At 43.1% G+C, this 226,539-nt stretch carries 266 protein-coding genes, 1 other RNA gene, 1 pseudogene and 3 riboswitches (2 of these 271 cut by a window edge); of the genes and pseudogenes, 47 read left to right on the top strand and 221 right to left on the bottom strand.

Annotated features, from left to right (window positions below; translation table 11 throughout):
• A protein-coding gene (locus tag LJF29_RS04685) for a sodium-dependent transporter (protein ID WP_229147233.1) crosses the window boundary here: on the bottom strand, positions 1-938 show its 5' portion. It extends 400 nt beyond the left edge of the window; the window shows 938 of its 1,338 coding nt (coding positions 1-938); the start codon lies at positions 936-938; its stop codon lies beyond the left edge, outside the window.
• A 240-nt stretch (positions 939-1,178) separates the two neighbouring features.
• Here LJF29_RS04685 and LJF29_RS04680 point away from each other — a divergent pair, with 240 nt between their 5' ends.
• Positions 1,179-2,144, top strand: a complete 966-nt coding sequence (locus LJF29_RS04680; RefSeq protein WP_229147232.1) for a bile acid:sodium symporter family transporter — start codon at positions 1,179-1,181, stop codon at positions 2,142-2,144.
• A gap of 57 nt (positions 2,145-2,201) precedes the next feature.
• On the opposite strand, the gene odhB is transcribed toward LJF29_RS04680, so the two are convergent.
• The 8 genes from odhB to cdaS form a co-directional block, all read right to left on the bottom strand.
• Positions 2,202-3,458 carry a 2-oxoglutarate dehydrogenase complex dihydrolipoyllysine-residue succinyltransferase gene (gene odhB, locus LJF29_RS04675; RefSeq protein ID WP_010334582.1) on the bottom strand — a complete coding sequence of 419 codons (1,257 nt, stop codon included), beginning with the start codon at positions 3,456-3,458 and terminating at the stop codon, positions 2,202-2,204.
• A gap of 15 nt (positions 3,459-3,473) precedes the next feature.
• The gene (sucA, locus tag LJF29_RS04670) at positions 3,474-6,308 is read right to left on the bottom strand and encodes a 2-oxoglutarate dehydrogenase E1 component (RefSeq protein ID WP_229147230.1); all 2,835 of its coding nucleotides are present in this window, start codon (positions 6,306-6,308) and stop codon (positions 3,474-3,476) included.
• Positions 6,309-6,536: 228 nt separating this feature from the next.
• Positions 6,537-8,453, bottom strand: a complete 1,917-nt coding sequence (locus LJF29_RS04665; RefSeq protein ID WP_229147228.1) for a vWA domain-containing protein — start codon at positions 8,451-8,453, stop codon at positions 6,537-6,539.
• A gap of 10 nt (positions 8,454-8,463) precedes the next feature.
• Positions 8,464-9,354 (bottom strand): AAA family ATPase, encoded by an 891-nt coding sequence (locus LJF29_RS04660; protein ID WP_168748052.1) that lies wholly within the window; start codon positions 9,352-9,354, stop codon positions 8,464-8,466.
• A gap of 86 nt (positions 9,355-9,440) precedes the next feature.
• On the bottom strand, positions 9,441-10,031 hold the full coding sequence (locus tag LJF29_RS04655; RefSeq protein ID WP_229147226.1) for a superoxide dismutase family protein: 591 nt from the start codon (positions 10,029-10,031) through the stop codon (positions 9,441-9,443).
• Positions 10,032-10,174: 143 nt separating this feature from the next.
• Positions 10,175-11,410, bottom strand: coding sequence for a LysM peptidoglycan-binding domain-containing protein (locus tag LJF29_RS04650; protein ID WP_229147225.1), 1,236 nt, complete (start codon positions 11,408-11,410; stop codon positions 10,175-10,177).
• A 397-nt stretch (positions 11,411-11,807) separates the two neighbouring features.
• Entirely contained in the window at positions 11,808-13,025 is a 1,218-nt protein-coding gene (locus tag LJF29_RS04645) for a macrolide family glycosyltransferase (RefSeq protein ID WP_229147224.1), read from the bottom strand.
• A 244-nt stretch (positions 13,026-13,269) separates the two neighbouring features.
• Complete coding sequence (cdaS, locus tag LJF29_RS04640; protein ID WP_229147223.1) at positions 13,270-13,884, bottom strand: sporulation-specific diadenylate cyclase CdaS; 615 nt, start codon at positions 13,882-13,884, stop codon at positions 13,270-13,272.
• Positions 13,885-14,159: 275 nt separating this feature from the next.
• Here cdaS and LJF29_RS04635 point away from each other — a divergent pair, with 275 nt between their 5' ends.
• Positions 14,160-15,518 (top strand): MATE family efflux transporter, encoded by a 1,359-nt coding sequence (locus LJF29_RS04635; RefSeq protein ID WP_168748056.1) that lies wholly within the window; start codon positions 14,160-14,162, stop codon positions 15,516-15,518.
• A 14-nt stretch (positions 15,519-15,532) separates the two neighbouring features.
• Positions 15,533-16,381 carry an STAS domain-containing protein gene (locus LJF29_RS04630; protein WP_168748057.1) on the top strand — a complete coding sequence of 283 codons (849 nt, stop codon included), beginning with the start codon at positions 15,533-15,535 and terminating at the stop codon, positions 16,379-16,381.
• A gap of 27 nt (positions 16,382-16,408) precedes the next feature.
• On the opposite strand, the gene bshB2 is transcribed toward LJF29_RS04630, so the two are convergent.
• The 4 genes from bshB2 to rarD all read right to left on the bottom strand — a co-directional run bounded on the left by bshB2 (position 16,409) and on the right by rarD (position 18,690).
• The gene (gene bshB2, locus LJF29_RS04625) at positions 16,409-17,074 is read right to left on the bottom strand and encodes a bacillithiol biosynthesis deacetylase BshB2 (RefSeq protein ID WP_010334592.1); all 666 of its coding nucleotides are present in this window, start codon (positions 17,072-17,074) and stop codon (positions 16,409-16,411) included.
• Positions 17,075-17,093: 19 nt separating this feature from the next.
• The gene (locus LJF29_RS04620; RefSeq protein ID WP_010334594.1) at positions 17,094-17,444 is read right to left on the bottom strand and encodes a YojF family protein; all 351 of its coding nucleotides are present in this window, start codon (positions 17,442-17,444) and stop codon (positions 17,094-17,096) included.
• Entirely contained in the window at positions 17,441-17,719 is a 279-nt protein-coding gene (locus tag LJF29_RS04615) for a hypothetical protein (protein ID WP_229147222.1), read from the bottom strand. The genes LJF29_RS04620 and LJF29_RS04615 overlap by 4 nt, the downstream gene beginning before the upstream one ends.
• Positions 17,720-17,793: 74 nt before the next feature.
• Entirely contained in the window at positions 17,794-18,690 is an 897-nt protein-coding gene (gene rarD / locus LJF29_RS04610; RefSeq protein ID WP_229147221.1) for an EamA family transporter RarD, read from the bottom strand.
• Between the two features lie 99 nt (positions 18,691-18,789).
• On the opposite strand from rarD, the gene LJF29_RS04605 reads away from it, so the two are divergent.
• On the top strand, positions 18,790-19,245 hold the full coding sequence (locus tag LJF29_RS04605) for an Hsp20/alpha crystallin family protein (RefSeq protein WP_010334596.1): 456 nt from the start codon (positions 18,790-18,792) through the stop codon (positions 19,243-19,245).
• Between the two features lie 32 nt (positions 19,246-19,277).
• Here LJF29_RS04605 and LJF29_RS04600 read toward each other — a convergent pair whose 3' ends face one another.
• Together LJF29_RS04600 and LJF29_RS04595 are read right to left on the bottom strand one after the other, a co-directional pair.
• Positions 19,278-19,508, bottom strand: a complete 231-nt coding sequence (locus tag LJF29_RS04600; RefSeq protein ID WP_010334597.1) for a hypothetical protein — start codon at positions 19,506-19,508, stop codon at positions 19,278-19,280.
• A gap of 132 nt (positions 19,509-19,640) precedes the next feature.
• Positions 19,641-20,267, bottom strand: a complete 627-nt coding sequence (locus LJF29_RS04595; RefSeq protein WP_229147220.1) for an SLC13 family permease — start codon at positions 20,265-20,267, stop codon at positions 19,641-19,643.
• Positions 20,268-20,599: 332 nt separating this feature from the next.
• Between LJF29_RS04595 and LJF29_RS04590 the strand changes: the two genes are divergently transcribed.
• Positions 20,600-20,989: a tautomerase family protein gene (locus LJF29_RS04590; protein ID WP_229147219.1), complete on the top strand. Its 390-nt coding sequence runs from the start codon at positions 20,600-20,602 to the stop codon at positions 20,987-20,989.
• 498 nt (positions 20,990-21,487) lie between these two features.
• On the opposite strand, the gene yodB is transcribed toward LJF29_RS04590, so the two are convergent.
• Positions 21,488-21,826 (bottom strand): transcriptional regulator YodB, encoded by a 339-nt coding sequence (yodB, locus tag LJF29_RS04585; RefSeq protein WP_168748062.1) that lies wholly within the window; start codon positions 21,824-21,826, stop codon positions 21,488-21,490.
• A 129-nt stretch (positions 21,827-21,955) separates the two neighbouring features.
• On the opposite strand from yodB, the gene LJF29_RS04580 reads away from it, so the two are divergent.
• Positions 21,956-22,564: a nitroreductase family protein gene (locus LJF29_RS04580; protein WP_010334602.1), complete on the top strand. Its 609-nt coding sequence runs from the start codon at positions 21,956-21,958 to the stop codon at positions 22,562-22,564.
• Between the two features lie 45 nt (positions 22,565-22,609).
• Here LJF29_RS04580 and LJF29_RS04575 read toward each other — a convergent pair whose 3' ends face one another.
• On the bottom strand, positions 22,610-23,212 hold the full coding sequence (locus tag LJF29_RS04575) for an alpha/beta hydrolase (protein ID WP_229147218.1): 603 nt from the start codon (positions 23,210-23,212) through the stop codon (positions 22,610-22,612).
• Positions 23,213-23,223: 11 nt separating this feature from the next.
• Positions 23,224-24,135: a ring-cleaving dioxygenase gene (locus tag LJF29_RS04570; protein ID WP_229147217.1), complete on the bottom strand. Its 912-nt coding sequence runs from the start codon at positions 24,133-24,135 to the stop codon at positions 23,224-23,226.
• 184 nt (positions 24,136-24,319) lie between these two features.
• Here LJF29_RS04570 and LJF29_RS04565 point away from each other — a divergent pair, with 184 nt between their 5' ends.
• Complete coding sequence (locus LJF29_RS04565) at positions 24,320-24,520, top strand: DUF3311 domain-containing protein (protein WP_010334605.1); 201 nt, start codon at positions 24,320-24,322, stop codon at positions 24,518-24,520.
• Entirely contained in the window at positions 24,520-26,010 is a 1,491-nt protein-coding gene (locus LJF29_RS04560; RefSeq protein WP_229147579.1) for a sodium:solute symporter family protein, read from the top strand. The genes LJF29_RS04565 and LJF29_RS04560 overlap by 1 nt, the downstream gene beginning before the upstream one ends.
• Before the next feature lie 33 nt (positions 26,011-26,043).
• On the opposite strand, the gene LJF29_RS04555 is transcribed toward LJF29_RS04560, so the two are convergent.
• On the bottom strand, positions 26,044-27,444 hold the full coding sequence (locus tag LJF29_RS04555) for a S41 family peptidase (RefSeq protein ID WP_229147212.1): 1,401 nt from the start codon (positions 27,442-27,444) through the stop codon (positions 26,044-26,046).
• 153 nt (positions 27,445-27,597) lie between these two features.
• Here LJF29_RS04555 and LJF29_RS04550 point away from each other — a divergent pair, with 153 nt between their 5' ends.
• Positions 27,598-28,299, top strand: a complete 702-nt coding sequence (locus LJF29_RS04550) for a class I SAM-dependent methyltransferase (RefSeq protein WP_229147211.1) — start codon at positions 27,598-27,600, stop codon at positions 28,297-28,299.
• Positions 28,300-28,385: 86 nt separating this feature from the next.
• A complete protein-coding gene (locus LJF29_RS04545) occupies positions 28,386-28,646 on the top strand; it encodes a hypothetical protein (protein WP_229147209.1) in 261 nt (86 codons plus the stop codon).
• A 41-nt stretch (positions 28,647-28,687) separates the two neighbouring features.
• Here LJF29_RS04545 and LJF29_RS04540 read toward each other — a convergent pair whose 3' ends face one another.
• Together LJF29_RS04540 and deoD are read right to left on the bottom strand one after the other, a co-directional pair.
• The gene (locus LJF29_RS04540) at positions 28,688-29,509 is read right to left on the bottom strand and encodes a M15 family metallopeptidase (RefSeq protein ID WP_229147578.1); all 822 of its coding nucleotides are present in this window, start codon (positions 29,507-29,509) and stop codon (positions 28,688-28,690) included.
• Between the two features lie 83 nt (positions 29,510-29,592).
• On the bottom strand, positions 29,593-30,294 hold the full coding sequence (deoD, locus tag LJF29_RS04535; protein WP_010334610.1) for a purine-nucleoside phosphorylase: 702 nt from the start codon (positions 30,292-30,294) through the stop codon (positions 29,593-29,595).
• Positions 30,295-30,496: 202 nt separating this feature from the next.
• Here deoD and LJF29_RS04530 point away from each other — a divergent pair, with 202 nt between their 5' ends.
• Positions 30,497-30,622 carry a hypothetical protein gene (locus tag LJF29_RS04530; RefSeq protein ID WP_003241588.1) on the top strand — a complete coding sequence of 42 codons (126 nt, stop codon included), beginning with the start codon at positions 30,497-30,499 and terminating at the stop codon, positions 30,620-30,622.
• A gap of 37 nt (positions 30,623-30,659) precedes the next feature.
• On the opposite strand, the gene yodL is transcribed toward LJF29_RS04530, so the two are convergent.
• The 3 genes from yodL to LJF29_RS04515 form a co-directional block, all read right to left on the bottom strand.
• Complete coding sequence (gene yodL / locus LJF29_RS04525; RefSeq protein ID WP_229147208.1) at positions 30,660-30,974, bottom strand: shape determination protein YodL; 315 nt, start codon at positions 30,972-30,974, stop codon at positions 30,660-30,662.
• A gap of 59 nt (positions 30,975-31,033) precedes the next feature.
• Entirely contained in the window at positions 31,034-31,645 is a 612-nt protein-coding gene (locus LJF29_RS04520) for a phosphatase PAP2 family protein (RefSeq protein ID WP_229147206.1), read from the bottom strand.
• A 76-nt stretch (positions 31,646-31,721) separates the two neighbouring features.
• Positions 31,722-31,898: a YozD family protein gene (locus LJF29_RS04515; RefSeq protein ID WP_010334612.1), complete on the bottom strand. Its 177-nt coding sequence runs from the start codon at positions 31,896-31,898 to the stop codon at positions 31,722-31,724.
• A 120-nt stretch (positions 31,899-32,018) separates the two neighbouring features.
• On the opposite strand from LJF29_RS04515, the gene LJF29_RS04510 reads away from it, so the two are divergent.
• Positions 32,019-32,162, top strand: a complete 144-nt coding sequence (locus tag LJF29_RS04510) for a hypothetical protein (protein WP_168748068.1) — start codon at positions 32,019-32,021, stop codon at positions 32,160-32,162.
• Here the strand turns inward: LJF29_RS04510 and LJF29_RS04505 are convergent.
• The 13 genes from LJF29_RS04505 to cgeC form a co-directional block, all read right to left on the bottom strand.
• Positions 32,159-32,839 (bottom strand): hypothetical protein, encoded by a 681-nt coding sequence (locus tag LJF29_RS04505; RefSeq protein ID WP_010334614.1) that lies wholly within the window; start codon positions 32,837-32,839, stop codon positions 32,159-32,161. The two genes, LJF29_RS04510 and LJF29_RS04505, sit on opposite strands and share 4 nt — an antisense overlap.
• 153 nt (positions 32,840-32,992) lie before the next feature.
• Positions 32,993-33,217: a YozE family protein gene (locus LJF29_RS04500; protein ID WP_229147204.1), complete on the bottom strand. Its 225-nt coding sequence runs from the start codon at positions 33,215-33,217 to the stop codon at positions 32,993-32,995.
• An 86-nt stretch (positions 33,218-33,303) separates the two neighbouring features.
• Positions 33,304-33,582 carry a YokU family protein gene (locus LJF29_RS04495; protein WP_229147203.1) on the bottom strand — a complete coding sequence of 93 codons (279 nt, stop codon included), beginning with the start codon at positions 33,580-33,582 and terminating at the stop codon, positions 33,304-33,306.
• Positions 33,579-34,994, bottom strand: coding sequence for a lysine 2,3-aminomutase (gene ablA / locus LJF29_RS04490; RefSeq protein ID WP_229147201.1), 1,416 nt, complete (start codon positions 34,992-34,994; stop codon positions 33,579-33,581). Before ablA ends, LJF29_RS04495 begins: the two co-directional genes overlap by 4 nt.
• Positions 34,995-35,026: 32 nt before the next feature.
• The gene (ablB, locus tag LJF29_RS04485; RefSeq protein WP_229147199.1) at positions 35,027-35,854 is read right to left on the bottom strand and encodes a putative beta-lysine N-acetyltransferase; all 828 of its coding nucleotides are present in this window, start codon (positions 35,852-35,854) and stop codon (positions 35,027-35,029) included.
• A complete protein-coding gene (locus LJF29_RS04480; RefSeq protein ID WP_229147198.1) occupies positions 35,832-37,142 on the bottom strand; it encodes a peptidase in 1,311 nt (436 codons plus the stop codon). Before LJF29_RS04480 ends, ablB begins: the two co-directional genes overlap by 23 nt.
• A 9-nt stretch (positions 37,143-37,151) precedes the next feature.
• Positions 37,152-37,805, bottom strand: coding sequence for a 3-oxoacid CoA-transferase subunit B (locus tag LJF29_RS04475; protein ID WP_229147191.1), 654 nt, complete (start codon positions 37,803-37,805; stop codon positions 37,152-37,154).
• Positions 37,790-38,479, bottom strand: a complete 690-nt coding sequence (locus tag LJF29_RS04470; RefSeq protein WP_168748075.1) for a CoA transferase subunit A — start codon at positions 38,477-38,479, stop codon at positions 37,790-37,792. Before LJF29_RS04470 ends, LJF29_RS04475 begins: the two co-directional genes overlap by 16 nt.
• An 18-nt stretch (positions 38,480-38,497) precedes the next feature.
• Positions 38,498-39,820: an aspartate aminotransferase family protein gene (locus LJF29_RS04465; RefSeq protein ID WP_229147186.1), complete on the bottom strand. Its 1,323-nt coding sequence runs from the start codon at positions 39,818-39,820 to the stop codon at positions 38,498-38,500.
• Positions 39,821-39,953: 133 nt separating this feature from the next.
• Positions 39,954-40,070 carry a YjcZ family sporulation protein gene (locus LJF29_RS04460; RefSeq protein WP_010334627.1) on the bottom strand — a complete coding sequence of 39 codons (117 nt, stop codon included), beginning with the start codon at positions 40,068-40,070 and terminating at the stop codon, positions 39,954-39,956.
• Between the two features lie 79 nt (positions 40,071-40,149).
• Complete coding sequence (locus LJF29_RS04455) at positions 40,150-40,929, bottom strand: GNAT family N-acetyltransferase (protein WP_229147184.1); 780 nt, start codon at positions 40,927-40,929, stop codon at positions 40,150-40,152.
• A 28-nt stretch (positions 40,930-40,957) separates the two neighbouring features.
• Positions 40,958-42,238, bottom strand: coding sequence for a glycosyltransferase family 2 protein (locus tag LJF29_RS04450; protein ID WP_229147182.1), 1,281 nt, complete (start codon positions 42,236-42,238; stop codon positions 40,958-40,960).
• 65 nt (positions 42,239-42,303) lie between these two features.
• Complete coding sequence (cgeC, locus tag LJF29_RS04445) at positions 42,304-42,609, bottom strand: spore maturation protein CgeC (protein WP_229147180.1); 306 nt, start codon at positions 42,607-42,609, stop codon at positions 42,304-42,306.
• A 208-nt stretch (positions 42,610-42,817) separates the two neighbouring features.
• On the opposite strand from cgeC, the gene cgeA reads away from it, so the two are divergent.
• Both cgeA and LJF29_RS04435 read left to right on the top strand, forming a co-directional pair.
• Entirely contained in the window at positions 42,818-43,219 is a 402-nt protein-coding gene (gene cgeA / locus LJF29_RS04440; RefSeq protein WP_229147179.1) for a spore crust protein CgeA, read from the top strand.
• A gap of 6 nt (positions 43,220-43,225) precedes the next feature.
• Positions 43,226-44,179, top strand: a complete 954-nt coding sequence (locus LJF29_RS04435) for a CgeB family protein (protein WP_229147174.1) — start codon at positions 43,226-43,228, stop codon at positions 44,177-44,179.
• A gap of 67 nt (positions 44,180-44,246) precedes the next feature.
• Here LJF29_RS04435 and LJF29_RS04430 read toward each other — a convergent pair whose 3' ends face one another.
• The 3 genes from LJF29_RS04430 to msrA all read right to left on the bottom strand — a co-directional run bounded on the left by LJF29_RS04430 (position 44,247) and on the right by msrA (position 46,953).
• Complete coding sequence (locus tag LJF29_RS04430) at positions 44,247-45,395, bottom strand: phytase (RefSeq protein ID WP_229147173.1); 1,149 nt, start codon at positions 45,393-45,395, stop codon at positions 44,247-44,249.
• Between the two features lie 589 nt (positions 45,396-45,984).
• On the bottom strand, positions 45,985-46,419 hold the full coding sequence (gene msrB, locus LJF29_RS04425) for a peptide-methionine (R)-S-oxide reductase MsrB (protein ID WP_229147171.1): 435 nt from the start codon (positions 46,417-46,419) through the stop codon (positions 45,985-45,987).
• Positions 46,420-46,953 carry a peptide-methionine (S)-S-oxide reductase MsrA gene (msrA, locus tag LJF29_RS04420; protein ID WP_010334636.1) on the bottom strand — a complete coding sequence of 178 codons (534 nt, stop codon included), beginning with the start codon at positions 46,951-46,953 and terminating at the stop codon, positions 46,420-46,422.
• Positions 46,954-47,086: 133 nt separating this feature from the next.
• On the opposite strand from msrA, the gene LJF29_RS04415 reads away from it, so the two are divergent.
• Positions 47,087-47,512 (top strand): MarR family transcriptional regulator, encoded by a 426-nt coding sequence (locus LJF29_RS04415; RefSeq protein ID WP_024121778.1) that lies wholly within the window; start codon positions 47,087-47,089, stop codon positions 47,510-47,512.
• Positions 47,513-47,561: 49 nt separating this feature from the next.
• Here LJF29_RS04415 and LJF29_RS04410 read toward each other — a convergent pair whose 3' ends face one another.
• The 7 genes from LJF29_RS04410 to ilvA form a co-directional block, all read right to left on the bottom strand.
• Entirely contained in the window at positions 47,562-48,899 is a 1,338-nt protein-coding gene (locus tag LJF29_RS04410; protein WP_229147169.1) for an MATE family efflux transporter, read from the bottom strand.
• Between the two features lie 72 nt (positions 48,900-48,971).
• Positions 48,972-49,166 (bottom strand): protein YpmT, encoded by a 195-nt coding sequence (ypmT, locus tag LJF29_RS04405; protein ID WP_010334639.1) that lies wholly within the window; start codon positions 49,164-49,166, stop codon positions 48,972-48,974.
• A gap of 11 nt (positions 49,167-49,177) precedes the next feature.
• A complete protein-coding gene (locus LJF29_RS04400; protein ID WP_010334640.1) occupies positions 49,178-49,741 on the bottom strand; it encodes a YpmS family protein in 564 nt (187 codons plus the stop codon).
• A gap of 9 nt (positions 49,742-49,750) precedes the next feature.
• Entirely contained in the window at positions 49,751-50,518 is a 768-nt protein-coding gene (locus LJF29_RS04395) for an SGNH/GDSL hydrolase family protein (RefSeq protein WP_010334641.1), read from the bottom strand.
• A 77-nt stretch (positions 50,519-50,595) separates the two neighbouring features.
• Positions 50,596-51,177 carry an SCO family protein gene (locus tag LJF29_RS04390; RefSeq protein WP_229147167.1) on the bottom strand — a complete coding sequence of 194 codons (582 nt, stop codon included), beginning with the start codon at positions 51,175-51,177 and terminating at the stop codon, positions 50,596-50,598.
• A 153-nt stretch (positions 51,178-51,330) separates the two neighbouring features.
• Positions 51,331-51,582 carry a DUF2535 family protein gene (locus LJF29_RS04385; protein ID WP_010334643.1) on the bottom strand — a complete coding sequence of 84 codons (252 nt, stop codon included), beginning with the start codon at positions 51,580-51,582 and terminating at the stop codon, positions 51,331-51,333.
• Positions 51,583-51,672: 90 nt separating this feature from the next.
• A complete protein-coding gene (gene ilvA, locus LJF29_RS04380) occupies positions 51,673-52,941 on the bottom strand; it encodes a threonine ammonia-lyase IlvA (protein ID WP_010334644.1) in 1,269 nt (422 codons plus the stop codon).
• A gap of 224 nt (positions 52,942-53,165) precedes the next feature.
• Between ilvA and LJF29_RS04375 the strand changes: the two genes are divergently transcribed.
• Together LJF29_RS04375 and trhA are read left to right on the top strand one after the other, a co-directional pair.
• Positions 53,166-54,170 (top strand): sigma 54-interacting transcriptional regulator, encoded by a 1,005-nt coding sequence (locus tag LJF29_RS04375; RefSeq protein ID WP_229147166.1) that lies wholly within the window; start codon positions 53,166-53,168, stop codon positions 54,168-54,170.
• A gap of 23 nt (positions 54,171-54,193) precedes the next feature.
• Entirely contained in the window at positions 54,194-54,835 is a 642-nt protein-coding gene (gene trhA / locus LJF29_RS04370) for a PAQR family membrane homeostasis protein TrhA (protein WP_229147164.1), read from the top strand.
• Between the two features lie 32 nt (positions 54,836-54,867).
• Here trhA and LJF29_RS04365 read toward each other — a convergent pair whose 3' ends face one another.
• From LJF29_RS04365 to LJF29_RS04315, 11 genes are all read right to left on the bottom strand, one after another.
• On the bottom strand, positions 54,868-55,488 hold the full coding sequence (locus LJF29_RS04365) for a 1-acyl-sn-glycerol-3-phosphate acyltransferase (RefSeq protein ID WP_229147162.1): 621 nt from the start codon (positions 55,486-55,488) through the stop codon (positions 54,868-54,870).
• Positions 55,489-55,998: a dihydrofolate reductase DfrA gene (gene dfrA / locus LJF29_RS04360; protein ID WP_229147160.1), complete on the bottom strand. Its 510-nt coding sequence runs from the start codon at positions 55,996-55,998 to the stop codon at positions 55,489-55,491.
• The gene (locus LJF29_RS04355) at positions 55,995-56,789 is read right to left on the bottom strand and encodes a thymidylate synthase (protein ID WP_010334650.1); all 795 of its coding nucleotides are present in this window, start codon (positions 56,787-56,789) and stop codon (positions 55,995-55,997) included. The genes dfrA and LJF29_RS04355 overlap by 4 nt, the downstream gene beginning before the upstream one ends.
• A gap of 85 nt (positions 56,790-56,874) precedes the next feature.
• A complete protein-coding gene (locus tag LJF29_RS04350; RefSeq protein ID WP_003230797.1) occupies positions 56,875-57,408 on the bottom strand; it encodes a phosphatidylglycerophosphatase A in 534 nt (177 codons plus the stop codon).
• A gap of 17 nt (positions 57,409-57,425) precedes the next feature.
• Positions 57,426-58,040, bottom strand: a complete 615-nt coding sequence (locus LJF29_RS04345) for a YpjP family protein (RefSeq protein ID WP_229147158.1) — start codon at positions 58,038-58,040, stop codon at positions 57,426-57,428.
• Positions 58,041-58,299: 259 nt separating this feature from the next.
• On the bottom strand, positions 58,300-59,085 hold the full coding sequence (locus tag LJF29_RS04340) for a class I SAM-dependent methyltransferase (protein ID WP_229147156.1): 786 nt from the start codon (positions 59,083-59,085) through the stop codon (positions 58,300-58,302).
• A gap of 39 nt (positions 59,086-59,124) precedes the next feature.
• The gene (gene brxA, locus LJF29_RS04335) at positions 59,125-59,559 is read right to left on the bottom strand and encodes a bacilliredoxin BrxA (protein ID WP_229147154.1); all 435 of its coding nucleotides are present in this window, start codon (positions 59,557-59,559) and stop codon (positions 59,125-59,127) included.
• 105 nt (positions 59,560-59,664) lie between these two features.
• Entirely contained in the window at positions 59,665-61,341 is a 1,677-nt protein-coding gene (ilvD, locus tag LJF29_RS04330) for a dihydroxy-acid dehydratase (RefSeq protein WP_010334656.1), read from the bottom strand.
• A gap of 291 nt (positions 61,342-61,632) precedes the next feature.
• Positions 61,633-62,763, bottom strand: coding sequence for a conserved virulence factor C family protein (locus tag LJF29_RS04325; protein WP_229147144.1), 1,131 nt, complete (start codon positions 62,761-62,763; stop codon positions 61,633-61,635).
• Positions 62,764-62,822: 59 nt separating this feature from the next.
• Positions 62,823-63,428, bottom strand: coding sequence for an HD domain-containing protein (locus tag LJF29_RS04320; protein ID WP_229147577.1), 606 nt, complete (start codon positions 63,426-63,428; stop codon positions 62,823-62,825).
• Between the two features lie 31 nt (positions 63,429-63,459).
• On the bottom strand, positions 63,460-63,942 hold the full coding sequence (locus LJF29_RS04315) for a glutathione peroxidase (protein ID WP_010334659.1): 483 nt from the start codon (positions 63,940-63,942) through the stop codon (positions 63,460-63,462).
• 382 nt (positions 63,943-64,324) lie between these two features.
• Here LJF29_RS04315 and metA point away from each other — a divergent pair, with 382 nt between their 5' ends.
• From metA to cspD, 4 genes are all read left to right on the top strand, one after another.
• Complete coding sequence (gene metA / locus LJF29_RS04310; protein WP_010334661.1) at positions 64,325-65,230, top strand: homoserine O-acetyltransferase MetA; 906 nt, start codon at positions 64,325-64,327, stop codon at positions 65,228-65,230.
• Between the two features lie 230 nt (positions 65,231-65,460).
• Entirely contained in the window at positions 65,461-66,609 is a 1,149-nt protein-coding gene (locus tag LJF29_RS04305) for a diglucosyl diacylglycerol synthase (protein ID WP_101864408.1), read from the top strand.
• A 102-nt stretch (positions 66,610-66,711) separates the two neighbouring features.
• On the top strand, positions 66,712-66,840 hold the full coding sequence (locus tag LJF29_RS04300; RefSeq protein WP_128568482.1) for a hypothetical protein: 129 nt from the start codon (positions 66,712-66,714) through the stop codon (positions 66,838-66,840).
• A 15-nt stretch (positions 66,841-66,855) separates the two neighbouring features.
• Positions 66,856-67,056 (top strand): cold-shock protein CspD, encoded by a 201-nt coding sequence (cspD, locus tag LJF29_RS04295; RefSeq protein ID WP_003153604.1) that lies wholly within the window; start codon positions 66,856-66,858, stop codon positions 67,054-67,056.
• A gap of 43 nt (positions 67,057-67,099) precedes the next feature.
• Here the strand turns inward: cspD and degR are convergent, their stop codons facing one another.
• Complete coding sequence (gene degR / locus LJF29_RS04290) at positions 67,100-67,282, bottom strand: transcriptional regulator DegR (RefSeq protein WP_010334663.1); 183 nt, start codon at positions 67,280-67,282, stop codon at positions 67,100-67,102.
• Between the two features lie 157 nt (positions 67,283-67,439).
• Here degR and LJF29_RS04285 point away from each other — a divergent pair, with 157 nt between their 5' ends.
• Complete coding sequence (locus tag LJF29_RS04285; RefSeq protein WP_010334664.1) at positions 67,440-67,709, top strand: DUF2564 family protein; 270 nt, start codon at positions 67,440-67,442, stop codon at positions 67,707-67,709.
• Positions 67,710-67,735: 26 nt separating this feature from the next.
• Here the strand turns inward: LJF29_RS04285 and LJF29_RS04280 are convergent, their stop codons facing one another.
• Both LJF29_RS04280 and LJF29_RS04275 read right to left on the bottom strand, forming a co-directional pair.
• A complete protein-coding gene (locus LJF29_RS04280) occupies positions 67,736-67,918 on the bottom strand; it encodes a zinc-finger domain-containing protein (protein ID WP_010334665.1) in 183 nt (60 codons plus the stop codon).
• Positions 67,911-68,591 (bottom strand): ribonuclease H family protein, encoded by a 681-nt coding sequence (locus LJF29_RS04275; RefSeq protein WP_229147143.1) that lies wholly within the window; start codon positions 68,589-68,591, stop codon positions 67,911-67,913. The genes LJF29_RS04280 and LJF29_RS04275 overlap by 8 nt, the downstream gene beginning before the upstream one ends.
• 82 nt (positions 68,592-68,673) lie before the next feature.
• Here LJF29_RS04275 and LJF29_RS04270 point away from each other — a divergent pair, with 82 nt between their 5' ends.
• From LJF29_RS04270 to sspL, 3 genes are read left to right on the top strand one after another with little or no spacing between them, the layout of a single operon-like run.
• A complete protein-coding gene (locus LJF29_RS04270; RefSeq protein ID WP_024121804.1) occupies positions 68,674-69,363 on the top strand; it encodes a queuosine precursor transporter in 690 nt (229 codons plus the stop codon).
• On the top strand, positions 69,363-69,761 hold the full coding sequence (locus LJF29_RS04265; RefSeq protein WP_229147142.1) for a reverse transcriptase-like protein: 399 nt from the start codon (positions 69,363-69,365) through the stop codon (positions 69,759-69,761). Before LJF29_RS04270 ends, LJF29_RS04265 begins: the two co-directional genes overlap by 1 nt.
• A 41-nt stretch (positions 69,762-69,802) precedes the next feature.
• Positions 69,803-69,931 (top strand): small, acid-soluble spore protein L, encoded by a 129-nt coding sequence (gene sspL / locus LJF29_RS04260; RefSeq protein ID WP_010334670.1) that lies wholly within the window; start codon positions 69,803-69,805, stop codon positions 69,929-69,931.
• Positions 69,932-69,939: 8 nt separating this feature from the next.
• On the opposite strand, the gene LJF29_RS04255 is transcribed toward sspL, so the two are convergent.
• From LJF29_RS04255 to LJF29_RS04190, 14 genes are all read right to left on the bottom strand, one after another.
• Complete coding sequence (locus LJF29_RS04255; protein ID WP_229147141.1) at positions 69,940-70,827, bottom strand: 5'-3' exonuclease; 888 nt, start codon at positions 70,825-70,827, stop codon at positions 69,940-69,942.
• Between the two features lie 102 nt (positions 70,828-70,929).
• Positions 70,930-71,076 carry a hypothetical protein gene (locus tag LJF29_RS04250; protein WP_003230761.1) on the bottom strand — a complete coding sequence of 49 codons (147 nt, stop codon included), beginning with the start codon at positions 71,074-71,076 and terminating at the stop codon, positions 70,930-70,932.
• Between the two features lie 74 nt (positions 71,077-71,150).
• Positions 71,151-71,408 carry a YpbS family protein gene (locus LJF29_RS04245; RefSeq protein WP_229147140.1) on the bottom strand — a complete coding sequence of 86 codons (258 nt, stop codon included), beginning with the start codon at positions 71,406-71,408 and terminating at the stop codon, positions 71,151-71,153.
• 64 nt (positions 71,409-71,472) lie between these two features.
• Positions 71,473-75,054: a dynamin family protein gene (locus LJF29_RS04240; protein ID WP_229147139.1), complete on the bottom strand. Its 3,582-nt coding sequence runs from the start codon at positions 75,052-75,054 to the stop codon at positions 71,473-71,475.
• Between the two features lie 177 nt (positions 75,055-75,231).
• On the bottom strand, positions 75,232-75,321 hold the full coding sequence (gene fbpC / locus LJF29_RS04235) for a Fur-regulated basic protein FbpC (protein WP_100069434.1): 90 nt from the start codon (positions 75,319-75,321) through the stop codon (positions 75,232-75,234).
• 70 nt (positions 75,322-75,391) lie between these two features.
• The gene (locus LJF29_RS04230; protein ID WP_229147138.1) at positions 75,392-75,898 is read right to left on the bottom strand and encodes an isoprenylcysteine carboxyl methyltransferase family protein; all 507 of its coding nucleotides are present in this window, start codon (positions 75,896-75,898) and stop codon (positions 75,392-75,394) included.
• 3 nt (positions 75,899-75,901) lie between these two features.
• The gene (locus tag LJF29_RS04225) at positions 75,902-76,999 is read right to left on the bottom strand and encodes a type III polyketide synthase (RefSeq protein WP_229147137.1); all 1,098 of its coding nucleotides are present in this window, start codon (positions 76,997-76,999) and stop codon (positions 75,902-75,904) included.
• A 72-nt stretch (positions 77,000-77,071) separates the two neighbouring features.
• Positions 77,072-78,388, bottom strand: a complete 1,317-nt coding sequence (gene pbuX, locus LJF29_RS04220) for a xanthine permease PbuX (RefSeq protein WP_229147136.1) — start codon at positions 78,386-78,388, stop codon at positions 77,072-77,074.
• A complete protein-coding gene (gene xpt / locus LJF29_RS04215) occupies positions 78,385-78,969 on the bottom strand; it encodes a xanthine phosphoribosyltransferase (protein WP_229147135.1) in 585 nt (194 codons plus the stop codon). Before xpt ends, pbuX begins: the two co-directional genes overlap by 4 nt.
• A 92-nt stretch (positions 78,970-79,061) precedes the next feature.
• A riboswitch (purine riboswitch) is annotated at positions 79,062-79,161 on the bottom strand.
• Between the two features lie 144 nt (positions 79,162-79,305).
• Positions 79,306-80,811: a carboxypeptidase M32 gene (gene ypwA / locus LJF29_RS04210; RefSeq protein WP_229147134.1), complete on the bottom strand. Its 1,506-nt coding sequence runs from the start codon at positions 80,809-80,811 to the stop codon at positions 79,306-79,308.
• A 112-nt stretch (positions 80,812-80,923) separates the two neighbouring features.
• Positions 80,924-81,916: a 2-keto-3-deoxygluconate transporter gene (kdgT, locus tag LJF29_RS04205; RefSeq protein WP_229147133.1), complete on the bottom strand. Its 993-nt coding sequence runs from the start codon at positions 81,914-81,916 to the stop codon at positions 80,924-80,926.
• Positions 81,917-81,965: 49 nt separating this feature from the next.
• Entirely contained in the window at positions 81,966-82,556 is a 591-nt protein-coding gene (gene eda, locus LJF29_RS04200) for a bifunctional 4-hydroxy-2-oxoglutarate aldolase/2-dehydro-3-deoxy-phosphogluconate aldolase (RefSeq protein WP_010334681.1), read from the bottom strand.
• 2 nt (positions 82,557-82,558) lie between these two features.
• Positions 82,559-83,533, bottom strand: a complete 975-nt coding sequence (kdgK, locus tag LJF29_RS04195) for a 2-dehydro-3-deoxygluconokinase (protein ID WP_010334682.1) — start codon at positions 83,531-83,533, stop codon at positions 82,559-82,561.
• A gap of 34 nt (positions 83,534-83,567) precedes the next feature.
• Positions 83,568-84,587: a LacI family DNA-binding transcriptional regulator gene (locus LJF29_RS04190; RefSeq protein ID WP_168748097.1), complete on the bottom strand. Its 1,020-nt coding sequence runs from the start codon at positions 84,585-84,587 to the stop codon at positions 83,568-83,570.
• 224 nt (positions 84,588-84,811) lie between these two features.
• Between LJF29_RS04190 and kduI the strand changes: the two genes are divergently transcribed.
• Both kduI and kduD read left to right on the top strand, forming a co-directional pair.
• Positions 84,812-85,639 (top strand): 5-dehydro-4-deoxy-D-glucuronate isomerase, encoded by an 828-nt coding sequence (gene kduI / locus LJF29_RS04185; protein WP_010334684.1) that lies wholly within the window; start codon positions 84,812-84,814, stop codon positions 85,637-85,639.
• Between the two features lies 1 nt (position 85,640).
• Positions 85,641-86,405 (top strand): 2-dehydro-3-deoxy-D-gluconate 5-dehydrogenase KduD, encoded by a 765-nt coding sequence (kduD, locus tag LJF29_RS04180; protein WP_229147132.1) that lies wholly within the window; start codon positions 85,641-85,643, stop codon positions 86,403-86,405.
• A gap of 45 nt (positions 86,406-86,450) precedes the next feature.
• Here kduD and LJF29_RS04175 read toward each other — a convergent pair whose 3' ends face one another.
• Together LJF29_RS04175 and LJF29_RS04170 are read right to left on the bottom strand one after the other, a co-directional pair.
• On the bottom strand, positions 86,451-88,376 hold the full coding sequence (locus tag LJF29_RS04175; RefSeq protein WP_229147131.1) for an ATP-dependent DNA helicase: 1,926 nt from the start codon (positions 88,374-88,376) through the stop codon (positions 86,451-86,453).
• A 102-nt stretch (positions 88,377-88,478) separates the two neighbouring features.
• On the bottom strand, positions 88,479-88,676 hold the full coding sequence (locus LJF29_RS04170; protein WP_026014731.1) for a hypothetical protein: 198 nt from the start codon (positions 88,674-88,676) through the stop codon (positions 88,479-88,481).
• Between the two features lie 161 nt (positions 88,677-88,837).
• Between LJF29_RS04170 and LJF29_RS04165 the strand changes: the two genes are divergently transcribed.
• Entirely contained in the window at positions 88,838-88,990 is a 153-nt protein-coding gene (locus LJF29_RS04165) for a YpzG family protein (protein ID WP_003153548.1), read from the top strand.
• Positions 88,991-89,042: 52 nt separating this feature from the next.
• Here LJF29_RS04165 and LJF29_RS04160 read toward each other — a convergent pair whose 3' ends face one another.
• The 9 genes from LJF29_RS04160 to LJF29_RS04120 form a co-directional block, all read right to left on the bottom strand.
• On the bottom strand, positions 89,043-90,200 hold the full coding sequence (locus LJF29_RS04160) for a THUMP domain-containing class I SAM-dependent RNA methyltransferase (RefSeq protein ID WP_229147129.1): 1,158 nt from the start codon (positions 90,198-90,200) through the stop codon (positions 89,043-89,045).
• Between the two features lie 96 nt (positions 90,201-90,296).
• Positions 90,297-90,678: RNase P RNA component class B (rnpB, locus tag LJF29_RS04155), an RNA gene on the bottom strand.
• Between the two features lie 66 nt (positions 90,679-90,744).
• A complete protein-coding gene (gpsB, locus tag LJF29_RS04150) occupies positions 90,745-91,041 on the bottom strand; it encodes a cell division regulator GpsB (RefSeq protein ID WP_010334692.1) in 297 nt (98 codons plus the stop codon).
• Between the two features lie 78 nt (positions 91,042-91,119).
• Entirely contained in the window at positions 91,120-91,665 is a 546-nt protein-coding gene (locus LJF29_RS04145; RefSeq protein ID WP_229147124.1) for a DUF1273 domain-containing protein, read from the bottom strand.
• Between the two features lie 87 nt (positions 91,666-91,752).
• Positions 91,753-91,980: a spore coat protein CotD gene (cotD, locus tag LJF29_RS04140; protein WP_010334694.1), complete on the bottom strand. Its 228-nt coding sequence runs from the start codon at positions 91,978-91,980 to the stop codon at positions 91,753-91,755.
• A gap of 84 nt (positions 91,981-92,064) precedes the next feature.
• Positions 92,065-92,193 carry a hypothetical protein gene (locus LJF29_RS04135; RefSeq protein ID WP_003230707.1) on the bottom strand — a complete coding sequence of 43 codons (129 nt, stop codon included), beginning with the start codon at positions 92,191-92,193 and terminating at the stop codon, positions 92,065-92,067.
• A 100-nt stretch (positions 92,194-92,293) separates the two neighbouring features.
• On the bottom strand, positions 92,294-93,535 hold the full coding sequence (locus LJF29_RS04130; RefSeq protein WP_229147122.1) for a ribonuclease H-like domain-containing protein: 1,242 nt from the start codon (positions 93,533-93,535) through the stop codon (positions 92,294-92,296).
• Positions 93,536-93,551: 16 nt separating this feature from the next.
• The gene (mrfA, locus tag LJF29_RS04125; protein ID WP_229147120.1) at positions 93,552-95,801 is read right to left on the bottom strand and encodes an ATP-dependent helicase MrfA; all 2,250 of its coding nucleotides are present in this window, start codon (positions 95,799-95,801) and stop codon (positions 93,552-93,554) included.
• A gap of 104 nt (positions 95,802-95,905) precedes the next feature.
• Positions 95,906-96,412, bottom strand: coding sequence for a PTS sugar transporter subunit IIA (locus LJF29_RS04120; RefSeq protein WP_229147119.1), 507 nt, complete (start codon positions 96,410-96,412; stop codon positions 95,906-95,908).
• 136 nt (positions 96,413-96,548) lie between these two features.
• Between LJF29_RS04120 and LJF29_RS04115 the strand changes: the two genes are divergently transcribed.
• Positions 96,549-96,968, top strand: a complete 420-nt coding sequence (locus LJF29_RS04115; protein WP_229147117.1) for an Hsp20/alpha crystallin family protein — start codon at positions 96,549-96,551, stop codon at positions 96,966-96,968.
• 21 nt (positions 96,969-96,989) lie between these two features.
• Here the strand turns inward: LJF29_RS04115 and LJF29_RS04110 are convergent, their stop codons facing one another.
• Positions 96,990-97,364, bottom strand: a complete 375-nt coding sequence (locus LJF29_RS04110; protein WP_229147115.1) for a YppG family protein — start codon at positions 97,362-97,364, stop codon at positions 96,990-96,992.
• 187 nt (positions 97,365-97,551) lie between these two features.
• Here LJF29_RS04110 and LJF29_RS04105 point away from each other — a divergent pair, with 187 nt between their 5' ends.
• A complete protein-coding gene (locus LJF29_RS04105) occupies positions 97,552-97,740 on the top strand; it encodes a YppF family protein (RefSeq protein WP_101864425.1) in 189 nt (62 codons plus the stop codon).
• Positions 97,741-97,775: 35 nt separating this feature from the next.
• On the opposite strand, the gene LJF29_RS04100 is transcribed toward LJF29_RS04105, so the two are convergent.
• Together LJF29_RS04100 and LJF29_RS04095 are read right to left on the bottom strand one after the other, a co-directional pair.
• Positions 97,776-98,147 carry a YppE family protein gene (locus LJF29_RS04100; RefSeq protein ID WP_229147113.1) on the bottom strand — a complete coding sequence of 124 codons (372 nt, stop codon included), beginning with the start codon at positions 98,145-98,147 and terminating at the stop codon, positions 97,776-97,778.
• Between the two features lie 45 nt (positions 98,148-98,192).
• Positions 98,193-98,438 (bottom strand): DUF5446 family protein, encoded by a 246-nt coding sequence (locus LJF29_RS04095; protein ID WP_229147111.1) that lies wholly within the window; start codon positions 98,436-98,438, stop codon positions 98,193-98,195.
• A 197-nt stretch (positions 98,439-98,635) separates the two neighbouring features.
• On the opposite strand from LJF29_RS04095, the gene sspM reads away from it, so the two are divergent.
• Positions 98,636-98,740 (top strand): acid-soluble spore protein SspM, encoded by a 105-nt coding sequence (gene sspM, locus LJF29_RS04090; protein WP_010334703.1) that lies wholly within the window; start codon positions 98,636-98,638, stop codon positions 98,738-98,740.
• A gap of 25 nt (positions 98,741-98,765) precedes the next feature.
• Here the strand turns inward: sspM and LJF29_RS04085 are convergent, their stop codons facing one another.
• Complete coding sequence (locus LJF29_RS04085; RefSeq protein WP_229147110.1) at positions 98,766-99,728, bottom strand: DUF2515 domain-containing protein; 963 nt, start codon at positions 99,726-99,728, stop codon at positions 98,766-98,768.
• A gap of 40 nt (positions 99,729-99,768) precedes the next feature.
• Between LJF29_RS04085 and recU the strand changes: the two genes are divergently transcribed.
• Both recU and LJF29_RS04075 read left to right on the top strand, forming a co-directional pair.
• Positions 99,769-100,389 carry a Holliday junction resolvase RecU gene (recU, locus tag LJF29_RS04080; RefSeq protein WP_010334705.1) on the top strand — a complete coding sequence of 207 codons (621 nt, stop codon included), beginning with the start codon at positions 99,769-99,771 and terminating at the stop codon, positions 100,387-100,389.
• A 21-nt stretch (positions 100,390-100,410) separates the two neighbouring features.
• Entirely contained in the window at positions 100,411-103,158 is a 2,748-nt protein-coding gene (locus LJF29_RS04075; protein ID WP_229147108.1) for a PBP1A family penicillin-binding protein, read from the top strand.
• Positions 103,159-103,231: 73 nt separating this feature from the next.
• Here LJF29_RS04075 and LJF29_RS04070 read toward each other — a convergent pair whose 3' ends face one another.
• The 18 genes from LJF29_RS04070 to LJF29_RS03985 form a co-directional block, all read right to left on the bottom strand.
• Positions 103,232-103,726 carry a YpoC family protein gene (locus LJF29_RS04070; protein WP_229147106.1) on the bottom strand — a complete coding sequence of 165 codons (495 nt, stop codon included), beginning with the start codon at positions 103,724-103,726 and terminating at the stop codon, positions 103,232-103,234.
• Entirely contained in the window at positions 103,723-104,382 is a 660-nt protein-coding gene (gene nth / locus LJF29_RS04065) for an endonuclease III (RefSeq protein WP_229147103.1), read from the bottom strand. Before nth ends, LJF29_RS04070 begins: the two co-directional genes overlap by 4 nt.
• A gap of 18 nt (positions 104,383-104,400) precedes the next feature.
• Complete coding sequence (gene dnaD / locus LJF29_RS04060; RefSeq protein WP_168748110.1) at positions 104,401-105,099, bottom strand: DNA replication protein DnaD; 699 nt, start codon at positions 105,097-105,099, stop codon at positions 104,401-104,403.
• A gap of 96 nt (positions 105,100-105,195) precedes the next feature.
• Positions 105,196-106,488: an asparagine--tRNA ligase gene (gene asnS / locus LJF29_RS04055; protein ID WP_229147101.1), complete on the bottom strand. Its 1,293-nt coding sequence runs from the start codon at positions 106,486-106,488 to the stop codon at positions 105,196-105,198.
• A 140-nt stretch (positions 106,489-106,628) separates the two neighbouring features.
• Positions 106,629-107,810 carry an aspartate transaminase AspB gene (aspB, locus tag LJF29_RS04050; protein ID WP_010334711.1) on the bottom strand — a complete coding sequence of 394 codons (1,182 nt, stop codon included), beginning with the start codon at positions 107,808-107,810 and terminating at the stop codon, positions 106,629-106,631.
• A gap of 22 nt (positions 107,811-107,832) precedes the next feature.
• Complete coding sequence (gene tseB / locus LJF29_RS04045) at positions 107,833-108,318, bottom strand: cell wall elongation/penicillin-binding protein regulator TseB (RefSeq protein WP_010334712.1); 486 nt, start codon at positions 108,316-108,318, stop codon at positions 107,833-107,835.
• Positions 108,319-108,326: 8 nt separating this feature from the next.
• Entirely contained in the window at positions 108,327-108,497 is a 171-nt protein-coding gene (locus tag LJF29_RS04040) for a YpmA family protein (protein ID WP_003225588.1), read from the bottom strand.
• Positions 108,498-108,638: 141 nt separating this feature from the next.
• Positions 108,639-111,434, bottom strand: a complete 2,796-nt coding sequence (gene dinG, locus LJF29_RS04035) for an ATP-dependent DNA helicase DinG (protein WP_229147099.1) — start codon at positions 111,432-111,434, stop codon at positions 108,639-108,641.
• Between the two features lie 125 nt (positions 111,435-111,559).
• A complete protein-coding gene (gene panD / locus LJF29_RS04030; protein WP_168749453.1) occupies positions 111,560-111,943 on the bottom strand; it encodes an aspartate 1-decarboxylase in 384 nt (127 codons plus the stop codon).
• 2 nt (positions 111,944-111,945) lie between these two features.
• Positions 111,946-112,806: a pantoate--beta-alanine ligase gene (gene panC / locus LJF29_RS04025; RefSeq protein WP_229147097.1), complete on the bottom strand. Its 861-nt coding sequence runs from the start codon at positions 112,804-112,806 to the stop codon at positions 111,946-111,948.
• A gap of 1 nt (position 112,807) precedes the next feature.
• The gene (gene panB / locus LJF29_RS04020; protein ID WP_229147095.1) at positions 112,808-113,641 is read right to left on the bottom strand and encodes a 3-methyl-2-oxobutanoate hydroxymethyltransferase; all 834 of its coding nucleotides are present in this window, start codon (positions 113,639-113,641) and stop codon (positions 112,808-112,810) included.
• A 240-nt stretch (positions 113,642-113,881) separates the two neighbouring features.
• Complete coding sequence (locus tag LJF29_RS04015) at positions 113,882-114,865, bottom strand: biotin--[acetyl-CoA-carboxylase] ligase (protein ID WP_168748113.1); 984 nt, start codon at positions 114,863-114,865, stop codon at positions 113,882-113,884.
• Positions 114,850-116,043 carry a CCA tRNA nucleotidyltransferase gene (locus tag LJF29_RS04010; RefSeq protein ID WP_229147093.1) on the bottom strand — a complete coding sequence of 398 codons (1,194 nt, stop codon included), beginning with the start codon at positions 116,041-116,043 and terminating at the stop codon, positions 114,850-114,852. The genes LJF29_RS04015 and LJF29_RS04010 overlap by 16 nt, the downstream gene beginning before the upstream one ends.
• A 4-nt stretch (positions 116,044-116,047) precedes the next feature.
• On the bottom strand, positions 116,048-117,181 hold the full coding sequence (bshA, locus tag LJF29_RS04005; protein WP_229147092.1) for an N-acetyl-alpha-D-glucosaminyl L-malate synthase BshA: 1,134 nt from the start codon (positions 117,179-117,181) through the stop codon (positions 116,048-116,050).
• A complete protein-coding gene (gene bshB1 / locus LJF29_RS04000) occupies positions 117,178-117,888 on the bottom strand; it encodes a bacillithiol biosynthesis deacetylase BshB1 (protein WP_229147090.1) in 711 nt (236 codons plus the stop codon). Before bshB1 ends, bshA begins: the two co-directional genes overlap by 4 nt.
• Positions 117,881-118,294 (bottom strand): methylglyoxal synthase, encoded by a 414-nt coding sequence (mgsA, locus tag LJF29_RS03995; protein WP_010334719.1) that lies wholly within the window; start codon positions 118,292-118,294, stop codon positions 117,881-117,883. The genes bshB1 and mgsA overlap by 8 nt, the downstream gene beginning before the upstream one ends.
• A gap of 15 nt (positions 118,295-118,309) precedes the next feature.
• Positions 118,310-119,113: a 4-hydroxy-tetrahydrodipicolinate reductase gene (gene dapB / locus LJF29_RS03990; protein ID WP_229147085.1), complete on the bottom strand. Its 804-nt coding sequence runs from the start codon at positions 119,111-119,113 to the stop codon at positions 118,310-118,312.
• Positions 119,114-119,124: 11 nt separating this feature from the next.
• On the bottom strand, positions 119,125-119,460 hold the full coding sequence (locus LJF29_RS03985; RefSeq protein WP_004398044.1) for a nucleotide pyrophosphohydrolase: 336 nt from the start codon (positions 119,458-119,460) through the stop codon (positions 119,125-119,127).
• Between the two features lie 139 nt (positions 119,461-119,599).
• Here LJF29_RS03985 and LJF29_RS03980 point away from each other — a divergent pair, with 139 nt between their 5' ends.
• Positions 119,600-120,472: a YitT family protein gene (locus LJF29_RS03980; RefSeq protein ID WP_010334721.1), complete on the top strand. Its 873-nt coding sequence runs from the start codon at positions 119,600-119,602 to the stop codon at positions 120,470-120,472.
• A gap of 43 nt (positions 120,473-120,515) precedes the next feature.
• Here LJF29_RS03980 and ypjB read toward each other — a convergent pair whose 3' ends face one another.
• The 36 genes from ypjB to LJF29_RS03800 all read right to left on the bottom strand — a co-directional run bounded on the left by ypjB (position 120,516) and on the right by LJF29_RS03800 (position 152,324).
• A complete protein-coding gene (gene ypjB / locus LJF29_RS03975) occupies positions 120,516-121,310 on the bottom strand; it encodes a sporulation protein YpjB (protein ID WP_168748118.1) in 795 nt (264 codons plus the stop codon).
• Positions 121,311-121,378: 68 nt separating this feature from the next.
• A complete protein-coding gene (locus LJF29_RS03970; protein WP_010334723.1) occupies positions 121,379-121,972 on the bottom strand; it encodes a DUF1405 domain-containing protein in 594 nt (197 codons plus the stop codon).
• Positions 121,973-122,082: 110 nt separating this feature from the next.
• Positions 122,083-122,850 (bottom strand): menaquinol-cytochrome c reductase cytochrome b/c subunit, encoded by a 768-nt coding sequence (locus tag LJF29_RS03965; RefSeq protein ID WP_010334724.1) that lies wholly within the window; start codon positions 122,848-122,850, stop codon positions 122,083-122,085.
• 32 nt (positions 122,851-122,882) lie between these two features.
• Positions 122,883-123,557: a menaquinol-cytochrome c reductase cytochrome b subunit gene (gene qcrB / locus LJF29_RS03960; protein ID WP_003225560.1), complete on the bottom strand. Its 675-nt coding sequence runs from the start codon at positions 123,555-123,557 to the stop codon at positions 122,883-122,885.
• Position 123,558: 1 nt separating this feature from the next.
• The gene (locus tag LJF29_RS03955; protein WP_010334725.1) at positions 123,559-124,062 is read right to left on the bottom strand and encodes a ubiquinol-cytochrome c reductase iron-sulfur subunit; all 504 of its coding nucleotides are present in this window, start codon (positions 124,060-124,062) and stop codon (positions 123,559-123,561) included.
• Between the two features lie 141 nt (positions 124,063-124,203).
• Positions 124,204-124,650: a YpiF family protein gene (locus LJF29_RS03950; RefSeq protein ID WP_229147084.1), complete on the bottom strand. Its 447-nt coding sequence runs from the start codon at positions 124,648-124,650 to the stop codon at positions 124,204-124,206.
• Positions 124,651-124,708: 58 nt separating this feature from the next.
• Positions 124,709-125,248 (bottom strand): ReoY family proteolytic degradation factor, encoded by a 540-nt coding sequence (locus tag LJF29_RS03945; protein WP_229147080.1) that lies wholly within the window; start codon positions 125,246-125,248, stop codon positions 124,709-124,711.
• Between the two features lie 69 nt (positions 125,249-125,317).
• A complete protein-coding gene (locus LJF29_RS03940) occupies positions 125,318-126,589 on the bottom strand; it encodes a tetratricopeptide repeat protein (RefSeq protein ID WP_229147078.1) in 1,272 nt (423 codons plus the stop codon).
• A gap of 352 nt (positions 126,590-126,941) precedes the next feature.
• Positions 126,942-128,228 (bottom strand): 3-phosphoshikimate 1-carboxyvinyltransferase, encoded by a 1,287-nt coding sequence (aroA, locus tag LJF29_RS03935; protein WP_229147074.1) that lies wholly within the window; start codon positions 128,226-128,228, stop codon positions 126,942-126,944.
• A gap of 11 nt (positions 128,229-128,239) precedes the next feature.
• Positions 128,240-129,355 (bottom strand): prephenate dehydrogenase, encoded by a 1,116-nt coding sequence (locus tag LJF29_RS03930; protein ID WP_029441341.1) that lies wholly within the window; start codon positions 129,353-129,355, stop codon positions 128,240-128,242.
• Between the two features lie 47 nt (positions 129,356-129,402).
• Entirely contained in the window at positions 129,403-130,485 is a 1,083-nt protein-coding gene (gene hisC / locus LJF29_RS03925) for a histidinol-phosphate transaminase (RefSeq protein WP_229147073.1), read from the bottom strand.
• A gap of 11 nt (positions 130,486-130,496) precedes the next feature.
• Complete coding sequence (trpA, locus tag LJF29_RS03920) at positions 130,497-131,300, bottom strand: tryptophan synthase subunit alpha (RefSeq protein ID WP_010334730.1); 804 nt, start codon at positions 131,298-131,300, stop codon at positions 130,497-130,499.
• The gene (gene trpB / locus LJF29_RS03915) at positions 131,293-132,495 is read right to left on the bottom strand and encodes a tryptophan synthase subunit beta (RefSeq protein ID WP_229147071.1); all 1,203 of its coding nucleotides are present in this window, start codon (positions 132,493-132,495) and stop codon (positions 131,293-131,295) included. Before trpB ends, trpA begins: the two co-directional genes overlap by 8 nt.
• A complete protein-coding gene (locus LJF29_RS03910; RefSeq protein ID WP_229147069.1) occupies positions 132,476-133,129 on the bottom strand; it encodes a phosphoribosylanthranilate isomerase in 654 nt (217 codons plus the stop codon). Before LJF29_RS03910 ends, trpB begins: the two co-directional genes overlap by 20 nt.
• Before the next feature lie 4 nt (positions 133,130-133,133).
• Positions 133,134-133,886: an indole-3-glycerol phosphate synthase TrpC gene (trpC, locus tag LJF29_RS03905; RefSeq protein ID WP_229147068.1), complete on the bottom strand. Its 753-nt coding sequence runs from the start codon at positions 133,884-133,886 to the stop codon at positions 133,134-133,136.
• Complete coding sequence (trpD, locus tag LJF29_RS03900) at positions 133,879-134,895, bottom strand: anthranilate phosphoribosyltransferase (RefSeq protein ID WP_229147064.1); 1,017 nt, start codon at positions 134,893-134,895, stop codon at positions 133,879-133,881. Before trpD ends, trpC begins: the two co-directional genes overlap by 8 nt.
• Complete coding sequence (trpE, locus tag LJF29_RS03895) at positions 134,867-136,414, bottom strand: anthranilate synthase component I (RefSeq protein WP_229147063.1); 1,548 nt, start codon at positions 136,412-136,414, stop codon at positions 134,867-134,869. Before trpE ends, trpD begins: the two co-directional genes overlap by 29 nt.
• Before the next feature lie 216 nt (positions 136,415-136,630).
• Positions 136,631-137,014 carry a chorismate mutase gene (gene aroH, locus LJF29_RS03890; protein WP_029441343.1) on the bottom strand — a complete coding sequence of 128 codons (384 nt, stop codon included), beginning with the start codon at positions 137,012-137,014 and terminating at the stop codon, positions 136,631-136,633.
• Positions 137,011-138,099, bottom strand: a complete 1,089-nt coding sequence (gene aroB / locus LJF29_RS03885; RefSeq protein WP_229147061.1) for a 3-dehydroquinate synthase — start codon at positions 138,097-138,099, stop codon at positions 137,011-137,013. The genes aroH and aroB overlap by 4 nt, the downstream gene beginning before the upstream one ends.
• Positions 138,099-139,271: a chorismate synthase gene (gene aroC, locus LJF29_RS03880; protein ID WP_229147060.1), complete on the bottom strand. Its 1,173-nt coding sequence runs from the start codon at positions 139,269-139,271 to the stop codon at positions 138,099-138,101. The genes aroB and aroC overlap by 1 nt, the downstream gene beginning before the upstream one ends.
• 74 nt (positions 139,272-139,345) lie before the next feature.
• On the bottom strand, positions 139,346-140,116 hold the full coding sequence (gene cheR / locus LJF29_RS03875) for a protein-glutamate O-methyltransferase CheR (RefSeq protein ID WP_168749454.1): 771 nt from the start codon (positions 140,114-140,116) through the stop codon (positions 139,346-139,348).
• A 226-nt stretch (positions 140,117-140,342) separates the two neighbouring features.
• Positions 140,343-140,792, bottom strand: a complete 450-nt coding sequence (gene ndk / locus LJF29_RS03870) for a nucleoside-diphosphate kinase (RefSeq protein WP_081720834.1) — start codon at positions 140,790-140,792, stop codon at positions 140,343-140,345.
• Between the two features lie 111 nt (positions 140,793-140,903).
• On the bottom strand, positions 140,904-141,866 hold the full coding sequence (gene hepT / locus LJF29_RS03865) for a heptaprenyl diphosphate synthase component II (protein ID WP_229147059.1): 963 nt from the start codon (positions 141,864-141,866) through the stop codon (positions 140,904-140,906).
• A 24-nt stretch (positions 141,867-141,890) separates the two neighbouring features.
• Complete coding sequence (menG, locus tag LJF29_RS03860; RefSeq protein ID WP_029441346.1) at positions 141,891-142,592, bottom strand: demethylmenaquinone methyltransferase; 702 nt, start codon at positions 142,590-142,592, stop codon at positions 141,891-141,893.
• Between the two features lie 5 nt (positions 142,593-142,597).
• The gene (gene hepS, locus LJF29_RS03855; RefSeq protein WP_010334743.1) at positions 142,598-143,353 is read right to left on the bottom strand and encodes a heptaprenyl diphosphate synthase component 1; all 756 of its coding nucleotides are present in this window, start codon (positions 143,351-143,353) and stop codon (positions 142,598-142,600) included.
• A gap of 166 nt (positions 143,354-143,519) precedes the next feature.
• Positions 143,520-143,747 carry a trp RNA-binding attenuation protein MtrB gene (gene mtrB / locus LJF29_RS03850; RefSeq protein ID WP_024121871.1) on the bottom strand — a complete coding sequence of 76 codons (228 nt, stop codon included), beginning with the start codon at positions 143,745-143,747 and terminating at the stop codon, positions 143,520-143,522.
• A gap of 21 nt (positions 143,748-143,768) precedes the next feature.
• On the bottom strand, positions 143,769-144,341 hold the full coding sequence (folE, locus tag LJF29_RS03845; protein WP_010334745.1) for a GTP cyclohydrolase I FolE: 573 nt from the start codon (positions 144,339-144,341) through the stop codon (positions 143,769-143,771).
• Positions 144,342-144,515: 174 nt separating this feature from the next.
• Positions 144,516-144,794, bottom strand: a complete 279-nt coding sequence (gene hbs / locus LJF29_RS03840; protein WP_003153447.1) for a non-specific DNA-binding protein Hbs — start codon at positions 144,792-144,794, stop codon at positions 144,516-144,518.
• 370 nt (positions 144,795-145,164) lie between these two features.
• Positions 145,165-146,643: a stage IV sporulation protein A gene (spoIVA, locus tag LJF29_RS03835; RefSeq protein WP_010334746.1), complete on the bottom strand. Its 1,479-nt coding sequence runs from the start codon at positions 146,641-146,643 to the stop codon at positions 145,165-145,167.
• A 182-nt stretch (positions 146,644-146,825) separates the two neighbouring features.
• Positions 146,826-147,560: a hypothetical protein gene (locus LJF29_RS03830; protein WP_229147057.1), complete on the bottom strand. Its 735-nt coding sequence runs from the start codon at positions 147,558-147,560 to the stop codon at positions 146,826-146,828.
• 21 nt (positions 147,561-147,581) lie between these two features.
• The gene (locus tag LJF29_RS03825) at positions 147,582-147,785 is read right to left on the bottom strand and encodes a DUF2768 domain-containing protein (protein ID WP_229147056.1); all 204 of its coding nucleotides are present in this window, start codon (positions 147,783-147,785) and stop codon (positions 147,582-147,584) included.
• Positions 147,786-148,121: 336 nt separating this feature from the next.
• A complete protein-coding gene (locus tag LJF29_RS03820) occupies positions 148,122-149,159 on the bottom strand; it encodes an NAD(P)H-dependent glycerol-3-phosphate dehydrogenase (protein WP_229147054.1) in 1,038 nt (345 codons plus the stop codon).
• Positions 149,160-149,176: 17 nt separating this feature from the next.
• Complete coding sequence (der, locus tag LJF29_RS03815; protein ID WP_010334750.1) at positions 149,177-150,487, bottom strand: ribosome biogenesis GTPase Der; 1,311 nt, start codon at positions 150,485-150,487, stop codon at positions 149,177-149,179.
• 153 nt (positions 150,488-150,640) lie between these two features.
• On the bottom strand, positions 150,641-150,835 hold the full coding sequence (locus tag LJF29_RS03810; protein WP_010334751.1) for a capping complex subunit for YIEGIA: 195 nt from the start codon (positions 150,833-150,835) through the stop codon (positions 150,641-150,643).
• Positions 150,832-151,725, bottom strand: coding sequence for a YIEGIA family protein (locus tag LJF29_RS03805; RefSeq protein WP_229147052.1), 894 nt, complete (start codon positions 151,723-151,725; stop codon positions 150,832-150,834). Before LJF29_RS03805 ends, LJF29_RS03810 begins: the two co-directional genes overlap by 4 nt.
• On the bottom strand, positions 151,722-152,324 hold the full coding sequence (locus LJF29_RS03800; RefSeq protein WP_229147050.1) for a hypothetical protein: 603 nt from the start codon (positions 152,322-152,324) through the stop codon (positions 151,722-151,724). Before LJF29_RS03800 ends, LJF29_RS03805 begins: the two co-directional genes overlap by 4 nt.
• Before the next feature lie 77 nt (positions 152,325-152,401).
• Between LJF29_RS03800 and LJF29_RS03795 the strand changes: the two genes are divergently transcribed.
• Entirely contained in the window at positions 152,402-152,533 is a 132-nt protein-coding gene (locus tag LJF29_RS03795) for a YpzI family protein (protein ID WP_010334754.1), read from the top strand.
• A gap of 49 nt (positions 152,534-152,582) precedes the next feature.
• On the opposite strand, the gene fni is transcribed toward LJF29_RS03795, so the two are convergent.
• The 17 genes from fni to LJF29_RS03710 all read right to left on the bottom strand — a co-directional run bounded on the left by fni (position 152,583) and on the right by LJF29_RS03710 (position 168,463).
• Positions 152,583-153,632, bottom strand: coding sequence for a type 2 isopentenyl-diphosphate Delta-isomerase (gene fni, locus LJF29_RS03790; protein WP_229147049.1), 1,050 nt, complete (start codon positions 153,630-153,632; stop codon positions 152,583-152,585).
• Between the two features lie 12 nt (positions 153,633-153,644).
• On the bottom strand, positions 153,645-154,793 hold the full coding sequence (gene rpsA, locus LJF29_RS03785; protein WP_010334756.1) for a 30S ribosomal protein S1: 1,149 nt from the start codon (positions 154,791-154,793) through the stop codon (positions 153,645-153,647).
• Positions 154,794-155,029: 236 nt separating this feature from the next.
• Positions 155,030-155,704, bottom strand: coding sequence for a (d)CMP kinase (gene cmk, locus LJF29_RS03780; RefSeq protein ID WP_229147047.1), 675 nt, complete (start codon positions 155,702-155,704; stop codon positions 155,030-155,032).
• 78 nt (positions 155,705-155,782) lie between these two features.
• Entirely contained in the window at positions 155,783-155,959 is a 177-nt protein-coding gene (locus LJF29_RS03775; RefSeq protein WP_010334758.1) for a YpfB family protein, read from the bottom strand.
• A gap of 46 nt (positions 155,960-156,005) precedes the next feature.
• Positions 156,006-156,662 carry a flagellar brake protein gene (locus LJF29_RS03770; RefSeq protein WP_229147046.1) on the bottom strand — a complete coding sequence of 219 codons (657 nt, stop codon included), beginning with the start codon at positions 156,660-156,662 and terminating at the stop codon, positions 156,006-156,008.
• A 93-nt stretch (positions 156,663-156,755) separates the two neighbouring features.
• Entirely contained in the window at positions 156,756-158,108 is a 1,353-nt protein-coding gene (gene ypeB, locus LJF29_RS03765) for a germination protein YpeB (RefSeq protein ID WP_029441349.1), read from the bottom strand.
• A 36-nt stretch (positions 158,109-158,144) separates the two neighbouring features.
• Positions 158,145-159,056 (bottom strand): spore cortex-lytic enzyme, encoded by a 912-nt coding sequence (sleB, locus tag LJF29_RS03760; protein WP_010334761.1) that lies wholly within the window; start codon positions 159,054-159,056, stop codon positions 158,145-158,147.
• A 143-nt stretch (positions 159,057-159,199) separates the two neighbouring features.
• Positions 159,200-159,856, bottom strand: a complete 657-nt coding sequence (gene prsW, locus LJF29_RS03755) for a glutamic-type intramembrane protease PrsW (protein ID WP_229147044.1) — start codon at positions 159,854-159,856, stop codon at positions 159,200-159,202.
• 119 nt (positions 159,857-159,975) lie between these two features.
• Positions 159,976-160,950 carry a YpdA family putative bacillithiol disulfide reductase gene (locus tag LJF29_RS03750; protein WP_229147043.1) on the bottom strand — a complete coding sequence of 325 codons (975 nt, stop codon included), beginning with the start codon at positions 160,948-160,950 and terminating at the stop codon, positions 159,976-159,978.
• A gap of 111 nt (positions 160,951-161,061) precedes the next feature.
• Positions 161,062-162,336 (bottom strand): NAD-specific glutamate dehydrogenase, encoded by a 1,275-nt coding sequence (gene gudB, locus LJF29_RS03745; protein ID WP_010334764.1) that lies wholly within the window; start codon positions 162,334-162,336, stop codon positions 161,062-161,064.
• Between the two features lie 156 nt (positions 162,337-162,492).
• Positions 162,493-163,077 carry a genetic competence negative regulator gene (locus LJF29_RS03740; protein ID WP_010334765.1) on the bottom strand — a complete coding sequence of 195 codons (585 nt, stop codon included), beginning with the start codon at positions 163,075-163,077 and terminating at the stop codon, positions 162,493-162,495.
• A 151-nt stretch (positions 163,078-163,228) separates the two neighbouring features.
• Positions 163,229-164,008, bottom strand: a complete 780-nt coding sequence (locus LJF29_RS03735) for a metallophosphoesterase (protein ID WP_229147041.1) — start codon at positions 164,006-164,008, stop codon at positions 163,229-163,231.
• A gap of 85 nt (positions 164,009-164,093) precedes the next feature.
• Positions 164,094-164,537, bottom strand: a complete 444-nt coding sequence (locus LJF29_RS03730; protein WP_010334767.1) for a YpbF family protein — start codon at positions 164,535-164,537, stop codon at positions 164,094-164,096.
• Positions 164,538-164,601: 64 nt separating this feature from the next.
• Positions 164,602-165,342, bottom strand: coding sequence for a LysM peptidoglycan-binding domain-containing protein (locus tag LJF29_RS03725; protein ID WP_229147040.1), 741 nt, complete (start codon positions 165,340-165,342; stop codon positions 164,602-164,604).
• A complete protein-coding gene (locus LJF29_RS03720; RefSeq protein WP_010334768.1) occupies positions 165,326-165,907 on the bottom strand; it encodes a CPBP family intramembrane glutamic endopeptidase in 582 nt (193 codons plus the stop codon). The genes LJF29_RS03725 and LJF29_RS03720 overlap by 17 nt, the downstream gene beginning before the upstream one ends.
• Positions 165,908-165,921: 14 nt before the next feature.
• Positions 165,922-167,412, bottom strand: coding sequence for a RecQ family ATP-dependent DNA helicase (locus LJF29_RS03715; protein ID WP_229147037.1), 1,491 nt, complete (start codon positions 167,410-167,412; stop codon positions 165,922-165,924).
• Positions 167,405-168,463: a helix-turn-helix domain-containing protein gene (locus LJF29_RS03710; protein WP_229147576.1), complete on the bottom strand. Its 1,059-nt coding sequence runs from the start codon at positions 168,461-168,463 to the stop codon at positions 167,405-167,407. The genes LJF29_RS03715 and LJF29_RS03710 overlap by 8 nt, the downstream gene beginning before the upstream one ends.
• Before the next feature lie 266 nt (positions 168,464-168,729).
• On the opposite strand from LJF29_RS03710, the gene LJF29_RS03705 reads away from it, so the two are divergent.
• Positions 168,730-168,978: a ferredoxin gene (locus tag LJF29_RS03705; protein ID WP_003225461.1), complete on the top strand. Its 249-nt coding sequence runs from the start codon at positions 168,730-168,732 to the stop codon at positions 168,976-168,978.
• 39 nt (positions 168,979-169,017) lie between these two features.
• Here the strand turns inward: LJF29_RS03705 and fmnP are convergent, their stop codons facing one another.
• On the bottom strand, positions 169,018-169,590 hold the full coding sequence (gene fmnP, locus LJF29_RS03700; RefSeq protein ID WP_229147036.1) for a riboflavin transporter FmnP: 573 nt from the start codon (positions 169,588-169,590) through the stop codon (positions 169,018-169,020).
• Positions 169,591-169,745: 155 nt separating this feature from the next.
• Positions 169,746-169,880: riboswitch (FMN riboswitch) on the bottom strand.
• A gap of 206 nt (positions 169,881-170,086) precedes the next feature.
• On the opposite strand from fmnP, the gene serA reads away from it, so the two are divergent.
• Positions 170,087-171,664, top strand: a complete 1,578-nt coding sequence (serA, locus tag LJF29_RS03695) for a phosphoglycerate dehydrogenase (protein WP_229147031.1) — start codon at positions 170,087-170,089, stop codon at positions 171,662-171,664.
• Positions 171,665-171,717: 53 nt separating this feature from the next.
• On the opposite strand, the gene aroD is transcribed toward serA, so the two are convergent.
• From aroD to scpA, 15 genes are all read right to left on the bottom strand, one after another.
• Positions 171,718-172,479 carry a type I 3-dehydroquinate dehydratase gene (gene aroD, locus LJF29_RS03690; RefSeq protein WP_229147029.1) on the bottom strand — a complete coding sequence of 254 codons (762 nt, stop codon included), beginning with the start codon at positions 172,477-172,479 and terminating at the stop codon, positions 171,718-171,720.
• A 102-nt stretch (positions 172,480-172,581) separates the two neighbouring features.
• Positions 172,582-173,679: a sigma-X negative effector gene (locus tag LJF29_RS03685; RefSeq protein WP_229147027.1), complete on the bottom strand. Its 1,098-nt coding sequence runs from the start codon at positions 173,677-173,679 to the stop codon at positions 172,582-172,584.
• Positions 173,615-174,199: an RNA polymerase sigma factor SigX gene (sigX, locus tag LJF29_RS03680; protein WP_010334775.1), complete on the bottom strand. Its 585-nt coding sequence runs from the start codon at positions 174,197-174,199 to the stop codon at positions 173,615-173,617. Before sigX ends, LJF29_RS03685 begins: the two co-directional genes overlap by 65 nt.
• Before the next feature lie 190 nt (positions 174,200-174,389).
• Entirely contained in the window at positions 174,390-176,156 is a 1,767-nt protein-coding gene (resE, locus tag LJF29_RS03675; RefSeq protein WP_229147025.1) for a sensor histidine kinase ResE, read from the bottom strand.
• Positions 176,153-176,875 (bottom strand): DNA-binding response regulator ResD, encoded by a 723-nt coding sequence (resD, locus tag LJF29_RS03670; RefSeq protein ID WP_229147024.1) that lies wholly within the window; start codon positions 176,873-176,875, stop codon positions 176,153-176,155. The genes resE and resD overlap by 4 nt, the downstream gene beginning before the upstream one ends.
• Positions 176,876-176,957: 82 nt before the next feature.
• Positions 176,958-178,133 (bottom strand): c-type cytochrome biogenesis protein CcsB, encoded by a 1,176-nt coding sequence (gene ccsB, locus LJF29_RS03665; protein ID WP_229147022.1) that lies wholly within the window; start codon positions 178,131-178,133, stop codon positions 176,958-176,960.
• A gap of 19 nt (positions 178,134-178,152) precedes the next feature.
• Complete coding sequence (gene resB / locus LJF29_RS03660; RefSeq protein ID WP_168748148.1) at positions 178,153-179,781, bottom strand: cytochrome c biogenesis protein ResB; 1,629 nt, start codon at positions 179,779-179,781, stop codon at positions 178,153-178,155.
• A complete protein-coding gene (gene resA / locus LJF29_RS03655) occupies positions 179,778-180,317 on the bottom strand; it encodes a thiol-disulfide oxidoreductase ResA (protein WP_229147020.1) in 540 nt (179 codons plus the stop codon). Before resA ends, resB begins: the two co-directional genes overlap by 4 nt.
• A 93-nt stretch (positions 180,318-180,410) precedes the next feature.
• Positions 180,411-181,145, bottom strand: a complete 735-nt coding sequence (gene rluB, locus LJF29_RS03650) for a 23S rRNA pseudouridine(2605) synthase RluB (protein ID WP_010334781.1) — start codon at positions 181,143-181,145, stop codon at positions 180,411-180,413.
• Between the two features lie 91 nt (positions 181,146-181,236).
• Positions 181,237-181,773 (bottom strand): spore maturation protein SpmB, encoded by a 537-nt coding sequence (gene spmB, locus LJF29_RS03645; protein WP_010334782.1) that lies wholly within the window; start codon positions 181,771-181,773, stop codon positions 181,237-181,239.
• Positions 181,774-181,777: 4 nt separating this feature from the next.
• Positions 181,778-182,368 (bottom strand): nucleoside recognition domain-containing protein, encoded by a 591-nt coding sequence (spmA, locus tag LJF29_RS03640; RefSeq protein ID WP_229147015.1) that lies wholly within the window; start codon positions 182,366-182,368, stop codon positions 181,778-181,780.
• Positions 182,356-183,504, bottom strand: a complete 1,149-nt coding sequence (locus LJF29_RS03635; RefSeq protein ID WP_229147014.1) for a D-alanyl-D-alanine carboxypeptidase family protein — start codon at positions 183,502-183,504, stop codon at positions 182,356-182,358. Before LJF29_RS03635 ends, spmA begins: the two co-directional genes overlap by 13 nt.
• Before the next feature lie 120 nt (positions 183,505-183,624).
• On the bottom strand, positions 183,625-184,164 hold the full coding sequence (locus LJF29_RS03630; protein ID WP_229147012.1) for a YpuI family protein: 540 nt from the start codon (positions 184,162-184,164) through the stop codon (positions 183,625-183,627).
• Between the two features lie 57 nt (positions 184,165-184,221).
• Positions 184,222-184,815, bottom strand: coding sequence for an SMC-Scp complex subunit ScpB (gene scpB / locus LJF29_RS03625; RefSeq protein ID WP_010334785.1), 594 nt, complete (start codon positions 184,813-184,815; stop codon positions 184,222-184,224).
• Positions 184,805-185,560, bottom strand: coding sequence for a segregation/condensation protein A (gene scpA / locus LJF29_RS03620; protein WP_010334786.1), 756 nt, complete (start codon positions 185,558-185,560; stop codon positions 184,805-184,807). Before scpA ends, scpB begins: the two co-directional genes overlap by 11 nt.
• A 215-nt stretch (positions 185,561-185,775) precedes the next feature.
• Here scpA and LJF29_RS03615 point away from each other — a divergent pair, with 215 nt between their 5' ends.
• Positions 185,776-185,865, top strand: a complete 90-nt coding sequence (locus LJF29_RS03615; RefSeq protein ID WP_024121909.1) for a YjcZ family sporulation protein — start codon at positions 185,776-185,778, stop codon at positions 185,863-185,865.
• Positions 185,866-185,952: 87 nt separating this feature from the next.
• Positions 185,953-186,477: a DUF309 domain-containing protein gene (locus tag LJF29_RS03610; protein WP_229147010.1), complete on the top strand. Its 525-nt coding sequence runs from the start codon at positions 185,953-185,955 to the stop codon at positions 186,475-186,477.
• Between the two features lie 13 nt (positions 186,478-186,490).
• Here LJF29_RS03610 and ribT read toward each other — a convergent pair whose 3' ends face one another.
• The 9 genes from ribT to LJF29_RS03565 form a co-directional block, all read right to left on the bottom strand.
• A complete protein-coding gene (gene ribT / locus LJF29_RS03605) occupies positions 186,491-186,865 on the bottom strand; it encodes a GNAT family N-acetyltransferase RibT (RefSeq protein WP_003223910.1) in 375 nt (124 codons plus the stop codon).
• Between the two features lie 110 nt (positions 186,866-186,975).
• Entirely contained in the window at positions 186,976-187,440 is a 465-nt protein-coding gene (gene ribH / locus LJF29_RS03600) for a 6,7-dimethyl-8-ribityllumazine synthase (protein ID WP_003223915.1), read from the bottom strand.
• A gap of 32 nt (positions 187,441-187,472) precedes the next feature.
• A complete protein-coding gene (locus tag LJF29_RS03595; RefSeq protein WP_168748151.1) occupies positions 187,473-188,669 on the bottom strand; it encodes a bifunctional 3,4-dihydroxy-2-butanone-4-phosphate synthase/GTP cyclohydrolase II in 1,197 nt (398 codons plus the stop codon).
• A 14-nt stretch (positions 188,670-188,683) separates the two neighbouring features.
• Positions 188,684-189,331, bottom strand: a complete 648-nt coding sequence (ribE, locus tag LJF29_RS03590; protein WP_229147008.1) for a riboflavin synthase subunit alpha — start codon at positions 189,329-189,331, stop codon at positions 188,684-188,686.
• Between the two features lie 10 nt (positions 189,332-189,341).
• A complete protein-coding gene (gene ribD / locus LJF29_RS03585) occupies positions 189,342-190,427 on the bottom strand; it encodes a bifunctional diaminohydroxyphosphoribosylaminopyrimidine deaminase/5-amino-6-(5-phosphoribosylamino)uracil reductase RibD (protein ID WP_229147006.1) in 1,086 nt (361 codons plus the stop codon).
• 129 nt (positions 190,428-190,556) lie between these two features.
• A riboswitch (FMN riboswitch) is annotated at positions 190,557-190,702 on the bottom strand.
• Positions 190,703-190,821: 119 nt separating this feature from the next.
• Entirely contained in the window at positions 190,822-191,166 is a 345-nt protein-coding gene (locus LJF29_RS03580) for a hypothetical protein (protein WP_168748154.1), read from the bottom strand.
• A gap of 237 nt (positions 191,167-191,403) precedes the next feature.
• The gene (gene sipS, locus LJF29_RS03575; protein ID WP_168748155.1) at positions 191,404-191,958 is read right to left on the bottom strand and encodes a signal peptidase I sipS; all 555 of its coding nucleotides are present in this window, start codon (positions 191,956-191,958) and stop codon (positions 191,404-191,406) included.
• Between the two features lie 155 nt (positions 191,959-192,113).
• Positions 192,114-192,320, bottom strand: a complete 207-nt coding sequence (locus tag LJF29_RS03570) for a zinc ribbon domain-containing protein (RefSeq protein ID WP_010334793.1) — start codon at positions 192,318-192,320, stop codon at positions 192,114-192,116.
• 365 nt (positions 192,321-192,685) lie between these two features.
• Positions 192,686-193,117: a peptidylprolyl isomerase gene (locus LJF29_RS03565; protein ID WP_003223931.1), complete on the bottom strand. Its 432-nt coding sequence runs from the start codon at positions 193,115-193,117 to the stop codon at positions 192,686-192,688.
• A gap of 259 nt (positions 193,118-193,376) precedes the next feature.
• Between LJF29_RS03565 and LJF29_RS03560 the strand changes: the two genes are divergently transcribed.
• Complete coding sequence (locus LJF29_RS03560) at positions 193,377-194,249, top strand: DUF1002 domain-containing protein (protein ID WP_059336647.1); 873 nt, start codon at positions 193,377-193,379, stop codon at positions 194,247-194,249.
• Between the two features lie 31 nt (positions 194,250-194,280).
• Here LJF29_RS03560 and lysA read toward each other — a convergent pair whose 3' ends face one another.
• The 23 genes from lysA to ansA form a co-directional block, all read right to left on the bottom strand.
• Positions 194,281-195,600, bottom strand: a complete 1,320-nt coding sequence (gene lysA / locus LJF29_RS03555; protein WP_229147575.1) for a diaminopimelate decarboxylase — start codon at positions 195,598-195,600, stop codon at positions 194,281-194,283.
• A gap of 106 nt (positions 195,601-195,706) precedes the next feature.
• Positions 195,707-197,194 (bottom strand): spore germination protein SpoVAF, encoded by a 1,488-nt coding sequence (gene spoVAF, locus LJF29_RS03550; RefSeq protein ID WP_010334796.1) that lies wholly within the window; start codon positions 197,192-197,194, stop codon positions 195,707-195,709.
• Positions 197,139-197,756, bottom strand: coding sequence for a stage V sporulation protein SpoVABEA (gene spoVAEA, locus LJF29_RS03545; protein ID WP_010334797.1), 618 nt, complete (start codon positions 197,754-197,756; stop codon positions 197,139-197,141). The genes spoVAF and spoVAEA overlap by 56 nt, the downstream gene beginning before the upstream one ends.
• A 7-nt stretch (positions 197,757-197,763) precedes the next feature.
• Positions 197,764-198,114: a stage V sporulation protein AE gene (spoVAE, locus tag LJF29_RS03540; RefSeq protein WP_003230467.1), complete on the bottom strand. Its 351-nt coding sequence runs from the start codon at positions 198,112-198,114 to the stop codon at positions 197,764-197,766.
• The gene (gene spoVAD / locus LJF29_RS03535) at positions 198,115-199,131 is read right to left on the bottom strand and encodes a stage V sporulation protein AD (protein WP_229147005.1); all 1,017 of its coding nucleotides are present in this window, start codon (positions 199,129-199,131) and stop codon (positions 198,115-198,117) included.
• A gap of 12 nt (positions 199,132-199,143) precedes the next feature.
• The gene (gene spoVAC / locus LJF29_RS03530; protein WP_010334799.1) at positions 199,144-199,596 is read right to left on the bottom strand and encodes a stage V sporulation protein AC; all 453 of its coding nucleotides are present in this window, start codon (positions 199,594-199,596) and stop codon (positions 199,144-199,146) included.
• Between the two features lie 12 nt (positions 199,597-199,608).
• Positions 199,609-200,034: a stage V sporulation protein SpoVAB gene (gene spoVAB / locus LJF29_RS03525; protein WP_229147003.1), complete on the bottom strand. Its 426-nt coding sequence runs from the start codon at positions 200,032-200,034 to the stop codon at positions 199,609-199,611.
• Entirely contained in the window at positions 200,024-200,644 is a 621-nt protein-coding gene (gene spoVAA, locus LJF29_RS03520) for a stage V sporulation protein SpoVAA (RefSeq protein WP_229147001.1), read from the bottom strand. Before spoVAA ends, spoVAB begins: the two co-directional genes overlap by 11 nt.
• Before the next feature lie 127 nt (positions 200,645-200,771).
• A complete protein-coding gene (sigF, locus tag LJF29_RS03515) occupies positions 200,772-201,539 on the bottom strand; it encodes an RNA polymerase sporulation sigma factor SigF (protein ID WP_010334802.1) in 768 nt (255 codons plus the stop codon).
• 11 nt (positions 201,540-201,550) lie between these two features.
• The gene (spoIIAB, locus tag LJF29_RS03510; RefSeq protein WP_010334803.1) at positions 201,551-201,991 is read right to left on the bottom strand and encodes an anti-sigma F factor; all 441 of its coding nucleotides are present in this window, start codon (positions 201,989-201,991) and stop codon (positions 201,551-201,553) included.
• A complete protein-coding gene (gene spoIIAA, locus LJF29_RS03505; protein WP_010334804.1) occupies positions 201,988-202,341 on the bottom strand; it encodes an anti-sigma F factor antagonist in 354 nt (117 codons plus the stop codon). Before spoIIAA ends, spoIIAB begins: the two co-directional genes overlap by 4 nt.
• A 95-nt stretch (positions 202,342-202,436) precedes the next feature.
• The gene (locus LJF29_RS03500; protein WP_010334805.1) at positions 202,437-203,606 is read right to left on the bottom strand and encodes a D-alanyl-D-alanine carboxypeptidase family protein; all 1,170 of its coding nucleotides are present in this window, start codon (positions 203,604-203,606) and stop codon (positions 202,437-202,439) included.
• Between the two features lie 156 nt (positions 203,607-203,762).
• Positions 203,763-204,578 (bottom strand): purine nucleoside phosphorylase I, inosine and guanosine-specific, encoded by an 816-nt coding sequence (locus tag LJF29_RS03495; RefSeq protein WP_229146999.1) that lies wholly within the window; start codon positions 204,576-204,578, stop codon positions 203,763-203,765.
• Between the two features lie 12 nt (positions 204,579-204,590).
• Positions 204,591-205,775, bottom strand: coding sequence for a phosphopentomutase (deoB, locus tag LJF29_RS03490; RefSeq protein WP_229146994.1), 1,185 nt, complete (start codon positions 205,773-205,775; stop codon positions 204,591-204,593).
• 160 nt (positions 205,776-205,935) lie between these two features.
• On the bottom strand, positions 205,936-206,826 hold the full coding sequence (gene xerD, locus LJF29_RS03485; protein WP_229146993.1) for a site-specific tyrosine recombinase XerD: 891 nt from the start codon (positions 206,824-206,826) through the stop codon (positions 205,936-205,938).
• A 7-nt stretch (positions 206,827-206,833) separates the two neighbouring features.
• Positions 206,834-207,061 carry a YqzK family protein gene (locus LJF29_RS03480; protein ID WP_010334808.1) on the bottom strand — a complete coding sequence of 76 codons (228 nt, stop codon included), beginning with the start codon at positions 207,059-207,061 and terminating at the stop codon, positions 206,834-206,836.
• Between the two features lie 124 nt (positions 207,062-207,185).
• Positions 207,186-207,635, bottom strand: a complete 450-nt coding sequence (gene fur / locus LJF29_RS03475) for a ferric iron uptake transcriptional regulator (protein WP_010334809.1) — start codon at positions 207,633-207,635, stop codon at positions 207,186-207,188.
• A gap of 112 nt (positions 207,636-207,747) precedes the next feature.
• A complete protein-coding gene (spoIIM, locus tag LJF29_RS03470; RefSeq protein WP_010334810.1) occupies positions 207,748-208,392 on the bottom strand; it encodes a stage II sporulation protein M in 645 nt (214 codons plus the stop codon).
• Positions 208,393-208,489: 97 nt separating this feature from the next.
• Complete coding sequence (locus tag LJF29_RS03465) at positions 208,490-208,711, bottom strand: hypothetical protein (RefSeq protein ID WP_229146991.1); 222 nt, start codon at positions 208,709-208,711, stop codon at positions 208,490-208,492.
• Between the two features lie 112 nt (positions 208,712-208,823).
• The gene (locus tag LJF29_RS03460; protein ID WP_229146989.1) at positions 208,824-210,146 is read right to left on the bottom strand and encodes an NAD-dependent malic enzyme; all 1,323 of its coding nucleotides are present in this window, start codon (positions 210,144-210,146) and stop codon (positions 208,824-208,826) included.
• A 15-nt stretch (positions 210,147-210,161) separates the two neighbouring features.
• Positions 210,162-211,568 (bottom strand): malate-H+/Na+-lactate antiporter MleN, encoded by a 1,407-nt coding sequence (gene mleN / locus LJF29_RS03455; protein WP_010334813.1) that lies wholly within the window; start codon positions 211,566-211,568, stop codon positions 210,162-210,164.
• 141 nt (positions 211,569-211,709) lie between these two features.
• Entirely contained in the window at positions 211,710-213,137 is a 1,428-nt protein-coding gene (gene aspA, locus LJF29_RS03450; protein WP_229146988.1) for an aspartate ammonia-lyase, read from the bottom strand.
• 46 nt (positions 213,138-213,183) lie between these two features.
• The gene (gene ansA, locus LJF29_RS03445; RefSeq protein ID WP_229146986.1) at positions 213,184-214,173 is read right to left on the bottom strand and encodes an asparaginase; all 990 of its coding nucleotides are present in this window, start codon (positions 214,171-214,173) and stop codon (positions 213,184-213,186) included.
• 182 nt (positions 214,174-214,355) lie between these two features.
• Between ansA and LJF29_RS03440 the strand changes: the two genes are divergently transcribed.
• Positions 214,356-214,700 carry a helix-turn-helix domain-containing protein gene (locus LJF29_RS03440; protein ID WP_229146985.1) on the top strand — a complete coding sequence of 115 codons (345 nt, stop codon included), beginning with the start codon at positions 214,356-214,358 and terminating at the stop codon, positions 214,698-214,700.
• Positions 214,701-214,707: 7 nt separating this feature from the next.
• Here LJF29_RS03440 and LJF29_RS03435 read toward each other — a convergent pair whose 3' ends face one another.
• Complete coding sequence (locus LJF29_RS03435; RefSeq protein ID WP_229146983.1) at positions 214,708-215,871, bottom strand: TIGR00375 family protein; 1,164 nt, start codon at positions 215,869-215,871, stop codon at positions 214,708-214,710.
• 2 nt (positions 215,872-215,873) lie between these two features.
• Complete coding sequence (gene nudF, locus LJF29_RS03430) at positions 215,874-216,425, bottom strand: ADP-ribose pyrophosphatase (RefSeq protein ID WP_168748166.1); 552 nt, start codon at positions 216,423-216,425, stop codon at positions 215,874-215,876.
• 73 nt (positions 216,426-216,498) lie between these two features.
• Here nudF and mciZ point away from each other — a divergent pair, with 73 nt between their 5' ends.
• Both mciZ and LJF29_RS03420 read left to right on the top strand, forming a co-directional pair.
• The gene (gene mciZ, locus LJF29_RS03425) at positions 216,499-216,621 is read left to right on the top strand and encodes a Z-ring formation inhibitor MciZ (RefSeq protein WP_010334819.1); all 123 of its coding nucleotides are present in this window, start codon (positions 216,499-216,501) and stop codon (positions 216,619-216,621) included.
• Positions 216,622-216,683: 62 nt separating this feature from the next.
• Positions 216,684-217,604, top strand: a complete 921-nt coding sequence (locus LJF29_RS03420; protein ID WP_010334820.1) for an aldo/keto reductase — start codon at positions 216,684-216,686, stop codon at positions 217,602-217,604.
• Between the two features lie 29 nt (positions 217,605-217,633).
• Here the strand turns inward: LJF29_RS03420 and LJF29_RS03415 are convergent, their stop codons facing one another.
• On the bottom strand, positions 217,634-217,858 hold the full coding sequence (locus LJF29_RS03415) for a YqkE family protein (protein ID WP_010334821.1): 225 nt from the start codon (positions 217,856-217,858) through the stop codon (positions 217,634-217,636).
• 171 nt (positions 217,859-218,029) lie between these two features.
• On the opposite strand from LJF29_RS03415, the gene LJF29_RS03410 reads away from it, so the two are divergent.
• Positions 218,030-218,935 carry an alpha/beta hydrolase gene (locus LJF29_RS03410; RefSeq protein ID WP_229146982.1) on the top strand — a complete coding sequence of 302 codons (906 nt, stop codon included), beginning with the start codon at positions 218,030-218,032 and terminating at the stop codon, positions 218,933-218,935.
• 33 nt (positions 218,936-218,968) lie between these two features.
• Here the strand turns inward: LJF29_RS03410 and LJF29_RS03405 are convergent, their stop codons facing one another.
• From LJF29_RS03405 to LJF29_RS03375, 7 genes and pseudogenes are all read right to left on the bottom strand, one after another.
• Positions 218,969-219,208 (bottom strand): YqkC family protein, encoded by a 240-nt coding sequence (locus LJF29_RS03405; protein ID WP_010334822.1) that lies wholly within the window; start codon positions 219,206-219,208, stop codon positions 218,969-218,971.
• Positions 219,209-219,221: 13 nt separating this feature from the next.
• Entirely contained in the window at positions 219,222-219,545 is a 324-nt protein-coding gene (locus LJF29_RS03400; protein ID WP_229146980.1) for an iron-sulfur cluster biosynthesis family protein, read from the bottom strand.
• Positions 219,542-220,573, bottom strand: coding sequence for a bifunctional GNAT family N-acetyltransferase/GrpB family protein (locus LJF29_RS03395; RefSeq protein WP_229146978.1), 1,032 nt, complete (start codon positions 220,571-220,573; stop codon positions 219,542-219,544). The genes LJF29_RS03400 and LJF29_RS03395 overlap by 4 nt, the downstream gene beginning before the upstream one ends.
• Positions 220,551-220,908: pseudogene (locus tag LJF29_RS03390) on the bottom strand (antibiotic biosynthesis monooxygenase family protein). The gene LJF29_RS03395 and the pseudogene LJF29_RS03390 overlap by 23 nt, the downstream one beginning before the upstream one ends.
• Positions 220,909-220,920: 12 nt before the next feature.
• On the bottom strand, positions 220,921-221,391 hold the full coding sequence (locus LJF29_RS03385) for a GNAT family N-acetyltransferase (protein ID WP_010334826.1): 471 nt from the start codon (positions 221,389-221,391) through the stop codon (positions 220,921-220,923).
• A 187-nt stretch (positions 221,392-221,578) separates the two neighbouring features.
• A complete protein-coding gene (locus LJF29_RS03380; protein ID WP_229146974.1) occupies positions 221,579-221,917 on the bottom strand; it encodes a YolD-like family protein in 339 nt (112 codons plus the stop codon).
• A complete protein-coding gene (locus LJF29_RS03375) occupies positions 221,914-223,152 on the bottom strand; it encodes a DNA polymerase IV (protein ID WP_229146973.1) in 1,239 nt (412 codons plus the stop codon). Before LJF29_RS03375 ends, LJF29_RS03380 begins: the two co-directional genes overlap by 4 nt.
• A gap of 167 nt (positions 223,153-223,319) precedes the next feature.
• On the opposite strand from LJF29_RS03375, the gene LJF29_RS03370 reads away from it, so the two are divergent.
• From LJF29_RS03370 to LJF29_RS03360, 3 genes are all read left to right on the top strand, one after another.
• Positions 223,320-223,526, top strand: a complete 207-nt coding sequence (locus tag LJF29_RS03370) for a YqzH family protein (protein ID WP_010334838.1) — start codon at positions 223,320-223,322, stop codon at positions 223,524-223,526.
• Positions 223,527-224,031: 505 nt separating this feature from the next.
• The gene (locus tag LJF29_RS03365; protein WP_229146972.1) at positions 224,032-225,261 is read left to right on the top strand and encodes an MDR family MFS transporter; all 1,230 of its coding nucleotides are present in this window, start codon (positions 224,032-224,034) and stop codon (positions 225,259-225,261) included.
• A gap of 53 nt (positions 225,262-225,314) precedes the next feature.
• Positions 225,315-225,476 (top strand): hypothetical protein, encoded by a 162-nt coding sequence (locus tag LJF29_RS03360; RefSeq protein WP_010334834.1) that lies wholly within the window; start codon positions 225,315-225,317, stop codon positions 225,474-225,476.
• On the opposite strand, the gene LJF29_RS03355 is transcribed toward LJF29_RS03360, so the two are convergent.
• Both LJF29_RS03355 and coaA read right to left on the bottom strand, forming a co-directional pair.
• Entirely contained in the window at positions 225,473-225,859 is a 387-nt protein-coding gene (locus LJF29_RS03355; protein WP_026014737.1) for a VOC family protein, read from the bottom strand. The genes LJF29_RS03360 and LJF29_RS03355 overlap by 4 nt on opposite strands.
• 5 nt (positions 225,860-225,864) lie before the next feature.
• On the bottom strand, positions 225,865-226,539 hold the 3' portion of the coding sequence (gene coaA, locus LJF29_RS03350) for a type I pantothenate kinase (RefSeq protein WP_024121956.1). It continues 285 nt past the right edge of the window; the window shows 675 of its 960 coding nt (coding positions 286-960); the start codon falls outside the window, past its right edge; the stop codon is at positions 225,865-225,867.

Raw genomic sequence — 226,539 nt, 5'->3', positions numbered from 1 at the left:
GCCGCAAATAAAAATAGAATTAAAAATGCTAATAAAAAGACAATTCCAAACGGCATTTGATTAAATACAGTCGGCAGCACATTAAATAACAGGACAGGTCCTTGATCCGGTTTGAGGCCGAATGAAAAAACAGCTGGAAAGATTGCGATTCCCGCCATAATGGCGACAAGAACATTCAAAACCGTGACAGATACAGCAGACTGCACCAGATTTTCTTGTTTTTCTAGATAAGCACTATACGTTACCATTACAGATACACCGACACTTAATAAGAAGAAGGACTGGCCCATCGCATATAATATTGTATTGGCGTCAATAGCGGAGATATCAGGTGTCAGGAAAAACGTAAGGCCTTCCATCGCTCCATGAAGTGTAACTGAACGCACCATTAAAATAATAAATAATATAAATAGCGCCGGCATTAAAATTTGGCTTGCTTTTTCAATTCCGCTGCTTACACCCTTTGCGACAACCAAAATTGTGACCAGCATAAACAGCAGCTGGCCTCCTACAGCCAAATATGGATTTGAAATGGTATTCGCAAACAGCGTATCAAACCCTGATGTATGCGATAAACCGCCGGTAAAGCCTTTAAAAATGTAATTTAAAATCCATCCGCCGACAACGCTGTAGAATGATAACAGAATAAAGCACGTCGCCATGCCCAAATAGCCTATCCAATGCCATTTAGACCCAGGAGCAAGAGATTTATAGGATTGGACGGCATCTTGCTGTGTTTTTCTGCCTATGATGAATTCACCGAGCAATAATGGCAGTCCGATTAATATTGTAAATAAAATGAAAATAAATAAAAACGCGCCTCCTCCGCTGGTGCCTGCGACATATGGGAATTTCCATATCGCACCGAGACCGATAGCCGATCCAGCCGCTGCTAAAATAAAGCCCAGCTTCGAAGACCATTGATTAGCTTCCTTCACCCTATCACTCCTATTTTTCAAAACAGTTTAAAGGTTCATTGTAAGAATATCTACCTATATAGTCAAGAATATTTTGATTAGTTTACATAATATATTTATCATCTATCTACATAGATATATCAGAATACAGTCAATCTATTAATATTGAATTATTCAGAAAATTAATTATAATAGGGGAATACCAAAAAATCTGTTAGGATTTCTGCTGAAGTTCTTGATCAGTGTATGAGGAGTGTTTTTATGGAAAACATCAGAAAGATTAGTCATTTCGCGGGACAAACCTTCGGCATCTGGGTTATTGTTTTTGCCGTACTCGGATTTTCGTTCCCGTTATTATTTTCTTGGATCAGTTCTTATATTACGATTTTTCTTGGCATTATCATGTTTGGAATGGGGCTAACACTGCAAACCGATGATTTTAAAGAGCTGATCAGAAAACCTTTGTACGTCATTATCGGAGTGATTGCCCAATATACAATTATGCCGCTTGTTGCTTTCGGATTAGCCTATGGCTTGCATCTCCCCTCGGAGATCGCGGTAGGCGTTATTCTCGTTGGCTGCTGCCCGGGTGGAACTGCCTCTAATGTCATGACATTTTTAGCAAAAGGCAATACGGCCCTCTCTGTTGCTGTCACTACAATTTCCACCTTGTTGGCACCTGTTTTGACGCCGGTATTGATTATGCTGTTTGCCAAGGAATGGCTGCCTGTCTCGCCTGGCTCATTATTTATTTCAATTTTGCAGGCTGTATTGTTTCCAATCATTGCAGGCCTAATCGTCAAAATGTTTTTCAAAAAACAGGTCGCAAAAGCCGTTCATGTCCTGCCGCTTGTTTCAGTCATCGGTATTGTTGCGATTGTGTCAGCTGTTGTAAGCGGCAATCGGGAAAACCTGCTTCAATCAGGATGGCTTATTTTTTCAGTAGTTATCCTGCATAATGGCATTGGATATTTACTGGGGTTTCTTTGTGCAAAGCTGTTAAAAATGGATTATGCATCTCAAAAAGCGGTTGCAATTGAAGTCGGCATGCAAAACTCAGGGCTTGGCGCAGCACTTGCTACGGCACATTTTTCACCGCTATCCGCTGTTCCTAGCGCGATTTTCAGTGTATGGCACAACCTTTCAGGCTCTTTGCTCGCTACATATTGGTCTAAAAAAGGTAAGAATCAAAAAGAAGATTCAAACAGCACAGAACTGACTCTTTAACAATCTATTCTATATAAAAAGGTACATCACGTTTAGCCGTGATGTACCTTTTTTGTTTTATCCCTCTAACAAAAGCTGTTCAGGATCTTCTAGTAAGTTCTTAATAGTGACAAGGAATCCAACTGCTTCTTTACCATCTACGATCCGATGATCATAAGATAAAGCAATATACATCATTGGACGGTTTTCAAAACGTTCTTCATCAATTGCGACAGGGCGCAGCTGAATCTTATGCATACCCAGAATACCAACTTGAGGGCTGTTTAAAATCGGTGTCGACATGAGTGAACCGAAAGTCCCTCCGTTTGTAATTGTAAATGAGCCTCCTTGCAGCTCACCAAGGGTTAATTTATTGTTTCTCGCTTTTTTCGCAAGCTCGCCGATTTCTTTTTCAATGCCTGCAAATGTCAGACGGTCTGCATCCCTTACAACTGGAACAACAAGTCCTTCTTCAGCTGCAACAGCGATTCCGATATCATAGAATTTTTTAACAATCAGCTCATCGCCTTGAATTTCTGCATTCAAGAGCGGATATTTTTTCAATGCCGCTACAACAGCTTTAGTAAAGAAAGACATAAAGCCCAGCTTCACTTCATTTTGCTCAAAGAATTGGTCTTTGCGACGTTTTCTGAGATTCATAACAGCCGTCATGTCAACTTCATTAAATGTAGTCAGCATCGCAGATGTTTGCTGAACTTCGACTAGACGTTTAGCAATCGTCTGTCTGCGGCGTGACATTTTTTGCACTTCAACAGGTTTGTCAAAGCTTTGCTGTGTTTTTTGAGCCTGCGGCTGTTGTTTTTGCTGCTGAGGAGCTGGTTTCGCCGCTGGTTTTTCATACGCCTCAACATCCTGTTTGCGCACTCTTCCAAGCGGGTCGCCAGTTGGAACCTGAGACAGGTCAATCCCTTTCTCTCTCGCCAGCTTACGGGCAGAAGGAGATGCAATTGTTCTTGATTTTGCTTCCGTTTGCGCTTCCTGGCTCACTTCTTGCGCCGCTGGTTCAGCTTGCTTTTCTTCTTTTTCACTTTCTTTGCTTTCAGCCTTCTCTGAAGGAGCAGGGGCAGAACTTTCACCCGCGCCTTCTGTAATGGTACCGATAATTTCTCCAACTTGGACGGTATCACCCGAATCTTTCAATACCTCTTGAAGAACACCCGATTCTTCTGCTGTCAATTCAACATTTACTTTATCCGTTTCAAGTTCAAGCAGATATTCACCCTGTTCTACATAATCACCGGGCTGCTTTAACCATTGGGCTATTGTTCCTTCTGAGATTGATTCTGCTAATTCAGGTACCTTAATTTCCGCCATTTTTTCATTTCCCCCTTAGTTTTTGCGAGTCAAGCTATCAGATACAATACGTTCCTGTTCTTTTTTATGAACTGTCGGATCTCCCTCTGCAGGACTGGATCGTCTTCTTCGTCCAATATATTGAACGCTTACTCCTTCTGGTGCAAGTTCTGTCAAATAAGGGCTGATATAGCTCCATGCCCCCATGTTCTGCGGCTCTTCCTGAACCCAAACGATTTCTTTAAGGTTCGGAAGCTTTGCAAATAATTCTTTGACTCCTTTTGCAGGGAATGGATACAGCTGTTCAATTCTCGCAATGTGAAGCCACTCTTTCCCGTCTTCTAACTTGTTGAAATGATCGCTGATGTCTATAGATACTTTACCGCTGGATAATACGAGCCGCGTCACTTTTTCATATTCATGAGAAAGTCCTGACTGTTCGTAAACAGGCTGGAAGCGGCTTTCGCTGAGCTCCTGCACTTCAGAAACGGTATTCGGATTGCGCAGAAGGCTCTTCGGCGTCATGATAACGAGCGGTCGAATTTCCTCACGCAGCAGCATTTTAGCCTGTCTTCTTAATATATGGAAATATTGAGCGGCGCTTGTCAGGTTGGCAACCGTCCAGTTGTTCTCAGCAGCTAGTTGCAGGAACCGCTCGATTCTACCGCTTGAATGCTCAGGGCCCTGTCCCTCGTAACCGTGCGGGAGCAGCATCACTAATCCGGATTTTTGGCCCCATTTTGCGCGTCCGGCAGAAATAAATTGGTCAAAGTACACTTGAGCAGCATTGGCGAAATCTCCATACTGCGCTTCCCACAGGACAAGTGTTTCCGGTGAATGCACGTTATAACCGTATTCAAAGCCGAGAACCGATCCTTCAGACAGCGGGCTGTTATGAACGGCAAATGATGTGTCACAATCTGACAAATGGTGCAACGGCACAAATTCTTTGCCTGTCTCACTGTCGTGAAGTACAAGGTTTCTTTGGGCAAACGTTCCGCGCTCAGAATCCTGTCCTGTTAATCGAATCGGTGTTCCGTCTTTCAGAATGGAAGCAAACGCGAGAGATTCAGCCAATGACCATTCCACTTTTCTGTCATCATCAAACGCCTTGGCCCGTCTTTCTAAAATGCGTTTTAGCTTACCGAATACATTAAACGACTCCGGCCAATTGACCAATTCGCCATTCAGCTTGCGGAGCACATCAAAATCAATAGATGTGTCTACATCCGGAAAGCCGTTTGAAACAGGTTCCGGAAGTTCTATTTCACAAGCGATAGGTTCCTTTTTAGCCGGCACTTTTTGATAAGCGTCTTCTATGCGTTTCGTTACCGACTTTTCAATGTTTTGAACAACTTCCTCGGTTAGCACCCCATCTTTAATGAGCTTTTCCGCGAAAATATGTTTGACAGTCGGATGCTTTCTTACAGCGTCATACAGCATCGGCTGAGTAGTTGACGGCTCATCCATTTCGTTGTGTCCGTAACGTCTGTACCCGATTAAGTCAATTAGAAAGTCTTTGTTGAATGTTTTTCGGTATTCTACCGCAAACTTAACAGCTGAAAGACAGGCTTCAGGATCGTCCGCATTTACGTGAACAATCGGTATTTCATAGCCCTTCGCCAGGTCACTGGCATAGTTTGTTGATCTTGATTCAGCGCTTTCTGTTGTGAATCCGATCATGTTATTGGCGATAATATGAATCGCACCGCCTACTTGATACCCTTTTAAAGAGCTTAAATTCAATGTTTCAGCGACAATTCCTTCCCCAGGGAATGCAGCGTCTCCATGAATTAAAATCGCAAGTGATTTTGTTTCATCCTGAACCGGGTATCCGCTTTGTGTTCTTGTTTCCTGCGCCGCTCTTGTGCTGCCTTCAACGATCGGGTTGATAAATTCCAAGTGGCTCGGGTTATTCGCCAGCGTAATACGCGCCGACTTCGTTTCAGCGTCTTGAAGCTCGCGGTTCGCTCCCAAGTGATACTTGACATCCCCCGTCCATCCGTAGCTGATGCCGATTGATCCTTCAGACGGGACTAAATCTTTGTTCGGCGCGTGCTGGAACTCTGAGAATATGATTTCATACGGTTTGCCCAGCACATGTGCCAGCACATTCAGGCGGCCCCTGTGCGCCATACCGATGTTAACGCTCGTTGTACCTGATTTGACAGATTGTGCGATAATGTCATCAAGCACTGGAACAAGAGCGTCCAGACCCTCAATTGAAAAACGCTTCTGCCCGACGAAGGTCCGGTGTAAAAATTGCTCGAATCCCTCTACTTCCGTCAGTCTCTCCAGCACAGCTGACAGCTTTTCGGCTGAGTTCTTTTGGAACAATTCACCGGATTCAATCTTTTGAGTCAGCCACTCGCGCTCTTTAAAGTCGTGTACATGATCAAATTCAAATGAGATGGTTCTTTTATACGTATTTCGTAAATACTGAATGGCTTCTAAACCGTCCGTAATGTTTTTAGGAGCGTCTTTACAAATGACCGACGCAGGTATTTCTTTTATTTCCTCTTCTGTTAGCCCGTAATCGGATAGTGGAAAGAGCTCGCTCTTTTTCCCATCCTTTCTGAGCGGATTGACGGAAGCGTTCAAATGGCCATAGGTTCGTATATCTTCTGCAAGTCTGATTGCTGATGCGATCTTTTGTATCAGATCGGCTGTAACACGTCCCTTTTCTTTTGTTCCCGATGCCTCTTTTATATCGCTTGGAGGAGCTCCTAGTTCGTCGAACATGTCCTTCAGATCCGGATCAATGCTGTTCGGATCCTGGGTGTACTGATCGTAAAGCTCCAGCGCATAGCCGAGGTTCGGACCGTAAAAATCTTCCCAATTCATTCGTTGTTTCATATTATTTTGAAACATTTGAATATTACCCCCAACCTAGATAATCAAGTGATTCATTCACTATCTTAAAATAACTTTCGAACGCTGTGTCCAAAATTATGTAATAAAAACGCTTCCAACGATATTTTACCACTGTTTGCAATTTGATTCTACCTTGATTGTTCACAAAATAGTAAAAAACCTTTATAAAAAACAAAAAATTTAATCATTTACAAAAAGAAACGCCAAAAAGCATAGGATAAAGGGTTATCCTATGCTTTTATGGAGCAGTTTTTTAAGAAGCGGATACAGAACATCCGGAAGCTGATCGACATCCGGGACAAATATACTGAACTTCCCGTACATATCCTGTATCGTTTTCATTTGTGATTCTTCAATTTCTGAGTTGGAGAGAAAAACATTTATGACTTCTATTCCCCTTTTTCGAGCTTCTATAACCGCTTCACTTGTATCGACAATCCCATTTTGCTCATAACCAAATGCGGCCGGCTCTCCGTCAGAGAACACAATTAAGAATTTTTGCGCCTCGCTCCGCTGCAGCATTTTTTTCGTCATTTGCCTGATCGCATAGCCGTCACGGTTGTCTTCCTCAGGTTCAAGCTGCATAATCGCCGGTCCCGCTGCCTGTCTTAAGGACGACTGAAATGGAATTACCGTATTAAAATAGTTCGGCTGACTCGTTTCGGTCGCATCGTTTGTATCCTCCCAGAAGCCGACAATTTGATGCGGAACTGCTACTGATTTCAAGGCTTCATGAAACAATACGATACCCCGCTTCGTTTCATCCATTTTGTCGAACATACTGGCTGAACAGTCGACCAGTAATGTAAAAACAGCGTCAATTTCTGAAGAAGGCTCTTGTTTTTTGTAAAAAAGACGCGGATTCCGCTCCGTAAAATAACGGAGAAGCTTGTTGTTCAGACGGCCCGCGTGGAGGTCAGTCCTTGGCAGCGTTTTTTTGTGTTCAAGCGTTTTTTGAATCATTTGTTTTAAACGCTTCTGATACGATTCGATCGATTTTGCCTGCTGTTTATAAGAAAGCTCTTCATCTTTTGTTGCAGGCTCCGGTTCTTTATAAATCGCAAACGCGAATTTATTTTCCTTTCCGTCGGCAAGACCCGCGCCGTTCGGCTGGTCTTTTTTGGACTCTAGCGCTTCCAGTTTGGAATAGTCTTTTCGTTTTGTCTGTCTAGCTGAACCTTGAACAGAGCCGAGAGCTTGGTCTCCATCGTCCCCTTCACGAGAAGCATCTTTTCCTAAATCGGATTTTGCGCCGTGTTCAATATCAAATTGAAGGAAGCTTTTAGACGGCGCTTCTGTTTCACGGTGCCAAGTCGGCATTTCTTCATCGTGAATATCTTCATCGCCGTCTGATTTTTTCGGAAGCGTTACGTCATCACTCAGCTTCGGCGCTTTTTTCTCTTCTTCAAATAACGGCTGCTCTGCGGCTTTAGCGTAATCTAACTCAGGCAAAAAGAAGTAGGTATTCAGCATGTCTTTATCAAGTACCTCTTCAAGTCCGTCCATGATGTCTTCGACAATTTTCAGAACGTGGCGTGTAGAGTCAGCTTCATACACACGCAAGAGCTGCTGTTCAATAAACGGTCGCATCAGATCAATATCATCACGCATAGACGGGATGGTTTCCAGAGGCGATTCCGCCGTCAGCTTGGTATACATGGCGCAACAGAGCGCATCCGTAAAAATGCTTCGTTCTAAATTTAAAGTGAGCTGTGTGGAGAAATGTTTTCTGTACATGTCTTTTCGTTTTGCAAATACATGTTTTGTGCCGGGACGCCCGTGTTTGATACATTCTTCAATTCTGATGTCCTCAAGCAGCATAAACAGCTGTTTGGCAAAGCTTTTGAATGTAAGATGCCGATGGATATCATCCAAAAAGTTCGTAAACTCTTGCAGCGAGCTGTATTTAGTTCCGACCGATCGAAGGTAGACATCGCTTTTGAGACCTGCTTCCATATCTTCAGCTGATCTGTCCTTCCAAAAGTGGCTCATGTAGATTTTTTTTTCAAATGGGTTGTAGTAGGACTGAACGCCATACTCCACTTCCACTGCCTCACTTTTGGTGAGCGTTTTGGCCAAATCGGTCAGCATCATAAATAAAAACGAGTCAATTGTGCTGTCATTAAATTTGATAAATTTCATCGCACATCCCTCATTCAAACAGAGTTTCTGCGATATTTCGGACTGCCGCCTTTTCACGGTCATCGTCAAGCTTTTCTACAATTCCCCGTTCGATGGCCCGTAGCGGCGGAATATAAGCGGCTAAATCACATGTATCAATTAAAGCTCTGATAGATGCCGCTTCTTCAGACACCTGCCCGTTATTGGCCTGAACGATCAGATCAGAAGACAGCGTGATAAACCGGTCAATCAATTTCTCATCATGAAGAGCAGACTGAGACATGAGTACTTGTTTCAGCAGCTCGCCTTTAATATATGGCACATCAATAATGACAAAACGGTTTTTAAGCGCTTCATTCAGCGGTACGGTTCCAACGTAGCCTTCATTGATGGCAGCAATGACTCCAAAGCCTTCTTTTGCCCGAACGACTTCTCCTGTAAACGGATTTGTCATCATTTTTCTATAGTCCAATACACCGTTTAAGATGGGCAGGGTTTCCGGCTTTGCCATATTGATTTCGTCTATATAAAGAAAGTGGCCTTCATTCATGGCTGTTGTCACAGGCCCCGAGACAAACTCGATCGTTGCCTGGCCAGATTGATTTTCAATGGTTTTATAGCCAACCAGTGCTTCAGCATCCAAATCAACTGAGCAGTTGACACTGTGCATTGGTTTATGAAAATAACTGGACAATGTTTCCGCCAGCTTAGTTTTACCTGAGCCTGTAGGTCCTTTTAACAGGATATTTTTTCCCATCGCCAATGCGATAATGGCATCGAATAAAATGGCTTCATCCTCCGCCTCATAGCCTGATGCCCCGATAAGTGATTGAAATTCTGGAGAAATTGGCTGGCTTTTATATGATAAAAGCTTATTTTGTATATCTTCCGGCAATGTTAAGTGCTGCAATTGAGATGTCATAGACAGGTTTCCTTTCCTATTCGTATTCCATTAACGAGTATACTAAAAAAGCCCCTGTATGCTCAATACAAAGGGCTCCCGCTATATTACTGTTTCTCGTTATTGCCAGAAAGCGCTCCGCACACAATTCGCGCTCCTGAATTTCCGCTCGGATTCGTCAGATAGTCGTCAGCCTGTTCGTGAATAACAAACGCGCTGCCATCCTGGTCGAGAATATTCAATTTGCTTCCTTTTTGTAAAGAGGTTTCAGGCGCATTCATAATAACATCTACTTTCCCGTCTGCGCCGACTTCAAGATTCGGAAGATCTCCGGCATGATGTCCCATCGGATTATTGAAGCCGTGTTCTTTGTTCAGCGGATTAAAGGGTCCGCCCGCAGATTCAAAATCCGGCCTGACACATGATCCTTTTTCATAAATATGAAAACCGAGTGAAGCCCCGGGTGTCAGGCTGTATGCTGAGATGTGAAAATCGAGCCCTTCGTCTTCTGATTCTTTTATTTCAATATACCCGACTTTTTTGCCTTCTCTATTGACCAGCTGGATCTGATGACTAAACGCTGACGTTTCTATCACCTTTTTATCCGGTACCCGCCGCGGATGGTCAGGAGGTGTTTCCTGACTGCATCCCGCAAGACCCAGTGCCGCCACCACGATAAGGAGCAAGAAACGATTCATGCTGTCTCCCCCTTGTTTTTTCTAACAGTGTGGTCAATCATATTCCGATATAAACTAAAAAAAGCCTTTTAAAAGGCTTTTACATTAGGGCAGCAGGACGTCCTGCCCAAACGCCCCGTCTGTCTAATGTCCATGCTCAAAGTTTAAAAATAGCTTCGTGCTCCCAAGTAGCGCTGTTTCCAATACGAATTGCTGAGATTGGAAATGCCCACACCGTCGGAGCTTGCATGAATAAAATTGCCGCCGCCCAAGTAAATCCCCATGTGAGACGGTCCGGATTTATACGTAGTAAAGAAAACAAAGTCACCGACTGACGGCTGGCTGACTTTTTGCATCACATTCCAGTACCCTGCCGTGCTCAGCCTTGAAATAGATGATACTTTATTAATGAGGTAATAAATATAGCCGCTGCAATCGAAACCGGAAGGCGTATTTCCTCCCCAGCGATACGGAACACCGACATATTTTTTTGCCTCCGTTATCATTCTGTCAATCTTTGTTCCTATTTGAACGTTTGATCCTGATTTGTCTTTCGGGATATTCTTATTGGAATTATTTGATTTAGTCGTTCCTGAAATTGTGAGAATCTGTCCGATTCGCAGAACATCGCTAGACAAATTGTTTCTATCACGAATACTTTGCACAGTGACGCCCAGCTGATTCGCAATCTTCCATAACGAATCACCTGATTTCACTTTGTATGTAGTTGTTTTTGAAGAATTTGAGTTTGACGGCTTTTTTGAACCGCTGCTACCGCTATTGGATGAGCTGCCTTTTTTTATTTTTAATACTTGCTTAGGATAAAGTGTATCTGATGTTAAGCCATTTAAGGTTTTCAATTCGGCAACCGTCATATTTAAACTGTTTGCGATTTTCCACAGAGAATCACCAAGCTTTACAGTATATGTACTTTTTGATGGACCTGTAGAATTTGAACCGTTGCTTTTTTTTGGTCCACTCGAACTGTTTGAACTGCTTGTCCCTTTAATTCTCAGTTTTTGGCCGGGACGAATCAAATCACTGTTCAGGCTGTTTAAGCTTTTAAGCTCTGAAACACTCATTTTATGATTTTTGGCAATCATCCATAAAGAATCACCATATGCCACGGTGTATGTTGACGTTTTGTTTGAGTTTGATGAGGGTGTTTTGCTTTTTTTGCTGCTTTCTGGAACTTTAAGACTTTGTCCGACATAAAGCATTGACGATTTCAATTTGTTTTCGGATTTCAATGCAGAAATACTCGTATGATACTGGCGCGAAAGTTTCCAAAGAGAGTCACCGCTTTTCACCTTTATCGTTTTTGCATCCGCGGGTGCTGCTGCCATCGATGACCCAACAACTGCGGAAACAGCCAAACTGGCTACGATCTTCTTTTTCATTCATGCAACCTCCTAAACTTTTTATGACACAAACAGAAAGAATTAGTATTCCGTTTCCAAAAATGGCACACATACGTTATATCGTCACTTTTTTAGCGTTATAAACAAATTTTTATAGATCCGGCAGCAAATGTAGCTTCGTTCGACCTTAAACCTCTAGATAAACACCTAGTATTTTACATAATTTGGATAGGTTTATCGAAAGTCTAAGGAACTATTTAAGCGGGGGTAAAATGATTGGTTTATGTTGATGAAAGAAGCAGATTTTCCTCCTTTTCTGTCTGTTTTTCTTTCAATTCTCTATCAAAGTGTCAAATCCCTTCTTCTGATTGCAACACTGCCCAGCTTTTCTAAACAGTTAAAAGCCTGTCCATTTCAAATGAACAGGCTGAATCCATTATGCATTAGCTGATTGAGTATTGTGTTTAACATATTCAAGAATGCTGACGGCAGCTTTTTCAGCACCGCCTGCCGCTTTCAGTGACTGGCCAATTGCTTTTGCTTTCTTGGCATAGATAGGATTGCTGATCACTTCTTGAATGGTTTCTTTCAGAAGGCTTTCAGACAACTGTTCTTTTTTCAGCACTTTCCCAGCACCTACTTGCTCCACCTGTTTTCCGACAGCGAATTGATCGGCTCCCATTGGAATGACAATGAGCGGTGTTTCAAAATACAAGCCTTCGCTTGTGCTGTTCATTCCGCCGTGGGTGACAAACAAACTGGCTCTTTTCAGGATTTCAAGCTGAGGCACATACGGGCGCACAATAAAATTATGCGGAATATCGTTTAACTCACTTTGTTTAACATGCTTCCCAATGGACAGCACAACTTTTCCGTCAAAGTCTTTGCATACCTCAAGACATTGATTGAAAAACTCTTTTTGATTATTAAAAATAGTTCCCATAGAAATAAACAGCACGTTTTCATTGTTCATTTGATCGAATGGAAAGTCATTGCTTTTGGCTCTTTTTGCAATTGAAGGACCAACAAAAACATAGTTTTCTCCGAATTGCTCTGCCATTGGCTGAAATTCTCTTGACGTAAAGACGATCGTCAAATCTCCATCGGACGAAAAAACGTCAAACGGCTTGGTAATTTCCGCTTGAAACTCGGAATTTAAGGTTTCTGCGAGCTGCTGATAGGATTCGAAATAAGGTGAGTCTTCAAATGGGCTGCTATTGAATGTATCCATCATTTCCTTTAAAAAATCCTCATTCATCGCAAAAGTCGTACATAATGAAAATCTCGGCAGCTTCAGCAGATTGGCAATGATTTTACCAGCCAAGAAGTGGTGATCATATATGACATAATCATATGATTCGTTTTTGACTTCTTTATAAATATGGGTGGCGATGTCCTTACACGCTTTTAAAAAGGCACATATCATTTCGGCAAAATCTCTTTCCTCATTACCAGTTGCGTTTTTTCCGAAATAATCTTCTCTAAAATCGTTATATTCACGAAATTCAATATCAAGCGCGGTGATTTTTTCTTCGTATTCCTTTACTGCATAGTAAGTAATGTTTTCTCCTCTTGATTTCAGTTCCTTCATTACACCGATAGACGGATTAATATGGCCCTCTCCCGGAAAACCGATCATTAATACATTAGCCATGCGGCCACGCCCTTTCATTAAAATTTATGTAATATTTTATACAGTACTATAAATACAAAATCAGGTAAAGTATTTAACTTAATTAATATTAATCTTATATAACTTTTATACCAGGTTACATTTCCCGACTTTCTATTTTCAAGAAAAAAAGCATTCAGTATGGCATGAATGCTTTTGAAAAAGGGTTCTATTTCAGTCTTTTTGTCTCATGAGACAAAAGCAGTTCGGGTCCTTTTGTTTATTTTTATGTTCTCGGTGAGATGAGCGGGTATAACACACCATCCTTCGCAAACGACATCTTGCCTGTTTCCTCAGAAACAACCAGTACAAGCGCATCTGTATATCCAGACATCCCCAAAGCTGCCCGGTGTCTGGTTCCCAGCTGAGTATCCACTTCTTGGGTCGTCAGCGGGAGAACGTTTCCTGCTGAGACGAGTGTATTTTCCCTCACTAATAAAGCGCCGTCATGAAGAGGATTTCCCGGAAAAAAGATGCTTTCAATTAATGAAGCACTGATTTCTGCATGAAGCGATGTTCCTTTTTGAATAAACTTGTCAACCGAGTCTGTCCTTTCAATGACAATTAACGCGCCATGCTTATTTTCCGATAAATTTTTAATCGCCTTGGCCAGTTCCACAAATGAAGGTGTAAATTGTTCAATGTATGATTGCAAATAAAAGGATGAGGCGATGCCATGCATATTCTGAAAAATACGTCCCAAGTCATCCAATTCACAAAGGAGGCATTGATCTTTTTCATGAAGCGTTTTCAAAATAAGAGAAGCATCCCCCAATATCTGTTCTAAATGCGATTGTATCTTTGCCGTGAATACACTTTCTGTCATCTGTTCGTAATGCATGGGCCTTCATCTCCTTTTCATATTTTCAACTTTGCACGCATGCTTATCTTATTGATGCACATTCTATTGGTAAAGGAGGTATGTAAAGAATGGAAATGGAAAGAATCATTCAGTATATCTGCACCTTTTTAGGCGTTATTTCGCTTTCTTTTATTTATGCCCAAATGTTTAGAAAAACGAAACCGACAAAAAAAGAATAGGCCAGGCGTTCATTGCTTTTTATACATAAAATGTTATAATTTCTCTCGTTATGATAAAGAAACGGGGATCAATGTATGAAAGAAACAAAAAACGCCGGACAAAAGGTAAAACAGCTTTTGCACATTTTAATTCCGATTTTAATCACTCAGGCGGGCCTTTCTCTCATAACCTTTTTAGATACGGTGATGTCAGGGAAAGTCAGCGCCGCCGATTTAGCCGGTGTGGCCATTGGATCAAGTCTTTGGACGCCTGTCTATACTGGACTGGCGGGGATATTAATGGCAGTCACTCCAATCGTCGCGCAGCTATTAGGCGCTGAGAATACCAAACAAATTCCCTTTACTGTCTTACAGGCAGTATATGTGGCCGCACTTCTAAGCATCGCCGTTTTAGCGGCTGGATATGGAATAGTTGACCCTGTTCTATCCCGATTGAACCTTGAGGCTCACGTACATGACATTGCGAAGCACTTTTTAGGTTTTTTATCTTTGGGGATTTTTCCTTTATTTGTTTACACCGTTTTGAGATCGTTCATTGATTCATTAGGAAAAACACGAGTCACCATGATGATTACACTATGTTCACTGCCGATAAATTTTGTGTTAAACTACGTATTTATTTTCGGGAAATTCGGCATGCCTGCCCTTGGCGGAGTCGGCGCCGGGCTTGCATCAGCGCTTACGTATTGGTGCATCTGTATCATCAGTTTTATCATCATTCGTAAAGCAGCGCCGTTTTCTGGATATGGCATTTTCCTTACCATGTATAAGTTCTCTTGGGAAGCATGCAAAAATATGCTGAAAATCGGATTGCCTATCGGGTTTGCCGTGTTTTTTGAAACGAGCATCTTCGCGGCTGTCACTTTGCTGATGAGCCATTTTAATACAGTGACCATCGCGTCCCATCAGGCCGCCATGAACTTTGCGTCACTTTTATATATGCTGCCGCTCAGCGTGTCCATGGCTTTAACGATAGTTGTCGGGTTTGAGGCCGGAGCAGCTCGTTTTAAAGACGCTCGCTCTTACAGCTTTATCGGGATCATGATGGCGGTAGGCTTTTCTTTGTTAACAGCTGCCTGTATCCTTTTATTCAGAGAGCAAATCGCAGGCATGTACACTTCTGATCCGGATGTCCTCCGGCTCACGCAGCACTTTTTAATTTACGCGCTGTTTTTTCAGCTTTCCGACGCAGTGGCAGCACCTATTCAGGGCGCCCTCAGAGGATATAAAGATGTCAATTATACACTTGCAGCGGCTTTTATTTCTTATTGGGTTATCGGTCTTCCTGTCGGATATGCGGTCGGCACGTTTACAGGACTTGGCGCGTACGGTTATTGGATCGGGTTAATTGCAGGGCTCGCGGCAGGAGCAGTCGGTCTGTTTTTCAGGCTGGTTAAACTGCAAAAACGTTATTTATTGAAACAGGAATTTTAAAAGAGGTGATATGCATGGCACAAAATCAGAAATTATATGAGTATCTGTCTCAGCATGCGGAAGAAATAAGTTCAGCATGGTATGAAACAATCGAGGAAACTGACCCAAATTCAATCTATGCATCAACAGACCCGGCCGTCATTAGAAATTTAAAGAGCCAGAACCTTGCTTTCAATTATAAGATCAGCCGTATCTTTATAGATGAAGAAGAGGTATACTTGCCCATTCTAAAAGCCTGGGCTTTTGAAGTCACTCAGGATCAAGAGCATTTAAAAACGCCTATCCACTATATTATTCGTGAGTTTGTCAGAGTAAGAGACTTGTTTGTTTCCTATGTGAAGGAATTTGTTCATATCAATCAGGATACCGTGAAAAGCGAAGAAGCCGAGGATTTATATCACACTCTTATTAAGGCGTTTGATCTTGTAATTCATATTTTTATAGAAGAAATGTACAAAAACACAAGCCTTCAGCTTCAGGCCCAAAAGGATATGATCACTGAATTGAGCGCACCGGTGATCGTGCTGTTCCACAGTGTGGGACTGCTTCCGTTAATCGGAGATATTGATACCGTCCGTGCTAAATTGATCATGGAAAATACCTTGAATCAATGTGCGAAAAAAAAGGTGACGCAGCTTTACATTGACTTGTCCGGGGTAGCGGTCATTGATACCATGGTTGCCCACCAGCTTTTCAGTCTGATTGAGGCGTTGCGTTTGATTGGCGTTTCATCCACATTGTCGGGGATCCGACCGGAAATTGCGCAAACAGCGGTTCAGCTCGGTTTGTCTTTTGAGGACATCTCACTGAGATCTACCCTTGCGTCAGCGATTGCATCCGACTTGAAATTAAAAAAGGTATAAGGTCCCTATAGACCTTATACCTTTTTTTTAATCATTCCATTGATATGTCCAATACACTTCTTCTTCAAACCACGTTGCCATAACAGGTTCATTGTTTTTCAGTTTTTCCTCAAGCTCTCGGAGCATACCTTCCGTCTGGGTGCGATGAGCTCTTAACGCGTTCATTTTAATATCTGCTACTTCTTTGATATCAAGTACGACGTCTGCTTCGCCAAGCACCTCTTCTCTATTGCGTGTAATAGCCATGCATAGTGTACGCGGACGGTCTTCTTTCTTTTTGCGGTACAATGCCCGGATGACCGCTTCCCCGCATGCATCATGATCTGGATGCACGCCATGTCCCGGATAAAATGTGACAATTAAGCTTGGTTTCACATCATCTATGATTTCTTCCATGATATCAGCTAAATATTCATCATCTTCAAACTCAAGCGTTTTGTCTCGAAGCCCAAGCATCCGCAGGTCATTGATATCCATTGCTTTGCAGGCGTTGATAAGCTCTTGTTTTCTTAATAATGGCAAGGTTTCCCGGTTAGCAAAAAATGGATCTCCCATATTTCTGCCCATTTCGCCTAACGTAGCGCAAGCATATGTAACGGGCACCTCTTTTTTTCTGTTTAAAGCAATCAGACCCGCCACACCGTATGATTCGTCATCAGGGTGAGGCAGGATTACAAGCACGTGTTCTTTCATCATTTTTTCACCCTTTTCTTTAAACTGTGAACGGTTTTTCACTGATTTGCAGTGAAATAGCCAGTTTCCCGCCCGGCAAGTGTCCTGCCATTAATAAGCGGTTTTCTTCATCAACTGTGTACTCAGTCAGGCCTTCAGCATAAATCCAGCCTTCTTCTGTTTTTAAGCCGACCCGGTAAGGCCCGCTCCCTTTGATTTTAGCTTGATGATAGGTTACTTTTGCATTGCGTATATAAGCAACAACCGTCATGTTTTTTTCATTTAAATGTGCCGAGTAAGAACCGGTTGTGGTTTCTAAATGGATATATACAGGGCGGTCCGCATATCGTTCTAAAGATGCTTGCACATCTTCTTTTATGATTGCTTTCATAATTGCTCCCCTCTTTCTTCTTTTAAATACTGTACGCGTTCTGTATGTAATTTGACCAGTTGATATTTGACAGCCGGTTCCAGCTGTGAATTCACAATGCGCTGTATAGCGGCATAATATTTTTCCAGCATAGATTTACGGAGTCTCGGATGTGTTCTCTTATCCAAAAGCTCAAGATCAATTGCCTCTAAAATCGCTTCTTCATCTTCATTTGAGAAAGAGCGGCTGTTCCATAGCGAGGCGTATGCTTTTCCTATTTCTATATCATTGTCCATCGTCCTGCTCCTTTATGTCTTACATACATGAAATGATTATACATAATATATAGTCAAACTGAAAAGCTAAAGGCTCAATGGCTTTTTGATGCCCGTTTCCATTTTACTTGTGAAAACGTAAACAAGACTAATGCAGCCCATATACAGGCAAAAGTAAATGCCTTCGAGCTTGAAAATGGCTCATGATAAACGAACAGCCCGATCAGCAAGGTGATGGTCGGTGCAATATATTGTAATATACCGACTTGATACAGCGGCAGCCGCTTCGCCCCTTCAGCAAACAATAAAAGCGGCAGCGCGGTAAACACACCGGCAAAAAAGAGAAGCACCCATGCCCCGCCGCTTTCTGCACCCGCAGGCTGAATATGGCCGCTAAACAGCAAATACCCCAATGCAATCGGCATAATCATGAATGTCTCCAGCGTTAAACCGATAGCGCTTGAAAGGCTTGTTCTTTTTTTGGTAAACCCGTATAAGCCGAAGCTGAATGCAAGCAGCAGCGCGATATACGGAATGGATCCGTATTGAAACGCAGAAATAATTACACCGGCTGCCGCAATCGAAACAGCAACCAATTGAAGGCGATTCAGCTTTTCCTTTAAAAACAAAATGCCGAGAAGAACTGACACAAGCGGATTTATGTAGTAGCCAAGGCTTGCTTCGAGCAGAAATCCATGATTGACAGCCCATATGTATACAAACCAGTTAATCGAAATGAGAATTGAAGCGAGAAATAAGGATAGTATGCCTCCGTTCTTTTTTAAAGACCGCAGCTCATGCCACCCCGTTTTCCATTGACGAAAGAAAAATAGCACGATACACATAAAAACAAAAGACCAAATGATACGGTGAGCTAAAATATCAAGTGCAGGCAGCTGTTCAAGAAGCTTCCAATAGAGCGGAAACAGCCCCCACATGGTAAAGGAAACGGCTGTGTAAAGAACGCCTTTTTTTGTTTCTGAATGATGCATATTTTGTCCCTGCCTTTCTTTAGAGCATCTTATATTATATCACGTGAAAGATCGAGCAGGCATATACTATTTTGTCCGTGAAGAAAGGGTGTGACGAAGATGTTTGAGTGGAACAAATACTTTCCTTTCCACAATCAATTTTCCAAGGAAGCATTAAAAAAGGCTGATCCAAAAGAGGTTGAGCATTATGTAAACAGTGTAATGGAAAGTGTGTTCGGAAGTGATTCCGCGGCTCAATTTCCATTTCGCGATCCCCTCCCGACTAAAGAAAAAACACAGCGCACCGAACCTGATATAGATATATTCGAAACAGCAGACCATGTGTTTGTAAAGGTTGCAGTAACCGAAAGCCAGCTGGAACAGCTCAAAATTAAACATACATCTCATAGATTACTGATTGAACATTTCCCAGGTTCGACCCATCCTAAAAAAGTAAATCTTCCCTGCCTTGTCAAGCGGAAAGGGACGAAAGCCGTTTATAAAGACGGCCAGTTGGAAGTCATGTTTTATAAACAGCAGGACTACAATATGTCCGAGGTAGAAATAATGCGATAAAAAACGGCCTGCTTCTGCGCAGGCCGTTTTTTCTAATAGAAACCGGGATAACCTCCGCCATACGGCACTGGACCGTACGGTGCACCTCCGTAACCGTAGGGAACAGGCGGATACGCATAGGGACGCGGATAATTAAAAAGAGCACTCCCAAGAAAACCGCCTAATAAACCGCCGACTAAAGGAGCGCCAAACAAAAAAGGGTTTCGTTCCGGGTATCCGGCCGGACCTGGGTTCCCGCGAAGATACGAGTGTTGAGGGTACATGACTTTTTCCTCCTTTATGTCTGCCTATATGTAAGGTATTCATCCAGGAAGAAAACGATTGGGCTAGAGGCTATTGTTACATTAATTTTTATTGATAAAGCATTGTTACAAAAATAATCCAGCCAATAAAACTCAGCCCCGCCCTGTTACCGAGAGGACCGTTGTGAGCAGTGTCCATGTTTGAAACGTTTCCTTCGTGCTCAAGCCGAAAAATTCCTTTATCATCCAAAACCCTGCGTCATTTACGTGACATGCGATCACGCTTCCCGCACCGGTCGCAAGCACCATCAATCCCGGATTTACACTGCTGTCCGCCATAAGCGGAGCAGCCATCGGGATTCCCAAATAGAGAAAAGGCACCTTTAATTCTTTCCCTATGGCATAAACAATAGGAATCAATAGAACAAGGCCGACTTCAAAAAACAGAGCAATGCCAACAATAAATGAAGCAATAACCACAGCTGTCTGTATTCTGTTCCTTCCGAATTTGTCAATCAGTGTAATGGCTATCCGATAACCGCCTCCCGCGTCTGAGACAAGTCTCCCAAGCATTGCACCAAACCCAAATACTAAAGCTAAATGTCCCAACTGACCGCCGATTCCCGCTTTTAAAGAAGGTACTATTTTGCTTAGATTCATTCCCAGGCCGATCACCACTAGAAATGAAACGACAATAAGAGATACAAACGTATGTAATTTCATTTTAATGATCAGAAATAACAAAATAAGAACCCCGGTTGCAACGATAAAAACCGGCATGACTAACCTCCATTGCATTTTTGTTTTCTGATATAGCACAGGATGCTTATCAGAAAGCGTTTTCACTTTTTGCCGAAATAAAATCCTTGGCGATATGATTGTCATCTTTTGATCAACTAGTATTTTCACACTAATCTTCTAATCAACTATTGTCAATAATATTTATGATTTTATAGGCTGACAGATAATATAATGGTTATATATTGATCAATTATTGGTTATATGTTATGTTTTTTATCAAGCCAGCAAATTTTCAGCTATCAATTGGCTCCGATAACAAAACAATGTGTTAACAGGCTGATAAAATCTGTGTCTCAAAAGGAGGTATTCAAATGCCATTATTACGTTTCGATCTAATAGAAGGCCGTGATCAAAAAGCATTACAAGCACTATTAGACACTGCTCATCAAGCAATGGTAGAAGCATTTGGCGTGCCGGAGAGTGACCGATATCAAATTGTCCACCAGCATCCCGAGAATGAGCTCGTGATTCACGATACCGGACTAGGGTTTCATAGGAGCAAGGATTTGATCGTCATCAGCATTACAAGTAAAACAAGAACAAAGAGCCAAAAAGAAAAATTATATGCCTTGCTGGCTGAAAAACTAGAAGCAGAATGCGGTATTTTCCCGGAAGACCTAATGGTTTCCATTACAGAAAACGGTGATGCTGATTGGAGTTTCGGGCTCGGTGAAGCACAGTTTTTGAATGGCAAGTTATAAAATGGTGAAATGTATTCATCTGCTTTACACTTAGAAAATGGCCAGTCATTGAAATAAAAAAGAGAGATCCTTATTCAAGACCTCTCTTTTATTATTTCTTTTTCAAAAAAGCTGAAATAACCAGAATGAAAACAGCCAGCAAAACAAAATATAACGGAGTGATCCAGATTTGGTGGATAGAATTAGGGTCTCCCTTTTTATATCCAGTTTCAATGCCTATGTAATTCCAATGAAAGCTGACAGGGTTTTGATCGTAAATGTAAAATTCAGGCAGATAGAGTTCCGGTTTGCTGATTTAACAACAGGATAGCTGTTAGTAACTTTTTCACGGAAGGACCCCTTCCTATTTATGTATGTTGAATTCCTCCTAACATCTCTTTTTATCCATGTAAAATAAAAGCTGATACACATCATGGCCTAAAATAAAAAGTCATGTAAACGGTATGACCCACTTACATGACTTTCTCACTGAAACAAACCCTTTTCTGTTCCCTTCCATTATTTCTCTTCTTCGCATACTGTGACACCAGGCTCACAAAATTGATCGGCCCACGCTTGCATTTCTTGAAATACAGCTTCCAGCGCTGTTCCTTTTTCAGTCAGCGTGTAGATCACTTTTACCGGTGTCTCGGGAAGAACCCGGCGTTCTACAATTTCGTTTTGCTCTAGCTCTTTAAGGCGCTCTGCCAGCATTTTTTGGCTGATCATCGGTATGGTTTCCGTTATCTCTTTAAATCGTTTCGGCCCATCCATTAGTACATGGATGATCAGACCGTTCCATCGTTTTCCCAGCAATGAGAAAGCTGACTCCATTTTAGGGCACATTGTATTTCCCACTAGTCTTCATCCCTTCATCTATTGTTTGACAAGTATTCACTGATCCATTAAAATGATCTTTCAAGTTACATTTAGTAAGCTTCTAACTTTTCTATTATCATACCACGTTTACCCGAAGGAGGAAACATTATGACTGATACTCTGGACATTTTGCAAGCACGGGCATCTGTTAAGGAATATGATACGAATGCCCCGATCTCTAAAGAGGAACTGACTGAACTTTTGGAGCTCGCGACTAAAGCGCCTTCTGCATGGAACCTGCAGCACTGGCATTTTACAGTATTCCACAGCGATGAATCAAAAGCGGCTCTTCTGCCTGTAGCATATAACCAAAAGCAAATTGTTGAATCATCTGCTGTTGTTGCCATTTTAGGCGATTTAAAAGCGAATGAAAACGGTGAAGACGTTTACGCTGAATTGGCAAACCAAGGTTTCATCACGGATGAAATCAAACAAACGCTGCTGGGCCAAATTAACGGTGCTTACCAAAGTGAACAGTTCGCACGCGATTCTGCTTTCTTAAATGCTTCATTGGCTGCTATGCAGCTTATGATTGCCGCAAAAGCGAAAGGCTATGACACCTGCGCAATCGGAGGATTTAATAAGGAGCAGTTCCAAAAGGAATTTGATATCAGCGAGCGCTATGTTCCGGTTATGCTTATTTCTATCGGTAAAGCAGTGAAACCTGCACATCAAAGCAACCGCTTGCCTCTAACAAAAGTGTCAACTTGGCTGTAAATCTAAGAAAAACCTTAGTCCGGATATACACGGACTAAGGTTTTTTTATTGAAACGTATCTTTGTACCATTGGCGAGCCTGTTCAGCTTCATACTGTGTGAGCTGATGGCCCCCATCCTGCCAAAAAACTGAAGCAGATGCCCCGCTGTCAAGCAAACAGCGATGGAGCTCTTCCGATTCTTCCTTTGTGCAGAGCGGATCATATTTCCCGGCCCCAATGAAAACAGGAAGCCCTGTCATATCGGGAAGCTTGAGCCCCCGTATCGGCACCATAGGATGATGCAGAATAGCCCCCTTTAAAACATTCGCATAATGAAAAAGCAGGCTTGCCGCGATATTTGCGCCGTTTGAGTAGCCGACTGCAATCACTCGGCTCCGGTCAAATTGATGCGTTTGTGCCGCCTCGTCGATAAAATCTTTCAATTCTTTTGTCCGCTCAACGAGATCCTTTTCATCAAATACACCTTCGCTGAGGCGTTTGAAAAAGCGCGGCATTCCATTTTCGAGCACTGATCCCCTGACACCGAGCAAATGAGCATCCGGATCTATAAAACGTCCCAATGAAAGGAGATCATGCTCATTTCCTCCGGTTCCATGTAACAGCAGTAAGACGTTGTCAGATGTTCCTTTTTCAAAAATATGCTTCATCATGTCCCCTCCTACAATTCAGGCAAAATATCTGTAATTTGTTTGCGGTGTTGCTCCAGCCATTCGGGCAGCTTTAATGATGTGCCCAGCTCATCAAACGTTTCATCTGTCATAAAGCCTGGTTCATCTGTGGCAATCTCAAATAAGATGCCGCCTTTTTCCCTGAAATAAATTGATGTGAAATACTCCCTGTCAAGAATTTCTGATGAAGGGAGATGTTTTTCAGCAATCACCGGCTGCCAATTGGCCTGCTCCTCACTCGTTGTCCGAAACGCTATATGATGAACTGTTCCATAACCGCCGACGCCTCTTTTTTCCGGCTGCAAATGAACGTCGATCACGTTTCCGACAGCCGCTGCGGATTTCAGTCTAACGATCTGATCTTCTTCCGCCACTTTGCTGTATCCGAAGCTTTCCACTAACAATTGAATCGTCGCCTGCGGATCATAGGAGTACAGCAGCACGCCTTTCATCCCGGTGATGGCTTCATGTTCTGAAATGCCGTCAGGTGTCCACTCGCTTTTTTCGCTATCGCCGTCTTCCATGATCGCTAACGGAAGGTCTTCCGTATCATCAAAGATAAGCGCCTGTTCCCCGCATAGCATTTTCTCCTCTGCATTCAACCCATTATTTTGAAGGCGTTCCTTCCAGAAAGCCAGAGAGCCTTTAGGAACTGAAAAGTAAATCCGGCCGGCTTGGCCTTTCCCCACCGTCCCCTGCCCGCTTCCTTGAAACGGGAAAAAGGTAATAATGGTCCCTGGATCTCCATTTTGATTCCCAAAGTAAAAATGATATGTTCCCGGGTCATCGAAATTCACTGTTTTTTTGACAAGCCGAAGCCCGAGCACTTCAGTATAAAATCGCAAATTTTCTTGCGGATCTCTGGCAAATGCTGTGACATGGTGCAATCCTTCTGTTATCATCTCTTCACTCCTCAATTATCTTGATTTCGAGATATTTATTATTTTAAACCTATATTGTGCAGGATGCAAACCATGTGATTTAATTAAATAATTGAAAAAATCATTTTTTTCTAATAATTATCTTGTGATCTTATCTTACAACTGCTATTATAGTGAGCATTATCATGTTTCAGGAGGAAAGTAAATGGTTAAAAAAGCACTTATTGTTATACTCATCATTTTACCATTCGTTCAGCTTGCGCTTTTGCCGCTTGTGAATCGAATTGAACCGATTATTTTCGGCCTTCCTTTTTTCCACTTTTGGCTGCTGCTGTGGATTATTATTACGCCGGTATGTTCATTTGGCATTTACCTGGTGCAAAGAAAAGATGGAGGAATTGAATGATGCAAGGAAATCTCACTGCACTTATGATTACGGCTATTATCGTATTAACTGTTGTCTGTATCGGATTTCTCGCCGGGAGAGACAAATCATCGCGAACCTCGGTGGAAGAATGGTCTGTCGGCGGCAGACGTTTTGGCGGCCTTCTCGTTTGGTTTTTAGTAGGCGCTGACCTTTACACGGCATATACTTTCTTAGGCCTGACCAGTACGGCTTACACAGGCGGAAGTGTTGCGTTTTTTGCCATTCCTTACTCCGTATTGGCTTATTTTATCGCCTATTTCTTCCTGCCGAAGCTTTGGAATGTTGCGAAAATTCACAAATTAACAACTCTCGCAGATTATGCGCGGGAACGTTTTGACAGTAAGCTGTTGGCAAGTCTCGTAGCAATTGTCGGGGTCCTGATGCTTATCCCGTATATCTGTCTTCAGCTTAGCGGAATTCAAGATACGCTTCAGGTTGCAGGCACCGGCTATATCAACGTAAAGTTCGTTGTCATTATCTCATTCATCCTTGTTGCTCTTTACACGTTTTTCAGCGGGATTAAAGGGCCAACTTATACAGCCATTATTAAAGATATATTAGTATGGGTGATTATGCTGTTTATGGTCGTTTCACTCCCGCTTATTCATTTCAACGGCTGGACGCCGATGATTGATACATTGGTGAAGGAAGCGCCGCAAATGCTGACGATACCGACAGAAGGCCCAAAAGGCATCCCTTGGTTTATTACAGCATCTATTGTATCCGCCTTGGCACTTTTTATGTGGGCGCATGCCGCTACAGGTGTATTTACGGCGAAAAGTGCCGATGCAGTTAGAAAAAACAGCATGTTTTTGCCGCTTTATAACATCGTTTTAATCTTAGTTATTTTCCTTGGTTTTATCGCTTTTCTTGTGCTGCCGGAAGATACAAATCCAAGACTGGCGCTGCTGCATCTGATTCAGACGTCTTACGGCGGCGTGGCACAAGGTTTTGCCTATGCCACTATCGCCCTTGCCTCATTGATCCCTTGTTCGATCATGGCTATCGGAGCGTCGAATTTATTTGCCAATAACTTATACCGTGACTTGATCCATCCAAATGTGTCACAAAGCAAACTGACCCTTATTACACGTTCCATGGTGTTTGTCGTGATCGGTCTTGCTCTTCTATTTGGAATGCTGTTCCCAACTGCCTTAGTGACACTTCAGCTTTTAGGCGTTTCCGGCATGGTGCAGATCTTCCCGGCGATTGCCGTCAGCTTATTCTGGAAGAACCAAACGAGAGAGGCGACAGTGATCGGATTATTAGCCGGCCTTGCGGTTACGTTTATTGTGTATATCACGCAATCCGCACACGGCATTTATGAAGGTTTCTGGGGATTGTCCGCCAATATCATCGCTGTAGTCATTCTCAATCCGCTGTTTGTAAAAAGAGCAGGTTCAAATCCAGTCAAAGAAGGTTTATTTGGTAAAAAAACTGAACCGAATTCGAACCAGAAGGGTGCTTAAAAAAAGCCATACGCGGTAGCCGCGTATGGCTTTTTACATTTCTTTTTTCAGCGTTTCAATTGCTTTTTTCATTTGCGTATCATTATTTGACAGCTTTTGTTGAAGTTCTGTCATTAGTTTTGTTGTAGTATTGCCAGTCAGCACGCCTGTTTCTTTCAGGTTCTCTTTTTTCTGGAACTGTTTGATGACTGATACAAAATCTTGATCATACGCACTGTTTACCTTTACCTGATAGCCAAGTGCTTTCAGCATTTGCTGAGCGACTTTGACTTCAGTACCTGTATTGCCCGATTTGTACGTTTTATCAGCGTCCAAATATGGAAGCTTCGCATAATCAGGAAGCTCTGCTTTCACTTGCGGTTTGATGCCTTTTTTATGGATCCATTCACCGTCAGCAGTCAGCCATTTGGCCATTGTCAGTTTGACTGTTGAACCATCCTCATACTCTTTTGCGGTTTGCACTGTGCCTTTTCCGAATGTGGTTTCTCCAATTAACGGAATGCCTGATGATTCATGAAGGGCAGCGGCCATGATTTCTGCAGCGCTCGCTGTTCCGTCATTTACTAAAACGACAGTCGGCTTGGTGACTTTTCGTTCTTTTTCTGCTTTCATGACTTCTTTTGAGCCGTTTTTGTACTCAACCTGCATAATATTTTTCCCTTTATCAATAAACAGATTGCTCATTGTAATCGCCTGGTCCATTAATCCGCCCGGGTTGCCCCTCAAGTCTAAAATATAGCCTTTGGCACCTTTTTTCTCTAAACTGTCAATCGCATTTGTCAGCTCTTTAGCAGTTGTTTCTGAGAAAGAAGTGATTTGGATCTCACCGATGCTGTTGTCTTTCATCTCAGAATAGACAGTCTCAACAGGAATCGTATCGCGCTGAATGGAAAGATCAATTTCTCCCACTCCCGCTCTGTTCAGGTCAAGTTTCACTTTTGTTCCCTTTTTGCCGCGGATTAAAGCGACAGCTTCATTTACATTCATGCCTTTTACGCTTTTACCGTTTACCTTCAGGATTTGATCCTTCGGTTTGACGCCGGCTTTTTCAGCAGGTGATCCTTTGATTGGCGCAACAATAAGGATTTCACCGTCTTTTTCCTCTACTTGCGCTCCTATTCCTTCAAAGGATGCAGAAATGCTTTCTTCGAATGATTTTCCTTCCTCTTGATCCATATATGTAGAGTAAGGATCGTCCAGAGACTCAATCATTCCTTTAATTGCTCCATCTACTAATTTGTCATCATTTGTTTCCTTGTAATAATCACTTTTGATTTGCTCATACGCTTTATTTAATTTATCGAACTTACTGTCTCCTGTGCTTGTTGATTTCTGGCCCAGAATGCTTGAATTGCCCGTAATAAATAAAGTCAGCGCCGAAGCGACAACCGCAGTGATCAGCACAACAAAAAACAGTTTCAATTGCCGTTTCAATTAAACACCACCTTTTTCTTCTTACATTATTATCATGGACGATTTCCTATTCGTCAACTCGGAGCAGAAAATATAGAGATAGTGCCCTTCTTTAGCGTTTCATAAACCTATACCTTTTCACGACATATAATAACGAAAAAGGAGGATACCATTTTGAGCCGATATTTAGAAATGCTGTCCTTATTCGGTGTCTCTGGTGCACATCCAGGCGGGCTTGCTTTTTCAAAAGCCGTATTGCAAAAAGCCGCGCCTCCGCCTGACCAGCCGATTCTTGATGCCGGATGCGGAACGGGGCAAACTGCGGCTTATTTAGGACATTTGCTTTATCCTGTCACAGTCATTGATAAAGACCCTGTCATGCTTGAGAAGGCCAAAAAAAGATTTGCAAATGAAGGGCTGGCAATCCCTGCATATCTTGGAGAGCTGGAACGTCTCCCGTTTTCTTCAGCGGTCTTTTCCTGCGTCCTGTCCGAATCCGTCCTCAGTTTTTCCCATGTGACATCCTCCCTTCAAGAAATTAATAGAGTATTGAAGCCGGGCGGAATGCTGATCGGTATTGAAGCGGCGCTCAAAAAACCGATGCCTCCGCGCGAAAAGAAGCAAATGATGGACTTTTACGGTTTTACAAAGCTTTATGACGAATTGGAGTGGATGGAATCGATTCGTTCCCATGGATTTCAGAAAACAGAAACGATCACCCTTTTGCCGGAAGATATGGAATTTGAACCGACTACAGAAATGGATGTATCGCATGCAATTGATCCTATCTACTACGATACGCTTCAGTCCCACTATGACCTCATGCAGGCATACAGCGAGTATATGGGTCATTGTATCTTTATCGCATACAAGTAAAACGGCGCATCCCCCCCTCTTTTCGTCCAACCTTTTTTATCTATCTTTCATAAGCTGATAGAAAGACGGATTAGGAGGGAATTGTATTGGAAAAATACTATCATCTTTGCCGCCAGCACCAAGGAAAAGTTGCTAGAATTACAGAAAGAAACGGCAGAGTCCACGTGGGCAGAATTACACGGGTCACCAACAGTAAAGTTTTTATTGCTCCAGTTACTTCAGGTGGCCCCAGAGGCGGATTTGGCTATGGATATTGGGGCGGCTACGGATATGGATATGGAGCCGCGTACGGTATTGGCCTTGGGCTGATTGCAGGTGTGGCGCTCGCCGGTTTATTCTTTTTTTAATGGAAAAACCCGCTTATCCAATGATAAGCGGGTTTTTTATTTTATATCTTCTTCACTTTTTCAAAGTATTCTTCTAATGTTAAGTCATGATCATGGATGACCTTTGCAGCCTTTTTGCCTACATAACGCAAGTGCCATGGTTCGTATTCGTACTTTGTGATGTTTTCTTTGTTTTTAGGGTAGCGAATGATAAAACCGTATTTATATGCATTGTTCTGCACCCATTTTCCGTCTTCGGTGCTGCCGAACGCTTCATTTAGCTCAAAACCATTGCTTCGGCTGGAAATATCCATTGCAAGCCCTGTTTGATGCTCGCTTTCACCAGGATATGCGACTGCTTCTCTTGCTTTCTTTTCCCCTTTTAGGCTAACTTCATTTTTAAAGATAGCCTGCTGTCTGTCATACGAGCGGTATCCTGACACGGCTGCCAGCTCATAGCCATCCTTTTTCGCGGCGTCAAACATCGTTTTTAATGCGTCTGCTGCTTCTTTTCTGATGTATCGCTTTTGAATTTTTTCTTCAAAAGAAAACTCGACATCAGGGATAACTAGATCGCTAGGTTCATAGTCTCCTGGCAGTGCGTATTGCTTATTGACAAGGGCGAGGATATTTTTTGGATTTTGAATGGTTTCCAAACCGTCCACTTTTTTAATGTTATTGAAAAACTTGCTTTCCAATAAGAACTCACTGTCCTGCGTATTTGTTTTTTTGCTGTCAGCTGTTTTTTCTTCTGTCTGTTTTGATTCTGCGGTGGTTTTCGTATCCTTTTGAGCATCTCCGTTTGACATGCTGCAGCCGGCTCCTACAATTGCCGTCACACTCAAAGCGGCAGCCAGTGAAAACCATTTACCGGGCTTTTTCATCATCACATTACCTTCCTTTTATCAATCGTTTCCGTATCCATAAAGAAGAGGCTGCCGGCACCCAGCACGCCTCTTGGTTTATTTTATTGTGATACAGAATGTAAAGCTACTTCTATCATATCATGAAAAGTGGTTTGACGCTCTTCCGCCGTTGTTTCTTCTCCTGTTAATACGTGATCGCTCACCGTCAGGATCGACAGCGCTTTTCTTCCATGCTTCGCTGCCAATGTATACAAAGCGGTTGTTTCCATCTCTACGCCGAGCACACCGTAGTTGGCAAGCTTTTCAATTTGAGAATCGTCATTGTAGAACTGGTCAGCAGTAAATACACTGCCTACCGTCACCGGTACGCCTTTATCCTTAGCGGCGTCATAGGCATTTTTCAAAAGCTCGAAATCTGCGTTAGGCGCGAAATCGATACTTCCAAAAGCGACTCTGTTCATTTGTGAATCAGTGGAAGAAGTCATAGCCAAAATGACGTCGCGCACTTTGACATCTTTACGGATGGCGCCGCAAGAGCCTACTCTTATTAAATTTTGCACATCATAGCTTTGGATTAATTCATTGACGTAAATTGAAATGGACGGAACACCCATGCCCGTGCCCTGCACAGAGATTTTTTTGCCTTTATATGTACCTGTAAATCCATACATGCCTCTGACTTCATTATAGCATTCCACATTTTCAAGATACGTTTCAGCGATAAATTTTGCTCTGAGAGGGTCTCCCGGCAAAAGCACCGTATCTGCAATTTGTCCTTTTTCCGCACCGATATGTACACTCATCTCATATCCTCCTATAAACCAAAATTAACAAGCAGTCCGTTCATTTTACAACGGATGTCATGATGAGACAAACTTCAGCATTGATTATAAAGGAATGTTCCGAAAAAAGAAAATGATCCGGGGTATTTTTAGGCGCCTTAGAGAAAATCGGGATAATTGCGCCGCTGATATGAGAACCTAACGGCAAAAGGAGGGATGAAACATGGGTAAAAAACAGCGCAACCGAATTACCGGACAAAAAAAGAACAACCACATACCTGCTAAAGACGTTATCGCGGCTGAAGAGGCGCACGAAAAAGAGTATTCCGCGGCCAAACGAAAACCTTAAAAAACAGAAAACTGCGGATGTCCGCAGTTTTCTTTCGTTATGTTGTTTGCACAATCAGACGATTGATTTTCCTCCATCCGGCGGGAAGCAGTTTATAATATGTTTTCCCTTTTCTGCCTTCATCAATCAAAATCACATCCCCTGTGGCCATAAATCTCGCATCATAATCACTTGGAACCGTATCGAATACATTAAACAGAGAGAATACTCTTTTTAGCACGTCTTGATGATTGCTCCCGTTCAGTTCAGTTCGATAGACGGCTCTGTAGCCTTTTTTTTCACCAAACCGGGGTGTTTGAAATATTGTCACATCGTAAGAACAAGACTTCTTTTTAAACACGGATAACATCATCAAGATCCCTCCCTTTTATTTCTATAACATATTGGCGTTTCGCCCTCTTTTTCCTCTCTCTACTTTTGTCGAAACGAATGAAACTTTTCGTCAAAACCTTTCATGAGGAAAAACAGCAGCAGGCCGAGACTGAAGCCTCCTAAAACGTCAGTTAAAAAATGCACGCCAAGGTAGACTCTGCTGGCACCAACCAAAATAACCACAGTACCGGCGATTATGTATACCGCTTTTTTATGCTTTGACAAAAACGGGAGGTGTTTCACTAAAAAGTAGGCGATTACAGGATAAACACAAGCAGCGTTCATGGAGTGGCCGCTCGGAAAGCTGAAGGACGACTCATGAACGAGCGGTTCAAAGTCGGGCCTTGCCCGTTCGATCCACTCTTTTAATATTTTGTTTAATAGACGATCAGCACCGAATATGAAAAGCATTAAAAGACCGGCCCAGGTTCTTTTGTAAAAAAACAGCCCTGCCCCAATGACTACGATAAGAGGCAGTAAAAAGGAAGTAGCCCCAAGATGAGTCATCCAAATCATCACATCATTCAGCCAAGGCTGACGGATAGCTGCGGCTGCCTTACTGATCATTTCATCTGCTGATTGAACAGCATTTGTATGAATAACCGCGGCTAAAAAAAGAAAGAGAAGAAACAGACTGACTGGCTTGTACAAGATTTTCCCTCCTTTAGTTCTTAACATTCCTATCAGCCGAATAAAAAACCGGAGCTGGCCGCTCCGGTTTCAAGCCTTAACAATCTTCATCCAGCTCTTCATCTATCATACATTTTTCTATCAGATAATCAAAGGTAATATCGGCGATTTCAAACAGCTCATCTTCACTCGGTATGTAGCCCCGTCTTGCAAGCTCTCTGTAAAAAAATTCAGCGATTTCTTCCGTGTCAATCACAAGATCTATTTCTTTCATAACCGTACCGCCTCCTTTTTTATGTTTTATGAAAAAACGGGATGAATTATACCCGGTGTTCTAAACAATTCTTTTATTCATATACATTGAATAAAAAAACAAGCCATAGGAGGCTGACTTATGATCGCTAAAATGATGGAAGCACTGGACGGAGAAAGATTCGATAAGGTGATGGAAAAAACGCTCAGAGGTATGACGCATGTCATGATGTGGGGCTGTCTGCCTTATTTTTTATATGTCATCATCCGCTTGTTCACAAACTAACTGAAATGTTCTTTTAAGCTTTCCAGCACAAACATCATCATATCTTTATATTCTTCATCTTTAAACATTTCGTACAGAATTTTGTAGTCGTTGTAAATATCCAAAAGCTCATCAACAATTGATACAGCCAGGATGCGCAGGGTATCTTGATCTTCATCTTCGCCTTCAAACTGAAGAAGAGCAGACGGTACAATATCTTCACCGATCTCATGGGCAGTTTCTCCGACATAGTGGACAAACAAAAGCTGATGCACAAACTGGTCCATTTCATACTTTCTGAGAACCAGCGTGAGATCCTCTTCCTCCGTTTCAAGCCACTCTCCATCCTTTAAACGAGTTAGCTCATAAATAATATCTTCCCAGCCATCTTCCAAATACCTCCAAATTTCGGTTCTGTGGCCGATAATGCGAAAGAGTTCTTTTCCATAATCTTTTACATAAACGACATCTCCAATGAGGAATTCATATTCAATATCAAGTTTTTCCATATCGACAATGACGCCTTCATAATCTTTATATAATTGAATGGATGATTCAAAATATAAGACTTCATTGTGGTTTACTTCATAAAGATAGTGCTTATCGATTTGGTGTACTTTTGTGATTGTGCCGACTGTCCCATACATAATGACGACTACGATATCCCCTACTTGGAATTTCGGTTTATTTTGCTTCATGGTGTCTCCCCCTCGCCGCAACATTTCTGATACGCTATCGTATGCTGGGTTTCACCAATTCGCATGGGCATGAAAACCATAGGAAATATCCAATTATGGTATATGTATGTGCAGAAAAAAATCCGCAGTGGCTCTGCGGATTCAAACATGCGGTTATTTGCCGTGCACCTCGGCCTCGTATTTTTCCCAAGCTTCATCAAACGTCGCCATCGTGTCCAGATAATCAACATTCAGCTCCAAATAGGAGCTGATTTCGTGATAATCGGTTGATGTTTTTGGGAAGCCGTGATCCTCATACGCCTGATTGGCAAACTCGCTGATGCTGTCCTGCGGCTTAGGATGTCTGTATTTCAATAAATAGTGATAAAAGGATTTCATGGGTTTCCCCTCCTGGTGTCTGTCTTTTGTTGTTCTATTATACAGTGCAAGTGTAAAATTACAACAAAAGAATAACGAAACATCATTCAGGAGAAATCAAAATAGTTGCGTTTTAATATCCTTTCTGTTTCCATGAGCTGTTGATACGTCAGACTCTCAGGGAGTTTTTTTGTGTTGATTAAAAACAGCTGATCCTCAATATCCTTTATCGTCGAATCCTCTTGGTAGGCCATTCCGCAGGAAGAACAAATTATCGCGGGGGTGTTTGTCAGCTCTATGGCTCTTGTACCGTCAGGAAGCTCCCAATAAACTGTATTCGTACCAGGCAGCGCCTCAGGCTCGCCGCACCATTCGCATGACTTCATGAAGAATCTCCTCCGCTTTCTACCTCTTTTTCTTTTTTCTGCTGGGCTAAAAATTTCTTTTTCTTTAACTGGTCTCTTTTCTCCCGCCGGTCCTTTAATGTTTCATGCCCCGGATTCGCTGTATATGCTTCTCTCCTTTTGATTCTGACCACGTTATCCGGTGTAAAAGAAATCTCTTTGTCAGCAAAAATGGCACTCAGTCCAATTGGTTCTTTTTTGTCAGCGGTTTCAGGAAAAACAGACTCAAAATAGGCGTCAGCCTGGTTAGGGATATAATTTTCGGGTTCCGGATAAGAGGTAATGACTCCTTCAAAATTTCTCAAGATGATTTTGTCAGGGCTTTGCGACAACACGTAGTTTGGCTGCAGGGCGATTTTCCCCCCGCCGCCTGGTGCGTCAACGACAAAGGTAGGAACCGCGTAACCTGAAGTATGACCTCGCAGCCCTTCAATAATCTCCAGCCCTTTTGAAACTGGAGCTCTGAAATGTCCGATGCCTTCTGACAGATCACATTGATATATATAATAGGGACGGACTCTGATTTTCACCAAGTCATGCATAAGCTTTTTCATAATGGTTACCGAATCATTAATGCCTGCTAACACGACGGCCTGATTTCCGACCGGTACCCCTGCGTTCACCAGCTTTTCGCAAGCCTCAACGGATTCCTCCGTCATTTCGATGCTTGTGTTGAAATGGGTGTTCAGCCAGACCGGATGATATTTCTTTAAGATATCGCACAGTTGATCGGTGATTCGCTGAGGAAAAACGACAGGCGCTCTTGTACCGATTCTGATAATTTCCAGATGCGGAATACTGCGCAGCTCTTTTAAAATGTATTCTAAAATTTGATCATTGATCAGCAACCCGTCCCCGCCTGAAATCAGGCAGTCCCGGATCTCGGGTGTCTCCCGAATGTAGGCGATCGCGGCATCAAGCTGCTTTTTAGGGACACCCATTCCGATTTGACCGGAAAAACGCCTCCTTGTGCAGTAGCGGCAATACATGGAGCATTGGTTCGTGACAAGGAACAGGACTCGGTCGGGATAACGGTGTGTCAGGCCGGGTACCGGAGAGTCTTCATCCTCATGAAGCGGGTCTTCCTGGTCGTATTTTGTTTTGTGCATCTCTTCAGAGAGCGGCACAGACTGCATTCGTATCGGGCATCTCGGGTTGTCGGGATCCATTAAGGAAGCATAGTAGGGTGTGATATTCAAGGGGATCGTTTTGGTAGAAATTCTGACGCCTTCTTCTTCTTCTTCGGTCAGGTTAATCACTTTTTTCAAGTCATCTAAGGTTCTTACAGTATGGGTCAGCTGCCACAGCCAATCATTCCATTTTTCTTCCGGAACATCCTTCCATAGCTCTATCTCCTTCCAATGCCGTTTCGGTTTATACCATTTGTTTGTCAAATGAAATTCCTCCTCGTACATTTCTTTTTGACTTACAGGCGTTTGCACCAGATATTCATATTTTCGAGCCCTTCTCCTATATAACAATTATTGATCAGCCTTCCGCTATACTGATACCCGGAATGATACAGGACAGCATTCATTCCGAAAGACGCAGCGCGGGCGAGTGAAAATACTTGAAAGATATCTTGCTTTATCATTTCTTTTTCTAATACATCTATTAAAATACTAGTCAGCGAACGGCCCCGATAATCCGGAAGCACGGCGCAGTCTGTCATTTCGGCATGACCCAGCTCAGGATTGATATCTGCGCTTGCCGCGCCGATCAGACGGTCATCTTCAAGCATGACATAATAAAGCGTATGCTCATTCATTGTCTTTTCAATATAGGCAGGATCAAACACAGGAGCCGGATACGTGCGGAATACTTTTTTATACAGCATAGATAACTGATACATATCGTTTGTTTCTGCTTTTCTCATTGTAAAAGGAGACTTGATTTCGATTTGTGGCTGAGGCTTTGTTTTATATAATAGCTCTATCATTTCCTGTTCGGCTAAATAGGTATCTGTTTGTCTTCGTTTTTCTGTGAGATAACGGACCATGACGGAAGCGCGATGGCCGAGATAGTAGCCTTCGAGAAAGCCCTCTGGCGTAAACAATTGTTTAGCCAGCTCCGCCTCGTCATGCTGCTTGGTGTACACAATAATTTTTTCGGCACCCTCCTCTTCGGCCGCTGTCATAATATCAGTCAAGGCTTCTTGAATAGCGCCTTCATAACGAATGACTCTAATTCGTTTATTAAAACGGTCATTGTCTATGACAGCCGTGACACCGCTATTCTTTACCGTTTTGATCATCAGCATCCTCCCCGTCTGTATGAAGCCCGCACCAATCCATCACAAAAAGAGCTATAATTTTAGCTGATTCTAACATGGCTTCAACCTCGATATACTCGTTTGCCTGATGTGCCGTTTTCGTCTCTCCCGGTCCAAAAACGATAACAGGAGTATCTCCCGCATGATACAAAAGGCCGCCGTCTGTTCCCCAAGGCGACGCTTCGATGATCGGCTCTGTTTGTTTCATTTTTTGATAGGCTGATTGCAAGACTGATAGTAAAGGATGGTCATCAGGCAAATCATTCGGCAGCCATTGAGCCCCGAACCATTCCACTTGAATTGGATGACGTTTAAACCATTCATCATGGTATTGTAAATCTTTCAGCCAGTTTTCCAATTCAATTTTTACGGCTTCAGGCTTTTCATGAGGAGCAATTCCGCATCTTCCTTCTATGACGACGCGGTCTGCTACCGAGGACGGCCATGTTCCGCCTGAGATGGTGCCAATATTGATTGGAACCGGGATTGGAATATGATCATACAGCGGGTCAGAGATTCTTGCGTTGCGGACTTTTTCAAGCTCTTGAATGGCTGTAATGACATGCATGCTTTTTTCAATGGCGCTGACACCATCATAACGTGTGCCTCCGTGTGCCGCTAATCCTTTAACCGTGATCCGAAACCACATCGAGCCCTGCTGTTTAATGAAAAGCTTCATATTGGTCGGTTCCGGAATTAACGCCCCATCCGCACGATAGCCTCTCATAATGGCAGAAAGTGTTCCGGCGCCGCCGCACTCTTCATCTATAACACTCTGAAACAATACATCGCCTTTCAGTTTGACATCGCAGGCGTGCAGAGCTTCTAATGCAAATAGAAGGGCTGTATTGCCTCCCTTCATATCAGTGGAGCCGCGGCCGTAAATTTTACCATTTACTTCAGCAGCTTGAAACGGTTCATACTTCCACTCCTTCAAATTTCCTTCTGGCACAACATCGATATGCCCGTTTAATATCAGAGATCGTCCCCCGCCCTCTCCCGCTTTTTTAGCAACAATGTTCGGGCTCTCATGAAAGTCCGTCCTGTCTGATATAAAATAGGGATGCTGTTTTAATTGCTTTAGGCTCGGCTCCCACACATCAATGTCCATATGAAATTGCCGGAGCTTTTCAAGGACTACTGCCTGCGCGTTAAATTCCTTGCCGAGTGTGCTTTTTTCTCCAACCAGCCTTTTCAAAAGACGAATGGCTTTGGCTGAATTCTGATCTAGCCATTCAATTACTTTTCTTTCAATGTCCTGCATCATCACTCCCCCTTATTAAGAAAAAGGCATATCCACTATTATTTCAGCGTCGGTCAACCCGATCACCTCGTCAATTGTTGAGCCATTCATCAGTTCTTTTAAATTAAAATGATTCTGGCCAACTGTAAGAACTGCTTTTTCAGTAATGATCATATCTACACAGCCTGCTGCTGTTAACGGAAGGGTGCAGGCTTCTGTTAATTTGGGCCTCCCTTTTTGATCAGTGTGGCTCATGACGACAACCACTTTTTTCGCTTTTTGGGCGAGCTCCATCGCACCGCCCATGCCTGGCACCTTTTTACCGGGTACAAGCCAATTCGCAAGGTCTCCCGACTGGCTTACCTGCAGGGCGCCTAAAATCGTAATGTCAATCATGCCTCTTCTGATCATGGCAAAGGACATTGTTGTATCAAAGTAAGATGCTCCCTTTACAGCACGGACAGGGAATCCCGCAGCGTTGCATAAATTTTCATCCTCATTCCCTTTTTCGGGACTTTCGCCAATTCCGAGTACACCGTTTTCCGCCTGCAGCATAACCTGCATATCAGTCGGCAAAAAGTTCGGCACCAAGGAAGGGATGCCGATACCAAGATTCACGATCATGCCTGGCTTGATTTCAGAAGCAGCCCGTCTGGCGATCTGCTCTCTTTCTGTTACTCCCAAGCCCATTTCCACCTCACCCCTTCACTTCTCACAACCCCCTCAACAAAAACCCCGGGCGTTACAATCATTTCTTCTGCCATATTTCCCATCGGCACAATCGTCTCAGCCTCGGCAAAGGTTCTTTTGGCGGCCATTGCCATAAGCGGATTCATGTTGCGCGCTGTTTTGTCATACGTTAAGTTGCCGAATTCATCTGCAATGCAGGCATTGATGAAGGCAAAATCAGCCGTCAGCGCTTCTTCAACCAAGTATTGCTTCCCCGCTACAGACACAATCTCTTTTTTCTCACAAACCATTTGATTATCAATGCCGATATCGGTCAAAATGCCGCCAAGACCGGATCCACCGGCGCGAATCCGTTCTGCGAGCGTGCCCTGAGGCGAAAATCGAACCTCTAATGTGCCGTCTGTCATCTGTTTTCCGGCTACAGGATTTGAACCGATATGCGATGCAATCAGCGTCTTGACTCTCTTATTGACAATAAGCGGTCCAATCCCAATTCCCGGGAATCCGGCATCATTGCAAATGACAGTTAATTCTTTTACACCGCTGTCCAATATCGCTTCAATCAAAGAAGGCGGAGAGCCGACTCCACCGAAGCCGCCAAACATAAGGACCGACCCATCACACACGTCTGCAATTGCCGATTCAATGCTGATTGTTTTTTGAAATGGTGACATATTGATTTCAATCCCTTTTCAGTTTTTTTCAACTTCTGCAACTGTTTCCGAAAAAGTTGATATAAGCTCTTCCATCTCTTCGTCTGATATTGTGAATGGAGGAGCGATGATTACGGCATCTCCTTCCCCGCTGTCGATTCCAGCCTTGGCAGGATAGACAATGAGCCCGAGTTTTTTTGCTTCGCTGATGATACGCTGGGTCATCGACCGATCTTGCGGAAACACTCGCTTTGTCTTTTTATCAGCCACAAATTCAACGCCTAAAAGCAGTCCTTTGCCGCGGACATCCCCAATGATGCCGCTCCGATGCATCATCTCTTCCAGTTTCTTTTTCAGCTTGAAGCCCTTTTCTTCAGACTGCTTGATCAAGCCGTGTCTGATAACATAACGCAAAACCTCAAGAGCGGCTTTGGCTGAATAGGGATGAGCACTGTAGGTGTGACCGCTCATAATAACACCCGATCCTTGTTTGATCGTTCGGAGGATTGTATCAGATATAACTGCAGCTGCAATAGGCGCGTACCCGGCACCGAGTCCCTTTCCAAGCACAGCGATATCAGGAACGGTATGCCAATGCTCTGTCGCAAGCATCCTTCCAGTTCTCCCGAGCCCTGTCATCACTTCATCCGCAATAAACAGCACACCGTGTGAGCGGCACACCTCTTTCAATCTCTCATAATATCCAGAAGGAGGAGTAATCGCTGCTCCCGCGGCTCCAATAATAGGTTCTGCCACAAAACCCGCAATAAACTGACTTCCGATTCTTTTTATTGCGGTTTCCAGCTCCTCCGCGGCCGTTTGAACAAAATCTTTTTTTGCCTCTTGATTCAGCCGATATATATGCGGGGCTGAGAGAGCGGGATAACGCTCAAGCAAATGTGTGAACCGGTACCTTCGTTCATAAAATCCCGATAATGAAAGCGCTCCCAAAGTTATTCCGTGGTAACTGCTCCATCTTGAGAGAAAGATGGATTTCTGTGTCTGCTTTTTTTCCTGCCAATATTGAATGGCGATTTTCATTGCCGTTTCGATGGCTTCTGATCCGCTATTGACAAAAAAAGACCAATTCAAGTCTCCCGGCAGCTGCTCGGACAGTAAAGCAGCTAATTGCTCAGCCGGCTCACTCGTAAACTGCGAGCGGTAAGCAAAAGACACCTTATCAAGCTGTTCTTTCAGCTGCTCAGTTACTTCATCTACCCCGTGGCCGATATTGCATGTCACCGCACCAGATGAGCCGTCAAGATATTTTTTTCCGTTCTGATCATACACATATGTGCCCTTTGCATGACTGACAATCGGATATTCCGCACTAAGCTCTGGCTTAATTAAATAACTGCTCATGCTTCCACCTCAAAAACACCTTTTCTATATTGTATGAGTGTTTAAATAGCGGCATGACGTTCCCTATAAAACTTTTTCGCACAAAAAAAAGAGCCCTTCCGAATTCCGAAAGGCCCTTATGATATGTCATCATCTAGCAAATAAAAGCGGCTCCGACTATAATTAATAAAATGAACAAGACAACAATCAATACAAATGTATTTGTCCCGCAGCCAAATCCTCCGTAACCGTACCCCTGATATCCATGCATATTGTTTTTCATCCTTTCTTATCACGATATACGGCATTGTATGCGGGCCAAGTCCCAAACGGTCTGTGCAAATGCCCATCTATGTAAGGAAATAATGAAAAACAGTGTGCACCCGCTCATATTTTTGAAACTTGAGCTTTTCATAAAAATGAGTGACGCCGTCAGAATTTGAGGCCACTAAATAAGCATCGTCCATTCCTAAAGATTTGGCAATGGACAGCATCTCACCCACAAGAATACTGCCGTAGCCCCTTCTTTGAAACTGATCCAAAATCGCCACCTCTTCAATTTTAGCCGTTTTCTCTTGCGAATCAATAAAAAGTTCCCCGCAGCCAATCGGAATGTTCTGTGATGAATCGCTGTAACAAACGACAAGCAATATCGTACCCTCTTTGTAAAAAGGATATTTTCTCTCTAATTTTTGTTCTGCAATTGCCTCTCCTATATAAAGCGAGTCATAAATTTTCATGATAGAAGAACCGTCACTAAGACTCTTTGCCGTCCCCCATGCCGTGAAAGGATGTCCCGTCTGTCCCTTCCAGTCTCCAAGCTTCATGCTGTATAACAGCTCATCTTCAACCACAAAACCGCTTTTCACAAGCGACTGCTTCAAAACGAGCGGAAAAACATGCTGAGGAGACGCTTTTAAATGGATATAATTCGCATCAAGCAGCTTCGGTATGAACGGCAAAAAGTCCGGTATACGCTCCAATGGAAACGTATCATGAAGCTGTACAAAATTATGAGAAAAAATTTGCGGCAGATTGGGATCTTTATATACACTGTAATGATCAAACAACTTCGATTCAGACGTTAACGATAGATATTGATGCTCCGTTTTTGAAAAATATCCTGTCATGAATATCTCCTTTTTATGACCTATACATTTACTCGATTGCAATATTTAAATTCTTTATAATCTCATCGTACACCGGATAAAACGGCTTTCCAATTGGAAATTGTTGAATATTCCGGAAAGAAGCGGGTATTGGTTTCTGCTGTAAAAAGAATTTCCTCACCACTTGCTCGCTGATTGGATGAAAAACACCATGTAGAAATAGAAACCGCTCTCGTTCTATAAAATACAGCCTTCGTCCAGGCGGATTGGCGATTACCCCAGATCTCTCCCGCGTGATAGGCGGTCCTTCCGGCAGGCCCTCGAGCACTTCTTTTTCAATCGTCAAAATATCTTTTCTTTTAAATTGATAAAATTGAAAAGCATGCTGACTTTCTATCCGTCTTTTTTTTCCGGCGTCAATGTAAAATACTGCAGGCCGGTCAGCTTCTTTTACCAAAACATAATTCGGAATGTTTAAACATTTTCCCATATGATATTGAAATAAATACGGATCGGGGATAATAACAGTCCGATCTAGATACACTGAACTCCATCTCTCTCCCACAGGATGCCGTACACCTTGATCTAGAAAATACACATGTTGATCAGATCCTTTTACAAACGTGCCGTCAATCAAATCGGCGGGCAGAAACTGATAAGCGTTTTGAAAGGAATTCGGGGTCTTATACGTTGTATCTAATACTTCATTTATCGGCAGGAACGGGGCAAATGTGTTTACTCTTAGCCAAAAAATTGAGTCGCCGTGATTCCAATGCTTCATATCATCGTCCCAATAGCTTCCATATTTATTTTTGATTCGATCAAGCAGCAATCGGCGATGCATAACGGAGCAATGGTCGACTTGAAAAGCGGCCTGATCAAGCACCGTATTGGCATTTCTGTGAAAATAGGACATTTCCTCTCCTCTTTCGTTTACATGAACAACTTTTTGTTTGGAATAGACTGCCTGTGCTTCAGGATGACACAAAAATGTCTGCACCATACGGCTCAGCCGATTTGGATGATAAACGGTATCATCGGTGAGATAAGAAATATAGTCGCCGGTTGCATGCGGTAGTGCGTCATTAATTAGTGTGGCATAACGGGTTGTTTTTAATCGATTTTGAGGATGGACGAAGCTGTTTTTATAGTGAATGCGGTGGTCATAAAGGTACTTGTAAATCACCGCAGTCGTTTCCTCATTTGAATGGTCATCCATGACAAAAAGCTCCCAATTGCTATGAGTTTGATTGATGACACTCTCAATCGCCATTTGCAGATAATCAGGTTTGTTATAACTCGTTAAAATAATGGAAACTTTGTCCCCCATCTCTCCAAGCCTCCTATTGTCACACATGAAAACGGCTCCGCAGCAAGCAGAGCCTCTGTCATCATTTAAAAAGAACCCCAGCTTACAATACTTGAGAGGGCAACATTTGATCTCGTTTGATTTAACGGGTTCTGAAAAATAACCAAATCACTCAGGACTTCTTTAACGATAACATTTTGAAGCGTATCTCCATTGATCAGATTAACTGTTGAAACTGGCACACCAAGCTCTTTAGCAAATACAAGCTGGCGTCTGAGATCAGATGGATTTCCGTCTGAAGCTGTTTGACGTATAAGCAGAATCAGTAAAAGCAGAATCAAATGCAAATCGTCTTCATTTTCTTCTCGGTTCACTTTGTTTTCTAACTCCAAACAATCCCTCTCCTTTATCCTTATGCTCTGTTTCACAATATGAACATGCTGTCAATTGCGGTATAGGCATTGTCCATCCATAGAAAAAAATCAGCATTTTGCTTAAATATATGAAAAATAGATCCGGTACGGCATTCGACTCATACCAATTGCCAATCAAAAGAATATGATTAAACGTGAGTTCAATAATTTATAGGAGGTGTGTGTGTTGAGCAGTGAAAATGCGCAGTTAAAAAAGGATATTATTAAAAGCCTTTTAAGCCCTTTATTTACAAATGCAACAGAAGGAGGAGAAAACATGGATAATAACCTTAAAGAATTACTTGAAGCCGCTATTGATAATAAAGTGGACGAAAGCGAAACGGTTACTGCCGAATCTGTTTTAGATCCTTCCCTGCCTGCAAGATGGATTTTTGCAAGAATTACACCTGGCACTACCATCAGCATTGTGACAGATTCCGGTGACATGATCGGACCGGTTGTCTTTGTTGCTTTTGATCAAGTTCACGGCATCGTATTTGTCACACAGGAAAGCTCTGTAACTCCGCCAGGTCAAGCGACAACATTGATTGATGTAGATAAAGTAGAAAGCGTTACATTCTTCTCATAGCCTCTGATGAACGTTTTATATATCCAGTCGGGATATGGAGGAATATACAGTTATTTTGACCGCTGGGCTGAAGATTGCTTTCGGCGCGCTCAGACAGAATTCATGTCTGCAGATACACCAGACACAGAAGCGCTGTCAAGCATTGAAACGTTTCAGCCGGACTTCGCACTCATGATGGTTGGAGATCACGTTCCTCACGACTGGCTGACCTGGTTAAAGGGTAAGGGTATCCCCGTATATGTTTGGCTGACAGAAGACCCATTTTATATTGATATCAGTCTTCAGGTGATAAAGTACGCTGACGCGGTTTTAACAATTGATCAAAATGCTGCTCTCTGCTATCAGGAGCTTGGTTATCAGCATATCTACTATGTTCCGATTCCTGTTAATCATCGGCTGTTTAAAAAAATGGACACCGAACATTCCTTTCATTCGCAATTGCTTATCATCGGCTATCCTTACCCTAATCGGGTTCAGCTTGTGAAAGAAGCGGCATATCTCCCGTACACCGTTCGGGTCATCGGAAAGGAATGGAGAAAATACCTGCCTAAAAAGGTACTCAAACAGCCGCATATAGATGTAGTCAGCACATGGGTTCCGCCTGAACAGGCGGTTCATTATTATAACGGGGCAGACATCGTGATCAATCCACATCGGCCGTATCATTTTACGTTCAACAAAAATAAAAGCCGCATTAAAAATGCAAGCTTTAATAACCGCACCTTTGATATCGCTGCATGCGAAGCATTTCAACTAGTGGATCTCCCCGCGGCACATCCTTTTTCATCCTTTATTTCTTATCACAGCATCACCGACTTTAAGGAAAAAGCCGCTTTCTATATCAATCATCCTGAGGAACGAGACAAAGCTGCGGCGTTAAATTATAAAGAGACGGTTCCTGCTCATACATTTGATGAGCTTCCCGAAAAACTGAAAGCCATTCATCTGGCGCTTTCTTGAAAAATCGTTCATTTCATATGAACGATTTTTTCGTGAACATAAAAAAGCAGCATAATAGGCTGCTTCTTTAATCATCAGATCTGTCCTTCAGCTGTCTTGGATTCACCTGTTTATTCAGGTCAGGTTTTCCGCCAAGATGCTGAGAAATCTGTTCCCATGATACAATTTTGAAATTTTGATTGACAGCTTGTCCATTTTCTATATTTTCTCCGTCCTGCGCTACAAAAAGGCCATACGGATAATTTGGCCCCAGCCCGAAACCAAGAACATCAATACCGTCAGTATCACTCGTCCCGTCTATTTTCTCGCCATCCTTAATTTCAAAGTTGGCAATATACCGATTGCCTCCCTGCCTTTCATACATCGCATAGCTGTTATTGCCTTGACTTGAGGCGATGAGATAACCTTTTCCGTCCGGCGCATAATAGATGGTCAGTCCCTCAATATCAGCTGTTAAATGCTTTCCATCAGCACGATCAATGACTTTGCCCTGCGATCCCCCAGATGGTTCAGCGTTAAATTTCCAAATTGCTGTGTCTTCCTCCGCTATATAGAGATTTCCGTACTCATCATCTGCGACGAGACCTTCAGTTTGAGAATTTAATTTGAATTGCCGCACTTTTTTCCCTGTTACATATCCCTTTCCATTGTCGGCCATTTCATATTGCTCGAACTCTCCTTGTTTTCCCGACACCAACGCATAAAATGCCCCTGTTTTTTGGCTGTGATACAGGCTGAAACCGTAAACCTCAGACATATCAGTGGAAATGGGATGTTTCGGATCTGTGATGCTTTTCAATTCACCTTTTTCCCCATCAATGGCGTAAACTTCAATCGAATTTTTTCCTTCTGTCCGGTTTGAAGCAGCGACAATGTCAATCTGTTTGCCGTTGAGGGGAAAATCATAGCGGAGATCGACATTATTCAGCTTGCCAAACTCGTAAGAATTGATCTGTTTGCCATCCAAATCATACACGACTAACCCGGACTTCTTGTTTGTCGTTATCAATTTGCTTTTTTCCGGATGCTTTGCATCAACCCAAATGGACGGATCATCTGCAGCGTCATCTCCGGAAGCAACCGGCTCAGTCTCTCCCTTTGCCGTCACTTTGAAATGATTCACTTCATCAGCATGAAGAGCCGATACCGAATTTGCAGATAGGCTAAGCAATAAACATGCAGCAGCACTAAACAGAATGGTTTTTGGATACTTCATTTTTCATCCCCCTTATTTAAACCTTCTTTCTTATTGTAAAATATATGAAGTTGGTGAATAGTGAGACAATTGAACCTTTTTTATGTAGTGTTTCTGACTCAAAAGAACGCTTTTTTATATCGGCGTGAGAAGATGAAATGGGACCTGTTTATAAGGCGCGAAAATAGAGAATAAGAATATTTAGTACACTGTTTATTTAGTTTAGATTAAGCCCATCTCTTCATTTTTCTTAAAAATTCCCTGCATTTTGTCTTATTGGTTGCTTTCGATTAAAAAGTTGAACCTATGATGCAGGTAGAGATAAGAAAGTATGAGGAAAAACCAGAACTTTTAGTCACTGGCGGAGCGGGATCAATCGGAAGTCAAATTGTCAAACATCTTTTACTGCTCATACCTTGTATTCAGCAAAGACGACTGTAAACAGTATGGTAAGGAGTCAAAAGTATGCGGAGGATCGGCGGCTTTCAATTGTACTTGGAGATGTTATTACAAAAGACAGAGCTGCCCAAATTATTAAAGATCTGCATATAGAAGAAAAGCATAAAACAAGCCTGTCTATCGATTAGACAGGCTTGTTTTTGCTTGCATTTTATTTGTCAAATAGGTGCTGATAGTTTTCATATCCCTCTTCTTTGAGCTTATCCTTAGGAATAAACCGCAGCGCCGCAGAATTGATGCAGTAACGAAGTCCGCTTGGCCCAGGTCCGTCATTAAATACATGTCCCAGATGGGAATCGGCTGTTCGGCTTCTGACTTCTGTTCGAATCATTCCGTGGCTCGAATCCTGTTTTTCTTCCACTTCTTCTTCCTCAATCGGCTTTGTAAAGCTTGGCCAGCCGCAATGGGAATCAAATTTATCCTTGGAAGTAAACAAAGGCTTTCCTGACACAATGTCAACATAAAGCCCTTCTTCCTTATGATCCCAATACTCATTTTGAAACGGCGGCTCCGTTCCATTATTTTGTGTGACCTCGTATTGCATACGGTTTAATGATTTTATTCTTTCTTCTTTATTTAGCGTCATTTATTTCGCCCCCCAATGCTCACTGATAAATCCAGCTCTTCCGGAGCCTGTCCGGTAACGCTGATAATGCCCTGGATTCTTTTTATAAAAATGCTGATGGTAATCTTCCGCTTCATAGAATGGTTCAGCCTTTAAAATGTCTGTCACGATAGGATCTTTAAAAATGCCGCTTTCCGACAGCCGCTGTTTTGATGCTTCAGCAAGCTCCTTTTGTTTTTCAGTATGATAAAAAATCGCTGCACGGTAAGAGCTGCCGCGATCAGCGAACTGGCCGCCTGCATCTGTCGGATCAATTTGCTGCCAGAACAGCTCTAATAGCTTTTCATAAGGGAATACATCAGGCTCAAACGTGATTTGTACGGCTTCACGATGCCCTGTTGTTTCGCTGCATACTTCTTCATAGGTAGGGTTTTCAGTATGGCCGCCTGTATACCCGGACACCACTTTTTCGATTCCCGGCTGTTCGTCAAAAGGTTTGACCATACACCAAAAACAGCCGCCTGCAAATGTGGCGAGTTCTTTTTTTTCAGACATACTGGTGCCTCCTTTGTTAATACGTGGTATTATTATATTATAGCATGTAAAAATAGAATGAAAATGATTCTGCTTTTCAATAAAATTCTATAGGTTTTGAGTATTAGCAATTATGTAATGGGGGTTCACAAATTTGAAAGTAAGAACACAAATGATGTATGATATGGAAACTTTACTCCGTAAAGTTTTTAAACAAATACGCAATGAAATCAATGACATTCTAGATAAAGAGCTGTCGCGGAATGAATTTACCATTTTGCGCATTTTAAGTGAACAGGGACCTAAGAAAGTGACTGAATTTGCGCCCATTTTGGAAGTATCAGCAAGCCACATTACAGCAGTGACTGACGCGCTGGTAGAAAAGGAATGGATCACGAGAATCAGATCGAAGGAAGATCGGCGGATCATCCGCATCCACATCACTGAAGCAGGTGAAAAAATCGTTCAGCATTTCAATGAGAAAAAAACTGAATATTTCTTTAAACGCTTTGATTGTTATACTGATACTGAACTTGCCACATTAATCGAGCTTTTCAGCAAACTTGATAAAAAACGGTAAAAAAAGCACATACCCTCTATCAGGGTATGTGCTTTTCGAAGCGCCTTTCTTATCTATCAGTAAACAATTTCATCGTTTTCCAGCGGCCGTATCTGTAGTACAAAAACGCCACACAGCTGCTGAATAAGAAACTCATACCGATTCCGAGACCGATCCCTTTCTGTCCAAGCCAAGCTGAAAACAGAGCCGTGAAAGGATATCTCAAAACCCAGAAAGAAATTAAATTTAAAATCAAGACCTGCAACATGGCCCCAGCGGCTCTGACAATTCCGTTCAGCACAAAATTAATACCGATAAAGGGATAGAAAAACGCAATCCACCGCAAATATTGTTCACCAAACGCTACCGCGTCAGGCTCACTAATAAATAACCTCATTAAACATTTTCCAAATATCCAAATGATAATAGCAATGACAAGCATGCAAGAAAAGACAGCTATCACACCAAGCTTCGCAATCGATTCCACTCTTTTATAGTTTCCGAGTCCGATATTCTGCCCAGCCATGCTGTTGACCGCAGTACCGGCCGCCATAGCCGGAAGTGTGATGATGCTGTCCAGCCGCTGCACCGCGCCAAATCCAGAGACCACATGTTCTCCATATGAGTTGACGACACTCATGATCGCCATCATTCCGCCTGTAATTACCATCATCTGCAGACCGGCGGGAATACCGAGTTTCAGAATCAATGCAGTCTCTTCCCACTTAGGAGCTCTTGGCATAGAAAACGGAACTAGCTGATGTTTGATGACATAAAACAAACCATATAGAAACGCAATCCCCTGTGACAAAACAGTTGAATAAGCTGCTCCCGCAATCCCCATGCGGAAAACAGAAATAAAGAGCGGTGCCAGCACAGCATTCAGCACAACGGCAAAAGCGATGAACCTTAGCGGTGTTTTGCTGTCACCAAGCGCCCGAAGAACCGTACTGATAAAGTTATAACCAAACAAAAACAGTATGCCGATAAATTGAATCTGCAAATAGATCTCGGCAAGCGGAATCATGGATTCCGGCGTTTGCAGAAGACGCAGCAATGGTTCCGACAAGAAAAAACCGGCTGCGCCGAACCCGATGCTTAAGCCTGTCAATAAAACGACAAAGGCATTGATGTACGACGCCATTCCTTTCTCATCATCTTTTCCTTTTTGCTGAGACAAAATGGTTAAGGTCGCATTATTAAGTCCCAAAATAAAAGACAGCACGGTTAATACAATCGTGCTTGATACCGCGGCCGCGCCAAGCGCTTTTGCCCCCAGCAAATTGCCGACCCATAAACTGTCTATGAATTGAAAAGAAACCTGCAGAGCATTTCCCAGCATAATAGGCACCGAAAATAGGATGAGCTGCCTCAGTACGTTTCCCTTCGTAAAATCGTATGCTTTCATTTCTTCTCCTTGTTCTCTTATATTTTCGTCCAGCCGCATGAAAAAAGAGACGATGCAGCATGTCTCTTTTTTTCACGATTTATCGGCTTTTTTTCGGTCTTTCATGCCAAATGTAAAAACCATCACACTCAGAAACAATGCGCAGTACGAAATGTTCAAGTACATTTGATCCATATCTTCAGCGGCCAGATGATGATAAGCAAGCCAGCCGAAGTAAAGGGAAAACGTAAATGATAACAAACTGAAATACTGGTAAATCCGCTTCATTTCAGTCACCTCTATTGTTTAGGATGGTAATAGGAAAACTCAATTTCATCTTGTTCTAAATTAATTTTATTTGCTTTAACATACATCCCGTTCGTTAATGGCATTTCAGACAGACGGACCTCAATGCTTTTATCGCCGGGATGAACATGCACAAAGGATGGAAGTTCATAGAAGCTGTCCATATAATTTAACACAAAGCTAATAGGAATACTCAATTTCCCTAAGGAAAATTTCGTTACATTCAGCTCGACATCGCCATTCTTTTTCACGGTCGGCTCAAATGCGATAAACGCGTCAATTGACGTGGAAAATGCTTTGATTTTCCCCGCTACATGGACATCGTCACCAATATCCACTTTGTAATCAAGCTTGTTTGACGCTTTCTCGTTTAAATATGAGTTGACAAAAGCAGCTAAAGATTCTTTTGTGCTGGTCACTTGAAATCCGTACTCGCTTTTAGAGGTATCCTCTACCTGAGCTTGCTTGCCCGGCAGCATGAGCAGCGTCACAAACCCTACTGCTAATACAATATTGATTGCAAGCAATATAAAAAACAGTCGTTTCCAGTTATTCATGATTTCACCCTACTCTTTCGGTAATCCTTCTTTTTCAATTGCTTGATAGACCCGTTTTGCTATTAAGGAATAACCCGTTCCATTAGGATGAAAATCATCTTCCTCAGAAATTCGTTTACTGTCACTTTTTTGATTGAACAAGTCTTCTATATTAATGATTTTTGCATGTTTATCTTTTTTCAGCTCTTTTTTAGCAATGTTGTTCCAATCTGTGACTACCCCGTTAATTTCCTGTAATTCAGATAGAGTAAACGTAAACGGATTATACATGCTGACATAAATCAGTTCTGCGTGATTATTCAGCGCCCGGATCTCTGAAATGATTTTTTTAAAACGCTTTTCGTACGGCTTTTCCTCTTCCTGGAACGGTTCGACGGTTAATTGCAGGAAGTTTTGGCGAAGGACCTTCATCAGATCATTACCGCCAATTGTTAAAAAGACATAATCTGCATCTTTTATGCCTTTTTGAACGTTTTTATCTTTTAGTTTCTCTAACAAATCTTCTGTACGATTCCCTTTGACGGCATAATTTTTGACGTCTACCTTTTTGACTTGCTCATTTGACCGGATAGAATCCGCCACCTTGCCAACATATCCCTTGCCCTCGGGATCTCCGACACCTTCTGTAAGCGAATCTCCGACAGCGGCAATGACAATGTGCTCTTTCGTTTTCAGTTCATGGGCTTTTTGTTTTCCCTCAGATGCTGTACGTAAGCTAGTACACGCAGTAAGAAGCAAAATCAAACTGGCCATGAGTGCAAAAATGCGCAGTTTCAATCTTGTTGCTCCTCCCCATTCTACTAGTGGAAAGTGTATCATGTTTTAGGAGATTTGAAAATGCCTTGTCTTCGAGATTACTTGAGTTTGCTGGCTGTTTTCACATCAGCGATGATGTCATCGTATGGTGTATTTTCTACTCCATTGTAATCTTTCAGCACTTTACCGTCAGGGCCTACTAAATAAAAAGAAGATTGATGAATGACCTGATCCTGGCCTTCAGGTTTCTTCACGATCGCTTTAAAGCTCTCAAACGCAAACGTCTCGATGTCACTTTGACTGTATCCCGTTAGAAAATCCCAGTTATCAAAAGATAAAGGATAATTTGCCGCAAATTTTTTCAGCTGCTCCGGGTTATCATTCTCAGGATCAACACTGAAGGATACAATGCGCACATCTATATTCTCAGCCTTTAATTTCTTTTGAAGATCTGTCATATGAGCTGTCATCGGGGGACATACGGTCTCACAATTGGTAAAAATAAAGTCTGCGAGCCAAACCTCTCCTTTTAAACTGTCTAAAGAAACATTTTTGCCATCTTGGTTTTTAAAAGTAAAAGGCTCCACCTGGTAATTAAGCGGATCCTTAATCTGATGTCCTCCGCAGGCACACAAAAGCAAAAAAATCAGTCCTGCCGCAAACCCTTTGATCATCTTCATGCCGTTCACCCTTTCCAGTTTAAAGCGCTTACTAAATGGCGTGCTCACCTTCCTACCCTTGTTTCATTCTATACCCGCAAAAAAATTCCTGCATGCCCCTTCGTACGCCTGCGCGCGGCATAGCAAAGGGGACACACAGGAATAAACGGCGTATCACGCGTTGTGTTTTAACACCTCTTGATGAAAAACAGCCTGATAATCAGTCCATTTCATCCGGCGCTTCATATATTGTCGGAAAGAATATACTTTTGCCCTGCTATTTGATGAAAACACCTCTTTTAAGTAAATCTGCAAATGCTGATTCAACATAAAAAAATAATGTTCATCTTCCTTTAACACAGGTATTTCTGTCACTTTCACCTGAATCCCGTCGCTTCGTTTGAACTCTAGGCTTTTGAGTAACAAGCTATCAATCCTCATTTTTTGATTGTTTTCTTCTATTATATACAATGCCGGCCGGGCTGTCTGTCATTTTGCGCGGTTGTGCCGAAAAAATCAAATCAGCAGATGGAATAAATCTTGATCCTTATTTACCTCTAAATAATGAAACGCTTTTTTATTCATCCGTTCAATCAGCGGTCCATAGTCAGCTTTGTTTTGAAGCTCAATGCCGACAAGAGCCGGTCCGTTGCTCTTATTGTTTTTCTTCGTATACTCAAATCGTGTAATGTCATCATTCGGCCCAAGAACTTCGTCAAGAAATTCACGGAGTGCACCAGCTCTTTGCGGAAAATTGACGATAAAATAATGCTGAAGTCCTTCAAAAATCATAGACCGCTCCTTCATTTCCTGCATTCTTCCAATATCGTTATTGCCGCCGCTGACAACACATACTACGTTTTTCCCTTTAATTTCTTCCTTATATAAATCCAGTGCCGCAACAGAAAGAGCACCCGCCGGTTCAGCGACAATCGCACATTGATTATATAATTCAAGAATGGCTGTGCATACCTTCCCTTCAGGCACGAGAAGGATGTCATCAACTACGGTTTCTAGCGCTTGAAAGGTTTCATCGCCGATTTTTTTTACTGCCGCTCCGTCCACAAATTTATCAATTTTATCTAACGTGACGACATGTCCAGCTTTGTTAGATTCAAAATAAGACGCAGCGCCCGCCGGTTCAACCGCGATCACTTTTGTCTCAGGAGACACGTTTTTCATATACGTGCCGACCCCTGCAAGAAGCCCGCCTCCCCCGACACTTGCAAATAGAAAATGCGGTTCTGTATCAATGTCATTTAAAATTTCGACTGCCAGAGTTCCCTGGCCGGCCATTACATCCGGATCATCAAACGGATGAATAAAGGTTCGGTGTTCCTGCTCACAGCATTCAACTGCATTTTTATACGCATCATCAAAAGTATCACCTGTCAAAATAATATCGATAAATCCTTTTCCGAACAGTTCCACTTGTGACACTTTTTGTCTTGGTGTTGTGGAAGGCATGAAAATTTTCCCATGAATGCCCAGGTGTTTACACGAAAACGCTACACCTTGTGCGTGGTTTCCGGCACTTGCGCACACGACCCCGTTTTTAGTCTGCTCGTCAGAGAGCTGCTTCATTTTGTTATAAGCCCCTCTGAGTTTAAAAGATCTGACTACCTGCAAGTCTTCTCGCTTCAAATAAATATTGCATTCGTATCTCTCAGAAAGTCTGTCATTCCTTTGCAGCGGTGTGTGAGTCACAACGTCCTTCACGTTTTGATGAGCCTTTAAAATGTCTTTCACTTGGATGAGAGAGTTTTCTTTAAGCAACGGTTTCATGTACAGATTCCTTTCTTGTTTTAAATCCCTATTTAATATGCCATTATAACACGAATATTCAAATAATAAGACAATTATTTTTATTTAGTAAATAAAAAAATCAATCTCATTCTAAATTCGCCGCATCCAGCAGGCATAAGAACAAAGTTCTAAAGGATAAAAGATGTTTTTAGCTGAAAGGCATGTTATAATAGGAACCAATTAGAACCAAAAGGAGCCAATAAATGATTACCGCACCTCAACCTTGCACTTTTCATAATCTAATTGGAGAGCATCAACTCTTTCTCGAAACAAAACGAGTCGCCATGCAGTTTGCCTTATCAGAGCTTCCTGTCCTGATCACAGGAAAAGTCGGAACAGGCAAGGATCATTTTGCACAAGCCATCCACCAAGGCTCTTCAAGAAATGGCGAACCATTGATCAGTATCAATTGCAGCACCCATTCAGAAGAAAGCCTTGCATACGAGCTTTTTGGCTCTGACGGAATCTCCGGTGCGTTTCAAAAAGCCGCCCGAGGCACACTTCTTCTTAATGACATATGGAATATGCCGGTTTCTGTACAAGCTAAGCTTCTAGAAGCACTTGACTCTGATGGGGAAAAACCGAGAATCATCTGTGCTTCTGTCATCCCGATAACAGAGGTTGCCGAAAATACATTCAGGCAAGACTTATTTTACAGGCTGAATATTTTAACGCTCACATTGCCGGTGCTGACCGAGCGAAAAAGCGATATCCCCCTTTTGACCCAATATTTCCTTTCAGAATCCGGGCAGCCTTTATTAATTGAGCCTTCAGTCTTTCCGCTGCTTAAACAGCATCCATTTGAAGGGAATGTAAGAGAATTAAAAAACACAACAGATTATATGGCGGCAGTATCCAGCGGAGGAATCATTCATCCGTATGACGTTCCGCCCTATATACGGGACGGACTAAATGAAAAAACGACGAAGAAAAAAGCGAAGCTTCTGACTTTAATGGAAAAAGCAGAATTTCTGTTTATTTTGGAAACCATAAAAGTGTTAAATGAAAAAGGCGAACCGGCAAGCAGACGGATCATTTCTGAACGCAGCAAAAACAGCCAAACCTCACTAACGCCGCAGCAGGTCAGAAGCCGTCTGGATTATTTGGAGAAAAAAGAGTATGTGACAAAAAGCCGCGGACGTGCGGGCACAAAAATTACGTTAGAAGGGCTGAATTTTTTAGAAACGCTGCAAAAACAAATGATGTAGCAGCGAAAGCGAGGAGAATGTACGTGTATACAATAAAAGAAGAGATTGCCAACGCCATCACCCACGGCATCGGTGTGTTCTTATCCATACCAGCATTAGTGTTCCTGATCATATTTGCGGCTAATTACGGATCCACATGGGATATCGTCAGCTTTACCATATTTGGTGTATCCATGCTGCTGCTTTATTTGAGCTCCACCCTGCTTCACAGCATTCAGCACAAAAAGACGAAAGATATTTTGGAGATTATTGACCATAGCGCTATTTACGTGTTGATTGCCGGAACCTACACCCCTTTTCTGCTTGGACCGTTAAAGGGCACACTCGGCTTCACCCTGCTGATCATCGTTTGGTCGCTTGCCCTTTGCGGAATCGTGTTTAAAATTTTCTTTGTAAAACGGTTTATCATTTTATCTACCTTGATGTATTTATTAATGGGATGGCTGATGATCATCGCGGTTAAACCTTTATATGCCTCACTGACAGGAGCTGGATTCAGCCTTCTTTTACTTGGCGGTCTGCTGTATTCTGCCGGGACGATCTTTTATATTTGGAGAAAGATTCCCTTCCATCACGCCATTTGGCACAGCTTTGTTTTAGGCGGAAGCGCAGCGATGTTTTTCTGCGTGCTGTTCTATTGTGTGAAAGTGCCGTTTTTATCCTAATGAAAAAGCGCAGTCTCAGTGACTGCGCTTTTTTAGGCCCGTAATTGCTTCTCACTTGCCGGAATATAAGCTTTAGAAAATGACAATTCTATATCTGCTGGTTTTAAGCGTTTAAAAAGCGACCCCTTCAGCACTTCATCTGTTCCTGTCGTTTCCACTATTACAACCGGAAGGCTGCAGCGGGCGGCAAGTTCCAATGGATCGATGCACCCATCTAAAGAAAGAATCATGCTTTGGCCTTTTTCTAATTGGGTCAAAGTATCTTCATATACCTTTTCTGAACTGCTCTCTTGTATGACATTCATCCGTTCAAGCCATTGTCCGATAATCGGTAAGCGAAACACTTTGGGGTTTGCGATAAAACCGGCAGGCTTCTCAATATACCCAGCAATTAAAGCAAGTTCAGCTAATCGCAAACGAGAATGCACATACAAAACAGGACCGCTCGGTATCGGCTCTGGCTGATGGATGGTGATGACAGATCCTGAAATACCGATACAGCCTTCCAAAAACGCCTTTGGCTGCTCGTAAACGAGTGTCATCTGTTTTTTGTATGACAGACGCGGATCCAGCATTCTTTGATTAAACAATTGTTTTATATTTTTTAACAGCATATACACAATGTAAATCACTAGGCAGCTGTAGCGAATCAATTAAAATCCTCCCGCTTCAGATGATGCATTCATTTTTTCATACACTAAAAATTCATAGTCATACGGATTTTTTTCGTCCTTCGTCCCTTGCTCAGAAGAAACAAGCTTCCATTTGCTCTCATCAAATTCAGGAAAGTAGCGGTCTCCATCAAACTGGTGATGAATTTTTGTCATATACAGCCTGTCCGCATAAGGAAACAGCGCCGTATAAAGCTGTGCGCCTCCGATCACGAAGCATTCCTCAGTATCTGAAGCAATCTGAAGTACGTCCTCTATTGAACTGACAATGGTACACCCTGGAAATTCTGCATCGTGTGCAGATGTCACAACAATATTTTTCCGATTTGGAAGCGGTCGTCCAATTGATTCATATGTTTTTCGCCCCATGATGATTGAATGTCCTGAGGTTACTTTTTTAAAGTATGCAAGGTCATTCGGCAAATGCCACGGCAAATCATTGTCCTTCCCGATAAGCCGATTGGCATCCATCGCGAAGATGAATGAAATCATACGCTGACCGCTCCTTTAATATGCGGATGCGGATTGTAATCTTCAATGATAAAGTCATCAAACGTAAAGCCGAAAATCGAATCAACCTCTCTGGCAAAACGAAGCTTCGGCAGCGGGCGGACATCTCTGGTCAGCTGCAAGTTAACCTGTTCAATGTGATTTTGATAAATATGAACATCTCCGAATGTATGAATAAATTCGCCCGGCTCAAGCCCTGTTACATGAGCGATCATCATTGTAAGCAGCGCATAAGAAGCTATATTAAACGGCACACCGAGGAAAACATCGGCTGAGCGCTGATAAAGCTGGCAGGACAGCTTGCCGTCAGACACATAAAATTGGAACAGGCAGTGGCACGGAGGCAAGGCCATTTTATCGATTTCACCAACATTCCAGGCACTGACGATTAAACGTCTGGAGTTCGGATTTGTTTTAATATCTTCAACAAGACGTGAAATTTGATCAATGGTTTCTCCGTCAGCTCCCCGCCATGAGCGCCATTGTGAACCATATACAGGTCCGAGTTCGCCGTTTTCATCGGCCCACTCATTCCAAATACGCACTCCGTTTTCCTGCAGATAGCGTACATTGGTATCCCCCTTTAAAAACCAAAGCAGCTCATGCGCAATTGATTTAAAGTGAAGTTTTTTTGTGGTCAGCATCGGGAAGCCTTCCTGCAAATTAAATCTCATTTGATAGCCGAAGGTGCTGATTGTTCCGGTTCCTGTACGGTCTCCCTTTTTTTCACCATGATCTAAAACATGCCGGCATAATTCTTTATACTGTTTCATTTAATTCATCCTTTAAAAGTAGTCTTATAGTAGTGTAACACAATAAAAAATCATTTCTGAACCCAGAAATGATTTTTTTTATAGATTAGCTGACAACAGGCTTTTCGTCCTGTTCTTTTTCTTCATCTTGCAGATCCTGATGTGTATGGGCAATTCTGCTCGCTGCTGCAGCTGCAAGTGCTGCGACAATATCATCCAAAAACGTATGGATGCCGTCAGGGCTTTCATCGAGCTCCTTAATAATTCCGATCTTCTCTTTATCCAAATAACCAAAGTTGGTCAAGCCGATCGAGCCGTACACATTAACGATTGAAAGAGGGATAATTTCATCTATGCCGTAGAGCGGTTCATCTGTTTCAACAAGATGCTGCAGCGGTTCAGGAAGAAGTTTCTGCTCTGCAAGCTGATCAAGCGCCAGCCCTGTTAATACAGCATGGATAATTTCACGCTTGTTCAGTACTTTTTCTACATTCTCCATACACACACTAAGCGGGAGATTTGGATTGTATTTTTCCTGAAGTTTTTGAACGATACGCGCAATATCTTCTATCATAACGCCCCGTTTGTTCAGCATATCCTTTGTTATATCGACCATTTCATTCATTGTGTACTTTTTCATATCTAATGGCATCTCCTTTAGGCACTCATCCAGTTGGGAGGTGTGTTGCGGTCCCAATAAATGCTCCCAAGCTCATGGTGTGATTGAAATCCATCTTCTGTTGTATGATAATGAAAATTAAACCAGTAGCCGTCATGTGGGGGGTGGTCTCTGCGCACATGGAACCTGAGGAGGTCTTCTCCGGTTGTCCGATTGTAAACGTGAAAGATTTTCTCCGTTTTCCCCGCTGAAGGCTTGCTTGAAATCACAACATCTTGATACGCTTCATCATCTTGCAATGTCGCTAAGACATCACATATGACATTTTCGATTTTCGGCAGAATCTCTTTGCGATAGTCATCTTCAATGACCGGAGCAATTTTGCTGCCAAATTTCAAAAAAGACTGATTTTCAGCGCTGTCAAGGAGCTGTTCCTTGTACGATTGAAAAAGTAATTCGGGGTCTCCCCTGTCTTCCGATTCATAATCATCGTACAAATCATGCTCATCATAAAAAGCGGTGTAATCATTCTGCTCAAGACTGCTCGGCTGTCCTGAAGGCTTGTCTGCCATGAGAGCAGCCGGAGGAGATACGAGCCCAAACGTTACGATGGTAAATAAAACCACAAGGGTCTTTCTCATCCACAAGTTCATGACTGCTTATTCCTCTCTATTTTATTGTCATGTTTCTCTTATTTTATCATAGGTCGAACATCCAAGTCATGCACTATATGAAGCTCTAACACAATTTAGGAGATTTGTTGCTTTGCTGCATGTGTAAAAACGCTTACAATATAATGTGAAAGGAGGCCTTCCGCATGATTGACGCTTTGTTTGCAACGGTTTCACTTTTAACATTATTATATTTTGTCGTCATGGAAGTCACCGATTAGAAACAAGCCCGTGAGGTTCTTCACGGGCTTGTTTCTCTCTCGATTTGAATAACACCGTAGTGAAAAAGCGCTGTTTTTCTTTTCAACACGTTAAAACCAAATTGTTCAAAGCGCGGGCTTTTCCAATGGTCTTTGAGTACGACGCTTTTTCTGGCTGCCCGCACCGCTTCTTTGATACAGCCATCCGCCAATGCAGAATCCTCAGCCAGCTCTCGTAATGGCGCGATGCCATCAGATGACTTTACAGGCTCATGAAACATCGGATCAAAATAAATGACATCTACTGATTTGTCAGGCAGCTGCTTTAGATAGTCAAAGCAATCCGCATGATTCACTTGTATTCTTCTCATGGCAGATTGAAGCTGTTCTATACCGGTTTCCCACGAATTGAGCCCCGCATTCACCAGAACGGACACAAGCTTGTTTTTTTCCAGCCCGATCACCGAACCGGTTTCGCCAACCGCCATACTTGCGATAATGGCATCGGAAGCCAACCCGAGCGTGCAATCCAAAAAAGAATCTCCGGCCGTTAAGCCAGCTGCCCGAAGCATTGGCTCTTGCTCGCCGCGAATCAACCGTTTAGCTCTGAACATCGCTGTATTCGGATGGAAAAAGAATTTACCGCCTTGTTTTGTATAAAGTTCGAACCGCTCTTTTCCAATTACGAGCAAATCACGCTCAGCTGCCTTCAGCATATTTTCAACCGTTTGTTTATTTCGGCTGCAATATTGTATATCCAGCTCTTCCGAAAGCATTTTTGCGATCTTTATCGTGTGGTCTGACGGTCTATAGCTTGTTGTAATCATGATCTATACTCCAAAAGAAAATGCCCGGTAAACGGGCATTTAGCAGTGTGCATCAAAGGCATCAGTTAAGTTTTTCATGATTTCTTCCATTTCGTGCCCTTCAATCTCATGGCGCGGAATAAAATGCACGACTTTTTTGCCTTTCAAAAGAGCCATTGACGGTGAAGAAGGCTCCTGGCCTGTTAAATACTCACGCATTTTTGCAGTGGCTTCTTTATCCTGGCCCGCAAATACTGTCACCGTATTGTCAGGTGTTTTGTCGTTCTGCAGGACTGCCTGAGTTGCAGCAGGACGCGCAAGACCTGCCGCACAGCCGCAAACAGAGTTAACGACTACGAGAGTTGTGCCCTCTGCTTTCCCCATGAAATTTTCTACTTCTTCTGCTGTTGTTAATTCTTCAAAACCGGCCCCAGTCAGCTCGCGGCGCATCGGAACGACAAGCTGGCGCATATATTCTTCATAAGCCATTGACATAAAAAAGCCCCCTCTAAATATCCTTCATCTGAAGTAAAGGATACTATAGAGAGAGCCGGATTTCAAATGTTCACATCTTAAAACAAGAGAATGTGATCCCGATGTCTAGATTTTCATGATACCGCCCGTATTGGCACTTGTCACAAGTTTAGAATAACGGGCCAAATAGCCGGTTTTCACTTTTGGCTCAAAGCCTTTCCAATTCGCTTTCCGTTTTTCCCATTCTTCTTCCGGTACTTGAACGTCCAGAATGCGTTTTTCGATATCAACGATGATATGATCGCCGTTCTCAACAAAGGCAAGCGGTCCGCCTTCTGCTGCCTCTGGTGATACGTGTCCGATTGAAAGGCCTCGGGATGCCCCGGAAAAACGTCCGTCTGTAATCAACGCTACTTTCGGACCAAGCCCCATTCCGACAATCTGTGATGTAGGTGCAAGCATTTCAGGCATACCCGGCCCGCCCTTTGGCCCTTCGTAACGAATGATGACGACATCGCCTTCTTTTACTTTCCGGTTGATAATGCCGTCTAGCGCCTCATCCTGAGAGTCGAATACGACAGCTGGCCCTTCATGTCTCGTAATACCGTTCTGTACGCCGCCAGTTTTGATGATAGCGCCGTCCGGAGCCAGATTTCCGAATAATACAGCAAGGCCTCCCTTTTCAGTGAATGGCTGATCTAATGGATGAATGACGTTATAATCCTTCACTTCATGACCGGCAACGGTTTCTCCGAGTGTTTGACCTGTAACTGTCAGCGCGTCTAAATGAAGTGCTCCTTCTTTTTTGGAAAGCTCATTCAATGCTGCAGACACACCGCCCGCTTCATGAAGATCTTCAATAAATACATCAGATGCAGGTGCCAGCTTGGACAAATGCGGCACGCGCTCTGCAACTTCATTGATGCGTTCCAAAGAGTATTCAACGCCAGCTTCATTTGCCAGGGCAAGCGTATGAAGTACAGTATTTGTTGAACCGCCGAGCGCCATGTCAAGCGCAAACGCATTGTCAATCGCTTTTACTGTGACGATATCTCTCGGTTTGATGTCTTTGCGAATGGTTTCCATTAATTGCTTAGCTGATTTTCTGACAAACTCTTTTCGTTCCGGCGATGTCGCGAGAATGGTTCCATTACCAGGCAAAGCCAATCCAAGTGCTTCTGACAGACAGTTCATTGAGTTTGCTGTAAACATTCCGGAGCAAGATCCGCATGTCGGGCAGCCGAACTGTTCTAATTCCTGAAGTTCGCTTTCCCCGATTTTTCCGGCTTGATAAGCACCGACTCCCTCAAATACTGAAGATAGAGAAATTTTGCGCCCGTCGCTTGTTCTTCCTGCAGCCATTGGTCCCCCGCTGACAAAAATGGTCGGAATGTTGATGCGCACAGCCGCCATAAGCATTCCCGGCGTGATTTTATCACAGTTCGGAATACAGACCATTCCGTCAAACCAGTGCGCTGATACGACAGTTTCCACTGAGTCAGCGATGATCTCGCGGCTTGGGAGCGAATATCGCATTCCGATATGCCCCATCGCAATTCCGTCATCTACACCAATTGTATTAAATTCAAACGGTACGCCTCCGGCTTCTCTGATTGCTTCTTTTACGATTTTCCCAAACTCCTGCAAGTGAACATGACCGGGAACGATATCAATATATGAGTTACAAACCGCAATAAACGGTTTGCCAAAATCCTCTTCTTTTACACCTGCTGCGCGAAGCAAACTGCGGTGCGGTGCTCTATCGATTCCTTGTGTGATCATGTTACTGCGTAATTCTGCCATGGTGATCCTCCTAAATAGTCTCAATTGTTAGATTGAATATTATTTTAACAATTTTCAGTTTATTTGTGGGCTGTTTTTGCTAAATTGCATGATGTCAGGCCGCCCTATCCTCGGTTGTTGATTCATGTTTTTATATTTATATAGCTTTCTGTCGATGTGAACCCTCCAACTATTTAATATTGTTACTTACTATATATAGTTTTCGACTATTTTTCAACAATATTCGAAATAATTTTTATAAAAAGTGAATTCAAACTAAAAAGGTGCATGATCTGCACCTTTCCTTCTTTTTTATTCGCCTTTTCTTCTGCTTTCTGTCATTTGCTTCCAGACTGACCCTTTTGCCTCTTCACCGTGTTCAATTCGTTCCAGCGCCATTTTCACTTGAAGGCTCACTTCAAATTCTGGATCATCTTCAGCAGTCCGCAAAGCTTCAATTGCGCTTTCATCACCGACTTCGTAAAGGAACATAGCGGCGCGCCACCGGACTAGCTTGCTTGAGTCGCTTAACGATTTTATCATCGCAGGGATGGCTTGAGGGTCGCCGATATCAGACAGGCAGTCTCCAGCCGTCCTTCTCACCGATACAGACTTATCCTCAAGCGCCTTATACAATAGAGGAAGAACATCAGGTGATTCAATCATTCCTAAATACACAACAGCCTGCCTTCTAATGGATACCTTTGGATCATCCAATGCTTTTTGCAAAACGGGGATGTCCTCTTCTTTTGGATCCATCTGCTCCAAGTGTGCGTAACGCTGTTTCCAATCCTCATCATCCAGCATGTCGAGCGTGACTTTATAGGCTTTGCGCTGTACCGTTTGTTTCGTTTCGCCTTTCCCTTGAGCCGCTGCATCCGTCAGCCGTTTCAGCCTTTCATCACTGTAAGCGGCCTGAAGCTCTTCTGTCACGTCATGGCCGATTTCAGTAAAATCGCCGAATCTGACGCCTTGTTCTTTCCAGGCTCGTTCAAATACAACATTTGACGCTTCCGCTCTGAGTTTTAAGATCGCCTGCTGAAAACGGTCAGGAAGCCCGAAGCGTTCTTCACGCTCGCCATCTGTCAATTTGACTTGCATAGGAATTCCGCTGAACATCTGTACAAAAACTTTCACTTCTCCAAATGACTCTTGTTCCGATCGGTTTTCTGCACTCTCAGCGCTTTCCATTCCAAATGCCGTCCGGACTTGCGGTAAAATGTCTTTCCAGTCATATCTGGCGTTCCGTTCAACCGCAAGAAAGTCGGCAACATGATATACCCCTTTAACTCCTTCAATATTTAGGATTTCCACGACAACAGGCGGGGCGCCTTCTGCCTGATCCGGTTTATAATTATTGCTTTTGCCCGCCGGAAGCTCTTCCGTTAAGATGACCTTCATTGTGTTCGGGCTTGGCGTCGGTTCAATTGATTTTATCTTCATGATTGTCCTCCTATAGCCTATCTGTGACTTATTCTAACATAGTCGCCCCGCGCCTTCTATTACGATGTTTCAATATCAATTCCGGGAATTTCTTTTTCTAATTGACTGACGAAATGAAGCATAAATTTATGCCTCTCGTCAGCGATTACTCTTGCGGTATCTGTATTCATCATATCTTTGAGGAGCAGCAGCTTACCGAAAAAGTGGGCATAGGCACTCTTATCATTTCCATAAAGGCGATGTCCCTTTGCGCCAGCAAACATAAACGCTCTTGCTATTCCTACTGCCCCGATCGCATCCAGCCTGTCAGCATCCTGTACAATTTTCCCCTCAAGTGAAAGCGGTTCTTTTCCGAACTTTTCCCTGTCCCGAAAGGACATTCTTGTAATAATGTGAATAATTCTTTCAGCCTCTTCTTTTCCGGCTCCTAAAGAAACAAGCCGTTCATACACCTCGCTGACTGAAAGCCTGGCTGCGTCAGGCAGCTTCACATCTATCAAATCATGAACCAAGGCTGCCGCTTCAACGATGAACAAATCCGCATTTTCCTTTTTCCCAATATATAAAGCAAGCTGTGCAACTCTTGATACATGAAGCCAGTCATGACCCGAGCTTTCCCCGTTCAGAACAGATTTGACCCATGTCCTGATTTGCTCTGTCTGCATCCGTTTTCGATCCTGCACCAAAACACCCTCTTTAATGTCCTAATAACTTCGCAATAACGTCTTCCAGCTCTTTCGGATTTGTGTTTGGCGAATAGCGGCCGGCTATTTCTCCGTTTCTGTCCACTACAAATTTAGTGAAATTCCATTTGATTGCCTTTGTTCCGAGCATGCCTTTCGCATGTTCTGTCAAATACACAAAAAGCGGGTGGGCGTTTTTTCCGTTCACCTCCACTTTTGAAAACATGGGAAACGTAACACCGTAATTTGTTTTGCAAAATTCCTGTATGCCTTCCTCATCGTCAGGCTCCTGATTCATAAATTGATTGCAGGGGAACCCTAAAATCTCCAGGCCCTCCGGCTGGTATGTATCATACAGCTCCTGAAGCTGCTTAAATTGAGGAGTAAAGCCGCATTTACTGGCTGTATTTACAATGATCAACACCTTTCCGGCAAATGGCTGAAGTGTCATGTCTTTACCTGTAATGGTCCGTACCCTCATATTATATATAGACATTGAAATTCCCTCCTACTTAACCTGAGTGCTGTGATTATTTTACCTTTTTTCCTGTTTCAAAACAAAACGGAAGCTTATATACATATAGTTTTATGAATTGGCCAGCTGTTCATTTGTATAGACATCGTGCTCAACGGATGTCCTTCCCTCTTAGGATCATTTGTTTATGAATAGAAACATCTCTTAATAAGAGGGAGCTATTATTGTATGGATCACATGACACCTGAAAAAACTCATTACAGTGAAACCAAAAGTCATATGTTTGCGTTTATTATATAGTGTTTTCTGCTGTTCCCCTCCAAACCCTTTTAGATAGATTGAAAATTGGCGAGAAAATTCCTATAATGAAGAAAATTAACGGGGAAATGATGGAGGTGGCACGTTGCCTATTAATATACCTACACACCTGCCGGCAAAACAGGTGCTTGAGAGTGAACATATCTTTGTAATGGATGAAAGCAGAGCATTCCATCAGGATATCCGGCCGCAGAAAATCATTATTTTAAATTTAATGCCGAAAAAAATTCAAACGGAAACTCAGCTGCTCAGACTGCTTGGGAATTCGCCTTTACAGGTCCATTTTACATTTTTAATTCCAAGCACACATACACCGAAAAATACAGCAAGGGAACACCTTGATGAGTTTTACACGACATTCTCCAATATCCGTCATAAGAAATTTGACGGCATGATCATCACCGGTGCGCCGATTGAGCATTTGGCGTTTGAAGATGTTTCTTATTGGGAAGAGCTCAAGGAGATTATGGAATGGAGCAAAACGAATGTCACGTCAACCTTGCATATTTGCTGGGGTGCTCAGGCAGGTTTGTACTATCATTACGGCGTGGAAAAAATTGAAATGCCGAAAAAAATCTTTGGTGTGTTTGAACATACTGTTCTTTCCAAGCACGAAAGATTGGTAAGAGGTTTTGACGAGCTATACTACGTGCCGCATTCCCGGCATACAGATATAAATATGGAACAACTGCAAGCAGTGCCCGAGTTAAACATTCTTACTGCATCAAAGGAAGCAGGGGTTTGCTTAATTGTGTCAAAAGACGAAAAACAAGTCTTTTTAACAGGACACCCTGAATATGATACAAATACGCTTCTTCAAGAGTATGAAAGAGATCTGGAACGAAACCTTTCGACTGTCGAGGCGCCGAAACATTATTTCGCAGAAGACAGCAAAGAGCCTGTCAATCGCTGGAAAGCACATGCGACATTATTGTTTATGAACTGGCTTAATTATTATGTTTACCAAGAAACTCCTTATGAATGGGACTAATTTTTCTTTTTTAAGTGATACGCTGAGCAAAAAATATGATAAAATACATCTGATTCAGTATGCGTATAACAAAAATTTAAAATACTGGAATCCGAATCTTTTAAAATTAGCTTAATTTTTTCACTGCATTAATAATTCAATTATGTATTTGTGTTATGTTTATGTATAGACAATAACTCCTTACGATGCATGAAGCTTGCTTGTTGTTGATTACATTGAGGTGAATTTACTTGAATACCAATAAAAGAGTATTAATTTTGACTGCAAATTACGGAAATGGACATGTACAGGTAGCCAAAACGCTTTATGAACAATGTGTACGTCTCGGCTTTCAGCATGTAACAGTTTCTAATTTGTACCAAGAGTCAAATCCGATTGTTTCAGAGGTAACTCAGTACCTTTATTTAAAAAGCTTCTCAATCGGAAAACAGTTTTATCGTTTGTTTTATTACGGAGTTGACAAAATCTATAATAAACGCAAATTCAATATTTACTTCAAAATGGGAAATAAACGATTGGGCGAACTTGTGGAAGAACATCAGCCCGATATCATTATTAATACATTTCCGATGATCGTCGTACCCGAATACAGACGGAGAACTGGAAGGGTTATACCTACCTTCAACGTCATGACTGATTTTTGCCTTCATAAAATTTGGGTTCACGAAAATGTGGATAAATATTATGTAGCGACAGATTATGTGAAGGAAAAATTGATTGAGATCGGCACACATCCCAGCAACGTAAAGATTACGGGTATCCCGATCAGGCCTCAATTTGAAGAATCTCTGCCGGTTGAGCCGATTTATAAAAAATACGATCTTTCGCCTGACAAAAAAGTGCTGCTCATCATGGCTGGCGCACACGGTGTATTAAAGAACGTAAAAGAGCTATGCGAAAACCTTGTCATGGATGATCAGGTGCAAGTGGTTGTCGTATGCGGAAAAAATACGGATTTAAAAGAATCCCTGAGCGTACTTGAAGCAGAAAACGGCGATAAATTAAAGGTTCTCGGCTATGTTGAGCGAATTGACGAGCTCTTTCGGGTCACAGATTGCATGATTACAAAACCAGGCGGCATTACGTTGACAGAAGCAACTGCTATCGGCGTGCCTGTTATTCTGTACAAACCAGTACCTGGACAAGAAAAAGAAAATGCAATTTTCTTTGAGGACCGCGGGGCTGCCATTGTCGTGAACCGACATGAAGAAATTCTCGAGGCTGTCACCTCCCTTCTTTCAGATGAGGATACCTTACAGCGAATGAAGAAGAACATTAAGAGTCTTCATTTGGCACACTCCTCTGAAGTGATTTTGGAGGATATTTTGAAGGAATCAGAAATGATGACGACCAAACAAAAAGCCAAGGCGCTTTCTTAACTGATGTTCTTTCAGGAGCACACGAAAAATCGTGTGCTCTTTTTATTCACATCCACATTTTCGTAAAAGCGGTTACATTTTTTTGAGAAATGTGCCCTTTTTTTGAAAAATAAGCAGTTTCGCAACTTGACGCGTGCTGCCAGATGGTGTATAGTTGAACCATCATTTAACAACGCAACGAAGTTAAATGATGACAAAATTTTTTTTAGCACATGGGTGCTACAGTACTAGGAGGAATTAAGCAATATGCAAAACGGTAAAGTAAAATGGTTCAACAACGAAAAAGGATTCGGCTTCATTGAAGTAGAAGGCGGAGACGATGTATTTGTTCACTTCACAGCAATCGAAGGAGAAGGATACAAATCATTAGAAGAAGGACAAGAAGTTTCATTTGAAATTGTCGAAGGTAATCGTGGACCTCAAGCTTCTAATGTTGTAAAACTCTAAACTCAATACAAGTTGACAAATAGAGGAGAGGCAAATGCCTCTCCTATTTGATTTTCATTTGAATTTCGATCGCTAAAATATTTTGTTTGCACCTCTGCTCAATCTCTTCAATATGCTTTTCCATTGATGGCTTTCCTTTTTTCGCAATATCCGCAAGTTCTTCTAAATCATTGTATATTTCTATAAATGTTTTGTGAAGGATTGATTTTAAGTCTTTATCATCCATAGCTGTGTTCCCCTTCTCTACCAAGATACCTCAAATAGTAAAACAGACCTACTCATTCAGGTTCAATAGTTATATCGGCTTATTTTTTATTTTATTTTCTATTTTGGCACATAAATTATAAAAAAACTCTGCAAAATAGTTGCGGAGGTGTTTTTTTGTGAACTCAGAATTTCATGATGAGGATCAGACTGGATTTACCGATAAACGGCAGCTGGAGCTAGCGGTGGAAACAGCGCAGAAAACGACCGGCGCCGCTACAAGAGGCCGAAGCTCCACAGTACTCAATTCCGCATACCAAGCCATCGAGGACGCCAGAGAGCTTTCACTGTCTCAAGAACTGGCAGCTCTTGATGATCCTGAATTTGTACAGCAGCAACAGCAGCTGTTAGATGCCTGTCAGCATCAGCTGGATGAATTCCAAAAATAAAACCGCAGCTTCTGCGGTTTTATTTTTTAGTGCTTAGTTAAGACATCTCCATATGACTTAAGCTTTTCACCCACTGTACATTTATTGATACAAAATGAATGTGCATATGTTTTGCCAAATTCCTTGCGAAACTGCTTCTTAATAAAACAGTCCTTGCAATATTCATCATGCAGTTCTGTCAGTTCCTTATATATTGCTTTCTTATCCAATATTGTCATCTCCGTTACAGTCTAATTTCATGTGGCTTTCTACGAATTGATGAGATAGGATTTTTTTTGCGAGGCCGTCAGCTTCCTGATTTTCTTTGCGCTGTATCGTTTCGTATGTCGGACTCATCTTTAGTGACTCTAGAAGCGCTTCAATTTTATCAAGCCATTCATTATGGGAGGGATCATAGCAAGGCCAGCTGCCGTCAAGCTGATTCAGCACAACAAGAGAGTCCCCTCTGATCGTGATTGAATTTCTGCTAGCTCCGAGCTCTCTTACTTCTCTTATTGCTTCATAAAGAGCGGCATATTCAGCTTCGTTATTGGTTTTCAGACGGAAGCTTTTATTTTTTCTTAAACGGTGGCGCGTCCCTCCCAATGTATAATAAATGACGATTCCGAGCCCGGCCAGCTGGCTTTCCTTATCGAAACTGCCGTCAAAATAAACGGTAATGTCATCGGGTTCATGCGCAAGCTCCTCAGTCAGCTTTTCTAATTCCTTCAGCGTCCAGATGCCGCCCTTCTCATCTTCGAATTCAAGTTCCTTCATATAAGGAAAACGGCCGAGTTCCCTCGCAAGCATACGCGCTTCCTGAACAGTCAGCCAGTTTTCGCCCAAAAACGAGACAGGCCCTGTCCCTTTTGCTTCTATTTTCATGTGCGGTCTGAGATTCAATATAATCACCTTACCATTCATTAGTTGCCGGGCTTGTGCTATAATCAAACCATTATTAACCCGGAAAGGAAGCTTCTTCATTTTGTTTAATAACTCTTTTTGGATCTTTTTTGCGATCATTCATTTTATCATTGTTCTTTTATTTTATAAAGGATTTGGCAAAATGGGTTTATTTGTGTGGATCGGCTTTGCAACAGTCTGTGCCAACCTTCAAGTCGTCAAAACGGTTGAACTGTTTGGCTTAACAGCAACGCTCGGGAATGTGATGTACGGCACAATCTTTTTTGCTACAGATGTGCTGAATGAAAAATACGGGCCAGCTGAAGCGAGAAAAGCTGTATGGCTCGGGTTTTCGACTCTCCTGACACTGACATTTGTTATGCAGGGCGTTTTGCTTTTCGAACCCGCTTCGAGCGATATTTCACAAACAGCGCTGGAAACGATTTTCGGTTTTCTCCCGAGAGTTGCTTTGGGAAGTCTGCTTGCCTTTATCTTCAGCCAAACACTGGATGTTTATGTATATTCGGCAATTAGAAGGATATTTCCTTCCGATCGGCTTCTATGGCTGAGAAACGGCGGCAGTACAGCAGTCAGCCAGCTGTTTGATACATTCATTTTTACCGGAGTCGCTTTTTTTGGCACATATCCGGCGGATGTTTGGCTTCATATTTTTATTTCTACATATTTGATTAAGTTTGCGGTTTCTCTGATTTCGCTGCCATATGCTTATGCGGCGAAAAAAATGATTCCGAGTGACGAAAGGAGTACATGATGCCTACAGAAATATATGTTGACGGAGCGAGCGCCGGTAATCCAGGGCCTTCCGGCATCGGCATTTTTATCAAACATGAAGGAAAAGCAGAATCTTTCTCGATTCCAATCGGAATGCATACCAATCAGGAAGCAGAATTTCTGGCGTTAATTGAAGGCATGAAACTGTGTGCAACGCGCGGGTATCAATCGGTCTCCTTTCGAACTGATTCAGATATCGTGGAACGCGCAGCCGATCTAGAAATCGTGAAAAACAAAGCGTTTCAGCCGTTTTTGGAAGAAATCATCCGATTAAAACCAGCCTTCCCTCTTTTTTTCATCAAATGGATTCCGGGAAAGCAAAACCAAAAAGCCGATCAGCTGGCAAAAGAAGCGATTCGGATGAATGACAGGAATTAAATTAAGCAGTATGGTTCATCCTATTGATGAGGTGAACAAATATGAAAAAGAAAGATAAGGGCCGGCTGACCGGCGGTGTTTCCCCGCAAGGCGATTTAGAAGGAAATACACATAATGACCCCAAAACAGAGCTTGAGGAAAGAGCTAAAAAAAGCAATACAAAACGCTAGAGGTGATCTTACACGATCTCTCTAGCGTTCAGTTTTTCAAGCATACGCTCAATTCCTTTGATTTGATGGCGGCGAAGCATGACAGCCGCCTGCTCCATTTGCAATGTAAAAACAGCTTCTGTCAGCGTACAGACTAACGGAACCGAGCAGTTAATTTCAGCAAGCTTTCTCGATATTTCCAGGTCGCTTATACCTTGCTGAATTTTCCCCTGCTGTCCCTTTGGAAGAAGCGACAGATTCTCCAGCAAGCGGTCAATTGTTTCGTATTCACGAATCAGTTTATACGCAGTTTTTTCTCCAATGCCTTTTACTCCGGGATAATTATCACTGGAATCGCCCATCAGCCCTTTGATGTCAATTAAAGCCTTGGGAAGGACACCTGTTTCTTCGTAAAATACATCTTTTGTATACACTTTATAATTGCCGATTCCTTTTTGAAGCAGCGCAACGCTTACTTTGTCCGTTAACAGCTGAAGTAAATCCCTGTCGCCTGTTACGATCGTAATATCGGCTTCTTCAGAAAACATAGCTGCAAGTGTTCCAATGCAATCATCCGCTTCGTATCCGGCAAGGCCAATATTCATGATGCCAAGTTCAGCGGCCGCTTCCTTTGCCAGATCAAATTGAGGGATCAGTTCAACCGGCGGCTGGCTTCGGTTTGCCTTATAATTCTGGAACAGATCATTCCGGTACGTTTTGCTGCCCATATCCCAGCAGCATACAACATGTGTAGGCTGAAATGTTTCCACGGCTGTGATTAAATGCTTCAAAAATCCGTTGACGCCGTTTGTCGGAACCCCGCTGTCATTTATCATAAAGTTGCGATGAACGGCTGTGGCGAAAAATGCCCTGAATAAAAGAGCCATGCCGTCAACAAGCAATAATTTATTTTTCATATGATAACTCCTTTTTCTATCAGTCGATCTATTTTACCATAAGTGACGCGAAAATAAAAAAACAGCATCTCTTGTATAGAGATACTGTTTTGGATGGTTCAATCAATCGTTGTGTCTTTTATTGCTGGCAATCAGCTTTTCAGCTTCACGTCCTGCGTAAGAGTCGAAATGGGTTTGAAACCCGTTTTTCTTTTTGGCATTGTTATTGGCCTGTGCATTTCTGTTACCCAGCTTTGTTCTGCCCAACATAAATCCCCCCTTACGTCGGATACATATAGTATGCGCGTAACGGAGGAGCTGCACTCGAGGCAGGATCATCCAGCTTATGTGCGGCTGACGTATTCTTTGACCATTTCTTTTGATACCAGACGTCTAGTCGGTACGATGCCTTTCTTGGCCAGCTGATTCATCTTTTCTGTCACTTCATTAATGGCATCTGTTGAAAATGGCTCATCGTTTTTGCATTTCTCAACAGCTTCTTCAATCGCCATTTCACGAAGGTGTTCAAGCTGCATAAATGTTTTAATATGCTCGTGCTGTTTTGCAGAATGTGCAGAAATTGCTTTATGTACCTCAGACATCAATCGTTCATCTCGCTTTTTCTATTTAGTCTATCATGACTTGAAATGCAAGCCAACTGAATTTTTACATTTTGATTGTATCACCTGATCTCTGCCAAGTTATACATGCTTGATATGCTTCTTCTATCTCTTTCATACGTTCCCCTTCTGCGTATCCTTCTACATACGTATCTCTTTGGCCCTCTATTTGTGCCAATGCTTTTTCCGCCATTCCATACTGCAGGCGTCTGACATATTCAGCATAATGAGATATAAGGCTTTCTTCTTCATTTTTGATCCAGAGCTCCGTTATTTTCATAAGCTTCGTCCGCACCGCTTCAATGAAGCCTGCTTTTCCTTTCTGTTCAAAAAACTGCTTCGGAGATTTGATTTGTTTTTGTTCCTGTTCAAATGCACGTTCATCAATTTTAGGTTCAACTTCTTTCAGCTGTATGCTGTTAGAAAGCTGATCATCCGCATAAATGGAGAAATAACCGTCTTCCTTCAATGTGTTTTGACAGCTTTCCAGCCACTCTTCAGTGATATGCCGTTCGATGAAACCGCTCATTCGAATATCGAGCGTTTTGATCTCCTGAATATACTCAAATTGATATTCATGTAATACGGTTTTCATCGTCGCACCGATATTCTTTTTCCAGTCTCCATTTTGAAGACCTGGATGAAATGATGATTTTAACAAATCATTCGCAAAAAAGGACAAACGCTGTGTAATGTGATATAGCTGCTCCCTTGTATCCTTTTTTACTTTCTCAATAATGGTTTCTGAATTGCGGCGTTCCTTGATAGCAGCAGCTGCCCGCTCAAACGATAATAGAAGACGCTTTTTTTGCGCTTCCTTTTCTTCTTTGGACTGATGCTGAGATTGATGAAGCTGTACGACCGTTTCACATAGTTTGTCTGCTTCTGAGCTAAGCTGTGCCGCAGCTGCTTTCTTTACATCGACCTCAATAAACTGGTCTAACTGTTCTCTTACTTTTGAGAACTGATTATGATTCGTTTTCGATTTTCCTAAGAGCTCTTCTTTACTTGACACATAAAAGAGCTGCGGATCATGAATTCCTTCTTTTAAAAGCTCTGATCTGACATAATCCGTGACTGTTTCGAGTTCTGCTTTATCTTTCGCTAGATCAGCGGCATTAATGACAAAAAACATTTTATCCATGCTGAGCGATTCTTTCACGAGTCCCAGCTTACGTAAAAATGAGCGGTCTCCTTTCGAGAACGAATGCTGGTAATAGGTCATGTAAAAAAACGCATCGGCATCCTTGATATATTGAAATGCAAGTTCTGTATGCCGTTTATTCAGACTGCTAGCCCCAGGTGTATCAACGATCGTAATTCCTTTTTCAGTCAGCGGGCATTTAAAATAAACGGTCACTTCCTTAACAGCACAAGCCGTTGTCTCCTCGGCTACATACGGTTTTAACTCGGAGAGCGGAATCGTTAATATCTTTTGGGCTTGAATGTATTGCTGATATTTTTCATAGGCAAGCAGGAAATGACTAATCATATTGATTTGTTCTTCTTGCAGACGCTCTTTTTTGATTGCCTTTTTCCATTTTTCCGCAAATGACCGTCCTTGTGGTTCCTCTTGCATTCCTGTGAGCTGCATGATTTCAGCCGTAATGTCATCCTCCGTCTTAAAAATGACATCCGCTGTTTTGTGGGATTTGCCGTTTACCGGTTTCGTTATTTTGTTAATCGTTGCTGTTGTCGGTGTCGGTGATGACGGCAGCACCCTTTCACCAACCAGCGCATTGGCAAATGAGGATTTTCCCGAACTGAATCCTCCAAATAGAGCAAGTGTGAATTTTCGGCCTTCCAGCCTTTTAATCCTTTCACGAAAAGCTGAGATTTGTTTTGACAGCATACGATATTCGCCCAATAGATCCGACAGTGTGTAGAAGCGTTTTATCTGATCTTGAAGCGGGAGCTCTTTCCCGCTTTTTATTTCTATTTTTTGGGTCAGCTGCTGCATATACTGTGCTTGGCTTTGTTTCTGTTCTGGAGCTTTAACCTTTTTTTTCTTCTTTCTAAACCAGTCCGGATCTATGTTTATTGGGCTTGCAGACGCCTCTTCCCAGATCGCCCACATGCGGCCGGCTTTCTCACGGGCATATTGTTCGTGACTGGCCTGTTTTTGAAGACAAGCCAGCTTTTCCGATTCCTGTGTGAGACGGCTATTGATCGTTTCCTGTTCTATGGATGCGCTCTGTTTTACCGTATCGGTAAGTGTCTTGATGATGTCTGATGCTTCAACTTTCGCCTCTTTACGGATCAGCTCTGCCAAATCTTTTGTATATTGCAAGACATATTCAGAAGAATAGGCTGCGCCTTGTTTGACTGCGCGTTCAATGATATCAACATGAAGCGGCGTGCGATAAGCCTGGATCAGCTTTTCACTTTCAGCTGATTGAATACCAAATCCCTTGGCGAGCTTATGTAAGATATCTATGATATGCCAATCCGCTTCCGCTTCCGTTCTTTTTTTTATATCAGAGAAAAACTCATTTCTCCTTTTTTCTCTTTCCTGTGCAGTCTTTGCTTTTGAAAAGAAAAACCCAGTCTTAAAAGAGGGTTCACGTGATTCTAAGTAAGCTGCTGCCAATTCACGCATTTCAAAAGGCGTCAAATTAGCGTTTTTTAAAATTCGATTGACTTCCTTCTGCATCTTGCTTTCTGCCTCAATCGGTTTATTTGCTGCTTCGGCTGATTGAAACTGCAGGGAATCGACCAGTCGTGCTTGCTTTTCAAGCTGTTCTCCAGAACTTGGATTTTCCGTATCCTCTTTCGTGAGCATCTCTGTGTGCTCTCTCAATAAATTCTGTACTTTTTGTTCGGTAATGGAATGCAAATTTCTTTTTGACTGCTGTTCGATTCTTTTTAACTTTTTTCGCAGGATATCGATTTGATTAAATGGGTGATTCGGTTCCGTCACCGACGTGAAAAAGAGTGCATCCTCTGGAATTCCTTCTTGACAAAGCATCGCCTCCACTTGCGCCTTGTAATCTTCAAAGCGTGTCTCGGTCTCATCATGTCTGTCAATTTGATTAACGATAAAATATATATTCGGAATGCTGTCTTTGATTGACCTCAGAAACAGTACATTTTCCTCTGAATGGACATGGTTATAGTGAACCACGTAGAACAGCGCATCTGCTTGGTGAAGAATAGATGCCGCCGATAAAAAATGAGCCTCATCTGTTGAGTCAATCCCGGGGGTATCAATATATGCAACTCCTGGTTCGACTTCATTATACCGGTCAAAAATTTCTACAGTTTCAATCTGCTCCCCATCCTTGCAATATTGCTGCACCTTGTCTTTATGATAGGCACCCTCCAGCTCCGCACACGCTCCGTCTGTTGTATGAAGACGAACACGCTTTTCTCCATTTCTGATCACAACAAGATTAGCGCTGGTCGGAATAGGACTTGTCGGCAGAATATTTTCCATTAAAAGGAAATTTAACAGTGATGATTTCCCTGCTGAATAATGCCCTGTAAACGCGATATAAATTTCATCATCTGCGGCCTTCTCAACAACTGAAGCCAGTTTTGCCGCCCTTTTTTCATCCTGGTTCTCAACCATTTGTTCATAAAGTACCCCAGTTTTGTACAAAAGTTCTTGTCTGCTGCGTTCTGTCATAAGTCTGAACCCCTTTGTGCCGTTTCAATTATGAATCTTTTTTGAAAGATCTGAATACATCTCACTTCCATTTTACACAAGAATGACCCAAATTTCTTTAAGAGAACAGAAAAAAGCTGCCGAAGACGGCAGCTTCTATAAAAGAAAATCTGCAACTTTTTACAAGTTCCAGATTGTTCAAACAGATTTATTAGAGATTCCTTTCAATACAAAACCAATTAATACACTATATGTACAAACCGCCCCAAGCAAAAACAGCATTGTCATTTGCTTCACCATCCTGATTGAGAATCTTTTTCATCTTCATTCTAACATGGATGAGAATGATATTCAATCTCTATTTTGCTGTATATTCGCGTAATGCTTGCTCCTCTGCACGTATTCTGACAGACAGCATAACGGCATTTAAAAGTGAAAACAGACACATGGTAAAGTACGCTTGATACAAGAGCGGAATCAGGATGATTTCTAATACGACAACCGTATAGTTTGGGTGCTTCAGCCATTTGTAAGGCCCTTTTTTGACAAGTTCAGCACCCGGAATAACAAGAATTTTTGTATTCCAGGATGCTCCCAATGAACAAAGCGCCCAATATCGAATCGCTTGTACTGCCAATATAGCCGCTGCTATGCCTGACCACCAGCTTGAAGGCTGTTTGTGCAGCAGCAATACTTCCGTAATTAAAGACAGAAAAAAAAGAATGTGCATGGTGATGATATACGGATAATGCCTCTCTCCGCATTCTATCGCTCCTTGTTTTTTCACCTTTTGTTCGTTTCGTCTCGCCACAGCCATTTCCGCTGCCCTTTGAGCAGTGAGCACAGTAATCAACATCCAAAACATGAGTTATGCCCCCTTTTCCCAGCTGAACAGCAGCAATTCTGACGAAAATCCCGGCCCCAATGCACCGATCAGCCCCCGTTCTAGTTCGTTTTTACTTCCGTTCTGCAGATGGTGGTCTATCACATACAGAATGGTGGCCGATGACATATTTCCGTGTTTTTTCAAGATGGTTTGCGAAGACGCAAGCTGCTCAGGTGACAGTTCAAGACAGTTAATGTATGCATCAATGACTTTTTTTCCGCCAGGATGAGCCAGAAAGACCGTAATATCGCTGAATGAAAGCTGATGTCCATTCAAAAAATCCTGAACATTTGTTTTCAGCCATTTTTCAACCAAAGTCGGAATATCTCTTGAAAAAATGACTTTGAAACCATGGTCGGTAAAGTCCCAGCCCATAACATCTTCAGATTGTTTCATCAATACAGATTGCGAATCCGATATATTCGGCAAAAGCTGCAGGTTTGTCAGCCGGCGGTCTGCCTTCTCCCCGCATAATAATGCCGCTGCAATTCCGTCGCTAAAAAGTGATGTGCCGATCAAATTGCTTTTCGTTTTATCTTCTGGCTGAAATGTCAGACTGCACAGCTCAGCGGCAATGACAAGAACAAAAGCCTCCGGATATGCTTTACAGTACTCAGCAGCGCGCGCAAGTCCGCTCGCCCCTCCTGCACAGCCGAGTCCCCAAAGCGGAATTCGCTTCGTACAAGGAGAAAACGGGAGTTCATTCATCAGCCGCGCCTCGATGCTTGGTGTGGAGAGGCCCGTGCTGGAGACGAAAAAAACAGCATCCACTTTTTCATAAGGAATGGGTTCTTGAAGATAGGCTGCATTTGCGAGACACGTTTGAACAGCCCTGACGCTATGCTTGAGTGTTTCCTCTATATAAATTTGATTTTTTTCTTCGAAGCTGTGCCCTTCTTTATACCATTCAATCGGTCTCACAAATTGTCTCAATTCAATTTGCCCGTTTTTAAAGGAGGTTAACAGACGTTCTATATCTTTAAAGGAATGCTGAAACATATATCTGGCAAACTCCGCCGCCTTTTCTTGATCCACATCATTCTCAGGAAGACTTGTTCCGATCGACAAAACAAATGCCATATGATCACCTCTTAGCATACATTGTGCCGCAACTTTCTTTTTTATATGCAAAAAACTCCGCCGTAGCGGAGTTTACACTGCTGTTTTTTGTTTATTGACATCAGCTTTCTGTTCTGTTTTTTCAGCTTTCGAAAACTTATTATATATCATATTCAAGACAACAGCTGTAAAGCTGCCGGCAACAATGCCATTTGTTGTAAGAAGCGTTAAGGCACTTGGAAGCTGTTTAAAAATGTCCGGCACAACTGTCACACCGAGACCTAGCCCAACTGAGCAGGCAACGATCAGCAGGTTTTCCTGCTTTGCAAAATCAATTCGGCTGAGCATTTTGATGCCATAAGCAATGACCATTCCAAACATGGCCACCATCGCTCCGCCTAACACGGCAGATGGAATGATTGTCGTAAAAGCAGCGATTTTGGGAAACAGGCCAAAAGCCATTAGAAGCACGCCTGTCACCACAATCACTGCATTTTTCTTGATTCCTGTCAGCTGGACAAGTCCGACATTTTGAGAAAATGCAGTGTAAGGAAATGCGTTAAATATACCGCCCAGCAAAACAGCCAGTCCTTCTGCACGATATCCTCTGGATAAGTCCTTTTCTGACAGACGGCGGTTGGTCAGATCGCCTAAAGCAAAGTAAACGCCCGTTGACTCTACAAGGCTGACGATGGCGACGATGGACATTGTAATGATAGGGGCCGCATGAAAAGACGGTGCGCCGAAATAAAACGGCTGAATCATTTGAACAAAGGCTGCGTCTGAGACATTATCAAATTGAACTTTCCCCATAAAATACGCGATAAATGTCCCAATCAAAATACCGATCAAAATGGAGATGGACTTAATAAATCCTGTTGTAAAACGGTATAGAAGCACGATGATGCTTAAAACGATCAAAGCGAGAGCAAGATTAGAAAGATCACCGAAGTCCGGACTGCCTTCCCCGCCGGCTATATTATTCATGGCCACCGGCATAAGTGTAATACCAATGATGGTAACGACAGAACCTGTAACAACAGGCGGGAAAAACGAGACGAGCTTTCCAAAGAAAAACGAAATGAGAATCACAAGAATACCTGAGGCGATAATACTTCCATAAACAGCGGAAACCCCGTATTCGGAGCCTATCGCAATCATTGGTGACACAGCGGTAAATGTGCAGCCAAGCACAACTGGAAGCCCGATGCCGAAAAACCGATTGCTCCAAACTTGAAGAAGTGTAGCCACACCGCACATAAAAATATCAATCGACACCAAGTAGGTCAACTGCTCCGCCGTCAGCCCCATCGCCTTCCCCACAATCAGGGGAACGACAATGGCGCCTGCGTACATGGCGAGCACATGCTGGATCCCTAGTGACAGCGTTTTGCCGAATCCGTTTTTCATGAACGAACCTCCTGTACAAAAGACACTTTTCCTTCTGCTAAAGATTCAATTCTCGCCAAAGATTCCACCCGATAGCCAAGCTTCACAAGCTCTTCTCTTCCCGGCTGAAAAGATTTTTCAATGACAATGCCAAGTCCCGCGACAGAAGCTCCAGCTTGCTTTACGATCGATGCCAGTCCAAGTGCTGCTTGTCCATTTGCCAAAAAGTCATCGATAATCAAAACGTGATCCTGATCTGACAGATGATTTCCTGATACTGCGATATGGCTTTCTGTTTGCTTCGTAAAGGAATATACAGACGATGTCAGCAAATTGTCAGTGAGCGTTAAAGACTTATGTTTTCTCGCGAATACGACTGGCACACCCATTTGTAAACCAGCCATTACGGCCGGAGCAATTCCGGATGATTCAATTGTAACAATTTTTGTTACTTCGTCTTTCTCAAATCTGGCGGCAAACTCGTCACCGATTTTCTTCATGAGCAGCGGATCAATTTGATGATTTAAAAAAGCATCCACTTTCAATACCTGATCTGATAAAACGACGCCCTCTTTTTCTATTTTTCGTTTCAGTGCTTCCATCCTGTCATACCTCCGTTCAGATAATAAAAAAAAGCATTACCCGCTCAAAACAAAGAGCAAGCAATGCTGAAATAACAAAAAACCGTATACGTCCGGTCTCATTGCTCACTCATAGTCGGACATTTACGGTGCCCGGTAGAAACTTGCGTGCCATATCCACGCGATTATATGAGTGTTCCTATCATATTGTTACAAATTATATCAAGATTCCAACCTCTTGCATAGATGAAAAATAAAAATTCCCGAACTTTAATTCTTTTTTCGAAAAGATCATTCGTTTTTCATGAATATTTCGATAATAAATTAGCCTGACGTTTGAGACGCCAGGCTTTTTCATTAAGATAAATACAGATTTGAGTATTTATTTTGCAAATAATCAATCAGGTAACATACATTCAGCTCTTCACCTGTCGCTTCTTTAATAATGTCTAATGGCTTTTTCCGTTTTCCGTGAATGTGCACTTTTTCCGTCAGCCATTGTTTAATCGGATGAAACTCCCCTCTTTCCAAGAGAGTATCAAATTCAGGCAGATCATCGAGCATTTTATGTTTCAGCTGCGCTGCATACATATAACCAAGTGCATACGATGGGAAGTAGCCAAAATCTCCACCCGCCCAGTGAACATCCTGCAGGATTCCCTCTGCATCCTCAGAAGGAGTAATACCTAAATAATCCTGATATTTTTGATTCCAAAGGGTAGGCAGTTCTTCCACAGATACTTCATTGCTGAAAATCGCTTTTTCTATTTCATAACGAATAATAATATGCAAAGGATACGTCAATTCATCCGCTTCAACTCTGATAAATGAAGGTTTTGATTCGTTGACAGCCCTAACAAAATCATCAAGCGATATGTTGCGGAACTGTTCAGGAGACGCTTCTTGTATTTTCTGATAGTATGGTGTCCAGAAATGCTTGTTGCGTCCAATAAAATTCTCGTAAAATAGTGATTGAGATTCATGGATTCCCATTGAAGCACCATCTGATAAATTCGTCCCGCTCAGCGCTTCGTCAATATTTTGCTCGTAGATCGCGTGACCGCATTCATGAATTGTTCCAAAAATAGCCGTCCGGAAATCTTTTTCATCGTATCTCGTCGTCACCCGAACATCCCCGCGGTTCATTGTCGTCGCAAATGGATGAACGGTTTCATCGAGCCTTCCGCCGTCAAAATCGTAGCCGAGCTCTTGCAGGAAATAAAGACTGAGTTCTTTTTGTTTTTCCTTAGGGAACACTTCATTGATAAAGCTTGTATCAGGCTTATTCCCTGAGGCTGACACTTGTTTAATAAGAGGAATAATTGCTTCTTTCAGTTCAGAAAACAGCTGATCAAGCACCTTGACCGTCACACCCGGTTCAAACAAATCAAGCAGTGCATTATAAGGATGCTCTTCATAACCCCAATATTCAATAAATCGTTTATTGTATTCGATCAGTTCCTCCAAATAAGGGGCAAACAAGCTGAAATCAGATTTTTCTTTCGCTTCCTCCCACGCCGTCTCAGCCTTAGAACAAAGAATAACATATTCCCTATATTCTGCTTCAGGAATTTTTTTGTTTTCTTCATACTCTTTTTTCGCCAGCTCTACAGCCTTTTTCGTATCTTCAGACAAATCATCAAACCGTTCATAAAGCACATCAATAAGCTCCTTCATCCGATCTGATGTCTGAATATTGAATATATCTGTTGAAAGCTGACCGATGCTTTCAGCACGGTCCTCTGAGCCATTTTTCGGGGCGCCTGTTCTGGAGTCCCAATGCATTAAGGCAACCGCTTCACTATAATGTGAGATTCTCTTTAAAAGATCAAAAAATTCCTTTTCGTATGTATGTATCTCCATATCCATTCCCTCCCTATTCTAGCCGTTCCATTACAGGCTACTGGAAGGGTGTTTGAAAGTCAAATTGTTTGTATAAAAGGCTGCCGGTCTAGTTGACGGCAGCCTTCATCACTCAATTTATTGTCATTTGATTTTTGGGCGGCGGTGTTTTTCGTTTTTTCGCATTGATTTTTTTATCCACCCAAACTGTAGCCAGAGGTGTTAACAAAGAGGTGACAATGACGCTTGTCGCAATGATTGCAGTTGCAGATTCAGCTACAGGGGCAAACGCAGAATTCGCTTCCGCTAATGCGTATGGCACAGCGACGGCCGCTCCCGCTGTTGATGAAGCCGCCACTCCCGCGACACCGTCTCCCCGGGCAATGAAACGATCAAGCAAAAACAAGGAACCGCTGGATAAGATGACAACAGATACACCGATCAAAATGCCTAATAGCCCTGACTGAATCAGCATTCCAAAATTTAAAGTGTTGCCAAGTGAAAATGCAAAAAACGGAATGATTGCCGGCACAACCTTGCTGAATAAATCTCTGAGATCATGATCAAGATTTCCAAGAATGCAGCCGAGCAAAAACGGAATGACTGTTGCTGCCAGCGTTTCCCAAGGAAAAGCAGCCAGTCCGGTGACACCGAACGTAACCATGGTCATAAAAGGCCCAGATTCTGTACTGATAAACGCGAATGCGCCGGCATCTTCTTTTCTGCCCATATGATTCATGAGCGCCAAATAGAGGCCGCCGTTGGTTTCATTCATCACTGCAACAATGGCTAGAACAGAAAGACCTGCAAAAAACCCGGATTGTATGCCTTCATCGGGTATAAATTGAGCCGCAATCACACCAAGCAGTGCCGCAAACCCAATCTTTCCCAATAATAAGGTAATCCCTTTTCTTGCAATATAGCCTGAGGAACGGAAATCAATCGTCGCTCCAACGCAAAAGATAAAAACGCCTAGTATAGGAAGGGTTCCTGTAATAAGCGCGCCGGTAAACCCTCCAAAGAACTCTGCTGTTCCAGGCGCAAACGTATTGAGCGCTGCTCCCAGAAACAGCGGAATAATCATCATTCCGCCAGGTACCCGTTCAATTGTCGCTTTGATTTTCATATATATTCTCCCATCCTCCGGTTATGGAAAAACAATACCCCTTATGTGGCTACACTTGGAAAACAGCCTGTAAATCCTCTTTTGAACAGCTTTCCAGCTGGCTTCCGACTCCGACGGCACCAGCTCCTGCCTTGAGCCATTCCGGAACCTCAGACGGATGGATTCCGCCAGTCGGTATAAAAGTAACCTGAGGAAAAGGGCCCGCTAAATTTTTCATAAAAGGGATGCCGAATACACCGCTTGGAAACAGCTTTAATGTAGTAAATCCGCATGTCAGCGCTTCCATAATTTCGCTCGGTGTCAATACGCCAGGGATATAATGCGTCTTCACAAACGATAGGTGTTCAGCAAGATCTGTTGAAAAACCCGGACTGACAATAAATTGTGCTCCTGCTTCCGCAGCTTCTCCCGCCTGCTGCGCAGTGATGACCGTGCCCGCTCCGATTAAGACATCCTCCCGATTTCTGTAGGACTCAATAATAGCAGAAGCTCCAGGTGTCGTATAAGTGACTTCAATTGCTCGAATCCCTTTATTTATTAAACTCTCAATCTGCTGACAGGCCTGCTGTTTATCTTTTGAACGAATGACTGCAATCAGCCTGGCTTCTTTCAGACGGTTTTCTACTCCATTGGACTCCATATTTAACAATCCCCTTTCTTATGGTGAACCGTTCTTTGAGCAGATAAAAATGCGGCTAGTTTTTCCCTTGTCGGCAAACCGTCCATGTCCCCCGGTGCCTGAACTTGCAATGCGCCGATCGCATTCCCCCTTTGTACTGCATCCTTGTACGGCAAGCCATCAAGAATCCCACTGATGACGCCGACAGCAAATCCGTCTCCGGCACCGACTGTGTCAACGACCTGATCAACCCGGCAGCCCTCTGTATATCCTTCACTTTCCTTTGATCTAAAGTAAGCGCCTTCTTTTCCAAGTTTAACAGCGACAAAGCTTACACCTTTTTCAAGATAAAAATCCGCAATGCCTTCAGGCGTTTTTTCGCCAGTCAATAGCTCTCCCTCTGCGATTCCAGGGAGGAACCAATCCGAAAGCCCCGCCAAATCATTAATCGTATGTGCCATTGTTGCTTGATCAGGCCAAAGAGCGGGTCTTAGGTTAGGATCTAATGAGATGGTTTTTCCAGCCTGTTTCATGTCTTTCATTACATAATAGGTGAAGTCTTTCATATCGGCAGACAAAGCCGGGGGTATACCCGTAACATGCAGATGGCCAGCGCTTTGAAAATAGTCTCTTGGGTATTCACCAGCTGTTAAAGTGCTTGCAGCTGAGTTTTTCCTGTAATACGTTACCTCAGGATCGCCTTCTTTCACTTTGGACTTCAGCAGCAGCCCCGTTGGATTTCCATCCTGAGACCGGATCACGCGAGACACATCCACTCCCTCTTTTTTCAGCTCCTGAAGAATAAATGTTCCGAGCTGATCATTGCCGACTTTGCTCATCCAGCCCATTTGGAAGCCAAGTCTGGCCAGACCGCAAGCCACATTGCTTTCTGCCCCGGCCAGCCCTTTTGAGAATGTGGAAGCTTCATGAAGGCCTCCATACTCATTTGCATAAAACATGGCCATCGACTCGCCGAAAGTAACTGCATCAAGCTTCATTTCCCAACCTCCCCTTCGTTGAGGGCACCTTGGATTAAAGTGACTTTCTCATGATGACTTTTGCCTCTAATTCGATGGTTTGAGGCGCTCCCTCGTCACCTTCAATCCTTTTTAATACGCGTTCCATCGCCGTCTTGCCCATATCATGTGACGGCTGGGCGATCGTTGTAATGCCCGGGCCGATGAGTTTATACCATTCCGTATCATCGAATCCGGCAATCCCTGTATCTTGGGGAATGCGCAGCCCTATTTCTTCCATACAGCTGATAATCTTTAGCATAATCAAGCCATTTAAAGCAAGAATCGCTTTTCTTTGCTCAGGCATCTCGTTGATAAAAGAGCGTAGCGCCTTCTCAAGCTGCTTCTTGTCTTTGACATCAATTTCATACATTCGCTTGATTCCATCCACATTTCGCACCGCGGCAATCTCCTGATAAACAGCTGCTCTCTCCGCCCGGGGGCTGATGGATGCAATCGGTTCGGTAAACAGCGCGACATCTGTGTACCCTTTGCTGTAAATCTGCTGGAGGATCTCTTCCGTTATCCTTCTGTTGTCAGTCGTTACGGTATCCAATTTTAGATCCGGCAATTTGCGGTCAATTAATACTGTCGGAACCTGATGTTCGGCAAAGGAATATAAAATATCCTTGTTTTCCCCCGTTGCATTTAAAATCAGCCCTTCTACAGAATGCGCTTCGAGCTTTAGCAGCATTTCCCGTTCTTTTTCAGGACTGTTATCAGTGTTGCACACCATGATGCTGTAGCCATATTGATCACAAACCTCTTCAACTCCCCTAAATGCTGCGACTGAAAAGGGATTTGTAATGTCGGCTACAACAAATCCGATTAATTTGCTTTTTTTTATTTTCAAACCTTGTGCCATCTTACTCGGCCGATAATTCAATTCAGCGATTGCTTTTTTTATGTTTTTTACCTTTTCAGGAGAAATCGCGTCGATTTTCCCGTTGATATAACGAGAAACGGTTGATTTTGATACTCCTGCAAATTCAGCTACGTCTTTGATGGTGATATGGCCTGTTGTTTTCTTTTTCATTCAAGTGCTCCTGTATCGTCTTATAATTTGAAACCGATTTCAAAACCGTTACAACACAAGAATACCATATTTTAAAAAATTGAAAAGTATTTTTTTAATAATGTGCTTATTCACAAAATTTACGTTGACTCTTTTCTCTATTTATCCTAAAATTTTCTTTGAAACCGTTACCAAAAAATTTTTCATTCAAGTGATGCTGAAATCCTAACCAAGGGGGAAATCCAATGGAAAATCGTTATTCTGTACACCCTGAACAAGTAAAACGCTTTACAACCGAGGAGCTTCGCAGTCATTTTTTAATGGACACGTTATTTACGGAAAATAAGCTGACCATGTATTACTCCCATGAAGACCGCGTTGTGATTGGCGGTGCAGCACCCGGACAGAGCGAACTGAAGCTTGATGCCGGAGACTTTCTTAAAACTGACTTTTTTCTGGAACGGCGAGAAATCGGTATTATTAACGTCGGCCAGCCTGGTGCGGTGAAAGTCGGCGATGATGAATATGTGCTTCAAACAAAGGATTTTCTATATATCGGGATGGGCAATCGGGATGTATCATTTAAAAGCCTGAACGGAGAAACAGCAAAGTTTTACTTCGTCTCCTCGGGCGCGCATCAAAGCTATCCGACGCAAAAAGCCGCTCTTTCTGAACTGAAACCGGACCGGCTCGGCGACGCAGCAGCATCAAATGTAAGAAGCCTGTACAAAGTCATTCATCAAGATGGCATTCAAAGCTGTCAGCTGATGATGGGAATCACAATGCTAGACGAAAACAATAACTGGAACACCATGCCGGCACACGTTCATGATCGCCGGATGGAGGCTTATCTCTATCTTGATCTTGAGAAGGATTCAAAGGTTTTTCACTTCATGGGTCAGCCGGATGAAACACGCCACCTTGTTGTCGGAAATGAACAGGCTGTCCTTTCTCCTGCCTGGTCCATTCATTCTGGCGCAGGAACATCTAACTACAGTTTTGTGTGGGCAATGGCCGGTGAAAACTACACATTTACGGACATGGATCTTGTGCCGATGGATGGGCTGAAATAAGATGAGTTATCTGCAAGAGGCATTTTCATTAGAAGGAAAAACGGCACTGGTAACAGGACCGGGTACGGGAATCGGCCAAGGAATCGCCAAAGCGCTGGCAGGCGCCGGTGCTGATATTATCGGCACATCACATAAAAGCAGCCTCTCAGAAACACAGCAGCTTGTAGAACAAGAAGGCCGCACATTCACTTCCTTTACATTGGATATGAGCAAGCCTGATGCAATAAAGGATACAGCGGCTGACCTGTTTGAAACACAGCAAATCGACATCCTTGTCAATAACGCCGGCATTATTCACCGGGAAAAAGCGGACACTTTCGCTGAAGAGAATTGGCATAACGTGCTGAATGTGAACCTAAACAGCTTGTTTATCCTGACACAGCTTGCCGGTAAACACATGCTGAAAAGAGGCCATGGGAAGGTTATCAATATTGCCTCTCTCCTCTCTTTTCAAGGCGGTATTCTTGTTCCGGCCTATACAGCAAGCAAGCATGCCGTTGCTGGTTTAACAAAATCGTTTGCAAATGAATGGGCCGCATCCGGCGTACAAGTTAACGCGATAGCGCCTGGCTATATATCCACTGCCAATACACAGCCTATCCGGGATGATGAAAAGCGAAATGAAGACATTTTAAAAAGGATTCCAGCCGGCCGCTGGGGCAAAGCTGATGATATCGGCGGGACGGCTGTTTTTCTGGCGTCTCGCGCATCTGATTATATCAATGGACATATTTTAGCAGTAGACGGCGGCTGGCTTGCCCGCTGACCAAAAGAAAAAGCTGATGATCATAGATCATCAGCTTTTTCGCGATTACATCGTAAGCGGTTCAACAGGTAAAACCTTTTTCACCTCATCAATGATGCGTTCATTTTCTCCGCCCGCATAAATATGAATCGAGCCGTTATCTTGATTTGAGCGAATCAGGCGGCCAATCCCCTGTCGCACGCGCAACAGCATATACGGAAGGTCAACCTCTTCAAATGGGTCTTTTCTCGCGCTATTGCGTTTTGCCGTAAATACAGGGTCATGAGGCGGAAACGGCAATGACCAGATCGTGACATTCTTCAGTGCGTCACCAGGAATATCAAGCCCTTCCCATAGGTGAACTGAACATAAAACCGTTTCCTCTTCTCCTTGGAATTTTTCTACTAAGCTGCTGATTTCCTCGTCGCCTTCAAAGTAAATCGGATACGGCAATTCCCAAGCAGCTGCGAGCTCTTTAAACTCGTTTAATTCCTCAAAAGACGGGAAGAGCACCAGTGTTCTGCCTTTATAGTGCTTAATTGTCTCTATTGTTTGAGCTGTTTTTTGTTCAGCGCTCATTTCTGTTTTCCCATAAAGGGTAACAGTCATTTGTTCGTCATAGTCATAAGGAGAATCAACCGTTAACGATAAGTAATCGTGAATTCCCAGACTGTCCGCAATGTAGTCAAACGAACCGCCTTCTGATAGCGTTGCAGAAGAAAAGATATACGGAATTTTCTTTGAAAACACTTTCTCGCCAAGCACTTCTGCTACTGTTCTCGGCATCACGACAAAAGTGGATTCCGCTTCCTTTTGCTCCAGCCAGCTGATCGCATCCTTTTGATATAAAGATAGTGAATACGCCATTTGCTCAACATATTCCTCAACGACTGACAGCTCGTATTGATCAATGGTGTACATTTCTGACTCAAATACAAGCGCTTCACCAATTTTATCAAGCAAACGGCACAGCTCGTCCGCCGCCTTTTTGACACGCTGATCATTCTTTATTTCCAAACGGTGCGACCCGGCAACTTCTCTTGATTCTTCAGAAAGAACATAGAAAAACTCGTCGTTTGCAGCAAGTGCATCTTCTATCAATTCAGCAAATTCTTCTCTAATATCATTTTGTAGCAAACGTTCTAAAAATAATTCGAGAGTTGATTGCTTGACTCTGTAGGTTAACGCTTTTTGCGCGGCAAACTCTAACAGATGCCCTTCATCAAATACAACCGCACTATGATCAGGCAGCAGCGGCAGCTGTCCCTCCCGCTTGCGCGATTCTTCCGTCCATACGTGTTCCATATAGAAATCATGTGAACAAATGATCAAGTCTGTTGATTTGCGATAATAATCTCTTGATAGCGTCAAGCCGCATCTATGTCTCATATCACATGTCAGGCAATCTTGAAACGAGTCGTAGCTTACTTGCGACCATTCTTCATTTGAAAGGTTCGCGTATTGCTTTCGGTCGCCATACGGGTAGAACCGCTGCATGGCCTGTGACTCATGGACAAATGACGGTAAAGCTTCATAAAGATCAAGCCACTTTTCATCATCAGATCGCTGCATTGTTTTTTCTAGCTTTTTCAAGCATAGATACTGCTCATGTGATTTCGATAGCCTTGTGTCAATCTTAAGATCCAAATGTTCAGCCAGTTTCGAAATGTCTCCCTCTTTTTTCACGAGCTGTTCGATTAACGTTTCATCAGCACAAGCAATAATGGCCGGTTTTCCGACATATCTTGCATAGCTGATCGCAAAAAGAAGGTAAACAAGTGTTTTCCCCGTTCCAACTCCGGCTTCGGCAAACATGACTTTTTTCTCTTTAAACGCCCGTTCCAGCTGAAAAGCCATGAACACCTGCTCATCTCGAAGATCAAACCCTTTTTCGGGAAGAATATCGTAAAACACGTCACCAATCCAATTGTTCAATTCTTCATAAAAATTCTTTGTTTTCGTTAAAGAAAAAGGCAAACGTGATGTTGTCACCCAGTTCCAACCCCCAACTATTCGGCATTCAGACCATCAATATTATCATTTCCCGCTGCTGAATACAATAAAAAAACTTGGCAGTGCCAAGCTTTTTGTGAATTACTTTCGGTTGATCACATGCGAGGATAAAAAAGGATGGTCTGTTGAATGAATATGTTCTACCGCTTTTTCTAAATTATTTTGCGCATGTGAAATCACAGACGGAGACGCATCATCAGCTCTGCTGAGCTCCTTCAGCTCGTTTGCGGTTGCGTCAAGCGCCCTTTGAATGAGATTAAAATGTTCGCTGTTCAGCATGAGATCACCTCTAATTGAAATAATCATCATTGTATGCGAACTTTTCGTTTTATATACATGCTTTCCGCATGTTATCACTGAAATGTGCACAAACTACAACTGATACTCCGTCATGGACTATCCGTCTTATCAACAATATTCTATCAGGGAGTGATGTTGACATGAGTTATAAAGACCGATTAGATCAGCATTCTGAACTGTTTCATCACAATTGGACGCGGCCTAAACGTTCTAAGTCTCAAGTAAACGGTCACACCGAAATGTCCCAAACCAACATTATATTAAGAAGTAACGCGAAAGCGCACCGTTGGTAACGATAGAATATGGCTGAAAGATGAAAGAAGACGCATTCAGAGCGTCTTCTTTTTATGCGTGTTCCGTTTTTTTACGCTGAGGTCTCACTTTAGACCAATACTGATAGTAATCCGTTTTAATAAATCCATTAAAGAGCTTTCGTTTCTTCGTTGCTTTTCTTCCATATGCTTCCTCAAAATTTTCATTTGAAGTCAGCATATACACAGACCACGTATCAAGCGGTTCGAACGCCTGTCCCATTTCTTTGTACATCTGCTCAACGGCTTTTTTCTCGCCGAGACGCTCTCCGTAAGGCGGATTGCCGACAATTACGCCAAACTCCAGACTTGTCGTGAAGTCTTTGACCTGCATCTGCTTAAATTCAATTAAATCTCCCAAACCCGCTTCCTCTGCATTTTCTTTTGCGATTTGCACCATGCGGTGATCTACGTCACTGGCGAAAATCGTAAGCGGCTGATCATAGTTTGCCTTTTCTTCGACTTCAAGCCGTGCTTTGTCCCACAGATCTTTACCGATCCACTCCCAATCCTCTGAGACAAAATCGCGGTTAAATCCTGGGGCAATATTTTGGCCGATTAATGCCGCTTCAATCGCGATCGTTCCGGAACCGCAAAAAGGATCGACAAATGGACGGTCCGGAGTCCAATTTGTTAATTGCACCAAAGCGGCAGCAAGCGTTTCTTTAATGGGCGCGCCTCCCTGATCCACGCGGTATCCTCGTTTGTGGAGGCCTGTCCCTGACGTATCAAGTGTAATAACCGCCTGATCTTTCAATAAAGAAATTTCCACCTTATATTCGGCGCCTGTTTCTTCGATCCAGTCATTGGCTTTGCCGGACTGCAGCTTGAGCTTTTCAACAATCGCTTTTTTGACGATCCGCTGACAGTCGGGAACGCTTGCAAGTGTTGATTTAACGGATTTACCGATGACAGGGAATTTCCCGTTCTCCGGTATAAATGAGCGCCAATTAACCGCTTTCGTTTTTTCAAACAGCTCATCAAATGTTTTCGCTTTAAATGTAGCAACTTGAACCTTTACGCGGTCCGCCGTTCTCAGCCAAAGATTCGCACGGCAAATCGCAAGCGCATCACCTTCAAAGATAATTTTTCCGTTATCAACCTTGCATTCATATCCTAAGTCACGAACTTCTTTTGCAACTACAGCTTCAATTCCCATCGGTGCTGTTGCAATTAGTGTATACTTCTTCATCGTATCACCCTGTCTTTTAAAACTTTTCTCATCAAGATAAAAGCTCTCCTTAGACGGGAGAGCTTGATTTCATCATTTAATTTAAGTGATCTAACGTTCTGTAAGCCATGTTTTGTTCCGTCGTACTGCAATCGGCTCATCACCTCGTACTCAGGCGGCAATCATCTATCTACAGAAAGCATTCTGTCCTTCTCTCCGTTGAATTCCGTCAAGAAGGTTCCCCTACCAAAATTTGGGTTTCTCGCTCGAGGGGTTTACCGCGTTCCACTCTCACCATTTCTAGTGAGACTTCGTCACTGTGGCACTTTCAAGGATACTCAGCCATATCCAAAGGACGTAGGCTTTTTTCCTGCCGTCAGCCTATCAAGGCTGCCCTAGCTTATGACTTCGCTAGGCACGAACACTACGGGCATCTCAGCACCGTGCGAGCATGGACTTTCCTCTACAGATTCAAGATCTGCAGCGATTACCCGAACGTTAAGAACATGAATTATTATATAACAACTGATTGGAATTTACAAGCGCCATTTATTACTAGCGCAGATCAATCATAAAGCTTGCTGCCAAAAACATGCTTTTCTAAGTTAGACAGCCGTTTTAAGATATCAAAGTTCGTTGTGTTTGATTGCACTGGCTGTTTTTTGCTGGCTTCTTCAAGCTGTTTTTTCAGCTGCAGATTTTCCTGTTGCAGTTCTTCAATTTCTTGATGGAAGGTTTCATAATCCTTAATGATCATATCTAAAAATTTGTCAACGTCTTCTTGTTTGTAACCTCTAACGCCTGTTTTAAATTCTTTTTCTAAAATGTCTTTCGCAGAAAGCTTTACTTTATCAGCAAGCATCTTTTTCACCTCGTATCGTGAATCATCATCTTATATTTTTTCAGAAATCTGTACGATTGTCAAATTTCTCTTTCTTTGTTATGAATAGCTGTCTTCCTCTACTGTCACTCTAAGATCATCCATGGTGATAAAGTAGATCGGATAGCCATCCTGTTCGTGTCTTTTTTCAGCTGTCTCAAGCATATACTTTGGGGAACCATCCATTTCCGGGTCATATAAAAGCATAAGCGCGTCAGACTTATCAATGAAGAACTGATTTTTTTGTTTAAATTGCAGCGGGCTTTCATAAGGACGGTGAGTCAGGCTTGCCTCGTAGTCCGCCTGAGCCAGAACAGCTTCATACAGTTCCTTATTCGGCTCTTTCCAGTTCTTTTCCTGCTCGTAAAATGGTGTGATAACAGCCACCTTTAAGTCAGGGTATTCTTCCTGCAAATCATATGCAGCTTCGGCCGACCAGAGTTCCGCTCCGAGCTGCCCTGAAATTAAAATCCATTCTAATCCTTCATCCAAAAAAGCAATCAGCCGGTTCTTAATGGCTTTTTTTATGTAATACAGCGCCTTGTCATCCTGTTTAAATATCCCCAGTTCAAACGGTTTATATCCTGTTATTGCTAATACCTTCATCATTTCACCTGCTTTAAAAAATGGGGCTCCCATTGGGCCCCATTTGATGTGCTGCGTTGTTACACCATCAAGCTGCACGTTTTCATACTAGTAGTCGCAGCAAGGTTTTCCTGCTTGAAAATGCTGATGCGTAGCCGGATCAACATTTGAGAAAGTGTGTGGAAAGTAGTGAACGTGCTGGAAATGCTGGTGATTTACGTTTGTTGTGTGCTGTGGGTGAATGTGCGGCACGATTGTATTTGAAAACGTATGGTGTTCACAGCAATGAGTAGGATGGACAATCGGCGCCATCATGTGCGGTCTGCAGTGATGCATAATTTTAATCCCCTTTCCATAAACTTTATTACAATACTAAGCTATGAAAAATAGGGGGTACATGTTCTGATGCAAAGACCTATTTTAAAAGTGTGCGATTAAGCTGTCTTTAAAGTTTGAAAATACGAAAGCAATCAAAAAAACAACGACGAAGAACAAATAAAAAACTCCCTTATACATACCAACTCTCCCTTTAAAAATAACTAACGTCATTTTACAGGATTCGCCGGTATTCTACAACAAAATCGTTGTGAATCCAGCAAAAAAATTTCATGGCGAAAGAAGTCGTCTTATGCGCTTTCCCGGGGAATATTTAAGAGGAATATTTCCTCTTCAGACGGGCAATTCTCACACGCAGATTTTCCGTTTCTTTTTCTGATAAGAACGCCTCATCGGCAAGTAATTGTTCAGCTGTATGTAAAGCTTTCCCGAATTCCTTTTTCTTATGCTCAAAATATTTCGCAAGCTCTATCGCTGAAGTGTACCTGCATTTTTGGTGCTGAGAATGGGATAGTTTCTCCCAAAGCAGGACTGCGTCTTCTAGGCGGTTTTGTTTTTTGTACAGCAATGATAAATCCAAAAGGGCTCTGTCTTTATTTTCAAATGACTTTTCTTTAAGTCTTTCAAGCTGATTGATTGCTTGGTCTGTTTCCTTATGGGCCATAAACCATTTGGCCATTGCGTAAGCTTCACCATGCTCTTTTGGCGCATCAGAAGCGGAAAGAATTTTCTTTGACATATGAATGTACAGTGAAATTAACGACAGCACATCCATTTCATTATGGTGCAGCACACCCTTTAAAAGATCCGGTTCCTGTGCCTTAATAAAATGAAAGTACAACATCGGCGCCAAATAGCCCGGGGTGTCTTCTTTTCTGCGTACACCGAGTTCTTCTTTTTCAACTGAGCCAAGCGACACGCGTTCCATTTTGTGCTTCCACAAACGCCTTGCCCCATGCAAGAGGTCAAAATGCCCGAATTCCGGAAGCTTCGGGAGCCTGTCACGAATCAACGTATGCCTTGTTTTTACCTGCGGCCAATCAAAAGCTTTTCCGTTGTAGGTTACAAGTGACGTAATATCAACCTCGCTTAAAAAGCTCTGATACAAGGCGACTTCATTCCCCGGTTTCGGCAGAAGATGCTGTTTGACCGCCACTCGATCTTTATATACCCTTGCATGGCCGAGCAAAAAAATCGTATTGCCGGCTCCCCCGCCAAGACCTGTTGTTTCTGTATCAAAGAAAAAGAGGCTATTGTTTTCATATCCTTTTGCAGATAATGTATGCGAGAGGCTGCTTTTGTTCCATAGCGCGATGACTTCATCCAGCTCGGAAAAACAGTAATGTCCGTGCCGATGGGAGAGCGGATATTCCACTTCCCTGATTAGACAGTATTCATCCTCAAAGAAGAAAGGCTTCACACCATAAGCCTCCCACTCTTTAAGAAACGGTATATCAGAGCGAATGTCTGAAGTCCCATTCTCTTCTATCTTGTGTTCTGCTTCCTCCAGCACCATATGCTTTTTCATACGCTGGAGTTTTCCTTTTAACGACATGCCTAACCTCCTTTCCTTATGACATTTGATCCAACAGCTGCAAAATTCGTTCCTTGGCTTTTATTCCTTCTATTTCAGTACCTATACAAGACGGACAGCCATCATGACAAGGACATTGTTTTACCAGCCGCTTAGCCGCTTCATTAATGTCAGCAAACCGTTTAAAGACTTCCTCTGCCAAGCCGATTCCGCCCGGATAATGGTCATACAAAAATACCGTTGGCAAACCGGTATGGGCAGCTTTGATTTGCGAAACGACATGGACATCATTTCGGTCACACATAATATACACAGGGACAATATGCTGCAAAACATTTGATATGCCGAGAAGCAGCTGTTCGAGTGTCTTTTCTCCAATGTCTTCATCAATGGTTTTGATTTCAAGCCAAGCCGCACTCGTGTGCAGTTCTTCTTCCGGTAAATGAATAGGGCCTGAACCGATATTTTCAAAAGTAGTCATCTTAATCTTTTTAAAAATAGTCGGCAAAGCATTTACCGTAACATCGCCGTAATGTAAAGATGTACGGCCCCTCTCTTTTGTTTTGTCAATTTCCAGCACCTTCAGCTGGACTGCCAGATTGGCATCTGTGTAATACTCCACGTCAACTCTTCTGACATAAGCTTTTTTATGATCCCAATCAAGCTTTTCCACTTGGAATTGCACGCCTTCATGCAAATAGATCGCTTCATCATGAAGAAGTGTCATCGCACTAAACCGATCCATTTCACCGATGATTCTCACATTCGCAATATCCGTCTGATCGACAATGACCACATTTTCTTGTGAAGCCGAACGCAGACTGATATTTGAAGCAGGAAACGATTCGTTTGCCCAGTGATAGCGTTCCCCATTGCGGTGCAGAACACCTTCTTCCTGAAGGTACTCGAGAATATCACTGACGTCCAGCGGCCCGAACTCTTCATCAGCTTTGAAAGGAAGCTCATAAGAAGCGCATTTTAAGTGATCAACTAAAATAATTAGATTCTCCGGGTTGATTCTTGCCGATTCCGGCGAACGGTCAAAAAAGTATTCAGGATGGCGCACAATATACTGGTCAAGCGGCGTTGAATTAGCCACCATGAGAATCAAGGACTCACCGTGTCTTCTGCCGGCTCTCCCCGCCTGCTGCCACGCACTTGCCACACTTCCGGGATATCCGGTCATGATACAGACCTGCAGCTGACCGATATCAACCCCGAGCTCCAGCGCATTTGTGCTGACAACCCCAAGAATTTCGCCTTCTCGCAGCCCTCTTTCGATTTCTCTTCGTTCTTTTGGAAGATATCCTCCCCGATAGCCTCTGATAGACTTTGCCCCAATCTTTTTTTTCACCAGTTCCTGAATATGGCTTAAAATAATTTCCACCCGCACTCTGCTTCTGGCAAATACAATGGTCTGCACTTTGTTCTTCAGGAACTCTTTCGCCAGCTCGTTTACTTCTACAGTTGCGCTTTTTCTGATGTTAAGCGGCTGATTAACAATTGGCGGATTATAAAATACAAAGTGCTTCCGTCCGCTTGGCGCTCCGTTGTCATCGACCAGCCTCATTGAGTGTCCGGTCAGCTGCTCTCCCAATTCCTTCGGATTCGCGATCGTCGCCGAGGTACAAATAAAGATCGGATCACTACCATAAAACCGGCAGATCCGTTTCAGCCGGCGGATTACATTTGCGACATGGCTTCCGAATACACCGCGATACGTGTGCAGCTCGTCTATCACAATATATTTAAGGTTTTCAAACAAACTCACCCATTTTGTATGATGCGGAAGAATGGCCGAGTGGAGCATATCAGGGTTTGTAATCACAATGTGCCCTGCTTTTCTGACCTTTTGTCTGATCGCTGGAGATGTGTCTCCGTCATATGTAAAACTTTTAATATCAATGCCCATCTCATCAATGATTTCATTGAGCTCACTTTTTTGATCCTGGGCCAGCGCTTTAGTAGGAAATAAATATAACGCCCGGTTTGTATCGTCTTCGGCGATAGATTGCAGGACAGGCAGGTTGTAGCATAATGTTTTTCCGGATGCCGTAGGCGTTACAGTTACAATACTTTCACCTTTTTGCACATATTGAAAAGCGGAATATTGGTGGGTATATAGGGCATCAATTCCCCTTTTAGAAAGGGCTGTCTTGATTCTCTCATCTATACGTTCAGGCATCGGTCTTGTCCTTGCTTCACGAGGCTCAATTTCATGCCAGTTCACAACGTTTTCATTTCCTTTTAATTCAGAAATGAGTTCAGTCAGTGATTTCTTTTTCATTCTTTACACCTCTTTGTCAAGTACAGTTTACCGAATATTTGTTTGCATGGCTAGGTGCAAATTTTATACAATCGGACAACAAAAAAGCAAGGCATCCGCCCTGCTTATTTCGCTTTTATTGTGAGCAGCTTTGTTTCGCCTTTATGTGCAGCCTTTTCACCTGCAGGCTCTATTGTTTCCACAGCTTCCCCATTCATAATAACGATAGGGATGACTGCGCTGCTCGCTTTCTCTTTTATTAACTCCAAATCACACGTGATGAGCGGGTCGCCGACCTTTACTTTGTCACCTTCTTTAATATGAGCGGTAAATCCTTCTCCGTTCATATTTACGGTTTCTAAACCGACGTGAATTAACAGCTCGATTCCCGAACGTGCCCGGATGCCCACAGCGTGTTTTGTATGAAACAGCTGAATCACTTCACCTTCAACAGGTGAAACAATTTCACCATTAGAGGGTTCAACTGCAATTCCTTCGCCCATCATTTTTTGTGAAAAAACAGGGTCCGGCACATCTGTGAGATCCATTACCGTCCCGTCTGCCGGAGAATAGATGACCTCTTCCGTACTTTTGTCCTCTGATTTTCCCATTCCGAATAATTTTTTCAGCAATGTGTTATCTCCCTTCCAATTCATCAACCGTTATCCCTTCATTCACCACCTATTTAACCACACTTTCAATTTCGCTTCAATTTATAACAACATCTGGCACAAACGCATAGTCTGATTAAAAAAGGCGGTGGCTTATTTGGATTTTAAAGATGACGAAAAGAATGAATTGTCTAAGAAAGAAGAGATCATCAATCAAGCAATGGACCATCTGTTTCAATCTTCTGCATTAGGAAATCTTTTACATGGTTTTCAAAACCTGATCGACTCTAGTTTCAAAGATGTACAGACAACGATAGACGTCAGAGAAAGTGATGAGGGTCTGTATGTCGATATCACAATTCCAGCAACGTTTCGAGACGGCGAGATTCTCATCGACATTAAGTCCCGGTACCTCCATGTAACGCTTCAGGAAAAACAGAAGGAGCAAAACGCCTCCACATTAACAAGCATGACAAGGACCGTACAGCTGCCTTATGAAGTGCATCAGGAAGAAATGGAAACGTCATGGAGTGAGCAGACAATGACGCTTTTCTTCCCAAAAAATAAGCATGAATGATTTGATTCATTCATGCTTCTCTTATTTAAAAAAGCTGGTAAACCCCTTTATTAATGAGCCAACTTGATTCATGGCACTCATAACTTGGCCTGTTGTATCCATCATTTTATTAAAGTCAAACTGCCCGTTCGCTTTTTTGAATTGTGACATAATACTTTGAACCTGTGAAGGCTGCTGCTGATTCGGTCTTGCGATAGGATAAGGATTAGGAAATACAGGCGGCTGCATAGGCATAGACTGAGGCGGAATATACGGCTGATAAAACTCCTGTTGTCCGTAATGCTGCGGAACGTATGGTTCAGAATGAACAGGCGCATTCTGGTGATAATATACCTGCATTTGCTGAGGATAATAATAACCCAATTGCCGAGGATTGTTTTGAGGTCTTCTTTCCATTGCGAATTCCCCCTAGACTCAACATATTTCTCTCCTCTATATGTATGAATCATTTCTATTGTTTGTGTCTGATGCCATTAAGCGTGTTTGTCAAATTGTGTCGAAAGTTTAAATTTTTTAAAAACAGAAAAAAGTCGAATCATTATGATACCATATTTTCCATACAGATGAGAGGGGATGCACCATAATGAACGTATCATACTTAAGCAAACGTTTTGCAGAAATGAAGAAATATGAAACAGACTGTGTGAATAAACTGATGGACTTTGCCAAGTTCCTCTATATTCAAGGACACCTCAATGCAACTGAATTTCGTAACAGTATGAAGGTTCTGGAAGCAAATGGAGCAGAAAGCCCGGCATATGAGCTGAATTAACGTCCGGCCCCCTATAATAAAAATGAAGACAGCCTTTATTGGCTGTCTTCACTTGCAATTTCATCCCTCACTGTCTGCAATGTGTAAACGACTGATTCAGTGATGTCTTTGAATCGCTTTTTATGAATATGATGAACATATGACTGAAGAATCAATTCCAGGAAATTATCCTTTGCAGTCTCTATTTGCTCAGCATGCACGTATTTCGGGCGGCGTGCTTTTATAAATTCAAGCGCCCCTTCCGCCCAGTGAGCTGCCAGAGAATCATTTTCCTCGACAGCAGGCTTAATCGTTTCATAAAAATCGTACGAATGGTTATTTTCTTTCCCTTCCTGATAACGTGCAGCACCTTTCTCAGCGGCTTCAATCATCTGTTCGGTAAGTTTCAGCAGTGTTTGTGGTTGCAACATCCTTCACCTCAAAGCTTATCGTACCAAATTTTTCTCATAAATTCAGCCGATGCGATATACCTTGTCCACAGCATACCTCTCTTGAGGAGATCGGTACAGCTCGTTTATGCATATATGAAGATCCATGATTTCTTCTTCCAGAACACTCAAACGTTCGTGCTCTGTTTCATGCATTTCAGCCTCGAATACATCTATAGAACGGCTAAGGCTCTGTTCAGCACAGTTTAATTCAGTTTCTATATCAGAAAGCATTCGGAGAATATCTGTCTTGCTTACGTAACCGGACATTTGTGTTCCTCCCTTTACTCTTCTCTCCCGGTTAAATTCTTTGCTCGTACGGCGCAATCCTTCCGCATGACAAAACTAGAAGCAAATCGCCAAACAAACAGGTATTCCACGAAAAGCTGAAGTTTTCGACAAAAAGACACGCAAAAATTGTATGATCCTCATGCTTAATGCACACGATACTTGTGAGGAGGTGCCGTATGAAATCCAGACCGAAAAAAGCCGGCCAGCAAAAAAAGACTGAATCAAAAGCAGTTGATTCTTTAGATAAAAAACTAGGCGGCCCGAACCGTCCTTCTACGTAAGAAGCAAGGAAATTCCTTGCTTCTTTTATTTCTTCAGCCAATGCTCCACTGCAAAAAGCGCATGCAGCTGACGTTTTTTGTTTACATACCAGTCAGTCAATTCTATCTGCTGCGGTAATGCCTCACGCGCAAAGAAGCCTTTCTTTATCTTTCCATGAAACCAATCTGTTTTCTTTCCGTCTAATGAGTGAGTTAATTCAGGGTAGCATGTCCTTAGCATAGGAGATGTTCTTTTTGTGATTCCGATCATTTTTTCCATATCAAAACGGGAGCCCGTATGCGGCACTGTGTGCAAAAAGTCATAAAAAGAAGAAAACAGTTCCGGGCTGAACAGCAATTGTGACAGCTGTTTACCGAGCTTAATCCTCTCTTCGGTTTTAGAAAAACGCTTGGCCGAAACACCGTAAAGAATGCCGTCTGAAGATGGAAAAATAACGGTGTTAAAATGAAACCAGTCACTTAAATAAAAAGGAATCGTGCCAAAAACGTTCTTTTTGAACGAAGGATTTTGTATAATAGGTGTTTGGATAGTGTTTTGTTCATTTATAATGAGAGCATACATGAGCCGCTCCGTGTTTCGTTCATGCCAAAAACGGGTCCACTCTTCTGTCATAAATTGTGATACGCCAAACAATTGCAGATAGCTGAACAGGGGCTTCCCGATTTTTACAGACCAGTGGTACAAAAGAAGCTGCGGATAGGCATCTGAAAAGATGAGCCAATTCGCTCTCTCATAGGCCAAAAAGAACCACCTTTGCTGTGACTCACGCAGACCAAGCTGAAACAGACTGCCCTTTAAATCAGTCATTGACCAGCCGGCATTGCGTGAAACGAAGGAAGCTAGGAGCGACCATTTAATTTCCGGATGACGGTCATAGAATGCTTTATAAGCATTCGTTCTTGAAATATTATCGGCGTTTTTGACTGCCGTCTGCCGCTCAATCCGGCGAAGAAGTTTTCTGATGGCCTGTTGTTCTTGCACGTTCATTCACTTCCGTCACTAATAGTTTAATAAGGAGGATGAGAAAGTGATTCGGTATCCTAACGGAAAAACGTTTCAGCCGAAACATCCGGTTTCATCCCAAAGCAGTCATAAAAGAGCGCCATCTTACAGTAATCGCGGAATGACCCTCGAAGATGACTTAAACGAAACGAATAAGTATTATCTGACAAACCAAATTGCCGTGATACACAAAAAGCCGACACCTGTTCAAATTGTAAATGTCCATTATCCAAAAAGAAGCGCTGCAGTCATAAAAGAAGCCTATTTTAAGCAATCATCGACAACAGATTATAACGGAATTTATAAAGGGCGGTACATTGACTTTGAGGCGAAAGAGACAAAAAACACAACCTCTTTCCCCCTGCAGAATTTTCATGACCATCAAATTGAGCATATGAAGCAGGTAACGGCTCAAGACGGTATTTGTTTTGTTATTATATCCGCTTTCGGTCAGGTTTATTTTTTAGAAGCTGATAGGCTGTTTTATTTCTGGGAAAGAAAAGAAAAAAATGGCAGAAAATCCATTCGAAAAGATGAGTTAGAGGAAGCAGCTTATCCGATTTCTCTTGGATACGCGCCAAGAATTGATTATATTAGTATTATTGAGCAGCTTTATTTTTCGCCATCATCAAGTGCGAAAGGTTGATTAACGAAAGGTTGAGATGTTATGTCAGATCAATTTACGAGCCGTGAAGCTCGGCGTAAAGCGAACAGCAAGTCGAGCCCTTCACCGAAAAAAGGCAAGAAACGAAAAAAAGGCGGATTATTTAAAAAGACGCTATTCACTTTACTCATTCTGTTTGTTTTAGGCGTAGTCGGCGGTGCTGTAACATTTGCCGTCATGGTTTCTGATGCGCCATCACTGGACGAAAACAAATTGAAGACGCCTTATTCATCGACAATTTATGATAAAAACGGAAAAGAAGTCGCAGAAGTCGGTGCCGAAAAGCGTACCTACGTCTCGATAGATGAAATACCTGATGTCGTAAAAGAAGCCTTTATCGCGACAGAGGACGCACGTTTTTACGAACACCACGGGATTGACCCTGTCCGTATCGGAGGCGCCTTAGTCGCCAACTTTAAAGACGGCTTCGGAGCTGAAGGCGGAAGTACCATCACCCAGCAGGTCGTCAAGAACTCCCTTCTGTCACATCAGAAAACGCTAAAACGGAAGGTGCAGGAAGTCTGGCTTTCTATACAGCTGGAACGTAATTATTCTAAAGATGAAATTTTAGAAATGTATTTAAACCGAATTTATTTTTCTCCTAGAGCCTACGGAATCGGAAAAGCGGCGGAAGAATTTTTCGGCGTCACTGATTTAAGCAAATTGACAGTGGAACAGGCTGCGACACTTGCGGGTATGCCGCAGAGTCCGACAGCTTACAATCCGGTTAAAAACCCTGATAAAGCGGAAAAAAGACGGAACATTGTACTCAGCCTGATGAAAAAGCAAGGATTTATTTCTGATTCTGAATATACTAAAGCCAAAAAAGTGGCGATGAAAGACGAAGGCGTTGTTTCACAGAAGGAATATGAAAAAACAAATTCAAACAAATACAGTGCGTTTGTCGATGAAGTCATGAAAGAAATAGATGAAAAATCTGATGTCGATCCATCTGCTGACGGATTAAAGATCTATACAACACTAGATACAAAAGCACAAGACACTTTAGATGAATTAATGGATGGGGACACTGTCGGATTTACTGAAGGCATGCAAGGCGGCGTGTCGCTTCTTGACACAAAAACCGGTGAAGTCCGGGCAATCGGTTCCGGAAGAAATTCAACGGTTGGGGGCTTCAACTATGCCACACAAGGAAAAACTCAGCCTGGTTCTACGATAAAACCAATTCTCGACTACGGACCAGTTATTGAAAATAAAAAATGGTCAACTTACGAGCAAATTGATGACTCAGCTTACACGTATTCAGATGGAACACCTATCCGTGACTTTGACCGACGATATAAAGGGCCTATGTCCATGCGGGAAGCACTGGCACAATCCCGTAATATCCCAGCTTTAAAAGCATTCCAAGCAGTCGGAAAAGACACTGCAGTGGATTTTGCTAACGGATTGGGACTCGGTTTAAATAAGGAAAAAGTGTATGAATCCTATTCTATTGGAGGATTCGGAGATGACAACCCGGGTGTCTCTTCACTGACGATGGCAGGAGCATACAGCGCATTTGGAAATAACGGAACATATAATGAACCGCATTTTGTGAAGTCTATTGAATTTAACGATGGAACAAAGCTTGACTTAACACCGAAATCAAAGTCAGCAATGAGCGATTATACAGCCTTTATGATTACAGATATGCTGAAAACAGCTGTTAAGACAGGTACTGGACAGCTTGCACAAGTACCTGGAGTCGAGGTAGCCGGTAAAACTGGAACAACAAACTTTGATGAAGATACTATACAAAAGTACAATATCGCCTCTGGCGGTGTGCCTGATTCCTGGTTTGTCGGGTATACACCTCAGTACACTGCTGCTGTATGGACAGGTGTAGATTCAAAAAACAAGTTAGGGAAAAAATCTTTAAATCATACAGAACAACAAGTTGCAAAACGTCTATTTGCACAGCTCATCGCCCAAGTCGATGACGGAAGCGGATCATTTGAGAAGCCTGACAGCGTAGTGGAAGCCACTGTAGAAAAAGGCTCTAACCCGGCAAAACTGGCAGGGCCGAATACGCCAAGCGCTAAAAAGCTCACAGAGTATTTTGTAAAAGGTACGACTCCTACTACTGTTTCTAAAACATATGAGAAAGAAGAAAAAGAAGAAACAGCAAAACTGTCTGGTTTAAGTGTGAAATATGATAAAGACAATCAATCATTGACATTAAGCTGGAATTACGACGGAGATGCGACCTTTGCTGTTAAGCAATCTGTTGATGGCGGCAGCTACTCTGAAATTCAAAACAGCTCTGCAAAAGAGGCAGTCATTTCGGGCGTGCAGCCAGGCTCTGTATACAAATTCGAAGTGACAGCCGTCAGTGATGATGGCAAAAGTTCAGCGTCGACATCCTATGAAGTGCCAAAAGCCGAAGAGGATGAAGATAAAAAAGACCAGCAGCAAACGGATGATGAAAATCAAGATGATGAGAAGACTCAGGATGACACACAAACTGATGATTCTCAAACAGATGACAGTCAGAAAGATCAAGATCAGATAGATGATTCAACAAACGATCAAGACAAAAAACAAGACAACACGAACACCAACCCGTCTGACAACAGCAACCAAGACCCATCTAAAGATAACAGCAGCAATAACAATGGCCGCAAAGAAGAAGATGCGTCAGATGGTGACTCAACAGACGATTCAACAGGAACGGATACAGATAAAAACAAAACGAATACATCTGGCAATACACAAACGAATTCATCATCAACTGAAAAAACGAATTAAAGACAAAGCCATCACCCTTTTAAAGGTGATGGCTTTTTTCTGCACAATAAAACCTCCCTTTTTAGGGGAGGCTTTATCGTTTCATCGCGTGATGCTTATAAAAATGCTTTTTCATTTCTGTAAAAAGTTCATCTAGCTGGATAAAGCAATGATATTGGGTCGGCTTCAGCAGAATAAACTCCACTCGTTCAGCCCAATTAATCGGCTTAGCCGGAAATGATTTTTTTGTCAGTTCTGACCAATTCAGCGACATCACCCGCTCACCCGCTGTCCAGTGAAATGAAACAAGTAAACATACAATCCCTTTAAGCATGTCGTTTTGGTCGCATCTGGACTTTCTTGTTTGAAATACAGGGAGAAGTGATTCTTTTGTTTCTTCCCACACTTGAAATAGATACGGAACGTACTTGGCGCTGTTTTCCCACGGCAATATGTCTTGCGTGGTCTCAGAGAAGTCAAAATACAAAGGATTGACCCTTAATGCTTCCTTGATATCGGTGAAGTCAATGTGGCCTAGACTGCGCAAATATTGCTCATAAGAAGCTAACAATTCATTCGCTGCCGTCATCGTTTCACCAGCCCTTTTTTATCTCTCTTCTGCCCTTCTCTGCACAGAGAAATCAATGGACATTCCGCACAGCGCGGCGATTGTGCCTTACAATGATATCTACCGAAGAATATGAGGCGATGATGAGTAACGGACCAATCTTCTTTAGGAACCTTGCGCATCAGCGTCTTTTCGACTTCCAGCACAGAATCCTTCCATCGGCAGATGCCCAGACGCTTGCTGACCCTCTCGACGTGTGTATCCACTGCAATGGCTGGTACGCCAAAGGCAACAGATACGACAACATTGGCAGTCTTCCGGCCAACTCCTGGGAGTTTCACTAGCTCATCACGGTCCTTCGGTACTTCTCCGCCATAATCTTCAATAATCATTTTGCTCAGCTTTTGAATATTTTTTGCTTTATTACGGTACAAACCGATTGATTTGATATCCTGCTGGAGCTCTTCCAGAGAAACAGATAAATAGTCTTCCGGCCGTTTATATTTTTGAAATAATGTTTTGGTCACCCTGTTTACAAGTGCGTCTGTACATTGCGCAGATAATGCGACTGCCACCACTAATTCAAAAGGATTGGAATGAACAAGTTCACACTCCGCGTGGGGAAACATGTCGCCTATCTTCTCTAAACAGAATTCAATTTGTTTTAGATTTAACACGATTGTCACCTTTTCACTTTATTGTTCAAGCCAATTGTAAAAAGGAACCTGCCTCTTATACTCTTTTTGCGGCTCATTCTGTTTTGTTTGAACACGCCGGAATTTTTGGCTGTGGATTTTGGCCTGCTCCACTGTTTTCAGCCCGTTTTTCTTCCATTCAAATAAAATCCGGTCAATGTAGCGAAAGCTGAGTTTTCCTGATAATACAGCCTCTTTTAAAGCGTGCTTAATCAGCTGTGCATCATGCTGATCCTGATCCTGCCAAATGGCCAGTGTTTCACACTCTAAAGGAGATAATGGTCTAGCAAACTCTTCTTCAAAAATCGTATAAAGGCTTTTTTGTTCCCCTTCTGCTCTTCTTTCTTGTGTTTGATTCTGGGCAAGCTCTATATACTCATAGAGCTTGCCCCATAAAGGCTGGAGTGAATATTTCTCAAACTTGATTCCGTTTTGGTCTTCGCCTTCCTCAATAAACAGAAATCCCTTTTGAATAAACATACGCAATCTGTTTGTGCATTCTTCAACAGAAATCGTCATGCCTTCCTGCAGTTCATGCGGTGTAGGAAAATAAGATCCCTTTTCTAAATGCATTTTGATTTTCAACAGCAGAATCAGTTCTGTTTCATTAAGTCCAAGCTGTTTATAATGGGTCAGCAGAAGATTGGGGATCGTCGACATCCCCATCTCCTGCATATCAATAAATTGCTGTTTTTTCATCGTTACACCTCTTACTGTAAAGGTTAGTGTTTTTCCCCTTTACTGTAAAAAGTCTCCCTTGCAGGAGACTCTTTTTTCTTGTTTCATTTACATGTATTACGGATACAGACGGTTCAACAGTCTTGGGAACGGAATTGTTTCACGCACGTGAGGCGCTCCGCTGATCCAAGCGACTGTCCGCTCTAATCCAAGGCCGAATCCGGAATGTGGAACTGATCCATATTTTCTAAGTTCAGCATACCATTTATATGCGTCAGAATCCAGTCCATGTTCTTTAAGACGCGCTTCCAAAAGTTCCATATCGTGAATCCGTTCAGAACCGCCGATGATTTCTCCGTAGCCTTCAGGCGCGATCAGATCTGCGCAAAGCACTACATCTTCACGGTCAGACGCCGGCTGCATATAGAACGGTTTTAAGGACGTCGGATAGCGAGTAATGAAAACAGGCTTGTCATAGTGCTCTGCAATCGCTGTTTCATGAGGCGCTCCAAAATCGTCTCCCCACTCGATATCGTCAAAGCCTTTTTCTTTCAGAAAGTCAATCGCTTCGTCATACGTGATTCTTGGGAACGGCGCTTTGATTTGCTCAAGTTTTGACGTGTCTCTTCCTAGCGTGTTTAATTCAATTTTGCAATTCTTAAGAACTGATTGCACGATGAATGACACGTAATTTTCCTGTACTTGAAGGTTTTCTTCAAATTCTACAAACGCCATTTCCGGTTCGATCATCCAGAATTCGATTAAGTGACGTTTTGTTTTCGATTTTTCTGCTCTGAACGTCGGTCCGAAGGAGAATACTTTTCCTAATGCCATCGCCGCAGCTTCCATGTACAGCTGTCCGCTTTGAGACAGGTAAGCATCTTCATCGAAGTATTTTGTCGCAAAGAGCTCAGTTGTTCCTTCAGGCGCGCTTCCAGTCAAAATCGGCGGATCTACTTTTACGAAGCCTTCGTTATTAAAGAATTCGTAAGTCGCACGAATGATTTCATTGCGGATTTTCATGATCGCATGCTGGCGCTTTGAACGAAGCCATAAATGTCTGTGATCCATCAAAAATTCCGTACCGTGTTCCTTAGGCGTAATTGGATAATCAGTCGCTTCGTGAATGACTTCAATATCTGTCACAGCTAATTCATACCCAAGCGGAGAACGCTCGTCCTCTTTGACAATTCCTTTTATATAGAGTGACGTTTCCTGCGTCACAGATTTAGCCGTTTGGAAAATGCTTTCTTCAACCTCCGCTTTTACAACGACACCTTGAATAAAACCAGTACCGTCTCTCAGCTGTAAAAACGCGATTTTCCCGCTTGAACGCTTATTAGCGACCCAAGCTCCGATCGTTACTTCCTCACCTACGTGCTTGTACACTTGGTTGATTGTTGTTTTCAAAATATTTCCCTCCAAAACAAGAAGACATTCGGAAGCTTTTGCCCCGCGAACTCTTTTATCATCACTTTATTATACCCGGTCTTAACTGACCGGGTCAATGCAGATAAAAAGCGGCTTTTTGTCAGCCGCTTTCTGATCTGTTAGCTATGTTTTTCTACAAAACGTTTGATTCGTTCCACCGCTTTTTCAAGAAGGTCTAAGGATGTTGCGTAGGACAACCGGACATTATCAGGAGAGCCGAATCCGGAGCCTGGAACAATCGCGACTTTTTCTTCTTCAAGAAGCGCTTTGACAAATTCATCTACATCTTTGAAACCGCATGTTTGAGCTGCTTTTTTTGCATTCGGAAATAAGTAAAAAGCACCTTCCGGCTTCACGCAGCTGAAGCCCGGGATTTCAACGAGCTGATCATAAATCGTGTTTAATCTATGCTCAAATGCTTTTCTCATCTCTTCCATTGGCTCAGAAGGTCCGTTGTATGCGGCAATCGCTCCGTATTGTGCGACAGATGTCGGATTTGACGTGCTGTGGCTTGCAAGGTTTGTCATCGCTTTGATGATCTCTTCTGCTCCAGCCGCATAACCGATTCTCCAGCCTGTCATGCTGTGTGATTTTGATACGCCGTTGATGACGATCGTTTGCTCTTTCAATCTGTCAGACAGCTGGGCGATGGAAACGTGTTTCTTGCCGCCGTATGTAAGTTTTTCATAAATTTCGTCAGATACGATCAGGATGTCATGATCAAGGCACACTTCGCCAAGCGCAGCCAGCTCTTCTTCCGTATACATAACGCCAGTCGGATTGCTTGGTGAATTAATAACGATTGCTTTTGTTTTTTCTGTGATCGCTTTTTTCAGCTGCTCAGGAGAAATCTTAAAGTGATTTTCCTCAAGTCCTTCTACATAAACAGGCTGACCGCCAGCAAGTTTCACCTGTTCCGGATAGCTTACCCAGTACGGCGTTGGAATAATCACTTCGTCTCCTTCATCCAAAATCACTTGGAAAAGGGTATACAGTGCATGTTTGGCACCAGTACAGACAATCAGTTCAGACGGTTTGTATTCAATATTCTGGTCACGTTTAAATTTCTCTGCAATGCTGTTCTTTAATTCAGCCAAGCCGCCTGAAGGCGTATATTTCGTATGTCCTTCGTTCATTGAGCGTACAGCTGCATCAATAATGTGCTGCGGTGTATTGAAGTCGGGTTCACCCGCTCCGAGGCCGATGACATCATGGCCTGCCGCTTTCAATTCTTTCGCTTTCGCTGTAATTGCCAGTGTTGTAGACGGTGTTAATGCGGATACTCTTTTTGCCAGTTTCAACTTGAACTCCCCCTAATTCGTCTTAAGGCGTGATATTTTTGAGAATCTTTCCAGTTGTAAAGTCCACATAACTTAAACTGTATTGTCCTTCTTTGTCTAAGTACGTTACTTCCCAAAGCAGGACGTTCCCTTCTCTTGCCAGGTGAACCTCTTTTTGCTTTGAAACCAGGCCTTCATCTTGTATGATTTTCGCCGCTTTGTCCTCGGTGATCCCCTCTTTTGCTTCTTTTGAGAGAATTTTTGCTTTTTTATCAGCAGGAACCCACACATATAATTTGATGCCTTTTTTGTCGGTTCCCTTTACGATATAATATTTTTCTTTTCCGACAAATGTTTCGACTTGATCAACGCTGGTGAGGTCGGTTTCTTTTTTCGCTTCAGCAGCTGCTGCTTCATGCCCCTTTTCCTTTTGTGCCATGGCTGATTTATAAATGCTTGCCGAGACAAGAAGTACTGCTAAAAAAATAATACCAAATATGGCGGTAAATATTAATGCTTTTTTTCTCATCTTCTCACCTACGTACGATAAATGGTAAAAACGGCTTGGTTTTTGTTTTCTTCATCAAGTGCAAGACCGAACATCAGATTATCTCTTTTCAGTGTCCGATTCAGCGTGTCTACAATTTTATAAAGGTCATCCGAATGCTCTACATTAATTGTTGAAAGAATTTCGATTTTGCTTTCCATTTTTTCATCCTCCAAATTGAACAAATATTGTTAGTCATACTCCTTTTCAGGACGCGCCATACTAGTACCACAGAGCGGAAAACCGCTTTAACAAATAAAACACGTCCTACTCCCACACCGGAAAGCCGCTTTATGCGGCTTTTATTCACTTTTCCCGGCAACATAAGCTTCAATCTCACTGTCAGTCACTTCAGATATTGCGGATGTCGGCAGTGCATCAAGAAACAGGCGCCCGTAACCAGCGGTTTTGACCCGTCTGTCTAATATGACAATCGTTCCTTTGTCTCCAGCTGTCCGGAGCAAGCGTCCAATTCCTTGTCTGAACGTCAGCACCGCTTCCGGCAGTGAGACCGTTTGAAACGGATTGCGCCCTTTTTTTCTCGCCAGCTCACATTTTGCAGCGTGCAGCGGATGATCCGGCGCCCGGAAAGGAAGTCTTACAATGATCACTGTCGTCAGCTCATCGCCAGGGAAATCAACGCCTTCCCAAAAATGATTCGTACCAAGCAAGATGGCCTGATTGGCTGTTTTGAACGTTTTCATCAGTTTTCCCGGACTGCCGCCTGTTAAGCCCTGAGCCAGAAGCTGAATGCCGGAAACACTCATGGCGGGCTTTAGTTCCTGATGCACTTTTTTCAGCATGTCATGAGACGTAAACAGCACAAGGATTTTCGGCTGTTGTTCTTTTGCCATCAGTTCGATATAGCGTGCGGTATCCTGTATAAATTCTGTCTGGCCCGTATCTTGGATCGATTTTATTTCTTTTGGAATCATTACCTGCATCCGCTCATCGTAAGAAAAAGGAGACGCGATCCTCATTGTGCGGGGGAAAAAGTCGCTTAACCCCAAACGCTCAATGATAAATTGGAACGAATTTTCTATCGTTAGAGTTGCAGATGTAAGAACAACACTGTTTTTCCGCGCAAAAAACTGATCAGCAAGAAGCTCGCCCGGTTCCAGCGGCTGTGCATATATAGCTACGGCATTTTTCGCACCTTTAGCATCTATTTCAATCCAAACCGCTTCATGGTCATCTGAGCCAAAGAACAGCTGATTGAGAGTCTGTGCGTACTCCCCCAAGTCATTCATGCTTCTATTATATTCATCGGCCAAGAAAGCATTTTTGCTTTTCATGGCCGTCAGATGTTCTTCCATCAGAGCCGTTTGGGCCTCAAAAATCTGCTGCAAATGCGCCAGCATAGAGCAGAGCCTTTCCGCTCCGTCTGTTAATACGGGCCATCCTTTATCGTGAGTTTTTTTGTTCACGTTAAAGACAAGACGGTTTAAGTCTTCTTTAGGTTTTCTTCGTTTGACAAAAGAATGCACAGAGCTGAAGAAAGCATCACTTTCCGCCTGAATATGCTGGAGCCACTCCTCCATTTCAAAAAATGAATCCACCGGCAGGCTGTGGCGCTGAAAAAGCTGTCTCATTTTTTTCAGCAGTCCCTGCTCTTTCAGCGTTCCGATTCTGCTCAATTTTGTATGCAGTTCTATGTAAGTTGCTCTTTTTCCTAAATGTTCGCTTGCGGCACGTTCAAAATGGTGTGCTTCATCAATAACAAAAGTCCCGCTATCCGGGAGTCTTTTTTTTCTGCTTGCCTCATCGGTAAGCAGAAGAGAATGATTCGTAATCACCAGATCAGACCGCATGGCACTTTGTTTGGCCCGTTCATAAAAACCGATCACTTGATCCCTCTGATTTCGTTTATAAGATTGATCATCATATGCCAATCTGTCCCACAATAGCTTTCCGCCTGACGGCAAATTCAGTTCTGCTACATCTCCCGTGTTTGTCTCTGTCAGCCAAACAAGAAGCTGGGCTTTTGTCAAAACGGCATCATAGTTATCGTCTTCTTCATGAAGCACCTGCTCAAACTTATAAAGGCACAAATAATGCGATTGCCCTTTTAAAATAGCCGCAGTCACCGAAAAAGGGAACATATCTTTGATGATCGGCAAATCCTTCGTCAAAATCTGCTGCTGAAGAAGAGTTGAATACGTGCTGATGACGACTGGCTTTTTTGACTTCTTAGCAAAAAGTGCAGCCGGAATCAGGTAGCCGATTGTTTTTCCGATGCCCGGAGCAGCTTCAATCAACGCATGTTCACGATTGGCAAAGGCCTCAGCCACTTCTTTCATCATCAGCATCTGGCCTTCCCTTTTTTCGTAATGGGGCATGAACTCAGAGAGCGCTTTTTCATTTCCCGCTGTCCAATTTTCAATCTCAAATAGAAATGCTTCATCTTCCTTGAGACGTTCAATCTCTGGTTCAGGTTCTCTGACAGAAAAAGAGGAAAAACGCGTATAGCCTGGCATATCTGTATGTCTGTTTTCATAAATGAACATATCTAACAAATGCGTCAGATCACTGATAAAATGCTGTGACAGCCTTCTTAACTGCTTTAATGTCGGATAAGGAAGCCGCCTAAGCTTTTCAAGAATTTCCAAAAAAATAAGTCCTGTGACTTCAGCGTCGCTGTCAGCTCGATGCGGCTGATCATGCCGCAGCTGAAGCTCTTCGCTTAATTCAGTCAGCTTATATCCCTCAAATCCCGGAAATGCGATACGGGAGAGCTCGACAGTATCCAGCACTTCACAATCTGGAAGCTGGAAACCCGCTTTATGCAACTCATGCTTCACAAACCCGAGGTCAAAATGGATATTGTGTGCGACAAAGTAAGCGCCGTCAAGCAAATGAAACACTTCTTCAGCCACTGCTTCAAACGGCGGCTGATCCTCTACCATTTGATTTGTGATTCCCGTAAGCTGTTCAATAAAAACCGGAATGGATTTATTTGGATTAATATATTTTGAAAACCGCTCAGTAATTTGTCCATTTTCAATTACAACCGCTGCAATTTGAATGATTTTATCGCCCTTTTTTGGCGAATTCCCTGTTGTTTCTACATCTATAACAACGAACCGTTGCTTTTTCATTAAAATGGACACCTCAATTCTTGCATACGACAAAAGTGTAACACGTTTTGTACGGAAATGGAGCGGCAAAACCGTTTTACGCTGAAAATCTTAAAAGAAAACCCCCGGTAAAGGGGGCGGTATATCTACAAAATGGTGCTGGCAGGTTCTTGTCCAAGCATTTGTTCAATTTTGTTTTGGTCATTCAAAACGGCAACTTTCGGCTGATGTTTTGCCGCTTCTTGATCAGACATCATTTTGTAGGAAATAATAATCACCTTATCGCCTTTCTGTACAAGGCGTGCAGCAGCTCCGTTTAAACAGATGACTCCGCTCCCGCGCTGACCGGGAATAATGTACGTTTCCAGGCGTGCTCCATTGTTATTATTCACAATTTGCACTTTTTCATTAGGAAGCATTCCTACCGCATCAATCAGATCTTCATCAATTGTAATGCTGCCTACATAGTTAAGATTTGCTTCGGTAACCGTTGCCCTATGAAGCTTTCCGCTCATCATCGTGCGATACATCATTATATTCTCTCCATTTCTCGAATATCAATAATGATATTGTCTATTAAACGCGCTTTTGAAAATGCAACTGCTACAGCCAGAATAATCTTTCCTTCCACCTTGTTCACAGGCTCAAGCTCCGGATAGGAATAAAGCTCAACATAATCAATGTTGCCGCTTGTCGTTTCAATGATGTCTTTTGCAGCTTTGATGACCGCTTCAGGATTTCTCTCACCTGCTCTGATCAGCTCGGCACTCGTCTGAAGGGCTTGGTAAAGCTTAGGTGCTTCTCTTCTTTCCTCAGCCGTTAAATACACATTCCGGGAGCTTTTAGCTAACCCGTCTTTCTCTCTGACCGTATCTACAGCAACCAGTTCAATATCCATGAAGAAATCACTGATTAAACCATCAACAACTGCCACCTGCTGTGCATCCTTTAAACCAAAATAAGCGCGTGTCGGTTTAACAAGGTTGAACAGCTTCGTCAGCACGATGGCAACTCCGTCAAAATGTCCTTCTCTTGAACGCCCGCATAAAACATCTGTACGTCTCTCAACATGTATCGTTACATTTTTTTCACCGGGATACATGTCACGGGCATCAGGAGTGAAAAGAATATCAACGCCGATGTTTTCCGCATGAGCGGCATCACGTTCCAGATCGCGCGGATACGCTTCAAAATCCTCACCGGGACCGAATTGCGTCGGATTTACAAAAATACTCATGACGACGGCGTCATTTTCTTGTCTGGCTTTGTCTGCCAAGGTTAAATGCCCTTCATGAAGAAATCCCATCGTCGGAACAAATCCGATTGTTTTGCCTTCTGAATGATATTGTGTAATGATTTCTTTCAGCTGTGAGATATCTGTAATCTGCTTCATCTTATTTTCCTCCGTACAAGCCTTCCAAGACTGACTGATTCATCTGGAAGGAATGCTTTTGTTCAGGGAAGGCACGACGTCTTACATCATGGACATATCCACTGATTGCTGTTTCTATTGTGCCGTCAATTTGCGTATATTGTTTCACAAATTTAGGTGTTCTAACAACACCATGACCGATAATATCATGATAAACAAGAACCTGTCCGTTCGCTTTTACACCAGCTCCAATTCCAATGACAGGGATGGTTAATGTCTCTGCGATTTTTGCCGTGAGTTCTGCAGGCACACATTCAAGCACAAGCATCATGGCTCCCGCTTCCTCACATTTTATACTGTCTTCTATTAATTTCTTTGCGCTTTGTTCATCTTTGCCCTGGACTTTATATCCGCCTAATACACCGACTGATTGCGGTGTCAGCCCTAAATGACTCACAACAGGAATGCCACCGAGCGTCAAGGCGCGGATGGATTCAAACACCCCTTCACCGCCCTCCAGCTTCAGCGCGTCAGCTCCGCTTTCCTGAACGATAGCTGTGGCATTTTTCAGCGTATCCTCTTTAGACAAGTGGTAGGACATAAAAGGCATGTCGGTTACGATAAATGTATTTGGCGCACCTCTTTTGACCGCTTTCGTATGATGGATCATATCCGCAACTGTCACGCCGACAGTTGAATCAAGGCCTAGCACGACCATTCCTAATGAATCGCCGACTAAAATCATATCCACTCCCGCTTGTTCAGCAAGCTTGGCTGCCGGATAATCGTAAGCCGTCAGCATGACAATCGGTTCTTCATTCTCTTTCATTTTTAAGAAATCAAGTTTTGTTTTCACTTTTTCTCCTCCTCATTTTTAGAGGAGATGAGCTGCCGTTTCTTATCCAAGCCAAAAAACCTTCCGCTACACGAGAAGGATTCTTCACTTTCTAAAGTTCGGCGAGTTTCATCCCTCTGTCCCAGTCCTTTTTGGATCAAGGCAGACTGCTGCAATGTCTATCTATTTTTTATGAATAGGTGCAGTTCGCAGGCGATACTGCCCAATGGAAGTATATCAAAATCAACAGGGTTGTACCAACTACAATGAACTCATTTCGATATCTGCCGAATAGATTTTTTTTATGCCTTCCTTCGTTTCTAAAAGAAGAACACCCTCTTCGTCTATTCCTAAGGCTTTCCCATAAAATGTTCCGTTTAGCGTTCTTGCTCTTAATTCACTGCCGATTCCAAGCGCATAGCTTTCCCACAGAAGCTTAATTGGCGTGAAACCATGCGTCAAATAGTCGCGGTACCGTTTTTCAAAAGAAAGCAAAATATGCTGCATAACGCTCGCCCGATCTATTTTTTCCCCGGCTGCCAAGCTAAGGCTCGTCGCGATTTCCTTAAGCTCCTCGGGAAAATCGTCGGCCTCTTGATTAACGTTTATGCCTGTACCGATAATGACTGAACGGACACGGTCTTCTTCCGCCTGCATTTCAGTTAAAATGCCAACTGCTTTTTTTCCGTGAATTAATATATCATTAGGCCATTTAATATCCGTTTGAAGGCCTGTTGCCTCCTCTATTCCTTGCACAACAGCTACCGCAGCAAGAAGCGTAAGCTGCGGTGTTTTTTGAAGCGGAATGTCTGGACGCAAAATCAGACTCATCCAGATGCCTGTTCCTTCTTGAGAATGCCACACCCTTGACATCCTCCCTCTGCCGGCTGTTTGTTTATCCGCGACAACGAGAGTGCCCTCCGGCGCGTTATCATTAGCAAGCTCATGAGCCTTTTTTTGAGTGGATGAAAGGACGTCATGATAAAAAAGATGCTGCCCCATCACTTCTGTTTTTAGCCCAAACCGAATTTCACTTTCACTGAGTTTTCCAGGCTTTTTGATGAGTCGATACCCTTTTCTTCTGACAGCTTCCACTTCATAGCCTTCTTTGCGAAGCTCCTCAATATGCTTCCATACAGCTGTTCTCGAACATCCGAGAGCATCACTGATTTTTTGGCCGGAAATAAACTCGCTTCCGGCCTGAGAAAATAATTCTATAAGATCGTTTCTTAAGGTTGATCGCATGTCTTCAGCCACTCCTCTATGTGTTTCTTCTGATTGGAGAGCTTTCCCGTTACAACAGCCTGCTCTATCCGCTGTAATTCTTCAGACACCCATTTTCCAGCGGGCTGGTTTCGCAGTGCAAGTAAATCCCGCCCTGTGATGGCAAGATCCTTCAAGCTTTTGATGGGCAGGCTTTGATAAGCTTCTCGGACTTCCTTCAGTCTCTCACCGTTCAGCTGCTTGGTTTGCCGGAGCATTGATATTTTGACCGCGGATAAAAGCGCTTTTTCACCAGCCTTGTACATAGACATAGCGTCAAGGCTCTGGCCAAACGTGTCGGCAATGTGAGCGGCTTCCTTCATCACTTTTCCAGGGAGCTTCCAGGCTTTCAGGAAAAGCATCGCATCTTTCAATTCTATCTGAAGATCAATCAAAAGCGCTGCCCAAAGTTCCTCACGAGAAGTGAGAAAAGAAAACGGAAACTCGCTCGCCGTAAGCAGGTTCTCTCGTTTGTGATAAAAACCGGGCAGTTCTTTATAAAGCCCCGTATGTACAAGCATTTGAATGGCCTCTCGGGACGCTTTTCCCAGTAAAAGCTTCTCGAACTCTATTGTTTTTCGTTCGACTGATACATGTGACAGAAGTGTTTTCTCTTTTATGATCGCTTCTTCTGTTTCTTTCGAAAGCGTAAATCCGAGCTGGCTCATAAATCGCACCGCTCTCAGCATGCGAAGCGCATCCTCCTGAAACCGGTCCTCCGGTTTTCCAACCGTTCGAATCAGCTGCTGATCAATGTCTTTCTTTCCGCCAAAATAATCAAGAACTTGGCCGTCAGCTGTCATAGCCATCGCATTAATCGTTAAATCCCTGCGTTTTAAATCCTCTTCTAACGATGTAATAAAGTGTACTTCTGACGGCCTTCTGTAATCTTCATAATCTGATTCAGTCCGGAATGTAGTGACTTCATAGGTATCATCTTCCCAGAGCACGATAATTGTCCCATGCTCTTTGCCGACATCAACCGTCCGCTTAAAAAGCTGTTCTACTTGGTCCGGTGCCGCATCTGTCGCAATATCGACATCTCCAATTGTTCGTTTCATATAGCTGTCACGAACTGCGCCTCCGACAAAGTAAGCTTGGTGGCCTGCTTCAATTAATGTGCGGAGCACGGGAAGTGCTTTGATAAAATCTTGTTCCATGTCATCACTCCGGTTCTGCTAAATCGGCATATATCTGTTCATACTGGCTGACAATCTTTTGTGACGAAAATTCATTATTGAGCATTTCCATGGCCGCTTCGGTAAACTGCTTGCTCAGCTGTTCGTCTTCTAAAATGCGAACCGCTTTGGCTGAAGCGGCTTCGACATCGCCGACATCCACCAAAAACCCGCTCACATTGTTTTTTATCACTTCAGGGATACCGCCAATATTCGTTCCGATGCAAGGTACTCCGCATGCCATCGCTTCAAGCAGGACAAGGCCGAAACTCTCTTTTTCAGACAGCAGCAGTTTCAAATCACTGATTGAATAAAGCTCCTCTACACGGTCTTGATTCCCAAGCATCAGCACTTGTTTTTCCAGCCCGTATTTTCTGACAAGCTCACAGGCGACTGATTTTTCAGGGCCGTCTCCGACTAAGAGCAGTTTTGCTTTTGTTTTGCCGGCTATATTGCGAAACACATGGATGACATCCTGCACACGTTTGACCTTTCTGAAGTTGGACACATGGATCACGACTTTTTCATTCGGCAGTATGCCATGTTTCTCTTTAATGGCCGCTGTGTTTTTCTTAAGATAGACACGTTCATCTATGAAATTATAAATCGTTTCTATTTTTTTCTCCGGCTTAATTAAATCGTACGTTTCAGCAGCAAGGGCTGATGAGACTGCTGTCACCCTGTCTGAAGCCTCTATCGCAAAACGGATAAGATCTTTTAAAGAGGGGTCGTAGCCTAATACTGTAATATCCGTTCCATGCAAAGTTGTCACGATGCCGATACTCCGTTTCAGCATCTGCTTTGCGAGATAAGCGCAAACCGCATGCGGCAGAGCGTAGTGCGCGTGGATGATGTCTAAATTCTCCCGTTCTGCAACCTCAGCGATCTTGCTTGCCAATGTTAAATCATACGGCGGATATTTAAAAACGGCATATTGGTTTACTTCAACTTCATGAAAGTGAATATTAGGATGGTATGTATTTAATCTGAACGGGATGCTTGATGTTATAAAATGGATTTCATGTCCCTTTTCAGCAAGCTGTTTCCCGAGTTCTGTCGCAATGATACCTGAGCCGCCGACGCTCGGATAGCATGTAATGCCTATTTTTAGTTTTTTCATTGTTCGCCCCCAAGCACATCATGATCCAGCATCAGCATTCGATTGGAAAAGAAGCCCTCGGCGTACCCTACACCCGCTTCTTTGCCGTACAGCTTTTCTCTTGCTTCAACGATCTCGATATAACCATTCGTCAATGGTGTTGAAACAGAATTATGTGACGGTACAAACTGGCTTTTGTAGGCATTGAGGCTTTTCTTTTTATCCTCAATTGTATCCGAGATATCAATAACAAAATCAGGCTGATGAAAACCATTTATCATATAATAGTAGACCTTACTTACTTTATGCGCAGGCAGGCTGTTTTCATCCTTATATTTATGAATTCCTGCTGAAAAGATCGCTTCTTCAACCAGTGCGGCAGCATTGCCGTGATCCGGATGACGATCCTTTTTATATGGCATAAACACCGCTTTCGGCCGGCAGGTTCTAATGATTGTGACAATCGCCCGAATCGCATCATCACTCTTCATCAGCCCGCGGTCAGGGAGCGTCAGCTGAATTCTTTTGTCCACACCTAGTATACGGGCTGCTTCGGCCGCTTCTTCTTTTCGCAAACTGACTGTTCCGTTCGAAGATAACTCCGCTTCAGTCAAATCGCATATTACAGCTTTTTTTCCCTGTTTGACAAACTTTGCTATTGTACCGCCCATACCGATCTCGACATCATCACTATGAGCGCCAAAAGCAAGAACGTCAGCATTATACATGAGGTTCTTCTCCCCGAAGAAGATTGCGGAATTCAAAAACGCCTTCATTTAGTGTGCGAACAAGAATTTCTGCAGTTCCCATATTGGTGGCAAGCGGAATCGAATAAACATCACATAAACGGATTAATGCCGAGACATCCGGTTCATGCGGCTGTGCGGTCAGCGGGTCGCGCAAAAAGATAACCAGGTCAAGTGCGTTAGCGGCAATTAACGCGCCGATTTGCTGGTCTCCACCTAAAGGGCCGGATTGAAAACGCTGAATTTTAAGGCCGGTCGCCTCTTGAATTTTCAATCCCGTTGTTCCCGTTGCATATAGATCATGATGACTCAAAATCTCTTGATAAGCGGTTGTAAATTGGATCATATCCTGTTTTTTCTTGTCATGCGCGATCAAAGCAATTTTCATCATTTATCCCCCTGTCTAATCAATGATATTTTCCAATCCGTACACAAGCTGATCAATCTTCATGACTTGTTCTACAGACAGTTTTACACCGGACATGAAGGAAGCGCGGTTATAAGAGTCGTGGCGAATCTGCAGCGTTTGGCCGTCCATGCCGAACATCACTTCCTGATGGGCAATCAACCCTGGTAGACGAACACTGTGCAGACGGATTCCGTTTAGCTCCGCACCTCTTGCTCCTGGGAGGATTTCTTTTTCATCTGGATGCCCTTGCTGTTTTTCTTTTCGAACTTCAGAAATCATTTCCGCTGTTTTGAGAGCCGTTCCGCTTGGCGCGTCAAGCTTCTGATCATGGTGCAGCTCAATAATCTCAACATCATCGAAGTAGTTGGCAGCCATTTTTGAGAATTTCATCATGAGTACCGCACCCAATGCAAAGTTTGGAGCGATGATAGCCCCGATCCCTTTTTCTTCTGTCAGAGTTGTAAGTTCTTTCAAATCAGCTTCAGAGAAACCGGTAGTACCCACTACAGGACGGACACCGTGTTCTAATGCAACTTTTGTATGTACTTTGCCGATTTCGGGTGTTGTTAAATCAATTAATACATCTGGTGTTGTTTCTGTAAAGCAGGCATGGATATCTGTGTAAATAAGAGCATCAGACTCCACAGCCATCACATCAGATAATTTGTGCTGATCGTATGTATGGTCTACTGCTCCGACCAAGTCAAAATGAGGTGTTTTTTCAGCCAATTTAACAGCTTCTTGCCCCATTCTTCCCCGCGGTCCTGCAATGACTACTTTAATTGTTTCGTTTGACATCTTGATCTCCTCTACTTTCCTTCTTCTTTTCTTGTCCAGCGGTCTTTATCTCTAGTATTAAATTTATGCATGACTCGGTCGTGGGCTTCCTCCAATGAAATATCAAGAGAGTTCGCTAAACAAACCAATACAAACAGCACATCGCCCATTTCCTCTTCCATGCTTTTATCATCTTCAGTCGCTTTTTTTGGTTTTTCTCCATAACGATGATTGACTTCTCTTGCAAGCTCGCCCAGTTCTTCGGTTAATCTTGCCATCATGGCAAGCGGGCTGAAATATCCTTCTTTAAATTGGCCGATATAGCGGTCCACCTCAGCCTGTATATCTTTCATTGTTTTATCACTCACTGCACGAAACCTCCTATCATCCTCTTACATGTTAGCTAATTCGGATACGTTTGACAAATGTTTAAGCACGTTTGCTGTTTTCTTTTGCATCCACTATAATATAAACGCTATCTAATGGAAGGAAAAGGGGTTTTGTGTGATGCTTGGAGAAATTAGATTAAAAAACATAATTTTTATTTTAATCGGTGCAGCAATTTTTTCATTTGGCCTGGTTCATTTTAATATGCAAAACAATCTGGCAGAGGGTGGATTCACGGGAATTACACTATTGCTTTATGCCCTTTTCCATATTAGTCCTTCTATTTCAAACCTGGTTTTGAATATCCCGATCTTTTTTATCGGCTGGCGTTTGCTGGGCAGGACGATGTTTGTATACACACTAGTCGGTACTGTAGCACTGTCTTTATTCCTCAGCATTTTTCAGCGATATGAAATACATATGCCCCTTCAGCATGATCTTGCGCTTGCCGCTTTATTTGCCGGCGTATTCATTGGAGCCGGCTTAGGCATTATTTTTAAGTACGGCGGGACGACGGGCGGGGTTGATATCATTGCCCGTTTGATCAATAAGTATTTTGGGATACCAATGGGCAGAACGATGTTTGCTTTTGATGCTTGCGTGATCATTTTATCATTGCTTACCTATCTCTCTTACAAAGAAGCCATGTACACATTGGTTGCCGTATTTGTGGCGGCAAGACTAATTGATTTTACTCAGGAAGGCGGGTATGCAGCTAAAGGTGCAACAATCATCTCTGCGAAAAACGATCAGATTCAGAAGAAGATTCTTGAGGAAATGGAACGGGGCGTTACCATTTTGAAAGGACAGGGATCCTACACGAAAGAGGATCTAGACGTACTGTATTGTGTAGTGCCGAAAAACGAATTGGTCATGCTTAAAAGTGTGATTAACTCCATTGATCCTCATGCCTTTGTCGCGGTCAGCGATGTACACGATGTGCTTGGAGAAGGATTTACACTTGATGAAAATAAAAATCCGCTCCCGCGCTAATGTTTTTTGGATGACAAAAGGCGGCTGCCGCCGCCCCTCTTACTCATTTTGGGTAATCCCGTTTTTTCAGTTTCTTTTTTTCCGCTCTGTATTTTCTGTAACCGACATAAGTAAGTGCAGTAATGATGATACCTCCTGTAGTGATCATCACCCATAACAAAGACGGATCTGCATCATCCTCTTCCACCCTGTCAAATACACTCTTCAGGTCGTTCTGGAGTAGGGATAGCCGTTCAAGCTTCGTACTCTCGGTCATTTGCTGAAATCCCTCTTGCTCGATCACTGCAATATGTTTTCCGACTGTATCAAGCTGATCTTCTGATATATCAATTGTAAGACTTGGATAAATCAAATCATACAAGCTGATAAATTCATTCCACTTTTCATGAAAGCTCGTACTTTCATTTTTTTGGACATCCTGCTTAAGTGCGGCAAAGACCTCCATAATCGGCTTCTCCAGTGACCCCCATAGGGGATCAGACTGATTGTCAACAGCATCCATCAGCATTCTGAACTGCGCGGCTGCTCTGAGCTTTTGTGTGTCTGATGCCTCAGCCTGTTTTAAACTCCGTACCATATCGTTATAGCCCAAAGTAATTTGGCGAATTTGGGCTCCGGTTAACATGCTGTCTTGTTTCTGCTTTTCAGCGGATTTTAATGTTTTTTCAAAATACGATAGGACTTGTAGCGCCTCTTCATATTTCGATTGGCGGGTCATTTGAAAAACCGTATCGGATAAATCATTCAATTCCTTGAGGCTTCCCCGCTCTTCAGCCTTGGCATTCCCATTATAAAAAATAAGAGCAATCAACAAACAGATCGTCAGCTTTCGTTTCATGCAGGTCCCTCCCACTCTCTCTCCTTACAGAATATGAAGGAAAGGACAAGGATAGACCAAGATTGTCTTTACGTCAGTTGAAGCTTTGTTTGCTTTTTCGATATGACAAGATAGAAGGCAAGCCCGATTGAAAAGATGCTCAGCCAAAACGTTCCGTACCCGATGTCAGTCATATATTCAGAAAGCATGGAGTATTGAGGCATCATCCCAAACAGGTAATCAATGACATCATTATGAAGCGTCCAGACCGCAGCAATAACAAGATGCCATAATGAAAACCGAAAATACGGGCTGTACAGCACTCCTTGGACAGCCATTGCAAAATGCGAGGCAATCAGCATATAGCCTTCCCATGGCAAATCCCCCGTTACAGCCAGCACGAGAATATTCATGACGACCGCCCACAAGCCATATTTCACGAGCGTGACTAACGCAAGCGCTTCAAAAAGCGGAGCATTCCGCTTCATGAGAAAGGCCAGCAGCACAAACAAGAAGAAAAACGTTGCTGTCGGACTGTCCGGAACAAAGACGAGGAAACGGGCCGGCGTCTCCAGAAGCTGAGGCAAGTACCAATAGTAGCCGTAAACCGTCCCCAGAAAATTGATGGCTAAGACAAGAATAAGCATCGTTCGCTGTCCTAATACATATTGAAACCATTTCACATCAAATCAACTCTCAGTCTGTAAAAATAATATGTCCATATAAAAAAGCTGACGCCTGGTCAGCTTTTGATAATAAAAGTATATCCTTCCATTTCGCAATTCACAATACGTTATTTTGCGGTTGTTTCGGAAATGAATTTCGCAAGTTCTTCAAGCTGCTTATCATTTCCTTTGAACACACCTGCCGGCATTTGGCCTTTTCCTTCAACGGCGATCTTTTTGATTTCTTCCGGCTTCAGTCCGGTGTCTACCAATGAAGGCCCAGCCGCTCCGCCTTGAAGATTATCCCCGTGACATGAAATACAGCCCTGCTCCTGAAAAATTTTATATCCCTCGGCACTGGTATCGATATCCGCTTCTTTTGTGATTTTCCCCTGCTCCTCCGCCTTTGCCCAATCGTGAGTGGCTACAGACTGCCAGGTCAAAAATACAGCCGCGGAAATAGCTAAGAGCATCATCCCCACAGCCACAGGACGCTTCCAAGGCCTTCTTTCCGTTCCCCTGTCGAGAAATGGCGCCAAAAGCAGAGCACCAAAGGCGATCCCCGGCATAATCATAGCGCCGACCACCGTAAAGCTACCTGCGGCGTATTCATATTTCAAAAGCTGATATAAGAAAAGAAAATACCAGTCCGGCAGCGGAATATAACCTGTATCAGTCGGGTCCGCCATCCGCTCCAAAGGCGGCTGGTGTACAATCGTCAAAACAAGAAAACCGATCAGAAAGACAGCTCCGACCATCCATTCCTTTAATAAGAAATTTGGCCAGAAGGCTTCTGTTTTACCGGGATACTCTGAGTAATCCTTCGGTATATTCGGCTTTTTCTCAGCCGGTATCCTTGAGTCTCCTACAAATTTCATCCCTTTGCCCCGGTGCATGTCATCCCCTCCCTTTTATTCGCAGATCAAGTTTAAAGCGGTCCTGAAATTCCCTGCTTGCGGATCATAATAAAGTGTGCGGCCATCAATCCAAACAATGCGGCAGGAAGAAAGAATACATGGATCGCAAAAAACCTAGTCAGCGTTTGGGCGCCTACAATATCCGGATGCCCTGCCAGGAGTGTTTTGACTTGCGTCCCGATTAAAGGAGTGGCTTCAGCGATCTGCAGTCCAACTTTTGTGGCAAACAGAGCCTTCATATCCCAAGGAAGCAAGTAGCCTGTAAACCCAAGCCCGAGCATAACAAAAAAGATTAACACACCGACTATCCAGTTCAGTTCCCGCGGCTTTTTATACGCCCCTTGGAAAAAGACCCTTAGCGTATGTAAAAACATCATCACAATGACCAAGCTGGCGCCCCAATGGTGCATCCCCCTGACAATCTGGCCGAATGCGACTTCATTTTGCAAATAATATACCGATTCCCAAGCATTTTTAATATCAGGCACATAATACATCGTTAAAAACATCCCGGACAACACTTGGATAACGGTTACAAAAAACGTCAGTCCCCCAAAGCAGTACACAAACGCAGAGAAATGATGGGCGGGATTCACATGTTCCGGCACTTCGTGATCGGCAATATCCCTCCACATCGGTGTAATATCAAGCCGTTCATCTACCCAGTCATAAATTTTGTTCAGCATGTCACCCTTCCCCCTTAGGCTTTGCTTTTCCAAGATACAGGAAGCCGTCTTTAACTTCTTGCTCGTAATGATCAAGAGGCGCAAGCGGCGGCGTGCCAGGGACATTGGTGCCGTCTTTTTCATAGAGTCCGTAGTGGCAAGGACAGAAAAATTTATTCGGGTTTTTAGGATCGCTGTTCCAGTTCACCGTACACCCCAAATGCTTGCAAATTGGTGAAAGTGCTACAATCTCATCCCCATTTTTGAAAACCCAAGCTGATCTCGATTCTTCCGACTCATACCAGGCATCGACTTGATTAATTTTGAAATCAAAGCGCTGCGGCTCTTTCGTCAGCTCATCTACGCTGACAACCTGAACCATGTCCTGCTTTCCTGTCGATTTTAATACCGGGTCGAGTGCAAAGCGAACCATAGGCATGAGCATACTAGCCGCCATAAACCCCCCTACGCCTGTTAGCGTATAATTTAAAAATTGACGTCTCGATATATCATGTCTTCCGCCCATCTCTTCTCCCCCCTCAAGGTCAACCCTGCAAACTGACTAAAATAGAAAATATTTCATAACTCTAGACACCCTCATAATATATGAATCTCTCAGCAAGGTCAATATAGCCAAAATATTGTTTATGAGGAAATGTAAGTGTTTTTACGAAGCGCTCCATAACTGTAACAAAACGTTCAAAATTTCAGCTGTGCGTTCATCTAATATTTTTCTTTTTAGGGAGTCATTTAAGTGCTCTAACGGTACAGAAGGCGCAACAATAATTTTCCCTAATGACTCTTCGCTTCTCCAATGATCATCAGCTGTCAGCAGTAGAACATGCTGAAAATCTGACTTGACCTCCTCCTGTAAATCTTTCAGCCCTTGAACAGTATTTTCATTTCTATCAACATATGTATAAGCAGGCAATAAATATACCCGTCCTTTTAACTGCCTTTCCAATTCTTCCGCAAGAAGCTGCGTAAATTCGCCTCTCTCTGCCGCTATTTTTATTTGGCTCCCCATTTTTATGTTAATTAATGGTATGACAGCGGTATCAATGTAATCTTTAGATTGTAAGTAGTCCTTGGCATCAGGCATTTTCCACCTCATCAACGTTCTCCCCTTTTTACGACAACAAGCCTTGCATTACGCTGCAAGGCTGGTCATGTTATGTGAGCTGATTCAATTGGCGCGATAATTGTTCAAATGCTACTTTATCATGACGATCAAGCGCATCGTCAATGTCTTTTAATAATTTTTCTCTTTGGAATGTAGAAATGGCGTGCTCCAGGATTTGTTCAGCCAGCCCCTGATCTTTTTTGTTTTCAAACAGATCTTTCGGAATGTGAGGGTTGGACTCCAGCACCGCCGCATACTCAGGAGAACTGTAGGCTGAACGGAAATTAAGCTGGATAAACAAATCCTGCTGTTTATTTAATCTAATATCATGAAAAGATTTTTCCGCGTCGGTTGTCATGACATTCTCTTTATAAAACCGAAACGGAACTTCTTCAACACAATGTGTTGACATTATAATGCCTCTCGGGCAAAATTCTGCCTGCTCCACAAAATGAACCTTTTCCATTAAAGAATCGTGGCTCATTAAGTAGTTCAAGATCCATACGCACTCTCTGCGTTTTAGCTGATAATGGTTTAAAAACCAACGGATAAAATCCTTTTTCTCATTGACAGAAACAGGGGTCTGCATGTAATTCCCTCCTCTATCGATCGTATAATCTATACTTATATGTTCCACATAAGCGGTTAAAATTCCTGCTTATCTCGAAAATTCATCCTCGATCCGCAAGATTATTTCTTCCAGCTCTTCATTTGCTCCGTCTATTTCGAGTACCTTTTTCAATAGCGGCAGCGCTTCTTGTTGAAGGCCTTCTTCTAATAAAAAGGTTGCATATTCGTATAAGAAATCTCTGTCCTCACGATAGTGAAGAAAAGCAGCTTCAAAGGATTGTTTTGCTTCTTCGTACTGCTCTAATTCGGTGTAAGCGCTGGCCAGATACCAATTGTATTTCGGATCTTCTTCCCCGTAGCCGCGCACCTCTTGTATCAGATCAATAATTTGCTCATAATCCTCTTCCTTATGATACACAGCAAGGAGAGTATGAAGTGCTTCGACGAAGCCAGGATCAAGAGCAAGCGCTTCCTGAAGAAGTTGTTTCCCGTCTTCTGATTTCCCGATTTTTAACGCCATCTTTGCGGCATAGAGGAAAAGCTCTTTGTTGTATTCATCATATCTGATACCCTCTTTTGCCGTATTTAATGCCTCTTCATACATCCCTTCAGCCTCATAGCTTTTTGAAAGCGGCATATAAAGTGATGAATAGGATGGATCAAGCTCTTTTAAATCGGACAGCTGTTTAATAGCCGTTTTGATCAGTCCGGCCTGTGAGGCTGTAAATCCATAGCCGAAAATTGTATTAGGGTCAGGATTCTCATCTACAGCTTTCTCATACCACGGAATGGCCTCCTCAAAATCTCCTGATGCACTTAGCGATTCTGCCAGCCTTTGGTGGACATTAACGCCACCGATCTCACTCTGCTCCCCAGCCGTTCTTTTAAAATATTGAACAGCTTTTGCATAGGCTCCTTGCGTAAAGTAAAGCTCGCCTAACGCAAAATCAATGATTGGTTCATTTTCAAGAATAGACTTTGCCTGTAAAAGCTTTTGCTCACTTACTTCGAACAGCCCCTGCATCTGATAAAGATCAGCCATGAGCAGCAGGCTTTCCGGATATGATGGGTCTGATTCCGGGATCGTTTCCAGCACAGCCAGCGCTTTTTCTTCTTCGTCAATATCTATTAAAAGTTCAGCATAAAAATTCGTCAGTTCTGTTTCATTCGGGTATAGATCATGCAAATCACTGATCAGTGAGATCGCTTTCTCTACATTTCCCCACTCGTAATAAAGCTGTGCTGCGATGGCTTTATCTTCATCATGAAGCTGTTTTTCGGCCTTCGAGAGGGTGTTGAGTCCCTTTTCTGTTTCTCCTGCTTCAACTAATTTTATGGCTTCTTGAATTAATGTATTCAAATCGGACCGGTCCTTTCTTTTCCTAACAACATCAACCATACATAAAAGTCTTATTTGTTCAGGGGTTAATCCTATCATAATTCAGGTGAAAAGCCCTCGGCAAATAAGATGCTTACACTGTACGTCAAGGAATTTCTGAGTCTTATTAGTTTATCAAAAGATCCTGCGATAGCAAAATAAAAAAAGGAAGATAGCCCTCTATTACAGTAAAGCAGCCTTTGACCTGCCGACTTGTAAGTAAAGCCCCCTCCCTCTTTTGAATTTTTATATTCCTCTATAAGACAGGCTATGTTTTTTTCCTTCAGTTTATGACTGATAAACAACTCGCACAACAAATCCTGAAGCATGAACTTCAGGATTTGTTTGAAAGCTTATTTAAATGATCAAAGAAGTTTGGATATGACACATGTATGGCGTCGGTCTGTCCGATCTCAATTGGCTCTTCTGTTAAACAGGAAGCTATACCCAGCATCATGCCGATCCGATGATCTCCATGACTGGATACTTTCGCGCCGCCTTTCAGAGTTTGTTTGCCGTATACCTTCATTCCATCTTCGGTCGGTTCAATCTCAGCACCGAGCTTTCGAAGCTCTGAAACAACCGTGTCGATACGGTTCGTTTCTTTCACTTTAAGCTCTGCGGCATCCTTAATAACTGTTGTTCCTTCCGCCTGAGTCGCTAGGAGCGCAATGATAGGTATCTCATCAATCAAGCGCGGAATAATATCTCCGCCAATTTCAACCGCTTTAAGAGATGACGTTTCAATGATCAAATCTCCATAGGGCTCTGCGCTTTCCTCAACAGACGGTATAATTTCAAGCTTTGCGCCCATGTTTTGAAGCACGTCGATGATACCGGTCCGAGTCGGATTTAACCCAACGTTTTTCAGTACAATTCTGCTGTTTGGAATCATTGCGCCAGCTGCAAGGAAAAACGCCGCTGAAGAAATATCTCCGGGAACAAAAATATCTGCAGCCGTAAGCTGCTGGCCGCCTTTTATGGAAACACTTGTCTTGTCCTCTGCCAGTTTCACTCCGAAAGCAGACAGCATCCGTTCAGTATGGTCTCTGGATTTATGAGGCTCGTTGACGGTGGTAGTCCCCTCAGCCTGCAACCCGGCAAGCAAAACAGCCGATTTAATTTGCGCGCTTGCCACAGGTGATACATAGTCAATGCCTTTTAATGTACCGCCGCTAACTGACAGCGGTGTAAATTCTCCGCCGGCTCTGCCGTCAATTTTAGCGCCCATTTGTTTCAGGGGCTCTGTTACACGTTTCATTGGACGTTTCGCAATGCTTTCATCCCCAGCTACCGCGCTGTAAAAAGGACGGCCCGCAAGGATTCCGAGCATCAGACGAATCGTTGTGCCTGAATTACCGACGTCTAACAGGCTTTCTGGCTCACGCAGGGAATCAATCCCTTTCCCGTGAATGACTACATCACTGCCGTTACGCTCAATTTGAACACCCATCTTCCTAAAGCAATCGATGGTGCTCAGACAGTCCGCTCCCGGCAGAAAATTTTTAACAGTTGTTGTGCCTTTCGCAAGCGCGCCAAACATAACAGAGCGGTGAGAAATGGATTTATCACCGGGTATATGTATTTCGCCGTTTAACGCCTGCACCTTTTCTCTTTTCATTGTTTTCCACCTCAATCAGCATAAAAAGTTTCATATTCCGCCCGGGCTTCTATGCACTGTTCGGCCCGTTTGCGGTCATCATCGGATTGAAAACTGATCCTTAAAATCCCGTTAATATCTTCTCTCGTTTCAATAATGCGGATATTCGTTATACTGATGCGTTCCGCAGCAAGTATAGCCGTTATCTCTGAAATTACACCAGGATGATCCGGCACGTCTACGTATAAATCATAAAATGCCGGTATAGCGCCCTTCTGCCGGAGAGGCAGTCCGTCACGGTAGTCCTTTGCCGTTTTAAAATAATTGAATAGTTTTTCGGCATCCCCATGCTCTACATATGCCCGGATCGTTTCAATTTCACGAGTCCACTCATCAAAACGATCTAAAATCTTATCTTTATTATGTAAAAGAATATCACGCCACATTGCAGGACTGCTTGATGCAATCCGGGTAATATCCCGAAAACCGCCGGCTGCAAACCGCTTCACAAGCGGATAAAGCTCTTCCGAGTGATGGGTCTGATGCACAAGACTGGCTGCAACAATATGCGGAAAATGGCTGATCACGCTCGTTACGCCATCATGCTCTTCAGGCGACATTTCTACAAATTGGGCATTCGTCCCTTGCAGCAAATATTTTAACTGATCAACGGCTTGTCTGTCCGTTTTATGGCCTGGGGTTAAAATATAAAACGCATTTTCAAACAAAAATTCCTTTGCGGCAGCAACTCCTGATTTATGCGAGCCTGCCATTGGATGCCCTCCGACAAATTGGTAGCCGGCAGGCAGCACTTGATCGGCGTAATGAACCACTTTTTGCTTTGTGCTTCCTACGTCAGTAATCAAAAGCGAATGCTTAATTCCTGAATGAGCCAGTTCATCAAGCATAAGCAGCGTTTGCGCAACAGGTGTGGCGATAATAACGGTTGCAGCTTTTTTCGCGCCGTCAATAAACGAATCAGCACTCTCATCTATCACACCTAATTTTAAAGCAGCCACCACCTGCTCATCTGAGATGTCGACCCCAATAATGCGTTTTTCCGGATGTTTTTTTTTGATGGCTAACGCAATAGAACCGCCTATCAATCCGAGACCGGCGAGCAATATTGTATCTTTGATTTGATTCATTCGTCATCACCTGTTCATAGACTAAAGAGGTGATACTTGATCACCTCTTATAAAATTTCAGCTAAAGTTGCAAGAATTTCCTCGTTTTGCTCTTTCGTCCCGATCGTAATCCGGAGTGAAGTCGGGAATCCTAATGCATTTCCTGATCGGACTATATAACCTTTTTGCAGCAATGCCTGAAACAACTCATCAGACGGGCGGTTAAAGTCTATTAAAACAAAGTTTGTCTGTGAAGGGTAGCACTTTAATCCGTGCGTTTTCGCAAAATCATAATACTGCTGAAGGCCTGCTTGATTTTTCTCGATGCAAAAGGCGATAAATTCTTGATCGTCAAGCGCTGCAATCGCTGCTGCCTGCCCAAGACGGCTGGTGTTAAACGGCTCTCTGGCCGGCTCTATTTGGCGGATCAATTTTTCGTCAGCAATGCCGTATCCAACTCTAAGCGCCGCCAGACCGTAAGCCTTTGAAAACGTGCGCAATATCATAAGATTGGGATACGTATTCAAAAGCGGGATGCTTTCCGGGTAATCCTCAGCTGTTACATATTCATAATATGCTTCGTCAAGAACAACGAGGACACGAGAAGGAACACGCTCCAGAAAAGAAATCAATTCTCCCTCAGCTGTATAAGTGCCAGTCGGGTTGTTCGGGCTGCAAATCCAAACAACTTGAGTCTGTTCGTCAATCGCTTCAAGCATCGCGTCTAAGTCATGAGAGCCGTCAGCACGAAGGGCAATTTCACGAACTTCAGCGCCTTCAATCACCGCATTATGCTTATATTGCGGAAAAGTCGGGGCTGCTGCAATCGTGTTTGTTTTGTCGTTTAAAAAAGCCCGGCATAAAATTTGAATGATTTCATCTGAACCATTGCCGAAAATAAGTGATGTTTCGCTGACATTGAGGTGCTCACTAAGCCTTGTCCGCAAAGCGGCGCTATACCCATCGGGATATAACGCAAGCTGTTGAATTTCATGATGAAGCGCCTCTTTTGCAGCTTCCGAACAGCCATACGGATTTTCGTTTGATGCAAGCTTCACGACTTTATCCAAACCATATTCAGCTTTTACTGCTTCAATTGGTTTACCCGGCTGATAAGGCTTCAGTTGTTTTAAATGTTCTTTGATACGCAAATCCAGTCACCTCATTTTAAACTGTACAAACCGCCAAACATCTTCGCGTAATCTTCAAACTCCTGCACTGCACGATCTCTCGTCTCAATGCTGATGAGCCGATCCTTTAATTCTTCTATCTTTTTGACGAGCGCACTTCCCACTACGACACCGTCACAGATTTCATTCATCTTGACCACCTGCTCGCGGCTGGAAATACCAAACCCTACAGCAACCGGCACAGAGCTGAGATTCTTCACTGTCCGGATAAATGGATAAGCTGATGAATTGAACTCATTTCGGACACCGGTCACACCTAACGAAGATACACAGTAGACGAAGCCCTCGGCTTGTTCAATAATGGTCTTCAAACGGCTTTCGCTTGTCGGTGCAACTAAAGAAATATACGTTACCTCGTGGGTTTTGCATTCCGCTTGAAGGCTGGCGCTTTCTTCTAAAGGCAGATCCGGAACAAGCAGGCCGTCTATATGATTTTCCCGCAGTAAAGCGAAAAAGTATTCTTTGTTCAATTGTAACACAGGATTATAATACGTAAAGAGGATAATAGGAATATTAACGCCACTTTTTTTCATTTTTCCGCCTAATTCAATCGCCTTTACAATATTCATCCCATTTTCAAGCGCCCGTTTTGAAGCCCGCTGAATCACCGGACCGTCTGCCAGCGGATCTGAGTATGCTACACCAATCTCAAGTGCCGTGGCTCCCGCTTTTTGGAGAGACTTAGCCAGTTCGATTGAAACTTCTGGCAACGGATCACCCGCTGTAATAAACGGAATAAACAGTTTTTCCGACTGGGCCTGGTCTATGTTAAACATCCGCTTTCACCTCATCTTCCAATACGTTCATTAATGTGTTGACATCCTTATCTCCTCTTCCTGATAAACAGACGAGGATAGTTTGATCTCGGTCCATCTCTTTTGCGATTTTGAATGCCTTCGCTAATGCATGAGCAGATTCGATCGCTGGTAAGATTCCTTCTTTTTCTGACAATAGTTTTAACGCATCTACTGCTTCTTCATCAGTTATGCTATCGTATGTGACACGGCCGCTTTTATGCAAATAGGCGTGCTCCGGACCAATTCCCGGATAGTCAAGCCCTGCTGAAATTGAATAAGGCTCAATGATTTGACCGTACCCGTCTTGAATGAGGTAAGTGAGCGAACCGTGAATCACGCCTATGGTTCCTTTCGTAATGGTAGCGGCATGAAGCGGGGTATCAATTCCTTTCCCTGCCGCTTCAGCACCGATCAGTTCAACCTTTTCGTCTAAAAATGCCTGAAACATGCCTATCGCATTACTTCCGCCGCCTACGCAGGCAACGACTTTATCAGGCAGCGATCCCTCAATATTTTGCAGCTGATCCTTCGCTTCCTCTCCGATCATTTTTTGAAATTCCCGGACAATTTGCGGGTAAGGGTGTGGCCCGACAACCGATCCGATCATGTAAAAATGATCCTCACAATGCTGAACCCAATAGCGGATGGCCTCATTTGTCGCATCCTTCAGTGTCCCGTTTCCGCTTGTAACCGGCACAACCTCCGCTCCAAGAAGCTTCATTCGGAATACGTTCAGAGACTGGCGGGCGACATCCTCCTCACCCATAAATACAATGCAGGAAAAACCAAACTTTGCAGCAACTGTCGCGGCGGCTACCCCGTGCTGCCCTGCACCTGTTTCTGCAATGATTTTCGTTTTGCCCATTTTTTTTGCAAGCAATGCCTGGCCTAAAGCATTGTTGATTTTATGAGAGCCTGTATGGTTTAAATCTTCTCTTTTTAAATAAATTTTAGCGCCGCCTAAATGCTCTGTGACTCGATCGGCATATGTTAATGCGGTTGGCCTGCCGGAATATTCCGCTAACAGCTTCTGATATTCTTCCCGAAAAGCCGGATCATCCTTTATTTCCTTAAATGCTTTTTCAATTTCTTCTAACGGCTGCATAAGAGTTTCCGGAACAAATTTCCCGCCAAAATCGCCGTATCTGCCTATTTCATTTGGATATGGATACATACTGTTTCACCCTTTCTTCTAAGAGCCTAATCAGGTTGACATCTTTTTGTCCGTTCTTTTCTATTCCGCTGGCAAGATCGACGCCGCCCGGTTTCCATTTCAATAAGTCTGCGATTGTGTCGGGATTCACACCGCCTGCGATGAAGCACCGTTTCCCCGTTTGTTCAGCTTTCTGCTGATATTCCGGCACACACTCCCAAGCAAAAGCCACTCCAGTCCCGCCTCTTGCACCTTTTACAGATGAGTCAATCAAAAAACCGTCTACACAATCGTTATAGCGATCCATATCCTGAATCGTTGTGCTGTTATGATGGAGCGCCTTCCATATTTCACAATGTGTCAGAAGGCGAAGGGCTTCAGCATCCTTCGGTGTCTCATCACCGTGAAGCTGGATGACGTCTAGTTGCAATTCGTACACTATACGGGCAATCGTTCCCACCGTTTCATTCACAAAAACGCCGACAATCTGTTTTCCGGTGCGAACTTGGCTCAGCCACTTTTTCACATCTGCAGTGGATACTTTTCGTTTACTGTCAGCAAAAATAAAGCCCAAATAATCTGCCTGTGAATCCGCTGCAAGCCGCAGATCCTGCAGTGACCGTATACCGCAATACTTTAATGCCGGTTTTTTCATCTCTTCACTCCCCATACAAAGCATGGATTGCTTTTTGCTGTGAATGTTGTCTCATCAAAGACTCACCGATCAGAACAGCTCGGGCCCCATGTTCCTTAACAAATGTTAAATGTTCTAGAGTACCAATGCCGCTTTCACTGACAAGCAAGCATTCTTTCGGAACGAGGGATGCAATCTGTTTCGTCTGCTCGAGTGAAGTTTCAAATGTTTTTAAGTTTCGATTATTAATACCGAGAATATCAGGGGTGAATACCTTTACTATTTGTTCAAGCGTCGTTTGATCATGAACCTCAACTAACACGTCCATTTCCTTTTCCTTTGCTTCGAGATACAACTCGTGAAGCTGTACGGGATCAAGCACCTCGCCGATTAACAATATGGCATCTGCTCCGATTCTCTTTGATTCCTCCACTTGAATAGAATCAATAATAAAATCTTTTCTCAACACAGGAATCGAAACAGCACGCTTTACGTCTGATAAATACCTGTTTTTCCCTTGAAAAAACGGAAAGTCAGTTAAAACAGAAAGCGCGTCTGCCTGCGCAGCTTCATAGTCTTTCGCAATCCGCTCAGGAATAAAATCTTCTTTAATGAGCCCTTTTGACGGCGACGCTTTTTTGACTTCGGCAATCAATCCGATAAAACGGTTTGCGTCAGCCAGCGCCTCTTTAAAAGACCGTTTTTCAAAGGGCTGCTCTTCTGACAGGATAAGAGTTTTGACTTCTTCTTTTTTTTGATTGATTATGTTTTCAAGCATAGATCTCTTCCTCTTTCTGTTTCAGTCTGTCGAGCTGCGCTGCGGCACCTCCGCTTGTAATCGTTTCTAACGCAAGCTCCGTTCCTTCCTTCAGTGTTTCGACAATACCCGCCGTGTATATCGCAGCGCCGGCATTAAAGGCTGTAATATATAAAGCTGATCGGCTGCTTTTATTTTCAAAAATATTCTGAATCAAATGAGCGCTTTCTGTCGGTGACTGCACCTGTATATCTTCAAGTCTGCCATTTTTGAAGCCGAAGTCCTCGGGTGAAACTGTATATTCCCGGCGCTCTCCATCCTTGATCTCAATCACATCGGTCGGTGATGTAACCGAAAGCTCATCTAAACCGTCACGGCTTGCTGCGAATAGTACATGCTTTGGCTGAAACATTTCGAGTGCGCTTGCCATCAATCCCGCTTTTTCAGCAGAATAGACCCCAATCACCTGACGCTTCGCCTGCAAAGGATTGCTGAGCGGTCCGAGCAGATTAAAAATCGTTCTGAATCCGAGCTCTTTTCTTGTGCCCGCTACATGTTTCATGGACGAATGATAAAGCGGCGCAAAGAGAAATCCCATGTTATTTGTTTCAATGCTGACTCTGACTTCTTCAGGTGTGGTTTGGATTGGAATCCCAAGCTCTTCAAGAACGTCGGCGCTTCCACTTTTAGAAGATACGGAGCGATTGCCGTGCTTAGCAACTTTAGCTCCTGCTGCTGAAGCAACGATTGCCGATGCCGTTGAAATGTTAAAGGTAGAGATGCCGTCACCGCCTGTTCCGCATGTGTCAACCACATCAGGAAGTCCGTCTACTGTAAGGGCATGTGTCCGCATGGCCTTCACAAAGCCCGCCAGCTCCTCTGCAGTTTCGCCCCGATGAGCCAGGATTGACAATATACCACCCATTTCAGAAGCAGTCATTTCTGCTGTTATCATCATATTCATAAGCGCTTCAGCTTCAACCGCAGTAAGTGTCTTTCCGTCAACGCACATTTGCAGAAATTGGTTCATCCGCTTCATCCCCCTTGCTACGAAACATGTCTTCAGCAATATGAATTGTTTTCAGCAGTGCGCCCGCTTTGTTGCAGCTTTCCTCATATTCAGCTTCCGGCTCAGAATCAGCAACAATACCTGCTCCAGCCTGTATCGATGCCACACCGTTTTTTACGCTCATGGTGCGGATCGTAATACAGGAGTCGATATTCCCGTCAAATCCGATGTAGGCGATACAGCCGCCGTATGTCTCCCTCGGTGTTGGCTCCAGTTCATTTAAAAGCTGCATGGCACGGATTTTTGGGGCCCCGGTTAAAGTTCCCGCGGGAAAAGCTGACATTAGCGCATCGACAGGGTGAACGCCCTCTTTCAGCCTTCCTGTGACGACTGAAATGATGTGCATGACATGTGAAAATGAAACAATCTTTGTGAACTCCGGCACAGCAACCGATCCATACTCCGCCACTCTGCCGATATCGTTTCGAGCTAGATCAACGAGCATATAATGCTCTGCTTTTTCTTTTTCATCTTTCATGAGCTCAATTTTGAGTTTTTCATCTTCCTTTTTGTCTGCGCCTCTTTTTCTTGTTCCGGCAATCGGATGGATTTCCAAATGCCCGTCTTGAACATGGATTAACCGTTCCGGAGAGCTGCCGACAATCTCTCTGTCCGGGAGTTTTATATAGTACATATAGGGCGAGGGATTGACGATTCGCAGCACTCTGTACAATTCGAAGGAATCTGCTGTTATCGGAATCTCAAATTTTTGCGACAGAACACCTTGAAAGATGTCGCCTGCTTTTATATATTCTTTGATCTTTTCTACATCTGCCATAAACGCTGTTTTTTCGTAGTTTGAAGATACTGTATCGAAACTAGGTGTTTTATATGACTCAGATGAAAGAAACAGTTCTTGGATGTTTTTTTGATCCATCATCTTATCAATGAGGCCTTGGAGCTCTCGGTGATTTTTATTAAACACAGCAATTTTTTCAGCTTCAGTTTCTTGTCCATTCAATCTGGCATACTGAATAAAGTGGACGTTTTTTGTTTCATGATCATAAGCAATTAATGTGCTGCAAACAAACAGCATACACTTTTCAAATTCCGTTTCCTTTCTGTGGCGAGGAACAGATGGTTCAATCATCGGAATCATATCATAACTTAAATACCCGACAGCTCCGCCGACAAAGGGAATGGCAAGCTCTGGCGTTTTGATTTTGTATGCTGCAGTCATCCAATCCAGAACCTCTTTCAATTCTTTTCCAGTGTAAAGGGATCTGCCATTCTCATCTTGAGCAGTAAAATCATTTTGCTGTTCTTTGATCGTGAGAAATGGCTGAAGGCCGATGAACGAATATCTGGACCAATTTGATGTGTCATCCTTGCTTTCTAGAAGGTAAGTGATCTTCCTGTCCAGCTGCTCGATCATTTGGATAGGTGTCAGTGTGTCAACTGTGAATGTCTCCACAATCGGTATGGTGCGGTAGGACATGCTGTCCTCTAAAAATGCAGAAATGTTTGATTGGAAATTCATTGCTCTCACTCCCTATGGCAAGGAGAATGAGAAGAAGGCATGAGAGGGAAAATCAAGATATAACAAATAAACCCAAAAGAAAGGCTTCTTTTGGGTAGAATAAACATACATGTCTCAGCTCAACTAGACTCATTCTCTGCTACCCTATTCTCTAACTCAACTCATTCACTAAGCTTTATACACACTCTTGTGTATTTCTAAGCTGTTCTTATCGTATTACAATTCATTATTTTTTGTCAATGATAAATCGGGTCTTAATACGACCGCTTTTTCCAAATAGACATGTCTGATTTGATGCTGAGGAACATCAGTCTGAACAGTCATCATAACCCTTATACATTTTTTCAGCCCGCCAGTAACATCCATTTCCTGCATGCATGTCACCGGTACATACTGCCAGCCAGAAAGCTCGCGCACAGCTTTTGCCGGAAAAACAGAGTGCAGGTCAGGCGTCGCCGATAGAAGCATTTGAACAACATCTTCCGGCTTTGTTTTGTTTTCTTCTATCATTTTCTCTAACAGCTGTTTGGTTTTTTGTAAAATTTCTTCTTCAGTGTCCTGTTCTACTGTAGTTGCTCCGCGAATTCCACGAATCATCATGATGTCTCCTCCATTCGCCATTTGTTCAGCCAGCTCTCAAGTTCATCTCTCGAAAACGTATGGTCGGCGACTTTTCCTAACTCTTTGAGAATGATGAATTGAATCATACCGCCGCGGGTTTTTTTATCATTCATCATACGGTCTAAAAGCACGGAAGTTGCCGTTTCTTTTTTTATGCGGCTTGGATAGCCCAGGTTCTTAAACCAGCTGACTAAACGATTTCTGTCCATTTCACAGCCGGCTTCCTGTTCACTTATATATAAAGCAAACTGCATACCGAGTGCTACCGCATCACCGTGGGTGATCTGTCCGTAGCCATACTCCGCCTCAACTGCGTGGCCAAGCGTATGCCCAAAGTTAAGAAAGGCTCTGATTCCTTCTTCCTTTTCATCCTGCTGAACGACAGACGCTTTAATCGAAATGCCTTTAAAAATCATATCATTCAGCTGCTCGCTGGTAATATCGTTCAGTGAGTGAATATCCAGCAGGTCTTTCAGGAATGCTTTGTCATAAATAAAAGCATGTTTAATCACTTCAGCCATCCCAGACCGAAGCTCTTTTTCCGGAAGGGAACGGAGGAAGTCCGTATCGTAGAGCACGGCTTTTGGCTGATAAAATGCGCCGATCATATTTTTCCCAAGCGGATGGTTTACCGCTACTTTTCCTCCGACCGCGCTGTCATGCGCCAAAAGCGTTGTAGGCATTTGAATGAAATCGATGCCGCGCATAAAAGTGGCAGCCACAAATCCAGCAAGATCTCCTACAACACCGCCTCCAAAAGCGATGATGCATGAGGAGCGATCCATATGAAATCGAATCGCTTCACTCTGCAGTTTCGTATACATATCCATTGATTTCGCCTGCTCTCCGCTCGGCACCGTCACTTTTTTGACAGGCCATTTTTCTTCCAGCAGGTGAAGCATTTCATCACCGTACAGGCGATCCACTTCTTCATCGGTAACAAGCATAATGCGTGTGAATGGCCTGTTTAGCGAGGTTAATAGTTCGCAAGCCTTTTTTCTGATTCCTTGTCCGATAAATACAGGATATGAAGAGGAAGCGGTTTGAACATGCAGTGTTCTCATTAAAATTCCCTCGACAGTTTTCTCATATTCTCCACGTTTTCTCTAATGCGGTCAATTTGGTCTAAGCCGAATTGTTCAACAACAGCGTTGGCAATTTCCCATGCAACAGCAGCTTCGGCCACTACACTTGCCGCTGGCACTGCGCAGCTGTCTGAACGTTCAATGCTTGCAGAAAACGGTTCTTTCGTTTCAATATCCACACTTTTCAGCGGTTTATATAATGTCGGAATCGGCTTCATGACTCCGCGGACAACGATTGGCATTCCTGTCGTCATGCCGCCTTCCAAACCGCCAAGTCTGTTCGTAGCACGATTATATCCTTTTTCTTCGTCCCAAATGATCTCGTCATGAACCTCGCTACCATTTCTCCCGGCCGCTTCAAAACCGATGCCGAATTCCACACCTTTAAATGCATTAATAGATAGTACTGCCGCAGCAAGCTTGCTGTCCAGTTTACGGTCATAATGAACATAGCTGCCCACGCCCACCGGCATTCCTTCAACAATCACTTCCACAATTCCGCCGATGGAATCTCCGTTTGCCTTCGCTTCGTCAATGGCATCCATCATTTTTTTGCCTGCTTCTTCATCGTAGCATCTGACAGGAGACTCTTCAGTCACACGCTTCAAGTCATCAATTGAAGTATAATCCGTTTTTTCAGCCTTAACTGCCCCGATCTGTAATACGTGGCCCGCTACCTTAATGCCAAGCTCAGAAAGGATCTTTTTAGCGACAGCGCCTGCCGCCACTCTTACGGTCGTTTCACGTGCTGAAGAGCGCTCAAGCACATTTCTCATATCACGGTGGTTATATTTAATCGCACCGTTTAAATCTGCGTGTCCCGGTCTCGGTCTGGAAATTTGGCGTTTCATTTCCTTTTCTTCTTCTTCTGTAATCGGAGCCGCACCCATAATTTTAGTCCAGTGTTTCCAATCGTTATTTTCTACCACAAGAGCAATTGGTGAACCAAGTGTGCGGGCATGGCGCACCCCGCTCATAATTTTCGCCTGGTCCTTTTCGATCTGCATGCGGCGCCCGCGGCCATGGCCTTTCTGGCGTCTGGCAAGCTCAAAGTTAATATCTTCCTCAGTTATGTAAAGCCCCGCAGGCACACCTTCAATAATGGTTGTCAATTGGGGGCCGTGTGATTCACCGGCTGTTAAATATCTCATGACTTCTTCTCCCTTCATCGCATTAACGCTTTTAAGTAAAACTACTATAACATATTTTTCGGTAAAAAGTCAGTCTATCTTTTTTGATAAAAGAATGTATCCGCGGGAGAAAGGCCGAATTTCTCAGGATTAAAAATCTGCTCTGTGCTGCCGACAAAGAGAACCCCATTCTTTTTTAAGCTATGTGCCATTTTTAAATACAGTTCTTCCTTTGCGTTTTCTGTAAAATAAATAAAAACATTGCGGCACACAATCAAATCAAAGTCTTGCTCGTAGCGATCCGCAAGCAAATTATGTTTTTGAAACCTAATGTTCTTCTTTATGTCATGTTTCACTTCATAGCTCTTATCAGCGTTTTGAGTAAAATAACGATCCTTCACAGAAGACGGCACTTCTTGCAAAGACCGCTCCTGATACACGCCTTTTTTCGCTTTTTCCAATGCTTTATCATCTATATCAGTGGCCAAAATCTGATAGCCTGGGAGACCTTTCTGCTGATCTAAAATCATTGCGAGCGTATACGGCTCCTCCCCTGTAGAGCATGCCGCGCTCCATATTTTTAAAGGCTTCGAATGTTTGATTAAAGGCAAAATAGCCGTTTCAAGAACTTCCCATCTTTTATAATTACGATAAAATTCTGAAACATTAATCGTCATTCTGTCTAACGTTTCATTTAAAAGCACCTGATCCTTTTCTAATGCCGCTGCAAAATCCTTAAAGCTTTGAAAACCTTTCTTCTCATAAAGGGATGTCAGCCTTCTCTTCATTTGCGCTTCTTTGTATAAAGTTAAATCAACTCCGGTTAATTGCTTCCATTTGGTTGTAAATACGCTGTATGTATCCATCTCTTCTCTCCTAGTCTCGCTGTCTTTTGTCCTAGTATAGCTTGTTTTATCAGGAAATTGTATTGTTTCAAATAAAAAAATCAGCTTTTCAGCTGATTTCAGATAATTGGTAAAGACATGGTTGGCCCCCCTGCCGTTTACCCATATATTCAAGTCAATGTAAACCTTTACAAAAAAGCCGAAACCAGCGATATGGATATGCCAGTTTCGGCTTTTTCAGCAATGATTAATAGATCCAGCCTGTCATGAGTTGTTGATATGATACTAACTCTTCATCCTTAAAGAAAATATGAATCTCACGCTCAGCGCTTTCAAGAGAATCAGAGCCGTGGATAATATTTTTTCCGACAAACATGCCGAAATCCCCGCGAATGGTGCCTGGCGAAGCTTCTTTAGGGTTTGTTTTTCCAATCAGCTGCCTGGTCACTTCAACGACATTTTCGCCTTCCCACACCATCGCAAAAACAGGTCCGGAAGTAATAAACTCAACAAGCTCTCCAAAGAAAGGCTTCCCTTGATGTTCAGCGTAGTGTTTCTCAGCCATTTGTTCGGTTACTCTCATCAGCTTTGCGCCAGCTAATTGTAAGCCCTTACGTTCGAATCTAGATAAAATCTCCCCGATCAGCTGCCGTTGGACACCGTCCGGTTTCACCATGATAAAAGTCTTTTCCATCACATTCTCCACCCCATCATATGTATAGGCTTTCACATTGCACACCGAAATCGTAACATCTTTCAGATAATTAATCAATCCGGGGCGGAGAATTTTCTTAATATCTACAAAAATTTAAAATTTTCTTTTGCCGATATATTTTGCGATGGCTGCAAGAGAAGAACGCGCACGCCCTCTCGGAAGCGTGTTTAGCTTTTGGAAAGCTTTTTGCAAATACATCTCGCTTACTGCCATTGATGCTTCAATTGCATCTGTTTTTTTGATCTCTTCAATAATAGGCGCAAGCTGTTCTTGTGTGGTCTCGCTGTTAATTAACTTAAGCTGATTCTTTAAAGCTGGGTTTTTTAATGCATATAGGACAGGCAATGTAACATTTCCTTGAAGCAAATCGCCTCCAACCGGTTTACCCAGTTCTTCTTCAGTTGAAGTAAAATCAAGAATATCATCAATGATTTGATAAGACATCCCGACATAATATCCAAACCAGTAGAGCGCCTTATGAATCTTTTCTTCAGCTCCGGACGCAATAGCCCCCAGCTGGCAGCTGACAGCGATAAGAAGCGCAGTTTTTCTTTTTATGCGCCGCAGGTATGTTCTGAGATTCTGTTCCATGTTGTATTTGTCTTTGATTTGTTCAATCTCTCCGAGACACACTTCAACAATGGTCTGCGACAAAATCCGGTGAGCTTTCGGCTCATTAATTCTCGTCATCAATTCAAGAGACCCGGCAAGCATATAATCGCCTGTATACATCGCAATCCGGTTATCCCATTTTGCTTTGATCGTCGGCTTTCCTCGGCGAAGCTCCGCATCGTCAATAACATCATCATGAACCAACGATGCCATATGAATCATTTCCAGAGTGACAGCCACATATTTAATCTTATTGATATCGTAATCGCCAAACATGCCGGAAAGCAGAACGAAGACAGGCCGAATCCGTTTGCCTCCTGCCTGCAATAGATGAAGACCCGCCTCGCTCAAAAGCGGATAATCGGAGCGAACGGTTTGTTCAAGCTCCCTTTCAATTACATCAATATCGTCATTTAAAAAAGAGTAGGCCATTTTAAATTTCATATCATTCACCCAACATCTGTGTTTTCATTTCCATCCGATATGCGTGGCAGCGACTCCGCCAGTAAACGAATGATATTTGACATTTTTCAGACCCGCCTCTTCAAACAGGCCTGCCAGTTCCTTCATACCAGGGAATTCCCTGGCTGACTCTTGGAGCCATGAGTATTCTTTATAGCTTTTTGCAAACAGCTTCCCGAAAAACGGCATAATATACTTAAAGTACATAAAATAAGCCTGTTTAAATCCAAACATTTCAGGCTGTGAGGTTTCCAGGCATACCACTTGTCCGCCAGGCTTCACCACACGTCTCATTTCTTTCAGTACAGTCAAATAATCAGGTACATTACGCAGTCCGAAACCAATTGTTACATAATCAAATGTATTATCATCAAAAGGGAGCTCCATTGCATTTCCGTGCAGCAGTTCGATTTGACTGAAGCCGCCGTCTTTTACTTTCTGTTTGCCGACGCTCAGCATGTTTTCGCTGAAATCCAAGCCCTTTATCTCACCGGTTTTACCGGCTGCTTTTGCAAGAGCAATCGTCCAGTCGGCTGTTCCGCAGCAAACATCGAGAGCTTTGGCGCCTTCTTTTACACCCATAATGCGCATCGTTTTATCACGCCATTTTTTGTGCTGCTGAAAACTGATGACAGAGTTCATTTGGTCGTAGTTTTTATATATTTTTTCAAATACTCCGTGTACCCGCTGTTCTTTTGAGTCCTGCATAATGGTTACCCTTCTTCCACTTTCTGATGATAAGTTTGATCTTGGCTGATTGTTTTCAGGCGGTTTAATAAAATATGTTGAATAGGTGAGCTTAGAGGTAGAAGTGACTCAATGCTGTTCTTTGCTTTTTTAAAACACTCTTCTAGCATCTCTTCTTTTGTTTTCCCCAGCTGTATAACACTGCCGAGCACATCTAAAAATGTATCATTTCCGTTCATAAGCCGCTTATATACAAAAAAATCACTCGATAGCTTCTTCCAGCGCGGGAGATTGAAATGTTCAGACACCCGATGGAATAAAGCTGATTCAACGATGCCGACACTTTCGAAAAAATGGTGTTCGTCCTTTATCGATCGATCATACAGACGAATTTTATGTTCATTGATTTCTTTAATTGCTGTAGCGAGCGTTCTAATCATATAGATATCCTTCATTTCAGAGAGTAATGAATAGTACAGTCCGCTGAAATAATCGCCTGCAAGAACAGTCAATTGGCGGTTCTTGTTTTCGTCTCGTTTTATGACTCTGGCTGTCGTTACTTCATCATGGGTATCAAGGGCGCTTTGTACAAGCATCGCTGTTACAATATAGTTTTCTCTGTCATTGTGTTTTATGTCGGCTTCCTCAAATAATGCATGAAAAAGAAGAAGCTTATCCTCATCAATCTTAGGCGCAGAAATATGCTTCGCTAAATAGGGATGAGACAGCTTTTGTTTTATTTTCGTGTTTAGATTGGCTAAAGTTCCGTAGATGTCTTGCAAAAATATCACCCTTGTCCCCAAATTCACATTTATTTCTAAATCATATGTATGAGTTTTATTTTGTCATAAGATTACGCAGGTATCATTATAGCATAAAAAAAACAAATTGGCTGTATCCGCCCGCTGTTTGAGAGCATTTGCTTTGAAAACAGCGGGGACAGCCAGCTTATTTTTTTTCGCTTTTCATTTCTCCGTATGCGGTTTGAATGAGCGCCTCTCCTCTGACTTTAATGGCAGAAGTATGCTCTGTAAACTGAGCAATGATCACTTCTCCCTTGTCGAGTTTTTCGGAATGGTGAAACTTAGTGTCCGTTCCCCTTGTCAGGCCGATCACATTCACTCCATCCTCAATTGCCTTAATGACGACAAAATCGCTTGAATGCTTTTCGTTCATTTATAGCACCCTCTATCTTTATTAGTCCTGGCGTTTAATATGTTCCAATACTTCTGAACGTGCAGCAGCATCATCTTTGAAAATGCCTCTGACAGCTGAAGTGACTGTTTTGGCGCCCGGCTTTCTTACGCCCCGCATTGTCATGCACATATGTTCCGCTTCAACAACAACCATTACGCCATGCGGATCAAGCGTTTCTACGATGCTTTCTGCAATTGTAGAAGTGATGCGCTCCTGAAGCTGCGGGCGCTTTGCAACTGCCTCAACGGCACGCGCCAATTTGCTGAGCCCTGTGACTTTTCCGCCCCGCGGTATATATGCAACATGTGCTTTTCCGTAAAAAGGAACAAGGTGATGCTCACACATAGAATGAAACGCGATATCTTTTACAAGAACAAGCTCTTCATGGTCTTCCCCGAAGATAGTCTGGAAATGTTCTTTAGGATCTTCATTCAAGCCGGAGAATACTTCGGCATACATCTTTGCGACTCGTTTCGGAGTATCAAGAAGCCCTTCTCTGTTTGGGTCCTCTCCGATCGCTTCTAAAATTTGACGAACAGCTTGTTCGATTTGTTCTTTATTAACTTCTTTCATGTTCTGTGTCCTCCACCAATGAATACATTTAATTTCGATTCTAGCACATATGCCCCGCTAAAAGCAAAGTGAATGCACACGCTCCTAAAAAATGAAAAGCCCCTTAAGAAGGGGCTTTTCTGTGAAGAAATATAGTGTATGTAAGCTAGATGCATACACGATCTATATTCACAATTATTTTCCGGCAACTGCGTCTTTAAGCGCTTTACCTGGTTTGAAAGCAGGTACTTTGCTTGCTGGAATTTCGATTTCTTCACCTGTTTGAGGGTTGCGTCCTTTACGTGCAGAACGTTCACGCACCTCGAAGTTACCAAAACCGATCAGTTGGATTTTATCACCGTTTTTAAGTGCATCTAAGATCGTATCAAAAACAGAGTCAACTGCTTTTGTCGCGTCTTTTTTAGACAATTCGCTTGCTTCCGCAACCGCATTAATAAGTTCTGTTTTGTTCATGCCTTTCACCTCCTCCCAAAAGGAATACTCAGTTCGTTTATTATCATTTCTTCACAGTTCAGTCTGATTCTAAACCTGCCTGAGAAAAAAATCAGACAAGCAAGAGAAAGACAATTAAACGGCTTTTAAGAAAAACTGCACTCCAAGGAAGGTTTGTCCATCAGAGTGAAGAATTTCTGTATGTAGAGTAACACATATAAAAAGCCATATCAAGCATTTTAAAGCGTCAATCCCTTGCTCGTCAAGGATTTAACGTGATTTACCGAACAAATATTCCTTTTTTTCCTTTTTTCATCCTATTCCTTGATCCTTTTCCAATATTAAGAGCAAAGAAAAAAGACCTCCTATTCTATAAAGAGGTCTTCCCGCATTACAGGATAATGGCGATTAAGCCGCCTGATCCTTCGTTTATGATTCTTTCTAATGTTTCTTTTAATTTATATCGTGCGTTTTCAGGCATCAGTGACAGCTTTGCCTGAATCCCTTCTCTCACAATAGAGCTGAGTGATCTGCCAAAAATGTCAGAGTTCCAAATTGAAAGCGGATCATCCTCAAAGTCCTGCATTAAGTAGCGTACCAGTTCCTCGCTTTGTTTTTCAGTTCCGATAATCGGAGCGAATTCGCTTTCGACATCCACTTTGATCATATGGATTGACGGTGCGACAGCTTTCAATCTCACGCCAAACCTGGAGCCTTGCCGTATAATTTCCGGCTCATCCAGACTCATGTCAGTTAAAGCAGGCGCTGCAATGCCGTATCCCGTCTGTTTGACCATTTTTAAGGCGTCAGACACCTGGTCATATTCCGTTTTCGCATGGGCAAAATCCTGCATCAGCTCTAGCAAGTGGTCTCTGCCCCTGATTTCAACGCCTACCACTTCTTTTAAGATTTGATCATATAAATGGTCCGGCGCATACAAATCAATTTCTGCAACCCCTTGGCCGAGCTCAATCCCTGCTAATCCGGCACTTTCAATAAACTCAAACTCGCTGAATTGACCGACAACCCTGTCGACATCACGGAGCCGTTTAATATCCTTAACAGTTTCCTTTACTGACTCCTGATAACTCTCGCGAAGCCAATGGTTTTCTTTCAGCACCATGACCCAGCTTGGGAGATTTACATTTACTTCAAGCACCGGAAACTCATAAAGAGCCTCTCTGAGAACATTGAGTACATCGTTTTCACGCATACTTTCTACACTCATTGCCAAAACAGGGATATCGTATTTCTCGCTTAAATCCTGGCGCATCGCCTCTGTTTCCGGGTGATACGGTTTTACTGAGTTAATGACCATAATAAAGGGTTTTCCGACTTCTTTCAGCTCTTCAATGACTCTTTCTTCTGCCTCTATATAGTCACTTCTGGCGATATCACCAATCGTGCCGTCTGTCGTAATGACCACTCCGATGGTCGAATGCTCTTGAATCACCTTCCGCGTTCCGATTTCAGCAGCCTCATGGAACGGGATTGGTTCTTCGTACCAAGGCGTATTAATCATCCGCGGGCCGTTTTCATCCTCGTATCCTTTTGCACCCGGCACTGTGTAGCCTACACAATCTACTAATCTTATATTGACATCGAGTCCGTCTGATACATGAACAGACATCGCCTGATTCGGAACAAATTTAGGCTCTGTAGTCATAATCGTTTTTCCGGCTGCGCTTTGCGGCAGTTCATCCTGCGCACGTGCCCGGTCTGCTTCATTGCTGATATTCGGGAGCACCACAAGCTCCATAAATTTCTTAATAAACGTGGATTTCCCTGTACGGACAGCACCAACGACTCCTAAGTATATATCGCCTCCTGTTCGTTCAGCGATATCCTTGAAAATATCGACCTTTTCCAAGTGATCCCCTCCCGGACTTCCTATCCTTATCAATTTTATTAACCTTTTTCAATCAAACACAGGACACTATATGTGTATGACGTTGTCCTATTTCAATATGACATCTTTAGAAAATTTTTCATCCTTAATCTATTAAAGTATAAGAAAACCTTTCTCCCTATTTGTATGCAAGGGAGAAAGGTTCATTCCTTTTTTATATCATTTTCTAAAAAAACAGGTTCTTGTTTGTCATTAACGGTATATTTCACTGAAAATACGGGGACGAAAGGCGTCTCTTCCCATATCATGTCCTGTATTTCCGTTCCGGGTTTAAACGTTTTTTTGCTTTTTTTGAGACAGGAAACGAGCTCTGTCCGATAGTCGGCATAAATTTCTCCGTCTCCGTCAATCATAAGCGGCAGGGAATTTCCTGAGATTGGGCTTGTGACAGAAAGAGAGTCAGCCTCCCCTAGTTTTTTCCCATCTAGTGTAAACAAGTCCCATGCTAATACATCCTGATATGGCGGATATTTATGTTCTTGGCGGTACATTTGAACGCGCAATTTGATATCACGTATTTTTTCTGCCATCTTTACATCAATCAGTTTAACAGTCGGATTGTCCTCTACATCGACAAGCACATATTGATAGTCTCCGCCGCTTTCATATGCCGTGCTTGGAGGTTCGGCCATATATCTCGGCGCTAAACGGTTAAAATCTATCGGATATTTTTGATAAAGCGGTGTTGACATATCTTTTGTTTGAATCGGTAGCAGTCCTCCGTTTGCCTTTTGAAATTCATCAACGGCAGATTGAACCAGCTTTAATTGGTCCTGATATGGAGTGGCTTGTACACTGCTTTTCCGCTCATGTGGATATAAACATCCTGATAAGAAAATCACTGCTACAAAGATCATAGCGCACTTCAGTTTAACCATACAGCACTTCCTTTTACAGCTTTATTCATTAACAGGGCCGCTGAATACCACCACAAATACAATAATTCCTGAAATCAATACACACATGTAAGCAAACGATGAAACCGCAATCTTCAGAAGACGGTTTCGGCATTTAAAACGGCTTAAATAGATGCATGCTACGGCCAGAAACATCAGCCCCATGGAACCAAGAGCAAACCACATTTTGATCAATGCCAGACTCAAATAAACCGCGCCCCCTCCGACATTTGTTTTGTAAGCGTTATATTTTATTTTAATATACAGGGCTTGAAAAGATCAACCAGATTTTCCATCCTTTGATAGAATAAAAAAACTGAAGCAAAGAGGGGGACTTTGCTTCAGTCAAGTTGACTATATTCACCTACGTTTAAGAAACACTCTCTTGGACTTCGATGCTATAGTATGCGACGTTGCATACAGATGCATCCTCTCTTGCCTAAATCGGCAAAATGTTTCAGGAGATCCCAAGGTCTGGGTATTCTTCTGTGTTTCGGGCTTTCGTGCAATTAGAATATGCGGACTTTTATTCCGTTGCCACTTTTATTTTACTTGGTTATCAAATGTATTCACCAAGTCCTCCATCTCGTGGGTTTTCCCTCTCGCCATTAAGGATTCAACAGCGGTTTCTACCTTTTGTCCATTAAATAGGACTTGATGGAGGGCTTCTGTAATCGGCATTTGCACCTGATATTTTTCTGAAAGCTGGTAAGCCGCTTTTGTCGTGCGCACTCCCTCAACGACCATTCCCATTTCATCAAGAACGTCCTCAAGCTTGTACCCTTTTCCGAGTAAATTGCCGGCACGCCAGTTTCTGGAGTGAACACTTGTGCACGTAACAATCAGGTCGCCGACACCTGTCAAACCGGAAAACGTTAGCGGATTCCCGCCCATTTTTGTGCCGAGTCTCGCAATTTCAGCAAGACCACGCGTAATCAAAGCAGCCTTGGCATTATCGCCGTATCCTAAGCCGTCTGTGATGCCAGCAGCAAGGGCGATAATATTTTTCAGAGCGCCTCCGATTTCTACACCGATAATATCAGGATTTGTGTACACCCGAAAATTGTGATTTATAAATAGGTCCTGCACCTCTTCTGCAGCCTGCATGCTCTTTGAAGAGGAAGTGACGGTTGTCGGATGCCGGAGTCCTACTTCTTCAGCATGGCTCGGCCCGGAGAGCACAACAATGTCCTTTCTGACATCACTCGGGAGCTCAATTTCCATAATTTCAGAAATGCGCAGGAGTGAATCCGGTTCTATCCCCTTACTCACATGAACAAAGACTGCTTTTTTCGTCATAAAAGGCACTGCCTGTCTCAATACTTCCCGAATCGCTTTGGTTGGAACAGCAACTATGATGAAATCTGCGTCTGTAACAGCCTCCCCGATTTCCGTTGTTGCCTGAATCGATTCAGGAAGCTTGACATCCGGCAAATAATCCTTATTTTCGTGCAGATCATTTATTTGTTGGATCAGCTCCGCACGATGCCCCCACATTCTCACATCATGGTTGTTATCAGCTAACACTAAAGCCAGTGCCGTTCCCCAGCTTCCCGCTCCAAGCATTGTGACTCTTTTCATATTTGCTTCACACCTTTTTATTTTCTAGCTCTTGCAAATATTTTGATTGGTGTACCCTCAAAACCGAACGCGTCTCTGATTCGGTTTTCTAAAAATCGTTCGTATGAAAAATGCATCAGTTCCGGATCGTTTACAAACACAACAAAACTCGGCGGCTTCACCGCAACTTGAGTCGCATAATAAATTTTCAAGCGCGACCCGTTATGAGTTGGTGTCGGGTTCATTGCTACAGCATCCATAATGATGTCATTTAAGACATTCGTCTGGACACGAAGTGAGTGATTTTCACTCGCTTTAATGATTGCAGGCATTAGCGTATGAATCCGTTTTGTCGTTAATGCTGACATGAACAGAATCGGTGCATAGTCAAGGAATTGAAAATGATCGCGGATATTTTGTTCAAATTCTTTCATCGTGCTCTCATCTTTATCAACAGCATCCCATTTATTCACTACGATCACGACAGCCTTGCCTGCTTCATGTGCGTATCCCGCGATGCGCTTGTCCTGTTCGATAATGCCTTCCTCACCGTCAAGCACCACCGCAACAACTTCGGAGCGGTCGATGGCTTTCAGCGCCCGCAGCACGCTGTACTTTTCAGTCGTTTCATATACTTTACCTTTTTTTCTCATGCCGGCAGTGTCTACAATGACAAAATCTTGCTGGTTATAAGTAAATGTTGTATCAACGGCATCTCTAGTCGTTCCCGCCACGTTACTCACAATGACACGGTCTTCGCCAAGAATCGCGTTTACCAGAGAAGACTTCCCTACATTCGGGCGTCCGATTAGGCAAAATTGAACGACTTCATCATCGTATTTTGTTTCAGGGATGTTTTTGAAATGCTCTGCTGCGGCATCCAATAAATCACCGAGTCCCAGCCCGTGTGTTCCTGAAACCGGATAAGGTTCACCAAAGCCCAACGAATAAAAATCATAAATATTCGCTCTCATTTCTGTGTTATCCAGTTTATTTACCGCTAAAACAACAGGCTTTTTCGTGCGGTACAAAATTTTCGCTACTTCTTCATCAGCAGCTGTCACACCTTCACGGCCATTCACCATAAAAATAATGACATCCGCTTCATCCATGGCGATTTCGGCCTGCTCGCGTATCTGTGTTAGAAACGGCTCATCACCGATATCAATACCGCCCGTATCAATCAAATTAAAATCATAATTCAGCCATTCAGCCGAGCTGTATATCCGATCCCTTGTCACACCAGGGGTATCTTCTACTATTGAAATTCTCTCACCCGCAATCCGATTAAAGATTGTGGATTTTCCTACATTCGGTCTCCCGACAATGGCTACGACAGGTTTACCCATAGTACCCTTCCTTTCGATCCAGCCGCTTTCATTTTTACATAAATTCTCAACCGGTTATTTAAATCATCTCATTCACTTTTATGAAAAGAAACCCTTCAGAGGAAGGGCTTAACTCATTTATTATATCAGTTTTTACTGGGATCACAACTATTCTTAAAAATGTTTCACGATCAAATAGACATCTTCCCCAATTCTATGGGCAATTCCGTCAAGGATCGCCTCAAGGTTTTTAGCGAAAAGCTCCATCTCTTTTTGGTCATCACAAAAAAAGATAGGTGTCCCTCCCGAAGCCCGGTTCCGGTTTGTTGTGATGACAGACAAAATCACTTTCGTCAGCGATTCACTCATCCTATCACCTTATCCTGTTTTTTGATAAATTCTGTAGGCATTCTGATTGCATTTTCCAAGGTCGGAACATTGCTGATAATCTGAACAGCTGTATCCGGGTGATGAATTTGCGGCAGGACAAAAACACCCACTCTTCCATCATTAAGATCCCGTTTCGCAATTGGCGTCAGGGACGGCTCCCCTGAGTCCCGATACACTCCCAGCACATTGGAAACATCAAATAATATGGCCTGACGCTGACCCAGGTTGGCAATGGTTGCAGCTGAATTAAAATTTTTAGGTGTTAAAATAAACCCCATGCCATGCTTTAAAATCAGCTCCTGTTTCTCTGGAAGTCCAATGTTCATCATATAAATATTATCAACAAAAAGACCCGGCCCTTCAAAGTGAGGCTCTATGTACTCGATATCCACAATATCTTTCAATACACTGCCGGACATAAATTTCATTGCCAACAAAAAACAAACAACAGCGGTTATAACAGCAACCCAGATTGAGAAAAATACGTACGCCGATGTTGTCAATAGAGCAGTAAAGATTACGATATAATTTCTGCTTTCAAACGCAATGGCGATTCCTTCAATATAAGTGCTTCCTCTTGAAACAAGTTCGTACGAATCCATTTGTGTCAGCGTATTCCGCTCCATATTTCTGACATCTCTGAATTGAGTGGCTGCAAGCGTCAAAAACGTGATAGCCGTAAACTCCTCCTGCAATAGCGCAGGCATAATAATTGCCCCTAACCCTGCTGCAATAAGCCCAAGTGCAATATGAATGACTTTACCATGAATATAGGTTGGATACTGGCGGTAATCTGTTTTCAGCATATACAGCCTTGTGGCGACTCCTGCTATGACCCCCGCAATAATCGGATAGATGTAATCGCTCATGACATTTTAGTAGCTCCTTTGTTTGATCTTTTGCCTCTATGGCCAATTTGACTGGCAAGCTGTTCATATTTTGATATACCAAACAGCAATATCATCCCTGCAGAGCATGCGTTAAGCCATTGAAAACCTCCAACAGCCGTATGCCCTGCCAATTGTTGAATGACAAAAGAATACACTAGTTCGCCTTGGCACATTCCAAGGACATATAAGGCAAGCTGCTTCTGAAAATCCCTTTCAACAGAAGCAGTCAAAAGCACACATAATACAACAGCGGCCCACTCAGGTTTTATGATGAACCAAACTGGATCATATAATGCAAAAAGATAAACAAACGCATACCCGGACACAAGCGTCAGGTGCACCATGATATAGCGAAATCGTTTATACATCCCGAAATATCCGGCATAGACGCACCCGCAAACGAAAAACATCACGTATGCCGCATTCAGTGAAAAATATAAAGTAAAGTGATGTATGCTTAAGATGATATTAGTCAAAATAAATAATGAGACGGCAAATCGCCTTTTCGTCTTTCCAAGAATAAAGGTTGTCAGTACCCACAAAAACCACATTGACCAATAATAATAAAATTGTTCCATATCGCTTCCTCCATACTCCCAGTATGGAGTCTAAACACTTTTTTTAAACAAACCGCCTCACGTAAAGGAGAATGATCATGGGAAAAGACAGACAGGAGAAAAAACTCAAGGCTTCTGGCAGAGTGGAATCAGACCGAGACCAATCGATTCACTATGACGGAGCCACCAGCCTTGAACAAAACGGTAAATTCAAAAAGCGTAAATCATAATACAAAAAGCCCAAAACTCACACGGTTTTGGGCTTTCCTTATCCAACTATCAACGTACATTGTAATTGGAAGTATGAATGCCTCTCTCTGTCAGCCAGTGATGAGTCTCACCTTTTATGACAAGAGGAGCCTTTTGCAAATCAGAAATTGTTCTGGTGCCGAGCACAGTCATAATCATTTTTAATTCCTCTAGGATCAGCTGAATCTCTTCTAGCAGCCCTTCTTCGCCTTTTTCAGTCAGCGCCTTTAAGAAGTGCCCTGCCATTCCTATACAGGAAGCCCCGAGAGCTATCGCCTTCGCGGCATCAAGCGCATTTTGAAGGCCGCCAGACGCAATCATTGGTTTATCAGGAAACTCAGAGCGGATTTCCGCCAGGCTCGCTGCTGTTGAAATACCCCATGAGTTGAAAAAGGTGATCTGCCGCTGTCTTCGGAGATTTTCTATTTTCGAGAAATTTGTCCCTCCGTAACCGCCGATATCAACAGCTGCCGCACCTGCCCCATACAGCTTTTTTGCTGATTCTTTGCTCATTCCGAAGCCTACTTCTTTTATTATGACAGGCACTTTGACTTCGCTGCAGATTTGTTCAATACGGGAAAGAGCTCCGCTAAAGCTTCTGTCACCTTCTGGCATGACAATTTCCTGAATAACATTCAGGTGAATCTGCAGCGCGTCCGCCCCAATCATTTCAACAGCTTCCTTCGCCTGACGGGCTGTCGCCTCGCTTCCGAGATTGGCAAAAATAAGCCCATTCGGATTTTCCTTTCGGACGATTTCATACGAATAGCGTTCAGACGGGTCTTTTAACGCCGACATTTGCGAGCCGACAGCGAGAGGGATACAAGCTATTCGAGCTGCTCTAGCAAGCGCCTTATTAATTTCATATGTAAGTTCTCCGCCGCCGCCAGTCATTGCATTGATAAAAATCGGCGAACTGCTTGAAAGTTCGCCGATTTTTGTGGAAATATCTACTTGTTCTAATGCAAGATCGGGCAGACTGACATGAACAAACGTAATATCATCTAGACCCGTCTCCCGCTTTTGGCCGGTAGACAGGGCATGATTGATGTGTTCTCTTTTCCGTTCTGCTCGAGTCACGTTTATCACCAATTATTTTAGTTTATTAAGCTTATCTCCGATCAGATCTCCAAGCTGGAAGCCAGTGCTTGTTTCTTCCTTCGCCTGATATTGGCGGTAATCCTCTTGATCGGCTTTCGGCGTTTCTTCAAGCTCACGCATGCTTAATGAAATGCGCTCTTCATTTTCATTCACATCAAGAACCTTCACTTTTACAGTCTGTCCTTCTTCAAGAACTTCATGCGGCGTGCCGATGTGTTTATTAGAAATTTGAGAAATATGAACGAGACCTTCCACGCCAGGAAGAATTTCAACAAACGCACCGAAGCTCACGAGGCGCTGAACCTTTCCTTCAAGCACATCACCCGGTTTGACTTTCTCCCCAACTTGGCTCCAAGGCCCAGGCAGCGTTTCTTTTATAGATAGAGAAATACGTTCATTATCCCGGTCAACCGATAATACTTTCACTTTTACTTCCTGTCCTTCTTCCACAACGTCAGACGGCTTTTCAACGTGGGAGTGGGAAAGCTGTGAAATGTGCACAAGCCCGTCAATACCGCCGATATCAACAAACGCGCCGAAATCAGTCAGACGCTGCACTTTACCATCAAGTACACTTCCAACCTCTAGAGACTGAAGAAGGTCTTGTTTTTTATTCGCTTGCTCACTTTCAACAACCGCACGGTGTGAAAGGATGACACGGTTTTTATCACGGTCAAGCTCTACTACGAGCAGAGACAGTGTTTTTCCTTTATAGTCGGTAAAATCTTCTACAAAATGCGCTTCTACAAGTGATGCCGGAATAAAGCCTCGAACGCCGATATCAACGACAAGGCCGCCTTTTACGACATCTTTTACTTCAGCTTCAAACACTTCTTTTGTTTCAAATTTTTTCTCAAGGTCTTCCCAAGCGCGGTCTGCATCAACAGCACGTTTAGATAAAATCAAAGCATCGTCTTCCACTTTTGTTACTTTCAGGTCAAGCTCGTCGTCTACTTTTACGACATCCGATGCTTTCTCTACATGAAGACTTGATAATTCACTGATTGGAATAATGCCGGACTGTTTGACATTGATAATTTCAACATCCACATGCTTGTCCTCTACCTTTGTCACAATCCCTTTTACTACATCTCCAACCTCTGGCACTTGAACATCAATTTGATTCATTTCCTCTGTCATTTGAATAACCTCCTTGGTCCAAACCTACACAGCTTAATTAAAAACGGTTTGAAAGCTGAACACGTATCATGCATGTCCGCTTTTAGCCGAATATGTATTAAAGAATCATCCAAAAAAGATTTTGAATGATCAATAAAAAGTTTTATTAGTATTAACTTCTAATAAAAGGACAGGTTTGTCAAGCAATAACATTCTTTCTTTGTTGAAAAATTCAAAAAAAGTGGCCTCCGCCGGTATCAGCGGGACTTTTGCTCCACTACATCAAGAATTTTTTCAGCAACTTCCTGAATGGAGAGAGAAGTCGTGTCGATTTCAAGCGCGTCATCTGCTTTTCGAAGCGGAGAAACTTCGCGCTCTGAATCGAGTTTATCTCTTCTTGCAATTTCCTCAATTAATGTCTCATAGTTGACATTGTAGCCTTTTTTTACATTTTCTTCATAACGGCGTTTCGCTCTCTCTTCAACAGACGCCAAAAGAAAGATTTTCACTTCAGCATTTGGGAGTACGTGAGTTCCGATATCACGTCCATCCATGACAACGCCGCCTTTTTCGCCGAGCTGCTGCTGGCGTTTCACCATTTCTTCCCTGACGCTTCTGTGCTTGGCAGCAATTGAGACCTGATTGCTGACTTCGTCTTTTCTGATGTCCTCAGTCACATCTGTGCCGTTGACAAGCACCTTTTGTCCTTCTTTGGTTGTGATCAGCTCAATATCTGTTTGCTTTAACAGCTCAGCCAATTTTGCCTCATCTGTCAAATCAACTTTTTCTTGTAAAGCCACATACGTAATGGCTCGATACATCGCTCCCGTATCAATATATATGTACGATTTTTTCTCAGCCACAATTTTGGCAACGGTGCTTTTCCCCGCAGCAGCCGGGCCGTCGATCGCAATCGATAATTTCTTTTCCATAATTCCTCTCCTTGCTCTTTTCTCCTCTATGGATTGTATCATGAACTTTATGAAAAAGGGTGAAAAATTCCTGAATAATTAATGTTTAATGGTTTCTACCCAATCATTAACCTCCATTTTATCAACCCCTTCATATTGAATCACTTTTGAGACATAAGGTTCAATATGCTGATAGTGAAAAAGAAACTGGATACCAACTAAAATCACTGCCTGAATGAACAATAATTTGAGCAGCAGCCGTTCAAAGGTCTTCATCGGCCCACCTCCATTACAAATATAGTATGGAAGTGTTTGCCGATGTTTATTCCAATCGTGCTTTCCTTCTCTTGTTTAACTGGCGGCGGATGCAATACTGAAGAAGGAGCTGCTGGTCACCTGCTGAAATCTCCGAATACTCCAAGGTCATTTTACGTTTGCCGGTTTTTGAATCATCATAAACGCGTCTGACAACCGCGGCAGCCTCTACTTGATGCGTTTTCTCCTCTTCCTGAAGGCTGATGAAAAGGCGCAGCGTATCCCCGTGCTGAAAAGAATAGCCGCCTGTCAAAATCAAAGCGATACCGCCAGCGCTGATATTGTACGAGAGTGTATGAAACTTGTCTTTTTCATCTGCCGGCTCGACCAGCACATCCAATACCGCGTCAATTCTTACATATTGCCGGCGCTGAATTCGTTTCATTTTTTCACGGGGAGGCACTTCAAGGCGAATCATTTGAAGCTTGTCCTTCACTTTTCCCTTCATGCGGCTTGAGAAGCGGTAAGGCACTTCGTCTTTACCGACAAACTCTACCGTTACTTCAGTATCATGATGTAATATCACGGTTCTTCCTGTGTGTACATCAACTGGATATGCGATCAGGAGCTCTCCGTTTTCAATGCTCACAGCTTTGCTCTTTGCTATTTTTAATTGATTTTCTTCTATGTATTCTAAGTGTACAGTATCCCCAATTTCTATCATTGACTTCACTCTTTCGCATTCAATATATTCACTTTTTTATTAAATCATGTAATGGAAAAAAGGAAAAGACTTTTAGTCCTTTCCTCCTAGTTTTTATAGGTCTTTATATATAGGTTCGGCATTTTTTAGTTTTTCGACCTTCTCTTCCGTTCCGTCATTAGCATTTATATACATTCTGAATGTATCATTTTCAATCGTACCCAGCATTTCATAGCACAATACTTCCTGGCCTAATTCATTTGTGATCACAGCAAGCCTTGTTTCTCTCACTTCTACATTTTTGTTTAATTTTGCTTTTGCATCTTGTTCAGAAATAACCGGCTTTGGTATGTCTCTTTTTCTGTGGGATGTTAAGAAATCGCGTGCTGAAAAGCCGACCACCTCGCCGTCATCCAAGGCAACTTTCATACGGATGGCTTCTGGATACATCCTGATATTATTCTCTATTGGAACATATGAGAATACACCGATTTTATCGTATTGCGCGCTTTCATCGATTTCCAGATCTTTTGTTTCATATCCATTTTTCTTTAAAAAAGCAAGGGCTCGATTCGAACCATCATTCAAGCTGATTTTTTGATCTTTCACTTCTCTGTTCTGAATTAAATAAACCGGGTGTCCGCCTTTTTTTGTAATATCCATATATATCGCTGCTTTATGATCAGGATCTTTCATACTGATACTGTAGACGTCACGGTTTGTTTTTTTTCCGCTCTTTATCACTTTGATTGCATAATTGTCATCCGGTGCAAAGCGTTGGGCAATTTGTTTGGCTTCCTGTGCAGAAATTTCTTTCCCCTTCAGATGGGCAAAACCTTTCTCTTCTTTTTTGGTGCTGGTGAAACTAGGGCCAAGATCTGTTCCCGAGGAGAAGGACCCGACATTTTTTTCAACCGTTTTAAAGCTGTTGATGATCGTGTTATCACTCTGTTTTTCGTCAGAGGCCAGCGCCATCTCTACATCCATCCAGCGCAAGTTCTTGCTCATGACAAGGTGCTGAACGTGGCGCAATTCATTTTGGATATCTTCTGACTGCTGATAAAGCTTATTTAGCGAAGTATACTCTTTTTCATCAAGCGGTTTTTGATCCAAATCTCTGATTGACGTTTTGTAGCTGAAATCGCCGATCTTGGATAACAGCTCTTCCGTTTTGTTAAACGGCATTAATGTAAGCGGCAGCTGACTGACACTGTTATGGGCTTCTGATGTAATTCTCCAAACATCTATCAATGCGGGGGACAGTGATTTTTTGCTGTTCATGGCAAGCGTTGCGCCAATTTTATCATGCAGCTGGTCTACCTGATAGGTGAGCTCATGAAACGCCCGCTGATAGTTATTTTCAGCATGAAGAAGGACAGCGTCTTTTTCCTGGTGCTCTTTGTATCCCCAGTAACTAGTACCGACAATTGCAATACCGAGCACTGCGATTAAAATACCTCTGATCATTTATCACACCTCATTTTTATGCTTTCTTATGTCCTGCTACTCACAGAAAATGTGTTTACCGATTCTCTTAATCTGCGGGCGTCCCCAAATCCACGCGCTGGTAGCTGTATCCGGATTGAAATAATACAGCGCTTCCTCGGACGGGTCCCAGCCATTGATGGCGTCTAATACTGCTTCTTTTGCTGTTTCGTTCGGCTGCATATAAATTTGTCCGTCAGCCACAGCTGTAAAAGCAAGCGGTTCAAAAATAACACCCGCTACTGAATTCGGAAATAACGGACTGTTTAAACGGTTCAAGATAACTGCTGCAATCGCAACCTGTCCCTCGTACGGCTCGCCACGCGCTTCCCCATAAACCGCTTGAGAAAGCAGCCGAATATCATTATTGGAAAAACCGCCTGGCATGTTAGCTGCAACCGCATCCTGTTTTTTTGTTTTTGCAGGCGTGTTGTTTTGCTGTTTATTCGCTTGCGGCTGCTGTGTTATTTTTTCAGCAGGCTGTTTCTGCCTCGTCTCTGCTTGCTGTCTTGCTTTTTGAGTCGCTGTTTTTGACGGTTTCGTTTGGTATTTCAGCGGTATTTTTCCATAATGCGTGAATGTATTGCCTTTTTGAAGCTGCTCCATGACATATTCACGGTAATATTTAGACTTAGATATCAAGGTCTGTTTGGTTTGGGCTCCGACCAGACCGTCTATCTCTTTTAAGCCGAATTGATCCTGAAAGTTCCGTACTGCCCAGTATGTCCCCCATCCATAAACCCCGTCAATTTTCCCATTATAATATCCGTTATATTGAAGACGCGCCTGCAGCTCAATCACATCGTCCCCTGTTGCCCCTCTTTGAATGACCTGATTAGAAAAGGCTGAAATTGTTTCAGTATTGATAAACGTCGTAATTATAAAGGAAAATAAGATGAGACATGCCATAATCGATCCTTTGGACTTCATCTTTTCAAGCCTCCTACAGCAAATTTTTGAGTGTAAACGTATTTTCTGTAACGAGGTTATTTTTATACACTCTTTCCTTCTTATCCCTCACAGCTTAAAAATTTCAACAACTCAAAAAGCCGCACTATGGCTGTGCGGCTTTTCTATATCTGCATCATATTGACAGAACGGGCTTTTTTTGCTTTTCGTAAACCAAACCACCATAAAAATAACATAAATGGAAGCATGTAGTAGACCCAGTTGCTGAGGGCTGTCAGGATAAAGTCATACGACCCATGTAAAAGTGATGGCAGGACCAACGAAAGGAGAAGCCATTTCATACGTGCTTTATCAGCTGAGAAACGCGCTTTCCCGAGGTAAAACCCCATAATCACTCCAATTAAGGCATGGCATGAAACGGGCAGCAGCGCTCTGACAAACGCATGCTCCACACCATGACCGATTAAATAAAGAATATTTTCGAGTGTCGCAAAACCGAGCGATACACTTGCACCGTATACAATTCCGTCATAATGCTCATCAAAGTGGGCGTGCGGATAAACACTGATCATTAAAATAAACCATTTCAATGATTCCTCCAAAAAGCCAGAAGACAAAAAAGAAACAAAAAAGCTTCCGCCTCCCACATTCTCTTTTTCAAGTACATACTGGATAAACATAGTGGGAAATACAAGAACAACCCCAAGAAAAAATGAGCGAAGCACCATATGTACAGGTTCATTATCATACTGATCTTTTAAATAAAAATAACTTAACAGCGCGATGCCGGGAGCAATTCCTGCAGAGATGATTGCAAACATCAGGCAACCTCTTTCCTTTATATTCCTATGTCTATCCTACCATGTTGTGTATGAATTTACATCTGTCTGACTTTAAAAAAACAAAAAGAGCATACGAACCTTCATATGCTCTCCTCTTTTCACTGATCTTCTCTTTTTGCAATTTCGTTAGCAATGTGGCCGCCGTGAAATCTTCCGTTTTCAATAAATATTTCATTTGCATTGTTTCCGGCAGCGATGACCCCGGCAATAAAAACGCCCTTCACATTGGTTTCCATCGTTTCTTCATTAAAAAACGGACGCCCTGATTCCTCATCGATTTTCACACCGATTTTTTTCAAAAATTGATGATCAGGATGATAACCCGTCATGGCAAATACGAAGTCGTTTTTAATGGTAATCAGCTCCTGCTGGCCGGAGCGGAAAACGACTTCATCTTCAGTGATTTTTTCTACACAAGCGCCAAATTCCATTCGGATTGTACCGTTTCTTACTAAGGATTCGAATTCTGGCAGAATCCATGGCTTAATGCTTGAAGAGTATTCATTGCCCCTATATAAAACGGTGACACGCGCTCCTGATTTTACAAGTTCAAGCGCAGCATCTACACTTGAATTTTTCCCGCCGATAACGACGACGTCTTTATCGAAATACGGATGTCCTTCTTTAAAATAATGGAATACCTTCGGCAAATCCTCACCAGGTACGTTCATATAGTTTGGATGATCATAATAGCCTGTGGCAATGATGCAGTATGGCGTTGAATACGTCTCTTTTGACGTTTCGATAACAAATGAATTATTTTCTGCTTTTGTCACTTTTTGCACCATTTCAAATGCATTCACACGGATCTTTTTTCGCTTCACGACTTCCCTATAGTACGACAAAGCCTGAATTCTGACAGGCTTTCTGTTTTCGGTAATAAATGCCACGTCACCAATTTCAAGCTTTTCACTTGAGCTGAAAAAGGTTTGATGCGTCGGATAATTGTAAATACTGTTAACGACATTGCCTTTTTCAATGACGAGGGCATCAATGCCAATTTGTTTTAGGTGAATGGCCGCAGATAATCCGCAAGGACCTCCGCCAATAATTATTGCTTTTTCTTCAATCATTTCCGTCAACTCCTGCGATATTGGGCATTCAATTCACATTTTTCTATTTCCAAATAAAAAAATCTCCTATTTTATCATAGGAGATTTTTATTTTTTATGCAAATCATCAACTTATATCCAGCCTCTAAAGCGCGAAGCTTCCGCCATTTTACGCACGCCTACCATATAAGCGGCAAGTCTCATGTCGATTCTTCGGTTGTTGGCCATTTCATATATATTGTTGAATGATTTTACCATCATTTTTTCTAATTTCTCTTCTACTTCTTCCTCGCTCCAGTAGAAGCCCTGGTTATTCTGAACCCATTCAAAATAAGAAACCGTTACGCCTCCCGCGCTTGCCAGTACATCAGGAACAAGCAGAATGTCACGGTCTGATAGAATTTTTGTTCCTTCAAGCGTAGTTGGCCCGTTAGCTGCTTCAACGACGATTTTCGCCTGTATATTATGGGCATTTTCTTCTGTAATTTGGTTTTCAATCGCGGCAGGAACTAAAATATCACAATCCAGTTCCAGCAGCTCTTGGTTCGTAATGGTATCGTTGAAAAGCTTCGTCACTGTGCCAAAACTGTCACGGCGGTCGAGTAAGTAATCAATATCCAGGCCTTCAGGGTCATACAGTCCGCCGTATGCATCGGATATGCCGACAACCTTTGCCCCTGCATCATGCATAAATTTCGCCAGATAGCTTCCGGCGTTTCCGAATCCTTGAACGACGACTCGCGCACCTTCAATATCGATGCCTTTTTTCTTCGCCGCTTCTTTTATGCAGATGGTTACACCTTTTGCTGTCGCTGATTCTCTCCCGTGAGATCCGCCAAGCACAAGCGGTTTGCCTGTAATGAACCCAGGCGAATTAAATTCATCAATTCTTGAATACTCATCCATCATCCAAGCCATGATTTGTGAGTTTGTAAATACATCCGGTGCCGGCACGTCTTTCGTCGGACCGACAATTTGGCTGATAGCTCTGACATAACCCCTGCTTAGACGCTCCAGCTCTCTAAACGACATATCCCTTGGATCACAAACAATTCCGCCTTTACCACCGCCATATGGAAGATCAATGATACCGCATTTTAAACTCATCCAAATGGAAAGTGCCTTCACCTCTTTTTCAGTTACGTTGGGGTGAAAACGTATCCCGCCTTTTGTCGGACCGACGGAGTCATTGTGCTGGGCACGATAACCCGTAAAAATCTTGACTGAACCGTCATCCATACGAACTGGTATTTTTACCGTTAATAATCTCATCGGCTCTTTTAACAATTCGTATACTTCTTCAGGATATCCCAATTTTTCCAGAGCCTTATGTATTACGGTTTGAGTTGATTTTAAAACATCAAGTTTGTCCTCTTCTGTATGACCGGTGTTTCGATCGGCTGCCATTTGAGTTAACCTCCTAGAATCTTCTGTTTCTCACATGCTCCCTTTCAGAGAATAGTATACACCTTCATATGATCTATGCATAGGATAAACGTTATGTTTTTCCATGTTTTTTAACAAAAAAAACCGCTGTAAAAAACAGCAGTTTTTCTTCCATTCTTATGAAAAATGAGTTTGGATTGTCTCTACAGCATTTCCGTCCATAATGAGCTTACCATACTCTTGTAAGCGATAAATCGTTAATGTTGTTGGATTGCCGTATTCAGCCAGGACCGCCACAACACCCTCGGCAGTCTGTGATCCCAAGTCTTCTAGGCTTAGAAAGTACTGTCCTTCATAGTGATAGACAGTCCCTCCCGTGATACCGATCCGCTGTAAGCTTTCAGAAAGCTGAATGATATCTTCAAAGGAATGGAATTGATATATGATGTCCGCGCTTTCGTCAAGCTTGACTTGCATTTCGATGTAATCATCATCATACTCATCTTCTTCTGAATCCGCTTCTTGGTTCTTTGTTACGATCACAACCATCCCTTGTGCTTGGAGAGAATACACTTCCACTGCAATCGGTCCATTCGCTTCAAAGCCGAGCTCTGTATTTGCTTCATTCATCATATCTTTAAATAACTGGTGGACTTTAAATGAGTCCTTCCAGAGGTCTTCTTTTGTTAATCCACGATCAGTCAAATCATCGAGGGTCAAAAAGATTTTAATCTTATTGTAATTCAGACGCTCAAGCCGCATAACGTTCCCTCCTGCCTCTACTTGCACACAAATCATATAACACATTATATGAGATGATGAGTCATAGGTTCTTAATTGTTATCAGTTTACACTGAGTTCACTAGTAAGACAAGCACAATGCAGTTTTTTATGGACACACTCTTTAGGGAAGTCATTCAGGTGCTGCAAGTGTCACGATGTGTGCCTCAGGCTCCGCCCCTAAACGAAGGGGCACTTTTGTTGTGCCGTACCCGTTGCTGATGAGGTATGCAGCATTTTTAACAAAACCGGTTGTACCAAGCTCATAAGGGCCGAATTTTCCAAATCGAATCTGCCCGCCATGGGTATGTCCGCTGAATATCACATCAATACCATCATTTTCATTGATTTGCTGATGAATCTCAGGGTTATGACAAACCAGAACGTTCAACTGGTTCCCGTCGATTTCTTTAATTGCTTCTTCATAATCATCCATCTCCATCCTGATGTCATCCACTCCGGCTATGGTGATGGTATGTCCGTTATAGGTAAAAGGAACCGATTCATTTCGAAGCGTAATAATACGGTACGCCTTAAAAATAGTATACAGTTCACGCTGACTGACCTCATAATCATTGTTTCCCCACACAAACATGACAGGGACTCCCAAACCCGCAAGCCTTCTGACATTTTCCTCAATTCTCGAGCAGGACACCCCGCCTTCAGCTAAATCACCGCCGATTATCACCAGATCCGGCTCATGGCCCTGCGCTTCCTCTAAAAGACCGTGATCAACAATACGTTTGTGAATATCAGATATAAAAAAAATCGTTAGAGGCGGCTTCCCCTTCATTTTTGATAACGTAAATGTATGGTTTTTTAGATGATTGCCTTTTGCCACTGAATACATTTTTGCCGTCATTGCCGCTGCCGCAATCGCTAATGCACCCGCAATTTTCATTGATCGCTTCATAAAAAACTCTCCATTCTTTTAGAACTTATCAATAAGACGGACAATAAAAAAAAGACGTTTCTATCGTTTGAGAAAACGCCCCATTTTATTTACTTTCAAAATATAGATTAATATCGTATTGGTGCTTCATCAATTGAAAAACAGATTCTCGCGCCTTCCATTTATCAGGCTGCGGCCAGAGATCAGTGCTTTTCTGAATAATTTCACATCTCAGTTTATGGAAATCCCCCTCGGCTTTTTCTTCTTTTTTCTTAAAATAATATGAAGTGCAGTATGCAAAAGCAGTTGCCATCATCCACAATAAATAAAAGGTATGGCTTAGCATTTCTTGAAGAATGAGCTGAGGCGCCGGGCTTTTGATCATCATTAAAAGACATAATAAGCCCAGGCAAATGAGTGAGGTCCACCGCCACCTGCGGCATTGCGCAGCATAGTTTTCGTATTTTTGTTTTCGTTTCACCAACGCCTGTAGCATCTGTTTGGTCGGCGCGTCCGTAAATCGGTCCAGCTGGTTCCATAAGGATTCCATACGCTTCACACCTTGTCCCTTTTCATTGCTACAATATATGAGCCTGCGATCAAAAAGATGCCCGCTAATAAGTCAAAGGGATGTCCAAAATTTGCCCGGTATAAACGTCATTTCCGTTCAAATGATTATAGGCACGGATCTTTTCTTCTCCTGATCTGCTTTTATAATATTTCATGGAAATGCGGTACAGCGTTTCTTTCTTTTGAACGGTGTGCTTCACGATATGTTCCGCCTCGGTTTCTTGAACTGGTTCAGGTTGCTGCGGTATTTGTTCCTGCTCTTTTTGGACTGTTTTTTCTGGGAAAGGGGAAGCAGCCTCGCTTTTTGCTTCCTGTTTGTTTGCTGTCTCCTCTTTTTCCGCTACAGCAGGCTGCTTCTTATCAGTTGTTGCTTCTGTTTGCTTCTCTGTCTTTTTGTTTTCAGATTTTTTTTTTGACTCTTCGCGCAGAACTGTCTCTTGCGTTTCTTTTTTGTCCTCTGGTTTTTGGACCACCTCGTATTTACTCTGGCTGCTGTCTATAAACACATCTTCATAATCATCGGGATTTCCCGGATGGCTTTTCATTAGATAAAATAAGGCGACAAAGACGATAACCGGCACAAATACAAACAGTACCGCGAGAGTGGTAAATAACGGCGTTCTTGTTTTGCCTTGCTTTTTTTTCTTCTCTCTTTGATTTTTTACAGATTGTCTTGTCGGAAGGCTTTCTTCATCTTCTTCGAAAAGGTCGTCCGCCAATGCGGCATTATGGTCTTCATAAAGATTCTGAGCTTTTCTTCTCTCAACTCTAGACATGTTCGTCATGTGTATCCCTCCTAACATGTTCAAAACGAATCTGACAGGCAAACACGGCATCAATAATAAAATGCGCCGTTACCGGAACAAATAAATTACCGGTCCATTCATAAATCAGTCCAAGCAAAAAGCTGATTGCCGTCACCATGATAAATAGCAGCCATTTTGTCAAATAACGAAAATGAAGAACAGCAAAAACAAGACTGGCCGCCCATAAACCAATATGGGTCTGCAGCACTCCCCTAAATAACATTTCTTCAGCGAAAGAAATTAGAAGCGTTAAAAATATAATATGAGGGATTGGCCTTTTACTGAATAATTTTTTATTGATTCCGCCGTCATCATATAAATGAGACGGACACCATTTCATGATTGCCATGTCGGCTAAAACGACAATAACTGCAAGAGAAACACCATACCAAATGATTCTTGTATCTCTAATATGCCAGAGGCTGAAAAAATCACTTATATCCTGAAAAAAGAACAAAACGGCAGCAGCGGACACCATGATGACCAGAAGCTGTGTCATGTATAGCTGCTTCAGTATATCACGGTCAGACAGATGCTGGATCAAATCCCTTTGCTGTTTCAGTTCGGCTCACCTACAGTCTCTAGACTGAATATACGGTGCAATTCCGATCTCCAGCCGTCTAATGGCGCTATTTGGACGCGCTCCTCTTTTTGTTCATACAGCGAGAGATCAAAACCGCAATGTGAACAGCACGGCATGCCTCCTTTATCGGGCTCGTATGTTTCATCAAAATAGGCTAACAACGATTGTCTTAAACAGCCATCGCGATGAAGCAAAGCTGCCACGTGACGCATTTTTTCAAGTTTCAGCTCCATGCGATACGTGATTTCCCGCTTGATCAGATCAATCGATGTTTTCCCCTGCATAAAGAGATGGATGATCATGCGCGACTGCGTCTCTGTGATACCATATTGCATGAATAATTCGCGCAGTTTTCTTTCATCCTGTTCTTCCGTTTCTTCCAGCACGCGAATAACATTGGCGATTTCTCCATCCGCAAGACTCTCCATTTGGATAATCTGCTCTTGCAATTCGAAATCTCCAGGCGCTCTGAGCAAAATGCTGACACTCGGTTTTCCGTCACGCCCTGCTCTGCCGATTTCCTGCATAAAAGCTTCAGCCGTCTGCGGGAGATAAAAATGTATGACATATTTGATATCAGATTTATCAACACCCATTCCAAACGCATTTGTACAGCAAATGACATCAAGCTGGTTATTAATAAATTGCTGCTGAATTAACATTCTGTCGCCAGAATCCATGCCGCCATGGTAATAATCAACCCTGCTGCTTGTTTTGTTTTTTATTTCCTCCGCTAATTCCTCTGCCCATTTCCTTGTCGGACAATAGACAATTCCCGGACCTTGCAGGTTTGCAACCAGCTGAATGACCCTATCTATTTTTTCGGCAGTATCCGCAGTATTTTCAACTTTGAGTGCAATATTCGGCCGGTTAACCGAGTTAAGATGCCGTTCGGCATGATGCAGTTCAAGCAAATTCATGACATCATGCAGCGTATCCTTCGTCGCCGTAGCCGTCAGAGCAAGCACCGGCGGATGCCCAAGTGTTTTTCTCAGCTGTCCAAGCTTTGAATAATCCGGCCTAAAATCATGTCCCCACTCCGATATACAATGCGCTTCATCAATAACGAAGAGACTGATCGGAATGCTCTTTAATTTTTCCAAAACATATGACGACTGCAAAGCTTCGGGCGACAGATACAAAAATTTGTACCGATGGATATGCTCTAAAACGAATTGTCTTTCCTGCCTGCCGAGCATACTATTCAAAGCGGCAGCCCGTTTTTCTCCCCGCGCTTTCAGCTGCTGCACCTGATCCTCCATCAAAGAAAGCAAAGGAGAAACGATTAATATCATACCGTCAAGCATGTAACCGGGCAACTGGTAGCAAAGAGACTTCCCTCCCCCTGTCGGAAGCATTGCAATGGTATCCTTTCCGCTGAGAACGCTTCTGATGATGTCCTCCTGTCCTTTTTTAAAGGAATGAAAACCAAAAAACTGATATAACACTTGCTGTAATTTAGTCATACTGTTTCACCTGCTTTGCCAATGCCAGCCTGATTTGAAAGTAGCTGAACCGCTGTTCTAGGCCTTCTCGAATTTGTTTGATCTTGTTTGTCCGCATGCGTTTGGCGAACTCAGCAATTTGGAGCTGATCCTCAGCCGAAATATATTCATCAATCACAAAAGCCGGCTCATGAAGAGAAATTTCGACGATATGGTCTTCAATTGTGGCAGTTTTCAGCTTTCTGATTTCAGCAATTCGCTGAATCGGAATCCCCTGTCTGACCATCTGCCATGTTTTTCTCGTAGACTCAGTCAGTGCATTCTCCAGATGCACATCGGAAAGAAGATCCTTTAGTATAGAATCTTCACATTGCGGCAAGGAAAGAATAAAATAATGTACCGCAGCCCAAAACAAGATATACACGTACCACTCGTCTTCTTTCAGATTGTCAGCAAGCTGCCTGCTCGTATAACCGATCCTATTATATGAAGTTAATGAGTAGACAAAGATAAGAGCGGCTTTCTCGTCAAGCCTTTGCAAATGATCCTCCAGCATTTCCTGCAAGCCCCTTGCCAGTTTTTCATGATCCTTCTGCATGTGCATGTATCGCTTGACCCAGTGAAGCGTCTTATAATCTTTTGTGACGGGAATATACTGTCTGCTGCTGCGCTGCTTATTTGACAATACCTGTACGAGAAGGGAAAGTCTTTTCCAGAGCACGCTTGCGGCCTGCTGAAAATAAGCGCCGTGGCAATGGGCTGGCCAAGGCCGTTCACTCAGCGCCTGCCTCAACATGCTTTCGCCTCTTATAGTCACTCTGTATGTATTTGTTTCTGACATTGGTTCCAGAAATGACTGCTGTTCAAGCTTGCGAAGTGATCCTGATATGTCGCTTCTTGAACATTGCGGAGCCATTCCAAAATATCTTGCAGTCTGAAATAAGCCGGCATCTTGAATGGTTTGTGACGATCTTTTTCCTTTAAATAGGTGAAAAACGGCACTTCCTGTCCGTTCCCCGTTTATTTTAGAAAGGCAATCGAGAACCATAATATCAAAGTAATGTAATGACAACCTATCCACCCACATTCTTCCTGACAAAAATCGTTGGTTTGCTCTTTTTATTTTAACAGATTTTAAACATAAATCGACGTTTAAAGTCATCATTAGGGGGGATGTTATGTAGATAACCCCTTATGTGATAAGCATTCTCAATCATTTTTCTGTTGAAATGTGGCATCAACATCATTACAATAAGTAAGAGGAATAGGTGTTAAATTGATTAAATATAAAAGATTGATCCATTTGTTCCACCAAGAACAATCTGGGAGGTTTTATTCATGGCAAAGTACACAATCGTAGACAAAGATACATGCATTGCATGCGGCGCTTGCGGAGCGGCTGCACCAGACATTTACGATTACGATGATGAAGGCATCGCGTTCGTAACGCTTGACGAAAATAAAGGCGTTGTCGAAGTTCCTGAAGTACTGGAAGAAGATATGATTGACGCTTTTGAAGGATGCCCTACTGATTCCATCAAAGTGGCGGATGAGCCATTTGAGGGCGACCCGCTTAAATTTGAATAGAAGTAATCGAAAAAGCTCCCCTGCGGGAGCTTTTTTTATTTAATGAATATGCGCGCTTCTTTGCTGTTCAATCCACGGTTTAAGCTTGATAAAGATAAGTGTGAACACAATCGTAATGACAATGCCTTTTATGAGGTTAAACGGCAGGATACCAGCGACTACCGCTGTTTTCAGCGCACTGTCGGATAATGCCGGGGAGTGTAAAAACCATGTGTAGGCCGGAAGAATCAGAACATAATTGAGAATGCTCATCAGCACCGTCATAGCTGCAGTTCCAAGCAGAAGACTCACTGTCAGGCCTTTTGCTGAGTTCAGCTTTTTAAATAAGAAAGCAGTCGGCAATATAAAGAGTGTTCCGGCAATGAAATTTGCAATTTGTCCTACAGGCACTCCAGCCATGCTCCCCTGAATGATATATTGAAGAACATTTTTTATCGCTTCAACGGCAATACCCGCTAAAGGTCCGTATATAAGAATCGCAATAATGGCAGGGACATCACTGAAATCAATTTTTAAATAATCAGGAAGCCCCGGAAACGGAAAATTTAACAGCATCAATACAAATGCAATGCTGCTCAGCATGCTGATCACGACTAATTTTTTTACTTTCAAGTTGCTCTCTCCTTTTCGATCACATCTTACTCGAAAAGCGGAAAGGTTCTTTTTCCAGCCAATAAAAAAACCGCTCTATGATATAAAAGCGGGGTTTTAAAAATTGGCTTGGTAAAGAAACGTTTGAAAACCTTTCTTTCAAAACGCTGCTGAACCTCCATCTTCTCCCATCCAGACTATACTGTCGGCTTCGGAATCACACCGAATCCTGCTGTCAAAAACAGCTCGCGGGCTTAGAGCCATTGCTCATCACCGCCGGTAGGGAATTTCACCCTGCCCCGAAGATTGATCATATGAATTTGGTTCCATTATAAACGATAAATGATTGGTTGTATAGATAATTGCTTCAAATTAAAAATATGACCAAAAGTCTCTAAAACTGGTCAATTCCTCACTTTCCTTTTATCCTTTACTGCGTCAATACACATTGACACTCTATTGAGAATATGTTAAATTATCAGATATTTAGTTTGTCAATTTAGGAGGAAATCTTACGATGTTTCGAGTATTGGTCTCAGACAAAATGAGCAACGACGGCTTACAGCCACTTATTGAATCAGACTTTATTGAAATCGTCCAAAAAAACGTAGCAGATGCAGAGGATGAATTACATACCTTTGATGCTCTATTGGTGCGAAGCGCGACAAAAGTAACAGAAGACCTTTTTCAAAAAATGACTTCTTTAAAAATCGTCGGAAGAGCCGGTGTCGGTGTGGATAATATCGATATTGACGAAGCAACGAAACATGGGGTTATTGTTATTAATGCGCCAAACGGAAACACAATTTCCACAGCTGAGCACACATTTGCGATGATCTCATCTTTAATGAGACACATCCCTCAGGCCAATATCTCTGTAAAATCCAGAGAATGGAACCGCACAGCATATGTCGGTTCGGAACTTTACGGCAAAACACTTGGAATTGTAGGATTAGGCAGAATCGGAAGCGAAATTGCACAGCGTGCGAGAGCCTTCGGTATGACTGTGCACGTTTTTGATCCTTTCTTAACAGAAGAAAGAGCGAAAAAAATCGGTGTAAACAGCCGTACGTTCGAAGAAGTCTTGGAAAGCGCAGATATCATCACTGTGCATACGCCGTTAACAAAAGAAACAAAAGGCTTATTAAACAAAGAAACGATTGCAAAAACGCAAAAGGGTGTTCGCTTAATTAACTGTGCACGAGGCGGCATTATCGATGAGGCAGCTCTTCTTGAAGCTTTAGAAAGCGGCCATGTTGCCGGTGCGGCGCTTGACGTTTTTGAAGTTGAACCGCCGGTTGATAATAAGCTCGTTGACCACCCGTTGGTGATTGCCACTCCTCACCTAGGGGCATCGACAAAAGAAGCACAGCTGAATGTTGCAGCGCAAGTATCAGAAGAAGTTCTGCAGTTCGCAAAAGGTCTTCCTGTTATGTCAGCCATTAACCTGCCTGCCATGACAAAGGATGAATTCGCTAAAATTAAGCCGTACCACCAAATTGCAGGAAAAATCGGCAGCCTCGTATCACAATGCATGAAAGAGCCGGTACAGGATGTCGCGATTCAATATGAAGGCACAATTGCTAAACTTGAAACATCGTTTATTACAAAAAGCCTTCTGTCAGGCTTCTTAAAACCACGCGTTGACTCAACAGTTAACGAAGTAAATGCGGGCGGTGTCGCAAAAGAACGCGGCATTAGCTTTAGTGAAAAGATTTCCACTTCTGAATCTGGATACGATAATTGCATTAGCGTAAAAGTAACAGGAGACCGCAGCACCTTTACAGTTACAGCTACGTATATCCCTCATTTCGGAGAACGCATTGTCGAAATCAACGGGTTTAATATCGACTTTTATCCAACAGGCCACCTGGTTTATATCCAGCATCAGGATACGACGGGGGTCATCGGCCGAGTGGGACGTATTCTCGGAGATAACGATATTAATATTGCAACCATGCAGGTTGGCCGTAAAGAAAAAGGCGGAGAAGCCATCATGATGCTTTCTTTTGACAGACATTTAGAAGATAAAATTGTGAAAGAACTAACAGATGTTCCTGATATCGTGTCTGTAAAACTTATTGATCTTCCATAATGAAAAAACTCAAGCTTTGCAGCTTGAGTTTTTTTCTTTTAACGGTTTTCTGTTTATGTATGTTTGTGCAGTACTTCTAATACGTTTCTCAGCTCGGATACTGGTATTTGCCCAGGTGCTGAAGCCTCTTCTCCTGCGCCGAATGTGCAAGCTGATCCAAATATTTCACCGCTCAGCCTGCTAACCAATCCTGTTCCCGCCATAGACATTGTGATCATCGGGCGGTCCGCATATTTTGTTTTCATGGTATATGTTGCATCAAGCAAGGTTAAAAGATCACCTGTATCCTTCGGCATTACAGCTATTTTCGGAATATGCGCTCCTAACTCCTGCATTTTCCGAAGCCGAGAAATGATCTCGTCCTTTGCAGGTGTTTTCTGAAAGTCATGATTAGACATAATCACATGGACACCGTTTTCTCCCGCTAAAGATACTAGCGCTTTCACGTTCGCCTCTCCTGAAAATAGTTCAATATCAATAAAGTCTATGTCTTTTGTGCGGATAGCCGTTTCCAGCAAAGCGATATAGGAACTTACATCCATTTCTTTGCTCCCGCCTTCTTTATGCGATCTGAATGTAAATAGAAACAGCTTGTCTCTCAAAGACTCTCGCAGCTTTGAGATCATCTTTATAACTGCTTCACTGTCGTCTGCTTTTTCAAATCCATCGACTCGCCACTCGACAATATCCGGATCCAGTAATTTTACAGCTTCTGCTTCTTTTAAAATTTGCTTTTCTGTTTTACCCATCAGCGGAACGATGATTTTTGGCATCCCTTCTCCAATGGAAACTCCTTTGATTGTTAGCGTGTTCACTTATCTCAAATCCTTTCAATCCTCACTTGTTCTATTATACACTTACACTTATTTTGTGAAAATTCCTATTATATCAAAAAACAAAAAAGCCCAAAGGCTTTTTCAGTTTAAAGAAATCGGATTGGGGGCAGCGGGTACCGGTATGGGATCTGAAACATCATATTTTCCAATTTTATTTGATCTAGTTTCTGTAAAAGTCACTTCTGTAAATCCAAATTCCTTTGCTGTTAAAAGAAGTCCCTCAAGCATTAAAGTACCGGTGATTGAATCCTCGACTGCCGAGTTTTTTGAGAAGTGAATATATAAATGTTTATGTTTTTCTGTTATTGATTTGATATCACCTGCGTGAATAACAGGTTCTGTATCCGGTTTACTGTTTGTTTCCATTTCCTTAAACGCTTCTTTTATTGTTCGAAACGTTTTTTCAGAGGGAACAAGAAAGTCTTGTCCGTCTTCATTGTGATACAAATAGTAAGCTTTGTTCGTCTGTGTGTGAACTGGAATTTCAGTCAAAGTGCCATAGGAGCCAACTTTTGCACCAGCCCCGTTTTGATCGGTTGAAAACTTGACTCTCTCATAAGGGCTCCATTTCATTGTTTCTTTCAGCAATTTTTTTAATAGTTTAGCGTCTTTTAGAGAATCAACATCAATGTTCTCGTTAACTTGTATTCTTAGTTCTTTCTGTTTCTCCGTTACTTTCACTTCATCCATAAAGGATGGAATGGTGACGGCGTGATCAAGATAGCCTGATTGGTCACTGGCAAACAGGACGTCCTGTATGTTTTGGTTTGAATTTGTTTTTTTAATGCTGATGGGTACGATTGTGGACGTATCGGCATCGGCAAACGCTACAGTTATATAATTGCTCTGTTCCTTTTCAGAAACAACAAACGAAGTCTGATCCAGCAACGGTGCTGCTTTTTGACTGTCTGCTGTCTCAGTTTTCGTTATAGCGTTTTCTTTAACCGTTTCTTTTTGAGGCTCTGCCTGATCAAAGAAATGAGGAGAAATAATGAAAGCGATATAAACTGCAGCAGCTGCTGCACATACGGGGCCAATCCATTTTACAGGGGGCTTTTTCTTCCGTTTTACCATCGAAAGCCGCTTGTATATGTCTTGCGGAGAACGATGGTCTTTAACTGCTGGCAGTTGACTTAACAACTCCTTTATCTGTTCTTCGTTCCAATCTGACTTCATCATCCATTAGCTCCTCCCTCAAAAGCTCCATATGTTTCCGAAGTACCTTGAGCCCTCTGTGTTGGGTCGTTTTTACTTTGCTTTCCGAGAAGCGCAGAGCATTGGCTGTTTCCTGTATTGAATATCCCTGTATAAACCGTAAGATAATCACAGCTCTTTGATCGATCGTACATTGATCAAGCGCAGCATAAATTTCCCGGACATTTTCATGTTGAACCGCGAGTTCGTCCGGAAGCAATTGCTGATCTCTGACATCTTGTGTATCCCAATCAAATGTGCCGAGTACACGCTGTCTGATTGTCTGCTGCTTACGGAACCAGTCTATCGCCACATGGCGTGCAATCGACAAAAGCCATGTTTTTTCACTGCTTCTTCCTTCAAACGTATGATATGAATTTAATACACGAATATAAACCTCTTGAAGAAGGTCTTCAGCCTGGCTTTTATCCTTTACCATATAAAATAAAAATTGGTATAAATCTTGATGGTATGTTTTATATAACACTTGAAAGGTTTCTTCCATAGGAAACCCCTCCGTTTCTTTAGTCGTAATAATAGCTTAAAAGTTACATTACAACTATATTACGAGAAACTGGAATTTGGAAGGGAATTTATATTAACATATCCTTAAATTTTATTAAGAAAACACCCGCTTAGGTCAGCGGGTGTTTCTTATGGAACAAGATTCTTCGGCAAATTCAGACTCGACTTTATCATTTTGTCGGAATATAAAACGTAAACGTCGTTCCTTTGTCCATCCGGCTGTGCACTGTAATCGTACCGTTGTGAGCTTCCACAATATTTTTTACAATAGCCAGTCCCAGTCCGGTTCCTGCTCTGCCTCTTGTCCGTGCTTTATCTGCTTTATAGAATCGCTCAAAAATGAATGGCAGATCCTCTTCCGGTATCCCGGAGCCGGAATCTTTGACGTCTATTTTTACTCCATCCTTAACGGTATGAACGGAGATGGAGACATTGCCGCCTGATTGAGTATGACGCAGCGCGTTATCAATTAAATTAGTAAACACCTGCTCCATCTTATCTTCATCAAACATCAATTCTTCTTCAGTGAGAGAAATGTCCTGATGCAAAGAAATATTTTTTTCTTTGGCAACGCCGGAAAATTTACGCATGATCTTTTCTATAAATTCATTAAGATTGATTTGTTCATAATGCAATCCAGTATGGCCTGATTCCATTCGGGCTAAATCAAGCAAATCGTTGACAAGACGGCCCATTCGCAGCGACTCGTCATATATAATTTGAGCAATCTCTTTTCGGTCTTCTTCGGAGCTCGCAATGTCATCGACAATGGCTTCACTGTACCCTTGAAGCATGGAGATCGGCGTTCTTAATTCATGGCTGACATTTGCGATAAAGTCCTCGCGCAATTTATCAAGGCGGCGTTCTTCGGTCATATCTCGAAGAACGGCAACCGCGCCTCTGACATGCGATTCCGCATACAGCGGCGACATCAGCAGCACCCATGATCTGCCCTGCAGCGTCATTTCAATCATTTGTTCTTTTTCAGTGCTGACAGCATTTTGAAATAGTTCTTTTGCTTCTGGCGGAAGATTGTCGCCTTCTTTAATATTCATATTCTGCTCATAATACCAAGCCTGCAGAAAACGTTCAGCCGGCGGGTTTGTCACGAGAATCGTGCCGTCGATATTGATGGTAATCACGCCGTCAGCCATACTGCTTAATATGTTTGAAAGCTGTTCTTTTTCTTGGTTGAGCGCATTGATATGAAAGTTAAGCTGCCGTCCCATTTGATTAAAGGCGGTTGCCAGCTCACCGATTTCATCCTGGGTTAAAATCGGGATTTTCGTGTCAAACTTGCCCTTTGCCAAATCCTGTGCGCCCTCTCTCATTTTTCGAAGCGGATACGTGACCCTGCTTGATAAAAAGAAAGCAAAAAATGTGGTCAGCACAATCGCAATGCCTGCGGCAAGAAATATATAACGGGTCGTGTGTTTTGTTGTATCTTTGACGGCAAGCAAAGACTGAGATAAAAAGACCATGCCTTTTTTTCCGTCTTTTTCATACGGAACACCCACAATCAGGCGTTCATTATCCGTGTCTCCACCACTCAGGCCCGTTCGTTTACTGACTTTTTTATGGTTGTCCAGAGCCTGATGTAAATCCTTGTCCCGCTGTATTTGTTCAAGCGTGATAGATGAAAGCCGATTTTTATCGTTTGGCGAATACCAGTACTTTTTCTCATTCTGTATAATCGCAATGCTTGTTAAGTTATCAGCAAGCTCCCAAGTGATCGACCTTGCCAGCGCCTGATCCTCGTGTTTTTCTAAGATGACTGCGACTTTATTTGCAAGCTGGGTTAAATCATTTTCGGCTTCTTCCACATGATAATTTTCGATAAATTCGAGTAAAAGAACCGTTAAAATAAATAATACAATCAGGACAAGCGAAAGGATCGTAGCCCATAGCTTGCCTACTACGCTTTTCCAAAATTTCATTCAGCGCCTACCTCGAATTTATAACCGACGCCCCATACAGTGACGATTTTTTTGGCAGCTCCCGGTGATACTTTATTGAGTTTTTCACGGAGACGTTTGACGTGTGTGTCTACTGTACGCAGATCGCCAAAAAATTCATACTGCCACACTTCCTTGAGAAGCTTTTCCCGATCATACACTTTGTCAGGCGTTTTCGCTAAAAAGTAAAGGAGCTCATACTCTTTCGGTGTTAAGCTCACTTCAGTTCCGTCTGCAGTTACCCGATGGGCATCATGATCGATTGACAGATGAGAAAACACCAATACGTTTTTCGTCGGCGTATTCGCATTGAAATAAGAGTTTTGAGATGCCCTTCTCAGAAGCGCTTTTACCCGCAGCACAACTTCTCTCGGACTAAATGGTTTGACAATGTAGTCATCTGTTCCCGATTCAAACCCCTGCACCCGGTTTGCTTCTTCTCCTTTTGCGGTCAGCATAATAATTGGAGTAGCTTTTTTTTCGCGAATTTGGCGGCAGACGTCAATTCCGTCTGTGCCAGGCATCATAAGGTCAAGCAAAATTAAGTCATAATTGGTTTCGAGGCCTTTGGCAATAGCTTCATCGCCATTTTCCGCTTCTTCAATCACATAATTTTCACGTTCAAGATACATTTTTAAAAGGCGGCGAATTCTGGCTTCGTCATCAACTACTAATATTTTGGTTTCATTGGTTTGGTCCATCGTTTTCCCCCTGCTTTCCTTCTGTTACTTTCATTTTATCAAATCGTGAGAAAGTTTGAGAACTGTATCGCTTTGTTTTCGACTACGCATAAGAATGAAGTCCGGCTAGCACAAGATTTACGAATATTAAATTGAACATAATGATGGCAAAACCAATGACGGCCAGCCATGCTGATTTCTCTCCGTGCCATCCTCTTGACAGCCTTAAATGCAAATATGCGGCGTAAAATAAAAACGTGATCAGCGCCCATACTTCCTTCGGGTCCCAGCCCCAAAATCTCGTCCAAGCAAGCTGAGCCCAAATCATGGCAAAGATCAGCGCGCCGAGTGTAAAAATCGGAAAACCGATGGAAACGGCCCTGTAGCCAACCTCATCCACCAGATCAAGATTCACGTTTTTCACCAGAGGATGTAAATAGGCACTGATTCTTTTTCTGATGATCAGGCGAAGCGCCCCATACAAAAGGAGTCCAGCTCCAAACGACCAAATCACCGTGTTTACCTTTCTGCCTGAGAAAAGGGCCGGAAGCTCTGCAATAGGCTGCATTTTCCCCTCGGTGATAAGCTCACCCTCATGCGGACCTACAAGTGCGGGCATTTCATAGACCATCACGCTTTTTTCCTTATTCTTATCCACCCAGTTAAACTCAGCTTCATAGCCGGCAAAACGAAACACAGATGTTATCACAATAAAGGCAACTGCCGTCACCATAATAAACATGATAGCTTCAAGCCAAAAGGTTTTTTTACTTGGTTTTGTCTGGTCAACATGCTTCAAAAGAAAAATGACACCTGCGACAAAACTGATGGCGAGTATCGCTTGCCCCAGCGCGGCCGTAGTTACGTGGATATACAGCCAATTACTCTGCAATGACGGAATTAAAGGCGAAATGTCCGTCGGAAACATGCTGGCGTAAGCAATCAGCAATAAAGCAATCGATAGTGTAAACAGACCTAATGAAGGCAATTGATAGATAAAATAAAGGATAATAAACGCAAGCACAAGCATCATGCCAAAGGCCGTTGTAAATTCAAACATATTGCTGACAGGCGCATGGCCGCTGGCAGCCCACCTTGTCATAAAATAGCCCAGGTGGCAGAGAAAACCGATAATCGAAAGGGTAATCCCGATCGTCGCCCACCGGTTTGCCCTGTCTTTTTTATTTTTCCTTCCGCGTATGGCCCCGCCGAAAATCGGGACCGCGATTAAATACACGAGAAAGGCTGCATAAAGAAAATTTCCGCTCAGCTCCGCCATGACACCACTCCCTTTTCGCCTATTTCTGTGTTTTCATTAATTCTTTTTGGTCTGCTGGTTCAGTCAGCCCCGTTTCGGCTAAAACAAATGTTAAATCCTGCTTCAGTCCGTACCAGTTTTTATTAGTATGGCCGGCAACCATGACTGCACCATCCTGTGTATGCAGCCAGATTCTGCGGTGCTGCCAGTACATGCCTTGAATGACGCCAATCATAAAAATGGCTCCGCCGATGGCAAGCACCCAAAGCGTCAGATCTTTTCTGACTGTCAGACCGGTTATGTTCTTCGTTTCGACATGGTCAAATTTTAACTTGTACTTATTGCTGCCCGACCCTTCAATTGTTTCTTGAATGGCCACAAAGCTTTTTTCGCCTTTTGGCTTATCCGGCGTTATGATATTAAAAACAAAAGCCGGATTGTTTGGGATTTTTGTTTTTGTGCTCGGCTCTCCGTCCTGATTAAAATAGAAGTCAGGAAGGTAGCTGGCGACCTCAACTTTGTAACCGTTGCCAAGATCATAAACCGAATCTGGATCCAATAGGTTGATCTTTAAGCTCCCAAAGGATTTTTTTGATTTTTTGTCAATCAGCTGAAACACCATCTGATCGAGCTGATTCTCTTTATAATCCACCTGATAAACAGAAAACGAATCAAAGCGCAGCGGCTGATTCACACGAATATCTTCTTCTTTTACTTTTTTCAGCTTCGGCTTCTCTCCATAGACAATTTTGCCTTCTCGTTTATAGAGAACTGCGTCTGTTTGAAAGTTTTTCGCGACCTTTCCGCTTCCGACTCTGTCAATGGCATCAGCGAACACCTTTTTTTCTGTCTCGCTGTTATAAGTCTCTACGCTGAATTGATTGTTTTTCAAATAATATCTTCCGTCTGTGCCTGGAATTGCCGCAGTTTCGCCTTCTCTGACCCAGAGCGTTTCATCGATGTACATGCCCGGCACAAATCTCAGCATTGCGCCAATTAGGAAAATGATTAATCCTATGTGATTAACATACGGACCCCAGCGGGAAAAACGTCCTTTCTCCGCCAGAATGCTGCCCTCTTTTTCTCTGATTCTATAACGCTTTTTCTTTAAGAGAGTGACAATCTTTTCTTTTTCTTCCTTGTTGAGCTCGGTCTCGGTTTTACTGAACAGCCTCTGCCTTTTTAAGAAAACAGGGCTTCTCCTGACACCCTGATTTTTCAATGCTCTGTACAGGGGAATCACGCGGTCAAGGCTGCAGATGACAAGAGAAATGCCGATAGAGGCAATCAGTAGCAAATACCACCAAGATCCATATAAGTGATGGAGCCCGAGTAAATAATAAAGCTGGCCGAACGTGCCGTATTGTTCTTTATAATATGTATCAGCCTGAGCGCCGGGGGGCAAATATGCTTCTTGAGGAAAAATAGTCCCGAATGCTGATGCTGCAAGGGTTATGACGATAAGCCATATTCCGACCTTAACCGAAGAAAAGAAGTTCCATATTTTATCAATGATCGTTTTGTTATAGGTTTGTGAGCGCCTAGCACTTCCATCATATCTCATATCGGCAAGCGGGGGCTGTGTTTCCTGAAGCGCCCTGCCGCATGATTCACATAAAACGGTTCCAACCGGGTTGATATGTCCGCATTCACATTTTACCTGTTTCATCCGGAGGTCGCTCCGGGTTTTATCAGATTCATATAGTCATGGATCATGCTTTCTGTCATAGTGCCGGTCACCACCTTGACAACTTTTCCTTCCGGATTGATTAAAAAGGTTGTCGGAAGCGGGGATACACCATAGGCATCAAGCACCTGACGATCTGTATCCATGACAACCGGAAAATTCACTCCGTAGGATTTCATAAAATTATGTACTGCTATCTTTGACTCCCCAACATTTACCGCGACAATTTCAACGCCTTGGTCTTGAAAATATTTGTATTGGTTCGCCATATAAGGAAATTCTTTTTTGCACGGCTCACACCAGGTGCCCCAGAAATTCAAAAAAACACCTTTTCCTTTTAAGTCACTCAGTTCAATACGTTCCCCATTCGTATCTTCAAGGACAAAATTCGGTGCCTCGGACCCTTCAGATATGCTCTCTTTGTCGGCAAATACAGCATTGTATATTGTATAGGCCAGCGCGCAAATCAAAATGAGAAGGATGCCTGTCCGAATGAATAAACGCCTTTTTTTCTTCATTGTCCACTGCCCCCTTCCCCTATTGCAGATCCATTCAATTATATCATTGCACATTCATTTCACATTTCTAACTTTTTGAAGGTTATGTGAAACTTAGAAAGCGTTTTTACCGTGTTCCGCTAGCGCTCTGAGTCTTTTGACTTCATGCGGCGTGAGCTCTCTTGCGTCTCCCGTATTTAAGCCTCTCAGATTTAAAAATGCGTATTCTTCCCTCTTCAGCTTGATTACTTCATGTCCAATCGCTTCAAACATGCGGCGCACTTGCCTGTTCCGTCCCTCATGGATGGTCAGCTGTATAATGCTTGTTTGTTTTCTCTTATCCAATGAAAGCAGCTTCGCTTTGGCAGGCGCTGTTTTGCCTTCCTCCAGCATAATGCCGCGCTCCAGTTTTCTGATCAGCTCTTTAGACGGTATGCCTTTTACCTTTGCTACATATGTTTTGTTTATTTCATATTTAGGATGCATCAGCTTGTTGGCAAACTCGCCGTCATTGGTTAAAAGCAAAAGACCGCTAGTATCGTAATCCAGACGTCCGACCGGATAAATGCGCTGCGGCACTTCTCTTAAAAAGTCAGTCACGACTTTGCGCCCTTTGTCATCTTCCGCTGCGGAAATCACGCCTCTTGGTTTATATAGAAGAAAATAAACAGGCTCTTCACGTTCCACCTTCAAACCGTTTACTTCAATCTGATCAGAACCGGTTACTTTAACACCAAGCTCTGTTATTACTTTGCCGTTCACCTTTACTTTTCCTTCTTTAATCAGCTCTTCTGCCTTTCTGCGCGATGCAACTCCGGCGTGAGCAATTACTTTTTGCAGTCTTTCCATGTCTTTCACCTCAAGTATTATCTTACTTTTTTCAACCTAAACAAACAAGCTTTTTCAGATTTCGCATGCTTTATCTAAAAAAACGCCATTTTCAGGCGCTCCCAAATAATAACGTAACGATGATGATAGATGCAACTACACCGATTAAATCAGCAAGAAGTCCTACCTTTAACGCATCACCCATTTTTTTAATGCCTACCGCTCCGAAATACACAGTCAGCACATAAAGTGTTGTATCCGTTGACCCCTGCATCACCGATGCCAGCCTACCAATAAAGGAGTCCGGTCCATAAACTGCAATTAAATCGGTCGTCATTCCCAGAGCAGCCGTACCGGAGATCGGACGGATCAGCGCAAGCGGAACCACCTCAGCCGGTATGCCGATGGCCGAAAAGGCCGGCTTTAAAAGATCCATAAAAAAGTCAAGCGCGCCTGATGATCTGAAAACGGTAATTGCAACAAGCATTCCGACTAAGTAAGGAATAATCGAAAATGCGATCTCAATTCCTTCTTTTCCGCCTTCAACAAAGGATTCATATGTCGGCACCTTTTTGATTGTTCCATAAAGAAGAATGCCGGCAATAATGATAGGGATCATGGCTAAAGACAGCCAGTTGATAATTTCCATCGGCTTACCTCTCCTTCTTTTTACGGCGGTAATAAAAATACCGGTCAATAATAATGGCGCCGATTCCAGAAATGAGTGTCGCCAAAATGCTCGGTCCGACGATATCTGTCGGCGTTTTGGAGGAATAGGCCATTCTCACGGCGATAACCGTTGTCGGGATGAGAGTAATGCAGGAAGTATTAACAGCCAAAAAAGTGATCATGGAACGGCTCGCTTCCGAACGATTTCCATTCAGCTTTTTCATTTGCTCCATTGCTTTAATGCCAAGAGGTGTGGCCGCATTCCCCAGGCCGAAGAAATTCGCCATGAGATTTGATAAAATGTAGCCCATTGCGGGATGATCCGGCGGTATGTCAGGGAACAACTTAGAAATAAAAGGTCTGCACATACGGCTGAAAATATCCAGCAATCCTGACTGTTCAGCTATTTTCATTAAACCCAGCCAAAAAACAAGCACGCTCATAAGTCCAAATGAGATTGTGACAGCTTCTTTGGCTCCTTTAAACACCGCCTCATTTACATCCTGCAGCGTTCCATTGCACATCGCAAATACGAGCCCGATCACAGTTAAGCTGACCCAGATTATATTGACCATTTTGCCCCGCCAGCCGCATTCAGAAAAATTGATTTAAATGTTTCAAAAAACTTTTTTTTCGGTTTTTGATTTCGTTCGTTTTCGTAATAGATCGGCACTTTTGCAATGGTTTCATCGTTGAACATGACTTTCATATGTCCTACAATATCCGGAATTTTTGAAGCATCCTTTTCCCAGGCTTTTTTCGGTTTGAGCAGCGTAGTGTTAATTTTGACATCTTCTTTTTCTTCTTCGGTAAGCAAATAAGTGATGTCTCGTTTGATGAAAGCTTTGGACTCATAAAATGTACCTTTGAGCTTCGGAATGTCTCCTTTTTTTGCGATTAAATATGTTTGATAATGCTCAAATACATAGTTAAACATATTCATATGATCATCCCAATCGTCAGGGTCATTAATGGTCACGGCTATCAGATCAACGCCGTCCTTTGAAGCGGTTGAAACCAGTGTGCGTTTTGCAAGCTTGGTATAGCCTGTTTTCCCCCCTGTACTGTATGGATACAGCATCGTCAGCAATTTATTTTTGTTTTTCCACACGCTTTCCATTGTTTCTGCTTTGTATACTTTTGTGCCGGAGATGGTTTGATAGTCTTTGAGCTTCATGGCGTATTTCGTTAAAATAGCCATGTCATACGCTGATGAGTAGTGATTTTCATGGTCGTCCAATCCGTGCGGGTTTTGAAAACGGGTATTCTCCATACCGATTTGCTCTGCTTTTTGGTTCATCATATAGACAAATCCATCGAGGCTTCCCCCGACATACTCAGCGATCGCAACAGCAGCATCGTTCCCGGATCTCAGCATCAGGCCATACACAAGATCCTTTAATTTTACTTTTTGCCCTTCGGTTAAATAAATGGCCGAGCCCTCTGTTCTGACCGCATTTGCAGACACAGTCACGGTTTCTTCCATTTTTCCTGATTCAATGGCGAGAACAGCGGTCATGATCTTTGTAATACTGGCAATTCGCCTTTTTTCATGCTCGTCCTTGGCAAATAACACTCTTCCTGATGTGCCGTCAATGACAATCGCGCTCTTCGCACTGACATTTATAGCTGCATGGGCTGTGTTCACATTTACATTTGCAAATAGAAAAGAAATAATGACTATTAATACAGCTTTTTTTAAAATGCGCATGTTTGTTCACGTCCTTGTGGTGGTTTGTACAAGTTTATGCGCATGTCCATCAGTTATGAATAACAATTGTGTCTTGGCCTGCAAACATAAAAAAACTCTCCCGTAAAAGGAGAGTAAGTGTTATCTGATTGATGCCATGCTAGATCCGGACGCTTCGTAATGAGCCAAATCTTCCCTCATCTTCAGAAACGCTGCGCTCAGCGGCAATAATAATTGCTCCAGAGACTGCGGAACAGCATGGTAGAACTCAATTGCGCTGACTCCGGTATATGACGCCCGGCTGTTTTCACACCAGGTGTCTTTCTTTGGCATAAAGAACTCTTCAATGCATTGATGATACACATTGTAAAGTGTTTTTTCCGCTCTGGTTTCCTGAAAAGGCTCTTGTATAAGGAGGCGGCGGCATGCTTCAGCGCCTCCTTCACAAAATACTGTCATTCTTCTCAGCGTGCTCAGCACATCACAGCAGTAAGCCTCTTCAACAGGCAATTCAGCCTGCATAGACGCCAGCGTGGTTTGATTTAAATAATCATTAACGGTATTGACAACCATTGATAAGAATTCGCCTGTTTTTTGAGTCTGCACTCGCACAATCGAATGTCCCATTTCGTTTGGTATCTTCCCCTCATGTCTTTGTCTCTCACATTTTGCTTCTTTCATGATAGCTACTTCTTCCTTATATCTTATGTTGATGAAAAAGCGCGATTCATTATTTCTCTATTTTATATCTTCAAAGGTTTGGTTAAAGTTTTCAAAGAATAAATCCGCTTCTTCTTGAAGAACGTCATCTTCCGCATTTTCAGGCAGCGGCGGAAGCTCGTCCAGCGTTTTTAAGCCGAATTGCTCAAGAAAAGTCGGCGTCGTGCCGTATAAAATGGCCCGTCCCGGACCGTCAGCGCGCCCGACTTCACACAGCAGCGCCTTGGCGACAAGGCTGTGTAAAATTCTTTCCGATTTCACACCTCTGATATCTTCAATTTCCGCTCTTGTGATCGGCTGTTTATATGAAACAATCGCCAGCACCTCCAAAGATGCTTGGGAAAGGCCTTTCGACGGTACTTCGATCAGTTTTTTCAAGTACGGCGCAAAGTCCTTTTTGGTGGAAAGCATGTACGTATCTGCATATTCAATAAGTTCAATGCCTCTTGTATCATGTCGGTATTCGTCTGCCACATCCGCCATAATGGTGTTCAGTTCAGGCTCTTCTATTTCAAGCACTGTTAACAGCTGTTTTTTGGTCAGTCCTTCATCGCCTGCCGCATATAGAAGGGCTTCCACTATAGCTTTCCAATTCACGATATCAAGCCCCATGAATGGATTCACTCCCCATAATGTAAATATCTGAAAAATTCCGCTCCTGCTCAATCAAAATCAGCTGATTTTTCATCAGTTCTAAAACTGCCAGGAAAGTGACAACTAAATGTTCTTTTTGCTCATATGAAAAAAGATCCATAAAGTTAATTCTTTTCCCTTTTGATTTCAGGCTGTGGACGATTTCATTCATTCTGTCTTCGATTGGTATTTCCTGTCTTGTAATTGTTGTTTCCATCGGCCTTGTTATTTTTTTTCGCTTCAGCACTTTTTGAAAAGCGCCAATCATATCGTATACCGTGACTGACAGCTTTTGCTCCGATTGTTTCACTTCTTTTGCATATTCGCTCAAATCACTCGGCGGTTTCGTAAATGATTTTTGTCTTTCTTCTTCCCGTTCCTTTAATTCCTTCGCCGCGTCTTTATATTTTCTATACTCAATCAGCTTTTCAATCAGTTCCTCCCGTGGATCTTCTTCCTCAAGAAATTCATCCTCAAACAGCTCTTCCTCTTGCTTCGGGAGCAACATTCTGCTTTTAATACTGAGCAGTGTTGCAGCCATCACCAAATACTCGCTGGCGATATCAAGCTCAAGCACACGCATCGTATGTACATATAATAAATATTGTTCAGTAATCTTCGCCACGGGTATATCATATATGTCAATTTCAAGACGATTGATTAAATGAAGCAGCAGGTCCAATGGGCCTTCAAACGTATCAATTTTCACTTGATATTCTTCCATCATCTCACCATTTTCAAGTATCGCTCTCATTGCCGGATAAACTGGCTACCCTTTAGTATAAGCCACCAAAAAGCTCTCGTCCAATACTATTTCATTTCCTGTACTTCAAGAGATTTGTGCTGAATATTCAAAATAACAAGATATCCGCCTACACCAAAAAGGGCAGGTGTACATAGGATGCTCGCGTAGACCATAACAAAGGAGGCTGAATGTTCATGGGAGAAAAGTGCTTCAGCGGCGGTTTTGCTTTAATTGTCGTTTTGTTTATTCTGTTAATTATCGTAGGTGCTGCTTGGATTTGCTAGAACTAAATAAGAGCGGGTCCAATGCGCTGTTTTTTCCTTTCATCTGTCCTGTGTTACACTAAAGGCGGATTAAAAGGAGGAAGCATCTTGTACCCGAAAGCTTATATCGATTATCTCGTTGAATTTCACGCAACACGAGATTATTTTGAATGCCATGAAATACTAGAAGAATATTGGAAGGAAGATCCTCCGAACAAACGGAAAATATATTGGGTCGGCTTTATCCAGCTTGCTGTTGCTTTGTATCATCATAGAAGACAGAATACAGCCGGGGCCAAAAAATTGCTGGCAAACAGCATACGGATTCTTCAAGCGGAAAAACAAGCGGTGGAAGATTTGGGGCTTGATCATACCCGTTTACTGGAGCTTATGCAGTCGGTTTACGAACAAATTGAACTGGGATCTTCCTATAAAAGCATCATGCTGCCAATTAAAGATGAGAGGCTGGAGGAAGCATGCCGCATTGAATGCAAGCGAAAAGCTTACAGATGGGGGCAGCCCAGCACACTCACCGATAGATTTCTTATTCATAAACATCGTTTGCGGGATCGGACTGATGTCATCCGTGAACGCGAGAAAGAAATTGAGCGAAGAAAAAAAAGCAGAGGCTGATAACAGCCTCTGCTTAATTATTGTATGAAATGTCTTGATCCTGCTGACCTTGACAGCGTTCGAAAAAGCTCTGCGTTAATTCATTCGGAACCAGTACCTGCGTTTTGAATAAATGCTTTAAAGCATCCATCATCTGTTTTCCGATTCCTTGATGGCGATGAGAAGGATTCACACTGATATGCCGGATTTCAACCTCGGAATCCTTTTTTTCAACTCCGATTGCTCCGACGATATCCTCGTCCTCTTTCCACAGAAAGAGCTGGCGGTCTGTATCCGTTTCGTAGTCCTTAATTGTCTGCTGAAGCTGCTTAAGATCTTTTTCATTCGGCATAAATGAAAGAAGTCCCATCGCAATCTTTTCAAACGATTTTTTATAACGAATTAACATAAAAACCCCTCTATATCCTAATGTCCAGTTCTATCAAACGGAAAAGTATAGGTGATCCGTTTTCTCACATTATATCATTTTCGCCATATTTTTAAACTGTTTTCAGCAAATTATTCAAATGAACGGTTTAAATTTGCCATTTCTATGGCAGAAACAGCACAATCTACACCCTTGTTGCCCGCTTTTGTTCCAGCCCGTTCAATGGCCTGCTCAATGTTTTCCGTAGTGACAATTCCAAAGATCACTGGTACGCCTGTTGTGTTCGCTGCTTGCGCGATGCCTTTTGCAGCTTCGTTGCAGACATAATCATAATGAGTCGTTGCGCCTCTGATGACAGTGCCGAGTGTAATAATGGCGTCATATTTTTTTGTTTCCGCCATTTTTTTAGCAGCGAAAGGAATTTCAAATGCGCCCGGAACCCAAGCCACATCAATATCGTTTGTATCCACGCCGTGTCTGAGCAATGCATCTTCTGCCCCGCTCAGCAGCTTACTTGTAATAAAATCATTAAATCTACCTACGACAATTCCGATTTTAAGACCTGTACCAACTAAATTTCCTTGTATGATATTCATATGATTCCCATCCTTTTTTGTGATTTTTGTTATTAGAAATGAAGTAAATGACCTAGTTTGTTCATCTTTGTTTGCAAATATTTTTTGTTGTGCTCTTTGGCCTCCATTTGAAGCGGCACTCTTTCTGTAATGCTGAGTCCATAGCCTTCAAGTCCGGCAATTTTCCGCGGATTATTCGTCAAAAGCTTCATATTCCGCACGCCGAGATCGCGTAAAATTTGAGCACCAATGCCGTAATTGCGCAAATCAGGCAAAAAGCCGAGCGCCTCATTAGCTTCTACGGTGTCATATCCTTCTTCCTGAAGCTTATAGGCTTTTAACTTATTGATCAGACCGATGCCCCGGCCTTCTTGGCGGAGATACAAAAGCACTCCCCGGCCTTCTGCGGCAATTTGCGTCAGTGCGGCGTGAAGCTGCGGGCCGCAGTCACAGCGATGAGACCCAAACACATCACCTGTGAGACACTCTGAATGAACCCGGACCAATACTGGTTCTTCATTAAACGGCACATCTCCCATCACAAATGCGACATGCTCTTTTCCGTCGATCTCATTTGTGTATCCGTACACCTTAAATGTGCCAAAATCAGTCGGCAAGGTAATATCGACTTCCCGCTCTACAAGTGTTGTCAAGTTGTAGCGGTACTCAATTAAATCTTTAATGGTGATCATTTTTAATTGATGCTTTTTCGCAATTTCTATCAGCTCAGGTACTCTTGCCATCGTTCCGTCTTCATTCATAATTTCGCAAATGACGCCTGCTCCCTGAGAACCGCAAGCTTCAGCAAGATCGACTGCCGCTTCTGTATGGCCCGCTCTTTTCAGAACACCTCCCTTTTTCGCAATCAGGGGAAAAATGTGCCCCGGACGCTGAAAATCTGCCGGCACTGAACCGCTGTCCAGCAAAGCTTTGACAGTAAATGATCTTTCCTGTGCGCTGATTCCCGTTTTTGTCTTACGGTGGTCAATGCTTACTGTAAAAGCAGTGTGGTGGGAATCTGTATTGTGCTCAACCATCGGATGAAGATCGAGCCTGTCAGCGATTTCTTCACTGAGAGGCGTGCAAATCAGCCCTCTTCCGTGCGTCGCCATAAAGTTAATCACTTCAGGAGTCGCATGCTCCGCAAGAGCCACAAAGTCTCCTTCATTTTCTCTGTCTTCATCATCAACAACAATGATGACTTCGCCTTTTTTTAAAGCGTCTAATGCCTCTTCTATCGGATGAAACATGCTAATCTTCCTCTCTAAAAGCCGTTTTCGCTTAAGAAGGCTTTTGTTATGGTTTGTTGGTTCTTATTTTCATTGGCTTTATGCAAAAATCGATACATATATTTTCCGATCATATCGCATTCGATATTCACTTTGGAGCCGATCGTTTTTTCGGAAAAAATCGTTTCGCTGATGGTGTGCGGTATTAAAGAAATAGTCACCGTATCATCTGTCAGCCCGAAAATGGTTAAGCTCACACCGTCAACTGTTATAGATCCCTTTAGAACCAACGTTTTTGTTAATGACGGATCCATTTTCAAATCATAGTAAACTGCGTTGCTTTTTTCTTCAATACGTGTGATTTCTGCGGTACCGTCAACATGTCCTGAAACGAAATGGCCTCCGAATCGCCCGTTTGCCGCCATCGCTCTTTCCAAATTCACTTTGCTGCCTTTTGATAAATCGTTCAGCGACGTTGCTTTGACTGTTTCAGGCATGACATCAACTGTGAATTGGCTTTTCGTGAAATCAGTAACAGTCAGACAAATGCCATTCACTGCAATGCTGTCGCCCAAGTGAACATCCTCTAATATTTTTGAGCATTTAATTGTTAAGGCCATAGAAGAGCCTGCTTTTTTCATGGATTCGATTGTGCCTGTTTCTTCTATAATTCCTGTAAACATGGTCACCATCCTACTCGTTTTTCGGTTTTGCCGTCAGTTTGATATCACGGCCAATTTGGGTTATATCTGTGAATTGTAATAAGGGGACATCTTTCATTGATTGAAAACCTTCACCGGAGATTAAGCTGGGAGCAAGCGTCCCTCCGATTAATTTAGGGGCAAAATAGAAGATGATTTCTTGAAAACAACCTGCTTTGACGAAGCTTCCGTGAACAGCTGACCCGCCTTCCACATACACCGACATGATGCCTTCTTCGGCAAGGATTTTCAGCACATCGGGAATTTGTATACGATCTGTTTGCAGAGTAAATATTTTCACTCCACAAGCGGAAAACCGTTTTTTCTTGTCCTCATCAGCATGTGTTGTTGTGAAAATCCAAGTCGGCGCTGCCTGATCGCAAATCACATTGGCGTCATCGGGAATCGAAAGTTCGTTATCAAGTATCACCCTGACCGGCTGTTTTGAAACATCCGGCAGCCTGCAGGTTAAGCTTGGATTGTCAGCTTTCACAGTGCCTGCTCCGACCAAAATGCTTTGATGTGATTTCCTGTATTGCTGAGCATCCTGTCTTGCAGCTTCTGATGTGATCCATTTGCTGTCACCCGTACTGGTCGCTGTCTTTCCGTCTAGGCTTGCGGCAGCTTTTAATGTGACGTAAGGGAGGCCTGTCCTCATAAAATGCAGAAATTTTTCATTCAGCTGTTCCGCCTGATCTGCCAGAATGCCTTCCTTTACTTCGATGCCGGCTTCTTCTATCATGCTGATTCCCCGTCCGGCCACAAGCGGGTTAGGATCTCTCATTGCGACAAATACTCTCTTTATCCCGGACTTGATAATCAGTTCGGCACAAGGCGGTGTTTTTCCGTAATGGCTGCATGGTTCAAGGGTGACATAAATATCAGCGCCTTTTGCATGTGCGCCTGCCATATGGATAGCATGGACTTCTGCGTGAGCTTCGCCGTATTTTAAATGGGCGCCCATCCCGACAATCTGTCCGTCTTTCACCACAACAGCGCCCACGAGCGGATTCGATTCGGTCTGTCCTTCACCCTGCTTCGCAAGATCTAACGCCAGTTTCATATAAAACTCTTCCATCTGTTTCCCTCCCTTCTTTATTCATTTACCGTCAAAAAAGCCCCGAATGTAAGAAAAATTCGGGGCTTTAGGTATTTTACGCAATAGGAAATAACACTATGCATGTTGATACATTTTGCATAGCGGTTCTTCATCCTTCTCCCATCCAGACTTTCACTGTCGGCTTCAGCTTAAACTGAATCCACCGCGTACATATGCACACGGGTCACGGGCTCTAAAGCGTATGTCGCTTTACTACCGCCGGTCGGGATTTCCACCCTGCCCCGAAGGATACAATCTTTATTCATTTGTCCTTAATGGCTATTATAGCGGTCCTTTCTTAAGTACGCAATGAAATAAACTTACAATTTGAGAAATCGAAAAAACACCCATCGTGCGAAAGGTGTTTTTTTAGTTAATCATTTATTTTTGCAACCTTGATTAAACCGTCGATCCGCTTTGATTTGCTGAAGTACGCCTTGATCTTATCGCCTTCTTTTATATCAGACAAATCTTGATTTAATTTTTTTCCGTTGAAGATGATCTTTGTGCCGTTATCTGCTTCTCCATGATATTCTGTTCCGTCAATTTTTGTCACTTTATATTCTTGGATTGTATACTCTTCTTCTTCGGAGGACAAGGTTTGTCCAATCGCTGTCGGAACGTCCTTCAGTTCCACACCATTTATGTACATATAACCCCCTGCAAGTAAAACCAGAAGTACTAACAGAATGGTAATCTTGGTTTTTATTCTTCCCATTTTTAAAAAACCTCCAGCCAATATGAATCTATTCATTCATATGAGTTATTCCTTTTTTTCATGAATAAAAAACCGTAAATTCTCGTAAATTATTAATATAACGATGCATAACGGGAATATGTTTCACATTTCTTCAAAAATTTCTTTTCTATAGATATACGAATTTATGTTCTGGTTTTAGGGGATGCATGAGAAAAAGAATAAAAAAGCAGTTCCTTTTCAGGAAACTGCTTATACTTAGTTGGTTTTACGAATGTCGTTAAATGGGAAGAAAACAAACTTTGACGTACCCGCAATTTGTTTTTTCGTAAAGAGTCCAAGCCCGTTTCGGCTGTCCATTGAATTTCGGCGGTTATCCCCCATAACAAAATACTTGTTATCAGGCACTTTGATCGGACCGAAATCATCAGTTAGATGGTTAAAACCTTTATTTTTGGCTTGCTTTTTATTTGCCTTCAAATAAGGCTCAGCCACTTTTTTCCCATTGATATAAAGCTGGTCGTTTTTCATTTCGACTGTGTCTCCGGGCAGGCCGATCAGCCGCTTGACATAGTGGACATCATCCCCGTTTAGCACGATGATATCCCCTCTCTTAAACTCGCCTATGTACTTAACTGTCATATTGACAAATACCCTTTCATGGTCATGAAGGGTAGGCTCCATGGACTCACCATCAACGACATACGGCGCAAAAATAAAATTGCGGATGAGTAATGCCAGAACAACTGCGATAATAATCGCTTTGGCCCATTCAAATATTGATTTTTTCCTAGAAACGTTTTCCGATTTCAACTGATTTCCTCCAATAAACAACGGTCTTCAATTTATGTTATCACGAATCGATAAGAAATCCCATTAGGACCATTGAAGCGAATTTTCACATCTATTCATTCTCCTGCCAAAATCAATTTGTTCCCATTTCCTTATGAAATCGGAAGAAGAATCAATCAGCCTCCAAAGAACAAATCCAATATATTGCCGGCAGTTGAAGTTTCTTTATTGTAAAACTCCGAATATCCGCATTTCTTGCAGTAGACGACGAGAAAACGGTTATGCTGCACATCAAACAACTTTGACAATCCGGTTCCGGTTGTGGCAATTTCTTTTTGGCCAGCTTCAGTGCTTCCGCATTTTATACAGCCCTTGTTGTTCATCAAACGTAGCCCCTTTTCAAAAAAATAACATTGATATTATTTCATTTTACTACAAGTGCCTTTTGGGATGAAACATGTCAACTTTAAAATTTGTTTAAATTTTTCCCATGGGTGGTATCTGACGACAAGGAATGCTCTGCCTATTTGAGCTTATCAAAATCAGTGTTTTGGTGATGAACACAGTTATGATTTACAATCAATCGAAACATAGCTATAGGATTCACCTCGAATCTCTCAATGCCTTCTATATCTACCTGGTAATCCCGAAATCCTTGAAAACGTCTGTTTGTTTCCTGTCACAACCAGATCAGGCTGTAAGCGAAAAGAAAAAGCTCCCTCATATCGGGGAGCTTGCTGTCTGCCTATTAGCCTTCTACGCGAACTTCTTTCATCACGTCACCGTTAGACATGTTTTTCGCGAATTCTAAACCGCTTGTTACTTTGCCGAATACAGTGTGAACACCGTTTAAATGAGGCTGCGGCTCATGGACGATGAAAAATTGGCTGCCGCCAGTGTCTTTTCCTGCGTGTGCCATAGAGAGTGCGCCCGCTTCATGTGTGTGCGGGTTTCCTTCTGTTTCACATTTGATTGTGTATCCGGGACCGCCTGTGCCAGTACCATGCGGGCATCCGCCTTGGCTGACGAAGCCTGGAATGACTCGGTGGAATGTGAGGCCGTCGTAAAACCCTTCGTTTGCAAGCTTTTCAAAGTTTGCAACTGTACCCGGTGCTGCTTCCGGATAAAGTTCAAATTCAATTTTGTTGCCGTCTTCTAATAAAAAGTAACCTGTTTTCAATTGTATGCCCACTTTCTTTATTTTAATTTTCAAAGGAAAGATTTATGTATCATCTATTATGGCTTGTCTCTCCTTGTCGCGGCTATTATACCACACCTTTTTTGGGAAAACGACTCTCCCGGCTTTTCTCCAAAATAAAAATGAAACCTGAACCTCTCTATTTCCGTCTAACCTATCGGAACTGTATTTTTCATCATGATTCAGGTCCTCGCAAAGCAGCTTTTAACTGTTGCTTGTGAAATGAAGGAGGTCAACTGCTTTGAAAAAAATATGGATTGGAATGCTGGCAGCGGCCGTTTTGCTGCTGACGATTCCGAAAGTCAGTCTCGCGGATGCCGCAGTCGGAGATGTCATCGTGACACTTGGCGCAAATTTGTCAGAATCAGATAAGCAAAAAGTGCTTGATGAAATGAATGTCCCTGATAATGCCACAACCGTAACCGTGACCAATAAGGAAGAACACGAGTATTTAGGAAAATATATACCGAGTGCGCAAATTGGCTCAAGAGCGATTTCGTCATCGTCTATTACCATTGCCAAAAAAGGCTCCGGATTGAATGTTGAGACACATAATATCAGCGGCATTACGGATGAAATGTACCTCAATGCCTTGATGACAGCCGGCGTTAAGGACGCGAAGGTTTATGTTACCGCTCCGTTTGAAGTGTCCGGTACTGCGGCTTTGACAGGCTTGATTAAAGCATATGAAGTTTCTTCTGACGAAGCGATTTCTGAAGACGTTAAGCAAGTCGCCAACCAAGAGCTTGTGACGACCTCAGAGCTTGGTGACAAAATCGGTGACGAAAATGCGGCTGCGCTGATTGCAAAAATAAAAGAAGAGTTTGCTAAAAACGGTGTGCCTGACAATAAAGCCGATATTGAGAAAAAAGTGGATGATGCGGCTTCCGATTTAAACGTCACACTGACAGACAGCCAAAAGGATCAGCTTGTATCCTTGTTCAATAAAATGAAAAATGTTGATATCGACTGGGGACAGGTCGGTGACCAGCTTGATAAAGCGAAAGATAAGATTAGTAAATTTTTAGACTCGGATGAAGGCAAGAACTTTATCCAGAAAGTCATTGATTTCTTCGTTTCCATCTGGAATGCGATTGTTTCTATATTCAAATAATAAAAAAAGCGCCGAATTTCCGGCGCTTTTTTTATTGCTTCACACTCGTTTTAAATGGCAGATCCAGTTTCACAACATCCTCGTACGTTTCTCGTTTTACGACTAAATGTGCCTCTCCGTTTTCTACAAATACAACGGCCGGCCTTGGAATTCTATTATAATTATTGGCCATGCTGTAGCCATACGCACCTGTACAAAAAACAGCCAGCAGATCTCCTTCTTTTATTTCCGGCAGGTCTATATCCCAAATGAGCATATCTCCGCTTTCACAGCATTTGCCGGCAATCGATACCGTTTTATCGTGCGCTTCTCCGATGCGGTTAGCTGTAACGGCTTCATATTTTGCCTGATAAAGAGCCGGACGGATATTGTCGTTCATTCCTCCGTCAACAGCCACATACTGCCGGACACCAGGCACTTCTTTTTGGGAACCGACTGTATAAAGTGTTGTCCCTGCGTCTCCTACAAGTGAGCGGCCCGGTTCGATCCAAATTTCTGGTATGTCAAATCCATAGCGGGCTGCATTAGTTTTGACAGCATCGATAATCTTCTCTACATATTCAGTGGCATGAAGCGGTTCATCTTCTTCCGTGTAACGAATGCCAAAACCGCCCCCAAGGTTCAGTACCTTTGAAACAAATGAGTAAGTTTCTCTCCATTCATCAAGTTTTTTGAAGATTTTTTCTGCCGCTAGCACGAAACCAGCTGTATCAAAAATTTGTGAACCGATATGGCAATGAACCCCCAGCAGCTGAATGTGTTCTGACTGTAAAACCTGTTCAATCGCCTGTTCAGTTTGTCCGTTATGAAGGTCAAAACCAAACTTTGAATCTTCCTGTCCCGTTGTAATGTAGTCATGCGTATGTGCTTCTACCCCGGGGGTGATCCGCAGGAGAACATCGATTGAGTAGCCAGTTTCTTTGCACAAGTCTTCAAGAAGCGAGATTTCATAGAAATTATCAACCACAATGCAGCCGATACGGTGTTCAAGTGCCATTCGCAGTTCTTCCCTGCTTTTGTTATTTCCGTGGAAGTGGATGCGCTCCGCCGGGAATCCCGCTGCAACAGCTGTGTAAAGTTCTCCTCCAGACACGACATCTAAGGAAAGCCCTTCTTCCTCAGCAAGCTGAATCATCGCAACAGAAGAGAATGCCTTGCTCGCATACGCGACCTGCGCTGTCAGACCTGCAGTTGTAAATGCCAGCTTAAAGCTTTTAGCACGCTCACGTATTAAAGCCACATCATATACGTAAAGAGGCGTGCCGTATGTTTCAGCTAAATAGAGAGCGTCCACACCTCCAATTTCCAAATGCCCATGTTGATTTTGTCTGCTAGTGCCGTGTAAGAACAATGTCATTCCCTCTTTCTCCGCTTATGGGTGAAAAGGACAGTTTTATGGACCGTCCTTTCATAATTAAGACATACATTATCATACTCTTCAGTCAGTTTCAATGCGATTATGAATTAGTAGGCTGCCTTAAGCGATTTCTTGGGTGAACAATGCTTGGTCTTACATTCGCACCAGGTTTCGCCGTGCGAATCAGCACCTGCCACAGCGCCTTTCCGTTAAACGGAATGAGCGGCCATAAGTATGGAGTTTGAAGGGATTTTATGCTGGCCATGGCAATAATTAGCACAGTAAATCCTATAACGAGCCCTTTTACATGAAAGAGCGCCACTAATATCATTAGTGTAAGACGGGCCATTTTATTTGCCAGGCTTAATTCATAGCTTGGCGTTGTAAAGGTTCCGATAGCGGCAAGCGAGACATACAGTATGACTTCAGGAGAGAACAGCCCCACATCTATGGCAATTTGCCCGATTAGAACTGCGGCAATTAATCCCATTGCGGTAGATAAAGCGGTCGGTGTGTGAATAGCCGCCATTCTGAGAAACTCAATTCCTAAATCAGCTAAGAAAATTTGCAGAATGATCGGGATGTGCATATCTTTATTTAATCCGATAAATTTTAGATTCTCTGGCAGCAGTTCCGGTTGAAGAACAAAGAGGAACCAGATGGGAAGAAATAAAGTAGAAGCAAGAATGCCGAAAAATCGCACCCATCTTAAGAAGGTTCCCACAGAAGGAGCCTGTCTGTATTCCTCAGCATGCTGAACATGATGGAATAAGGTTGTCGGCGTTATAATCACACTCGGCGATGTATCTACTATAATCACGACATGGCCTTCAAGTACATGATTGGCCGCCACATCGGGCCTTTCTGTATAACGGACGAGCGGAAACGGGTTGTAGCTTTGTTTGATAATAAACTCTTCGACTGTTTTGTCTGCCATTGTTAATCCGTCTACATCAATGGCGGCAATTTCTTTTTCCACGATATCAACCAGATCCGGATCTGCAATGTCTTCTATATAACAAATGCTCAGATCCGTTTTTGAACGCTCGCCAACCTTTGTCATTTTGACACGAAGGCGTTCGTCCCTGATCCGTCTTCTGAGAAGCGCTGTATTGACGACGATATTTTCAACAAATCCGTCTCTGGCCCCCCTGACGACCTTTTCCGTATCCGGTTCTTCCGGATTTCTTCCCGGATAGCTTCTGACATCGATGATAAAAGCAAATCCTGCATCTTCGACAATGACTGCGACTAACCCGGACAGCACTTGGTCGGTGGTTTCATCCAGCGTTTTTACTTTTTCGACCTGAGCGTTGAGCAGCCTGTTTTCAACGATATCGACCAGCTCTTCAGGGTCCTCTTTTCCTGTCCGGTTGTTAATCGCAACAAGCTCTCTCATTAAGTGAATGATAAAGGCAGTGTCACATAATCCATTCAAATAGTACAGCTGAACTTCTCTGTCTAAAATGGTAAGCTTGCGAACACCTACATCATAGCTGATACCCATTCCGACGCGATTTTTAAAATAAGCTTCATTTTTGTCCGGATTCCGATAAACCCGGATTTTCTCTTCCTTTTTGTCCGGCATGATACCCGCTCCTTTCTAAAATAAACTCGACCGCTTTCATGGTGATTGGCGAACCTTTCGAGATATCGTCTTTCCTGCCCATTTTGCCAATATCCCCGATACCGACGATAAGCGGCAGATCAAGTTTATCAAGGCAATAAACCGTATCTCCGTTCATTCTGTGTTCATCAAATTCCCTCTCTCCGATTTTATCCACGCCGTATTCTGTTATCTCTCCATTGCGGTCAATGCTTACGTCAACCCTAGTCCACTCAGCCTGATGGGTTTTAGACGCTACCGCAATTACACCGAGCACTTCAATTGCCGGATGGGTGGCCACATAGGTCAGAGCGGTTTCTCCCGGTCCCTCTCCTTGAAGGCCGGAGTCGTCAAACATGACAAATACAGGGTCATACGGCGCTGATGTAATCAGCCTGACAAGCTCGGCACCGCTGCGGGTGGAGGGATTGCCTTTTGATTGAGAAATACATCTCCCTCCAACTCGTCTTGCGGCGTATTCAATTGTTTTAGCGGCATACACATCTCCGTCTGTTACCAGAATGACCTTGCGTTTTGTCGTCATCTCGGCATTATCCTTTCGGTTTAAAAATAACAGCAACGATAAAGGCGAATAGAATGGCTGCTGAGATACCGGCAGATGTCAGCTCGAATATCCCCATACCGATTCCGATAAATCCGTGTATATGTGCCTGGTGCATGGCACCGTGCAGGAGACTGTGGCCAAAGCTGACAATCGGAACCGTGGCGCCTCCTCCAGCAAACTCAATAAATTTATCGTAAATGCCAAAACCATCTAAAATCGCCCCGATGACGACAAAGGATGTCATAACATGGGCAGGCGTCAATTTAAATATGTCCAGCAACAGCTGCCCGACAATACAAATAGCGCCTCCGCAAACAAAAGCCAAAAGATAGTCCACTTAAGATGCACCTCCTGCACGTTCAAATACAACCCCGTGTGCGATGGTCGGAATGGTTTGTTTTTGCTGGATCATGGTCGGGCTTAACAGCGCCCCGGTTGCTACTACGAAAACACGGTTTAATTTTCCTTCTTGCAGCTGCTTGAAAATATGTGAGTAGGTTACAACCGCGGAACAAGCGCATCCGCTTCCTCCGGCAAACACCTGCTGGTCCGGTGTATAAATTAGAAGCCCGCAATCATCATGTTTAGTGCCGACCGGATATCCCTCTTCTTTCAGGATATCTTTCACAATAGGAGAACCGACGCCGGAAAGGTCTCCCGTCAGGATAAGATCGTAGTCGTCTGCTGTGCGGTTCATGTCTTGAAAGTGCTGTTTAATGGTATCAGCAGCAGCAGGAGCCATGGCTGATCCCATATCAAACGGGTCGGTAATTCCTAAGTCAGCCACCTTCCCTACAGTTGCACTTGTAATTTGAATATCACTTGGTGTTTGACTGATGACAACCGCACCGCTTCCAGTTACAGTAGAAGTCGCAGTATCCGGTTTTTGCCCGCCGTATTCCGTCGGATAGCGGAACTGTCTTTCGGCCGTGGCATTGTGACTGCTCGTAGCAGCAATCGCCCGATTTGCAAATCCGCCGTCGACTAAGGCAGATGCAACAGCAACTGTTTCCATTGATGTTGAGCATGCGCCAAACATGCAAAGAAACGGGATTTTCAGATGCCTTGCCACATAGTTGGCTGTGACATTTTGATTCAACAGATCGCCTGCAAGCAAAAGATCAATATCATCTTTTTTCAAATTGTTTTTTTGCAGCGCCGTATTAATAGCGTCCTCCATTAGCTGCCTTTCAGCCATTTCCCAGCTTTTTTGATTACAGTGCATGTCGTCATAGGTTCTATCATATAAAGAACCGAGCGGACCGTCTTTTTCCTTAGGCCCTACTGCTGTTCCCGCTGCATTGACAAATAAGGGATGCTCAAACACCCAGGTTTGCTTTCCTGTTAATTTCATTTCTTTCTCCTCCTATGACATCAGTTTCTCAAAAGCAAACCGAATCATTCCGACGATGTAAGCAGCCACAACACCAAATACGATGACGTTTCCCGCCAGTTTAAACATGTTTGTCGCCACTCCCAATACTAAACCTTCGCTTTTATACTCAAGAGCCGCACTTGCCATACTGTTGGCAAAGCCGGTGACAGGTACAGCTGATCCTGCGCCTGCAAACTGGCCAATTCTGTCATAAATACCCAATCCGGTAAGCAATGCTGACAATAGAATCAGCGTCGCTGCAGTAGGGTTTCCTGCCGTTTTTTCGTTAAAATTAAAAAAATGGATATAAAAATTCTGCAGACCTTGCCCGATCATGCAGATCAAACCGCCTACAAGAAAGGCTTTTACACAGTTCCATACGTAAGGCGGCTTTGGCTGATATGTTTTTACTTTTGATTTGTAGTTTTCTTTTATGTTTGTCATATTGAAACCTCCTTATGGATGATGAATAAAATACAGCCAATGAAATAAAGATCCCGCGATTTTCCCAATGACAATGGCCATTAATAGAATAATGATTTTACTTCTGAGGCCGATTCGTTTAGCCAAGATCGGCAGGACATTTAACACTTCTGTCAGCGCGGCTGCAAGCATCCCGACAAATACTCCGGCCAACAGCCCGACCGGTATGGCAAGCCATTTTGATAAAAAGAGATGGTGCATATGCAGTGTTTCCCATCCCCCGCAAACCGCACCGAGAATAACAGCCGCTTCATAAGCTTGAACAAATCTCATCGTTTTGGTGAGCTGCATCAGACGCGGAATGATTCCCATCACGGTTAAAAAAGCCACGAAACCAGCCCCGACCGTGATGCCCCCGCCGAGCCCGACAAAAATGATGAACAATACACTAACGATCATGCAGATCCTTTATTGTTTCTTCATTTTCATGCATGGCCACATATTGATCGAGATCAAGCTGATAGTTAAACATTTCAACCTCTAGCGGGCTGGGCTCTTCATTAAGGCGCTTTTTAAAAATGTGGTTAAAAAACACGATCATCCCCAGTCCCAAACCGATGCTGTAAGGGATTTGAAGTAAATATGGATAGTCATTCCGCTCTCCGGTTATGATTTCATATAGTGCAATATGAACATCCCCCATGCTGACATCCTCATGGAAATTCATGATGGCTAGGCACGATCCGATAAACAGCAGCAGCCAGACACCAATAAAAAGAACGGTTGATATGTGCCGTTTCTGATATTGAATTTCAACAATGGTTTCAGCTCCGCCCACAGTTTGAACGTCAAGAGTGGGATCCTGCTGATGAATGGCTTTGAGCACTTTTATGATATCCAGAATTACGATATTTTTATCTTTTTCGCTCACCTGATAAAGCGGCATAGCCGAGAGTTTCTTTTTCAGCTGATGCTGCCCTTCTATTTGCGCGGCATCCCCGACCGTTATGATATCCCCCGGATGTGCCAAAACTCGGTGGCGAAGCCTGATAAATAGTCGTCGTTCCATCATTGATCACCATCTTTCGGTGGTTATATATGTAGTATGTGGTTCGATTTTGTTCTCATTCATCCGCTTGAAAAGACCATAAATTACCACGCTTTTGCAAAACAAAAAGCCAGCCTGCAGTGACAGACTAGCTTTCCGTATGATCCATTTGAACCTTGATCTGCTTTAATATTTTCTTTTCAAGCCTGGATACCTGCACCTGGGATATCCCCAGCCGCTCAGCAACTTCTGACTGCGTCTGATCTTTATAATACCGAAGATAGACGATTAATTTTTCTCTTTCTTCTAAATCGCTTATGGCCTCTTTCAGCGCAATTTTGTCAAACCATTTCTCTTCTGAGTGATCAGCGATTTGGTCAAGAAGGGTAATTGGATCTCCGTCATTTTCATAAACTGTCTCATGAATCGAAGACGGAGCTCTTACTGCCTCTTGGGCAAGCACGACATCTTCAGCTTCAATTTCCAAATGTTCGGCGATTTCCTGTACGGTCGGCACCCTGCCCAGTGTTTTTGAAAGTTCATCTTTCGCTCGGCGGATTTTGTTGCCAAGCTCTTTTAATGATCTTGACACCTTGACAGTTCCGTCATCACGGATAAAACGCTGGATTTCGCCGATAATCATCGGCACTGCATATGTCGAGAACCGCACATCATAGGTTAAATCAAATTTATCAACAGATTTTAACAGCCCGATGCAGCCAATCTGAAAGAGGTCATCAGGCTCATATCCTCTGTTTAAAAACCGCTGTACGACAGACCAAACAAGACGCATGTTTTTTTCTATGAGGAGGTCTCTTGCCTGCTGGTCGCCATCTTGGCTCTGTTTGATTAATTCTTTTACTTCATGGTCCTTCAGCTGAGCGTTCTTACCGTTTTTCTTAACCTCCACATCCATAACAAATCTCCTTAATTACAAAGCGCTTTGCTTTTTGATAAGTGCTTTGTTAAGCGAATCGTTGTCCCCATTTCGGGTGATGAATCGATACTGACATCATCCATGAAGTTTTCCATAATGGTAAAGCCCATTCCAGAACGCTCCAGCTCAGGCTTTGTCGTGAATAAAGGCTGGCGGGCTTCTTCCAGATCTGTAATGCCGAGCCCTTCATCACGGATGGTCATATATACGACATGATCTTCCAGCGTCACCGAGATATATACTTTTCCATCGCCATTTTCTTCATAGCCATGGATGATGGCGTTCGTCACCGCTTCTGACACCACAGTTTTGATCTCAGTGAGTTCATCCATGGTCGGGTCAAGCTGCGCAATAAATGAAGCAACTGTCACACGTGCAAACGATTCATTTTGGCTGAGGGCGGAAAATTCAAGGTGCATTTCATTTTTCATGATGCCACCCCCAGTGTGAGCAGTGCCTGCTGCTCAGATTGTTCAAAGCGAATAATTTTAAACAGGCCAGACATATCAAACAGCCGTTTCACTGCCGGAGAGATGGCGCAAACGACCATTTCCCCGCCAATTTGCTTAATTTGTTTGTATCTGCCTAAAATAACGCCAAGCCCCGAACTGTCCATAAAGGAAAGGTCCTCCAGATTCAGCACGATATGACGAATATCATCCTTTTCCAATGATTCCGTTACTTTTTGTTTCAGCGTTTCAGCCGTATGGTGATCGAGTTCGCCTGTTAATCGAATACAAAGCACTGATTCTTTGACATGCATGTCAATTCCAAGGCTCATGCTCATTCCTCCTTGATATGATCGGATAATGAGTGTTTCGATTTCGGGGGAATGAATTCCTTCACCGTGACAAAACTAGTGATCATTCGGCATAATTACTTAAATTTTGTCCAATCTCCCATCGCCCTTTTTAAAAACGTTAAGTATCCGGCTTTTTCCATATCATCTTTAGCAACGACAGGACTTTCTGCAAGCACTTTTCCGTCCTTTTTCAGCACCAGCGTGCCAAGCTCTTGGCCTTTTTGAACCGGAGCGCTTACATTGTTGTTCATTTTAATTTCTTTTTTCACATGTTTCATATCCTCGCCTTTTTTCGTCAATACGGAAATCGGTTCAGAAGTGGTGAGTTCTATCACTTTTTGTTTCCCTTTTTTGACCTTTGCTTTTGCTACCGTTTCATTTCGCTTGTATAAAGGATGTGTCTCATATTGGCTAAAAGCATAATCAAGCATCTTTGTGACTTGCGCATTTCTTTCCTTAGGCGTGCTTGCCCCGAATACAACGGCAATCGCCCGCATGTTCCCTTTTTTAGCCGAAGCAGTCAGGCAGTATTTCGCTTCTCCTGTATAGCCAGTTTTTACGCCGTCTACACCAGGATAAAATTTGATAAGCCGATTAGTATTCACTAACCAAAACTTTTTATCTGTGTTTTCACGTAAGTAATCCTCATACGTACCTGTGAACTTGGTGATTGATTCATATTTCAATAATTCCTTAGCCATAATTGCCATGTCATAAGCCGAGCTGTAATGCCCTTCCTCGGTCAAGCCGGTCGGGTTTTTAAAGGATGTATCTTTTAATTCCAGCTCTTTCGCTTTTTTGTTCATTTTTTTCACAAATTCATCCTCGGAGCCTGAAATAAATTCTGCCATCGCTACAGATGCGTCATTTCCAGATGCGATCGCAATTCCCTTAAGCATTTCTTTAACGGTCATTTCTTCCCCGGGTTCAAGAAAAATCTGTGATCCGCCCATTGAAGCCGCATGTTCGCTCGTACGGACCTTATCACTCATTTTGATTTTTCCTTCGTCTAAGGCTTCCATGATTAAAAGCATCGTCATAATTTTTGTCATACTTGCAGGCGCCAGTCTCTCGCGGCTGTTCTTGTTGTAAAGCACTTTACCAGTATCACGTTCTATCAGCACCGCAGACTTGGCTTCATGAGCAAGCTCCGATGTATGTTTTCCGTCTTGTTTTGCAAATGCGGACGGTGCAAATGTAAGCAGCATCATACCAATCAACAAAGTGGATAAAAGACGTTTCATCTCAAAAGCCCTCCATTTCATAATCCTTTTTATTTTTTCCAAGCTGAATGGTTTTATACACCACTGTTGGAAAATGTTTCGGGACTTTTTCGACATAAAAAAAACAGCTGTTTCACTTAGAAACAGCTGTCTTCTTATCTTTTCTGGATTCCATTTTTATTCGTACTTAGCAATTACCGCCTTCACAAGCTGCAAGAATCCGGCTTTCACCTTTTCTGTCACTTCCATGACTTCGTCGTGAGATAAAGGCTGATCCAAAATTCCGGCTGCTGCGTTCGAAATGCAGGAAATGCCGAGTACACGGAGACCCGCATGGTTTGCCACAATTACTTCCGGTACGGTAGACATGCCGACTGCATCAGAGCCCATCGTTCTTAAAAAGCGCACTTCTGCCGGTGTTTCGTAGGAAGGACCTGTCACAGCAGTATACACACCTTTTTGAATTGGAATGTTAAGGTCTTTCGCCATTTTTTCAGCCAGGCTGGAAAGATCTTTATCATAGGCTGACGACATATCAGGAAATCTGGCGCCGAAATCTGCTTCGTTTGGCCCGATTAATGGGTTTGTCCCCATAAAGTTGATGTGGTCTGTAATGATCATTAAGTCTCCCGCACGGAACTCAGTGTTTACGCCCCCTGCCGCATTTGTCACGATCAAAGCCTCGACACCAAGCGCTTTCATGACGCGAACAGGAAAAGTGACTTTTTCCATTGAATAGCCTTCATAGAAATGAAAGCGGCCCTGCATGGCGATGACACTAACTCCCTCAAGTGTGCCAAGCACAAGCTGTCCGGCGTGTCCCTCAACCGTTGATACCGGGAATTCCGGGATATCCTCATATTTTAACTTAACAGGATTTTCGATTTCATCAGCCAAAATACCAAGACCTGAGCCTAGAATAAGGCCGATCTTTGGTGATTCAGGCAAGTTTTGCTTAATAAAAGCGGCTGCGCGTTCGATTCTGTCTTTCAAGAAACAGTCCCCCTATTGTAATAAAGATAAAAAGCTTTTACCATATTTCGGTTTTTTTGTTTGGAAATTATCCGCGATGGTTGCACCGATATCAGCAAATGTATCTGCAAGCGGCAGCATTTGCGCTTTCTTATGTTTTTTGCTGTATGCAAGAATCGGCACATACTCGCGTGTATGGTCTGTTCCATGATGAATCGGATCATTGCCGTGGTCGGCTGTAATGATTAACAGATCATCATCTTTCATTTTTTCGAATACTTCCGAAAGACGAGCATCAAATTCTTCAAGTGCGCGTCCGTAGCCTTGAGGATCACGGCGATGGCCGTATAAGGCGTCAAAATCAACAAGGTTTGCAAAGCTCAGACCCGTAAAGTCTTCTCCGAGCGTGTCAACCACTTTGTCCATTCCGTCCATATTGGATACCGTTCTGCGGGAAGACGTAATTCCTTCACCATCATAAATATCAGAGATTTTTCCGATTGAAATGACATCTAAGCCGCTGTCTTTCAATTCATTCATCACAGTGCGGTCAAACGGCTTAAGCGCATAGTCGTGGCGGTTTGGCGTCCGTTTGAAATGTCCCGGCTCGCCGACGAACGGCCGTGCGATTATGCGGCCTACCATATATTTCGGATCAAGTGTCAGCTCTCTCGCCGTTTCACAAATGCTGTACAGTTCTTCAAGCGGAACGACTTCTTCGTGAGCGGCAATTTGCAGTACAGAGTCAGCTGAAGTGTACACAATTAATGCGCCTGTCTCCATATGCTCTTCACCGAGTTCATCCAAAATAGCTGTGCCAGAAGCCGGCTTGTTTCCGATAATTTTGCGGCCCGATCTTTTTTCCAGCTCCTGAAGCAACTCATCAGGAAAGCCTTCCGGGAACACTTTAAACGGTTTATCAATGTATAAGCCCATGATCTCCCAATGGCCTGTCATTGTATCTTTGCCGTTTGACGCTTCTTGCATTTTTCCATAGTACGCGAGCGGCTGTTCTGATTTTTCAACGCCCTTGATATCACCAATAAGACCAAGGCCGAGTTTTGCCATATTCGGCATATGTAGTCCGTTCATGTGCTCAGCAATATGCCCGAGCGTATTGGCGCCTACGTCATTAAAGTCGGCGGCATCTGGCGCTTCGCCAATTCCGACTGAATCCATTACGATTAAAAACACACGATTATATTTGTATGCAGGCATCCTAAAAGCCTCCTTTTTTCTATACGTCTATTGTATCTCCTAGAGGTCTGACAACTCAAGTATAAACCGTTTTCATTCCCGTTGACAATGCATTTGAAAATAATGAGAAACTTCATTATTTTCTGTCGGTCCTAAAGAAAAAAGCCGCAGCCCGCTGCGGCTAGGCGCGCGGATGGTACTGCTTGTACACATCCTTCAGCCTTGTTTTCGTCACATGCGTATAGATTTGCGTCGTAGATATATCCGCATGGCCCAGCATTTCCTGCACCGCTCTTAAATCAGCCCCGTTTTCAAGCAGATGCGTTGCAAATGAATGCCTGAGTGTATGCGGGGTGAGCTCTTTTTTGATTCCAGCTTCGAGCGCGATTTTCTTCAGATTTTTCCAAAACCCCTGGCGGCTGATCTGCTTTCCGTGATGATTTAAAAAGAGAGCGTCAGACACTTTGTTCTTTAGCAGTTTCCCGCGGGCTTTCGTCATATATTCTTCAATAGCAGAAGCAGCGGTTTCACCGATCGGCACAATCCGCTCTTTCCTCCCTTTTCCGAAGCAGCGGACAAATCCCATTGACAAATGGACATCCGTCGTTTTCAATTCGATCATTTCACTGACCCGGATACCTGTGGCATAAAGCAGCTCCAGCATCGCTTTATCCCGATAGCCAAAAGGGCTCGTAAGCTTAGGCGTGTCCAACAGCCGTTCAACCTCGTTCAGCGCCAGCACTTTTGGAAGCACCCGTTCCGTTTTTTGTGTTTCGATATGTACGGAAGGGTCTTTGTCCGTCACCTTTTCCCTAAGCAAAAATTGATGAAAAGAGCGAATCGATGCCAAATGCCGCGCTGAAGTCTTTCCGGATTTCCCCGACTCCTTCAAGTGCTTCAAATATTGGATAATATGTATACGGGTCACATCGTTCCAATTGTTGACATGAAGGGTTTCTGTTAAATAAAGAGAATAGCTTTTCAAGTCACGCTCATAGGATACGACCGTATTTTGAGAAAGCCCTCTCTCTACCATGACGTAGTGGATGAAATCCTTTATTTGATCTTTCACTCTAGATCTACTCCCCGTTTTGGTAAAAAAAGATTAACCGGTCAAACCATCCGCCTTTTTCTTCCGCATCCATTTCAACAACTTTTACGGCGGAGCCTTCCGGTTTATCGTACCGATGATAGTTTTCATACTCTTGATTTACCCATATCATAGCATAATAGAAGAGAGCGGTAAAACCTGTGAACAGTATAAAAACCTTCAATGTGTCAACAGCCGTTTTTAGGAATCTTCCCATGTCCCAATCGATCCTTTCTCTATGGTTCCTGTTATTTAAACCATATGCCAAACCAGAAAGGATTTATACGTCGAAACAGCAAAAAACCCTTTCCCCAAGAGAAAAGGTTCGAGCCCGGCATCGACTATTCCGTATCGTTTCCGTTGCAGCGGTGGCAAATGCCGTGAAACGTCAATCTATGATCTTTAATCTTAAATTTCCAATCACGTTCAATGACTTCTTCTACGTCTTCAAGCAAATCTTCTTCAATTTCATCAACGGCTCCGCACTCCATGCACACCAAGTGGTGATGAAAGTGAGCTGCACCCTCCTTACGAAGATCGTAACGGGACACGCCGTCTCCAAAGTTAATTTTATCAACGACTTTTAATTCAGTTAGTAATTCAAGCGTACGGTATACTGTTGCGAGACCGATCTCAGGAGATTTCTCTTTTACGAGGAGGTATACATCTTCTGCGCTTAAATGGTCTTCTTCGTTTTCAAGCAGCACTCTTACTGTCGCTTCACGCTGAGGCGTAAGTTTGTAGCTGGATGAGTGCAACTGTTTCTTAATTCGATCAATACGGTTTTCCATGTCTTTCCCTCCTACGCCGCATTCCATGACTCATTATAACAAAATAAGCGCGGAGTTCCAACTATAATTATTATAAACTGATAAATAAAATGATTTTCTTTTAATAATGTTTTTAAAAAAGTCGCGATGTCAGCTTTTCCATCAAAACTGGCGACATGTATGCTTCAAAGAGAGACGAGATCAGCGCTAAAAATAAAATGATCAGGAGAACAATGGCATATCGCCCGAACCACTGGATCGGCGCATCATGCAGACTTCGTTTGACGAACAGCTGCCTGATCAGCTTTAAAGAAAAGGCAATCGCACACGTGCCCATAATGAGGTAAGCCGGAATAAGCAGCACATTTTGCGGCAAAACCGAGACAAAGGATAAGAAAAAACCGCTGATTCCCATCTGGTTGACGAGAAACCCAACAGTAAATCCGACGACAATTCCTTTTAGAAAAATCATAATGAAAATGATAGGCATGCCAATCACAGAAATTCCTAAAATCCACATCAGCCCTAAATATTTTACATTATGAAAAATACTTTGCCAAAACATATCGGATGAGCTAGCCTGTTTTCCGTCTGATAGCTGTCCAAAAAATTGGCTTAAATAATAATATAAATCTTCTTTCTGGCTGATCGTCATGCTGTTGACAATGATAGCGCCAAAAATCACACCCATGAAAAACAGGACAGACACAAATATATAAAGTGAGAGATGATCCTTTACATGTCCGAGAAACATGTCCTTATAAGAAATTTTCCGCATATCGTTTCCTCCCGCCCGCTCTATTGATTTGATTTAATAGATTGTATGAAAGAAACGGAAAAACATGCTCTTTTTCAAAAAGAAACGATAGAGATTGCTAGGCGGCTGTTTCGGACATAAAAAAATCCCTATCATCAAATGCATTTTGATCATAAGGATTTTTGTGTTTATGCTTTCTTTTATTCAATATGTCTTGTTTGCTTTTTGCCATTCTTTCATGCGTGCTGAAGGATGGAGAACTGCCTCTTGATAATAAGGCGTCCCGTCCACTGTTTCTAAGCAGATGCTCCCGTTTTCTTTTCGCTCGGCTTTTTGCCATGTTGATCACTCCCTATTTCATTTTGATTCATTATAGCAAATGCAACCTGTTATTAAAATGTATTGAACCAGTAAGTAAAAACAGCACCTGTCATGCCAGGTGCTGTTTCATTTTAATGTTTGACCGCTGTAAGAGCGGCGCGTTCAACGGCGGCAGTCACTTCGTGATGGACCTTTGAATCCAGCGGCTGCGGAACCACATCGCCTGGCTTTGTGCAGGCTGCAATGGCCTCTGCTGCCGCCACAAGCATATCGTGATTGATCTCCTTGCTTTTGGCATTCAGTGCGCCTCTGAATATACCCGGGAAGCCAAGCACATTATTCACAGAACGCCCGTCAGCTGCATACGCTGCGCCGGCCTGCAAAGCAGCCTCAGGCTCTATTTCCGGCTTCGGATTGGATAATGCCAAGATGACCTGGCCAGATCGTACGAATTCAGGTTTAATTAACCCAGGAACTCCTGTTGTGGCAATGACAATATCACATGTTTCCATTAACTCTTCGATACTTGCAGCTGTCTGTCCGCCGTATTGCTCAAGACGACTCATCGCCGACTCTGATTTGTCTGTACCGCATACAGCTTTGACGCCGTAAGCCATAAACATCCGGCAGATGGCTACGCCCGCTGCGCCGAGGCCGATCTGCCCCACTTTTGCTTCTTTCAAGTCAACACCCGCGCTTTTACATGCCGAAATGGCAGCTGCCAGCGTAACGACAGCTGTTCCATGCTGATCATCGTGCATGACAGGGATACTGAGTTCCTCTTTTAGGCGATCTTCAATTTCGAAGCAATGCGGTGACCCGATATCCTCAAGCAGGATGCCGTTAAATCCTGGTGAAATATGTTTTACCGTATTGATGATTTCTTCAGGATCACTTGTATCCAGCAAAATCGGGATACCGCTGATCCCTGCCAGCTGATCAAACAACGCTGCCTTTCCTTCCATAACAGGCATTCCCGCCACAGCGCCGATGTTTCCAAGGCCGAGAATCGCTGTTCCATCGGTTACAATTGCGACCGAGTTGCTGATTGTCGTGTAGATATCAGCCTTTTCAGGTTCTTTCTCGATCAGTCTGCAGACGTCTGCTACCCCAGGAGTATAGACGCGCCCGAGCTCTGCCAGCGAACGGATTGGCATTTTGCTTTTCATTTGAATTTTTCCGCCTTCATGGGCAGACAGGACTTCATCAGATACCGTGTGAAGCCTGATCCCTTCGCCAAGAGCCTGAACAGCCATGATCACTTCCTGAAGCTGTTCTTCGTTTTCCACTTGCACAGTAATATTGCGCATCGTGTAATTGGGTCCGACTTTAACCGTCTCCACATCACCAATGTCTCCGCCCAGAAGGCCGATTGCTGTTGCCACTCTTCCGAGATTTCCGGGAACCGAAGGCGTTTCTATCATCAGTGTCCGAATCATGTGTTTCGCTATCATTCAGTGATCCTCCCCTTAGCCAAGTTTTTCAGCTTGAGCTGTATCGTTTTTCGTATACCATATACATTTTCCTGTATAACCGTAGATAATGGCAAGACCTATTGCGACAAAACTGAGCCACATAAACGGCAGATAAGAGAAGGTAGAAACTCCTAAAATCCCGGCCATGTAAATGCCGTTATCAGACCAAGGCACCATACCTGAAGTCAAAGTTCCTCCGACCTCTGAATTACGGGATAGAACTCTTCTGTCCAGATGCAAACGGTCATAGCTGTCTTCCATGATCTTCGGTGTCAAAATAAGAGATACATACATGGCACACCCGAAGATGTTCGCCAAAAATGCTACAATCAGCGTAGATAATGTCACATTGCCTGCTGATGTCAATTTTTTTTCAAACAATGAAACAATGACTTTTAACACACCTAGCTTCTCAAGCAACCCGCCAAAGCCTAGGCCAAAAATAATCACGACGAGAGAACCGAGCATGCCTACGATGCCTCCGCGGTTTAAGAGGCCGTTTAAAAATTCAACATCTGTTTTAATAGAGAAGCCGTTGTACGCTGTTGCAATCGCATCCGCGAAATTCATGTCTTGGAAAACAGCAGCCCAGACAGCGCCAAGCAATGCACCAATTACGATAACCGGCATAGACGGCTTTTTCATCGCTAATAAGACAATAACAACAACAGCCGGAATCAGCATCCAAATATGAATGTCAAATGTATTCTGCAAAGAAGATTTCAAAAATTCAACTTTGTCGAGGTCAATATTTTTCCCGCCGTACATAAATCCTACAGCTGTAAAGAGAATAGCCGTAATCACATATGCTGGTATTGATAAATAAAGCATCGCTCTGACGTGAGCCAATACATCTACTTTTGATAATGAAGAAGCCAGAACTGTACTGTCAGACAGAGGAGACAGCTTGTCCCCGAAGTAAGCTCCGGAAAGAATGGCTCCAGCTACAAGAGGAAGCGGAATTCCGAGGCCTTCACCAATTGCGATCATGGCGATGCCGGCTGTTCCTACTGTTCCCCATGACGTTCCTGTCGCCACAGACATAATAGAACAAATAATTAATGTTGCGAGTAAAAAGATACTAGGATGAATAAATTCTAATCCATAATAAATTAAGGTCGGCACGACGCCTCCGGCGATCCATGTTCCGATGAGCGCTCCGACTGAAACGAGAATCAGAACGGCTTCGAGACCATTTGATATTCCGCTTAGAATCGCATTCTGCAAGTCTTTATAAGAATAACCCAGTCTGACTCCTAGAATCATTGCAATAAACCAGGAAATAAAAAGTGCAAGCTGTATCGGCAAGTCCATAAAGACTGTAAACGACATAACAAGTGCTAAAAATGCTCCTAGTACGATAATAATTTCAAATAGTGTTGGCAATCTTACATCCTTCAAAAGAAGTCCCCCTTAATAAAAAAGCTAAAACGCTTTCAATAAATAGTGCAACACGTATACTATACTTCCTCATCCCTATGCTTGTAAACAGCTTATTCACCCGGCTATTCACAGATGAATAAGCTGCATTTTGTTTAAATTTTATTTTTCTAATAGCTCTTTTCCAGCAATTCCTGGCTTTGTCATCTCGTATGGATTTAAAATGATATCCAATTCTTCTTCTGTCAGCACATCATGCTGAAGGCAAAGATCACGGACGGATTGGCCTGTCATAATCGCTTCCCTGGCGATTCGGGCAGCCGCTTCATAACCAAGATGCGGATTCACAGCGGTAATAACTCCAGCGCTTTTTTCTACGTATTGCTTCAAGCGTTTTTCATTAGCTTCAATGCCTTTCAAGCAATAGTCAGTGAAGGAACGGAACCCATTGTTCATGATGCTGATCGATTGCAGCAGATTAAAGACAAGCACTGGCTCCATAACGTTTAATTCAAGCTGACCTGCTTCTGAAGCTAGGCAGATGGTATTATCGTTTCCAATCACCTGGAACGCAATTTGGTTAATGAGCTCCGCCATAACCGGATTGACTTTACCCGGCATGATGGATGATCCCGGCTGGCGGGCAGGCAGAGAAATTTCCGCAAGTCCGGCGCGCGGTCCCGATGCCATTAAACGAAGGTCGTTTGCGATCTTCGACATGTTCATCATGCAGACTTTTAATGATGCAGAAACCTCTGTGTAAGCGTCTGTATTTTGCGTTGCATCGACAAGATGGTCAGCGCCGACAAGAGGCAGTCCGCTAATATCAGCAAGATGTTTAACAACTTGTTTGATATATTCAGGATCGGCGTTCAGTCCTGTGCCGACTGCAGTAGCGCCCATGTTGACTTCATACAGGTGCTGCCGGGATTGTTTAATACGTTTAATATCACGCTCAAGAACACGGCTGTATGCTTCAAATTCCTGGCCGAGGCGAATCGGAACAGCATCTTGAAGGTGAGTCCGTCCCATCTTAATAACAGAATCAAATTCCTGGGCTTTTTGTTTAAACACAACATGCATGTCTTCCATCGTCTTCAGCAGTTTTTCCAGCAGATTCAGTGTGGAAATATGAATGGCTGTCGGAAATACATCGTTTGTTGATTGTGACATATTAACGTGTGTGTTTGGGCTTAAATGGATGTATTCTCCCTTTTTATGACCCATGATTTCAAGCGCGCGATTTCCGATGACCTCGTTCGCATTCATGTTCATGGATGTACCAGCTCCGCCTTGAATCGGATCGACGATAAACTGGTCGTGCCACTTGCCTTCCAGAATCTCGTCAGCGGCTTGTACGATAGCTTGGCCAATTTCTTCATACAGCCGTTTTACATCCATGTTTGCAAGTGCGGCAGCTTTTTTTACAATCGCCAGCGCGTTAATCATTTCTTCATGGATTTTATATCCCGTAATCGGAAAGTTTTCTGAAGCACGCAGCGTTTGGATGCCGTAATAGACATCTGCTTCAATTTGTTTTTCTCCAAGGAAATCTTTTTCCACCCGGTATTCTTTTTGGCCGTTTAACATAATCTTTAACCTACTTTCTCTATAATGGTTATGGTTTTAGCGAAATTTACAGGACAACGTCATCGGCAATCGGTGTTTCCATAATTCTTTTCACGATCGGCAAATCTGAGGATTGGCCCAGTGCCCACATTAATTTCGGAACGATTGCTTCTGTATTCATGTTTCTAGAGCGGATAATTAAGTCCTGATTGACTCTGCGGCCGACTTCGTAAATGCTCATATCTTCGCCTTCTTCCAAGCATTGAGTCGTAATGACGACAACAATGCCGCTGTCAATCAGTTCATTAACTTTGGACAAAATGTCTCTGCCTTCAAATGGAACGCCTCCACTGCCATAACTTTCGATGACAATTCCTTTGTACATGCTTTTCAGAGCGTCCAGCATTTCCGGCTTTAAGCCCGGATGCAGTTTGAGCAGACAAACATCTGTGCATAGTGAAGTGTCAACTGTGAAGGCGTCGTTCTCAGGTTCCGTTACTTGTTTGTTGTATTCAATCCCGTCTTCTGTAATAAAAGCGATATATGGATAATTGATGCTTTCAAACGCGTCATAGCTTTTCGTTCTTAACTTGATCGCACGTGTTCCCTGGATGACTCTGCCGTCAAACACAACGTAAACCCCACCTACGCCTTCACAGGCAAAGCGAATGGCATCTGTAATATTTTTTTTGGCGTCTGTCTTTTGAAAGGTAATCGGAATTTGCGAGCCTGTAATCACAATCGGCTTTTTAGCATGCTGCAGCATATAAGATAATGCGGCAGATGTATAGGCCATTGTATCTGTACCATGGGTAATAACAAACCCGTCATAGGCATCATAATTTTGCTTAACAGCTTCCGCTATCTCCACCCAGTATTCAGGCTGCATATTGGTGCTGTCTATATTCATAAGCGATTGGGTTTCCATCGTGTAATCGTTATCAAGTTTTGATACGTAACTTAACAACTCGTCAGCCTTCACCCCCGGGGCAAGCCCGTTTTCCCCTTCAACTGAAGCGATCGTTCCCCCAGTTGTCAACATCAATAATTTTTTCATACCATACACCTCTTCACTATATCTAAAGATGGGTTTGCGAGAAGGCATTCGCTTTTCGCATACTTTTAATGCAATTATAGACACGGAAAATAAAATACGCAAGACATTATTATTCAATTCGCGTACACTTCCGAATACCTATATGATATAATCAGCTCAAGTTGAAAAAGGAGCGGAAGTCCATGAATTTAGATCGTTTAACTGAATTGAGAAAAAAGAAAAATTGGTCGCTTCAATATACGGCTGACCTCCTGGGTATCGCAAAAAGCACATACGCGGGATACGAGTCAGGCTACCGCCGCCCTTCGCTTGAGGCCCTGGCAATGCTGGCAGACCTTTTTGATACAACCTGCGATGATCTCTTAGGCCGCACAAAGCAAAAGCAGACTGCTCCTCAGACCATTGAATTGACCACGTGGAGCAGCCTTGACATTGCTGTTGACGGCAAGCCGCTGTCTGAAGACGAAATAATACAGCTGATCACCTTTATCCGGACAAAGAGAAAAGTTCAGGAGGAACTGAGTTAATTTTCACTCACGACTTAACTTTCCCGTAGGTTCCTCCTCCTCCGGCTTTCAGTTCAAGCTTTCCTGACCTCGCTTTCACAATAAGAGCGGCGGTTTTCGGCGGAACAACCCGAGCCAGATCCTTCTCTGAAGTCTCATGAAGAACAGCCATTTCTGTACCAAAGGCCGTTTTTAGCTTGTCCAGGGTTTTCGGTCCGACACCCGGCACAAATTGCAGCGGAATCTGGTGGACATATCTAGGACGCGCTTTGCCCTTTCCAGACTGATCACTCAGTTCGCACAGCCTTTCGCTGACACCCTTTGTCAATCTGGCACTTCCGCATTCCGCGCACGCCGTTGCCCCGCTCTCAGTACGCTCTCCGCATACTTCACAAGCCGTTTGATAATACTTCCCCAACAGCGGATCTAATCCGTAATTGGCGGTAATTTCCCTGTTATCCTGGCCCTTTAATGCGAGAGCGAACTCAGAAAAATCAGCTGAGGCCACATATAGTTCATTATATTCTCTGCCGATCTTCCCTAAGGAATGCGCATCAGAATTTGTTAAAAATGAATATTTATTCAATTCAGATACCCGTGAAGCCATAGGTGTGTCACAGCTTAAACCAAGTTCGACAGCATCTATCATAGAAGAATCAAAAACCTCAGTTAAAGTTGACTTAACGCCTTTTCCGTACAAGCTTTTGTGGGGCGTGAAAATATGGGCGGGGATAAACAATCCGCCCATTTCTTTTACTTTTTTTTGAAGATTCAAGCCTGTTTCGTATATCCGCTGTGAACTTAAGTGAATATTTTTCATCCGTTCTGAAAGCCAGGCTGAAAATTGTTTCATATCAGCAAGTGTCGGCATAAAAGCGAGCACATGAATCGGCCCGCTGCAGGCTTCATCGTAAATCTCCAGCTCGCTTCCCAATAAAAGAGTTGTGCTGCGATAACGGACTCCGCCGCCCTCAAGCTCGTGATACCTGCCTGAAGCAATGCCTTCCTCAAGCTCTATTATGACTTCCGGGGAATGGCAGTCAATAATTCCGAGAAGTTCAATCCCTTTATATTCACTGGCCTCAACCAAAATCCGGTCCAGCGTCAGCGTTTTTGCACCTGTTATTTTGACAGCCCTTCCAGTATAGGTCCGACCGATATGGATGTGTAAATCCGCGTAAATCTTTTTCATTTTTATGCTTGCAGCGCTTCTTTCAGCTGAAGATATTGAATCGCATAGGCAGTCTTCGCGTCGTAAACCTCGCGCGACTCAACCAGCTTTAGTGCGTCTTCAAGCGTCACCTCCATCACTTCAACAAATTCGTCCTCATCTAGTTCCCGTTTTTCTTCAAGCACAGCCAGCTCTTCCGCAAGAAAAACGTGGACAATTTCATCGGCAAAACCGGGCGATGTATAGAATGCTGTCATTTTAGTCAGCTTTTTCGCTGTGTATCCTGTTTCTTCTTCCAGCTCCCGAAGCGCCGTATACTCCGGCTCTTCTCCTTTTTCCAGCTTTCCGGCCGGTATTTCAACGATCGTCCGTTCCAGGGGCTTCCGGAATTGTTTCACCAGTATGATTTTCCCTTCGTCTGTGACAGCCAGCACCGCTACCGCACCAGGGTGTTTTACAATTTCGCGTTTACTCGTTTTTCCGTTAGGGAGCTCGACGTCCTCTACATAAAGATCAATAACTTTACCCGAAAAAATCTGTTCTTTAGCAATTGTTTTCTCTTCTAAGTGTTTCATTTCTTCATCTCCCGTTCTGTCTCTATATCATGCCCCATACATTTTATCATACTAGAGAAAAGGGGGCTCCTTTATGAAAGTATACCGTATGCAAAAGGGCGTCGTTTTAGTGGGGAAAGCGTGGGAGGTGCGGGCGAAGCTCAAGGAATACGGTCGCACATTCCGGTATGTGAAAGATTGGATTTCCGAGCCGTAAAAGTTGAAAACTCCGCTCCTTTATATTACGGTCATTACAAAGCCTAAAAAAGGAGTGTGCACATGAGAAAGCGCAAACTAGGTTCATCTGATTTAGAAATAAGCGAAGTTGGACTTGGCTGTATGTCCCTTGGAACCGAAACAAATAAGGCGCTGTCGATCCTTGATGAAGCCATTGAGCTTGGCATCAACTATTTGGACACAGCTGATTTGTATGATCGCGGCCGTAATGAAGAAATCGTCGGCAAAGCAATTCAAAACAGACGCCAGGACATCATTTTGGCCACAAAAGCCGGAAACCGGTGGAGTGACAAAAATGACGGCTGGTATTGGGACCCTTCAAAAGCTTACATAAAAGAGGCAGTGAAAAAGAGCTTAGCACGTCTGAAAACGGATTATATCGATCTGTATCAGCTTCACGGTGGCACAATAGAAGACAACATTGACGAAACGATTGAGGCATTTGAAGAATTAAAACAAGAAGGTGTCATTCGTTATTATGGAATTTCTTCTATTCGCCCGAACGTCATTAAAGAATATGTGAAAAAATCAAATATCGTCAGCATTATGATGCAATTCAGCCTGTTTGACAGACGGCCGGAGGAATGGCTCCCGCTTTTAGAGGAACATCAGATCAGTGTCGTGGCAAGGGGGCCGGTCGCTAAAGGGCTGCTGACTGAGAAACCGCTTGAACAAGCTTCGGAGACCATGAAACAAAACGGGTACTTATCATATTCCTATGAAGAATTGGCAGAGGCCCGTAAGTCAATGGCCGGCGTTGCTCCAGACCTCACCATGACGGAAATGTCGCTGCAGTATCTTTTAGCGCAGCCGGCAGTGGCCTCAGTAATCACCGGTGCCAGCAAGTTAGAGCAACTGAAGGAAAACGTTCAGGCTGCAAACGCGCGGCGCTTAAGCGAGCAGGAAATCAAAGCGCTCCAATTCTATACGAAACAAGACGTTTACGAAGCGCACCGTTCATAAAGAAAACCAGCACCTGACCGGGTGCTGGTTTATTTGTATTGATGCCAATCGAGCTGGCTTTCATTAAGGAGCTGTTCAAAGCTTTTGTTTTTTTCGATCTCCTTTTTCTTTCTGATCTGTTCCGCTTTCTTTCTTTCCTGTCTCTTCTCATCCTCATCCTTCAATTGGCTTTTCATCTGCATCAGCTTTTCTTTTATATCGGATTGAAGATCGTCCTTTAACTGGTGTTTGTCAGCAGATTTTTGTTTTTTCATGCTCGCTTCCCCCGTGTTTTTGTTTTGAAGCCAGTTTATCATGGAGATTCAGGCTGAACAAGAAGTCTCTCTTCATAAAAACGCTGTCATATTTTTCTGACGGCTCAGCAGCGTTTAGGTATAATGGTGCTAGAAGGTTATTTATAATAGAGTTGAAAGGTGCTGTGTCTTTTGAAAAGATTCCTTTTAGCTGTCGGCGCTGTCTTGGCAGCTGTAGCTGCTATCGGTATTTGTTTTACAAATATCATTATGTTCATAAAGAAAAAAAACGACGAAGAGATTATGAAAAGAGAAACAGATGACGGGCATGATGTATTTGAATCGTTTGAACGCATGGAGAAAACGGCTTTTGTGATTCCATCGGCATACGGATATGACATAAAAGGCTACTATGTTGCACCACACGATACCTCAAAAACAATGATCATCTGCCACGGCGTGACCGTGAATATATTGAACTCTCTCAAATATATGGATTTATTTCTTGATCTCGGCTGGAATGTGGTGATTTACGATCATCGCCGGCACGGACAAAGCGGCGGAAAGACTACAAGCTATGGTTTTTATGAAAAGGATGATTTAAACGAGGTCGTCAAATGGGTCAAAGACAAAATCGGTAAACGCGGATTGGTCGGAATCCACGGTGAATCAATGGGAGCAGTGACTGCCCTGCTGTATGCAGGGGCACATCCTGACGATGGCGCTGATTTTTATATTGCCGATTGCCCGTTTGCAAGCTTTGAGGAACAGCTTGCGTATCGTCTAAAAGTGGAATACCGGCTGCCTTCCTGGCCGATCCTCCCCATTGCCGACTCCTTTTTGCGGTTCAGGGACGGCTACCGCGCACGCGATGTATCCCCGCTTGCTGTCATCAATACCATCGAAAAGCCGGTTCTCTTTATTCACAGCAGGCACGATGATTATATTCCTGTTTCTGCAACCGAGCGGCTTTTTAAAAAAAAGCCCGGTCCAAAGGAACTCTATATTGCTGAAGCTGGAGAACACGCCATGTCATATACAAAAAATCGGGACACGTATAGAAAAACCGTGCAAGCCTTTTTAGACAAAATAACGTAAAAAGCGAAAGGCCCCTAGCCTTTCGCTTTTCCATCATAAAACGTCGGTGATGCCATCCATATGTTCACTGATCCATTCAATCGCAAGGTCTATCGTAGTAAACTCCTGCGCTTCAAATGTCATTTCATCCTGCAAAAGCCAAACATCCTTCTTGACGGATTCCGCTCCTCCGATTGACCAGTGCAGCAGGGTGTAGGGATGGTTTTTGTTCAGAAAGGATACCCACGTTTTATTCTGTGCTGTATTCTTAATTGACTTCAGCTTTTGTTCCACGTTTCGTGTCTCCCTACTTTACTAATATGCTCATTCTTGGACTGAGCATTTGAGCCGGACTTTTCAGCGCCAGCGTTTTGGCTTTCTCATTGTAATCGATTGTCATTTGATCGTCAAAAAACACTTTTTGCGACGACTGGATATATAGCGGGATGCCGTTCGTTTCCAGCTGCTCACACTGTCCCGTTAATTCCTCTGTCATCCAGATGGTCGGTACACCGCTTACTGCGCAGCCGCATCCTTCAGCGTCATAACGGAGCTGCGCCTTTTTTCCCGGATTGGCATCAAGCGCTTGCTGCAGTGCCTGTGCTGCTGCATCTGTCACATGAATGTTCATAAGGTGAAACCCCCGTTTTTTTCATTTTCGCTATTGTAGCACACCACGCGTCCGTTCGCATTGTTTCTGCCTTTTTTCCACCGCTTCGCTTTTTCTTCTGCAGCCTTGATCCAATCGGTTTTTCCCTGTATATACCGCTTGATATTGTCCGGATACTGGGCCGCCAGCTGTTTTTTGAGCGCGGCGTATTCCTTCGCTGTTTCCGGATGAGCTGAGAGATAATCTCTGAACACCAAATGCCTTTCAATAGCAGGATGCCCTCCCTCATAGATATGGACATGATGGGTACGCTTATTTCCGCCCTTTTGGAAATAGCGTCTGCCAATAATGCCGTTTTCTCCTTTTGGCGCATAGCCGAGCTCCGTCATTTTCGAATCATATTGGTTTACGGCCGCGATATCCTTTACTGCAATCAGGATATCAATGACCGGCTTTGCCGCCATATTTGGTATCGATGTGCTTCCGACATGATACACGTCAATGATCTCCGGGCCGAGCACCAGCTTCAGACGCTCTTTTTCCTCACTGAACAGTCTTGCCCATTCTTCATTGTAGTGAGCGACTTCAACCTTTCTTTTCGGATAGAGATGAAAGACTGACAGAAAAAGCCCCTCTGACGCTTTGACGATTTTCGTCTTTTCAAATCCTGCCTGCGTATACAGCGACACGGCCGGGCTGTTTTTCTCGGCTGTTACTACCTCGATTTTCTCAGCGTCTTCGTTCTGATCAATAACAAATTGCACGAGTGCTCGTCCGATGCCTTTTCTGAAACCGTCGGGATGCACAACAAGCCTGCAAATGGTCAGCTCATGCATAAACTTCTCGTATGAAATGACGCCGAGCAGTTTCCCGTTTTCCCGGAATCCCGCAAATCGCTCCTGAGAGGCTCTGATATCCTCAGCTTTTTCGTGTAAAGCAGGGATTCCGTCAAAACCGATAAGCTCCGCTTCTTTTACATAAGCTGGCTTTTGAACGTCAATAATCTCACGTGACACAGCCTCTTCCTTATGCTGAAGAAATGCAATCATTTGTTTTCTCCCGAAAACAGCCGCTGCTTTTCGACTTTGGCGACGCGGACCGCATACGATTCATACCACACGCTTTTTCCTTTTTCTTTCGCTGCTTGGTGTTCGGTGTGATGCCTCCAATGATTGATTGCGTCCATACTCTCCCAATAGGAAACTGTGATGCCGGTTCCATTCGCTTCGCGAACGCTTTCCACACCTAAAAATCCGGGCTGGCTCGCCGCAAGTGAAACCATCCGCTCTGCTGTTTCTCCATATGCTTCGTCATTTTCACTTTTGACAGAAGAAAAGATAACAGCATAATAAGGAGGCTCAGGTGTTTTTGACAAAAAATCCATAGCGGTTCCTCCTCATATGTTTTTCACAAAAAGAACCCTGTCTTGGCCCGGTCCATCGTAATTTGCAAATACTGAGATGCCATTTACTGTTTTGCTGCCTTTTTCAATCTCAAACCCAAGTCTTGTATGATACGCGATTGACACCTTATTTACCGGGGATGTGACGCACTTTACCCGGGTGCATCCCCTCTGCTTAACCGTTTCAATAAACACATCGTATAATTGTTTTCCAATTTGCATTTTTCTGAAATCCGGATGCACACCGGAAAAATGGATGTATGCCGTTACAGGATCTGATTGCGATTGAAATCCGATTAAAAATCCAGTCATGCTGTTTTGTTCATGTGTAATAAAGCTGGTGTCCTGAAAATGTTCAAAAAATAATCGCGGGAGTTTTTCTTTCAGCTGCCTGCCGCCCCACCATTCATTCATCACAGACGTTACCATTTCATAATCTGAAGACGTGATTGTTCGAATATCCATTACGATTTCTCCCTCCGTCTGGCAAAACGAATGTCTCTTTTTTCTCACAATATAAAAATTATATTTTGCCTGACTGGAATTGTAAATGCCTTCTTTTCTGTATCATACGTTTTCAGACTGCTGAGGGAACATGTTTGCTATTTTTCATACCTAGTTCTCCCCCTCCAGCCGCCGGGAGGGAGAACATTTATAGAAAAATATCAAGCACCTGATCAAGTCTTAGCTTACAGAGCTTGCCGGCGTCTCCTTTGATCCACACTGTCTTTTCAAACTCCTCATAGCGGCAGATTTTCCCGCTGCAGGTGACAATTTCGCCATCCTGAAAGCAGCTGACAGTGATATCCTGAGCAAATTCCATCGCAGTGCAAAGCGTTTGGTTCATCTCCTCCAGCTTATCCGAATCAAGGATCGGCTTTTGCAGCTTCTGTTTATGGCGTTTTCTCTCAAGCAGGCTTTGTTTATGTTCAGGCAGAAACATCCGGCTTCCTTCCCACAGCAGATTGCCTCTTTTTAAATGCTCATTCATTTATAATGCCCTCCTATTTTAGCCGCGCGTTCAAACGCCTGGCCTGCAGCTGTCAGTGAGGCCGCCCTGATGATCGCCGTGTCGCCGAACCGGCTTTTAATCCCGTCCATCACATAGCCGAGGCTCATCTTCTTTGCATAATCCTGAAATAAATTGAGCTGCCATACTTCATCAGATGAAAGCTGAGAGAGGTTGACCCCGAGGCGGCGGACAGGCTTCCCGTCCCAAAACTTGAGAAACAGTCTGCATACGGCCTGGTACACATCCTGCGTAGAATTGGTCGGTTCTGCCAGCTTCACTTGCCGGTTGAAGCCGGTCGGCAAATCAAAGTCAGCCCCCCTGCAGCTCACCGAAACCGTCTGCCCCATCATCCCGGCGTTCCGGCTTCGCCTGCACACCTCTTCACTTAGCTCCAGCAGAACGACTTTTATTTCTTTGTCAAAGTGTTCATAGTCTCTCGGGAGTGTCATTCCGTGGCCAATTGCTTTTTGTCCGTCCAGCGATGCCGTTGACACAGGAGAATAGTCGATTCCGTTCGCCGTCATCCACAGCACGTGTCCGTTAATGCCCCATTTCTTTTTTAAAAGCTCGAGTGGAAAAACCGCAAGCCCGCCGATCGTGCTAATGCCCATTCGATTTAAATGATGTTTCATCCGGCTGCCAACGCCAAACATACTCCCTACCGGAAGCGGCCACATCTCGGTTTTCATATTTTCTTTCGTTAACGTAAAAATACCGTTCTTATTCTTTTTGGCAAAATTGTCACACGCGATCTTGGCGAGCGCTTTATTAGGGCCGATTCCGACCCGGGCATAAATGCCGACCTCCCGCATGATTCTGTCTTGAATGCTTTTGGCAATTTCCTCGGGCGCCCCAAACAGCTTCTGGCTGCCTGTGATATCCATGAATTGCTCGTCAATGGAATAGGGCTCCACAAGATCTGTATATTCCTCTAAAATGGCGGTGATTTGCAGTGATACATCAATATACCGCTGCATCCGAGGACGAAGCACAATCGCTTCAGGGCATTTTTCCTGCGCTTCCCACAGGCGTGAGGCATTGGCTACCCCTTTTTGTTTCGCCAGCGGGCATGCAGCCAATACAACTCCGCCCCTCCTTTCCGGATCACCCGAAACAATCACCGGCTGATTTTTCAAATGTGGATTTTCCGCTTTCTCTACAGATGCATAAAACGATTGCATGTCAACGAGAAAAATCACTTTTTCTTTCATCATACACACCTCTAAAAAGAACTTATGTTCGCTTCTGCTATTATATGCGAAAATACGTTCGGTTTATACTGGTAAATGATTCTTGTCTGACAGAAAATATGATGCAAGGGTTTGAGAGAAGGAAAACATTTAGTAGAATGAAAGCGAACCATAAAGATAGGAGAATCAAAATGGAGAAATTTGTCGAAAAAATGTTGGGACAGGCATTGCGCCAATACGGCCGAAATGTTGCCATTGATCCGTTAAGCCCGTATGAAAAACAAAGCCTGAAAGCTGCCTTAGAGGAAAGACAAAATGAAGATCCAGACGAGGACCTGCATGCGCATATAGAGGATATCATTTATGACTACGTCACAAACCAAGGGCTGTTTTCTTAGTGTCATGCACCTTCATTGTTGGAGAATTTTCGTATATCTGTTTTAGTATGGCCAGAAGGGACGCGGCTGATATCAAGGGGAAGCGCCCCTTCTCATATACGGACGCTCAAGCCCATCAGCATAAACTTTAATCTGATGCCCGGTCTCACTCAGCATTTCAGGAATCCTGCCGATATGAGCTACAGTCTGATGATTCAACGTCTTTAAACGAAATCCGATTGATCTCCCGCATTCCTCATGCCTTTAAACTGGACAGGCATTTCTGCTCAATGAGAATTACACTTTCATGGTCAGATATAAGCGCCAGACAAAAAAATCCGAGTTCTTCAACGGCTAAACGCCATCGTCAACGTGAAACTTGAACCATCAAAAACAAAGGTCATCCTGCGCGCACATAACAAACCCATATAAACCGGTAAGTAAAAATATTTAATCCTCCGTTGGATAAGGAAATTTTTTCATGTATGATAGAAAAAGATCTTACTAACAGGAGATAACAATAAACATGAAGACATGGAAAGATATCCACCCAATCAGCTGGACAATTATTATCGGAACCATTTTCGGCAGAATGGCAACATCGATGAGCATTCCGTTTTTAGCGATTTATTTAACAGCTGTCCAAGGCGCATCAGCATCCTATGCGGGGCTTGTCATTGCGGCGAGCTCATCAGTCGGCATCATTGCAAGCTTTTATGGCGGATATATCTCGGACAAATTCGGCAGAAAGAACATGATGCTTGTATCCATTTTCGGCTGGATGCTGGTGTTTGCAGGGTTTGCGGCTGCTTCTCACCTCTGGGTATTTTTTGTGGTAAATGCGTTAAACGGACTTTGTAAATCACTGTTTGAACCTGCATCAAAAGCTTTGCTGTCAGATATGACAGAAGAAAAAACAAGATTGCTGGTTTTTAATCTGCGGTATGCAGCCATTAATATCGGCGTTGTCTTCGGCCCTGTGCTGGGTCTGTACTTCGGTTCATCACAATCTACCGCTCCTTTTTTGGTGCCCGCAGTGATTTATGGGATGTACGGTGTGATCCTTGCCATCCAATTTAAAAAGCATCCACCCGCGGCATTAGAACAATCCAGAAATATGAACGTTCGGGAAGCGTTTATGGTAACGCAAAAGGATCGTCTTTTTACAGTTGCTCTTATCGGCATTACACTATCCATCTTCGGCTTTTCGCAGTTCAGCTCTACATTCCCGCAATATATGGCGCAAAATCCTTTTATCGAAGATGGGACAAAATTGTACGGCTGGATGCTGACATTAAACGCAATTGTTGTTTTGGCAACACAGTTTCCCATCGTCTACCTTGGTAAACGGTTTTCGCCGCTTTGCTCCCTGATGCTCGGCAATATCATGATCAGCGCCAGCATGATGATCCTTACCATGTCACACGGCGTTTCTTCACTTGTTATCATTGTGGTTGCATTTACAGTTGGAGAAGTGCTCTTATTCTGTATGATGGATTTGTTTGTAGACCAGATTGCAAAACCCGGATTAAAAGGAACGTATTTCGGAGCGATCGGCTTTTCGCAGTTTGGGAATGTGATTGGCCCTTGGGCAGGCGGCTTATGTATCGATATATTTGGCGCCGGGCATCCAAGTTCCATTTTTTCTGTCCTTAGCGGCATCACCCTGCTTGGCCTGCCGTTTTTAGCGTTTGCCTATCGGAGGATGAAAGCGGGAATCACTGAGCAGCAACCCGGACTGGGGAAGCCGCTTTAACACAAGAAGACGGGAGAGAATCTCTCTCTCCCGCAAAAACGAGGTGATGAAATATGAATATAGGTGATATCTTCTTTCAGCTGATCGTGTTTTTCATGATTGCCGCTGTTATCTCGGCGGCTATCATCGGCTCTAAATATGCGAAAAACCGCAAAGCACAACTGGACCGAATTGAAAAAAAGCTTAACAGCATGTCCGAAGACCAAAACGATTAACCGCTTGGGGCAACGAGCTCTACCTTAATCCGGTCAGGGTCCTCACAATAGACTGCATAATGCCCGTCTCCCCCGGCAAAAGGATGCCGGTCTCGGTACAGCACACGATAGCCTTTTGCCATCAATTTTTCAGTCATCAGGTCGACTTGAAGCCTGGATTCAGCATGAAACGCGAGATGGTTCAGCCCGACACGGCACCTGTGATATTCCGGCTCTAGATATTCTTCTTTTACCTGAACAATCACAAGGTAAAAGTGATCTTTCTTCCAGCTGATGCCGGATCTCCATTTTTGAAACTCTTTATAGCCAAGCTCTGCTAAAAACCATCCCCAAAACCGCTTAGACGCTTCCAAGTCGGAGACATACAGCTCAATATGGTGCATCATGATCACACCCTTCTCACTAACACTTCTTCTACCTTATGCCGGTCTCCCTTTCGCAATATTAAATCTGACCTGAATTTAGTCGGCAAAATATTTTCATATAAATTAGGGCGGTTGACACTCTCCCAAATCGAGGTTGCCATCTCGTCAGCCTCCTGGTCGGACAGGTCTTTAAATTTATGAAAATACGAGTCCGGATTTTGAAAGGCCGTTTCCCGAAGAAGGCGGAAACGCTCTAAATACCAGGTAAGAATCCGGCTTTCGTCCGCATCTACGTAAATTGAAAAATCAAAGAAATCGGAAACAAAGATGCGGGGATTTTCCCGGTCATCCTCCAAGGTCGGCGATTGAAGAACATTAATTCCTTCGATGATCACGATATCAGCCTGTTCTACAACCTCAAACACACCTTCCTCACGGTCATAGGTTAAATGAGAATAGACCGGGGCCTTTACTCTTTCTTTTCCTGACTTTACGTCATTCAAAAATTCGAGGAGCGCTTTCACATCATAGCTTTCAGGAAATCCTTTTCTTGACAGCAAGTTTTTCTTCTTCAGCTCAGCTGTAGGAAATAAAAAGCCGTCTGTCGTGATCAGGCTGACCTTGGGCCGATCCGGCAAACGTGAAAGCAGCTTCTGCAAAATCCGCGCTGTCGTGCTTTTCCCGACAGCGACACTGCC

This window comes from Bacillus sp. LBG-1-113 (genome assembly GCF_020708615.1).
GTDB classification, from domain to species: domain Bacteria; phylum Bacillota; class Bacilli; order Bacillales; family Bacillaceae; genus Bacillus; species Bacillus mojavensis.
Note: the sequence above shows the minus strand (reverse complement) of the source record. Positions and strands in the feature narration are given on the sequence as shown.

Coding starts and splice junctions, on each gene's coding strand:
- LJF29_RS03440 (WP_229146985.1), top strand. CDS start 214,356: ATGAATTTAGATCGTTTAACTGAATTGAGAAAAAAGAAAAATTGGTCG.
- LJF29_RS04160 (WP_229147129.1), bottom strand. CDS start 90,200: ATGAAGAAGTATACACTAATTGCAACAGCACCGATGGGAATTGAAGCT.
- rpsA (WP_010334756.1), bottom strand. CDS start 154,793: ATGACAGAGGAAATGAATCAAATTGATGTTCAAGTGCCAGAGGTTGGA.
- ribT (WP_003223910.1), bottom strand. CDS start 186,865: ATGTTAATTCGTTATAAAAAATCGTTTGAAAAGATTGCGATGGGACTT.
- deoB (WP_229146994.1), bottom strand. CDS start 205,775: ATGCCTGCATACAAATATAATCGTGTGTTTTTAATCGTAATGGATTCA.
- trpC (WP_229147068.1), bottom strand. CDS start 133,886: ATGCTTGAAAACATAATCAATCAAAAAAAAGAAGAAGTCAAAACTCTT.
- ribD (WP_229147006.1), bottom strand. CDS start 190,427: ATGGAAGAGTTTTATATGAAACTGGCGTTAGATCTTGCGAAGCAGGGT.
- LJF29_RS04110 (WP_229147115.1), bottom strand. CDS start 97,364: ATGGAAAGAAGACCTCAAAACAATCCTCGGCAATTGGGTTATTATTAT.
- sucA (WP_229147230.1), bottom strand. CDS start 6,308: ATGTTTCAAAATAATATGAAACAACGAATGAATTGGGAAGATTTTTAC.
- LJF29_RS03685 (WP_229147027.1), bottom strand. CDS start 173,679: ATGATGAAGTCAGATTGGAACGAAGAACAGATAAAGGAGTTGTTAAGT.
- fur (WP_010334809.1), bottom strand. CDS start 207,635: ATGGAAAACCGTATTGATCGAATTAAGAAACAGTTGCACTCATCCAGC.
- LJF29_RS04580 (WP_010334602.1), top strand. CDS start 21,956: ATGACTGATACTCTGGACATTTTGCAAGCACGGGCATCTGTTAAGGAA.
- rarD (WP_229147221.1), bottom strand. CDS start 18,690: ATGCATCATTCAGAAACAAAAAAAGGCGTTCTTTACACAGCCGTTTCC.
- resD (WP_229147024.1), bottom strand. CDS start 176,875: ATGGACCAAACCAATGAAACCAAAATATTAGTAGTTGATGACGAAGCC.
- LJF29_RS04340 (WP_229147156.1), bottom strand. CDS start 59,085: ATGATTACAACAAGCTATAGACCGTCAGACCACACGATAAAGATCGCA.
- LJF29_RS04255 (WP_229147141.1), bottom strand. CDS start 70,827: ATGAAAAATAAATTATTGCTTGTTGACGGCATGGCTCTTTTATTCAGG.
- LJF29_RS03965 (WP_010334724.1), bottom strand. CDS start 122,850: ATGCACCGGGGCAAAGGGATGAAATTTGTAGGAGACTCAAGGATACCG.
- sigX (WP_010334775.1), bottom strand. CDS start 174,199: ATGGAAGAAACCTTTCAAGTGTTATATAAAACATACCATCAAGATTTA.
- LJF29_RS03930 (WP_029441341.1), bottom strand. CDS start 129,355: ATGAATCAAATCAAAGATACAATATTGCTCGCCGGTCTCGGATTGATA.
- LJF29_RS04510 (WP_168748068.1), top strand. CDS start 32,019: ATGATCGCTAAAATGATGGAAGCACTGGACGGAGAAAGATTCGATAAG.
- folE (WP_010334745.1), bottom strand. CDS start 144,341: ATGAAAGAAGTTAATAAAGAACAAATCGAACAAGCTGTTCGTCAAATT.
- LJF29_RS03725 (WP_229147040.1), bottom strand. CDS start 165,342: ATGACGAACATGTCTAGAGTTGAGAGAAGAAAAGCTCAGAATCTTTAT.
- LJF29_RS04470 (WP_168748075.1), bottom strand. CDS start 38,479: ATGTCACCATTTCAAAAAACAATCAGCATTGAATCGGCAATTGCAGAC.
- xpt (WP_229147135.1), bottom strand. CDS start 78,969: ATGGAAGCACTGAAACGAAAAATAGAAAAAGAGGGCGTCGTTTTATCA.
- LJF29_RS04325 (WP_229147144.1), bottom strand. CDS start 62,763: ATGAAGATAAAATCAATTGAACCGACGCCAAGCCCGAACACAATGAAG.
- nudF (WP_168748166.1), bottom strand. CDS start 216,425: ATGAAACACTTAGAAGAGAAAACAATTGCTAAAGAACAGATTTTTTCG.
- ilvA (WP_010334644.1), bottom strand. CDS start 52,941: ATGAAACCGTTGCTTAAAGAAAACTCTCTCATCCAAGTGAAAGACATT.
- ypeB (WP_029441349.1), bottom strand. CDS start 158,108: ATGATCAGAGGTATTTTAATCGCAGTGCTCGGTATTGCAATTGTCGGT.
- LJF29_RS04015 (WP_168748113.1), bottom strand. CDS start 114,865: ATGCGATCAACCTTAAGAAACGATCTTATAGAATTATTTTCTCAGGCC.
- scpA (WP_010334786.1), bottom strand. CDS start 185,560: ATGGAAGAATATCAAGTGAAAATTGATACGTTTGAAGGCCCATTGGAC.
- kduI (WP_010334684.1), top strand. CDS start 84,812: ATGGAAAATCGTTATTCTGTACACCCTGAACAAGTAAAACGCTTTACA.
- bshA (WP_229147092.1), bottom strand. CDS start 117,181: ATGAAAAAACTAAAAATAGGCATTACATGCTATCCGAGCGTCGGCGGC.
- LJF29_RS03435 (WP_229146983.1), bottom strand. CDS start 215,871: ATGAAAAAGATTTACGCGGATTTACACATCCATATCGGTCGGACCTAT.
- LJF29_RS03615 (WP_024121909.1), top strand. CDS start 185,776: ATGGGAGAAAAGTGCTTCAGCGGCGGTTTTGCTTTAATTGTCGTTTTG.
- LJF29_RS04095 (WP_229147111.1), bottom strand. CDS start 98,438: ATGTCCGGTTACGTAAGCAAGACAGATATTCTCCGAATGCTTTCTGAT.
- LJF29_RS04350 (WP_003230797.1), bottom strand. CDS start 57,408: ATGAAAAAGTACACAATGAATGAAATGGTCGATATAACAAAGGATATG.
- LJF29_RS04455 (WP_229147184.1), bottom strand. CDS start 40,929: ATGACAGGATATTTTTCAAAAACGGAGCATCAATATCTATCGTTAACG.
- LJF29_RS03360 (WP_010334834.1), top strand. CDS start 225,315: ATGAATATAGGTGATATCTTCTTTCAGCTGATCGTGTTTTTCATGATT.
- LJF29_RS03980 (WP_010334721.1), top strand. CDS start 119,600: ATGCTTGGAGAAATTAGATTAAAAAACATAATTTTTATTTTAATCGGT.
- aroB (WP_229147061.1), bottom strand. CDS start 138,099: ATGAGAACACTGCATGTTCAAACCGCTTCCTCTTCATATCCTGTATTT.
- spoVAEA (WP_010334797.1), bottom strand. CDS start 197,756: ATGACGACAAAACGCAAGGTCATTCTGGTAACAGACGGAGATGTGTAT.
- LJF29_RS03805 (WP_229147052.1), bottom strand. CDS start 151,725: ATGAGCGATTACATCTATCCGATTATTGCGGGGGTCATAGCAGGAGTC.
- LJF29_RS04170 (WP_026014731.1), bottom strand. CDS start 88,676: ATGCTGAACAGCGAACATTTTAATCTCATTCAAAGGGCGCTTGACGCA.
- LJF29_RS04225 (WP_229147137.1), bottom strand. CDS start 76,999: ATGGCATTTGTTTTGTCGATCGGAACAAGTCTTCCTGAGAATGATGTG.
- mtrB (WP_024121871.1), bottom strand. CDS start 143,747: ATGAACGAAAAGCATTCAAGCGATTTTGTCGTCATTAAGGCAATTGAG.
- LJF29_RS04390 (WP_229147167.1), bottom strand. CDS start 51,177: ATGAAGATGATCAAAGGGTTTGCGGCAGGACTGATTTTTTTGCTTTTG.
- hepT (WP_229147059.1), bottom strand. CDS start 141,866: ATGAAATTTAAAATGGCCTACTCTTTTTTAAATGACGATATTGATGTA.
- LJF29_RS03775 (WP_010334758.1), bottom strand. CDS start 155,959: ATGAAGACCTTTGAACGGCTGCTGCTCAAATTATTGTTCATTCAGGCA.
- LJF29_RS03355 (WP_026014737.1), bottom strand. CDS start 225,859: ATGCACCATATTGAGCTGTATGTCTCCGACTTGGAAGCGTCTAAGCGG.
- sleB (WP_010334761.1), bottom strand. CDS start 159,056: ATGAAGTCCAAAGGATCGATTATGGCATGTCTCATCTTATTTTCCTTT.
- LJF29_RS04265 (WP_229147142.1), top strand. CDS start 69,363: ATGCCTACAGAAATATATGTTGACGGAGCGAGCGCCGGTAATCCAGGG.
- tseB (WP_010334712.1), bottom strand. CDS start 108,318: ATGAGAAAAAAAGCATTAATATTTACCGCCATATTTGGTATTATTTTT.
- LJF29_RS04665 (WP_229147228.1), bottom strand. CDS start 8,453: ATGAAATTTATCAAATTTAATGACAGCACAATTGACTCGTTTTTATTT.
- LJF29_RS04655 (WP_229147226.1), bottom strand. CDS start 10,031: ATGAATCGTTTCTTGCTCCTTATCGTGGTGGCGGCACTGGGTCTTGCG.
- qcrB (WP_003225560.1), bottom strand. CDS start 123,557: ATGCTGAACAAAATTTATGACTGGGTAGATGAACGGCTTGATATTACA.
- LJF29_RS04500 (WP_229147204.1), bottom strand. CDS start 33,217: ATGAAATCCTTTTATCACTATTTATTGAAATACAGACATCCTAAGCCG.
- LJF29_RS03705 (WP_003225461.1), top strand. CDS start 168,730: ATGGCAAAGTACACAATCGTAGACAAAGATACATGCATTGCATGCGGC.
- resA (WP_229147020.1), bottom strand. CDS start 180,317: ATGAAGAAAAAAAGGCGTTTATTCATTCGGACAGGCATCCTTCTCATT.
- LJF29_RS04620 (WP_010334594.1), bottom strand. CDS start 17,444: ATGAAAGCAATCATAAAAGAAGATGTGCAAGCATCTTTAGAACGATAT.
- mgsA (WP_010334719.1), bottom strand. CDS start 118,294: ATGAAAATTGCTTTGATCGCGCATGACAAGAAAAAACAGGATATGATC.
- LJF29_RS04635 (WP_168748056.1), top strand. CDS start 14,160: ATGAAAGAAACAAAAAACGCCGGACAAAAGGTAAAACAGCTTTTGCAC.
- LJF29_RS03830 (WP_229147057.1), bottom strand. CDS start 147,560: ATGGTTAAACTGAAGTGCGCTATGATCTTTGTAGCAGTGATTTTCTTA.
- dapB (WP_229147085.1), bottom strand. CDS start 119,113: ATGTCAAACGAAACAATTAAAGTAGTCATTGCAGGACCGCGGGGAAGA.
- spoIIM (WP_010334810.1), bottom strand. CDS start 208,392: ATGCGGAAAATTTCTTATAAGGACATGTTTCTCGGACATGTAAAGGAT.
- LJF29_RS04040 (WP_003225588.1), bottom strand. CDS start 108,497: ATGGAAAGCAAAATCGAAATTCTTTCAACAATTAATGTAGAGCATTCG.
- LJF29_RS04105 (WP_101864425.1), top strand. CDS start 97,552: ATGAACGTATCATACTTAAGCAAACGTTTTGCAGAAATGAAGAAATAT.
- bshB1 (WP_229147090.1), bottom strand. CDS start 117,888: ATGTATAATGCTGACGTTCTTGCTTTTGGCGCTCATAGTGATGATGTC.
- LJF29_RS04010 (WP_229147093.1), bottom strand. CDS start 116,043: ATGGAACAAGATTTTATCAAAGCACTTCCCGTGCTCCGCACATTAATT.
- serA (WP_229147031.1), top strand. CDS start 170,087: ATGTTTCGAGTATTGGTCTCAGACAAAATGAGCAACGACGGCTTACAG.
- rluB (WP_010334781.1), bottom strand. CDS start 181,145: ATGGAAAGACTGCAAAAAGTAATTGCTCACGCCGGAGTTGCATCGCGC.
- ribE (WP_229147008.1), bottom strand. CDS start 189,331: ATGTTTACAGGAATTATAGAAGAAACAGGCACAATCGAATCCATGAAA.
- trpE (WP_229147063.1), bottom strand. CDS start 136,414: ATGAATTTCCAATCAAACATTTCTGCATTTTTAGAGGACAGCATGTCC.
- gpsB (WP_010334692.1), bottom strand. CDS start 91,041: ATGCTTGCTGATAAAGTAAAGCTTTCTGCGAAAGACATTTTAGAAAAA.
- dinG (WP_229147099.1), bottom strand. CDS start 111,434: ATGAAAAAGCAACGGTTCGTTGTTATAGATGTAGAAACAACAGGGAAT.
- degR (WP_010334663.1), bottom strand. CDS start 67,282: ATGGATGATAAAGACTTAAAATCAATCCTTCACAAAACATTTATAGAA.
- aroH (WP_029441343.1), bottom strand. CDS start 137,014: ATGATGATTCGTGGAATTCGCGGAGCAACTACAGTAGAACAGGACACT.
- sspL (WP_010334670.1), top strand. CDS start 69,803: ATGAAAAAGAAAGATAAGGGCCGGCTGACCGGCGGTGTTTCCCCGCAA.
- ablB (WP_229147199.1), bottom strand. CDS start 35,854: ATGATCAAAACGGTAAAGAATAGCGGTGTCACGGCTGTCATAGACAAT.
- LJF29_RS03730 (WP_010334767.1), bottom strand. CDS start 164,537: ATGGAATCCTTATGGAACCAGCTGGACCGATTTACGGACGCGCCGACC.
- LJF29_RS03385 (WP_010334826.1), bottom strand. CDS start 221,391: ATGGATATTCGAACAATCACGTCTTCAGATTATGAAATGGTAACGTCT.
- trpA (WP_010334730.1), bottom strand. CDS start 131,300: ATGTTTAACATAGACCAGGCCCAGTCGGAAAAACTGTTTATTCCGTTT.
- LJF29_RS04400 (WP_010334640.1), bottom strand. CDS start 49,741: ATGAATAACTGGAAACGACTGTTTTTTATATTGCTTGCAATCAATATT.
- brxA (WP_229147154.1), bottom strand. CDS start 59,559: ATGTCAATGGCTTATGAAGAATATATGCGCCAGCTTGTCGTTCCGATG.
- ypjB (WP_168748118.1), bottom strand. CDS start 121,310: ATGAAACGAAAGCTGACGATCTGTTTGTTGATTGCTCTTATTTTTTAT.
- cspD (WP_003153604.1), top strand. CDS start 66,856: ATGCAAAACGGTAAAGTAAAATGGTTCAACAACGAAAAAGGATTCGGC.
- resE (WP_229147025.1), bottom strand. CDS start 176,156: ATGAAATTTTGGAAAAGCGTAGTAGGCAAGCTATGGGCTACGATCCTT.
- LJF29_RS03740 (WP_010334765.1), bottom strand. CDS start 163,077: ATGCGGCTTGAGCGTCTGAATTACAATAAGATTAAAATCTTTTTGACC.
- LJF29_RS04450 (WP_229147182.1), bottom strand. CDS start 42,238: ATGGGGGACAAAGTTTCCATTATTTTAACGAGTTATAACAAACCTGAT.
- gudB (WP_010334764.1), bottom strand. CDS start 162,336: ATGGCAGCCGATCGAAACACCGGTCATACAGAAGAGGACAAACTTGAT.
- fbpC (WP_100069434.1), bottom strand. CDS start 75,321: ATGACAATGCTGTTTTTGCTTGGGGCGGTTTGTACATATAGTGTATTA.
- cmk (WP_229147047.1), bottom strand. CDS start 155,704: ATGGAAAAGAAATTATCGATTGCGATCGACGGCCCGGCTGCTGCGGGG.
- LJF29_RS03910 (WP_229147069.1), bottom strand. CDS start 133,129: ATGAAAAAACCGGCATTAAAGTATTGCGGTATACGGTCACTGCAGGAT.
- prsW (WP_229147044.1), bottom strand. CDS start 159,856: ATGTTTGCAATCATCTCTGCAGGAATTGCTCCCGGCATCGCGCTGTTA.
- LJF29_RS03580 (WP_168748154.1), bottom strand. CDS start 191,166: ATGGGAAGAATAAAAACCAAGATTACCATTCTGTTAGTACTTCTGGTT.
- LJF29_RS04375 (WP_229147166.1), top strand. CDS start 53,166: ATGATTACCGCACCTCAACCTTGCACTTTTCATAATCTAATTGGAGAG.
- LJF29_RS03810 (WP_010334751.1), bottom strand. CDS start 150,835: ATGAGTGAATCGCTGACGAAAGTGATTTTGTCTGTCATCACAACAAAC.
- ribH (WP_003223915.1), bottom strand. CDS start 187,440: ATGAATATCATACAAGGAAATTTAGTTGGTACAGGTCTTAAAATCGGA.
- trpB (WP_229147071.1), bottom strand. CDS start 132,495: ATGTATCCATATCCAAATGAAATAGGCAGATACGGCGATTTTGGCGGG.
- LJF29_RS03415 (WP_010334821.1), bottom strand. CDS start 217,858: ATGAAAAAACAAAAATCTGCTGACAAACACCAGTTAAAGGACGATCTT.
- LJF29_RS03945 (WP_229147080.1), bottom strand. CDS start 125,248: ATGCAGACCCCTGTTTCTGTCAATGAGAAAAAGGATTTTATCCGTTGG.
- LJF29_RS03750 (WP_229147043.1), bottom strand. CDS start 160,950: ATGATTGAAGAAAAAGCAATAATTATTGGCGGAGGTCCTTGCGGATTA.
- LJF29_RS03820 (WP_229147054.1), bottom strand. CDS start 149,159: ATGAAAAGAGTCACAATGCTTGGAGCGGGAAGCTGGGGAACGGCACTG.
- LJF29_RS03715 (WP_229147037.1), bottom strand. CDS start 167,412: ATGACTAAATTACAGCAAGTGTTATATCAGTTTTTTGGTTTTCATTCC.
- LJF29_RS03950 (WP_229147084.1), bottom strand. CDS start 124,650: ATGAGGTGGAAAATGCCTGATGCCAAGGACTACTTACAATCTAAAGAT.
- ypwA (WP_229147134.1), bottom strand. CDS start 80,811: ATGGAGATACATACATACGAAAAGGAATTTTTTGATCTTTTAAAGAGA.
- LJF29_RS04430 (WP_229147173.1), bottom strand. CDS start 45,395: ATGAAGTATCCAAAAACCATTCTGTTTAGTGCTGCTGCATGTTTATTG.
- LJF29_RS04605 (WP_010334596.1), top strand. CDS start 18,790: ATGTTTGAGTGGAACAAATACTTTCCTTTCCACAATCAATTTTCCAAG.
- LJF29_RS04070 (WP_229147106.1), bottom strand. CDS start 103,726: ATGACGGCAGCGAATGAATTGTTAGCTTCTTATGAGCAATATTTGCGC.
- LJF29_RS04595 (WP_229147220.1), bottom strand. CDS start 20,267: ATGCCGGTTTTTATCGTTGCAACCGGGGTTCTTATTTTGTTATTTCTG.
- LJF29_RS03365 (WP_229146972.1), top strand. CDS start 224,032: ATGAAGACATGGAAAGATATCCACCCAATCAGCTGGACAATTATTATC.
- cotD (WP_010334694.1), bottom strand. CDS start 91,980: ATGCATCACTGCAGACCGCACATGATGGCGCCGATTGTCCATCCTACT.
- LJF29_RS04465 (WP_229147186.1), bottom strand. CDS start 39,820: ATGAGCAGTTATTTAATTAAGCCAGAGCTTAGTGCGGAATATCCGATT.
- LJF29_RS04075 (WP_229147108.1), top strand. CDS start 100,411: ATGTCAGATCAATTTACGAGCCGTGAAGCTCGGCGTAAAGCGAACAGC.
- LJF29_RS03370 (WP_010334838.1), top strand. CDS start 223,320: ATGGAGAAATTTGTCGAAAAAATGTTGGGACAGGCATTGCGCCAATAC.
- kduD (WP_229147132.1), top strand. CDS start 85,641: ATGAGTTATCTGCAAGAGGCATTTTCATTAGAAGGAAAAACGGCACTG.
- spoVAD (WP_229147005.1), bottom strand. CDS start 199,131: ATGAAATTAACAGGAAAGCAAACCTGGGTGTTTGAGCATCCCTTATTT.
- hbs (WP_003153447.1), bottom strand. CDS start 144,794: ATGAACAAAACAGAACTTATTAATGCGGTTGCGGAAGCAAGCGAATTG.
- kdgK (WP_010334682.1), bottom strand. CDS start 83,533: ATGAAGCTTGATGCAGTTACTTTCGGCGAGTCGATGGCCATGTTTTAT.
- LJF29_RS03735 (WP_229147041.1), bottom strand. CDS start 164,008: ATGAAGCGATCAATGAAAATTGCGGGTGCATTAGCGATTGCGGCAGCG.
- LJF29_RS04135 (WP_003230707.1), bottom strand. CDS start 92,193: ATGACGTTAGTTATTTTTAAAGGGAGAGTTGGTATGTATAAGGGAGTT.
- sspM (WP_010334703.1), top strand. CDS start 98,636: ATGAAATCCAGACCGAAAAAAGCCGGCCAGCAAAAAAAGACTGAATCA.
- dnaD (WP_168748110.1), bottom strand. CDS start 105,099: ATGAAAAAACAGCAATTTATTGATATGCAGGAGATGGGGATGTCGACG.
- bshB2 (WP_010334592.1), bottom strand. CDS start 17,074: ATGAAAGAACACGTGCTTGTAATCCTGCCTCACCCTGATGACGAATCA.
- pbuX (WP_229147136.1), bottom strand. CDS start 78,388: ATGAAAAACGGATTCGGCAAAACGCTGTCACTAGGGATCCAGCATGTG.
- LJF29_RS03770 (WP_229147046.1), bottom strand. CDS start 156,662: ATGATAGAAATTGGGGATACTGTACACTTAGAATACATAGAAGAAAAT.
- LJF29_RS03795 (WP_010334754.1), top strand. CDS start 152,402: ATGGGAAAAGACAGACAGGAGAAAAAACTCAAGGCTTCTGGCAGAGTG.
- cheR (WP_168749454.1), bottom strand. CDS start 140,116: ATGGATACATACAGCGTATTTACAACCAAATGGAAGCAATTAACCGGA.
- LJF29_RS04505 (WP_010334614.1), bottom strand. CDS start 32,839: ATGAAGCAAAATAAACCGAAATTCCAAGTAGGGGATATCGTAGTCGTC.
- LJF29_RS04145 (WP_229147124.1), bottom strand. CDS start 91,665: ATGAAGGTATTAGCAATAACAGGATATAAACCGTTTGAACTGGGGATA.
- msrB (WP_229147171.1), bottom strand. CDS start 46,419: ATGACGCTAAATAAAGAAGAAAGAATAAAATCATTAAACCGTATGCAA.
- sigF (WP_010334802.1), bottom strand. CDS start 201,539: ATGGATGTGGAGGTTAAGAAAAACGGTAAGAACGCTCAGCTGAAGGAC.
- odhB (WP_010334582.1), bottom strand. CDS start 3,458: ATGGCGGAAATTAAGGTACCTGAATTAGCAGAATCAATCTCAGAAGGA.
- LJF29_RS03420 (WP_010334820.1), top strand. CDS start 216,684: ATGAGAAAGCGCAAACTAGGTTCATCTGATTTAGAAATAAGCGAAGTT.
- LJF29_RS04410 (WP_229147169.1), bottom strand. CDS start 48,899: ATGAAAGCATACGATTTTACGAAGGGAAACGTACTGAGGCAGCTCATC.
- LJF29_RS04515 (WP_010334612.1), bottom strand. CDS start 31,898: ATGAAAGAAATAGATCTTGTGATTGACACGGAAGAAATCGCTGAATTT.
- kdgT (WP_229147133.1), bottom strand. CDS start 81,916: ATGAAAATCAAAGCGACAATTGAACGGGTACCTGGCGGAATGATGATT.
- resB (WP_168748148.1), bottom strand. CDS start 179,781: ATGAAACAGGTAAAATGTGAATGCGGACATATCAACCCGGTTGGAACC.
- LJF29_RS04630 (WP_168748057.1), top strand. CDS start 15,533: ATGGCACAAAATCAGAAATTATATGAGTATCTGTCTCAGCATGCGGAA.
- ypmT (WP_010334639.1), bottom strand. CDS start 49,166: ATGAAGCGGATTTACCAGTATTTCAGTTTGTTATCATTTACGTTTTCC.
- yodL (WP_229147208.1), bottom strand. CDS start 30,974: ATGATGTTATCCGTGTTTAAAAAGAAGTCTTGTTCTTACGATGTGACA.
- LJF29_RS04575 (WP_229147218.1), bottom strand. CDS start 23,212: ATGAAGCATATTTTTGAAAAAGGAACATCTGACAACGTCTTACTGCTG.
- trpD (WP_229147064.1), bottom strand. CDS start 134,895: ATGAACCAATTTCTGCAAATGTGCGTTGACGGAAAGACACTTACTGCG.
- spmB (WP_010334782.1), bottom strand. CDS start 181,773: ATGGAAATTATCAACTGGCTGTCTTTAGCCATGATCCCTATCATTATT.
- panC (WP_229147097.1), bottom strand. CDS start 112,806: ATGAAGCAGATTACAGATATCTCACAGCTGAAAGAAATCATTACACAA.
- LJF29_RS04615 (WP_229147222.1), bottom strand. CDS start 17,719: ATGGACAATGATATAGAAATAGGAAAAGCATACGCCTCGCTATGGAAC.
- LJF29_RS04680 (WP_229147232.1), top strand. CDS start 1,179: ATGGAAAACATCAGAAAGATTAGTCATTTCGCGGGACAAACCTTCGGC.
- LJF29_RS03570 (WP_010334793.1), bottom strand. CDS start 192,320: ATGAACAACAAGGGCTGTATAAAATGCGGAAGCACTGAAGCTGGCCAA.
- LJF29_RS04495 (WP_229147203.1), bottom strand. CDS start 33,582: ATGAAGTCATGCGAATGGTGCGGCGAGCCTGAGGCGCTGCCTGGTACG.
- LJF29_RS04435 (WP_229147174.1), top strand. CDS start 43,226: ATGAACGTTTTATATATCCAGTCGGGATATGGAGGAATATACAGTTAT.
- eda (WP_010334681.1), bottom strand. CDS start 82,556: ATGGAGTCCAATGGAGTAGAAAACCGTCTGAAAGAAGCCAGGCTGATT.
- LJF29_RS04230 (WP_229147138.1), bottom strand. CDS start 75,898: ATGTTTTGGATGTTGATTACTGTGCTCACTGCTCAAAGGGCAGCGGAA.
- LJF29_RS04345 (WP_229147158.1), bottom strand. CDS start 58,040: ATGAACTTGTGGATGAGAAAGACCCTTGTGGTTTTATTTACCATCGTA.
- aroA (WP_229147074.1), bottom strand. CDS start 128,228: ATGAAAAGAGAAAAGGTGCAGGCGTTAAACGGCGAAATACATATACCC.
- LJF29_RS03465 (WP_229146991.1), bottom strand. CDS start 208,711: ATGGCAAAAAGCCGAGCGAAAAGAAAACGGGAGCATCTGCTTAGAAAC.
- LJF29_RS04645 (WP_229147224.1), bottom strand. CDS start 13,025: ATGGCTAATGTATTAATGATCGGTTTTCCGGGAGAGGGCCATATTAAT.
- LJF29_RS03595 (WP_168748151.1), bottom strand. CDS start 188,669: ATGTTTCATCCGATAGAAGAGGCATTAGACGCTTTAAAAAAAGGCGAA.
- LJF29_RS03400 (WP_229146980.1), bottom strand. CDS start 219,545: ATGAACATTCATGTGACAGATGCAGCAGCACAGGCACTGCAGCAAGCG.
- LJF29_RS04600 (WP_010334597.1), bottom strand. CDS start 19,508: ATGTACCCTCAACACTCGTATCTTCGCGGGAACCCAGGTCCGGCCGGA.
- cdaS (WP_229147223.1), bottom strand. CDS start 13,884: ATGCATTACGAACAGATGACAGAAAGTGTATTCACGGCAAAGATACAA.
- ilvD (WP_010334656.1), bottom strand. CDS start 61,341: ATGGCAGAATTACGCAGTAACATGATCACACAAGGAATCGATAGAGCA.
- LJF29_RS04530 (WP_003241588.1), top strand. CDS start 30,497: ATGGGTAAAAAACAGCGCAACCGAATTACCGGACAAAAAAAGAACAAC.
- LJF29_RS04085 (WP_229147110.1), bottom strand. CDS start 99,728: ATGAACGTGCAAGAACAACAGGCCATCAGAAAACTTCTTCGCCGGATT.
- LJF29_RS04240 (WP_229147139.1), bottom strand. CDS start 75,054: ATGACAGAACGCAGCAGACAAGAACTTTTGTACAAAACTGGGGTACTT.
- LJF29_RS04130 (WP_229147122.1), bottom strand. CDS start 93,535: ATGTCGTTAAAAGGAAAACTCCAGCGTATGAAAAAGCATATGGTGCTG.
- menG (WP_029441346.1), bottom strand. CDS start 142,592: ATGCAGGACTCAAAAGAACAGCGGGTACACGGAGTATTTGAAAAAATA.
- LJF29_RS04565 (WP_010334605.1), top strand. CDS start 24,320: ATGGTTAAAAAAGCACTTATTGTTATACTCATCATTTTACCATTCGTT.
- LJF29_RS04250 (WP_003230761.1), bottom strand. CDS start 71,076: ATGTTGGGCAGAACAAAGCTGGGTAACAGAAATGCACAGGCCAATAAC.
- LJF29_RS04460 (WP_010334627.1), bottom strand. CDS start 40,070: ATGCATGGATATCAGGGGTACGGTTACGGAGGATTTGGCTGCGGGACA.
- LJF29_RS03500 (WP_010334805.1), bottom strand. CDS start 203,606: ATGAAACGTCTTTTATCCACTTTGTTGATTGGTATGATGCTGCTTACA.
- LJF29_RS04660 (WP_168748052.1), bottom strand. CDS start 9,354: ATGACATCTCAATTGCAGCACTTAACATTGCCGGAAGATATACAAAAT.
- der (WP_010334750.1), bottom strand. CDS start 150,487: ATGGGTAAACCTGTCGTAGCCATTGTCGGGAGACCGAATGTAGGAAAA.
- deoD (WP_010334610.1), bottom strand. CDS start 30,294: ATGAGTGTACATATCGGTGCGGAAAAAGGACAAATTGCAGATACGGTG.
- LJF29_RS03955 (WP_010334725.1), bottom strand. CDS start 124,062: ATGGGCGGAAGACATGATATATCGAGACGTCAATTTTTAAATTATACG.
- mrfA (WP_229147120.1), bottom strand. CDS start 95,801: ATGAAAAAGAAATCACTGACTGAACTCATTTCTGAATTAAAAGGAAAT.
- LJF29_RS03380 (WP_229146974.1), bottom strand. CDS start 221,917: ATGAATGAGCATTTAAAAAGAGGCAATCTGCTGTGGGAAGGAAGCCGG.
- LJF29_RS04590 (WP_229147219.1), top strand. CDS start 20,600: ATGCCATTATTACGTTTCGATCTAATAGAAGGCCGTGATCAAAAAGCA.
- spoIIAB (WP_010334803.1), bottom strand. CDS start 201,991: ATGAAAAATGAAATGCACCTTGAATTTTCCGCCCTCAGCCAAAATGAA.
- LJF29_RS04355 (WP_010334650.1), bottom strand. CDS start 56,789: ATGAAACAGTATAAAGAATTATGCCGGCATGTTTTAGATCATGGTGAA.
- LJF29_RS03800 (WP_229147050.1), bottom strand. CDS start 152,324: ATGGAACAATTTTATTATTATTGGTCAATGTGGTTTTTGTGGGTACTG.
- dfrA (WP_229147160.1), bottom strand. CDS start 55,998: ATGATTTCATTCATCTTCGCGATGGATGCCAATCGGCTTATCGGGAAG.
- aroC (WP_229147060.1), bottom strand. CDS start 139,271: ATGAGATATTTAACAGCCGGTGAATCACACGGCCCCCAATTGACAACC.
- spoVAB (WP_229147003.1), bottom strand. CDS start 200,034: ATGATCGTTAGTGTATTGTTCATCATTTTTGTCGGGCTCGGCGGGGGC.
- LJF29_RS03480 (WP_010334808.1), bottom strand. CDS start 207,061: ATGGGAAGATTCCTAAAAACGGCTGTTGACACATTGAAGGTTTTTATA.
- aspA (WP_229146988.1), bottom strand. CDS start 213,137: ATGTTAAACGGCCAAAAAGAATACCGGGTGGAAAAAGATTTCCTTGGA.
- LJF29_RS03395 (WP_229146978.1), bottom strand. CDS start 220,573: ATGATTGCATTTCTTCAGCATAAGGAAGAGGCTGTGTCACGTGAGATT.
- panD (WP_168749453.1), bottom strand. CDS start 111,943: ATGTATCGCACGATGATGAGCGGAAAGCTTCATAGGGCAACGGTTACC.
- scpB (WP_010334785.1), bottom strand. CDS start 184,815: ATGGGGCTTGATATCGTGAATTGGAAAGCTATAGTGGAAGCCCTTCTA.
- LJF29_RS04475 (WP_229147191.1), bottom strand. CDS start 37,805: ATGGGCTTGGGAGTAACAGAAAGAGAGCAGATCGCCAGACGGGCTGCT.
- spoIIAA (WP_010334804.1), bottom strand. CDS start 202,341: ATGAGCCTTGGAATTGACATGCATGTCAAAGAATCAGTGCTTTGTATT.
- LJF29_RS03630 (WP_229147012.1), bottom strand. CDS start 184,164: ATGAAAGAAGCAAAATGTGAGAGACAAAGACATGAGGGGAAGATACCA.
- LJF29_RS04165 (WP_003153548.1), top strand. CDS start 88,838: ATGAGTTATAAAGACCGATTAGATCAGCATTCTGAACTGTTTCATCAC.
- LJF29_RS04650 (WP_229147225.1), bottom strand. CDS start 11,410: ATGAAAAAGAAGATCGTAGCCAGTTTGGCTGTTTCCGCAGTTGTTGGG.
- LJF29_RS04560 (WP_229147579.1), top strand. CDS start 24,520: ATGCAAGGAAATCTCACTGCACTTATGATTACGGCTATTATCGTATTA.
- LJF29_RS03635 (WP_229147014.1), bottom strand. CDS start 183,504: ATGCGCATTTTAAAAAAAGCTGTATTAATAGTCATTATTTCTTTTCTA.
- spmA (WP_229147015.1), bottom strand. CDS start 182,368: ATGGTCAATATAATCTGGGTCAGCTTAACTGTGATCGGGCTCGTATTT.
- spoVAC (WP_010334799.1), bottom strand. CDS start 199,596: ATGACAAACATAAAAGAAAACTACAAATCAAAAGTAAAAACATATCAG.
- LJF29_RS04540 (WP_229147578.1), bottom strand. CDS start 29,509: ATGAAAAAGCCCGGTAAATGGTTTTCACTGGCTGCCGCTTTGAGTGTG.
- LJF29_RS03375 (WP_229146973.1), bottom strand. CDS start 223,152: ATGATGAAAGAAAAAGTGATTTTTCTCGTTGACATGCAATCGTTTTAT.
- LJF29_RS04315 (WP_010334659.1), bottom strand. CDS start 63,942: ATGTCTATATATAATATGAGGGTACGGACCATTACAGGTAAAGACATG.
- mciZ (WP_010334819.1), top strand. CDS start 216,499: ATGAAAGTATACCGTATGCAAAAGGGCGTCGTTTTAGTGGGGAAAGCG.
- ansA (WP_229146986.1), bottom strand. CDS start 214,173: ATGAAAAAATTATTGATGTTGACAACTGGGGGAACGATCGCTTCAGTT.
- LJF29_RS03460 (WP_229146989.1), bottom strand. CDS start 210,146: ATGATAGCGAAACACATGATTCGGACACTGATGATAGAAACGCCTTCG.
- spoVAA (WP_229147001.1), bottom strand. CDS start 200,644: ATGGAACGACGACTATTTATCAGGCTTCGCCACCGAGTTTTGGCACAT.
- ccsB (WP_229147022.1), bottom strand. CDS start 178,133: ATGGCGGAGCTGAGCGGAAATTTTCTTTATGCAGCCTTTCTCGTGTAT.
- LJF29_RS04245 (WP_229147140.1), bottom strand. CDS start 71,408: ATGTCTGAGGTACATAAAGCAATTTCTGCACATTCTGCAAAACAGCAC.
- LJF29_RS04570 (WP_229147217.1), bottom strand. CDS start 24,135: ATGATAACAGAAGGATTGCACCATGTCACAGCATTTGCCAGAGATCCG.
- LJF29_RS04320 (WP_229147577.1), bottom strand. CDS start 63,428: ATGCAGACAGAGCAAATCAGGACATGGGTCAAATCTGTTCTGAACGGG.
- spoVAF (WP_010334796.1), bottom strand. CDS start 197,194: ATGCCGGACAAAAAGGAAGAGAAAATCCGGGTTTATCGGAATCCGGAC.
- msrA (WP_010334636.1), bottom strand. CDS start 46,953: ATGTCTGAAAAAAAAGAACTCGCCACATTTGCAGGCGGCTGTTTTTGG.
- LJF29_RS04190 (WP_168748097.1), bottom strand. CDS start 84,587: ATGAAAAAGAAAACAACAGGCCATATCACCATCAAAGACGTAGCTGAA.